Below are 226,748 nucleotides of genomic sequence, written 5' to 3' on the forward strand. Positions count from 1 at the left end.
CTGTCGTCGCCGCTCGACGACGGCGTGCCGATCAGCGGCACGGCGTCCGCCTCCGGCTCGTCGACCTCGACGTAGCGCTGCATCGAGTGGATGAGGTCTTCCTTCAGGTCTTCCGGCGAGACGGTCTCGTCCGCGATCTCGCGCAGGGCCACCACCGGGTTCTTGTCACGGTCGCGGTCGACCGTCAGCGGAGCGCCGGCGGAGATCATGCGGGCACGATGGCCAGCGAGGAGCACGAGGTCGAAGCGGTTGTCGACCTTGTCGATGCAATCCTCGACGGTAACGCGAGCCATGCTGGGCTCCCTCTCAAGCGACAAAATGTTACGGATCGAACGCGCTACCTACACCCGCGGGCCCGCGAGCGCAAGGGGCGGCGAGGCGGCGGGCGGCGGAAGGGCCGGCGCACGCGCTCGTGCCCCGGACGCACCGCAGCATGAAATGATGCGGTGCTGAGCCGGGGCCTATTCAAGCAGCGCCTGCGGCGGATTCTCGCGCTGGTTCCCGGCTCGCATTCCGCTTCGCTGCATGCGTCCGGGAAACGAGGTTGCTTCCGGTTGCCGCGGTCTGCCATCCGCTTCGACTGCCGACTGCCGACTGCCGACTGCCGACTGCCGACTGCCGACTGCCGACTGCCGCTTGATCCCTCACACTCCCGCCGCGAGCCGCTTCGGCGCCGTCATGCGGTAGCTGCGGCGCACGATGGCTTCGACCTCGGTCCAGTCGGCGCCGTCGTCGAGGCGCATGCCGATCCAGCCCTTGTGGCCGACGTAGGGCGGCACGAAGAAGCGCGCCGGGTCGGCGCCGACGAGCACCATCTGGCTGCCGGGCGGCGCCTTACACCACAGCGAGGGGCGGCCGTCGCCGCTCCTCGGCATGGCGAAGATCTTGTCGCGGATGCGGAACGTGGGGCCGCCCCAGGTTTCCTTCTCCTCGGCCTCGGGCAGGGCGAGGCAGATGCGGCGCAGCAGATCGACCGGCTCCACCGTCACGGGACCCCCCTCACAGCTCCTCGCGGACGAAGCGTCCACGGCGTTCGTAATAGAACGGCACGGGCAGCTCCGGCGCGAAGCCGCCGGCGATGCGCGCCTCCAGTTCCTCGATGATCACATGCGTGATCGTGGGCAGGTCGAGGCGCTTGGCGTCGCGCAGCGACACCCAGGCGAGCTCGGTGAGCTCCGACTGCGGCCCGACGATGTCCGGAACGGTGGCGGCGATGGCGGTCGCGTCCACGGCGAAGAAGCGCGTGTCGAAGCGCTTGGGCCGGCGCGGCGGCGTGATGGCGCGGGCGACGAACTGCAGCGTCTCGAGATCGGGAAAGATGCCGTGCTCGAGAAAGGCTCGCCACGGCCCCTCCGGCGCGCTCTCCGGCGGGCCGTAGTCGCGCGAGCCGATGATGAGCCCGGTCTCCTCGAAGGTCTCGCGCACCGCGGCGAGCGCAAGCGCCCTGGCACGCACGAGGCTGGGGCGCGTGACGCGGGAGACGAGGCGCATCTCGGCGGCCGGGTTGAGCATGCCGGCCACCGGCATCGCCCGGTCCCCGGCCTCGATGCGCCCGCCGGGGAAGACGAACTTGCCGGGCATGAACTTGTGGCCTTCGTGCCGCCGGCCCATCAGCACCTTCGGCGTGCGGCCGCGCCGGTCGATGATGATGAGCGTCGCCGCGTCCCTGGGGCGCTGGTTGTCCCAGCGCCGCTCCCGCGGCGCATTCGTCAGGAGTTCGGTCGTCGACAGATGCCGGGCGTGGTCGCTCACCGCGTTATCCTTCATTGCCGCTCATGCGCAGCGGCGCTTCCTCGTCGGCGTTGTCGCCGAAGCCGTGCATGCGCAGCGCCCACTGGTAGCCGACGACCCCGCCCTTCACCGGCTGCAGCAGCGCAAGGCACATGCCGAGGGCGAGCAGGGGCCACAGCACCATGTGCGTCCACAGCGGCCACTCGGCCGCGCTCTCGATGGTGAGGTTGGCGCCCACGACGACGTGGCCGACGATGGTGATGACGATATAGGGCGGCAGGTCGTCGGACCGGTGGTGCGACAGGTCCTCGCCGCAGGCCTCGCACTGCGGCCTGACCTTGAGGAAGCCCGAGAACAGGCGGCCGCGGCCGCAGGCCGGGCAGCGGCAGGCAAGGCCGCGCTTGATCGCGCCCTGCCAGTCGCGCCGCTCCTCGAAGGCATTCATCAATCGTCCCGTCGGGGCCATGTCGTATCCTGTTTCGCCCGGTTGTTGCGCGCGCCTTTCTGCCGGGCCGCCTTGCGAGCGGCTGCCCGCTCGGCCGCCTTGGCGCTCTTGCCGGGCCGGAAGGATTTGGCATTGCGGCTGCGCGCGCGCAATTGGGCGCTCTGTCGCGCGCCGGCCTTGCCGTCGCTGAGCATCTCGAAGCGCAGGGCGCCGGCCACGGGCGCGGCTTCGACGAGGCGCACCGTCACCCGGTCGCCGAGGCGGAAGACCTCGCCCGAGCGGGAGCCGACGAGGGCATGTTGCCGCTCGTCGAAGCGGAAGTAGTCGGCGCCCAGCGTCGCTGCCGGGATGAAGCCGTCGGCGCCGGTGTGGTCGAGCTTCACGAAGAGCCCCGCGCCGGTCACGCCCGCGATCTGCCCCTCGAAGGTCGCGCCGACATGGTCGGCCATGTAGTGGGCGATGAGCCGGTCGATGGTCTCGCGCTCGGCCGCCATGGCGCGCCGCTCCGCCGCCGAGATGCGCGCCGCGACCTCCGCCATCTCCTCCCGCGTCGTCGAGGCGGGCAGGCCGCCATCGCCGAGCTTCAGGTGGCGGATGAGGGAGCGGTGCACGATGAGATCGGCATAGCGGCGGATGGGCGAGGTGAAGTGGGCGTAGCGGCGCAGCGCCAGGCCGAAGTGGCCGTAATTGTCCGTCGAATATTCGGCCTGCGCCTGCGAGCGCAGCACGATCTCGTTGATGAAGGCCCGGTGCGGGGTCTTGTCCACCGAGGCGAGGATGCGGTTGAAGAGGGACGGGTGCAGCACGCCGCCCTTCGGCAGCTTGAGGCCGATGGAGGCGAGCACCTCGCCGAGCACGCGCATCTTCTCGAGCGAGGGCTCGTCGTGCACGCGGTAGGTGAAGGCGAGGTCGCTCTTCTCCAGCGTCTCGGCGGCGCAGACATTGGCGAGGATCATGAATTCCTCGATCAGCCGGTGCGCGTCGAGCCGCTCGGGAATGAGCACGTGGTCGACCGTACCGTCCTCCTTGAGGATGAGCTTGCGCTCCGGCAGGTCGAGCGCCAGCGGCTCGCGTGCGTCGCGGGCGCGGGCGAGCGCGTGATAGGCGGCCCACAGCGGTCTCAGAACGGGTTCGACGAGCGTGTCCGTCACCTCGTCCGGCCTGCCGTCGATGGCCTTCTGCGCCTGCGGATAGGCGAGCTTGGCGGCCGAGCGCATGAGCACGCGGTGGAAGCTGTGGCGCTTCTTGCGGCCGCTCGCGTCGATGACGATGCGCACGGCGAGCGCCGGCCGATCCTCGCCCGGGCGCAGCGAGCACAGGTCGTTCGAGATGCGCTCGGGCAGCATCGGCACGACCCGGTCGGGGAAATAGACCGAGTTGCCGCGCTCCAGCGCCTCCCGGTCGAGCGCCGAGCCCGGCGTCACATAGGCAGCGACATCGGCGATGGCGACGTGCAGGACATGGCCGCCCGGATTGTCCGGGTCCTCGTCCGGCTCCGCGTGGACGGCGTCGTCGTGATCCTTGGCATCGGCGGGGTCGATGGTGACGAGCGGCAGCGCGCGCCAGTCCTCGCGTCCCGCAAGCGTCGCGGGCTTCGCCGCCTCCGCCTCGCGCAGCACCGCCGGCGGGAAGACGTGCGGGATGCCGTGGGCGTGGATGGCGACGAGGCTGATGGCGCGCTCGGACTTGAGGGAGCCGAGACGCTCGCGCACCTTGGCCTGCGGCGGGCCGAGGCGCGTGCCGCGCGCGACGGAGACGCTGACGAGGTCGCCGTCCTCCGCCTCGCCCTCGGCGCCGGCTGGAATGATGATCTCCCGCCCGAGCGACTTCTTGTCGACGGACACGAGATAGCTGCCGCCGCGCTCGCGGTTGACCCGGTAGACGCCGAGCACCTGGGCCTTCATCTTGGCGATGAGCTTGATGATGCGCCCGGTGTAGACCTGCGGGCCTTCTTCCCCGGCCGGCTCGACGCGCACCAGCGCCCGGTCGCCGACGCCCGGGGCCGGCTCGCCGGCGCGCTGCCGGCGGGACGGGGCAATGATGATGCGCGGCGCCTTGCCGTCCTCCTCCGTGCTCCACTCCGCCGGCTCGGCGACGAGCTCGCCGTCGGCGTCGCGGCCGGTGATGTCGGCGAGCACGACGGGCGGCAGGCGCCCGGCCTTGTGCAGCACCTTGCGCCGCCGGTCGATGACGCCCTCGTCCTCCAGTTCGCGCAGCATGCGCTTCAGCCAGATACGCTCGCCGCCGCCGATGCCGAAGGCGCGCGCGATCTCGCGCTTGCCGACCTTGCCGGGCGATTCGGCGATGAAGGCGGCGATGGCCTCCTTCGTCGGCATGTGCGCATCGCCGCGGACGGGGCTGTGGTGGTGGGTGGCTTTCGGGGGCTTCAGGCGTCGGGCCAAGGTTCTTGTCCAATCGGTCGTTGGGTCTGTTCTCGCATGAGCGGCGCGCAAAGGCTACAGCGGCCATCCCGCCGCGGCGGCCGGCGGCCTGCGCTGACCGAATGCGGTGGCAGCGGCACGGGTTCCAAGCGCACGGCAGGGTGAGAATATCCGGCTGGGCCGGGTTTTCCTAAAGTTTTACTCAGCAGCCACATGAGAACAACTCGAAAACATGCCGATTGACAGTGAAGCGGTTGCCCAATAGCTGACGGCGGTTGTTTTCGGGGTTGGGGCTTAAATGAACGATATTTCAGCAATGCCGCGCGCAGCGGCGATGCCGGCTGGCGGGCGTATCGAACAATTCACCTTCGCGGGGTCGGCCCGAGAATATTTCGGCATCTGGATCGTCAACGTGCTGCTGACGATCGTGACGCTCGGCATCTACTCCGCCTGGGCCAAGGTGCGGCGCATGCGCTATTTCTATGGCAGCACCCGTCTTGCCGGCAGCAGCTTCGATTATCACGCGCGGCCGGTGAAGATCCTCATCGGCCGCATCATCGTGGTCACGGCGATCGTCATCTACAACGTCCTCGCCAATCTCGCCCCGCTCGCCGGCCTGGCCGTCAGCCTCGTTCTGCTGCCGGTCGTGCCCTGGCTGCTGCAGCGCGGACTGCGCTTCAACGCCCGCGTCACGAGCTTCCGCAACGTGCGGTTCGACTTCGCCGGCGGCTACTGGGGCGCGGCCAGGGCCTTCGTCCTCGGCCCGGTTATTGCCGTGCTCTCGCTCGGCATTCTCGCCCCCGTCACCTCGCGCTGGCTGTGGCGCTACGTGGTCGGCAACCTGCGCTACGGCGGCCGCGGTGTCGCCTGCGAGCCGAGCGTGCGCGCGCTCTATCGCCAATGGTGGCTGCCGGCGTTGCTCGTCGTCTGCGGGCTGGTGCTCGTCGCCGGCGGCGTCGTCGCGCTGAAGGCGTCGTCGCTGCTGCAGGCCATGGGCTATGACGACCTGCGCCGCGTGCTGTCCGTGATCATCCCCATCGGCATCGTCGCCTATCTCGTCCTGTTCTACGGCACGGCAGGCCTCGTCTACCACGCCGGCGTGCGCAACGTCGCGCTTGGCGCCACGGTGCTCGACGGCCAGCATCGCTTCCGCTCCACGCTGTCGCGCGGCCGCTATGCCTTCATCGCCATCACCAATCTCCTCGCCACGGTCTTCTCGCTCGGGCTGGCGCGGCCCTGGGCGGCGGTGCGCATGGCGCGCTACAACGCCGCCGCAACCGCGCTCGTCGTCGCCGGCTCGCTCGACGACTACCTGAGCGGGATCGTCGTGAGCGGTTCGGCCGTCGGAGCGGAGTTCATGGATGTGGAAGGCTTCGACTTTGCCCTCTGACGCGGCGACGGAGGCGGAGCAGCCCTTCGCCTGTGACGGCACGTGGCATCCGCCGGGCGGCAGCCGGGCCGTGCCCGCACGGCTCGTCGCCGACCGCGGGCGCGTCGAGATCGTGCCCGCCGACGTGGCGGCCGAGGTGGCGCTCGCCACGGGCCTGGAGACAGAGGTGGAGGTCTCGGCGCGGGTCGGGTCGATCCCGCGCCGCGTCGTCCTGCCTGACGGCAGCGTCTTCGTCTCCCACGACAACGACGCACTCGACCGCTGGCTGCAGCGCCGGCACGGTGCCGGCTACGGCTTCGTCGCGGCGCTGGAGCGCTTCCATCCGCGCCTCCTCGTCGTCGTCGCCATGATCGTGGCGCTGTGCTTCGCGACCTACCGCTATGCCCTGCCGGTGATGGTCGAGGTCGCCGTGGCGGTCACGCCGCCGGTCGCCCCGCAGATGATGGGGCGCAGCGTGCTCGCGACGCTCGACCATTCGCTGCTGGCGCCTTCCGCGCTCGGGGAGGGTGTACAGGATTCGCTGAAGCGCCAGTTCCGCGACCTCGCCGACCTTTCCCCGCGCAAGGCCGAGGGCTTCACCCTTCACCTCCGGCGGGGCGGCCGCATCGGTGCCAATGCCTTCGCGCTGCCGGACGGCGCCATCATCCTCACGGACGAACTCGTCGAGTTGGCCCAAAGTGAGGACGAGATCCTGGGCGTGCTGGCGCACGAGATCGGCCACGTGGAGCACGAGCACAGCCTGCGTCGACTCTATCTCGCCGCCGGCCTGTCGGGGCTGATCATGCTTGCCGGCGGCGATATCGGCGCCGCGGTTGAGGACCTGCTGATGCAGGGCTCGCTGCTCGTGACGCTGTCCTATTCGCGCGACCACGAGCATGAGGCCGACCGCTACAGCGCCGCGCTGATGGCGCGTGCCGGCCGTGATCCGCTCGCTCTCGGACGGCTCTTCGCGCGTCTGGAAGAGGAGCTCGGGGCAGGCGGCGGTGGCCTGCTCTCCACCCACCCGGCCACCGGCGAGCGCATCGACCGGCTGCGCCGCGAAGCCGAGAGCCAGCTGCGCGACTGAGCGGCGCCGCCGTCCCTAGAGCAGGGGCAGGGCGCGTCGCAGCAGGTCCGCCCCGGCACTCGCGAGGTCGTTGGCGCCGAAGCCGCGCCGTGGGGCGGCGAGGCGTGTCCGGACGAAGGCTTCGGCGATCGGCGGTGGGGCCGAGCGGGCGAGGGCGGCGGCGGCGGCCACCAGCGCTAGCGTCTCGGCGATGCGGCGCGCGTTCCGCTCCCGCTCGCTGCCGGCGAGCATCGCCTCGACGTCCGCCAGCGCCTCCCGCGCGCCGGAGAGGCCGGCGACCTCCTCGCCGAGGGTGACGAGCACGGAGGCCATCGCCTCGGCGTCACGCTCGGCCGCACGCAGCACGTCGAGCGCCATGACGTTGCCGGAGCCCTCCCAGATGGCGTTGACCGGCGCCTCGCGGTAGAGGCGGGGCATCGGGCTTTCCTCGACATAGCCGTTGCCGCCGAGGCATTCCATCGCCTCGTAGAGGAAGGCCGGCGCCGCCTTGCACACGAGGAACTTCGCCGCCGGCGTCAGGATGCGCGCCCGCGCCGCCTCGCGCGCGTTCTCGGCGGCGAGGTCGAAGCTCGCGGCGAGCCGCAAAGCGAGCGCCGTCGCCGCCTCGCTTTCGAGGGCAAGGTCGGCGAGGACGGCCGCCATCACCGGCTGGTCGACGAGCTTGCGCTGCATGACCGAGCGGTGCCGGGCGTGGTGCACGGCGAGCGCGAGGCCCATGCGCATCAGGCCGGCCGAGGCGACGACGCAGTCGAGGCGGGTCAGCTGCACCATCTCGATGATGGTGCGCACGCCCTTGCCCTCCTCGCCGACGCGCCAGGCGAAGGCCTTGTGGAATTCCACCTCCGAGGAGGCGTTGGAGCGGTTGCCGAGCTTGTCCTTGAGCCGCTGCAGGTGGAGCGCGTTGACGTTGCCGTCCGGCCGGAAGCGCGGCATCAGGAAGCAGGTGAGGCCGCCCGGCGCCTGCGCCAGCACCAGGAAGGCGTCGCACATCGGCGCCGACATGAACCACTTGTGGCCGGTGATCTCGTACTCGTCGCCGCTCGCGGGCTCCGCGCGGGTGGTGTTGGCGCGCACGTCCGTGCCGCCCTGCTTTTCCGTCATGCCCATGCCGACGGTGACGCCGCGCTTTTCCCAGAAGGGGACGAAGCGCGGATCGTAGTGGCGCGAGCGCACCATGGGCAGCCAGTCACGCAGCCGCTCGGGCGAGGCCGCAATGGCTGCCAGCGATGCATGCGTCATGGTGAGCGGGCAGACGTGGCCGCTCTCCACCTCCGCCGTGATGAAGAGGCGCGCGGCGCGGGCGACATGGGAGCCGGCAGAAGAGCCCGCGTGCGACGAGCCGTTCATCGCCGGATGGGCGCGGCCGTTGCCGGCCGCCTCCCAGGTCGAGGCGTGCAGGCCGGCCTCGACGCCGGCCTCCATCAGCGCGTGATAGGCCGGGTGGAACTCGACTATGTCGGCGCGCCGGCCCTGGGCGTCGTGGGTGCGCAGGCGCGGCGGGTTCTCGTTGGCGAGGCGGCCGAGGTCGAGTCGCTCGGCCGTGCCGCAGCTTTCGCCGAAGGACAGGAGCCCGTTGCCGATGGCATCGACGCCGACGCTCTTCAGCGCGTCGAGGAGCGGCTGGTCGAGCGCGGCCAGGTTGACGTCGGTGAAGGGGGGCGTCTGGTTGAACACATCGTGCGTGGAGGCCGTATCGGTCACGTTCTTCCTCGAGATCGGGCCACAAGATCGCCATGCGCGAGCGAATCGGACCACTCACCACTCGCGCCATCGAGGCATGGCATCATCGGCAAACAATGCAAGCCGGACGTGCGCTTGTCACCGTGCGGCTCTCTACGGAGCGAGTATTTGCAAGATTAATGATCGACTTTCCGACATTTTTAAGAGCCGCGCGTGAACACTCGTCAAAGCCGGAGACGGCCGACCGGACATAAGGTGAGGGAGCTCATGCGGCGACGATCAGGCGTATCGCTGCGCCTGCGGCTCATGCTGCTGGCGGGGGTGCCTTTCCTCGGCATGCTCGTCGTCACCGCCATTTCGCTCGCCGGCCTCGCCGCCATCGAGGATGCCCAGCAGGACGCCTCGCGCGCCTCCCAGCTCGAGCAGACGGCGCTCGTCATGCAGGCCGAGCTGCGGGAGATCGATCTCTCGGTCGACCAGCTTCTGCTGGCCCAGGGGGACGTGAGCCTCGTCCAGGTGGAGGGCCATATCGCGCAGGCCGGCATTCTTGTCGCACGCCTGTCGGCTCTCGACGCGGGGGTGGTGCTGCGGGGTGAGATCGGCGCCCTCGAGGGGGCGCTCGCCCGCATGCGCGAGCGGTTCGCCGATCTCGTCGCGGCGCAGGACCGCATCGGCTTCACGCTCGACGAGGGGCTGCGCGGCACCTTCCGCGAAGCCGCCGGCGAGATGGAGCGGCGGCTCGTCGCCCGTGCGCCGCAGGACGCCACCTTGTGGCGCCTGCGGGCCATGAACGCGCTGCTGATGGTGCGGCGCTACGAGAAGGACTACATGATCACCGGCACCCAGCAGGCGCTGGGGCAGCAGCGGCAGGCCCTGCAGACGCTCGAGCAGGAGCTTGCGGCCGTGCCGGCGGATCAGCGCTGGCTCGCCGAGCAGGTCAGGCCCTATCTCGGCGTCTATCGCGCGGCCTTCGATCGCCACATCGCCGACACCGCCGCGCGGCGCTCGGCGGAGGCGGCGTTCACGGAACACCTGCGCGACGGCATTGCGGTGGCCCGGCGCGTGGTCGGCCTTGCCGCCCAGCACGAGGCGGCGACGCTCGAGGCCATGGGCGCCACGAGCTCGGTCCTCCGGCACATGCAGGTCCTGGCCCTGATCATCACCGTCATCCTCTCCGGCATCGTCGCTTATTTCATGGCGCGCGGCCTGTCGCGGCCCCTGCAGAGCATGATCGTCGCCATGCGGCGGCTGCGCGCCGGCGAGCGGGACGTGGCCGTGATGGGCGAAGGCCGGCACGACGAGATCGGCGAGATGGCGCAGGCCGTCGCCATGTTCCGCGACCACGCGCGCCAGCGCGACGCGCTCATCGCCGATGCGAACAGGAGCGCCACGGTCACGCAGCGGCGCGCGGAACGGCTGGAGGCGCTCGTCACGCGCTTCGAGGCGGACATCTCCCGCACGCTCACCAGCGTGCGCGATGGGGTGCGCCTGCTCGACGACATGGCTTCGGACCTGACGAACATGTCGGTGGGCGTGTCGCAGAAGGCCGAGGAGGCCGAGGTCGCCGTCACCGGCGTGTCGGACAACGTGGCCTCGGTCGCGGCCGGGGTGGACCATCTCACCTCCTCGACGGAAGGCATCGCCAACCGCGCGGCCCAGTCCGATGCCGTCGCCGAACAGGCGGTGGTGGCCATCGGCCATACGGTCGAGACGATCCGCAGCCTGGCGGAGCGTGCGGCCCGCATCGAGGAGGTGACGGACATCATCCACGCCATCGCCGACCAGGTGAACCTCCTTTCGCTCAATGCCGCCATCGAGGCGGCCCGGGCCGGGGATGCCGGCCGCGGCTTTGCCGTCGTGGCGCAGGAGGTGAAGGGGCTCGCCGGCCAGACGGCCGAGTTCGCCAGCGAGATCGCGGCCAAGATCAGGGAGATCCAGGAGGCGTCCGCGGCGGCGGAACGTTCCGTCGGCGCCATGGACAGCCTGGTGGCGGAAGTGTCGGGCGTGGCGACGGGTGTTGCGGAAGCGGCGCGCGAGCAGCACGGCATCGTCGCCCGCATGGCGGCCAAGACCCAGGCCGTCGCGGCCGAGGCGCGCGCCGGCGCCCTGTCCATGCGCAGCGTCGAGAACGAGGTGGTGCGCGCCGGCGCCGCCGCCGCCGCCGTCAGCGAATGGTCCTCGCGGCTGTCGCAGCAGGCCGATGCGCTGGAGGCGAGCGTCCGTGCCTTTCTCGAGGGCGTCGAGGCGGCGGAAGGGGAGGATGGCGTGCCCTCCGGTCCACAAGGAGAAGCCGGCGCGGCTTGACAGCGCGGCAGAACCAATGGCACTGCCCCGCGACGTTTTATTGGAGTGCCGCATGCCAGTCGCTTTCACCTTTCCGGGCCAGGGCAGCCAGGCCGTCGGGATGGGCAAGGCTCTCGCCGAGGCCTTTCCGGTCGCCCGTGCCGTCTTCGCCGAGGTCGACGAGGCCCTCGGCCAGAAGCTCTCGCAGGTGATGTGGGAGGGGCCGCAGGACGCGCTGACGCTGACGGCGAACGCCCAGCCCGCCCTCATGGCCGCCAGTCTCGCCGTCGTGCGCGTGCTGGAGAGCGAGGCCGGGCTCGACCTCGCGCGCGATGTCGCCTTCGTCGCCGGCCACTCGCTCGGCGAATATTCGGCGCTCGCCGCGGCGGGCAGCCTCTCCGTCGCCGATACGGCGCGGCTGCTGCGCATCCGTGGCGACGCCATGCAGAAGGCCGTGCCGGCGGGCGAGGGCGCCATGGCCGCCATCCTCGGCATGGAATTCGAGGACGCGGCCCAGGTCGCGGCCGAGGCGGCCGAGGGCGAGGTCTGCGAGGCCGCCAACGACAACGGCGGCGGGCAGGTGGTCGTGTCCGGCCACAAGGCCGCGGTCGAGCGGGCGGTGGCGCTCGCCCCGCAGCGCGGCGCCAAGCGCGCCATGCTCCTGCCCGTGTCCGCCCCCTTCCACTGCTCGCTGATGCAGCCGGCGGCCGACGTGATGGCCGAGGCGCTGTCGACGGTCGTGATCGCGGCGCCGAAGGCGCCGCTCGTCGCCAATGTCCATGCGCGCGCCGTGACCGATCCGCAGGTGATCCGCGAAGGGCTCGTGCGCCAGGTCACCGGCACGGTACGCTGGCGCGAGTGCGTCGCCTTCATGGCCGGCGAGGGCGTTGATTCATTCTATGAGCTCGGCTCCGGCAAGGTGCTGACGGGCCTTGCCAAACGCATCGCCGCCGGGGCCTCGGCCCAGGCCGTGGGCACGCCCGAGGACGTCGCCGCCTACAAGGCGTCGCGCGGGCTCTGACAGCGGAGGGTCGCATGTTCGAACTCAAGGGTCGCAAGGCGCTCGTCACGGGCGCGACGGGCGGGATCGGCGGCGCCATCGCGCGGGCGCTGCACGCGCGCGGCGCCGAGGTGGCGCTCTCCGGCACGCGCCGCGAGGCTTTGGAAAAGCTCGCCGGCGAGCTCGGCGAGCGGGTGCACGTGGTGCCGGCCAACCTCGCCGACACGGCCGAAGTGGAGGCGCTGGTGCCGGCGGCCGAGCAGGCCCTCGGCGGGCTCGACATCCTCGTCAACAACGCCGGCATCACGCGCGACAACCTCTTCATGCGCATGAAGGACGAGGAGTGGGACGCGGTCATCGCCGTCAACCTGACCTCCGCCTTCCGCCTGTCGCGCGCGGCGGTGAAGGGCATGATGCGCCGGCGCTTCGGCCGCATCGTCGGCATCGGCTCCATCGTCGGCGCCACCGGCAATCCCGGCCAGGGCAACTACGCCGCCGCCAAGGCGGGCCTCGTCGGCATGACGAAGGCGCTCGCCGCCGAGGTCGCGAGCCGCAGCATCACCGTCAACTGCGTCGCCCCCGGCTTCATCGAGACGCCGATGACCGACGCGCTCAACGACAAGCAGCGGGAATCGATCCTCGGCAACGTGCCGGCCGGCCGGCTCGGCACGGGTGAGGAAGTGGCCGCGGCGGTCGTCTATCTCGCCTCCGACGAAGCCGCTTACGTGACCGGGCAGACCCTGCATGTGAACGGCGGAATGGCAATGTTCTGAACAACTTATCGCGGCTTCTGGAATCGGTTCGGCGGGCCGGCAAGGCCTCTCGCCTTCACGATCCGAGTATGTTAACAAGCCGTTCTAACCCTGTCCGTGCCCGCCGATACCCAAGGGTTTCGTGCTGGCTGGCCGGGTGCGGGAGGGGGGCTTTTAGAGAACCCGCCCCGCCTCGGCCTCAAGCTGGAAGTTGTGTTTTCCCGGGTCCGTGAGTGAGACTGATGCTCCCGGACCTCCGACAAGTGGAACTGAGGACAAACCGATGAGTGATATCGCCGAGCGCGTGAAGAAGATCGTCGTCGAGCACCTTGGCGTCGACGCCGAGAAGGTGACGGACAGCGCCAATTTCATCGACGATCTCGGTGCCGACAGCCTCGACACGGTCGAGCTCGTCATGGCGTTCGAGGAAGAGTTCAGCGTCGAGATCCCGGACGATGCCGCCGAGACGATCGTCACCGTCGGCGACGCCATCAAGTTCCTCGAGAAGAACGTCGCGGCCTGAACCGGCCTTGTCGACCGGCGTGCGGCGCCCCATCTGCGCCGCGCCGGCCTTGTGGCTTGCTGACAGAGTGATTGCATGAGACGTGTCGTCGTCACCGGCCTCGGGATGGTTACGCCGCTCGGCAGCGGCGTGGACGTGACCTGGCGTCGGCTGCTGGCCGGCGAGAGCGGTGCTTCGCGCGTCGAGGCATTCGAGGTGTCGGACCTTCCCTGCCAGATCGCCTGCTCCATTCCGCGCGGCGCCGGCGAGGGCGAGTTCGATGCCGACGCCTGGATGGAGCCGAAGGAGCAGCGCAAGGTCGATCCCTTCATCGTCTATGCGATGGCGGCGGCCAAGCAGGCGCTCGATGACGCCGACTGGCATCCGTCCTCCTACGAGGACCAGATCGTCAGCGGCGTCCTGATCGGCTCCGGCATCGGCGGCATCGGCGGCATCCACGATGCCTCCCTGCTGCTGGAGGAGCGCGGGCCCCGCCGCATCTCTCCCTTCTTCATTCCCGGGCGTCTCATCAATCTCGCGTCCGGTTACGTGTCGATCGAGCACGGGCTCAAGGGCCCGAACCACGCGGTCGTCACCGCCTGCTCGACCGGTGCCCACGCCATTGGCGATGCGGCCCGCATGATCGCGCTCGGCGATGCCGACGTCATGGTCGCCGGCGGCAGCGAATCGCCCATCAACCGCCTGTCGCTCGCGGGCTTCGCCGCCTGCCGGGCCCTGTGCACCGCCTTCAACGACGATCCGACCAGGGGCTCGCGGCCCTATGACCGGGACCGTGACGGCTTCGTCATGGGCGAGGGGGCCGGTGTCGTCGTGCTCGAGGAATACGATCATGCCAGGGCGCGCGGCGCGCGCATCTATGCCGAGGTCATCGGCTACGGCATGTCGGGCGACGCCTATCACATCACCGCCCCGTCGGAAGACGGCGACGGCGCCTTCCGCTGCATGCAGGCGGCGCTGAAGCGCGCGGGGATCGTTGCCGCCGACCTCGACTACGTCAATGCCCACGGCACCTCGACCATGGCCGACGAGATCGAATTGCGCGCCGTCGAGCGGCTCGTCGGCAATGCCGCGGCCAACATCAGCATGTCGTCCACGAAGTCGGCCATCGGGCACCTGCTCGGCGCGGCCGGCGCGGTCGAGGCGATCTTCTCCATTCTCGCGATCCGCGACCAGGTGGCGCCGCCGACGCTGAATCTCGACAACCCGTCGGTGGACACGCCGATCGACCTTGTCCCGCACAAGGCGCGGCAGCGCGAGATCAACGTGGTGCTGTCGAATTCCTTCGGCTTCGGAGGGACGAACGCATCACTTGCTTTTCGCAGGGTCGACGCCTGAGTTGTCTCGGGCGGCGTGCTTTCGCCATAATCGATCCTAGTGTTGGAGGCGAAGGCAAGTTCTTCGCGGGAGGGCCAGCCTGATTCCGATGGGCGACAACGAGCACGCATCGTCGGCGCAGGATCCGGCGCGCAATGTGGACCCGGCGCCGCGCGTCGCCCCACGCAGTCCGAGCGAGGCGATCAAGCCAATGGTAGCACCACCCCCACCGCCGCGTGTGTCCCGCCGCCGCCGCCGTGGCGGGCTGTTGTCTGCGCTCAGCGCCTTCTTCACCTTCATCATGATCGCGGTGCTGGCCTTCGGCGCGGCCGTCTATCTCGGCCAGCGGCAGTTCGATGCGCCGGGGCCCCTCGCCGAGGACAAGGCGGTGGTCGTGCGCGGCGGCGGGCAGACCGTCGCAGAGACGCTGCGGCGCGAAGGCGTCATCGACTATCCGCTCCTCTTCGTGCTCGGCCTTTACGCCACGGGCAAGAACGACGAGCTCAAGGCGGGCGAGTACCTCTTCAGGCGCGAAGCCAGCCTGCGTGAGGTGATGGACATCATCGCCTCGGGCCGGACGCTGCTGCACCCCATCACCCTGCCGGAGGGGCTGACGAGCGAGCAGATCGTCGCCCGGCTGATGGAGAACGACCTGCTCACCGGCCAGATCGCCGAGGTGCCGGCCGAGGGCACGCTGCTGCCCGAGACCTACAAGGTGGCGCGCGGCACGCCGCGCCAGGTGCTGGTCGACCGCATGAAGGCGGACCACAAGCGCATGGTGCAGGAGGTCTGGGCCAACCGCGATCCGGACCTGCCGCTGAAAAGCCCCGAGGAACTGATCGTGCTCGCCTCCATCGTGGAGAAGGAGACCGGCGTGGCGGACGAGCGGCCGCGGGTCGCGGCCGTGTTCGTCAACCGACTTCGCAAGGGCATGAAGCTGCAGTCCGACCCGACGATCGTCTACGGCCTCGTCGGCGGCAAGGGCACGCTCGGCCGCGGCATCCGGCGCAGCGAGATCAACCAGGCGACGCCCTACAACACCTACGTCATCCCCGGCCTGCCGCCGGGCCCCATCGCCAATCCGGGCCGCGACGCGCTGCAGGCGGCGGCGCGGCCGAGCAATACGAACGACCTCTATTTCGTCGCCGACGGCAGCGGTGGCCATGCCTTCTCGGAGACGCTCGACCAGCACAACCGCAATGTGCGGCAGTGGCGCCGGATCGAGGCGGAGCGTGCGCCGACCGGCACCGCTCCCGAGGTGGACCGGGTCGACCCCGATGAAGAGGGGGCCGAGGGCGCCAAGCCGGCGGGCGAGCCGCAGCGGCAGGGCGCCGCCGGCTCCCGCGGACCGAAGATCTACGACGCCTCGGAAGGGACGCCGAAGGATCCGCTGCGGAACAAGACCTTCGATCTCACCTCGCCCAAGGTGGTGCCGGACGTCAGCACTCTGACGGATTAGGCCGTGCCGGCCGGCACGGCTGCTGCGAAGACAGCAGGCGGTTCGGCGAAGTGCCGGCATTTGCGGGCCGCGCCCGAGAGCCGGCCCGATTTTTCATTCGACGAGGCAACATGACCCTTCGCAGCATGACCGGCTTCGCCCGCGAGGCGGGCGATACGGGCCCCTATCGCTGGGCCTGGGAGATCAAGACCGTCAACGGCCGCGGGCTCGACCTGCGCCTGCGCCTGCCGCCCGGCCACGAAGGGGTGGGAGAGGCGGCGCGGCAGCTGATCGGCAAGGCGCTCGGCCGCGGCACGTGTCACGCCAATCTCTCGCTCGCCCGCGCCGAGCAGACGCCGGTCGCCCGCATCAACACGGCCATGCTGAACGGACTCATCGACACCGTCAAAGGCCTCGCGCTGCCGCCGGGCATCGCGCCGGCGACGCTCGACGGGCTGCTCTCCGTGCGCGGCGTCGTCGAGATCATCGACGATGCCGACGACGAGGCGCTGCTGACGCGCCTTGCGGCCGATGTCGAGGCGGGGCTGACGCGGGCGCTCGCGGCGCTCGTCAGCACGCGGACCGCGGAGGGCGAGGCGCTCGCCGCCATCCTGTCCGCCCAGATCGACCGCATCGCGGAGCTCGCCGCCGCCGCCGAGGCCTGCCCGGCGCGCCAGCCGGAGGCGATCAAGGCCCGCCTCGCCGGGCAGGTGGCCGCTCTCATCGACAGTGACCGGCGCCTCGACGAGACGCGCCTCCACCAGGAGGCGGTGCTCATCGCGGCCAAGGCCGACATCCGCGAGGAGCTCGACCGCCTGAAGAGCCACGTGGAGAGCGTGCGCGCGCTGCTCGCCGAAGGCGGCGTCATCGGCCGGCGGCTCGACTTCCTCGCCCAGGAGTTGTCGCGGGAGGCGAACACGCTGTGCGCCAAGGCCGGCGATGCCTCCTTGACGGCCATCGGTCTTGACCTCAAGACGGTGGTGGAGCAGTTCCGCGAGCAGGTCCAGAACGTCGAATGAGCAAGCCTTCCCCCGGTCCCGCGATCGAGCGTCGCGGGCTCGTCCTCATCCTGTCCTCGCCCTCCGGCGCCGGCAAGACCACGCTCACGCGCAACATGATCGAGAAGGCGGAGCTCGGGCTGCGCCTGTCCATCTCCGTCACCACGCGCCAGCGCCGCCCGTCCGAGATCGACGGCGTGCACTACCATTTCATCGAGAAGGACCAGTTCATCTTCATGCGCGACCGGGGCGACCTGATCGAGTGGGCGGAGGTGCACGGCAACTTCTACGGCACGCCGCGCCGGCCGGTGGAGGAGGCGCTCGCCGCCGGCCAGGACATGGTCTTCGACATCGACTGGCAGGGCACGCAGCAGATCGTCGAGAAGATGCGCCCGGACGTGGTCACCTGCTTCATCCTGCCGCCGTCGATGGCGGAGCTGAAGGCGCGGCTGGACCGCCGCGCCGAGGATGCCGAGGACGTCATCGCGAAGCGTTTGCAGAACGCCCGCGACGAGATCGCCCGCTGGCCGCTCTACGACTATGTCCTCGTCAATGACGACCTCGGCCGGGCCTTCAACGAGCTCGTCGCGATCCTCACGGCCGAGCGGCTGAAGCGCGAGCGTCGCATCGGGCTCGAAGCCTTCGTCGGCAAGCTGCTCAGCGAGGAGAAGGGCCGGTCGCCGCGCTGATCCTCGTCGCCGGCGGTTGGCGCGGCCCATCGGCGCAACAGGCACATCAGCGGTCGCTCGAACCGGTGGTGGACGAGGAGCGCGGCGACGCCCCGGAGAGGGGACCAACGGCTCAAAGGTCCGGGCCCCGATCGAGCGCCCGCGCCAGGGCGAGATAGCCGGCAACGGGGATCTCTTCGGCGCGCGCCGTGGGCGTGAGGCCGGCAGCCGCGATGAGGCGCGTCGCGTCGCCTCCGGCGATGCCCTTGAGGCTCTGGCGCAGCATCTTGCGCCGCTGCCCGAAGGCGGCCTGGGTGACCGCCTCGAGCGCGCCGAGGCGGCAGGGCTCGGGCTCCGCCCGCGGCAGGATGCGCACCACCGACGAGACGACCTTCGGCGGCGGCACGAAGGCCGAGGGCGAGACGTCGAAGGCGATCGCGGCCTGCGCGCGCCAGCCCGTCAGCACGCCGAGGCGGCCATAGTCCTTCGGGCGCCGCTCGTCGGCCACGATGCGTTCGGCGACCTCGCGCTGGAACATCAGCGTCAGCGATGCCCACCACGGCGGCCACGGCTCGGCCGTCAGCCAACCGATGAGGAGGGCGGTGCCGACATTGTAGGGCAGGTTGGCCACGATGCGCGCCGGCCCGGGCGGCAGATGGGCCGTGGGGTCGAGCTCAAGCGCATCGGCATTGATCACCGTGAGGCGGCCGGGATAGCGCTCGGCGATCTCGGCAAGCGCCGGCAGGCAGCGCTCGTCGCGCTCGATGGCGAGCACGTGCCGCGCGCCGCCGGCAAGAAGCGCGCGCGTCAGCCCGCCGGGGCCCGGTCCGACCTCGACCACGTTGACGCCGTCGAGCGGGCCGGAGGCGCGCGCGATGCGCATGGTCAGGTTGAGGTCGAACAGGAAGTTCTGGCCGAGCGACTTCTTCGGCATCAGCCCGTGCCGCTGCACCACCTCGCGCAGCGGCGGCAGGTCGTCGATGGCGCTCATGCCCCGGCCGCCGCCAGCCGGCCCGCGAGCCTGATCGCCGCGCACAGGCTGTCCGCCCGCGCCACGCCCTTGCCGGCGATGTCGAAAGCCGTGCCGTGGTCCGGCGACGTGCGGATGAAGGGCAGGCCGAGCGTCACGTTGACCGCCTCGTCGAAGGCGAGCGCCTTGATCGGGATGAGCGCCTGGTCGTGATACATGCACAGCGCCGCGTCATAGCCGCGCCGCGCCCGGGCATGGAACATGGTGTCGGCGGGGTAGGGGCCGCCGGCCTCGACGCCCTCCGCGCGCAGGGCCGCGACCGCCGGGACGATGACGGTCTCGTCTTCCGATCCGAGCGCGCCCTTTTCGCCGGCGTGCGGATTGAGGCCGGCGACCGCGAGCCGCGGCCGGGCGATGCCGAAGCGCTCCTTGAGGTCGCGCGCCACGATGCGCCCGGTCTCCACGATCAGCTCGCGCGTCAGCGCCGCCGGAACGGCGGCAAGGGGGATGTGGACGGTGACCGGCACGACCGCGAGCTCCTCGCTCCACAGCATCATGACCGGATGTGGCGCGGGCTCGCCGGGGCCGGCGGCGAGCGCGGCGAGATATTCCGTGTGGCCCGGATGGGCAAAGCCCGCCTCGTAGAGGACGTGCTTGGCGATCGGATTGGTGACGACGGCCGCGCAGCGGCCCTCCTGGGTCAGGCGCACCGCAAGGTCGATGGCGGCGATGGTGCCGGCCGCCCAGCGCGGCGAGGGGGTGCCCGGAACGGCATCGACGGCGTGCCCGATGTCGATGACGGGCAGGGCCGTATCGAACAGCGCGGCGGCGGTGTCCGGCGTCGCCTCCTCAATCGCGACGTCGAGCGACAGGCGTCCGGCGAGGCCCTTCATGAAGGCGGGTGAGCCGATGAACGCGAAGGGCGGCAGGCCCTCTTCGCGGCGCCGCAGCCAAGCGCTGAGAGTGATCTCGGGGCCGATGCCTGCGGGATCACCCTGCGTCAGCGCGAGGACCTTGTCGCCAGCCATGTCAGTTGCTGCTCACCCCGTCCGTGACCGAGGAGCCGCTGTCGATCTGGTACTGGTAGCTGACCTCGCCGATCGTCCGGAGCTCCAGCCGGAACATGACCGTCTGGTCGCGGTTCTTCGTGCCGGTGGCGGCGTCCTTGTAGCTTGACGAATAGGTGATGCCGAACAGCGTGCACTCGTCCTGGTAGACGGCGCCGAGCGAGACGCCGGCCACGGTCCAGGGATTGGACTTGGCATAGGGCTGGCTCGGGTTCTCGATGTAGCGCTGGCGGTCCTGGAGGTAGCGGTCGAGATCGAGCAGGATCGAGCCGTTCAGCGACCAGTTTTCGGACAGCTTCAGGTTGGCGCTCGTCAGCAGGCCCTCGCGGCGCGTCGGATAGCCGAGCTCCGGCTGGGCGGCGTAGCGGGCATACATCACGCTGGTCGTGACCGGCCCGAGCACCGCATTGGCCTGCAGCTCGAGGCGACGCAGGCCGAAATTCTCCTCGTCGAAGCGTCCGCGGCCGGTGAAGGACAGCTTCGAGCTCGGCGCAAGATGAACGCGGCCGACATAATCGGAGCGCGAGGTGTCGAGGCCCGAGTTGAGGCCGACATGGGCGATGTCGCCCGCGGCATAGGAGTTCGTGCCGGCGAGCTGGTAGGACTGGCCGAAGAGCACGTCGGCATAGCCGCCGTTGTCCATGGTCAGGGCATACTTGATCCCGACATTGGCCCTGACGCCGCCCTCGACGCGGTCGTAGCCCGAGAACTTGTTCCACTCGAACAGGTTGGTGTCGTCGAAGACGAGGCTCTGCGCGTCCTCGTTCGGCAATTGCCCGATCCGCGTCTCGTTCGGTCGCACCACGATCTGGCCGATCGGCTCGATGGTGTGCGTGCCGAGGCCGTTGGTGGCGGCGATCAGCGGGTAGCGATATTCGATGCCGACGGCCGGCATGGCCCGTGCGAGGAAGTTCTCGTTCGGGTTGAGGAAGTTCGAGATCTCGCCGTTCTGGTAGCGGGTGGTGTTGATGTCGAGCGCATAGGCATCGACGCGAACACCGGCGAAGGGCGTCCACACCTGGCCGAGCGGATCGATGAAGCTGCGCCGCCAGGACAGGCCGACGGAGGCGCGCGTCGTCGTGCCGCCGACGCCGCGCACGAGGCAGTCCGCCGGGGTGAACGTCGAGCAGGTGTAGTAGATCGACTGCCCGTTCGTGTAGGTGAACAACGGCGTCGACAGTGCGTTGGGCACGCTCGCGTACTGGGCCGCGTCGCGCGTCAGGCTGGTGACGTTGGCGTCGATCGCGACCTCGCCGCCGAGGAAGCTGGGGCCGGGCAGGCGCTTGTTGTAGTCGAAGACCGGGTGCACGACCGGCTGCTGCTTCTGCCAGTCCTCGTAGGTCAGCGCGCGGAAGTAGTAGCCGCGCAGGTCGAAGAAGCCGGTGTCGCTGCGACCTGTCAGGTAGACGGTCGAGGTCGATTCCTTGAAATAGGTCGAGGTGAGGCTCTCGCTCTTGATCTTGTAGTTCTGCAGGAACCACTTGTCCGAGAGGACGGCGACGTCCCAGCCCCATTTCCACTGCTGGTTGATGTCGAAGCGGCCCGTCGACTCCACCGAGCCGCGGAACGTCTTGTCGCCGGCGCCGAACGGCGGCTGCAGGAAGGCGTCCTTGTCCTGCTGGAAGATGCCGGCCGCGCGGATGTTGTAGGAGCCGTTCATCAGCCGGTGCCGCCACTCCACCTGGCCGAGCAGGCCCTGGCGGCTGAGGATGGTCGGCGTGATGGTGAGGTCGTAGTTCGGCGCCAGATTCCAGAAGAACGGCAGCGAGGCGCCGTAGCCGAGGGACGTGGAGGTCACGAAGCGCGGGGCGAGGAAGCCCGTCTTGCGCTTCACCGTCGGGTCGGGCGTCGAGAAATACGGCATGTAGAGGAGAGGAACGCCCCAGAACTCGATGGTGGCGTCCTCGTAATAGATCATCTGCTCGCTGTTGTTGTGGATGATCTTGGCGGCCTTGACCTGCCACAGCGGCGGGCGCGTGGGGTCCTTCTTGCAGGCCTCGCAGGCGGTGTAGGTGCCCTTCTCGAAGACGGTGGATTCGCCGCTGGTGCGCTCGGCGCGCGGGGCGGAGAAGCGCGTCTTGTCGGTCGTCTCGACGCGCAGCGAATCGATGAAGCCGTCCCGGAAGTCGTCCGTCAGCTCGAATCGCTCGCCCGTGGCGACGGTGCCGTCGGTCTCGGTCAGCCGGGCATTGCCCTCGGCATGGACGCGGCGAGTGTTGCGGTCATAGGTGACCCTGTCGGCCTCGAGCACGCGCCCCTGGTAGTAGAGGTGCACGTCGCCGACGGCCGAAACCGTGTTCTTGTCGTTGTTGTAGACGATCTCCCGCGCCTCGACGACGAGGCGCTCATCCTGGTTGCTGCTCTGCTGGGCGGTCGCGGTAAGGCGGTCGTTGAGCGTGCCCTGCGCGATCGCCGGCCCCGACGCGCCGACGCATAGCGCCGCCGCGATCGCTAGCCCTGCGACCGTGCCGTAACTCGAGCGCATACCCATACCCTGCCGGTTCCTGCCTGGCCCACGGCGCATCAGCCATCCTCCTGGTAGAGGAGGGCGAGCACCCCGAGCAAGCTGCCAACGACTGCCGGAAACCACGCCGCGACCGGCGGACTGACGAGGCCCGACGCGCCGAGGTCCTTCATGACTTCGGTCGCAACATAAAGCACGAAGCCTGCGACGACGCCACCGAGAACCATCCGCGCTACACCACCAAATCGGAAAAACCTTAAGGAAAAAGATGCGGCCACCAGCACCATGGCGACGAACAGCAAAGGCCGCGCCAGCAGCATGTCGCGCTGCAGGCGGTAGCGGGTGGCGTCGAGCCCCGCCCGCTCCGTGCGCTCGATGACGCCGGATAGGCTCCAGAACGGCACGGCGTCGGGCGAGGTGAAGCTCTGCCTGACCTGGGCAGGGTCCAGCGTCGTGGCGAGGTGATAGCTGTCGTGGCTGCGCGGCTCCGCATCGACGGAGAGGATGCGCGCGTCCTTAAGGTCCCAGTAACCTTCTTTCAACTCGGCCTGGCTCGCCTCGATGCGCTCGCGGAAGGCGCCGTCGGGCGCGAACAGGAAGACGGTGACGCGCGCGAGCGTGGTCGAGTTCTCCACCGCGACATCGGCGCGGATGATGGCCTGACCGTCGACGCTGCTCTGGCGCAGCCACAGCTCCTGCCCAGCGGAGGAACGGGTGGCGCTCGCGAAGATGCGCCCCTCGATCGCGCTCGCCTGCTGCTTCATCAGGGCCGACAGCGGGTTGTAGAGCATGACCGAGGCAAGGCCGATGCCGAGCGCCACCAGGAGGCCCGGCTGCAGGAACTGCCAGACGGAGATGCCGGCGGCGCGCGCCACGACGAGCTCCAGCCGGCGGCTGAGGTTGAGGAGGGCCGCCATGGCCCCGAAGAGCATGGCGAAGGGTAGCACCTGCTCGGCCACCGCCGGCGTGCGCAGCAGCGACAGCGTCGCCATCAGGCCGCTCGAGGCGCCCTGGGCGTCGCCGGCGCGGCGCATCAGCTCGACGAAATCGAGCGTGTAGATGAGGGCGAAGACCGTGCCGAAGACCCCCGCGATCATGACGAGGAAGCGGGCGGAGAAATAGCGGGTCAGCGTCGGGCCGATGAGCTGCATGTCAGGCTCTCCGCACCCGCGGCAGGAAGGCAGTGAGGCGCGCGGCTGCGGCGTCGGCGAGGCGCGACATGCGGCGCTTGACGCCGTGCCCGCCGAAGATGAGGAAGAGCGCGCCGAGGCTGCCGAGGATCGGCGCGCCGTAGACGCCGGCGACCGCGGCCGGGGTCCGCACCAGGGCGCTCGAGGCCGCAAAGCCGGCGATGCGCACCAGCACGACGGCGACGAGCGCGGCGGCCATGGCCGAGCCGCGGCCCTGGCGCGTCGTGCGCGGCTCGCCGAGCGCGGCAAAGGCGATCAGCGTGAAGGCGATGGCATAGAGCGGGGCGGCGAAGCGCTCGTGCAGCTCGGCGCGGAAGCGCCCCTCCTGCATCTTGTAGTAGGTCTCCTCGCTGTCGGGGAAGAGAAGCTCCATGGTGGAGCGCTCGCGCGGCTTGTAGACGATGTCGCCGCCGTCCTGGCCGAAGCTCGACAGGTCGATGGCGTAGCGCTCGAAGGTGACGATGGCGGAATCGCGGCTGTTCGGCTCCTGCCGCTGCACCGATCCCTTCTCGAGGATGAGGTAGCTCTGGCCCTCGACGTCCACCGTCTGGCCGCGTTCGGCGAGGTAGATCGTCGTCCGCTCCGGATCGCGCCGGTCCTGCATGAAGATGCCGAGCAGCGCATCGCCGGATCGCTGGCGGAAATGGAACGTCAGGCCCGATTCGAGCGTGGTGAACTGGCCTTCCTTGACGATCGTGGCGACGAAATCCGCGCGGATCTGCGTGATGAGATCGCGCAGGGCGGCAAAGCTCGCCGGCATGAGGTGGATCGTCATGGCCGCGACGACGATGCTCACCACGAGCATGATGGCCGCGAAGGGCCGCAGCAGCCGCGCCGGCGCCATGCCGGCCGCGCTCATGACGATGAGCTCCGAATCGCCGTTGAGCTTGTTGAGCGCATAGAGCGTGGCGATGAACAGGGCGACGGGCGCGATGATGGTGATGAGCGCCGGCAGCGACAGCATCGTCACCGTGAGGAAGATGGCGAAGGTCTGCCCCTTGCCGGTGACGAGGTCGAGCTCCCGGAGGATCTGCGTGACCCAGATGACGAGCGTGAGCGCCACGAGGCAGGCCACGAAGGCGACGGCCGCATTGCGCATGATGTATCGCTCGATCTGGCCCATCAATCTCGCCCGGTCGCGCCCTGTCCGTCCTTCGTGGGCTTGGAGCTAATCTCCCGCAGCCACTTCGGCAAGAGGCAAGACGTGCCGCCTCGCTTTCTTGTCATTCCCGCGCCGGCCTGCCCAAGGCAACCGCGCATGTTATATGTGCCACGGACGACGGGCCGGATTCGCGGCAGCAACTGCCGGGCCGCGCGCAGAACGGCAACGGGGACGACGACATGGCGCAGAACGTGAAGCTCGAGTTCAAGCCTTACGACAAGCTGACGGACGGGGGCGACGTGGTCGTCTTCGTGGGCGCCGACCGCAAGAGCGCGCTCGCCGCTGCCGGTGTCGTCGGGGCGGGTCTCGACGAGGCGATCGCGCGCGCTGCCGATCTCGAGCGCTTCAAGGGCAAGGCCAAGAGCCTGCTCGTGCTGACTGCTCCGCACGGCCTTTCCGCCGACCGGCTGATCGTCGCCGGGCTCGGCGAGGGCGAGGAGCGGGCCAAGCTCGACTGGGCTGCCCTGGGTGGGGCCGTCTGCGCGAAGCTCTCGGCCGGCGGCCATGCGCGCGTCCTCTTCGAGGCGCCGGGCGAAGCGCCTGTTTCGGCCGAGGCCGCGGCTGATTTCGCGCTCGGCCTTCTCCTGCGTTCCTACCGCTTCGACCGCTACAAGACGAAGAAGAAGGACGACGACAACGGCGGCGCGCCGGCGCGGGTCACGCTCCACGTCGCCGATCCGGCGGCGGCCAAGCGCGCCTGGAAGGCGCGCGCGGCGGTGGCCGACGGCGTCTTCCTCGCCCGCGATCTCGTCAACGAGCCGCCGAACGTGCTCTTCCCCGCCGCCTTCGCCGACCGTGCGGCGGAGCTCGCCAGGCTCGGCGTCGACATCGAGGTGCTCGACGAGAAGGCCATGAAGAAGCTCGGCATGCGGGCGCTGCTCGGTGTCGGCCAGGGCTCGCACAACGAGAGCCGCGTCGTCGTCATGCGCTGGAACGGCGCCAAGGACGACGTGAAGCCCGTCGCCTTCGTCGGCAAAGGCGTCACCTTCGACACGGGCGGCATTTCCATCAAGCCGTCGCAGAGCATGGAGGACATGAAGGGCGACATGGCGGGCGCCGCCTGCGTCGTCGGCCTCATGCACGCGCTCGCCGCACGCAAGGCGAAGGTCAACGCCATCGGCGCGATCGGCCTCGTCGAGAACATGCCGGACGGCAAGGCGCAGCGTCCGGGCGACATCGTCACCTCGATGTCGGGCCAGACCATCGAGATCATCAACACAGACGCCGAGGGCCGCCTCGTGCTCGCCGACGTGCTCTGGCACGTGCAGGACAAGTACGGCCCCGCCTTCATGGTCGACCTCGCGACGCTGACCGGCGCCATCCTGGTGGCGCTCGGCACCGAGCATGCCGGCCTCTTCACCAACAACGACGAGCTCGCCGAGCGGCTCGCCGCCGCCGGCAGCGCCACGGGCGAGAAGGTGTGGCGCCTGCCGCTCGCGCCCGAATACGACAAGCTCATCGATTCCAAGTTCGCCGACATGAAGAACACCGGCGGGCGCAACGGCGGCTCCATCACCGCGGCCCAGTTCCTGCAGCGCTTCGTCAACAACACGCCGTGGGCGCATCTCGACATCGCCGGCACCGGCATGTCCTCGCCGGCGAACGACATCAACCAGAGCTGGGGCTCGGGCTGGGGCGTGCGGCTGCTCGACCGGCTGGTCAAGGACCATTACGAGAGCTGACCGGGAACGCCATGGCCGAGGTGCTCTTCTATCATCTGCAGCGCCAGCCGCTCGAGGCGGTGCTGCCGGTGCTCGTCACGAGGAGCCTCGATCGCGGCTGGCGCGTCGTCGTCGAGGTGCCCGACGAGGAGCGTCTCGGCGCGCTCGACGATCACCTGTGGACCTTCTCGGAGGAGAGCTTCCTGCCCCACGGCACCGAGAAGGAGGGGGATGCGGCGAGCCAGCCCGTTCTCCTCACCACCGGGGCGCACAACCCCAATGGCGCGCAGGTGCGCTTCCTCGCCGCCGCCGCGCGCCTGCCGGAGGCCGTCGACGGCTACGAGCGCATCGTGCTGATGTTCGACGGCAACGACGAGGAGGCGCTCGCCGCCGCGCGCCAGGAGTGGAAGCGGGCGCGCGAGATGGGCCTCGCCGCCACCTACTGGCAGCAGGACGAGGCGGGCCGCTGGATCAAGAAGGCTTGAACGGCCTTTTTCCTGCCACGGGTCCGACGCACCACTGCCGCTCGGCCGTTGCCGGCCCCCTGTCGGTGCAGCCACCCATCGCACGCGGAACATCCCTTCCAAATGCGCCAGCCGGACGGACCCATGCTGAAACGCGCCTCTCTCCTGCTTCTGCTTGCGCTGCTTCTTCCCCTCGGCCTTGCCGCGCCGCTGGCCGCGCAGGAGGAAGGCGAGGGTAGCCCCGCCGCCGCGGCGCAGGCGGATGACCACGGTGGCCAGCCACGGAGCGACGCCCGCCGCGAGCGCTCCGGGACCCCGCGCCTGCCGCCGGCCGTCACCACCGAGCACCAGATCGCGATCGGCGGCGAGACGATCGAATACCAGGCCATCGCCGGCAGCATCGTGCTCGAGGGCGCCAACGGCCGCGAGGAGGCCGACATCGCCTTCGTCGCCTATTTCAGGAAGGGCGCCGATCCGCAGCGGCGGCCGATCACTTTTGCGTTCAACGGCGGGCCGGGCGCGGCCTCGGCCTATCTGCACATCGGTGCGCTCGGTCCGCGGCGCCTGTCCTTCGGCAACGAGGGCGAGGTGCCGTCGAGCCCGCCCGTGCTGAGCGACAATGCGGAGAGCTGGCTGCCCTTCACCGATCTCGTCTTCGTCGATCCGGTCGGCACCGGCTTCAGCCGCTTCCTGACGAGCGACGGCGAGGTGCGCCGCCGCTACTGGTCCGTGGATGGCGACATCTCGGCGCTCGGCAGTTTCGTATGGCAGTTCCTCAACCGCTATGACCGCCTCGCCTCGCCCAAGGGGCTCGTCGGCGAGAGCTACGGCGGCTTTCGCGTGCCGAAGCTCGCCCGCGCGCTGCAGACGCGCTTCGGCGTAGGCGTCGGCACGCTGGTCATGATCTCGCCGGTGCTCGACTTCCACCTCATCGAGGACGGGGCGGTGTCGCCGCTCGCCAAGGCGTCGCGGTTGCCCTCCTTCGCCGCGACGGCGCTGGAGAGGGGAGGCCGCACCATCACCAGCCGCGACGAGCTCGCCGAGGCCGAGCGCTATGCCGGAGGGCCGTTCCTCGCCGATTTCCTGCGCGGCCCGCGCGATCGGGAGGCGACGGAGCGTTTCGTCGCTGAAGTGACCCGCTTCACCGGCCTCGAGGAGGCCTTCGTGCGCCGGCTCGCCGGCCGGGTCGACATGCGCAGCTTCGTGCGCGAGCTGCACAGGGATCGCGAGCGGGTCGGCAGCTATTACGACGGCAATGTCACTGGGCTCGATCCGGACCCCTTCGCCGCCCGGTCGGATTTCGACGATCCCGTGCTCGACGGCTCGGTCGCGCCCCTCACCAGCGCGAGCGTCGACTATCTCGCGCGTGAACTGGGCTACAGGGTCGACGGCCGCTATCACCTGCTCAACCGGCAGGTCAGCGGCCGCTGGAACTGGGGCTCCGGCCGCCGCCAGCCGCAGGCGCTCGGCGACCTCGCCGACGCGCTGGCGCTCGATGGGCGGGCGCGGGCGCTCGTCGTGCACGGCTTCACCGATCTGGTGACGCCCTATTTCGCCTCCAAGCTCGCGCTCGACCAGCTGCCGGCGCTCGGCAGCGACGGCGGGCGCGTCGGGCTCGAGGTCCTGCCGGGCGGCCATATGTTCTATACGCGCGACGCCTCGCGCCGCGCCCTGACGGACGCCGTGCGTCCACTCTACGAAGAGATCAAGTGAGAGACGGGATAACAGCACGATGATGATGAAGAACGCGCTCGCCTGCGCCACGGCCCTTCTGCTCGGCGCCTGCAGCGCCAACGTCGGCGGCACGGCATTCGTCAACGACCGGTCGGTGACCGTGCATGCCGGCACCAGCGAGCCGGTGCTCGGCGCCGACGGCCGCTGCACGGCGGACGCGAGCCTCAACCCGGCCACCGGCGGGCCGGCCGGCATCGCGCTCGGCATGACCGAATGCGCGCTCGTCGGCCTCAAGGGCCAGCCCACCGACGTGCTCATCGGCGAGAGCGGCAAGGGCCAGCGCGAGGTGCAGGTGCTCTATCAGGAGCCGACGGGCAAGAAGCTCTACCTCTTCACCGACAACCGCCTGACCCGGATCGTCGAATAGGCTCGGATCGTGGAAAGTTAGGCCGGCAAACGTCCTCGCCGTCATGCCCGCGCTCGTCGCGGGCATCCACGCCTCGCCGTTGCGCAAGGCTGAAAGGCGTGGATGGCCGGGACAAGCCCGCCATGACGGCGCATGGCGGGCTCGGTGCCGGCGGCGGCGTCCAGTCAATGGTGGGGCAGACCGGATCAGAAGCAGGGAGTCGCTGCCCTCCGCCAGCGCACCCCTTGTGCACGGCTGGCCGCCCTGTGGAAAACTCTTTGAATCCAGCTCACACGGCGTTAACCTAGCCATGTGGACGCCCGTTGAGGGCGGTCCATTTCAGACCCTTCCCTCCCTCGGGAAGGGCCTCCGGTGCTATAAGACCGGAATGGGTGGGGCAGAAATTCCCTTTTCAGGGACCCCACCCCCATTCCCTCGATGATCGTCTCTCAACGGATCACGCGGCGGTCGCGGCCTCGATCTCGGCCGAGGTGGCGAGCCATTCCTCCTCCGCCCTAGCCAGGGCGTCGGCCGCCTCGGCGCGCATGCGCGACAGCTCGGCCGCCTTCTCCGGGCTCTTCTTGAAGGTATCCGGCTCGGCGAGCGCTGCATCCACCTTGGCGATGGCTGTCGAGAGCTTCTCCATCCGCATCTCCAGCGCCTCGACGCGCTTGCGGAGCGGCCCGAGCGCGATGCGCTTCTGCGCCGCCTCGCGCCGCCGCTCGGCCTTCTCGCCGCCGGTGCCTTCGCCGCGCCCGCCGTTGTCCGGGCCGGAGAGCACCATGCGGCGATAGTCGTCGAGGTCGCCGTCGTAGGCCTTCACCGTGCCGTTCGCGACGAGCCACAGCCGGTCGGCGCAGGCCTCGACCAGGAAGCGGTCGTGGCTGATGAGCAGCACCGCCCCGTCGTAGTCGTTGATGGCCTCCATCAGCATCTGCCGGCTGTCGATGTCGAGGTGGTTGGTCGGCTCGTCGAGGATGAGCAGATGCGGCCCCGCGAAGGCGGCAAGGCCCATCAGCAGCCGCGCCTTCTCGCCGCCCGAGAGATTGGCGACGGGCGTATCCGCCTTGGCGCCGGGAAAGCCCATGCGTGCGGCGCGCGAGCGCTGGCGCGCCTCGGGCGCATCCGGCATCAGCTTGGCCACATGATGGACGGGCGTTTCCTGCGGCACGAGCTCGTCGAGCTGGTGCTGCGCGAAATAGGCGGTCGTGAGCTTCGGCGAATGGCGCACTTCGCCCTTCACCGGCTTCAGGCGGCCGGACAGAAGCTTGGCGAAGGTCGACTTGCCGTTGCCGTTGGGGCCGAGCAGCGCGATGCGGTCGTCCGGCAGGATGGTGAGGTTGAGCCGGTCGAGCACGAGGCGCCCGTCATAGCCGACGCCGACGCCTTCCATGGCAACGAGGGGCGGGGACAGCGGCCGCGCGGGGCCGGGCAGGTCGAAGGGCAGGGCCTCTTCCTCGGCGACGGGGGCGATCGGCTCCATCTTCTCCAGCCGCTTCAGGCGCGACTGCGCCTGCCGCGCCTTCGACGCCTTGGCGCGGAAGCGGTCGACGAAGGCCATGAGGTGCTTGCGCTCGGCCTCCTGCTTCACGCGCGCCTTCGCCTGCAGGGCCATCTTCTCGCGCCGCTGGCGGTCGAAGGAGGTGTAGCCGCCGCGGTAGAGCGTCAGCCTGCCCTGGTCGAGGTGCAGGATGTGGTCGACGGCCGTGTCGAGCAGCTCGCGGTCGTGGCTGATGACGAGCACCGTGTGCGGATAGCGGCCGAGATAGTCGTAGAGCCAGAGCGTGCCCTCGATGTCGAGGTAGTTCGTCGGCTCGTCGAGCAGGAGCAGGTCCGGCTCCGAGAAGAGGATGGCGGCGAGCGCGACGCGCATGCGCCAGCCGCCGGAGAAGTCCGAGCACGGCCGCTGCTGCGCCTCGGCATCGAAGCCGAGGCCGTGCAGGATGGCGGCCGCGCGGGCCGGCGCCGAATGGGCGTCGATGTCGACGAGCCGCGTCTCGATCTCGGCCCGCCGCATGGGATCGCCCGTCGTCTCGGCCTCGGCGAGGAGGGCCGTGCGCTCCTTGTCCGCGGCGAGCACGACGTCGATGAGCCGCTCCGGCCCGCCCGGCGCCTCCTGGGCGACGGCGCCGATGCGCAGGTTGCGCGGAATGGAGATGGAGCCGCTCTCCGGTGCGATCTCGCCGAGCAGGATGCGGAACAGCGTGGTCTTGCCGGCGCCGTTGCGGCCGACGAGGCCGATGCGGGCGTCCGGCGGCAAGGCCGCGGTGGCGCCGTCGAGGATGACGCGGGCGCCGAGCCGGTAGGTGAGATCGTTGACGTGCAGCATGGCGTCTTGTCGCGCGCCGCGCCCCGGCGGGCAAGCCCCGGCGGGACTATGCCGCGAACGTCGCCGCCACCCGTCACGTCGCCGCCACAATGCCGCCGCAAAGGCGCCCTGTGGATAAGTCACGCAGGGCCTGTTGAACACCTGTGAACAGCTTGTGATTCGCGCCCATGTTGCGTCGCCGTTCCGATACCCAGCATTCCCTCGGCGCCCTTGTGCTCGCCGTTCTCGCGCTCGCCGCCGGCATCGTCGTGGTGGTCGAGAGCGCCTGGGCGCGGCGGCTGCCGCCCGCGCCCGCCGCCGCCCCCCAGCACGAGGGTCCGGCGCCGACAGGCGAGGACCCCGGCCGTCACGTGGCGCAGGGGCAGGTGCGGGCCCGCCTGTCCTGACCATCACGCGGTGAGCGATCCGGCGGATGTCCGATCCGGGTGACGGCGAGCGCGCTTCGCCCGTTGCAATGGCTGAATGGAAGATCTGCCATACCCCTGCCTAGTCTTTCGATCGGCAGTCTTTGCAATTGTTCTCAATCCGAATCTATTTGCAGATATTGTGCTTTATTTGACTGGCGATTGGTGATCCATTGCGTCTGCTCGCCGGCCTGATTCCCGATGGGCCGGCTGTCTATAGGGCGAATAGGCCCAGGGGGCAGACATGAAGAAATATTTGGCTGAATTGCTTGGTACCGCTTGTCTTGTTCTGTTCGGTTGCGGATCTGTCGTTCTCGGCGGCTATGGGGCTACATTTCCGCTCGGCATGCTGCCTGTCGCGTTTGCCTTCGGCCTTGCCGTCACGGCCATGGCTTATGGCATCGGCCCGGTGTCGGGCTGTCACATCAATCCGGCCGTGACGATCGCCGTCTGGTCGGCCGGGCGCATGCCGACCTCCGACGTTCCCGGCTACATCATCGCCCAGTGTCTCGGCGGCATCGTCGGGGCGGCGATCCTCCTGTTCATCGCCAGCGGCCGGGCCGGCGGCTATGACGTTGCGACCGGCGGCCTCGGGCAGAACGGCTGGGGGGAGGGCTATCTCGGCGCATACGGCACCGTGTCCGCCGCCGTGGCGGAGTTCGTCGCCACCTTCCTCTTCACCGCGGTCATCCTCGGCGCGACCTCGAGGGCCGGCGCGACGCCCGCGGCCGGGCTCGCCATCGGCCTGACGCTGGTCGTCATCCACATCGTCTTCATCAACGTCACCGGCGTGTCGGTCAATCCGGCCCGTTCGCTCGGCCCGGCCGTCTTCGTCGGCGGGCAGGCGCTGGCGCAGCTGTGGCTGTTCATCGTCGCGCCCATCCTCGGCGGGCTGTGCGCCGGGCTCACCTTCCGCTCGCGGGCGCTCGAGGCCTGAGGACGACGCTGTCCCCGGCCGCGGTCTTGACCTTGCGGCCCGGGGAAAGAACGATGCAGCGCGGCGTGTCGTCTGAGGGGTGGCGCGCCTGCCGGCCGGGGCTGACGCGCCGCGCCGTCGCGGCTTGTCCGTTTCGTGCTTCGGCCGCAGGGGGGAGGAACCATGGCATCGCTTGCGCGGGTCGCCTTTTTCAAGGACATCGACATCGATCTCGGCCCCTTCGAGACGCGCTGCAACTGGCGCCGTTTCGACGAGGACGAGGTGCTCGTCGACTTCGAGGACGCCTCGACGGATGTCTACTTCCTCGTCGCCGGCGACGTGCGCATCCTGGTGCGCACGCAGTCGGGCAAGGAGGTCATCCTCGGCGAGATGCGCGGCGGCCAGTATTTCGGCGAGCTTGCCGCCATCGACGGCGTCAAGCGCTCGGCCAATGTGACGGCGCTGACGCGCGGCGAGGTGTGCATCATGCCGGCCGCCGTCTTCCGCGAGATCGTCTTCGCCTCCAAGGTCGTCTGCGACAAGGTTCTGCGCCTGCTCGCCGGCCGCGTGCGCGAGCTCAACGCCCGCCTCATGGAACATTCGGTGCTCGACCTGCGGCACCGGCTCTATTCGGAGCTGCTGCGCCTGTCGCAGCCGCGCGCCGGCCATCCCGGCGAGCGCGTGGTGACGCCGCCGCCCTATCACCACGTGCTCGCGGCCCGCATCGGCTGCCGGCGCGAGCAGGTGACGCGCGAATTCACCACTTTGTCGAGCGAGGACCTCGTGGAGCGCACACGCGGCGCCCTCGTGCTGAAGAAGCCGGAGGTGCTCGAGGCGCGCGTCGCCGAGGCACTGCGCGAAGACCTTTAGACGGGTGCCGGCACTGCGAATGATTGCGGCGAGCCTTCGGCTCGGCTTGGTGTGCTGGGCCCCGGATCGCATTGCGCTTGCGCTCCAAGCGTCCGGGGAACGAGGTTCCTCTCAATATACGCCGTCGTTTCCCGGCCCGCATGCGCGAGGCGTGAGGCGAGAGCCGGGAACCAGCGGATAATTGATGCCCGAGAGGGCATCGCCGCTTTTAAAGCCTGTCGAGCAGGCCGAAACCGAGCATCGCTGCAATCAGCAGCGGCCGGCGCAGCAGGCGCCCGCCGGGCAGTTTCGGCACGGGAAGATCCGTCATCACCGACAGGCGGCGGTCGTCGCCCAGGATGGCTTCGGCGATGGCCCGCCCGGTGAAGGGGGCGAGCATGACGCCCTGGCCGCTGTAGCCGGAAGCGACGTGGAGGCCGGGCTCGATCTGGCGCACGAAGGGCAGGCGCGGCGCGGTGATGCCGAGCACGCCGCCCCAGCCATGGGTGATGCGGGCATCGGCCAGCATGGGGAAGATGGGCAGCATGCGCCGGCGCACACGCTCGGCGAAGTTCGGTGGCAGCGTGGCGCCATAGCTTTCGCCCCCACCGAAGACGAGCCGCCCGTCCGCCGTGCGGCGGAAGTAATTGACCACGAAGCGCGTGTCCGCGCCCGCATAGGGCCCCGTGAAGACCGCATCCGCCAATGGCCCGAGCGGCTCGGTGGCGATCATGAAATTGACGAGCGGCATGACGTGGTCGGCCACCGTCGGCACGAGCCGGCCGTTGTTGCCGTCGCCGGTGACGATGACCGAAGCCGCGTCGATGTCGCCCCGCGGCGTCGCGAGGCGCCATCCCGCGCCCATCCTCGCAAGGGCCGTCGCCGGCGTGTCCTCGGCGATGCGGGCTCCAGCGGCGAGGGCCGCCGCGGCGAGCCCGCGCGTCAGCGCCAGCGGGTCGAGATGGCCGCCCTCGGCATCGAAGACGGCGCCGTGATAGCCCTCGGCGCCCGTGTAGCGCGGCAGATCCGCCGGGTCGACCACCGTGAGGTGGTTCGCGCCGTAGTGCCGCGCCAGATGCTCGGCGTCGGCGGCGAGGTCGCGGAAGAGGGCGGGGCGGTGCGCCAGCGTGATGAGGCCGCGCTGCAGCGCGCAGGCGATGGCCTCCTCGTCGATCACCTCGAGGAGCCAGCGATGTGCCTCGCCGGCATAGTCCCAGAGCGCGCGGGCGCGCATCTCGCCGACCTTCTCCTCCAGCCAGCGCTGGTCGCGCCGCTGGCCGGGATGGATCTGTCCCCCGTTGATGCCGGATGCGCCGGCGCCGACGCGCCCCTTCTCCACGACGATGACGTCATGGCCGGCCCGCGCCAGCGTCAGCGCGGCGCCGAGGCCGGTCAGCCCCGCCCCGACGATGGCGACGTCCGCCCGCGCGGGGCCGTCGAGCGGCGGCTGCGGCGCGAGCGGCGGCGCCGTCGTTTCGTAGAGATTGCCGCCGGCGGAGGGGTTCGGCACGGGCGCTCGTCCTTCGGCGGGCTCGCGGGTCACACGTTCAGCAGCAGGAACTCGCGCTCCCACGGGCTGATCACCTCCATGAAGGTCTCGAACTCCGCCCGCTTCACGGCCGTATAGGTGCGCACGAAGCTGTCGCCGAAGAGGCCGGTGAGCGCCTCGCTCTCCTCGAGCGCGGCCGCCGCCTCGAGGATGCCGCGCGGCAGGTCGTAGTCGAGCGAATAAGCGGAGCCGACGACCGGATCGCTCGGCTTGAGCCCAGCCTCGAGACCCAGCAGCCCGCAGGCGAGCGAGGCGGCGATGGCGAGATAGGGATTGGCGTCGGAGGAGGGCACCCGGTTCTCGACGCGCCGCCCGGATGGGTCCGACGGCGGGATGCGCAGGCCCGTGGTGCGGTTGTCGTAGCCCCAGGCGACATTGATCGGCGCCACCGAATAGCGCGTCAGCCGCCGGTAGGAATTGACGTAAGGGGCGAGCATCGACATGGCCGCCGGCAGGTGCGTCTGCAGCCCGGCGAGGAAGGAGAAGAACTCGTCCGTCGGCTTGCCGTCCTTGTCCGAGAAGACGTTGCGGCCGCTCTCGATGTCGGTCACCGACATGTGGATGTGCATGGCCGAGCCCGGCTGATGCGCGATGGGCTTGGCCATGAACGTCGCGTACATGTCGTGCTTCAGCGCCGCCTCGCGGATGGTGCGCTTGAAGAGGAAGACCTGGTCGGCGAGGTCGAGCGGGTCGCCGTGGCGCAGGTTGATCTCCATCTGCCCGGCGCCTTCCTCGTGGATCAGGGTGTCGATCTCCAGCCCCTGCGCCTCCGAGTAGTCGTAGATGAGCTCGAACAGGTCGTCGAACTCGTTGACCGCGGCAATTGAATAAGCCTGCCGGCCGATCTCCGCCCGGCCCGAGCGGCCGATCGGCGGCTCCAGCGGATAGTCGGGATCGAGGTTCTTCTTGACGAGGTAGAACTCGATCTCGGGTGCGACGATGGGCTGCAAGCCGCGGCGGTGATAGAGCTCGATCACCCGCTTCAGCAGCTGGCGCGGGGCGTGCTCCACGGGGCGGCCGTCGCGGTAGAACGCCTCGTGGATGATCTGCGCCGTCGGGTCGTTCGCCCACGGCACGAGGGCGATGGTCGAGAAGTCCGGCTCCAGCACGAGGTCGCCGTCCGCCGGGGCGTCTTTATCGAGAACCTCGTGCGGATAGTCGCCGGCGATCGTCTGGTAGAAGATGGCGCCCGGCAGGCTCATGGTCGGCCCGCCGAAGAACTTCTCCGCCGGCATCACCTTGCCGCGCGCGACGCCGGCCTGATTCGGCACGACGCACTCGATTTCCTCGATGTTGCGCTTGTCGACGAAGGCGCGGGCTTCCTCGATGGAGGCAGCGCCGCGAGGGGTGTGGGATGCCTTGTTCTGGTGCGCTCTTTTCTTGGCCATGTCATCCGCCTGATGTGCCCGAAGAGGTAACGGTGCCGCCCCCCGGCCTGTCAACTGCCCCCCATCGCCGAAAGGCGTGGCTCTCGCTTGTTGTCGCGGGGCCCGGCTGCGACTAACGTGCGCGCCCGCGAGGGTCCGGTTTGGGAGGTAGTGCCGGAATGTCCATGGCTGTCGACGGGCGCAGGCGCGGGTCGCTGGCAATCGGCGCCGTGCGCCGCGATTTCGCCCCCTGGGCCGATCCCGCGGCGACGCCCTTCATCCGCTTCGAGCGGGTGACCAAGCGTTATGGCGACGTCGTGGCGGTGGCCGACCTGTCGCTCGACATCTTCGAGCGCGAGTTCTTCTGTCTGCTGGGGCCCTCGGGCTGCGGCAAGACCACGCTGATGCGCATGCTGGCGGGCTTCGAGGCGGCGAGCGAGGGGCGCATCGTGCTCGCCGGCCAGGACCTCTCCGGCGTGCCGCCCTACCGGCGCCCGGTCAACATGATGTTCCAGTCCTACGCGCTCTTCCCGCACATGAGCGTGGAGCGCAACATCGCCTTCGGCCTCGAGCAGGACAGGCTGCCGAAGGCCGAGATCGCCGAGCGGGTCGTCGAGATGCTGCGCCTCGTGCAGCTCGAGCCCTTCGCCCGCCGCCGCCCGGCCCAGCTCTCGGGCGGCCAGCGCCAGCGCGTGGCGCTCGCCCGTGCCCTTGCCAAGCGCCCCAAGGTGCTGCTGCTCGACGAGCCGCTCGGCGCGCTCGACAAGAAGCTGCGCGAGGAGACGCAGTTCGAGCTGATGGACCTGCAGGTGAAGCTCGGCATGACCTTCCTCGTCGTCACGCACGACCAGGAGGAGGCGATGACCATGGCCGACCGCATCGCGGTGATGGACCACGGCCGCATCGTCCAGGTCGCGACCCCGGGCGAGATCTACGAGCAGCCGGCGAGCCGCTATGTGGCGGAGTTCATCGGCGACGTGAACATCCTCGAAGGCAAGGTGAGCGAAGCCGGGGAGGGGCGCTGCACGCTTGCCGTCGCCGATGCGCCGGCCCCGGTTTCGATCGCCGGCGTCGCCGAGCCCCTGGAGCCCGGCCGGGAGGTGGCGCTCGCCCTGCGTCCCGAGAAGCTCGTGCTGACCCACGAGGCGCCGCCGGCGGGGACCCCGAACGTCTTCGCCGGCACGGTCTGGGACATCGGCTATCTCGGCGACTGGACGATCTACCTGGTGCGCCTGGCGAGCGGCAGGACGCTGCGGGTCTCGCGCGCCAATGCCACCCGTTTCGTCGAGCGGCCCCTGAGCTGGGACGACGAGGTCTTCGTTCACTTCGCGCCCGAGGCGGGCGTCGTCCTGACGCGGTGAAGACGATGAGCGATCAAGAAAGGATGGACGTGGCCCCGCGCCCGCCCGACCGGGGCGCTTTCGGCCGGGCGCTTGGCGCGCTCGTGCCGGCGGTGCCCTTCCTCTGGCTGACCTTCTTCTTCCTCATCCCCTTCGTCATCGTCTTCAAGATCGCGCTGTCGGAACCCGCGACCGCGCAGCCGCCCTACCGGCCGGTCTTCGATCTCTCGCTCGGCCTCGAGGCCCTGAGCGAGGCCTTCTCGCAGCTCAGCTTCTACAATTTCTCTCTGCTTCTCGAAGACAGCCTCTATTTCTCGTCCTTCATCTCCTCGCTGCGCATCGCGGCGGTCTCGACCGCCCTGCTGCTCGCCATCGGCTTTCCCATCGCCTATGCCATGGCGAAGGCGCCGGAGCGCTGGCGGCCGACGCTGCTGATGCTCGTCATCCTGCCGTTCTGGACGAGCTTCCTCATACGCGTCTATGCCTGGATCGGCATCTTGAAGCCCGAGGGGCTGCTCAGCGCGCTGCTCATCAATCTCGGGCTGATCGGCGAGCCGCTGCAGATCATGAACACCGACAGGGCGGTCTTCATCGGCATCGTCTATTCCTACCTGCCCTTCATGGTGCTGCCGCTCTACGCGACGCTGGAGAAGTTCGACTACACTTTGCTGGAGGCGGCCGAGGACCTCGGCTGCCCGCCGCTGCGCGCCTTCTGGCGCATCACCGTGCCGCTCGCCATGCCGGGCATTCTCGCCGGCTGCCTCCTGTGCTTCATCCCGGTCGTCGGCGAATTCGTGATCCCGGATCTCCTCGGCGGCTCCGAGACGCTGATGATCGGGCGGACGCTGTGGAGCGAGTTCTTCTCCAATCGCGACTGGCCGCTCGCCTCGGCGGTCGCCGTCGTGCTGCTCGTGCTGCTCGTCGGCCCCATCGTCGCCTATCGCGACATCGAGGCGCGGCGCTGGGAGAAGGCGAAATGAACCGGCGTTTCGGCTTTTTCGACGCGACGGCGCTGACGCTGGGCTTCGCCTTCCTCTACCTGCCCATCCTCATCCTCGTCGTCTATTCGTTCAACGCCTCGCGGCTGGTCACGGTCTGGGGCGGGTTCTCCACGCAGTGGTACGTCTCGCTGCTGCAGAACGAGCAACTGCTGCAGGCGGCCTGGATCTCGCTGCGCGTCGCCTTCCTCTCGGCGGCGGTGGCGACGGTGCTCGGCACGCTGGCCGCGCTCGCGCTCGTGCGCTACGGGCGCTATCCGGGCCGCACGCTGTTCACGGGCATGGTCTATGCCCCGCTCGTGATGCCGGAGGTGATCACCGGCCTGTCGCTGCTGCTGCTCTTCGTCGCCGTGGACTTCGACCGCGGCTTCTGGACGGTGGTCCTCGCCCACACGACCTTCACCATGTGCTTCGTCACGGTGGTGGTGCAGGCGCGCCTCGTCGATTTCGACCGCAGCCTCGAAGAGGCGGCGATGGACCTCGGCTGCCCGCCGCTGAAGACCTTCTTCACCATCACGCTGCCGCTGATCGCGCCGTCGGTGCTGGCGGGCTTCCTGCTCGCCTTCACGCTGTCGCTCGACGATCTCGTGATCGCGAGCTTCACGTCGGGGCCGGGCGCGACGACCCTGCCCATGCGCATCTACAGCCAGGTGCGCCTCGGCGTGACGCCGGAGATCAACGCGGTCTGCACCATTCTCGTGGCGCTCGTCACCATCGGCGTCATCATCGCCTCGCTCGCGACGAAGCGCTCGGCCGTCGCGCGCCAGTAGTGCCTACTGCAGCGTGCCGCCCGCCGAGGTGAGATCCGCCGGCGGCACCTGCGGCGGCGGGGTGACGAAAAAGGGCGCCGCCGCGCTCGAGCGCTGGATGAGCGCGTCGACGTCCGGCAGGACGGCCGGATCGTCCCAGCTGCCGCGGATCTTGAGCGGAAAGCCGGACGGCACCGCCGATGCGGCGGCCTTCGGCGGGGTGACGGTCGCATCGAGCAGCAGCCGCCGATCGCCGACGAGGACATGTCCCGTCATGAGGCCGCGCACGCCCGGCGTCGTCATCTCCATCGTGCCGACGTCGGCGATGCCTTCGCTGATCGTCACCTGGCCCGTGATGCTCTCGAAGGGCGTGCGCCCTCCGCGCCATTCGAGCGCCGCGGCGAGGGGGCGCACTTCCGCGCGCCGGGCGAGCTCCGGCAGGTTCACCCCGGAGATGGACCCCGCCGCAATGTCGAACTGGCCCTGGCCGCGGAGGCCGTGCGCGAGCTCGGCGAAGGAGGTGCCCGCGGCTTCCAGCTGGAACTGCGCCGTGCCGCGCCCCGAGAGGCGGGTGATGTTGCCGGCGTCGTTGAGGAGCCCGAGCAGGTCCACCTTGTCCGCCTGGCCGGACATGCGCACGTCATAGCCCGCTGGCGAGGGCGAGGCCGTGAGGCGCCCCTTGACGGTGCCGCCGTGAAGGCCGGCCCGTCCGAGCGCGATTTCGAGCCGCCCGTTCTTGATCTGCATGGAGCCTGCGAGATTGTCGATCGGCATGCGCCCGAAATAGGCCTTGTTGATCGACAGGCGCAGGTCGAGGTCCGCGTGGTCGAGGCCGCGCGTGCCGAGTGTATCGCGGCTCCAGCTGCCGTCGGCGCCGCGCGCCGGCAGGAGGGGGCGCAGGAAACGCTCGAGCTGCAGCTCTTCCGCCGCCAGCGTGCCCGAGACGGCGAGCCGCGCCTGCTCGAAGCGTGCCGTCAGCGCGCCGTCGATGCGGCGGCGGTCGATCTCGATGCTCGCCTGCGGCAGCGACAGGCCGCGCGAGGACATGGACACCGGCCCGGCGAGCGAGAAGGACTCGACGAGATGGCCGAGCGGCACGATGCCGCCGAACTGGCTGTCGGCCCAGCGCAGGGATCGCGTCGAGACGCGCAGGTCGCCGTTGAGCTGCGGGTCCTCGGCCCCGCTCACGTCGCCCTTGAAGGCGAGATCGCCGAACGGGCTCTGCAGCTGGACGGCGAGGGGAGAGGCGCGGCCGTCGCCGATCGCGGCGGGCGAGAGGGAATCGAGGCGGATGTCCACCGGTTCGCCATGCCACTGCGTGGTGCCCGCCACGGCGAGCGGTCCGGCGAGCGAGGGCCAGTAGACGACGAGGTTGACCTGGTTGGCGAGCGCCGGGGCCTCGTCCTTCGCGCGCGTCAGCACGAGCCCGTCGATGATGATGAGCCGCCCGACATGCCGCCCGCGGGCGGTGCCGTTACGCCGGCTCTCGATCTCGCGGCCCGTGTGCGCGTTGAGCATCGCCCACAATTCGCGCAGCGTCCCGACACGGCTGAGGTCGAGGCGCGGCTGGACGAGCGTGACCTCGACGAGCTCCATCCGCCCGAGGAGAAGCGGCAGCAGCCGCAGTTCGCCGCGCAGTTGGCGGGCGCGCGCCACTTCCTCGCCCTGCGGCGTCTGCAGGCTGACGTTCTCCAGCTTGACGCGCGGCACGGGCAGGAGCGCAAAGGTGGCCCGCCCCTCGGTGGCGAGCCCGAGACCGGTCGTGCGCCGCATCTCCTCGCCGATCGACTCGGCAAGCGGCTTCGTGGCCAGCGTCCACGGCATCACGGCCATGGCGCAGACCGCGAGGACCGCGGCCGTCACGAGAAAGAGCTTGGACCTCGTCATCGCCACTCGCGTCCGGCATTGGCCCCGACTATGGGCCAACGGCGCAGTTCAATCATCGGGTATTTTTGATCCCTTTACGCCGATTCAGCGGCCGCGCATAGGATTCTCGTCCAGTTGCCCTCCTTTGCTCCCTGATATTGGCGCTTTATGGACATTGCGAGCCGCGCTATCACCGCGGGCGACAATCGAGGGAGGAAAATGACGATGACCCCTGCCGCCCCTTTGTGGACCCCTTCGCCCGAGCGCGTGGCGGGCACGACCCTGCGGCGGTTCATGGACTTTCTCGGCGAGCGCGCCGGACGGCGCTTTGCGGATTATGCCGACATTCACGCCTTCTCCATCGACGAGCGGGAGGCCTTCTGGTCGGCCCTGTGGGATTTCTGCGGCGTGATCGGCGAGAAGGGCGGGCAGGTCCTCGTGGACGACCGCATGCCCGGGGCGAAGTTCTTCCCCGACGCACGCCTCAATTTCGCGGAGAACCTCCTGCGCCGTAACGACGCAGGCGAGGCCATGGTCTTCTCCGGCGAGGACGGTTCCTCGCTGCGCCTCACCTGGGCCGAGCTCAACGCCCTCGTCTCGCGCCTTCAGCAATGGCTCGCCGCCCAGGGCGTCGGCGTCGGCGACCGTGTCGCGGCCATGATGCCGAACCGGCCCGAGACCATCGCTGCCATGCTGGCGACCGCCTCCCTCGGCGCCACCTGGTCCTCCTGCTCGCCGGACTTCGGCGTGCAGGGCGTCATCGACCGTTTCGGCCAGATCGAGCCGAAGGTCTTCATCGCCATCGACGGCTATTTCTACGCCGGCAAGCGCCTCGACCTGACCGACAAGGTGCGCGACGTGGTCGCGCGCCTGCCGAGCCTCGCGGCCGTGCTCGTGGTGCCCTACATCGGCGTGGCCGAGGAGGTGGCGCAGGCTCTCGGCGACAAGGCGACGACATTGCCCGCGCTCACCGCGGAATATGCGGCCAAGCCGGTCACCTACGAGCGCCTGCCGTTCAACCACCCGCTCTGCATCCTCTTCTCCTCGGGCACCACGGGCGTGCCCAAGTGCATCGTCCACGGCGCCGGCGGCACCCTGCTGCAGCACCTCAAGGAGCACCAGCTCCAGTGCGACCTCAGGGCCGGCGATCGCTTCTTCTACTTCACCACCTGCGGCTGGATGATGTGGAACTGGCTGGCCTCGGGCCTCGCCAGCGAGGCGACGCTGATCCTCTTCGACGGCTCGCCCTTTCATCCCGAACCGTCGGTGCTTTTCGATCTCGCCGAGGCCGAACGCGTCACGCTCTTCGGCACCTCGGCGAAATATATCGACGCCTGCAAGAAGGCCGGGCTCGAGCCCGCCCGCACGCATGACCTCTCGAGCGTGCGGCTCATCACCTCGACGGGCTCGCCGCTGGCGCCCGAGAGCTTCGACTACGTCTACGAGGCCATCAAGCCGGACGTGCACCTGGCGTCCATCTCCGGCGGCACCGATATCGTCTCCTGCTTCGTCGGCGGCAGCCCGATCTCGCCGGTCTACAAGGGCGAGATCCAGGCCGCCGGCCTCGGCATGGCGGTCGAGGTGTGGGACGAGGCGGGCAGGCCCATCCGCTCCGGCAAGGGCGAGCTCGTCTGCACCCGCGCCTTTCCCTGCATGCCGGTGATGTTCTGGAACGATCCGGGCGGCAAGAAGTACCACGCCGCCTATTTCGAGCGCTTCGACGGCATCTGGTGCCACGGTGATTTCGCCGAATGGACCGAGCACGGCGGCATCGTCATCCACGGCCGCTCGGACGCCACGCTCAACCCCGGCGGCGTGCGCATCGGCACGGCCGAGATCTACGCCCAGGTCGAGCGCATTCCCGAGGTCGTGGAGGCGCTCGCCATCGGCCAGGACTGGGACAACGACGTGCGCGTCGTCCTCTTCGTCCGACTGCGGGAGGGCGCGGTGCTCGACGAGGCCCTGCAGGACCGCATCCGCCGCGAGGTGCGCTCGGGCGCGAGCCCGCGGCACGTGCCGGCGCGCATCGTCCAGGTGGCGGACATCCCGCGCACCAAGTCCGGCAAGATCACCGAGCTCGCCGTGCGCGACGTGGTGCACGGCCGCGATGTCAAGAACAAGGAGGCGCTCGCCAATCCCGAGGCGCTCGACCTCTACAAGGACCTGCCCGAGCTCAAGGGGTGAGTGCGCCTGTCCGGCTTGCACTGTGCGCGCCGGCGCCGGGCCTTTGGACGCAGCCTTTCCGCCGTCATGCCCGCGCTTGTCGCGGGCATCCATGCCTTGACGTTGCGCAAGGCCTGACGGCGTGGATGGCCGGGACAAGCCCGGCCATGACGAAAAGGGACCGTGCCGTGTCCGTGCCGCTCACGGCCTGAACGAGGCCGGCCGGTCGACCTCGGAACTCGATGCGCGCAGCGAGACGGCGTAGCGCCCGCGGCTCATGCGGGCGAGCAGGATGACGGGCACGAGGCCGAAGACGACGATGAGCAGGGCGGCCACCGCGCCGTCCTCGTAGGTGCCGCGCGAGGCCTCGGCATAGAGGTGGGTCGCCAGCGTCTCGAAATTGAGCGGCCGCAGCAGCAGCGTCGCCGGCAGTTCCTTCATGCAATCGACGAAGACGAGCAGGGCCGCGCCGAGGAGGGCGGGGCGCACCAGCGGCAGGTGCACGCCGAACATGGTGCCGAGCCGGCCCTGTCCCAGCGCCCGCGCCGCATGGTCGAGCGAGTGCGGGACCTTGGAGAGCCCCGCCTCGATGCCGCCGTTGGCGATGGCGAGGAAGCGCACGACATAGGCATAGACGAGCGCCACGCCCGAGCCCGAGAGGATGAGGCCCGTCGAAATGCCGAAAAGGTTGCGCATCGCCCCGTCGACCGCATTGTCGAAGGCGGCGAGCGGCGTCAGCAGGCCGATGGCGAGCACCGTGCCGGGAATGGCGTAGCCGACGCTGGCGAGCCGTGCCAGGACATTGGCCTCCCGCCGCTGCACGATGCGCGCCGTATAGGCGACGACGAGGCCGAGCGCGATGGTGACGGCTGTGGCGACGGCCGCCATCGTCACCGTGTTGATCGTCTCCTCGAGAATGCCGGGGGAGATGCCGGCGAAGGACACGCGCTTGTAGGCCTCGTGGGCGAGGTGCAGCGCCGGCACGCAGAAGCCGAACAGGACGGGCAGGAAGCCGACGGCCAGCGCGCCGAGCCCGCGCGCGCCCGCGAGCCGCTGCGGCACGAGCCGCCGCGCCTGCTGCGCGGCCGCCGCGTAGCGCTGGCGGCGCCGCGCCCAGCGCTCGATGAGGATGAGGGAGATGACGAGCGCCAGCATGACGAGGGCGATCTGCGCCGCGCCCGGCAGGCTGGAGCGGTTGATCCAAGTGGCGTAGATCGACACCGTGAGCGTGCGCACGCCGAGGAATTCGGAGGCGCCGATGTCGTTGAGCGCTTCCATCAGCGCAAGGCTGGTGCCGACCACGATGGCGGGGCGGGCGAGCGGCAGCGCCACGTGGAAGAAGACGCGCCGGCGCCCGTGGCCGAGGGTGCGCGCCACCTCGACGAGGCTCGCCGCCTGCATCAGGAACATCGCCCGCGTCGACAGGTAGACGTAAGGGTAGAGCACCAGGCTGAGCAGGAGGATGCAGCCCCACATCGACCGGACGTCGGGAAACGGCAGGTCGCGCGGGTTGCTGATCCCGAACAGCGTGCGGATGGCCGTCTGCACCGGGCCGATCGGGTGCAGCACGTCGAGATAGGTATAGGCGACGATGTAGGTCGGGATGGCGAGGGGCAGCAGCAGCGCCCAGTCGAGCACCGATCGTCCCGGGAAGTCGTAGGCGGTCACGAGCCAGGCCGTGCCCGTGCCGAGGACGATGACGAGCGCGCCGACGCCGACGAGCAGGATCGCCGTGTCGCGGATCGCCTGCGGCAGCACCGTGTCGACGAGATGCGGCCAGAGATCCCCGGAACCCTGCGCCGCGAACCAGGCGAGCGCCGCGATGGGCGCGACGACGCCGAGCGCGATCACGCCCGCAGCGGCGAGCCAGCCGGAGAGCGGAGGCAGGGTGAGGCGCCGTGGTGCTCCGGCGCGTCCCTCGCCGGCGGCGGCAATGGTCATCGGGCGGCTGTCCCGCTGCGCCGTTCCGACCGGAGACCGGCCTCCGCCGGCACGGGACGGAAACGAACAATCCCGGAGCGCTCAAGGAGCGCACCGGGACGGGGAAGCGTCCGCTTGGGGCTGGTCATCGAAACCTCGTGCGGAAGGCAGGCGAAGGAGCTTCGCCTGCCTCGCTGCCGCTCAGTTGTCGAAGCCGACCTTGTCGGCGAGCTCGCTCGCCGCCTTGCGGTGCTCGGCGATGTCGGTCAGCAGGGCCGGATCGACCTTCAGCTCGCCGAAGCTCGCGATGATCGGGTCGGCCTTCACGCCGGCCTTCACCGGATATTCGAAGTTCGCCTGGGCGTAGAGCTCCTGCCCCTCGTCCGACACGAGGAACTCGAGCAGCTTGACGGCCTCGCCCTTGTTCGGCGCGTTCTTGGCGATGGCCGCGCCGGAGACGTTCACATGCGTGCCGCCGTTGGCGAAGGTCGGCAGCACGACCTTGATGGCCTCGCCCCACTTCTCCTGGTCGGGGCCACCCTTGCCGGAGCGCATCAGGCCGACATAGTAGGAATTGCCGATGCCGATGTCGCAGATGCCGCCGAGGATGTCGCGCGCCACCTCGCGGTCGCCGCCGCCGGCCTTGCGGGCGAGATTGGCCTTGACGCCCTTCAGCCATTCCTCGGCCTTCTCGGCGCCGTCCTTGGCGATGGCGGTCGCGAAGAGGGCGGTGTTGTAGGGATGCTGGCCCGAGCGGATGCAGACCTTGCCCTGCCACTTGGGATCGGCCAGCTCCTCATAGGTGAAGGCGTCGATGTTGGTGCGGTCCTTCGAGGCGTAGAGCACGCGGGCCCGCAGCGTCAGGGCGAACCAGTTGCCGTCCTTGTCGCGCAGGTTGGCGGGGATCGCCTCCTCCAGCACCTTCGACTGAACCGGCTGGGTGACGTTGCGGTCGACGAGATCAATGAGGTTGCCGAAGTCGACGACCATCAGCACGTCGGCCGGCGAGTTCTGGCCCTCGGCGGCCACGCGCTCGCCGAGCCCATCCTTGACGAAGACGGTGTTGACCTTGACGCCGGTCTTCTCGGTGAAGGCATCGAGCAGCGGCTTGATGAGCCCGGGCTCGCGCGTCGTGTAGAGGTTGACTTCCTGGGCGAGCGCCGCGCCCGCGGTCATCCCCGCGGCGACGAAAGAAACGGCCCCGATGAGCCTGCGAGCATAGCGTTGCATGATTGTAGCCTCCCTCGATCCGGGACCGGGCCCCAGCCTCGATCGCAACTTGCGTATGAAGAAAGGCGTATGCCGCCACGGGCGGGGCGCGTCAACAAAATAACCAATCAAATCAATAGTTTATAATCTCTCTAAAGAGGGGTCGTGCGAGAAGCGGGTGCCGACGGCGGTGTACCGGTGCGCTGCGGCATCGGTTGCGCTTGCCTTCCCCGCGGCGCAGGCGCGATCATGGTTCAAGGTGGCGTGGCTGTGCGATGGCATGCCGCGGTGGCGTCGCAAGGTTGGGGGAGACGATCATGGCAATGCCCGATGGCTTCAAGCGCATCACGCTGCACCTGGCGCGCTCGCGGGAGTTCCCGCAGGGGTCCGCCCGCCATGGCTATGAGATCGTCGCCCCGCTCGATGCCGCGAACCACCTCGACGTGGAGGCCTGGCGCAAGAACCGCGAGGCCTGCCGCGTGCGCCGCTTCTGGGCCGGCGAGCGGACGGAACTCGGCCATCTCGTCCATCGCGCCGGCGGCAAGGGCGGCTCGACCTGGGTATTCGACTATGACGCCGCGGCGGCCGACGACGACGAGGCCGGCTTCCGGCTCGGCGATCACGTCTGGGTGCCCGGGGAATATGTCTCCATCCGCGACGACGAGGGCGAGATGCACACGTTCCGCGTGGTCACCGTCGACCAGGTCGCCTGAGCCGCCGTCGACCGTGGATGGGCTCTCCCTCACGCCCTGTGAGGGGATGCGGTGTCATAGCGCGCCCGGGATGCATCGGCCCGGGCACGACTATCCACCGCAACGTCATGCCTTCCACTGGATCTCGCCTGCCAGGGTGGTTGACCGGGAATAAATCGCGCTCTATATGCAGGCCACCAGCGACGGTGATCGAAAATCGTCCGGCCCGGCTCGATCCGCCCGGAATAGATTATAGAAATCAACGTCCTCGTTGGGGGATAGTTTAACGGTAGAACAGCGGACTCTGACTCCGTTAGTCGTGGTTCGAATCCACGTCCCCCAGCCATCCTCAGCTTCAAATCCATCGTCCCTTCATCGAGCGGCTTCACGGCCGTTTTGCAACGCGTTTCGGCGCTTCTGCGCCGATCGTCGGGCGGGCTTCCGCCGCACACGCGTCAGGGCAGTCCGCTGCGCAGCCAGTTGATGGCGAGGGCGATGAGGGCCGCGAGCAGCATCACGGCAAGGATGATGAGGCAGCCGCTCGGCCGCATCTCACGGACATCGTCCGGCGGCTCCTGTTCCGGCCAGTTGGCCATGGCCATCTCCCATCTGCGAGGGCGCCGCGCCACGCGTCGGCGCGCGCGCCGTTGCGGATTATGCACGGTCTGTGCCGGATGCCGACGGCAAAGCCGCTGTCCCGCATGCCGTACTGAGACATGCGGCCGCGGTGCGCCTCCGGCTCCACCGGACGTATGGACCGGACGAGCCGGATCGCGCGCGGCCGACGCCCGAATTGTGTTCGAACACCTGAACACATGTGATAACTCCAACCCATTGTGTGCGTCGGAGCGGGTATGGTCGGAACGTCAACCGAGGAGGTGGAGCGGCTTGCGCAGCGGCTCATGCAGGAAAGCGCCTCGGCCACGCGCCTGTCATCGCGCGAGCGGATGGTGACCGCTGCCAAGATGCTCCGGGCGCTCGCCCGGGAACGGGACCAACTCGCCTCGGCCTCCGACGCCCACCGGCCCGGCGGGCGCTTGCGAGTGTTTCTCGAGAGGTTGCTCCGCGGCCGTTGAGGCCGTACCGGCTGCCCCCAATCAACGCCTGGCTCACGCAGGGGCCTGACGCCGCCGGCCTGCGAGCGGCTTTTCCCGATCCCTAGCCCCACCGTTCTGCTGCGGCTTTTTGGCTTTGCCCAAAAAAGTTGGAATTGCGGCGAGACTGCCCCACAAATCGGCGATATTCCAAGTCGGTATTATCGGAGGAGCCGTCCGATTCGGGCGAGGGGCTCATGTCATGCGTATTCAACGGGGGTTGACGGTCGTCATTACCCTGCTTGCGGCGATCGCCGTCGCAATGCAGGTCGATATGTCTGGCCTGCTGGCTGCGATGGAGCGCGGCTTCGGGCGGGAGACGATCTTCGCTTTCTTCTGTATATTGTTGAATTTCTACCTGTCCTTCGTGCGCTTTCGCTATTCCTTCAAGGCGCTCGGCATCAGGGTGCCCGTGGGCCAGGCAGCGCGTGCCTTCGTGCTCGGCCATCTCGGCAATCAGCTCATCTTCAGCGTGGTCGGCCAGGCGGTGGGACGCTCCGCGGTTCTCGCCGGCGCGGGCGTTTCTCCTTCGGCGATCACCTTCCTCAGTTTCCTCGAGCGCATGATCGCGCTCGGCTCGCTCCTCCTCTTCGCGCTGGCCGGGGGCGCCTATACCCTCGGCCGGATCGTGTTCGACGTTGAAGGCGGCGGGGGCTACTTTGCCTATTTCGTCCTCTCGCTGATCGCGGTCGTGCTGCTCTACGGCTTCGCCAACCTGCGCCAGCTCAGGCGGCTCTTCGCGCAGCTGTCGGGACAGCTGGCATGGTCGGTGCTCGCCGGATGTTTCTTCATCTCGGTCATCGCGCATTGCGCCATGCTCGGCGCCTTCTATGCGCAGTTCTCGGCCTATGGCGAGCCCGTGCCGACTGTTGCGGCGCTCGCCGCCCTGTCGGTGGTCATGTTCCTTGCCGCATTGCCCATCAGCTTTGCGGGCTGGGGCATCCGTGAGCTGAGCGCGGCGCACGTGCTCGGCGCGCTCGGCGTGCCTGCGGCGGTGGGCGCTGCGGTCGGGGTCGCCATCGGGCTCCTGTCGCTCGTCCTCGTCATCGGCTGCCTTATCGCCGTGCCGTTCATGGCGATCAGGCCGAAGCCGGTGACGGCCAGCGCGCCGGCGCCGCAGATCGTGGCCAGCCGCAACGACATCGACCGGCTCTTCGCTGCGCTCGCCGCCTTCTTCCTGCCCGTCGCCGTGGTGTTCCAGCTGCGGGTGCCGATGCCGAGCCACTGGCTGAACGTGAACCTCGCCGATCTCCTTGCCGTGTCGGCCTCCGCGGTGCTGGCGCTGACCTGGAGCTGGACGCGCCCGCTCGTGAGCCCGGCCCGCTGGGTCGTGCCGCCGCTCGCGCTCCTCTCCGCCGCCATCGGCCTGTCGCTGGTGCTCGGCTATGTCCTTCACGGCTTCCTGTCGTGGGCCTTCGTCAACCGCACGATGGGCTGGTTCGTCATCCTGTCCTATTTCGGCGTCGGGCTCCTGCTGTGGGCGCACAGCGGCCGGGCACGCCTGCTGCGCGCCGTCCATCTGGTCGTCAGCGCGGTCAGCATCGTCGCCGCGCTCCAGATCGCGCTCTACCTCGTCGGGACCTACACCAGGCTCCTGCCGGCCGGCATCAATCTGGTGCGGCTCGAAGGCTATCTGGCGGACAGCAACGCCTTCGCCTTCCAGTGCGTCATCGCCTTCATCGCCTTCTTCTGCCTCAGGGCCATGGCCGCCGTCAGCGGGCACAGGGCGGGCATTCACCTCGCACCCGCCGTTCTCGTTGCGGCCGTCGTGCTTGCCCAGTCGCGCACCGGCTGGGTCCTGATGGGCACCGCGGTCGTTCTCACGGCCTTCTGGATGCCGGCGGTGCGCCGGGAACTGGCTTTGTCCATCGTGGCAGGGCTCGCTTTCATCGCGGCCATCCCCCTCGTCGAAATTATTGTCCAGGTCGCCATGTCGCTGCTTGCGCCGGCGGGCGGCGGGGGCGGCGGGGGCGGCGTTGCAGAAGGCGCGCTCGTGCAGACCTTCGCGCAGGGCATGGAGCGCGCCCACGCCGACAGCGAGCGCTGGGAGACCGTCTGGCGTGGGCTCGAGCTGTGGCGGGAGGCGCCCGTCTTCGGCCATGGGCTCGGCGGCTTCATCCACGACCGTCTCGTGCAGGGCAAGACCAGCCAGGTCATCCACAACGTTCCCGTCTGGGTGCTGGCGGAGATGGGGCTCGTCGGCTTCGTGATGTTCGCCGCGGCCCTGCTGCTCTTCGTCCGCGGCCTCGTCCTCCAGCGCACGGCGCCCGGCGCGGCCGTGCCCGCCAACGCGGCGCTCATCTGCCTCGCCGTCTTCTGCCTCGGCGGCCTGACGCAGGATTTCTTCTACCAGCGCCTGTTCTGGTTCGTGCTGGGGCTGATGGTGCCGCTGGCCTGCAGCGCTCCCCGCCGGCCGGCGGTCGGCACTGCTGCCCCGAGGCCGGCCTGACCGGCCTTCCCGGATCAGGTCGCCCTGCGCGCTTGGCACGGGCTGCCCCTCTATGTAGTCTGATTGCGAATGGATCGCGCAGGCGTGCCGCATGGCATGCGGCGCTTGACCGGGATATTTCGACCGTGACGGTCATCGACGACCTCGGCGCCTTTGAGGGCGCATCGCCGGTTCCGCCCCTCGAAACGCGCCAGTCGCGGGGGCCGGAGGCGCTGCGCGAAGGCTCCGGCTCGCACGGACGGTCGCATCGGCGCGGGCCGCGCCGCCGTTTCCGCAACCGGGACGGCAGCGGGCCGGCTTATGCGGCGCTCGACCTCGGCACCAACAATTGCCGCCTCCTCGTGGCGGAGCCGACGCGCGGCGGCTTTCGCGTGGTCGATGCCTTCTCGCGCATCGTGCGCCTCGGGGAGGGCCTCGGCACGGCCAATGTCCTCGGCGAGCCGGCCATCGGCCGTGCCATCGAGGCGCTCAAGATCTGCCGGGCCAAGATGGAGGCGCGCGGCGTCACCCGGGCACGGCTCATCGCGACGGAGGCCTGCCGCTCCGCCACCAACGGGCCTGCCTTCGTCACGCGTGTCGCCCGCGAGACGGGGCTGACCCTCGAGGTCGTCGACCGGCGGACGGAGGCCTTCCTCGCCGTGCGCGGCTGCGCCAGCCTGCTCGACCCGCAGGCGGACGGCGCCATCGTCTTCGACATCGGCGGCGGCTCGACCGAGATCGTCTGGGTGTCGGGCTTTGCCGGCGGCCTCAACGAGGATCCCGGCAGCCATGTGCAGGCGTGGGAATCGCTGCCGACCGGCGTCGTCACCCTGGCCGAGCGGCACGGCGGCATCGACGTGACGCGCGACATCTTCGAGGCCATGGTGGACGAGGTGTCCGGCCTGCTCGCCGGTTTCGCGGATCGGGCGCACGGGGCGAGCCGCGGGCGCCACTTCCATCTTCTCGGCACCTCCGGCACGGTCACGACCATCGCCGGCGTGCATCTCGACCTGCCGCGCTACGACCGGCGCCGCGTCGACGGCCTGTGGATGGCCAATGTCGACGCCACCCGCGTCATCGAGCGGCTGATCGCCGCCGAATACGGCGAGCGCGCCGCCAACCCCTGCATCGGCCGCGAACGGGCCGACCTCGTGCTCGCCGGCTGCGCCATTCTCGAGGCCATCCGTCGCGCCTTCCCTTGCGAGCGGCTGCGAATCGCCGACAGAGGTTTGCGGGAAGGCATCCTCATGGGCCTGATGGGCGAGGATGGCGTCTGGCAGAAGGGTGCGGCACGGTGAGTGATGCGGGTTCCGGCGGCAAGTCCGGGCGCAAGGCAGGGGGCGCGAAGGCGGGCGGCGCGAAGGCCGGCGGCGGTGGGCGCGAGGGCCCGCATGGCCTGAAGGTGCGCGTCAAGACGGCCGGCAAGCGCTCCGTCGCCTCCACACGCTGGCTGGAGCGCCAGCTCAACGATCCCTACGTCGCCCGCGCCAAGCGCGAGGGCTACCGCTCGCGCGCCGCCTACAAGCTCATCGAGATCGACGACAAGTACAAGCTCTTCAAGCCGGGCCAGCGCGTGGTCGACCTCGGGGCGGCCCCCGGCGGCTGGTCGCAGGTCGCGGCGCGCAAGGTGGGCGTCGAGGCCGGGCGCGGGCGCGTCGTCGGCATCGACCTGCTCGACATCGAGCCCATCCCGGGCGTCGTCTTCGAGCAGCTCGACTTCCTGAGCCCCGAGGCGCCGGAACGGCTCGTCGCCATGCTCGGCGGGCCAGCCGATGTCGTCATGTCCGACATGGCGGCCAACGCCACCGGCCACAAGAAGACCGACCACCTCAAGATCATGGGCCTCGCCGAGACGGCGATCGACTTCGCCCGCCAGGTGCTGGCGCCGGGCGGGATCTTCCTCGCCAAGGTGCTGCAGGGCGGCACGGAGAGTTCCCTCCTTGCGGACCTGAAGCGCGACTTCGCCACCGTCCGCCACGTGAAGCCCGCTGCGAGCCGCGCCGATTCTGCCGAGCTCTACGTGCTCGCGACGGGCTTCAGGGGACGCGCGAAGGACGACGCGCAAGATTCTGAAGAGACTCGCTGATCGGCGCTGGTTGAATCAGTTTCTGAACGGCTTGAATCGATCTCTCAGCAACTTGAATCGGTGTTTGAGCGCGCCGCGGCAGGCTGCAATTGCGCGTGGCCGGCAAGGCCGCGATCAAAGGACCGCGTAGTCGGATCCGTCGTTGCTGGCAATGGGATAGCTCTGCTTGATCGCCACGCCGTCCCGGAACGTGATCGAATGGTAGTGCTCGCCGGGGTCGTCCTTGATGATCATGAAATTCCGGGCGAGCCGGTCGGCTGTGAAGGCCGGCCCCATCATCCGATACGTCTGCCAGATGAGGTCGTGTTCGCAGGTCGCGGTGACCTCGCCGGCATAGCTGCGGACCTTGACGCCGGGCAGGGCGGCGGACAGCCGGGCGCCGAAGGCCGTCGACCAGAGCCGGCCCGGGTCGGCGGCTTCGAGGCGCTGGCGGCTCCCCCCGGGCGCGAGGCTCGCCGAATGGCATGCGACCAGGCGCACGCTGTGCAGCCGGTCGGCGGCGGTCCACGTGCGGATGGTCGCGGCGAGTTCCTCCGGCTTCACGGGCGACCCGTTCATCTCGATCTGCTGGCCCTCGATGCCGTGGCAGGCGATGGTCAGGCGCGTCAGGTCCGGGAACTTCCGGTGAGGCTCCGTGAAGGCATATGCGTCGGGATGAACGGCTTTCAGCTGCATGTCGTCTTCCGGGGTGATGAATGTCCGTCCATCCATTATTCCGGCTGCAAGGGGCAGCGATCCACACCGGGATCGGAAGAACTGTCTTGCGGAATGCTCGGTCGTGTGGCGTTGCGGAGAATGCGGACAGCCGGCCGGCCGCAGCCGATCGCGTCGTGATCGCGAGAACTTGTTTGCGACTTCACCCGGCGGGGCCGGGTCGATGATTGCCTCCGGCGCCGCATTGTTGTCTGACGGAGAACGGACGCAGGGGAGCCTCGCAATTGTTGACCGGCGAAGTCGCGATCAGGCTCGGCGCCTTTGTCGCCGTCTTTGCGGCCATGGCGCTGTGGGAGGTGCTGGCGCCGCGCCGGCACGATCTCGCCGACCGGCCGGTGCGGTGGACGAACAACCTCGGCATCCTGCTTGTCGACGCGCTCGTCGTGCGCCTCGTCGCGCCGGCCTCGGCGGTCGGCATCGCGCTCGCCGTCGAGGCGAAGGGCTGGGGGCTGCTGCCGCTCCTCGGCGCGCCCTATTGGCTCGCCTTCCTCGTGAGCGTCGTGATTCTCGATCTCGTCATCTACGCGCAACATGTTGTCTTTCATCATGTTCCGCTGCTCTGGCGCCTGCACCGCATGCACCATGCCGATACGGTGATCGACGTGTCGTCGGGCGGGCGCTTCCACCCCGGCGAGATCCTCCTGTCGCTCGCCATCAAGGGCGTCGCCATCCTCGTCCTCGGCGCGCCGGCGGCGGCGGTGCTCGCCTTCGAGGTGCTGCTCAACGCCACCTCCATGTTCAACCACGCCAACATCCGCATTCCCGCGAGGCTCGAGCCGGTGCTGCGCTGGCTCGTGGTGACGCCGGACATGCACCGGGTGCATCATTCCACCCTGCGCCGCGAGACGGACAGCAACTTCGGCTTCAACCTGCCGTGGTGGGACAGGCTGTTCGGCACCTATCGCGCCGAGCCGGAAAAGGGGCACGATGCCATGACGCTCGGGCTCGATGAGTTCCGCGACCCGCGCGAGCGCTGGCTCGACCGCCTCGTCACCCAGCCCCTGCGCAACGGGGACCAGGGTTGAGCGCAGCGCCCTTGCTCCTGCCGGTTCCAGCCCTTATCCGGGCTGCAGATCCGACGGGAGGGCGCTCATGAACCTGCTTTTCGACCTCGACGGCACCATCACCGACCCCAAGCCCGGCATCACCGGCGCCGTACGCTATGCGCTCGCGACGCTCGGCAAGCCCGCGCCGGCCGAGGACGATCTCGCCTGGGTCATCGGCCCGCCGCTGCGGGATACGTTCCGCACGCTGCTCGGCGAGGCGCTGGTCGAGCCGGCGATCGGCCTCTACCGCGAGCAGTACGGCGCGACCGGCTACAAGGACGCGCTCGTCATCCCCGGCATGCCGGAGACCCTCGACAGGCTCGCCACGGACGGCTACCGCCTCTTCGTCGCCACCTCCAAGCCGCACTTCTACGCGCGGCGCGTGCTCGCCCACTTCGGCCTCGACAGCCGCTTCATCACCATCCACGGGGCGGAGCTCGACGGCACGCACGACAACAAGGGCGAGCTCATCACCTACATCCTCGCGACGGAAGGGCTCGCCGCGGCCGAGACGCTGATGATCGGCGACCGCGAGCACGACGTCCTCGGCGCCGCCCGCAATGGCGTGCCCTGCATCGGTGTCGCCTGGGGCTACGGCAGCCATGCCGAGCTGACCGAGGCGGGCGCGCGCCACATCTGCGCGGCGCCCGGCGAGCTGCCGGACGCCATCACCGGTCTCTTCGCGCCGGCCTGAGGCCTCAGCGGCCCGGCATGTTGTCCTGCACCGCCTCGGCCGTGATCTGCCGCGAGGTGCGCACGTGCCCCGAAACCTCGGCCCCCGCATCGGGCGCGAGGCGCAGCCAGTAGGCGAGCGAGGTGAGGGAGACGAGCGTGACAATGAGGAAGGCCGGCGCGAAATCGCCGGCCGTCAGGCCGTCGGTGCCGCGCACATAGCCGGTCGCCTCCAGCGCCAGCGCCCCGATGGCGACGCCCATGGAGAGCGAGATCTGCTGCGACACGCTGGCGAAGCTCGTGGCGAGGCTCATGTCGCGGCTCGTCACGTCCGCATAGCCGACGGCATTGATGCTGGTGAACTGCAGCGAGCGGAAGAACCCGCCGATGAGCAGCACCGTGATGATGACGACGTGCGGCGTCTCGGGCGTGAAGAGGCCCGTTGCCGCGAGGAAGGCGCAGGCGATCACGCAATTGACGACGAGCGTGCGGCGGAAGCCGAACATGCGCAGGATGCGGGCGGCGAGCGTCTTCATGAACATGGCGCCGGCCGCCGCGGCGAAGGTCAGGAGGCCCGACTGCAAGGCGCTGAGCCCGAACCCGAGCTGCAGCATCAGCGGCAGCAGGAAGGGCACGGCGCCGATGCCGATGCGGAACAGCGACCCGCCGACGACGCCGGCTCGGAAGGTCGGGATGCTGAGGAGCGCGAGATCGAGCACCGGATGCGCCGCGCGCCTGGCGTGACGCCAGTAGAAGAAGAGCATCACCGCGCCGGCGATGACGAGCAGCACCGACACCTCCTCCGAGACGAGGTGCCGCCCGCCGGTGGCGAAGCCCATCATCAGCGCCGAGAGCCCGATGGCGGTCATGGCGAAGCCGGCGAGGTCGAGCGGCGGCACGTCCTCCTCGCGCACGTTCTCGATGAAGACGCTGGCGAGGACGATGCCGACGAGGCCGATCGGGATGTTGATGAAGAAGATCCAGCGCCAGTCGAAGAAGGTGGAGATGAAGCCGCCGAGCGGCGGGCCGACGACCGGGCCGATCATCGCCGGGATGGTGAGATAGGCGAGGGCCTGCACCATCTCGGCCTTCGGCACCGTGCGCAGGATGACGAGGCGGCCGACCGGCACCATCATCGCCCCGCCCATGCCCTGCACGAAACGGGCGAAGACGAACCACTCGAGCGAATTGGCGAGGGCGCAGAGCAGCGAGCCGGCCATGAAGATGAGGATGGCGGCGCGGAAGATGGTGCGCGCGCCGAAGCGGTCGGCCATCCAGCCGCTGACGGGAATGAAGACGGCGAGGCTGACGAGATAGGAGGTGAGGGCCAGCTTGAGCGCGATGGGATCGACGGCGAGGTCGCGGGCGATCACGGGCAGGCTCGTCGCCAGCACGGTCGAGTCCATGTTCTCCATGAACAGGGCGCAGGCGACGATCAGCGGGACGAGGACGTTGCGTGACACGGCAGGACCCATCGGGCGGGAGCAGCAGACCAACGGCCCGTTGCGGTGGGTGGTTCCTCTTAGCACAGCCCCCATGCGCCGGTACCGCGACCACCGGGCAGGTCGTCTGTGACCTATGCAACCGCTGCAGGTGAGGGATGGCGCGTCGCGCTGCGGGCAAGTGGCGGCGACATGGACGGGAGCCCGCCCAACGCCTGCGGAAGCGGGGCGGGGGCGCCCGGCGAGATATTTCCGCGCGCAGGTGGCACACTTTTCGCACGGCACCGCAACATGCCACTCGACGCGCCTGCCACAGGCGTGTTACAGGCCGCTGCCAACTCAACGACGCAGCCCGAGCCCGATGAGTCCCGCAGCGGGCTGCCGAAACGGCCATGAAAGGGTTGGCGATGCCGGTCATCCGCGACGGTTCCTTCCGCGAAGCGCTCACCTTCGACGACGTCCTGCTGCAGCCGGGCCATTCGGACGTCCTGCCCAGCCAGGTCGCCGTCGGCACGCGGCTGACGCGCTCCATTTCCCTCAACATGCCGATCCTCGCCTCGGCGATGGACACGGTGACCGAGGCGCGCATGGCGATCGCCATGGCACAGAACGGCGGCATGGGCGTCATCCACCGCAACCTCACGCCCGAGCAGCAGGCGGACGAGGTGCGCCTCGTCAAGAAGTTCGAATCCGGCATGGTGGTGAACCCGGTCACCATCCACCCCGAGGCGACGCTGGCCGAGGCGCTGGCGCTGATGAAGAACCACGGCATCTCCGGCATTCCGGTGGTCGAGCGCGGTCCGGGCGGCCACAATGGCAAGCTCGTCGGCATCCTCACCAACCGTGACGTGCGCTTTGCCGACAATCCGAACCAGAAGGTCTCGGAGCTGATGACCAAGGACCGTCTCATCACGGTCCGCGAAGGCGTGAGCCAGGACGAGGCGCGGCGCCTGCTGCACCAGTTCCGCATCGAGAAGCTGCTCGTCGTCGACGATCACTACCGCTGCATTGGCCTCATCACCGTCAAGGATATGGAGAAGCAGGTCACCTATCCGAATGCCGCCAAGGACGACCAGGGCCGCCTGCGTGTCGCCGCCGCCACGACCACAGGCGAGGAGGGCTTCCTGCGCGCCGAGATGCTCATCGACGCCGGCGTCGATGTCGTCGTCGTCGACACCGCGCACGGCCATTCGCAGAAGGTGCTGGACGCCGTCACCCGCGTGAAGAAGCTCTCCAACGCCGTGCAGGTGGTGGCCGGCAATGTCGCGACGGCGGACGGCACCCGGGCGCTGATCGATGCCGGCGCCGACGCCATCAAGGTCGGCATCGGCCCCGGCTCCATCTGCACCACGCGCATCGTGGCCGGCGTCGGCGTGCCCCAGCTCACCGCCATCATGGACGCGGCGAGCGTCGCCGCGGCGCAGGACGTCCCGATCATCGCCGACGGCGGCATCAAGGCCTCGGGTGACCTCGCCAAGGCGCTCGCCGCCGGGGCCGAATGCGTCATGGTGGGCTCGCTCCTCGCCGGCACGGACGAGACGCCGGGCGAGGTCTTCCTCTGGCAGGGCCGCTCCTACAAGGCCTACCGCGGCATGGGCTCGGTCGGCGCCATGGCGCGCGGCTCGGCCGACCGCTACTTCCAGCAGGACATCAAGGACACGCTGAAGCTGGTGCCCGAGGGCGTCGAGGGGCAGGTGGCCTACAAGGGCCCGGTCTCGAGCGTGCTGCACCAGCTCTCCGGCGGCCTTCGGGCGGCGATGGGCTATGTCGGCGCGAAGGACCTTGCCGAGTTCCGCGAGAAGGCGACCTTCGTGCGCATCACCGGCGCGGGCCTGCGCGAGAGCCACGTGCACGACGTCACCATCACGCGCGAGAGCCCCAACTACTCGACGCGCGGCTGAGCGGCGGGGGCAGGGCCGTGCAGGACGATCCGCGTCGCCATATCGCCGCCGTCGGCGGGCTCGAGGTGCTCTTCGTCATGGCGACGGAGCAGGAATACGGCGTGCACCTCAGGGAAAAGATCGATCCGCTCGTCACCGGCGTCGGCCCGGTCGAGGCCGGCATCGCCGTGGCGGCGGCGCTCGCCTCGCTCGCGCATCACGAGCGGCTGCCCGATCTCGTCTTCACCCTCGGCTCCGCCGGCTCGCGCACGCTCGACCACGCTGGCGTCTACCAGGTGGCGAGCGTCTCCTATCGCGACATGGACGTGTCCCCCCTCGGCTTCGAGAAGGGGCGGACGCCCTTCGTCGACGAGCCGGCGGTCATCCCCATCCCCCACCGCATCCCCGGCATTCCCGCGGCGAGCGTCTCCACCGGCGGCAACATCGTCTCGGGCGCCGCCTATGACGCCATCGCGGCCGATATGGTCGAGATGGAGACCTTCGCCGTGCTGCGCGCCGCGCGGCGCTTCGGGCTGCCCATCGTCGGCCTGCGCGGCATCAGCGACGGCCGCTCCGAACTGACGAAATTCGAGGACTGGACCGAGTACCTCCACATCATCGACGAGCGCCTCGCCGCGGCGCTCGACATTTTCGCCGAGGCCGTGCGGGCCGGCACCTTCACGCTTCACAAGAAAGCGCCATGACGCCCGCCGCCCGCATTGCCGCCGCCGTCGAGGTGCTCGCCGACATCGAGGCGCGCCGCCGCCCGGCCCCCGACGCGCTGAAGGACTGGGGCCTCGCCCGCCGCTTCGCCGGCTCGAAGGACCGGGCGGCCGTGGCGAGCCTCGTCTACGATGCCCTGCGCTGCCGCGCCTCCGCCGCCTTCCTCATGGGCGCCGAGACGCCCCGCGCCGTCGTCATCGGCATGCTCGCCCGCCTGCGCAACCTCGATGCCGCGGCCATCGCCGGCCTGTTCTCCGGCGAGCGTCACGCGCCCGAGCCGCTGACGCAGGAGGAGGCGGCGCGCCTTTCCGTTCCGCCATCGCTCGCCGATGCACCGGCGCATGTCGCGGGCGATTTCCCCGAATGGCTCGCGCCCTCCTTCGCCGCCGCCTTCGGCGAGGCCGCCATCGACGAGATGCAGGCCATGGTGGCGCGCGCGCCGCTCGACATCCGCGTCAACACGCTCACGACGACCCGGGAGGCCCTGGCCGGGGAGCTCGAGCACTTCGCGCCGCGGCAGACGCCTCATTCGGCCGATGGCCTGCGCTTCACGGTGGGCGAGGACGGCCGCGGCCCCTCGCTGCAGAGCGAGCCGAGCTTTCTCGATGGCCAGTTCGAGATCCAGGACGAAGGCTCGCAGCTCGCGGCGCGCCTCACCCTGGCGCGGCCGGGTGAGCGCATCGTCGACCTCTGCGCCGGCGCCGGCGGCAAGACGCTGGCCCTTGCGGCCCTGATGCAGAACGGCGGCGCGCTCTTCGCGACCGATGTCGACACCCGCCGCCTCGTGCCGCTGCACGGGCGCGTCGCCCGCAGCGGCGCGAGCCATGTGGAGGTGCGCTCGCCTAAGGGCCGTTACGACCCCGCGCGGCCCGACCCGCTCGCCGATCTTGCCGGCAGCATCGACTGCGTCGTCGTCGATGCTCCCTGCACCGGCACGGGCACGTGGCGGCGCAACCCGGACGCCAAGTGGCGCCTCAGGCCCGGCGCGCTCGCCGAGCGCGTGAAGGACCAGGCTGTCGTCCTCGATCGCGCGGCCCGGCTCGTCCGTCCGGGCGGGCGCATCGCCTATATCACTTGTTCGCTGCTGCCGGAGGAGAACGACGGCGCCGTCACCGCCTTCATGGGCCGGCACGATGGCTTCGCCGTCGCCCCGATCGCGGATGTTCTCGCCGCCGCCGGCCTGCCGTCGCTGCCGCATCGCGAAACGCCTGCCGGCGGCATCCTGCTGACGCCGCGCGTGACCGGCACGGACGGCTTCTTCGTCACCGTGCTGCGGCGGTTGTGACCCTCCTGCGGGACTGCCCCGCCGCACGCACATGTGTTATTCCCTGCCGCGCCCGTTGCGCCCCGCCCCCTGATCCATTAACGCCATGTCCATGACGGCTCCTCACGACACCTCCTCCGCCCCGACCGGCGATCACGACAAGATCCTGATCATCGATTTCGGCAGTCAGGTCACGCAGCTCATCGCGCGCCGCGTGCGCGAAATCGGCGTCTATTGCGAGATCGCGCCCTTCCAGTCCGCGGCCGAGGCCTTCGCCCGCATGCGGCCGAAGGGCGTCATCTTCTCCGGCGGGCCGGCGTCGGTGCCGGATGAAGGCTCGCCCCGGGCGCCTCAGGAGGTGTTCTCGGCCGGCATTCCGCTCCTCGGCATCTGCTACGGCCAGCAGACGATGGCGCACCAGCTCGGCGGGCGCGTCGAGGGCGGCCATGCCGCCGAGTTCGGCCGCGCCGACGTCGAGATCGTCGCTCCCTCGGCGCTGTTCCAGGGCATCTGGGACAAGGGCGGCCGCTATCCCGTGTGGATGAGCCACGGCGACCGGGTCACCGAGCTGCCGGCCGGCTTCTCCGTCAAGGCGACGTCCGAGAACGCGCCCTTCGCGGTCGCCTCGGACGAGGCGCGGCGTTTCTATTCGACGATGTTCCACCCCGAGGTGGTGCATACGCCCGACGGCGGCAGGCTGCTGCGCAACTTCGTCGTCGACATCTGCGGCTGCACGCCCGACTGGACGATGGCCGCCTATCGGGCCGAGGCGATCGCGAAGATCCGCGCCCAGGTGGGCTCCGGCCGGGTCATCTGCGGCCTCTCCGGCGGTGTCGATTCCGCCGTCGCGGCGGTGCTGATCCACGAGGCGATCGGCGACCAGCTGACCTGCGTCTTCGTCGACCACGGCCTCCTGCGCCTCGGCGAGGCCGAGCGGGTGGTGACCCTCTTCCGCGACAGCTACAACATCCCGCTCGTGCATGTGGAGGCCGAGGAGCTCTTCCTGAAGGAGCTCGAGGGCGTCACCGACCCGGAGGTCAAGCGCAAGACCATCGGCCGCCTGTTCATCGACGTCTTCGAGGCCGAGGCCACGAAGATTGGCGGCGCCGACTTCCTCGCCCAGGGCACGCTCTATCCCGACGTCATCGAGAGCGTCTCCTTCACCGGCGGCCCGTCGGTCACCATCAAGAGCCACCACAACGTCGGCGGCCTGCCCGAGCGCATGAACATGAAGCTCGTGGAGCCGCTGCGCGAATTGTTCAAGGACGAGGTGAGGGCGCTCGGCCGCGAGCTCGGCCTGCCCGAAGGCTTCGTCGGCCGCCACCCCTTCCCGGGGCCGGGCCTCGCCATCCGCTGCCCCGGCGAGATCACGCGGGAGAAGCTCGAGATCCTGCGCCAGGCCGACGCCGTCTACCTCGAGGAGATCCGCCGCGCCGGCCTCTACGACGCCATCTGGCAGGCCTTCGCCGTGCTCCTGCCGGTGCGCACCGTGGGCGTGATGGGCGACTACCGCACCTACGACTATGTCTGCGCCCTGCGCGCCGTCACCTCCGTCGACGGCATGACGGCCGACTTCTACCCCTTCGACATGGCCTTCCTCGGCCGCGTCGCCACCCGCATCATCAACGAGGTGCGCGGCATCAACCGCGTCACCTACGACGTGACCTCGAAGCCGCCGGGAACGATCGAGTGGGAATGATTCGGCGTCCTTTCGGGGCTATGCCGTCTGGACCATCCCGAAGGAGCGTCTGAAGCGGCGCAAGCCGCACAACGTCTATCTCTCCCGGCAGTCCCTCGACATCATGGTGGCGCTGAAGACGTGGGCCGGAAACTCCCGCTATCTTCTGCCGTCGCGCTACGATGCCGCCGCTCCCCTGTCTCGCGCGACCTTCAACCGCGTCACGACGGCCGTGGTCGAGCGCGCGAGGAAGGCCGAACTGCCTCTGATGCCCTTCACCGTGCACGATCTGCGCCGTACAGGCTCGACGCTTCTCAACGAAGCGGGCTTCAACAGTGACTGGATCGAGAAGTGCCTGGCCCACGAGGACAACCGCTCCTCGCGTTCCGTCTACAACATGGCCGAGTACGAACGCCAGCGACGGCACATGTTGCAGGAATGGGCGGACATGATCGACGCCTGGGCCGAGGGGAAACAGAGCAGGCCGACCATCTATCCTCCCAACATGCTGGGCATCGCCGAGCACGGTCGCGTTTAGGGGCGATAAGCGGCGATACTTGACATCGCCGGTAGGTCTTCGCCCGGACCATCGCCAGGCACATGTCGGAAGCGCTGCCTGGTCGCAAGACGTGGCCGACCTGGGTAGCGGGGCTCGAGGTCGGATCGTAATCGGCACTGACCCAAGGTCGACTTTGCGGTTGCCGTGACGTGAATGGCAACTCTGCGCCCTCGTACCGGGACGTTCGGGCAATCTGCACCTTCACTTATGAGCAGACATCGCGATCGCGACCATACAAGGGGAGGAATGCGCCTCATCATGGTCGACGGAGCAGACTTGCGGAGAGTACAGATTGAACGGTGAATAGCAGTGTGCGCCGCGTCACCGGTGCCCTCCCTCTTCAACGCGCGATCGCCGCTCCTGTTTGCCAGCTCCCACGGGCTGTGCGATTTTCAGCAGCGAGCGATGGGAAGCGTTTAGGTGGGACGTTGTCTGCGAACTTTGATCATCTGAAGGAGCTCAGTATTGAACTCCATCGTCTTGGCGTGCTCGCTGAGCGCTTCTTCGCCGAAGATGCCAACACCTCACTGATCAAGAGCCGCCAGTTCGGCGAATACATGGTGAAGGAAATCGCAGCCCTCTCCGGTGTCTACGATCCGGTGGCTCGCGAGACCACGCACGATCTACTTCGACGACTTGCGGCTCAGCAAGTTCTGCCACGCGAGGTGGCGGACGTCTTCCATGCGGTGCGAAAGAGCGGCAACGAGGCGACCCACGGCTTCGGCGGCTCGCCTGCAGAAGCGCTATCAGCTCTCAAGTTTTGTCGCGCACTTGGCGTCTGGTATCGCCGAACCTTTGGCCGCGATCCGGGCTTTAAGCCAGGACCTTTCGTGCCTCCCAAGGCCTCTGCCGATGTTGATCAGGCAACGCAGGCGGAGCTGGCCTTGCTCCGAATCCAGGTTCGGGAAGCCGAGGCGAAGCTCGCCGCGGCCCATGCCTCGGCGGAAGAGCTCGCAAAGGCCCGCGCCGCGGCCCAGGAACTGGCTCGTCAGGCAGCCGCCGATAGCGTCGTCTGGGAGCAGACGGTCGTCGAGATGGAAGCCAACCAAGCCGAGCTCTCTCGCAAGCTTGCGGAGCTGCAGAAGGCGGCCGAGGCCCAACCCCAGCAGCTTCAGATGGAGCTCAAGCAAGCAGGTCTTCAGGCGGCAAGCCGTCTTGAACTTGATGAGAAGCAGACCCGTCGCTTGATCGAGGTCCAACTGGCTGATGCCGGTTGGGAAGCTGACAGCGACCGACTAAGCTACCAAGCGGGCGCACGGCCGGAGGAAGGCCGCAACCTCGCGATCGCCGAATGGCCGGCCGAAGGCGGGCGGGCTGACTATGCGCTTTTCGCCGGTCTAACCTGTGTGGGTATCATTGAGGCGAAGCGCGAGAGCGTCGATGTGCCATCTACGCTCCAGCAGGCCGAGCGGTATGCTCGCACCATCGCGCTGTCGCCCGAGAACCGCCATCCGGACGGTCCGTGGAAACACGGTCTTGCTGATCCCTTCCGGGTTCCCTTCGTCTTCGCCACGAATGGCAGACCGTATGTGCGGCAGTGGTTGACCAAATCCGGCATCTGGTACCGCGATGTGCGGCGGAAGACCAACCACTCAGTCGCCATGACAAGCTGGTTCTCGCCGAAGGACCTGTTGGACAAGCTCACCACGGATGTCGACACCGCAGCTCAAGGTCTAGCCGAAGAAAGCTTTGGCAGGGGCAAGATGCGCCCATACCAGGAAGACGCGATTGCTGCGATCGAGGATGCCGTGGCCGGCGGCCAACGCGACATCCTGGTGTCTATGGCAACCGGAACCGGCAAGACGCGCACTGCAATCGCGTTGATGTATCGCCTGCTGAAGCACAAGCGCTTCCGCCGCATCCTCTTCCTGGTGGACCGCAGGGCGCTCGGCAAGCAGACCAGCGACGCCCTCGAAACGACCGAGATCGAGGGCATGCTGAACTTCGCCCAGATCTACAAGGTCGCCGGTCTCGACAAGAAGGTTCCGGAAGACGATGACGAAGTGCAGGTCGCGACCGTCCAGTCGCTGATCGCCCGTGTGCTCAACGAGCCGGACCCCGCGAAGCGCCCGACGCCCGGCACCTTCGACTGCATCATTGTGGATGAGGCCCATCGCGGCTACACGCTGGATGCGGAGCTGCGCGAGACCGACATCGGCTTCCGCAATCTCGACGACTACCAGTCCGCCTATCGCCATATCCTCGATTACTTTGATGCCGTCAAGGTGGCGCTGACGGCGACGCCCGCGCTGCACACCCGTGAAATCTTCGGCCATCCGGTCTTCCATTATGGCTACAGACAGGCCGTCGTCGAAGGCTATCTTAACGATCACCTGCCACCGAAGCGTATCACTACGGCGCTGTCGGAAGCCGGCATTCATTTCGATGGGGGCGAGGAAGTCGAGATCATCGACCGCAAGACCGGCCAGATCGATCTCTTCGAACTGCCGGATGATGTCCCGCTGGATTACGATCTCGCCGATTTCAACAAGCGGGTCTATTCGGAAGCCTTCAACCGCATCGTCTGCCGGGCGATTGCCGCCGAGATCCCGCCGGCGAAGCCGGGCAAGACGCTGATCTTCGCCGCCCGCGACACCCATGCCGATGACATCGTGCGCCTGCTGATCGAGGAGCTGCAGGAGGAATACGGCAAGGAGGCCGTGCCGCATGGCATGGTGATGAAGATCACCGGCAATGTCGAGAAGGCCGACGACCTGATCCTGAAATTCAAGAACGACCCTTACCCCAAATACGTCGTCACCGTCGATCTCTTGACCACCGGCGTCGACGTGCCCTCCATCTGCAACCTGGTCTTCGTGCGGCGGGTGAAGAGCCGCATCCTCTATGACCAGATGATCGGGCGTGCCACGCGGCTATGCCCGGATATCGGCAAGGAGCATTTCCGCATCTTCGATGCCGTCGATCTCTATGCCGAGCTGCAGGAGATGACGGACATGCGCCCCGTCGTCGTCAAGCCGGATATCTCGCTTGGCCAACTCGTTACCGACCTGCAGAATGCCGGGACGGAGGAGGACAAGAACTGGGTCGCGGGGCAGGTGATCGTGCGCATGCGCGCCATGGTAAAGCGCATGGATGCCGAGACTCGCGAGAGCTTCGAGCGCCACGCGGGCGAGAGCCCCGAGATGGCTGTGCAACGGCTCGCCACCTGCTCCGGCGCCGAAATCGAAGCCTGGGTCTCTGCTCACCCCCGCGCCGTCGAGCTTCTGGAGCGCCGACCGCTGCGCACGGACAGGAATGATGGCGTCGTCATCTCCACCCATGAGGACGAGCTGCTGCGCATCGAGGAGATCTTCGGCAAGAACACGACGCCTGAGGATTACATCACCGGCTTCGAACGCTTCGTGCGCGAGAACATGAACCAGGTGCCGGCGCTGATCGCCGTCACCCAGCGCCCGCGCGACCTCACGCGCAAGGAGCTCTCGGAACTCGCGGGCCTGCTGGACGAAAGGAACTATTCCGAAGCCATGCTGCGCGCCGCCTATGGCCGCGCCCGCAATGCCGATATCGCCGCCCATATCATCGGCTTCGTCCGGCAGGCGGCCTTGGGCGATCCGCTGATCCCCTATGCCACGCGTGTCGACAACGCCATCCAGAAGATCGAAGCCTCGCGTCCCTGGACGCAGAAGCAGAAGGAATGGCTGCGCCGCATCGGCCGGGCACTGAAGGACAAGCCGGTAGCGGACCCGACGCTGCTCGACCAGGGCGTCTTTGCCGACAAGGGCGGCTTCAAGCGCATCTCCGAGGAGTTCGGTGGAGAACTCGACGAGGTGCTGCACGCCTTCAACGAAGCGATCTGGACGTCGCCTGCGGCTTAGGCGGCGAGCTTGAGTTGACCCCCGTCTCCCGCTCGCTACAAACGCAGCCGCGATCCCTGATCCGGTAGAATCACGCCATGAATGCCAATGCCATCGTCCAGAAACTCTGGCGCCTCTGCACGGTCCTGCGCAAAGACGGCATCACCTATCAGCAATATGTTACCGAGCTGACCTATCTGCTGTTCCTGAAGATGATGGCCGAGCGCAACCGGGAGACGGGCAGCCTGCCGAAGACCATGCGCTGGGCGGATCTGGTCGCCGCAAATGGCCTCGCCAAGCTGGAGCATTACCGTAAGGTTCTGGTCACGCTCGGCGCCACCAGCACCCGCCTCGGCAAGGACGACGCGCTCGTCCTGCCGCCCGGCGAAAACGCTGCGCCGGACGAGCGCAAGCGCTATGCCGATGCACGGCCGCTGCCGGAAATGGTGCAGGAGATCTTCGACAACGCCTCGACCTTCATCCGCGAACCGCAGAACCTGACGACGCTCGTCACCGCCATCGATGAACTCGACTGGTTCTCCGAGGAGCGCGACCAGTTCGGCGATCTCTTCGAAGGCCTGTTGCAGAAAAACGCCGAAGAATCCAAGCGTGGCGCCGGGCAGTATTTCACACCCCGCCCGCTGATCCAGGTGCTTGTCCGCCTCATGCAGCCTCAGCCCAGCGAGGTGATTCAGGACCCGGCAGCGGGAACGGGTGGCTTCCTGATCGCAGCCGACCGCTACATGCGCGCCCGCACCGACCAGTATTTCAAGCTCGGCGAGAGGGAACAGGAATTCCAGAAGCGCCACGCCTTCCGCGGGATGGAAAACGTGCCGGGCACTCTGCGCCATCTTTTAATGAATCTCTATCTGCACGACATCGACAGCGAGCATGTGAATCTTGGCGATACGCTCTCCGACAAAGGCAAAGGTCTCGGTCGGGCGGATCTCATCCTCACGAATCCGCCCTTCGGCCCAGCGGGGGCCCCGCCGACGCGGGACGATCTCTCCGTCACCGCGACCGTCTCCTCCTACCAGCTTCCCTTTGTCGAACACTGCATCAGGGCGCTGAAGCCCGGTGGCCGCGCCGCCATCGTCGTGCCGGACAACGTGCTGTTCGAAGACGGGCGCGGCAAGGAACTGCGCCGGATGATGATGGACTGGTGCGACCTGCACACAATCCTGCGCCTGCCGACCGGCATCTTCTATGCGCAGGGCGTGAAGACCAATGTCATCTTCCTCACACGCGGCAAGACAGAGACTGGCAACACCAAGGCCGTCTGGATCTACGACCTGCGCGCCCAGATGCCAAAATTCGGCAAGACCACGCCGCTGACGGAAGCCCATTTCGAAGATTTCGAAAGAGCCTTTGGCACGAGCCCCTACGGCACCGAGCGGGGACCGGACGAAGGCGAGGCCGGCCGCTGGCGGAAATTCACCCGCAAGGAGATCGCCGTCCGCGGCGACAATCTCGACATCGCCTGGCTGCGCGAGGTGGAGGAGGAGGCGGAAGAAGGCCTGACCGAACCCGACGACATCGCCGCCGCTATCCTCGGCCATCTGCAGGCGGCGACTCTGGAGATCGAGGCGCTGCTGGCGGAACTGGGCGACGAGTTGCCGGAGGCGGCGGAATGAGCGAAATGCCGCGGGGGTGGGTTGAGATCACGCTAAATGACCTTTGCGAGTTCAATCCCAAGCACGATCCGGAAACAGATCGGTCCTTGGAGGTAAACTTCGTGCCTATGCCTGCCGTGGACGATGAGACTGGAACAATAGCCGACAAGTCGAACGTGCGGCCACTCTCGGAAGTTTGGAAAGGCTACACTCACTTTTCAGATGAAGATGTTATTTTCGCAAAGATCACGCCGTGCATGGAAAATGGGAAGATTGCGGTTGCGCGTGATCTCGCGAATGGTATGGCATGCGGCTCCACGGAGTTTCATGTACTTAGGTCCAAAGGTGCTGTCGAACCCGACTACCTATGGCGGTTTTTGCGCCGCAAGAGCTTCAGAAAGCTGGCAGAACGCTCCATGACCGGGGCGGTAGGACAGCGCCGAGTCCCCAAGCAGTTCTTGGAAGCAACGGTACTGGCCCTCCCACCCTTGGCCGAGCAAAAGCGCATCGCGGCCAAGCTGGATGCGCTGAACGCGAAATCCGCTCGCGCCCGCACCGAACTCGCCCGCATCGAAACCCTCGTCTCCCGCTACAAGCAGGCCGTGCTCAGCAAAGCGTTCAGCGGTGAGTTGACGCGGGAGTGGAGGGCTGCGGCCAATCAGAGCGACACCATAGATGCTGTTCTGAAATTTATAAGAAGTAGCCGCCGAAATTCGCCGAAGCTCGCGCGTCGAAAAGCCGCCAGCGGAGTGCCGCAGGCTGTACTACCAGAGACGTGGCGTTGGATTTCACCGGATGAGCTTGCTTCTGATGACCCCTACTCGATAGGGATCGGACCTTTCGGCAGCAATCTTGTAAAGGGGGACTATCGGGCGAGGGGTGTGAGGCTGGTTTTTGTGAGAGACATCAGACGGGAGAATTTCTCACTTGAGAACGCTGTATTCATTAGCGAAGCGAAAGCTGACGAGTTGCACCAGCACTCGGTGACCGGCGGCGACCTGTTGATTACGAAGATGGGTGATCCACCCGGAGATACCGCAATATTTCCAAACGAGCAGGCAGCGGCAGTCATCACAGCAGACTGCATAAAGGTGCGTCCCCACCTGGAGCTTACTTTCTCTAAGTTTCTCTACTGGGCGATCCGCTCGAATATTGTTAAGGAGCAAATTCTTGAGGAAACGAAGGGCGTTGCTCAGCAGAAGCTAAGCTTGGACCGCTTCAGGCAAATTGCCATACCGACTCCCCCAATCGAAGAACAACACGAAATCGTCCGCCGCATCGAATCCGCCTTCGCCAAGATCGACCGGCTGGCGGCGGAAGCCCGGCGCGCGCTCAACCTCGTGGGCAAGCTGGACGAGGCGATCCTCGCCAAGGCCTTTCGCGGCGAACTCGTTCCCCAGGACGAAAACGATGAGCCCGCCGAAAAACTGCTCGAACGCATCCGCGCCGAGCGCGCGGCGGCGCCGAAGGGGAGGCGCGGGCGGGGGCGACATTAGGAGCGGTACGGAGCGGCGATGGGGGGAACATGGCGAATGTCTTTTTCACCTATGTCTGGGGGCCGCCGGGTGATCCTTGCTGGCCGCTGACCTTTGGCTCCAAGGCGGCCCGCACCCAGGCAAAAAAGACCTTGTCGGAGGGAGATTACGTCTTCACGGTCGGGACCAAGGGAGAGCCGACTTCGGCGGAGCACCGGGGGACTCTGCCGCCTTCGCGTCGGGCACGACCCACCTGTTGAACAAGCGGCTTGCAACGACCCCTTCGACTGGCCCAAAGTCACTCCCCTTAGAAGGGCGGGGGTATCGTGGTGAAGTTCTTCATTAGCCTTCTGCGTCTTGCATTTTTCTGGGCGATTCCCGTCTTGGCAGTTGCCTGCACCGAGATCTTTTTTCCGCTTGTCAACTATAGGCTGGCTGCGAGCACCATCGTCGATGCTATCCGCGGGAATATCGATCTCGTAAGTGAGCCGGCCTTCGCCTACGCACTGGCCGCAATTCTGGCCTGCTTCGCGGCCGGACTTGCAGTCGCGTTCTTCCTGCTCCACGTCGTGCCGGTGTTGTTCACGCTCTGGCGGGCAACGCGGCTGGTCTCCACAGCGCAAGGTCGGGATAGGAAACGCGCGGAAACCCGCAGGAGCTTCGCGATCAATTTCGAGAGTCTGAACCAGAGACTTGAGAGCAACTGGCTGATCGGCCATGCCTGGATCGAGTTCGAGGAGACGCTCTTCGACAAGGACAGTGACCGAGCGATCGGCAACACCGTACGGCCCCAGGTCTTCTTCAACCCGGGGCTCGCGCGAGAGCGGCTCGGCGGCCTGAAGATGATGAATGCTGTGCCGGGATATTTCGTCGGCATCGGGCTGCTGCTCACCTTCGTGGGCTTGGTCTTCGCTCTCTACAAGGCGGGCGCCGCGGCGAGCGCAGGCGACGCGGACATCATGGCCGCAGAGATGGCGGGTCTGCTGCGGATCGCGACCTTCAAGTTCTCGACCTCTATCGCCGGCCTCGCTGCCTCGATCGTGCTGTCGATATTTTTCCGCTGGTTTTTCATCCTGATCGAGGGTTCCTTCGGCCGCTTTAACGCCTTGCTGGAGCGCGGTCTTCTCTATGCCGCACCACAGGCGATCTCCATGGAGATGAGCCGCACCATGCAGGAGCAACTCGTACAACTAAAGGACATCACGCAGGGCGAGTTCTTCGCCCGCATGGGTTCGGAGATCGCGCCGCGACTGAACGCGGCGATCGCAGATGCCATGGCACCAGTGACCGAGCAGATCGGCAATGCCGTTGGCAACCTGTCTGCAAGTAGCCAAGACGGCGTGCAGAAGATGCTCGAGTCCTTCACTAACCAACTTCAGCATGGCGCCGGAACCGAAATGCGCGAACTTGCCGCGACGCTGAAACAGCTGCAGATGTCTATGGTCGAGATGCAAGGCGGCCTGCGCGGCAGCGGCGACGATTTCTCGGCTAAGCTGGCGGAGGCAGCTGAGAACATGAACCGCATGGTGGAACGCGCCGGCCAGAGTTTTGAAACAAGCTCCGGTCAGAGCCGCGATGCCCTGACCGCAGTCGTCGAAACCCTTCGCCAGACTATGGAAAAGGCCAACGCTGAAATGGATGCCTCGCTCGGGGCTGCAGCGGGCGGGGCGTCTGCGAAGCTCGAGGCGGCAATGGGTCTCGTCATGGAAAAGCTCGACAGGCAGATCGGCCAGATCGGCGAAAGCCTGACGAACATGCAACGCACGATGGGCGAACAGGGAGACTACACGAGGCAGCAGATCGAGGCCTCCGTCTCGCATTCCGCTGAAATCCAGAAATCCGTGCTGGCTGATTTGCAGGAAACGGTCGGATCGGTGTCAGCACAGTTGCGCAATGCGGTCGAGGAGGCCCTCGCCTCCGTTGGCCAGCGTTTCGGTGAGCTGTCGACATCGATGCGCGCGATAGAAGGCGCGCTGATGAATCAGAAGGTGGCACTCGAAACGACTGCTGGAGAGGCACGGAAGACGGCGCAAGCCTTCGGCGAGAGCGCGACAAGCGTGCGTACGGCGACCGCACCCTTGGTGACCGTCAGCGACAAGTTTTCTGGCGCGACTGAACGCATGGCGACGGGCGTCGAGTCGACGTTAAAGGCGATTGAGGCGGCCCGGGATGCGATTGCGACCCTCGCCGCTGGCCTAGGCGCTGCAACCGAGAGGTCCAGCGACTTCTGGACGGAATTCACTGCAAAGTTCGACGCGGTGGACACTGCACTCGGCCGAGCGGTCGAGACGCTCTCTCGGTCGACCTCAGAGCAGCAAGACAGGCTGCAGAGCCATGTAAGGGGTGTCGATCAGGGCCTGTCGGAAGCGATCGGGAAACTGTCTCCCTTCCTCGCCCAAATCAAGGACAGCGCCGAGGCCATCGCAGACAGCCTCGAGGCCGCGCATAGCCATCGCGAGGCAGCTCGCGCATGATCATCGCGGACAGTGGCGACAAAGACAACAGCCATACCGAGGAGGACGAAAACTACTTCGTCTCCATGACCGATATGATGGTCGGCATCCTCTTCATCTTCATCATCATGCTGATGGTCTTCGCCCTTAATTTTCGGCAGTTAACCGACGAAACTGTCCTACTGACAGCAGAGCAGCAGGAGCAGCTGAACAGGGCCAACGAGCTCGCTGAACAGATCGCCGAGTTGCGAAGGCGGATCGCCAATGAAATCACAGAGCTCAACAAGGCAGACCAGGCGCGCAACGAGCTTCTGGAAGCCATCAAGGCGAAACTCGACGTTGTCGGACTCAAGGTAACTATTGACAAGGATACCGGCGTCCTGCGACTGGCCGAAGACGCCATCCGTTTCGCGCCGGAGAGTTCGCGCCTCGACGCCGAAGCGCAACGCAATGTTGATGCGGTGGCCAAAGTCCTGCTCGACGTTCTGCCGGACTACACGGCTTGTCCAGGCGGGATGACCTGCAATCCCTCGACCGGATATGTTGTCGAAACGGTCTTCATTGAAGGTCACACGGACAAGACCGGGTCGGACAGCCTGAACTGGCAGTTGTCCACCGAGCGTGCCGTGAACACCTACCGCCGGATCGTCGACAATTTTCGAGGCTTGCGAGCGTTAGTGAACTCGCAGGGTCGGGAAATCCTGTCAGTTTCCGGCTACGCCTATACACGACCGGCAATCGAACAGGACGACGCCGAAGGCTATCGGATCAACCGACGCATCGATCTCCGCTTCGTCATGGAAGCCGACCGGCGCGAAAGGCTGAGCGAGGTTCTTATCCTTCTGGAACAGATGGAGAAAAAGGTCAGCGAGCTTCAGAATCCGATGGGTGCCGCACTCGATACACCGACGCAGCCCGAGCGTGTGGTACCCCAGTGAGCGGGGCCTTCAAAGACGCAATTGCCGACCTCGTGGCGCGACACGGAGTTCCGCCTCGCTCGGTCGAATCTGCGATGCTGAGAGCGGCGAGACGGCTGCCGGCGATGATTGGCGATGAACCTTCCGCCAAGGACTACGACGAGGTCTCGGGTGACCTCGCCCGCCGGCTGGCTCGCGGAGAGCGGCTGACTGGCCGTCAGGCGCGGGACGGCGCATGGTGCCTCTGGACGACGCGTACTCAACTCGCCGCGGATGCCGCAACACTCTCCCCGTTCTTGGAGCAAATGCGCAGTCTGAGGCACAAGGGGGCGTCACGTGCGCTCGCGCTGTCCTACCTGATCAGTTTTCACCCCGACCGGCCCGGCCTCCGGGCGGTCGCTGGTGCCTTGCGCGACCTGGCGAGCGCCATGGGCAAGCCCTTCGACGACCTGAACAAACGGTTTCACATCTTCGACGTCGATGAGGGTCCTCGTCGGGTCGGCGATACCGCCCTCGCCGAGCGCAAGTCGCCGCGCCAGGTTCTTGAGGAGAACGGACTGCTGATGGAACTGGTCCTCGGCGGCGGCTATGTCGAGCCCTGCGCGCGCCGCGTGCTGGAGCGTGCCGTGGAGGATCGCCGCCTGCAGCCGGGTGATCGACTGGAATTCATCGAGACGATCTCGGTCAAGAGCGGCACGCGGCAGCTCAACTTCGCGGCGCACAAGGGCCTGGTGGCCAATGCGCTTCTGCTTCCCAGCCGTGATCGGCCCCCCGAAAAAGCCGTCAAGGATCAGATCCTCAACTTCCTGATCTCACTGGAGGGGCTGGGCGATCCACGAACGAGACCCGGCAACTGGGTCAACGCGCCGGACGCTCGCGACGTCGCGATGTTGTGGCTCACGGAACAGGCGCTTCGACAATTCCTCGATGTTGTCGAAGCGGTTAATCCGAACGAGAACTGGAAGTACCGCCGCCGCTTCTGGGAGACGATGTACGGCAACGGCATCATCAGGGAGGCCTGGGTCGTCCTTGACGGTCAGGGAGCTGCGGAGGCGCATCGGAAGTTTGGCAGGAATTCGCCTTTCGGCAGGTTCCGTGGCGGGGTTCAGTCGGGCCACGCGGTATTGCTCCTAAGGATCGGCCGTGGCGTCTGCGCCGAATGGAGCTACAGCGGGCAATGCCGGTTCTGGGATGACGCGGAACGTGCTGGTGCTCCGAAGCTGTACCAGCGCGAGTACGACACGGAGTTCCTGAAGAATGGACGTCAGTATGCCCCGGTCCTCGAAATTCGACACAGCTCGCACACCGGCCCGAATGCCTGGCAGCACAAGGCGGCAGAGCAGATCAAGATGATGACCGGCGAGCGCCTCTCCGCCCGGGACTACATGCTGTGAAGGCTAGCTACGCCCACGAAGCCAAGCATGACGGTGTCCTCCTGATGCTCCACCGCCGTCGACTTCTCGGCTCGGAACTCCTCCCGGTCAAGGACTGGCCGCAGGTCGACGGTCGGGAAGGCGCCGCCGCCCGCTATCTGCTCGCCTGCCTGGACTCTGGCGAAGGCCTGGCCCGCGACGGCGGCATTCTGCTTGCACATCCCGCCGTTGCCGCCCTTCCGGCCACCGTGGCCGAGGCGCTGGGGCTTCCGTCCCTGGGCACACTCTCCATCACCCTCGCCTTCGATGGCATCATGACCGACCCGCGCGCCCGCATCCGGGCCAGCTGGTACGACGCGGACGATCGCAAGGTCAGGATGGAGCGCATCGGCGCCCTGGCCCGATGGGGAACCCGGGAGGGGCGCCTTTCCGGTCCGCTCTACGAGCTGATGGAAGCGATCGACGCCTATAATTCGACGGAGGGCAGTGAGGCCGAGACACGCATCGCCGCCTGGGCTCCGGTGCAGGCAGCGCTGCGGCGAACCGCCGGCGAGGAGGTTCGGACCGACGACCGTTTCCTGACCAGCCTCACAGTCTATCAGGCCGGCGCGGTCGCCCTTGATGTGTTCGAGACGCCCTATGGACCGGACTTCCTTCCGGTCGTCATGGGGCGCGAGAAAGCGGCGAGCCTCAACGACGATGCGCCAGCTCCGGAAGGCGCGGACGGCGGCGAGGCTGAGCCCGTCCAGCGCGATCTCGTTTCGGACGCGCTGCTGCCGGAGCCTCTGCAGCGGCGGTTTGCGCGCGAGGTCTTCGCCGGAGAGGCGCAGAGCCGTGACGCCTATGTGCTGGACCGGAACACCTATCTGGTCCTCGACCCGTCGCTCAAGATCGCCCTCGACGTCGTGCGCAAGAAGCGGGCTGCACCAAAGGCGGAGCGCATCGCCTTCCTGAAGAACCCACGTGCAGACATCGCGGAAGCAATAGGGGACAAAAGCCACGAAGCGGCCATGTCTCTGCTGGTCGAGACCTGGCAGTATTCCGAACGTGTGCTCGGCTTGGGTGTGTGGGAGCCCCCTCCGCTTCCCTGGCTGAAAAACAAAGCCGGCCAATGGCTGCCGGAGCGCTTTCCCGTCCAGATAGGGCAGGAAACGATCGAGATGGACAGGGAGCTCTTCCAGACACTGAAGAGCGAGGTCGCCCAAGCCTGCGAGGAGGGCGTCGAGTACATCACTGTGGAAGATCGCTCCCTAAGGGTCGACGACGTGCAGGATGCTTTCGAGACCCTTGGTCTCGATCGTCTTGGGAACGAGCCGGCTCCCGCCGAGGAAGACCAGCCCGAGCCGCCAGGTCAAGACACGAGCGACGACGACGCGTCGGCGGCCGACGAGCGACTGGTCATCCGGCAGAACCTCGACAGCGAGGAGTTCGCTGTCACCTACGCTCCGCGCGCGGTCGCCATTGCCCCCGCGCTACCAGTGCCTACGCTCGTGTCGACGCGCCCGAAGCCGCATCAGACCGTGGGATTCGACTGGCTCGTCGCCTGCTATCGGGCCGGATGGCCCGGCGCTCTGCTTGCCGACGACATGGGATTGGGGAAGACCTTTCAGGCACTCGCCTTCCTTGCCTGGGTAAGGAAGAACCGCCTCCAACAGGGGCTCGATCGGGGTGCCCAGAACAGGCCGATCCTCGTCGTCGCCCCAACAGCCCTCCTGCGGAACTGGATCGAGGAGGCCGAACGCCACCTGACGCCCGGAGCGCTCGGCGAACGGGTTGATGCGTTCGGCTCCTCTCTCCGGCATCTCAAGACGCGGAAAGACGAGCACTGGACCCCGGAGACGGCGCTCGACGTAACCAGGCTGCGTGCTGCCAACTGGGTGCTGACCACTTACGAGACGCTGGCGGACAACCACCGCGCCTTCGCCCGGGTCGCCTTCAGCGTAGCGGTCTTCGACGAAGCTCAGAAGATCAAGTCACCCGGGGCCATCAACACCCAGTCGGCCAAGGCGATGAACGCTGACTTCGTCCTCGGCCTCACAGGTACGCCCATCGAGAACCGGCTGGCCGATCTTTGGTGCATCATGGACCGGGTGGTCCCGGGTTACCTGGGCGACCTGAAGGCCTTCGTCGCCACCTATGAGAATGGCGACGAGGAGAACCTGAAGCGGTTGAAGTCCAAGCTCGACCGGCCGCAGAAGGAGAGCACGCCGCCGGTGCTTCTCAGGCGCATGAAGACGGAGATCCTGGAAGGCCTGCCGAGTCGGGACTTCGTCACGACTTGCGTCACTATGCCCCCAGAGCAGGCGCAGGCCTATGCTGCTGCGGTGCTGCGCGCCCAGGTGGGGGGCACCACGAAGGGTGACATGCTTCGCGCCATCCACGCACTTCGCGGCGTTTCTCTGCATCCGTCGGGCGCCTCCGATTGCGACCCGCTCGACAAGATGTCCGTGAGGAACTGGATCGCCCGGTCTGCCCGCATGCAGCACGCCGTCGAAGTCCTCGAAAAGCTCCGGGTATCGGGCGAAAAGGTGCTGGTCTTCGTCGAGGACCTTGAGGTGCAGGCCCTGTTCGCCTCGGCAATCGCAACCCACCTGGGTCTGGACCGTCAACCGGCCACCATCAATGGCTCGATACCTGGCGAGAAGCGGCTAGAGATCGTCGATCGCTTCCAGTCCTCTCCCCAGCCCTTCGACCTTCTTGTCCTCTCTCCCAAGGCCGCCGGCATCGGTCTGACGATCACTGCCGCCAACCACGTCATCCATCTGTCGCGATGGTGGAATCCGGCAGTCGAGGACCAGTGCAACGACCGCTGCTATCGGATCGGCCAGGAGAAGTCGGTCACCGTGCATATCCCAATCGCCGTTCACCGGGACTACGGCGAATCCTCGTTCGACGTGCGGCTGAACGCCCTCCTCGAACGGAAGCGACGGCTGTCGCGCGACATGCTTTTGCCGCCGGTCGAGGATGGAGATGTAGAGACCCTGTTCGGACAGTCGATCGCGAGGAGCTGAATTCAAGGCAGTGCTGCTTCAGCCAGGAACGGCGACGGGATGGTGACGTGATCGCCGATGCGCCGCGCCGATGTGAGGATCAGCCGCTTCTTGGCACGGGTCATGGCGACATAGAACAGCCGCCGCTCGGCCTCTAGCGCCCGCTCCGACTTTGCTGCGCGCAGCGGCCAGATGCCGTCCACGACGTCCAGCATCGCGACGGTGTCGAACTCCCGCCCCTTGGCCCGCAGCGCCGTCATGAGGTGAACCGGCTTCTTCCACAGCGCGTCCGCCCCGTCGTCGGAATCCATGCCCGGCAATCGCACCAGCGTATCCTTCGCCTTTTCGAGATCGTCGACGAAACCCTGGAAGTCCTCACCATAGCTCTCGGAAAACTCGACCAGATAGGCAAATGGTGGATCGGCAAGGAAGATGTCCTCTACGCTCCGTCCATAGTCCTTCTTGAAGCCCGAGTAGAGCGTCTGCAGCGCTTCGATCGCGGTCCGGACCGTCGGCGCGTGGATCAACTGGCGCAGCTTCCTGGCGAAACTCGCGGCGGTCGCGCCATCGTCCGTCTGCCCCCGGATCGGCCCTTCGTAGATCTGCAACTGGTCGATCGCCGCATCGTAGGATTTGGGACGCACTGATCTCAGGTGCTTGGCGATCGCATCGGCCTCCACCTTCCGCAGTGGATAGCGTTGTACCGAATGACAGAGAGCCATTACGTCGTCGACGATCGTTGGCACCGCAATGCCGAGGCCCGCCATGGTGCGGGTCCTGAGGGCGCCGACCAGCCGGTCGAAGGTGTCGGACAGGAAGAGGTGGAGATCCTCGGCTGCGCAGAACGGAATGTCCTCGCGTGCCAGCAGGATTTGGTAAGGGATCAACTGGGCGCGCTTGCGCGACAGGAGCGCCATGCGCGCACCAGGCGACTTGCGACCGACGAAGTCGCGGATTTCCGCGAGGACGTTCTCCACCGAGTCGATGAACGTGTCGCCCGCGTAGATGGTGATATGGGCATCGACGCTCGAAACCGGATGCATCGCCTTCTCCACGCGACGCTGGTTGTGCGCGATCAGTCGCGCCGATTTCTTGACGATGTTGCGTGGGCTTCGATAGTTCTTCTCCAGGATATAGGTTGCGAAGGGGCGCTTCAGGTGTCGCTCCGGCTCGAGGATGAAGTCCGGAGCCGCACCGCGCCATTCGAAGATCGCCTGGTCGTCGTCGCCCACGATGGTGAGGGCCGACCTGTTGCGCTCGGCAATCGAAAGGATCAGTGCAAGATCTAGCGGATTGATGTCCTGGAACTCATCGACGAGGATCTCGCAGATGCGCTCGTCCGGCGTCGGAAGATTGCCTGCCTGTACCTGTCGCCGCTGGTCGAGCCACGCCCCGTATTTCTGGTCCTCGAGCGTGAAGGATCCCGTCGCGAACTGCTGCAGGCAGGCCGCGTTGAAGTAGGGCAGCGCGACCTCGAGGAACGGTTCCCAGCGGCGGGTCGCAAGTACGCCGAGATCCTCGAGGCAAACCATGTAATCCTCAAGCAGAGGCAGCAGCCCGAGCTGCTCAAGCGCATCGAGCCGGTCGTCGGCCATGCGCAGCGAGCCATCCTCATGGTCGAAACCGAGAGTCTTCATCATGTCGAGAAGGCCCGCGAGCAGTTTCGGCAGCTTGAACGGCTGGTGCTTCATGCCCTTCTCAAGCGCGGGCACGGACGACCACGCCGGAGCCAGCACGTTCTTGACCAGTGATCCTAGCTCGAACTCCGACACATGGAGCCGCGGAGCGCCTGACATCGCGCGCAGCCGCCTGTGCCCCCAACCGTTCAGGGTGACCACATCGGCGCGGCTGGCGAATCCTGCGAAGGCAGGATCACCCAGGCGGGCGCGCAATTCGTCGCGCGCCGCCCGGGTGAACGATACGATCAGGTAGGACGATCTGCCGTTCGAGCGACGATGCAGTTCGGTGCACCGGTGTAGCAGGGACAGCGTCTTGCCGCTGCCAGCAGGCGCGAGGAGCCGGATGTCGGGTTCCGCGGCATTCACGAAGGCGAGCTGGGTCTGGTCAAGTCCACCCGACGCCGACAATGCTGCAGAATGAGTCAAGTTCAGCCTCCACCAAAACGCCAGGGGCCGGCTACTGATGGCGGTTATCCTCTGGACTCGATTGATAGCCGACCGTTTGCAACCGACACCCCAATCGGCCTCCATGGATCCTTGGCTGTTCAGGAGGGCTGACCCGAGCTAAAGGACCGATATAGCATGAAATTGCGGCTCATCTAGCCGAACCGATCTTTGATGTAGTTTGTAATCTCACTGGTGCTTTCGATCGGCGCAAAAAGATTGCCCGACCGGACGGCCTGGCGCTGGAGCCGCAGGATCAGCTCGTGTGGCAGCACATGGCCTTCGACCGCACGCAGGACCGCTTCGCCATCATCGACTACGACACGCCGGGCGCCCTTTCCGGTCGCCTGGGCGTTCGCCTCGCCGGCGCCTTCGCGGCGGGCGGCATGATGATCAAGCCGTCGCTGACGGCGAACCTCTGGCACGAGATTCTCGGCACGGACAAGACCACCTTTTCCGGCACGGCGCTGCGTCGGGCGGCCAGGACGCGACCGCGGTCGAAATCGCGGGCGGGATTTCGGCGCAGGTCACGGAGACCGTGGGCCTGTGGGGCAACGTCTCCTATCTCAGGGACATCGCTGAGCCCGATCAAAAGACCTGGCGTGGCAATAGCGGCTTGCGTGTGACCTGATAACCTCCCAACCCTCTCCGGGTCGCACGCGGAACGGCCAGACGCCCTTCCGCCGGACCGTTCTCTTCTGCTCCACACCTCACGCCGCTGTGGGTGGCCGAAGCGCCGAAGCGAGCATAGCCGGACCCGGACCGTCGAAAGCGGGGCAATCCGGGTAGAAGGCCGATGCCCCAATGGGGCTTTGCTGTTCTTTCAGGCTGACCCGCCACAACGCTCATGGCTCCCCATGGTGCGCCCGTTCATAGAGCTATAGCGTAGACGTATTGCTCCTCTCATCAGTGCGGCCCGCCGGACGAGATTCGAACTGCAACCGTATGATCGACCGCAAGCGTAAGTCTGCTTTCTTGGACTCGCTCTCCAGAAGCGGCCAGTCTCGTTCCGGCCCCAAACGCGACGCTCCAGATGGTCTCGGAAAGGGCGGGTTCTGGCCTCTAAAGAGGATTGCCTGATAGCTAGTGACTACGCTTGGAACCGTAGCGAAGTACGTGCCGCACCGCTGGATGTCTGGAGGCCGTTTCCCGCATTCAAAGGTGCTCCGTTGACGACGCAATCCGGTCGATGGGCTGCGCTGCCATAGCCTTGCATCGGAGAAAACGAGCCGGGCCCCCAGGGGGCCTTACCAGAAGACTCGGACGGCCTGGAAGTCACGCCTGGGTCGACTACCGCCGAACCGGCCTGGTCTTGCGTTTCCGGACGTCGGGGGAGGGCGCCCGCCTGATCGTCGCCGACTCGGAAGCCTGCCGGCGTTCCTCGATCCAGGCTTCGACCTCCGCCAGGTCCCACACGACGCATCGGGGTGTGAGGAAGAACCGCCGCGGAAACTCCCCCCGCTGTTCCAGCTCATAGATGGTCGTGTCCGCCAACGGCACGATCTCGCGCAGCTCGGTTCGGCGGTCGGGTGGGTGAAGCCGCTCCTGAATTTCGCACTTGCATTAGTCTATAAAATCTATCAACATTATAGAATGATCATGACGGGTTGCACATTTCGTTCGGCCGTCGCCTTCGTTTCCCGATCAGGCAGGGGCCCATCCTTCCATGGCGCCTGCTTGGGTGGTGCCGTCCATCGAGCGCGGCCTGCTTTCGACCTTGTTGTCAGCGGCAGGGCTTCTCGGCGCGCTGCCCGCCGTAACACCGCCGAGGCGGACCTCCGCCTCTAATCCACGCCGTCCATCTTCCCCCGACACAGCGCCGGAGTTTCTCCGAAGGAGATTTCGCGCGCTCGAGCCGGTTCTGATCACCATGCCATATGCACTCTCGCTTCTTGATAAGAGCCCCGTTCCCGAGGGGGCAACCGCGGCCGAGGCGCTCGGTCACACCATCGCGCTCGCCAAGCGCGCCGAAGCCTTGGGCTATCGGCGTTTCTGGGTGGCTGAGCACCACGGCACGGAGCGTCACGCTTCCTCCGCGCCAGAGATACTGGTGGCCCATCTCCTGGCCCATACGTCGCGCATCCGCATCGGCTCCGGCGGGGTCATGCTGCAACACTACAGCCCCTACAAGGTGGCGGAGACCTTCAACGTGCTCGCGGCACTCGCGCCCGGCCGGGTCGACCTCGGTATCGGCAAGGCTCCGGGCGGCCTACCGCTGTCGACGAAGGCCCTGCAGGTTCTTCACGACAGGTCCGAGCCGCCGAGCTTCGCGTCGAGGCTGGCGGATCTCGACGCTTTCCTGACCGGTTTAACGGCGCCCGATCATCCGCTTGCGGGCGCAGTGGCAACGCCGATCCCGGCGGAGCCCCCGCAGCGCATCCTTCTCGGAACGGGGCCCGAGACGGCAACCCTGGCCGCGCAGCACGGCTGGGATTTCGCCTATGCCGGACATTTCGACGGCGATCCCGGCCATCTCGCCCGTTCGGTTGAGGCGTATCGTCAACTGACCGGCCGCGCTCCTCTGCTGGCGATCCATGCCTTCGCGGCCGAGACGCTGGAGGAAGCGCTGGCGCGCGTCGAGCGGTTGCGCATCTACAAGGTGCATCTGCCGAACGGGCAGAGCGCCAATGTGGGCACGCATGAGATGGCGGCGGAGTTCGCACGTCAGGCCGGCGCGGACGACTACCGCGTCGAGGAGCGAGTGCCCTACGTCGCGACCGGAACGGCTGAGCACGTGAAGCGCGAGCTCGATGGCCTGGCGGCCCGTCATGGCATCCGCGAGTTCGTCATTGACCTCCCCGTAGCCGACCCGATCTCCCGCCTGTCGTCGATCGAACTTCTGGCGAGCGTCTACCAATCGTCTCTTGCAGTCTGAACAACGCGAGCGGAGCAGCGCGATGAGCACCAATGACATCAGGTTCGGCATCATGTTGAACGGTGCCGGTGGCCATATGAATTCCTGGAAACATCCAAGTGGTCCGGCGGATGCCAGCGTCAATCTCGATTTCTACGTCGAGACAGCGCGCAAGGCCGAGGACAACGGCATTGCCTTCGCCTTCGTCGCTGATGGGCTCTACATCAACGAAAAGTCCATCCCGCACTTCCTCAACCGCTTCGAGCCGCTGACGATCCTGTCGGCGCTCGCCACGCGGACGTCGAAGATCGGCCTCGCCGGCACCGTCTCGACCTCCTATTCGGACCCTTTCACCGTGGCGCGCCAGCTGGCGTCGCTTGATCTCATCAGCGGTGGGCGTGCCGGCTGGAACGTCGTGACGACGCCGCTGGAAGGCACAGCCAGGAACTACAGCCGGCAGCACCCGGAGCACGCGCTGCGCTACGAGATCGCCGACGAATATCTGACGGTCGCGCAGGGCTTGTGGGACAGCTGGGATGATGACGCCTTCGTCCGCGACCGCGAGAGCGGGCAGTTCTTCGACAGCAGCAAGCTCCATGCGCTCGATCACAACGGACGTTTCTTCCAGGTCGCCGGTCCGCTCAACATCGGCCGCTCGCCGCAAGGGCAGCCCGTCATCTTCCAGGCGGGATCCTCGGAGGCCGGCATCGGTCTGGCCGGCAAATATGCGGATGCGGTCTTCACCCATTCGCCCTCGCTCGAGGAGACTCGCGCCTTTCGCCAGCAGGTGAGGGCAAGTGCTGTAGCCCACGGCCGCCATGCCGACGACGTGAAGATCTTTCCAGGCATCGCTCCGATCGTGGGGGCGAGCGACGCCGAGGCGGAGGCGAAATACCGTGTGATCCGCGATCTCATCTCCATCGAGGAGGCGCTCGCCTATCTCGGCCGCTATTTCGATCATCACGACTTCAGCCAGTACCCGCTGGACGCGCCTTTCCCCGACATCGGCGATCTCGGCAAGAACAGCTTCCGTTCCACGACAGACCGCATCAAGGCGAACGCGCGCCGCAACGGCTCCACCCTGCGCGACGTGGCGCTCGAGGTAGCGACGCCGAAGCCCAATTTCATTGGCGCGGGCGAGACGGTCGCGGGCGAGATCATCCGCTGGATCGACGAAGGGGCGGCGGACGGCTTCATCCTCGGCTTTTCCGTCATCGCCGAGGGGTTCGACGATTTCGCAGTCCACGTGCTGCCGGTGCTGGAGGCGCGCGGCCGCTACGCCCGCACGCTACCCGGCAAGACGCTGCGCGACCATCTCGGCCTGCCGCGCAAGGAGAGCCGCTATGCCGTCGGTGCGCCCGTGCCGGAGCAGAGGCGAGCGGCGCGATGACCGGCCGACTTTCCGGCATCGAGCGCGCCACGGCAGTCCAGGCGGCGATTGGCGCCTTCGCCGATGAATTCGTGGCGTTGCGGCGCGACCTCCACCGGCACCCGGAGCTGGCCTTCGAGGAGCATCGCACGAGCGCCATCGTGGCGGAGTTCCTTGCACGCTGGGGATATGAGGTGACCGCCGGCATCGGCGGCACCGGCGTCGTCGGTACGCTGCGGCGCGGCAACGGGCTGCGGCATCTCGGCCTCCGGGCCGACATGGACGCGCTGCCCATCATCGAGGCGACGGGGCTGCCCTGGGCGAGCCGGCAGACGGGCGCGATGCACGCCTGCGGCCATGATGGGCACACGGCGATTCTGCTCGCCGCGGCACGACACCTCGCCGAATCCGGCGACTTCAACGGCGCGCTTACCGTCATCTTCCAACCCGCCGAGGAAATCGGCGCCGGTGCGCGGCGCATGATCGGGGAGGGGCTCTTTGAGCGCTTTCCCTGTGATGCGGTTTTCGGCCTGCACAATTGGCCCGGCCTTGCGAACGGCCGTTTTGCCGTCATCGACGGCCCTGCAATGGCCGCGGTGGACAAGGCGCTCGTGACGGTGTGCGGCAAGGGCGGCCATGGCGCGGCCCCGCACGAGACGGTGGATCCCGTCGTGGCGAGCGCCCATGTGATTACCGCATTGCAGAGCATCGTGGCGCGCAACGTCGATCCGCTCGACGCCGGCGTCGTCACGGTGGGCGCGATCCACGGCGGCTCGGCTTCCAACGTCATTCCCGACAGCGTGGAGATGAAGCTCACGCTGCGCTCCTTCCGGCCGGAGGTGCGTGCGCTGCTTGAAGCGCGTGTGCCGGCGCTGGTGCGCGCCCAGGCCGAAAGCTTCGGCGCCACGGCCGAGGTGACGTATCAGCGCGGCTTCCCGGCGGTCGTCAACCGTCCGGGCGACGCCGAGATCGTGCGTTCCGTCGTGGCGGAGAGCCACGGCGTGGCTGCGATCGCCGGCGATTTCCGGCCACGGACGGCGAGCGAGGACTTCGCCTTCTTCCTCGAAGAAAGGCCCGGCGCCTTCATCTTCGTAGGCAACGGCGACAGCGCGCCCTTGCACAGCCCGGCCTACGATTTCAACGACGCAAACCTCATCCCGGCGGCGACCGTCTGGGTCAGGCTCGCCGAGAGCTTCCTTTCCTGATCGACCATCTGTCGCGAGGCGATGCGCATGACCGACCAGTTCATCTACACGACCCCGCTCGATCCCCGCGCCACACCGCTGATCGAGGACCTGATCCACGAATATGACAGCCGCTACGGCGATCTCTTCGACCGCGAGGGGGCGGTCGTGGAGCTCAACCGCTATCCGCCCGAGGCGTTCGCGCCGCCGGAGGGAAATTTCCTGCTTCTCCTGCGCGACGGAGAGACCATCGGTGGCGGCGCCTTCAAGCGCTATGACGCGACGACAGCGGAGTTCAAGCGCATCTGGACACGCCGCAATCTGCGTCGGCAGGGCCTGGCGCGCCGGCTCCTCGCGGAGCTCGAAGCGCAGGCGCTCCGTCAAGGTTACGCGCGCATCTATCTAACCACCGGTTTCCGGCAGCCGGAGGCGACGGGGCTTTATCTCACCTCCGGCTATCGGGCCCTCTTCGATCCCGACGAGGACCTGGCGGTTCGGCGCAAGCTTCCCTTCGAGAAGGTGCTCGGTGTGGGGAAAGAACCGGTCGACCTTGCTCGCGCCGGCCCCGTGTCAACGAGCGTTCCTGCGGCCTGAGGCGTGGAGGACATCCCATGAGCGCTTCCACCGACTTTGCCGACTTCAAGAAGATCGCTTCACCCCAGACGGAGGCGCGTGCTCGCGGCGACTATTCCCACTATCGCGTCGTGCCCGCGCGCTATCCGGCCCGCACTGTCGGCACCGTCTTCTCGCTCGTCATCATCGCTGCGGTGCTGAATTCCGTCCTCGGCAATCCGCGCTGGGGTTGGGACGTTTTCGCCGAATGGTTCTTCGCCGCACCGGTGCTCGAAGGTCTCGCTCGCACACTGGTGCTGACGCTCCTTGGCGCGCTCTTCGGCTTCGCCTTCGGAACGGTACTGGCGCTGGCGCGCGTTTCCCGCTCGCCGCTGCTCTCCGGCCTGTCGTGGACCTATATCTGGATCTTCCGGTCGATCCCGCTGATCGTCCTGCTCCTCATCCTCAACAATCTGGGCTATCTCTACGAGACGGTCTGGCTCGGCGTTCCCTACACGGACATCACCTTCTTCAGCTACGCGACGACGCAGCTCATCAGCCCCTTCACGGCCGCCGTCATCGGTCTTGCGCTCAATCAGGCGGCCTTTGCTTCCGAGATCATCCGCGGCGGCATTCTGTCCGTCGACCAAGGCCAGCTGGAGGCGGCCGCGGCACTCGGACTGCCGCGCACCCACCAGGCACGCCGCATCATCCTGCCTCAGGCGATGCGGACCATCCTGCCGACAGCCTTCAACGACATCATCGGCCTCGCGAAGGGCACCTCCAACGTCTACATCCTTGCGCTGCCGGAGCTCTTCTACACCATCCAAGTCATCTATCGGCGCAATCTCGAGGTCATTCCGCTGCTGATGGTGGCAACGGTCTGGTATCTCATCATCCTCACGGTGTTGTCGATCGTACAGGCGCAGGTGGAGCGGCACTTCGCCCGCGGTGCCCTGCGCAATCCGCCGCCGACATTGCTCTCGCTGCTGCTCGCCCGCCTGCGTCCGCATCAGACCGCGCAGGAGGTCACCGAGAGGCGCGCCGAGGCGGCTGAGCGCGGCACGGCTCCCACGCTGCCTGCAATGGGTTCTGGCCTGCATGGCCGCGTGTCGGCCGTGTCGGAGGTGCGCCGGCAGGCCGCGGCCTTTCCCCGGCGGCAGGGAGCGGTCGGCGAGATCACCATCCACCAGGTGTCCAAGAGCTTCGGCCATCTCAAGGTGCTTGATGACGTGACGCTGAGTGTGGCAGCCGGCAGCGTCACCGCCATCCTCGGGCAGTCCGGCTCGGGCAAGTCGACGCTGCTGCGCGCCATCAATCACCTGGAGCGGGTGGACGACGGATTCATCGCCATCGACGGGGAACTCGTCGGCTACAGGCAGGAGGGCGACACGCTCTACGAATTGAAGGAGCGGGACATCCTGCGGCGCCGGATCGAAATCGGCATGGTCTTCCAGACCTTCAACCTGTTCCCCCATCTCACGGCCCTGGAGAACGTCATCGAGGCGCCGATGGCCGTGCGCGGCATCGGCCGTGCCGAGGCCGAGGCCGAGGCGCACGATCTCCTCGCCCGTGTCGGGCTCGCCGACAAGGCGCTGGCCTATCCCCGCCAGTTGTCTGGCGGTCAGCAGCAGCGCGTCGCGATCGCGCGGGCTCTCGCTCTCAAGCCCAAGGTCCTGCTGTTCGACGAGCCGACGTCGGCGCTCGATCCCGAGCTCGTCAACGAGGTCCTCGACGTCATCAAGGAACTCGCGCGGTCGGGAACGACACTCGTCATCGTGACGCATGAAATCGGCTTCGCGCGCGAGGTCGCAGACCAGGTGGTCTTCATGGAACGGGGACGCGTGCTCGAGACCGGAACGCCGGAGAAGGTCTTCAACCGGCCGGACCACGTCCGCACGGCCGAGTTCCTCGCCAAGGTGCTCTGAACCGCCTGCCGGCGTGTCGCCCGAAGGCTCGCTTCATCCGTGACGGCGCGGGTATGGCCGCGCTCACCCTCATCAACCGAAAGGATTGTTCATGACCAGCAACCGTTCCAGCCGCCTGTCGAAGCTCGCCGCGCTTGCCGTGGGCGCCCTCGTCGCAACCGTTTCGATCCCGGCTCCTCAGGCCGGGGCGCAGGAGGTCGATCTGAGCCCTGCGCAGCCGGGCCGCATTCGCGCCGAGAAGGTACCGGAGGCCATCGCGCGGATTTCGCCGGAATACAAGTTGGTGACGCCGGGCAAGCTTACCGTCGCCTCCGTTCCCGGTCGCCTGCCCTTCGCGGTCTATGCGACGGACGCCAGGACCCCCGTCGGCTCCGAGCCGGATCTTGCGCAACTCGTCGCCGACAGCCTCGGCCTCGAACTGCTGCTCGTCCCCGTCGCCTGGGCCGATTGGCCGCTCGGCCTTCAATCAGGCAAGTTCGACGCGGTCATCCATAACGTCACTGTGACGGAGGAACGCAAGGCCAAGTTCGACTTCTCCAGCTATCGGCAGGATCTGCTCGGCTTCTACGTCGCCACCACGAGCAAAATCACGGAGATCAGCAAGCCCGAAGACGTGGCCGGGCTCAAGATCATCGTCAGTTCCGGCACCAACCAGGAGCAGATCCTGCTGCGCTGGATCGAAGATAACAAGGGCAAGGGCCTGCCGGTGACCGAGGTACAATATTACGACGACGAGGCGGTGCTCGACCTCGCCCTGCAGTCGGGCCGCGCCGACGCCTATCTCGGTCCAAACGCCACCTCGGCCTTCAAGGCGGCGCGGGAGAAGAAAACACGGCTCGTTGGTACCTTCGCCGGGGGGTGGCCGGCGACCGCCGAAATCGCGGTTGCCACCCGCAAGGGCGCAGGTCTTGCCGATGCCGTGACCACGGCGCTCAACGCGCAGATCAAGAACGGCAACTACGTCAAGCTGCTCTCCCGCTGGTGCCTCTCCTCCGAGGCGGTCGAGCAGTCGCGCACCAACCCGCCCGGCCTTGCCAAGTTCTGACCCCACGGCCCTAAAGGATACCGTCATGAGCCTTCGCATCGCCGCGAGCGTGGTCATTCTGGCGGTGCTCGCCGCCCTGTCTCCGGCAACAGCCCAGCCCGCCGGCTTCGACTTCTCGTCCGAACAGAGTGGGCGCCCGCGCACCGGAAAGAACGAAGCGGCCATCGCCGCCATAGCCAAGGATTTCAAATTCGTCGAGCCAGGTGTGTTCACGGTGGCGATCAACCCGGGCGGGCCACCGCTCGCCACCTACGCCACCGACGCAAAGACCGTGATCGGCGCCGATCCGGATATCGCGCAACTGATCGCCGACAGCCTCGGCTTGCGGCTCAATCTCGTGCCGACCGCCTGGGCGGACTGGCCGCTCGGCCTCTCGTCCGGCAAGTACGATGCGGTGATCTCGAATGTCGGCGTCACCGAACAGCGGAAGGAGAAGTTCGACTTCTCCACCTACCGGCAGGGCCTGCACGGCTTCTTCGTCCGCGCCGACAGCCCAATCGGGTCGATCACGGAACCGAAGGATACGGCCGGCCTCAGGATCATCGTCGGCGCGGGAACGAACCAGGAGCGCATCCTCCTCGCCTGGAGCAAGGCCAATGTCGCGGCCGGGCTGAAACCACTCGAGCTGCAATATTTCGACGACGAGGCGACCCGTTTCGTCGCACTCGCTTCGGGTCGTGCGGATGTGATCGTCCAACCGCACGCGCAGCTCGTCTTCATTGCGGCGCGCGATCGCAACATCAAGCGGGTAGGGACGCTCAGTGCCGGCTGGCCGGAGCGCTCGGACGTCGCCATCACCACGCGCAAGGGCAGCGGGCTTGCAGAAGCGCTGACCATCGCCGTCAACGGCCTCATCGCCACGGGCAGCTACCGCGAGGCGCTCGCCCGCTGGGCGCTACTCGACGAAGCGCTCGATAAATCTGAGACCAATCCCCCGGGCCTGCCGAAATTCTGAGGCTGGGTGACGCCGCCATGCCCGTTTCCCATGTCGCTTTTCTCACCCCAGGGAATTATCCCGAGGCTGATCCACTGGCCGGGCTGGAGGCCACCCTGCAGCTCTTCGCCTTTGGCGAAGAGCTTGGCTTCGACAGTGCCTGGGTGCGTCAGCGCCATCTCGAACGCGGCGTTTCTTCCGCCGCGACCTTTCTTGCCGCCGCCAGCCAGCGTACGCGCCGCATCATGCTCGGCACTGCGGTTATCCAGATGGGGTACGAGAATCCATTCCGCCTTGCCGAGGACTTAGCGACGGCGGATCTGCTGTCGCGTGGCCGGCTCAATGTCGGGCTCAGCGCCGGCCCGCCTGCCTATGCGGATTTGCTGGGCTCACGTTTCCTCGACGGTGCTGTCGACGCCGTCGATTATTCCCACAACCGCCTGCTGCGCCTGCGCGACAACATCGTGGCGGAGCCGATCGGCGGGGAGGATGTCGTCGTGCTGTCCCCCGCCGGTCCGCAACGTGCGCGCCTGCATCCGCGGGCGCCAGGGCTTGCCGAGCGGCTCTGGTATGGCGGTGGCTCTCTCGGCTCGGCAGAATGGGCGGGCCGGAACGGCTTCAATCTCCTGATCGGTAACATCGTGCGCGGCGAAAAGACGGACGACTTCTCCGAAGCACAGCTTGCGCAGCTGGACGTTTTCCTCGCGGGATGGACGGCGCCGCGGCCGCCACGCATTGCTCTTGGTCGGGTCGTCATACCCCTTGACGGCGCCGATGAATCGGCTCGCCGCCGCTACCGTGCCTATGCCGACAGCCGCCAGGCGCGCACGCGTTCGCCCCAAGGCGAGCGCCGCACGCTCTTCGCAGACGATGTCGTCGGCATGTCCGACGACATTCTTGAGAAGCTGCGCCGCGCTCCGGTCCTGCCGCGCGTTGACGAGTTCAGGCTCGAGCTCCCCTATGACTTCACCGAGGCCGAGTACCGACAGATCCTGAGCGATTTCGTTACCTGGATCGCCCCTGAGCTCGGCTGGCGACCGGCGTCGCTTTCTGCTGCATAGTGTGTGGACCAGAAGCGAAACATAGCAGGAGCACCGGCCACAGCCGGTACTCCTGCTCGTCTCATGCAGGCAGGGATGGCTCACCGAGCGACAGCATCAGCCGGTTCGCCCAGTTGAAGAAGGCGGCGCCATGGATGGCGTCTGCGATCTCCAGGTCGTCGAGGCCGGCATCCTGCAATCTCTCGATGTCGGCCGGACCGAAGGCGAGCGGTGTTGCGGTCAGGGCGACCGATGCGGCGATGATGGCGTTCCATCGCGGATCGATGTCCACGGCAACACCCTCGTCGAGCAGGCGCTGGACGTCGTCGCGGCGCTTGGAATATTGCGCCGCGAAGCGCGCGTGGACCGAGGCGCAGTAGATGCAGCCGTTAAAGCGCGAGGTGGCAGTCGCGGCGAGCTCGCGCTCGGCCCGCGGCAGGCCTGCGCCGACATTGTAGAAGATGTCCTTGTCGGTCCGCGTGCGGGTGCCGAGGATGTCGGGATCACGGGCGAGCAGCATGAAATAGGGCGACTTGGCGCGGCCGGCATCGACGAGCCCCGCCCAGTGCCGCTCCGTGAGGTCCTTCTCGGCGAGGGGTTCGAGCCAGGGGAACCAATCGAGCTCTGCCTGAGTGAAGATGGCGGGCGCGTTGACGCCCTGATGCGACAGCGTGGCCTCGGTCATGGTGGGCTCCAGTTCAGCGGTTTCAGGCGGCGGGTGCGGGCGCAGGAACGGCAGCGAGCGCCTTGAGCCCGGCCACCACGCGCAGTTGGAAGGAGAGGAAGGCGACGATCTGCGACAGCGTCACGATCTCGGTCGTCGAGAAGCCGGCGTCGAGGAGCTTCTGCAGTGAGGCCGCGGCTGCATCGCGAGGCCTGTAGACGAGGAGGTGGGCATGTTCGAAGGCGGCTGAGAGACGCGGTCCCAACGCTGCCTGAACAACCTCCGGCACCTGAAAAACGTTGCCTTCCGTGTTCTCGATGCTGAGGGGGCCGGCCGGATAACGGCCGCCTGGGCCTTGCGATCGGCCGGCGTCGGTGGCGATCCCCACGGCGGCGGGAAGGGTGTCGTCGAGTGCCGTTTCGCGCAGTTGGAGACCATAGAAGGCTAGGGCCGGGGCTGCGCCGTGCAGGCCGGCAACGAAGGCAGCGACCGCGAAGCGCTCCTTGAGCGTCGGGCGGCCCGGATCGGTCGGTTCGAACAGGGCGCGATAGCTCGCCTGAGCGTTCTCGCGCGTCAGCGGGCGCTCGCCCCGCAGGCGGTCGAGCCGAGAGCCGGCTTCGATACCTGCCAGATGGTCTATGATGTCGGGACCGATGTTCATGGTGTTGCGCTCCAGTGAATGGGCAATTACGGGCGTGTGGCTACGATGGTCGGGCGGCTCACAACAGGCGGAGCCGGTGCGCGACGTTTCCAACCGAGGGCCGGGGCGACCTCTTGCGCAAGGAGCGCGATGGAGCGCAGCACGTAAGGTGCGGGCGGGTCGGCCGGGTGCACCTGGAAGACGAGATCCGTGGCGCGGGCGAGAGCGCTGTCGGCGCTCAGCGTGGCGATAACATCGTCAGGCGTTCCCACGTGCAGATCCCGACGGGCAATGATCTCGGCAAGCGAGCCTTCAGGAGCAGGCTGGCCGGCCGCCCGCAGGCGTGCGGCGGCGCGTTCGAGGCCGATCTCCGCCAGCCTGAGCGCCTCGCCGCGGTCCTCGGCGACGAAAAGGCTCCGCGAGGCGAGGATGCGCGGCTCGCGCGCTACCGGCAGGGCCGCCAGATAGGCATCAATGATCGGATTCTGGATCGCGTCGAGGGTAAGATCCGGCGCTTCGGCAGGGCGTGGCTGCGTGCGCGACAGCATCAGGCCATCGCCGGTCGCGCCGGCAAGGTTCGCGCCGAAGGCGGAAAAGGTCGCGAGCCAGACATGGTCGAGGAGTTGGGGGGCGTCCGGATGGAGCCGGTTGCCGGCCCCGAGGTCCTCGCCGGCCCAGGCCTTACGGACGACGTCGAGGTGGCGGCCGTAGATCTCCCCCCGCTTGTCCGCCGGGACGCCGAACGCCTCGAAGGATTCGCGCGTACCTCCTGTGCCGAAGCCCACCTCGAGGCGTCCGCCGGACAGGATGTCGGCGACGGCCGTGTCTTCCGCCACGCGCAGAGGGTTTTCCATCGGAAGGGTGATGACCCCGGTGCCGAGGCGGATGGTGGAAGTCCGCGCCGCCACATGGGCGAGAAAGACGGCTGGCGACGGCAGACCGCCCTCGTCGGCATGGAAATGATGCTGCGCGACCCAGGCGGTATTGAACCCGAGTTCCTCGGCGCGGCCGATCTGCGCGGCAGCCAGCCGGTAGCGCTCCGCCGGTCCGGTCTCGTCGAGAAGGCGGGTAAAGAAGCCGAGCCGCTTGCGGTGGGGAACGTGCGTCATCTGTCCGATCCCGGTGAAAGGGTGCGCGCTCGCTCGACGCCCGTCCGGCCCGGGATGGCGGCGAGGAGATCACGCGTGTAGGAACTCGTCGGGGCGTGAAAGATCTGTTCGACCGGCCCGCTCTCCACCTGTCGTCCGCGATGGAGCACGGACACGCTGTCGGCGATCTGCCGGACGACGGCGAGGTCATGCGAGACGAAGAGATAGGTCAGTCCCAGGTCCCGCTGCAGCTCGTCGAGAAGCTTGAGGACCTGGGCCTGCACGGTGACGTCGAGAGCCGACACGGCCTCGTCGAGGACGAGCACCTGCGGCTCGAGCACGAGCGCGCGGGCAATCGCAACGCGCTGGCGCTGACCGCCGGACAGGGCATGCGGTGCACGCCCGAGGAGCGTTCGGGAAAGCCCGACGCGGTCGAGGAGGCTTTCGACGCTGCGGCGGCGCTCGTCCTTCTCGCGCTTGTCGAAGTTGAGTAGCGGCTCCTCGATGATCTCGAACACGTTTTGGCGCGGATCGAGCGACGCGAAGGGGTTCTGGTAGACGAGCTGAATCTTGCGCCGGAACCGCCGCAGGTCCGCTCGGTGCAGCGCCGCTATGTCCGTGCCGTCGACAAGGATGCGGCCGGCGGTCGGCTTCTCGAAACCGACGATGCTGCGGATTGTCGTGGTCTTGCCCGAGCCGGATTCGCCGACGAGCGCGTGCGTCGTGCCGCGGCGGAGCCTGAAGCTGATGCCATCGACGGCACGGAAGGTCCCGCCATCGGCGAGCGGGAAATCATGGGTGAGATCTTCGACGATGACGGCGAAGTCGTCTGCCTCGTCCCGCTCCCGGATCGGTTCCGGTCGGGGCTGGCGGCGCACCGTCATGTCGAGCGAAGGGGCATCAGCGAGGAGGCGGCGGGCGTAGGCGCTGCGGGGGGCCGCGATGAGCGCGGCGGTCGGGCCCTCCTCCTGGATACGCCCGCCCTGCATGACGACGAGGCGGCCCGCGCGATCGGCGGCGACGCCGAGGTCGTGGGTGACGAGCAGAACCGAGGTGCCGAACTCCAGGCGCAATTCGTCGATCAGGTCGAGGATGCGCCTTTGCACCGTCACGTCGAGGCCGCTTGTCGGCTCGTCGGCGACGATGAGCTCGGGCTGCAGCGCGACCGCGATGGCGATGAGGACGCGCTGTTTCATCCCGCCGGACAGCTCGTGCGGATATTGCCGTGCCCTGAGCTCCGGCTCGGTCAGGCCGACGCGCGCCAGAAGCTCGACGACGCGCGATGCGATCGCCTTCTTGTCCCGCCAGCCGTGGATCTTGAGGATCTCGCCAACCTGGGCGCCGATGGTGCGGATGGGGTTGAGGGCGCTGCCGGGATCTTGGGGAATGAGGCTGATGCGGGCGCCGCGGATGGCATCGAGGCGCCGCGACGGCCAGCGCGAGATGTCGGTGCCGTCGAGCCGGATCTCGCCTTGGTCGATGCGGCCGTTCCCGGGCAGAAGGCCGATCACGGATTGCGCCGTCGTCGTCTTGCCCGAGCCGGATTCCCCGACGAGCGCCACCACCTCGCCGCGATGGACGTCGAGTGAGACCCCGTGCACGACGCGGCTCCAGTCGTCCTTCTCCCGATAGGACACGGACAGGTCGCGGATGGAAAGCAGAGGCGTCCCGCTCATGGCGTGCTCCTGCCGACCGCGCGGCTGATGCGGTTGGCCGACAGTACGACGGCGACAACGACGAGGCCGGGCGCGGCGGTGAGCCACCAGGCGGAGGAGATATAGTTGCGCCCCTCGGCGATCAGCAGGCCCCATTCTGGTGTCGGCGGCGGCGCGCCATAGCCGAGGAAGCCGAGCGTGGAAATGGACAGGATGGCGCTGCCGAACTGCAGCGCTGCGAAAGCGAAGGCCGAGGTCAGCGAGTTCGGCAGCACATGGCGCCACAGCACGGCGGCGTAGGTGCCACCGCTGCCGAAAGCCGCTTCCACATATTCGCTGCGCCGCACGCGGATCACGTCGGCACGCACGAGCCGCGCGAAACCGGCCACTGAGGCCGCGCCCACCGCAACCGCTGCATTGATGGTGCCGAAGCCGGTGAGAATGATGATGCTGAGCGACAGGAGCAGTGCCGGCACAGCGAGGAGCACATCCACGATCCGCATCAGGGTGTCGTCGACAAGCCCGCCGATGGAACCGGCGACGAGGCCGAGCATCGTGCCGGCGACGAGCCCGATCGCGACCGCCACGAGAGCGCCCGAGAGCGAGTGGACGGAGCCATGTACGATGCGCGCAAACAGGTCGCGCCCGAGGGCATCCGTGCCGAGGAGATGGTCTGGGCTCGGCGGGCGCAGCTTCTCCGCAGGGACGCCGACCGTCGCGCTGTATTCCGTGAAGAGCGCGGGTGCGGCGGCCCACAGCACGACGAGGGCGATGACGAGCCACGCCAGGACGAGGCCGGGAGAGGCGCCGCGCAGGCGGTCGAGATGGCCGGACCCGCGCCCGGAAAAGGCATTGGTGACTGCGGGAGGCGTTGTCATGCCGGAGCACCTGTCTTCGATCTCAGACGTGGGTCGAGCAGCGGGGAAGCAAGGTCGACGAAGAGCGTGATGACGACGAAGGCGACGGCGCAGAAGAGAACGACCGCCTGCAGGACGGCGGCATCCTGATTGCCCACCGCCTTGTGGGTGAGGGCGCCTATGCCATTGAGCCCGAAGACGGTCTCGGTCACCACCGCGCCCGCGAGGAGCTCGCCGAACAGGACGCCGGCGATGGCGAGCGTCGGCAGGAGCGCGTTGCGCAGCACGTGTCGCCAGAAGGCGAAGGCACGCGAAGCGCCTTTGGCCCGGGCAACGGTCACGAAGGGCTGGTGCGCCACCGCATCGAGGTTGCGCATGAGGATCTGTGCGAGCGGCGCCGAGATCGGCACGGCGATGGTCGCGACCGGCAGGATCAGCGCTTCCCAGGGTCCCGGATTGATGACGGATACCAGACGCAGCCGGAACGAGAATATCTGGATCAGCATGATGCCGAGCCAGAACACCGGCAGCGAGATGAAGAGCGAAGGCAGGACCTGTATCGCCGAGCGTAGCCAGGCGAAGGTGGCGAAGGTCGAGAGAAGGGTAACGGCGAAGGCGAGCACGACCGCGGCCAGGAACGCAAGGCAGGCCAGCCGAAGCGTGGCGGGGAGGTTTTCGGCAAGGAGCTGCCGCACCGGCACGCCCGCCTGTATGGAATAGCCGAAATCGCCACTCAGCACATTGCCGAGCGCGTGCAGATATTGGGCGGTGACGGACCGGTCTGCTCCATAGGACGCACGGATGTCGGCGATCTGCTCCTGGCTCAGTCCGAAGTCCGGATTCAGGAACTTGATGAGGACGGCATCGCCGGGCAGCGCCTGCAGCAGGACGAAGGACAGCGTGAAGGCTGCCCAGAGCACCACGAGAGCCTGCCCGATCCGGCTGATGAGATATCGCGACATGATCGTCTGTTCCGGAAGATTCCGAGGCCCATCGGACCGGAAGCGATCGCTCCGGGTCCGATGGCGGCATTGTCACTTGTCGAGCCAGGTGCTGTAGAAGCTCGGCCGCGCCACCGCGTCGAAGGCGAGGCCCTTCACATGGGGCGCCGCGGCGAAGGCCTGCGGCTCCTCGAAGATCGGGATCTGGTAGGCCTGATCGATGATATAGGCCTGCACCTCGCGGGTGAGGGCGAGGCGCTTTTCCGGGTCGGTCTCGGCGGCGATCGCCTCGAGCCTGCCGTTGAGCGCTTCGTCCACGAAGCTCTTGATCTTGTCGCTCAGGCCGCCCTTCTGCCGCAGCACGTCCCGGTTCGCCGGGTGAAAATTGCTCTTGATTACGTCCGGATCGGCCCGGCCCACCATGGTGTGGGCGACCGGCGTCTTCAGCGGATCGAGCAAGTCGACAGCGATGCTGCCGGAATCGGCGTTGAGGACGTTGAGCCTCACGCCGATCTGGGCCCATTGCTGCGCGACGAGCTGCAGCATGGCCTTGCTCTGCGGCTGCGGCAGGGATTCGTAGATGGAGAGCTCGAGCTTCACTCCATCCCTGGCGAGGATGCCGTCGTGGCCCGGTTGCCATCCTGCCTCGGCCAGCAATTTCTTCGACCTCTGCGGGTCGTAGGCGAGCCTGGCGGACTGGTCCTCGTATCCGACGGCTGAGGAGGCGATGACGGACGTCGCCTTTGGATAGTGTCTGGAGAACAGGGTGTCGACGATCTCCTGCGTGTTCGTTGCGTGCAGGAGGGCCTTGCGCACGCGCGCATCCGCCACAAGCGGGTTGTCCGGCCGGAATACGAGGGCATTGTTCACGCCGCGCGTCGACGGCGCATAGATCAGGAAGCTCTGCGCCTCCACCTGCGGCTCATCATAGGCCTGAATCTGGCGGATGACGTCAGCCTGCCCTGAGAGCAGAGCGCCGATGCGCACGCTGTCTTCCGGTGTGACGATGAAGGTGATCCCGTCGAGATAGGCGCGTCCTTGATGGGCCAGCCTGGCCGGTCCCCAGTTGTAGTCGGTGCGCGCCTTCAGCTTCAGTTCCTTTCCGAGCGTCTCGCGCTCGACGACGAAGGGGCCTGAGCCGATAATTTTGGTGGCGTCGCCGAGCTCGTCGAAGCTGCGATCGAGCGTCGCGGGCGAGACGAGCCCGGAGCCGATGACGGCGGTGCCCTGAAGGAAGCCGGGCGAAGGCCGCTTGAAGACGAACTTCACCGTGAGATCGTCGATGATCTCGCTGTGATCGTAGTTGTTGATCACCTCGGAGACAGGGAATTTTCTGCTCTTGTCGCCGCGGCCATACGTATCGAAGTTCCTGGCGACGGCCCGTGCATCGAGCGGCGTACCGTCGGAAAAGGTGACGCCGGGGCGGATCTTGAACGTGTATTCGGTCAGCGTGTCATTGACCGTCCAGGACGTGGCGATCCACGGTTCGATCTCGAGTGTCTGCGGGTTCTGATAGGTCAGCTTGTCGGTGATCTGATTGAGGATGCCGCTGTTTGGATAGAACCCGCCGGCCGTCGGATAGAGATTGGTGTGGGCCTGCTGCTCCAGATAGATGAGCGTGCCGCCAGTCACCGGTTGCGCCAAGGCAGGCGCAGCCATCGCCAGGGAGGCGAGGGACAGAGCATAAAGACCTGCGACAAGCAGAGAACGTCTCGTTGCGAAGGATGAAGTACCGCTCATCGGATCACCTAGAATATGACGTTGTTGCGGCCTTGGCCGGACGGCAGCTCTCCGCTTCGGCAGAGGATGTCGTGACTGCCCCGATTCGGCCCCAGCGACGCCGTTGCGTGGCTGGGGCCGACGCGACGCAAGGCATCGGTGCCAAACCATCACAATCCATTAAATCCATAATGTCTACTGAATTAATATAAATAAGCTCGATTGTGGATGCCGCTCAGGCTGAGAGACACCGGCACATACCCGCAACTGCTTGCCTTCGCCGGGCTTTCGGCCTGTCCCCTCAGGCGAGACAGTGCACCTATAAAGGTCGCGTCGCGGCGTTATGGGTGGCCGTGTCATGGAGAATGCGCCGAGCGAGCCGGGAGCATTGCGTCCTGATGTCGGGGACGGCCACGATTTCCCAGAAGGCGGCGCGCGTGACGGGGCCGATGGCGAACAGCCGCGTGGATGCCCTGCCATCATCGGCGATCAGTGCTCCGTCCGTCGCGACGTCGAGCCCGATGGCGAGCGGGTCGATCCGTGCGTGGCCACTGGCGAAGAGGGAGCGCAGAAGCGGGTTCTTCGTCTCCCGGGGATTCGTCACAATGCCGGTACACGACACGATCGCGTCGACATCGAGCGTCTCCTCGCGTCGCTCGCCCCGACGACGGAAGCGCACCCGTGCCCCGCTGCCGCGCTCCTCGCTCGCGACCATCTTCCCGGCGAAAAGCTGGACGCGGCCGGTCGCCAGCGCCGCCCTGAGCCGCGTGTCGACCTCCGGGGGCGTGCGGTGGCGATGAACGTCCCACCATGCACGGGCGTGGGCCATGAAGCGCCGCTTCGAGCCTTCCGAGAAACTCTGCCAGATGCGTTGCGTATGCGGGCGCAGTCCATCAATGACGCTGCGCCAATCCTCGCCGCGTCCCTCGGCCCAGGCGATCGTCTCGCGCAGCCAATGCATGAAGTAGCTGATATCGGTGCCGAAGGGAATGTCGGCGGCATCGATGGTCATCGGCGCCACGCGGCGATGCACCTGCGGCAGGAGGCCCCGGCGCGACATCGCGACGATGGGGCCGCGGTGCCCCGCATCGAGGAGCGACAGCACATAGTCCACCATCGTGAGCCCCGTGCCGAGGATGAGCACCGTAGCCTCGGGATCGATGCCGGAAACGGACGGCGAGACCCATGGGCTGACGTGGCAGCCGTCCTGGCGCGGTTCCTCGTGGCCGGTAGCGAGGACCGCGACGTGGCCGGGGACGCTGGTGCCGTCGTCCAGACGCACCTCGACCCCCAAGGGCCGCTCGGCGATATCGATGCAGGTGCCCTGTACGATCGACAGCCGCCCGGGCCGACCGGTACCGGGCAGGTGCGGTTCGATGAGGCTGCGCAAATAAGACCCATAGGCGCTGCGCGGGGCGAAGAAGAACGGTTCGGCGTCTTCGGTACCCGCGAGCCTGCCGGTTCTGACGAGCCAATGCCAGAAGTGCTGCGGCTCGTCGGCGAAGGCGCCCATATTGGCGGCCGCCACGTTGAGCAGGTGGTTGCTGCTCGGGGCCGAGAAGGCGACGCCGGGACCGGGCTCATCGCGCTGCTCGATCAGGGTGATCCGGAGATCGGGGAGCGGCTCGCGCAGCAGATGGCAGGCAAGCAGGGTGCCGCTTGCACCGCCTCCGATGATGATCACGCGCGGGGTCGACAGCATGGGCCTCTCCAGGTTCGTCCGCGTTCTCTGTCGCCGGAACGAGGAGGCGGGCGGGCCCGCGAGGCGCCGTCAGATGTGGTAGATGAACTCCAACTCTCTGACGGTGCCGAGCGCGCGCATGTCCGCGAGACTGCGCTCGTCCAGCACGGCTGCGATGGCGTTACGCACATCCAGCATCATCAGGCGCACGGAGCAGTGCTCCTCCGAGGCGCAGTCGTCGCAAGGCTCGTAGCGTGTACGACTGGCGCAAGGGATCGGCGCCAAAGGTCCATCGAGGACCCGAATAACCTGCCCCACAGAGATGTCGTGAGCGGGGCGGGCCAGGCGATAGCCGCCCTGCTTGCCCTTGCGGCTCTGAACGAAGCCGGCATTGCGCAGTTCGGCGAGAATCGCGTCGAGAAACTTCTTCGGAATGCTCTCCGCTTCGGCAATGTCCGAAACCTGTGCTAGTTCCTCACGTCCGAGACCTGCAAGGTGGACAAGGGCCTTGAGGCCATACTTCCCTTTTTTTGTCAGCATGATACGGCGGCAGCGTCCAGCGGGAGGGTATTATTTCTAGGTAAGTTATAGAAATAATAGGGCCTTTGCCCCGCTCCGTCGAGCGGCCACCGTGCCGCAGCTACGCGAATTCGAGCACCTGTCGCGCCGGATCGAAGAAGCGGTTCGCCGGACGCTCGAGCCCGTAGTGATCGCGCAGGGTGCGGCCGTCATAGCGTGTCCGGAACAATCCGCGTTTCTGCAGGATCGGGACGACCTCCTGCGCGAAGACATCGAACAGATAAGGAAGGATCGGCGGCATCACGTTGAAGCCGTCGGCGGCGCCGCTCTCGAACCAGTCCGCAATGATGGCGGCAATCTGCTCGGGCGTGCCGACGGCGGTCAGGTGCCCCCGCGCCCCCGCTAGGCTGTGGAGCAGGGCGCGCAATGTCGGGCGCTCGCGCCTGACGAGGGCGATGATCACCTCCGTGCGGCTGCGGGCGGCCTGGACGGTCTCGGGATCGGGGAAGTCGTCGACCGACAGCACAGCGTCGAGGTCGAGATGGGAGAAATCGTGCCCGCCGAAGCGATTGGACAGGTGCTCGAGCCCGACGGCCGGAACTGTCAGCTCGTTTAGCTCGCGGTTGAGGCGCTCGGCTTCCGCCTCGGTAGAGCCGAGCACGGGGCTGATGCCGGGCAGGATGACAATCTCGTCCGGCAACCGCCCGAGGGCAGCCGCCTGATCCTTGATGTCGGCGTAGAAGGCGGCGGCGGCCGCCTTCTCGAGATGGGCCGTAAAGATCGCTTCGGCATGGGTGGCAGCAAAGCGCCGCCCGGTCGTCGATGAACCCGCCTGGACGAAGACGGGCCGGCCCTGGGGGGGCCGAGCGATGTTCAAGGGGCCGCGCACCTTGTGCCAGCGCCCGACGTGGTCAATGCGCCGGATGCGCGCCGGCTCAGCGTAGCGGCCCGCGCGGCGATCGTCGCGAACGGCATCGTCGGCCCAGCTGTCCCAGAGTTTGGAGACGACCTCTACGAACTCGGTCGCTCGCTCGTAACGCTCGGCATGCTCGATCTGGTGGTCATAGCCGAAGTTCGGCCCTGCGCCCGTGACCCAGGAGGTGACGATGTTCCAGCCGATCCGACCGTTGCTGATGTGATCGAGCGAGGCGAACTGGCGCGCGAGATTATAGGGCTCGGTATAGGTCGTCGAGGCGGTGGCGATAAGGCCGAGCCGTTCAGTGACGCCGGCGAGGGCCGCGAGCGTCGTCAGCGGCTCGAGCCCGCCGCGCGCGTTGTGCTCGACTTCGTGACCGATGGCAAGCGCATCGGCGAAGAAGATTGCGTCGAACAGGGCGGCCTCGGCGCGGCGCGCCAGATCCTGATAATAGCTGATGTCCGTCAGGGACTGCGGCGTGGCGGCAGGATGGCGCCAGGCGGCCTCATGGTGGCCGCGACCATGGACGAAGAGATTGAGGTGGAGCTGTCTGGTCATGACGGTTCTCCCGGGTCGGGTTGCGGCTGTCAGGCGTAGACGCCGAGCGCCGCGAGAAGGCTTCGGCGAAGGTTTTCATGGCGGCCGTCAGAGGCGCGCCGCGGGTGAGGAAGGTCGACGGTCCGGTCGAGCACGATGCGGCCGTCCTCCATGACGAGCACGCGATCAGCAAGCGTGAGCGCCTCGTCGACGTCATGCGTGACGAGGAGCACCGTCGGCTTGTACTTGCCGATCAACTGGAACAGCAGCGCGTGCATGCGCAGGCGGGTCAGCGCGTCGAGCGCACCGAAGGGTTCGTCAGCGAGCAGCAGTTCCGGGGCTTGTGCTAGCGAGCGCGCAAGGGCGACGCGCTGCTTCTCGCCACCGGACAGGGTCTCCGGCCAGGCGGCCTCCCGGCCGGCGAGGCCGACATCTGCGAGCAACTTGAGGGCTCGCGTCCGGGCGTCGGAAGCCTGCAGGCCGAGCATCACGTTGTCGAGGACGCGCGCCCAGGGCAGCAGCCGCGCATCCTGGAAAAGCACCGACGATTTCGCCGGTACGTCGAGGCTGCCGCTCCGTTCCGCATCATCATCGAGCCGGGCGAGTGCCCTGAGCAGAGTGCTCTTGCCCGAACCGCTGCGGCCGATAAGGGCGACGAACTCGCCCGCCCGGATGGAGAGCGTGATGCCGTCGAGGATCGGGCGGCGGCCGAAGCCCCGGGCGAGGCCATCGAGTGCGACCGCGACGGGACGGGCGATCGACTCGGTGGTTTCGAGGCGCAGCAGGGTCATGATCCGATCACCTTACGGTAGGCGAGCGCCCGGCGTTCCCACCAGCGGACGGCGCTGTCGGAGACAAGGCCGAGAACGGCATAGACGACGAGCCCCACCACGATGACGTCCGTCTGGCCGTAGTCGCGCGCGCGGTTCATCAGGTAGCCGATGCCTTCCGTCGTATTGATCTGCTCGAGAACGACGAGGGCCGTCCAGCACATGGTTACGGCGAGCCTCAGGCCGGTGAAGAAGCCCGGCAGGGCGCCCGGCAGGGCGACGCGGCGGATGAACTGCGCCCGCGACAACCCGACCGTGCGGGCGAGCTCGACGTAGCGAAGATCGATGCCGCGCAGCGCGGCATGGGTGTTGATATAGACCGGAACCAGCACGCTCGTGACGATGAGGGCGATCTTCATCGTCTCGCCGATGCCGAGCCACAGGATGGCGAGCGGGATGAGCGCCAGCGTCGGGATGGCGCGCTTGATCTGCACGAGACCGTCGATGGTTGCCTCGCCGAGTCGCGTCAGGCCGGCAATGAGCGCGAGAATGAGACCGAGGGCGACGCCGATGGCAAGGCCGAGGTAAGCCCGTTCGGCCGAGGCGAGGAAGTGCTGCTGCAGCACGCCGTCGATCATCAGGTCATAGCCGGTCACGACTGCCGTCGAAGGTGCGGCGAGCAGGCGAGGGGACAACAGCCCGGTCAGCGAGGCGAGTTCCCAGATCGCCAGAACGAGGACCGGGCCGAACAGGTGACCGCCTGGGCCGAGCCGCCGCGGCGTAAGGGGCCGCGCAGTGCGCTCTGCCGCACCGGGCTTAGGCACAGCCTTGCCCGAAAAGCCGTGCCAGGCGGGGTCCGAGTAGAACTCGTGCGGGGACAGAATGGTCATGGCTCGCTCCCTCGTCATCCGTCGCGGCACTTTTCAGTCTCTGGTCGCCGCGGCAATGACGGCGTCAAAGCGCAGGTCGAACTGCCTGGACGCATCGAGGCGCTCCGGCAGGTCACCCGCCTCGTGGATGATGTCGACCAGCTCCTGCTGGCGCGGCACGAGCTCGGACAGCAGCGGGAAGGTCGGCTCGCCCTCGGAGACGGCGATGGCGCGTCCGTCGGCAGCCGACAGGCGCTGGCGATCCACGAAATAGGCCTTGACCCAGGCGTCGGTGTTGGCGGCGGCCCAACGCTTCGCCGTGATCCAACGCGTCACGAAATCGCGAATAGCGGCGGCCTTGCCGGGCTCGGAGAGCGCCTTGGTGCTGGCGTAGAGATAGGACAGGCGCCGCGGCAGCCGGTCGTGCTCGCTATCGGGAAGTGCGCTTGCCCCCTCGGTGTCGGCGAGGTAGCGCGAGAAGTGGGGCTCGTTCAGGACGGCCACATCGACCTGCCCGGTGCGGATCGCATCCGGGAAATCGGAAACGCGCAGAGGCACGAGGACGACGTCCTTGCGCGTCAACCCTGCGGCCTTGAGCGCATGCAGCACGAACGGCTGCCGACCGGTGCCCTCGGCGTAGGAGATGCGCTTGCCCTTGAGATCCTCGAGCGTCTTCACCGTCAGGCCGGGCCGGACGGCGAGCGAATAGTCGACGACCGCGCTCGTCACCGCCGCGACGATCGGAATGGCCTCGCCCGCCGCCTGCGCCTGGATGGGGGGCGTGTTGCCTACGGAAGCGAGATCGAGGGCGCCCGCACGGAAGGCCTCCAGGATGGCAGGTCCACCGAGAAAATTGGCGTAGGTGACGTCGGCAACAAACCTGTCCTGCTCGCCGGAAGCCTTCATGAGCGTCTGCAGGGCCTCGTTCTGGTCGGCGACAACCAGTTTCGTGCCGGGCGGCACATCGCGCGGCACGGCGTCGTTCGCTGCCCCGGCCGGCGATGATCCGACGGCGGCGGCGAGCATGAGGGCTGCGAGCCCGATCTTGAGGGTCATGGACGATCTCTCCTGGCCGTGATCTGGCCGTGATGTTCCCGGCGCTCAGGCGACGCGGGCGACCGGCCGGCGGTCGGTGTTGCCGAGCGACAGCAGCCGGTCGAACTCGAAGGCGGCGTCCGCAACGCGCTGCTGCAACGGGGGTGACAGCGCACCGTCGGCGAAATCCTCTCTGCCGGCATAGACGGCGGTCGGCACGGTCTGGGCGCCGAAGAAGCCGAACAGCGGCCGGAGCTGATGTTCGACGACGAGCGCGTGGCGATGGCCACCGCCCGTTGCCGAGGCGATCACCGGCTTGCCCGCCAGGGCGTGCGGCTCGACGAGATCGAAGAGGTGCTTGAAGAGCCCGGTGTAGGAGCCCTTGTAGACCGGGCTGCCGACGATGAGGCCGTCAGCCGCCTCGATCGCATGGATGACTGCTGCGGCACGCGGCGCGAGCGCGTCGCGACTGAAGGCGCTGATCTCCTCGCCAATGTCGAGGAGATCGAACACATCGAGATCGATGCTGCGCCAGCCGCCCACTTCGGCGGCGATGGCTTCAACGAGGAACCGCGTGCGGGACGGGCGATGCGTGTTGCCGCTCACGGCGACGATGCTCAACCGGCTCATCGCTGGCCTCCCGTGTGGACGGACTGGACTGGCCGTGCCGTCCGGCTGGCGATCGGCTTCGCGATCGAAGTTGAGAGGACCCGGTTCGGGCGTCCGATCGCGGACGAGCGAACGGGCGCGCTCGACCCGGCGCGGATCGATGCTGCGAAAATCGGCATAGAAGCTCCCTTCATCGGCGCGGGGCCGACGTTCCGAAAGGAATTCAGGATGATGTGAAGGCGCCTTACGCCCGAGCCTCAGCTACGACAGCAGGCCCTCGCGAGAAAACGTGGCATCTGCAACCTCTCGATCGTAGACCACGAGGCGGAGGTTCGCTCCGTGGCGCTTTAGCGTTTGATGACGCGGCGCAAGCTGCAATCTCAAATCACCGCGGCGCCCGCTCCGTTCGAGCGGGCGCAACTCATAGCAACACGGGTGCCGGCGAGTGTCAACCTAATCTCTATCGATTTTATAGACTTTAGATTCGAGCCGCGGTTCCACGGTCTTTTCCCCTGCCGGTTCGAGCGCCAGACCTCGGACAGGGGGAAGAGAGAAGCCCTGGCAACGATCCGGTGGGGTTGATCGGCGGGCCACGTATACTATTATCTCTACGGGATTAGTCGTGTATTGGGGTCGCAAAGTGGATGCCCAATGTCGAGCCGACCCGACCAAGGCGGGCCGTCCGGGCGCATTTCCCTGGCGAACCCGTCTCCTGCTTTGGTGTTCGACCAGCCCGTGGCGGGGTGCATATGCCAGCGAGCCGGAAATCGTCGATCTGGTCGAGCGCCTCACGGCGGAGGGGTGGCTCGTCCGCACAGCTTATCCACGCAACTTTCTTCTATGGCGGCACGGCCAAGTTCTCGCGCGAGGAGATTGCCGGCTCGTCGTCCTGCCGCGGACGTTCGGACGCCTTTCGGATCTGGAGATCAACGTCTTTCTTGCGACCGAGATTTTTCGCGCATGGCGGCAGCACACGAACAACGACGGTCGTGTCGACTGGGACGGTCAACTCGATCGCCTCTGTCAGCGCATGGCGGCGCGCTCGGGCGTGATCTTGTCGGACCACTCACGGCTGTACCGCAGGGCGGAAAGGGAAATCCTCATGACCGTCTGGGGCTGACCCTTCGATAGAAGTAAATATATATAATTAGTTGACATTTGAATTGCGCTACGCATACTGATGTCGGGAAGTGCCTACTGCAAATCGCCGCCCATGTCGGCATGACGGGGGATCTGACGATGAACGAGACATTTCCGAACCTCCTGCGCGCCTGGCTTGCACTGCTCGTCTCGCGTTTTTCCGCCGCGAATGTCGAGCAGTCGGACGCCCCGCCACCGCAATCGGTGCGGGTTCGTGAGGATGCCGACGATGCCGCGCGCCTCACCGACGAGCATGTGCTCTGGGGCTGGGTGCCGCACGGGCTCTGGTAATTGCTGCGCAACGCACGCGCGGTCCGTTTTCATGCCATCTGACGAGGAGAGTAGGGGATGACACGTCGCCTGCCGGCCCTCCATGAGGGCCACGCTCCGATTGAGCTGCACGAAGCTTTCGCGCACGCCCTGGAGGCTTTCGAGCATTGGGATCGCCGGACCGCCGAACCCAGAGTCCGTTTCGACGGCCGGGATGTGCCGATCAGCTCGGTATTCGGCCGCATGCGGACATGTTTCGATATTCTGCCTCTGCGTTTGCGCGAAGCCGTCGCCGACGTCGTCGGCGGGGGCGCGGCGGCCGTCGCGGAAGACGGTCGTGCGACCTTCGCAGACGCTGCCGTTCACCTGCGCGCCATGTGCCTCAGGAGGCTCCGGCGCGCGGTGGCATAGGCCCCGCCGGCGAGGCCTGAAAGTTTCGTCGACGCTTCAAGGAACAAACGCGCCATGCAGCCCGTTGGTTTCGGGCTGCATGGCGTTGGAGGACGATATGGCTGATTTCATGAGCAGCATCCCCCGGCCTGTGCGGTCGGCGCGAAGGGCGTGGCTTTCGGACGCGACCGCACGAATGGCGGTCGCCTACAGCCTATTCGCCCTGTGCTTCGGCTTCACGCTCGCCGTCATCGTCGGCGTCGTTCGCTAAAAGCTGCAGTGGATCAGAAAACCAGCGCTAGAGGCGATCGGGCCCTCGGGCGCCGTCCGCGCGACCACCTGGCCGTCGAGGTGACACATTACCTCGTGGGTCCGACCTGCCCCGGCTTCTGCGCCGCCTCCCGCCTCCGGATCGCGAGGCGGTGATGCACTCCGACGTCAGGGCGAGCGTGAAGGGGCCGCGCTGCTCCGCATCGCGAGGCGTTTCGGTCGAGGCAAGAACCGTCGACAGGATGAGCCAGTGGAGCTAGTCGCCATCGGCGTCGATCAGCCGTCTCAGGAACAAGCTCGGCACATACTCGCCGAACTTGGCTGTCGATAGATTTCCGACGAACATGGCAATGCGGTCGACCGATATCGACGGCATTGCGACTTGCCGGACGATCGGCCCATTTCATGTATGCATTCACATTAGGATCGTCGCGCGGATTATTCCTCACGACGACTGCGACGGCACTTCGACCATCGACGCCAGGCCAAGTGGCCACGGTCGCCACCGCGACTTGGACCTTTCTCGCGGACCAGCCGTGACGGATTCCAATTTGCGCTCTTGATCGCTGCACCATCGCCTGATCGCCGTCGTGTCCGCCACGCGACTGATACAAACCCTTGAACCTCTGGACGATCGAGTGGGAATGACGGATACAAACGGCGGCAATAGCGTAGGTTTGGCAGTGGTTTTCGCCGTTGTTTGATTGCCGTTCTCGTCCGTCTTTCTCTCCCATTGTTTGGCGTACTCCATTTCGGTCTCGCAGGACCGATCTGAGAGCACTCTCAGGATGATGTAGAGCCTTTTCGATGGGTGGGAGTGCTCTGGCCGTGGAATGGCGTGCACAAAGGCGGGGCTGCTTTGCGCCGCAAGTAGGTCATTCCGGGAGCCGTTGCCCGCACCCAAGAGCAGACATCGCCGACGGAAGTGCAGCGGCGGGGCTACGCCCGGAGTTGGAAAGCCGATTGCCAGGAATCGACTGGTAGACGCATGGGTGATTGCCCAAACATTTCTTGTGAAGGCCGCTCCGCAGCAACGCGAGGGGTCGAAGCCGAGTGGCCGAGACCCTTCTGGGGCTCGGTTCACGAGAACCCGAATGGCGGCGCTGACGCGCCATACCGCACGCTATATAGAAGGTGCTCGAACGCCTTCTGGGCGAGTGCTTCGGGACCAAACCAGCCGTCGTCTATCTGGAGCCATTCGACGACGAGGAGCAAAAACAGTTCTTTGACGCCGCTTTCCCCGGTGAGGACTTTGCCTCATTCGTGAAGGAAACGGAGCCGTTCGAACTGCACCCGCTGCTTAAGCCTATGTGCAAAGCGGCGGCCGGCCGTTCACGAGCAAGCGGCAGAATTTATCAGCTTGGACACGGGATCAGCCCTGCGACGGCTTCCAGTCGGCCGGTGGAATGACGTTGACCATCCACGGGATCCCGAACCTGTCGATCAGGGAACCGAAGCCGGGAGACCAGAAGGTCTCGCCGAAAGGCATGACAGCTTTGCCGCCTTCGGACAGCTGATCGAACCAGCGTTGGCCTTCGGCCTTGTCCTCGGTATGGAGCGTAACGTCGAAGCCATTTTTGGGTTTGTCGATGTTGGGGGCCCATCCGGTGTCCATGTCGGCGCCCATCAGCGCCTGGTCCCCCACGTCGAGCCAGCAGTGCATCAGCCAGGTCTTGTACTTCTCATCGGTAATCGGCATGCCAGGAGGCGCATCGCCATAGGGCATGGCGGCGGTGATCTTTCCGCCCAGGACCCTCGCGTAGAACTCGAATGCCTCGCGACATTGGCCCTGGAAGCTCAGGCTGGTCACGATCTTCATGCTCGTCTCCCTTTTGATTGGTGCTTCGGCGCGCGTCAGAAATGAATTGAGCTGCAGGACTGTACTCCACCTGCTCGGCCTACGGTCAGCGCGTGACATCGAGAACCTCGCCGTCGTCGAACGGCGAGACATGGAAGTTCATCGCCCTTCGGCTGGCCGTCCTGGAACATTGGGGATGGCTGTGCCGCAGGCATGGTCCGCTTCCTTTCTGCGTTAGATCCCAGGGAAAGCAGCCGTCGATTGCCTTCCTTCATCTATGTTGATATCAACATGTGTGTCAACGTTTCAGATGCACGCTCCTGCCAACATTCCGACGGACGGGCGAGTCCGGTTGCCGCGCCTCCCTCGAAGCTCAATGCGGGCTTACGATGCCGTAACGGAATAGGCTGCGGGCCGTATCGACGACCGTTTCTTCCCGGGCGCTGGGCCGCCTCCCGGCATTCGCCGAGCCTTTTCGCCGGTGCTCCTGCGAATGGGCGTGCCTGCCGGTTCTTCTGTCTCCCCTGTTTGCACCTTCGCAGCGAACTCGCCGAGGTTTTCACTGAGAATTCTCGCGACATCGAACAGCGTAACGACATCACCGCTCACGCCGATGAAACGCTGCCCCTTCGCTGCATTCGCCGTCCTTCGCGAGGATGTGGAGGCCCGCCAGGTCGCGGACATCGACCATGCCGAAGTCAAGCCAGGCAGGGGCGGGGGCCTTCGAGAAGCTGCTTGATGACGATCGAAGCGGAGATGTCCGGCCCCGGAACGGGCCCGAAATGCCAACCGGGTTGACGACCGACATCTCGAGGGAGCCACCCTCGCAGTCAATGAAGTCCCAGGCCGCTCGCTCGGCAAGGACCTGACGGCACCGGCTTTCGCCATTCTCAAGCCCCGCGGCCGCGGTCTTCACCTTCAACGACTATGTGACGGCCGGTATCAAGATCGCAGGTCAAGCCGAAACCCAGCGAACCGCCGTAGAGCAGAGCAGAGCAGAGCAAGTCTTCCGCCATGTTAAATCAGTACCTGCACTTCGGGACATGGCTCTGCCGCTGATCCGGCTCTGCCGGCAGGGACCTTTGTCGACGTCCGACCGTTGGGCCGACCGGGCAAGATCTCGGCGTTGCGCGATCCCTTCACCCTTCGGACCTCAGAGATAAAGTCGGGACTTCTACGCCGGACGATCCCGCCGTGCGGCGACTTGGCCGGTTCATTTCTCGGCTGGTCCACCGCGGCTGGTCAGAAGTGCCCTCAGCCGTGGCACGTAAGGTCTGACGGTATCGGCGAAGGGAGCGCCCTCGAGGCGCATCGCCCACAGCGCGCGGATCTGCTCGTCGACAGCGTCGAGCGCCTCCTTCTTCTGCAGCGGGTCGAGCTCCTTCATGGCCTTGATGCCTTCCCTGGCGCCGGAGAGCATCGCCTCAACCTCCGCGCGGGGGATCGCGGCGACAAAACCCCGGATGGTTTCTCCGAGGGCGACCTTCCAGCGCTCGCGCGAGAAGCCGGCCCCGGCGATCAGCCCCCCGGCGGCGGCGTCCTCGTCGAACCACTCGTCGGCAATCTCCTCGTCATAGGCGAAATCGCCGAACTGCGGCTTCAGCCGCTCGATGAGGTCGACCACCGCAGCGGCATCGCGGCTCGACAGCGCATAGGCCGGTCCGGTCCACCACCGCATGCCGACGAGAACGGCGGCGGCGAGCGCGACGCCGCACAGCAGCTGCAGCCCACTGCGCAGTTCAGTCATAGCAATCCGCCATCGTCGCGCGCGCCTGCCGGCCGGCATGGCTCTGGATGAGGGAGCCGCCGGTCGAGGCGGCCTGTGCTGCGATCATGCCGCCCCGCCCGCCGAAGCCGCCGAAACCGCCGACGAGCGACAGGGCGCTGCCGATCACCGCAGCGCCGGTCTGGGCCTCGGCGGCCTTGTTGGCCGCCTCCATGCAGGCCCGCTCGATCTCGGCGGCGTTGCGCTTGCCGCGCCGGGGCGTTTCCGCCGGCGCGGAAGCGGCGACGCGGGCGCCTGCGGGAACACCGGCATCGGGCGTCGAGGTCTGGTTGCAGGCTCCGACCAGGAGGCAGCAGAACAGGAGAAGCAGTCGCTTCATGGTCACTCCGGGCAATGTTGCTTGTAGGGGTCAGAAGGAGGTCTGGAAGCGCACGGCGCCCGACAGGGTCGCGTCGTAGCCGCGCGTGGCGGCATGCACCGCAAGCGACAGCTGCGCCCGTTCGCCGATCTTCTGGTCGAGGTCCGCGCCCACGCGCACCCAGGTCTCGCGCGTCGTGCCACCGCCGTAGTCGAAGCCGTAGAGGCCGAGCACCTGGCCCCTGGCCCGCGTCGCGTCGCCCGTGCCGTGCACCAGCTCGAGCGAGCCGCCGAGCGTTGTCGTCGCTCCGAGCGCCGTGCGCGCCGGGACGCCGAGGCGTCCCTCGCCGGTGACGAGCGTCTGGGCGTCGAAGCGTGCCGGGAAGGAGCCGAAGGTCTCGGTATAGCCGTCGACGACGGTGCGCCCGACGGCGAGCGAGACGAAGGGATTGATCGTGGTGGCCCCCAGCGTCAGGGCGTTCTGCCAGTCCGCCCGCAGCCGCAAGACGCCCGCGCGCACGCTGGTGTCGCCCTGCGAGGTGGTGAGCGAGCCGCCGTTCGTGTAGCTGCGGCGGATGTCGGCGTCCCAGCCGCCATAGAGGCCGGTGAGCGACAGGAGGATGGGGATGCCCTGGGGCCGCCAGTCGATCTCGCCGATCACGTACTGGCCGTCGAGCTTGCTGCTGCCGCCGGTCATCAGGTCCTGGCGGGCGTGGCTCGTGCCGAGGCCGAGCCCGACGCGGACCTGGCCCTGGAAGAGATCGGCGCAGAGCCCCGCCTCGGCGAGCCCGCCGGTGGCGTCGCGGCCGTTGCCGTAATGGGCGAGGTCGCCGTTGACCCAGAAGCAGGTGCCGCCGGGCAGGGTCGGATAGTCCATCAGCGGCCGGTGGTGGCTGCCGTTCATGGGGAGCCAGGCGAGATTCTGGCCGATGCGGGAGAGCTGGGCGGCGCCGTAGAGCGTGCGGTTGTATTCGAGGACATTCATCAGGCCGGTGCCAACGCCGCTCACCCGTGCGATGTATGCGTGCGCTGCGCCGGGATCGTCTGGATCCTCCATCTGGCCGACGACGACGCTGCCGTCGTCGGATACGCCGTTCGCCTCCGTCAGGACCATGGAGCCGACGCCTACCCCGTTCGATGATAACCAGTCGGCGACGGACACCATGCCGGTGGTCTCGGTCCAGCGGAAGGCTTGGGAGAAGCTCGTTCCCGGTGCGTCGGACCATCCGACCACCACCGCCCCGTCACCGGAAACGGCCGTCGCCTGGCTCGAGGGGCCGCCGAGCGTGCCGAGGTCCTGCATCTGCGGATTGCCGGACACGCCTCCGGTTCCCCCTTCCACCCACCGGAAGGCATGGCTGTGCCATGACGTGCTCAGGGAGGAATACCCGACCACCACGCGCCCGTCGCGCGACACGGCGGTGGCCTCGGCGAAGGTGCCGCCCAGCGTTCCAAGGTCCTCGGGCGTCGCCGTACCGACCGTCGTGACCTCGCTCAGGTCCCAGCGCAAGGCGCGCCGGGACGCACCGCTGCCCGGGTCCACCCCCCAGCCGACGGCAAAGATACCATTGCCGGATATGGCGGTGGCGGATGCCGCCCTCTCGGGATCGAGCCCTTCGAGCCGGAACATTTGCGGGTTACCGACGACACCGGTGGTCGCACCCTCGACCCACACGAAAGCGTGCGGCAGCGCTCCGGTGTCGAGCCGCGTCGAATAGCCGACGATCCGCCTTCCGTCGTCGGAAATTCCGAGACCTGCACTCATGCCCGGATCAGCGAAGCCGTTGAGGGTGCCGAGGCTCTGCATGCCGTCGAAGGCCGTCCAGCGGAACGCCAGTTCCCGCCCGTCGGCGTCGACCGAGGCGCCGGTCGCTACGCCGCCGTCGGATACGTCATTCGCACGGGCGTGGCCTCCGCCGAGATCGCCGAGGTCCGTGACCGCCCCCGTGATGCGATCGTAGAGCAGCGCCCGGGCCCGCCCGTCTACATCGTCGCCCCTTCCCGCCACATAGGAGCCATTGCCGCTGATCGCGAATGCATTCTGCCAGGCTCCAACCGAAAAATCCGGAAGCGCGCCGAACGTCCCCTCGGCGCGCGCCTGCGACACGGCCGAGAGCGCCGTCGTCGCAAGGCACAGGATGGCGAGGCGCCGTATGCCGCCGCGCGGGAGACGGCCTTTGCGGATTGCGGCTGTGGGGCTGGACTGCATGAACGAACGCTCCGTCGGACTGGCAAGGGGATGCCGTGCCGGCCGCCGTGCGGCGCCGGACCGGGGAAGGTCGCTCGGAACGGATCGGGCTGCCGCCCTGCGATGCGGGGCATCGTCAGGGGCGTCCGCTGCCGGGCAACGTCGTGACAGTGATAGTTGTTCTGCGTCTGTGCCCCGACACCCGGTGACAGGACGTGTGACACGGAAGGGAAGTCAGCCGGTCGCGAGAAGCCCCGCCCGCGCCTCCGACGGCGTCATGCCGAAGCGGCGGCGAAAGGCGCGGATGAAATAGGAGATGTTGTTGAAGCCCGCGTCATAGGCGATGACATTGATCAACCGGCCGGAGGTGCGCGGATCCGTCAGCTCCCGGTAGGCTCGCGCCAGACGCTGGCCGAGCACATAGTCGGTGAAGCTCTCGTCCGCGCTCTGGAACAGGCTGCGGATGTAGCGGGGGGTCACCCTGTGGGCTGCGGCTACGATCTCGAGCGAAACCTCCTCGCGGCGCGCCAGCCGGTCGCGGATGTCCTTCTTGACGGCGGCGAGCCGGGCGCCGCGCACCCCGCGCCGCTGCGCGACGACGCGCACGTCGCCCGCCGCCCCGAGCGCCATCAGGGCGAGATCGCGCAGATGGCTGCCGGCAATGCCCGGAAGATCCTCGGACCACTGGGTGGGGTCGTCCATCAGGCCCCGGACATAGCCGGCGAGCAGCGACAGGACCGGAACCTCGGCGCGCCGGATGACGCGCCGCGCCGCCAGAGCCTCGAGGTCGAGGTCGAAGGCGGCCAGCCCGGCGACCGGCATGGTGAGGATCGCGGCCGAATAATGCTGCGGCACATGGCAGACGACGGGGCGGTCGGCCATCCACACATGCCCGTCGCCCGGCATGCAGAGATGCTCCTGCTCCGAGCGCTCGCCGATGCCCACGAGCGCGTCCGGCGAAATGCACAGGACGAGATGGTCCTGCCCATCGCGAATGTGCGAGGTCGTGCGCACCGTGCGGCTCGCCGAGCCGGCGATGAGGGCGACGGAGAGGTTCGGCAGCCGCCGCGTCTTGAAGGTGAAGTGAAAGGCGCTGTCTGGCGCGGGATCGACATCCATGCCGACGAGCTGGGCATAGGCATCCCGGATGCCGTTCCGGGTGTATTCCTGGAACTGCTGCGAAGAATAGTGCTGCATCTCGGTCGCCGGCGAGTCGGATAGGCATAGGTCCGTGGGTGAGACCGGAAGCTAGACGGCGGTTTTCGCGGCGTGCAACCGCTCGTCGGGTGCGCATAATCTTTTGCTGGCGCGCATAACTGGTCAGAGACGGCCAGCCGATCTCAGTCGGCGCTGCGGGTCCGGCGATGGCGACCGGGAGAGACGCCGAAGCGGCGGCGGTAGGCGGTGACGAAATTCGACAGCTGCCGATAGCCGAGGCTCCAGGCCAGCTGCTTCAGCGGCATGTCGAGCCCCTCCTCAATGGCCCGGCGCGCCGCCCGCAGCCGCGCCTCCAGGAGATAGTCGAACACCGTCATGCCGAAGAGCTGGCGGAAACCCGAATTGAGCCGCTTGCTCGAAAGCCCGACCTCATCGGCGAGATCATCGAGCCGCGGTGGCGAGCCGAGGTTCGCCAGGAGCCGCGCCCGGGCCTCGTGCACGCGGCTGATCTCGCGCGGGCTGAGCGTCTCGGGCCGCTGCGAAGTCTCCGCGAGGGCATCGAGGGAATGGGTCAGCAGCTCCAACGCCTTGGCCTCGCGCCACAGGCCGCCCATGGTACCGCCATAGGCGGGCCTGCTGATCTCCGCCGCCGTGCGGGCAAGCGATGCTCCGAGAGCCTGCATTCGCGCAACCGGCAGCAGTCCGTTGGCAAGGACAGCGCGGGGCAAGGGTGGAAGACCGTCGCGCATGGCGAGATCCTCAAGCGCCTCAGGCGTGAGGATGAGCGTGACCGCCCGCCACGGCTTGCCTGCTGCGAGCCGGTAGGAGATCTTCCGTCCGGCGAGGCTGACGGCATAGAACCGGCCGTCATCGTTCCAGACCGCATCCTCGTTACCCTCGGCCGTCATCGTGCCGGCGCCGGCCAGCATGGCGCCAAGGACGAGATGGCCTGCCGGCGCGTCACCGAGCGCCGAGAGCTGAGAAGCATGGCTTACCACGCCCTCGACGCGGTACAGCGCAATTCCCGGGCGAACGATCTCGCGCTGCAGGAGTCCCGTGAACGGCCCCTCTGCGCACCGCGCAAGGCCGTCCGGATCATAGGTACTCTCGAGGCTCCGCTCCGGCAGATCGAAAACCCATCCAGCCTCGTCCATGCTCAACCCTACGGAAAGCGGCCGCCGCTCTTCCCGCAGCTTTGCCGCTTCACGTGTGGTTCGGCAAGCCGTGCGCTTGTCCGCTTCGCCCGGGGTGATGACACCGGGCGTCACGCCATGGCCTCAGCAGCATCGCGGCGCATTCCTTGAAACTGAACGTATCTGGTCAAGCCAGTCCTCGATTGCCGAGCCGTGGATCTGCGCAAGTCCACATATTTGCGTCACATGCAACCGCAAGCTGCCGGCCGGCTGAGGCTGGTCAAGGTTGCGCAGACCGGTCGGCGGCGGATGGCTTGGTCTTCTCCAGGATTTTCACGGCTCCTTTCTGCTCGAGTTCGTCGGGCGGCGCCGCATTGCTGTGCGTCGATGGCGGACCGATCCACAGCATCGTTTCCTCCCGGAGCGCTGACGCCGCCGGCTCATTGCCATCCGCGTGGCCGGTGCGAGCCAATCGGATGACGTTCGAGCCAGCGCACCACCGCATCGACGAGCGAGGTCTGGAAATTGAAGGCCGGCTTGTAGCCTGGGATCAGTCCTCACCGAGCCCCTTGAGCACGGCACTGGGTCGAGCGTATGCACCGTGGCGCCATGTTCCGATGCGACGGCGAGATGCAGCGCATCGCCGGCGCGGAGCCCGAGAGCATGCTGATCGGCGAACTTCGCCGCCGTCCGGAACTGCCCGTCCGTCACGGGCAGCACGGTAAAGCTCTCGGCGACCAGCTTGTTGAACATGGCGAGCGCGGCTGACGCTGACATCTCGGCGCATAACACCTCGAAGGTGCCGGTGCGCGTCGACGTCAGGCAGCGGCGGTCCTGTTCTGGAGCCGGGACACCAGGCGCACGAAGGGCCAGAACATCAGGAAATAGATGATGGCCGCGGCGATGAGCGGCGTCGGGTTGTAAGTGAGGCCCTGCGCGATCTGCGCCGAACGCAGCAGCTCCTGCAGGGCGACCGCCGAGGCGATCGATGTCTGCTTCACCAGTTCCACGGTGTTGCTGACGAGATCCGGCAGCACGTTCCGCGTCCCCTGCGGCACCACCACATAGGTCATGCTCTGGCCCCAGGTCAGGCCCGTCGAGCGCGCGGCCTCTCGCTGCCCGCGCGGCACCGACTCGAGACCGGCGCGGAAGATCTCGGCGAAATAGCTCGAACCGTTCAGTGTGAGCGCAAGGACGGCGGCGGAAAACTCGCCAAGCTGGAGGCCGAGGAACGGCAGGCCGTAGAAGATGAAAATGAGCAGGACGAGCGGCGGGATGGCCCGCATGACGTCGACATAGGCCACGATGATGCCGCGCAGGACAGGGCTTCTCGCTTCCTGCGCCAGGGCGACCAGCAGCCCGCAGAGCACCGCGAGCGGCACCGCGACGAGAGCCAGCGTGGCCGTCAGCCACAGACCCTCGGCGAGAAGCGGCCAGACTTCCCGCAGGATGTCGAAGTTGAGGAAGGTGGTCGTGAAATCGCGCATCAGTGCCTCGGGTGTCCGTAGGCCCGCTCCAGCCAACGTGTGAAGCGCACGAAGGGGAGGAAGAGAGCGAGGAACAGCATGGCGCCGACGGTCAGCGCCGTCGGATTGGCGACGTTCGACTGGATGGAGGAGGTGACGTTGAGAAGCTCGGGCACCGCGACGACGGAGCCGAGCGTGGTGCCCTTGCTGATGCCGATGGCACGATTTGTGAGGGGCGGGATGCCGAGCCGGATCGCCTGCGGCAGCACGACATAGGCCAGCGTCTGGTTGAAGCCGAGCCCCGTCGAGCGGCCGGCTTCCCACTGCCCCTTCGGTACCGAGGTGATGCCGGCCCAGAAGATTTCCTCGGCGAAGGCTGAGAGCACCATCGACAGCGCCACCACCGTCGCCGTGAAGGGCGACAGCACGAGGCCCGAGAAGGGCAACGCGAAATAGGCGAGGATGATGAGGACAAGCTGCGGGATGGAGCGGAAGAGGTCGATGTAGAAGATGATCAGCGCGTTGAGGGGGCGGATGCCGTAGAGCCGCAGCACCGCGAGCAGGAGGCCAAGCGGGATGCCGATGGCGACCGTCAGGATCGACATCTCGACGGTGATCAGGAAGCCGTGGAGGATGTCCGGCCAATAGCCCGAGAGGCGCGAGAAATCGAAGAAGTAGCGGATGATCTCGTCCATCGCCCGTCACGTCCTGGTGCGGTTGACGAAATCGCGGATGCGCTGGTGGCGCGGCTCGACCAGGATTTCGTGCGGCGTGCCGACATCGAGCACCTTGCCCTCGTCCATGAACACGACACGGTCCGCCACCTCGCGGGCGAACTGCATTTCGTGCGTCACGACGATCATCGTCATGCCGAGCTGCTTGGTACGCATCATCACGTTGAGCACCTCGCCGACAAGCTCGGGATCGAGCGCGGAGGTCGGCTCGTCGAAGAGCATCACCTGCGGTTCGAGCGCCATCGCCCGCGCGATGCCCACCCGCTGCTGCTGGCCGCCGGAGAGCTGGGCGGGATAGGCGTCCGCCCTGTGGGCGAGGCCGACGAGATCGAGGTGGTGCCGGGCCTTCTCCTCCGCCGCAGCCTTGGACAGGCCCGCCACCTTGCGCATGGCGAGGGTGACGTTCCCGAGCGCGGTCATGTGCGGATAGAGGTTGATGCCCTGGAAGACCATGCCGATGCGCCGGCGCAGGGCATTGAGGTCGACCTTGCGGCCGGTGATCTCCTGTCCGCCGACGGTGATGCGCCCGCCCGTCGGCTCCTCCAGCCGGTTGATGCACCTGAGGCAGGTGCTCTTGCCCGAGCCGGACGAGCCGACGATGACGACGGCTTCGCCGGCGGCCACGGCAAGGTCGATGCCTTTGAGGACCTCCACGTTGCCGAAGGACTTGCGCAGGTCCTTAATGACCACGATGTCGCGGGCGGCATCGGTTCCGTTTGCTGTGGCCGTCATGTCATCCCGCCGTCAGTTGCAGACCGCTTTGTGCTCGGTGGGGTCATAGCCCTCGAAGTCGGGCGCCCCGTAGCCGGGAAACGCGACCGTGGCGGACGATTCCGTTTCGGGCTTCACGCCGAACCACTTCTCGTGGATCGCGGCGAGCGTGCCGTCCTGCTTGAGGCACTCGATGGCCTCGTCGATCTTGTTGCGGAAGGCGACGTCATCCTTGCGGAAGGCGAGGCCGAAGTTGCGGCCGGTCGACAATACGAACGGCACCTCGGCGTGCGGCGTCTGGGTGGCGATGTAGCGCGAGACCGGCGCATCGGCGAGATTGGCGAAGGCGCGGCCGATCATCACCGCCTGCACTGCATCCGCGTTCTTGTTGTAGCGCTGGATCGTGAAGCCGTACTTGGCCTCGTTGTCGCTCGCCCACTTGTCGGAGACCGAGCCGTTGTTGACGGTGATCGCCTTGCCCTTCAGGTCCTCGGGCCCGGAGACGGTGTTGCCCTTCTCGACGAGGAAGCCAATGCCGGTCGGCATGTAGGGTTCGCTGAACAGCATCTGCTCGGCGCGTTCCTTGGTGATGTTCGTCGGCGCGGCGATCAGCTCGTAGCGCTTGGAGAAGAGGCCGGCGAAGATCGCCGAATAGTTGACGTCGACGACCTCGACGCCCGGCCGGCCCAGCTTCTCGGCGATGGCTGTGGCGAAGTCATAGGCAAAGCCTGTCACCTCGCCGCTCGGCTTCTTGAAGGCGAAGGGCGCGAAGCCGACGTCGAGCGCGACCTTCAGCTTCTGATCCTGCGGGTGGTCGGCATCCTGCGCGGCGGCGGGCACGGCCGCGGCGAGCGCAAGACCGCAGAGTGCGGCGCGAAACATCCGCAACGTTGGCTTCTTCATTCCTGGCTCCTCTGAGAGTGTCCCGACAAGCAAAGGGCAGGCCATTCGAGGGCGTGCCTCACAGTGCCGGTATGGCTCGAAGCGTATCAGTGACAAGCCATGAGGTGGTTATGATAATTCGTCGCCAGGACATAACGTCATGTTAAGTGCGCGACATCGAAGTCCTCGCCCTGCGAGGCCGCAGGCGGCGGTGTGCCGATGAGCTGGCGCAGGTCGCGCACGAAGGTGCGGGCGATGTGCGACATGGGCTCGAGGCGGGACGAGAGCAGATGGATGCGCATCGTGGTCTTCGGGACGAGGGGGCGCGCGACGATGTCGGGCCAGGTGCGACCGGACAGGACGAATTCGTCCACGATGGCGACGCCCGCACCCGCCTGCACGAGCGCGCAGGCCTGCGGCGTGAAGCGCACCTGCGTGTTGACGCGCACGGGCGCGCGGCTGGTGCGCAGCGCCTGCTCGACGTGGAGGCCGTAGGGGGTCTGCGGGCCGTAGCCGATCAGGGGAAATGGCGCGAGGTCCGCCACCCTGACGGACTTGAGCGCTGCCAGCGGGTGCTCCTGCGGGCAGATGACCATGAGCCGTCCCTCGGCGATCTGGCTCGAAAAGACCGTCGGCTCGTCGACGGGCAGCACCGTCAGGCCGAGATCGACGCGGTTGGCGCCGACCCTGGCGACGAGATCCGTCAGGGTCAGAATCTCGAGCTCGATGCGCACGTCCGGATAGCTGGCGCGGAAACGGGCAATGGCCGTCGGAACGATCGCCTGGCCGATGCTGGGGCTGGCGACGATGCGCACGGAGCCTGTGCCGCGCCGGCGCAGTTCCTCCGCGATCTCGTTCACCCGCAGGACGCCCTGATGCACCTGGTCGACCTCGGCAAAGAGCCGCCGCGCCTCCGGCGTCGGCTGCACGCGGCCCTTCACGCGCTCGAACAGCTTCAGCTTCAGCCTGTCCTCCGTATAGGCCAGCAGCCGGCTGATGGCCGGTTGCGACACGGACAGGAGGCGGGCGGCTCCCGAAATCGAGCCGGTGATCATGATGGCGCGAAAAACCTCAATCTGCCGAAGGTTTAGGCTCACCCGATAACACTCCGTTATGGATCGCCTAAAAATTAGCATGCCTCGCTCTGGCTTTCACCCGCTATCTTGCCGGCGAGGGCGCTCCTCCGGGCGCGGCATGCATGAACGACAGGTGGTCCATGAGCGATTTCGATCTCGTGCTTCGCGGCAAGGTGGTCACGGCCGATGCGGTCATCGAGCGCGGCTATGTTGCCGTTTCCGGCGGCAAGGTGGCCCGTGTCGGTGAGGGTGCGCCGCCGTCGGCCCGCGAAACACAGGATGTCGGCGACAGCTGGATCATCCCCGGCGTCATCGACGGCCAGGTGCATTGCTACAGCGCCGGGCGCGAGGAGGGCATCGGCACAGGCTCGCGCGCCGCGGCGGCCGGCGGCATCACCGTGATGGTCGACATGCCCTACGACCAGCCCGAGCCCGTCACCAGCGCGGCGCTCTTCCGCGAGAAGGTGGGCGTCGTCGAGCGCGAAGCGCATGTCGACGTCGCCCTTTACGCGACGATCGCGCCCGAGAACGGGCTCGACGCCATCCCCGGCCTCGTCGAGGCGGGGGCCTGCGCCTTCAAGTTCTCGACCTTCGAGGCCAATCCCACGCGCTTCCCGCGCATCGGCGACGACACGCTCTACGAAGCTTTCCGCCGGGTGAAGCCGTCCGGCCTCCTGTGCGGCGTGCACAACCAGGATCAGGAGCTGACGCGCAAGAACATCGCCCGCGCCATGGAGACGGGCGACACCGGCTGGGACGCCTTCGGCCGCGCCAACAACATGCTGGTCGAGAATCTCGCCACCGCGCGCATCTACGAACTCGGCGCCGAAACAGGTGCGCGTGCCCATGCGGTGCACGTCTCGACCTCGCGTGGCTTCGAGATCTGCAACATGTACAAGCGCAACGGCCACGCGGCGACGGTGGAGACCTGCGTTCAGTACCTCATGCTGAACGAGGAGGAGCATGTGCGCCGCTTCGGAGCCAAGACGAAGCACTATCCGCCGATCCGCCCGAGGGCCGAGATGGAGCGGCTGTGGACGCACATCGCGGCCGGCCACTGCGATTTCGTCTCCTCGGACCATGTCTCCTGGGGGCTCGAGACGAAGAACGATCCGGTCATCTTCAAGAACATGTCCGGGGGGCCGGGTCTCGAGACGCTGCTGCCGGCTTTCTGGACCGGCTGCGAGGAGCACGGCATCTCTCCGACGATGGTCGTCAAGCAGCTCTGCGAGGGGCCGGCGAAGGCCTTCCTCCTCGCCGACAAGGGACGGCTCGCCGAGGGTGCCGATGCGGACATCGTGGTGCTGGATCCAGGTCGCTTCGTGCACGACCCCGGCAAGAGCCTGTCGGCCGTGAAGTGGAGCTCCTTCGAGGGCCGCGAATTCTCCGTCCGTGTGGCGGCAACCTATGTGCGTGGCCAGCTCGTCTGGGACGGCTCGGCCATCCGCAACAAGGGCGGGGACGGCCGCTTCCTGCGTCCGGCGGCCTGACGGCGCGGCCATGCAGATCAATGCCGAGCGGTTGTGGGCGCGGCTTGCCGCGCTCGCCGAGATCACGGACAAGGCGGAGCCCTGGACGCGGCGGTCCTTCACGCCGCGATTCCTCGAAGGCCGGGCCTGGCTGGAGAAGGAGTTCGCGGCCGCGGGGCTCGCGGTCTCGCGCGACGCCGGCGGCAATCTCGTCGGGCATCTGCCGGGCCGTGAGGCGGCGCGCGTGCCGATCGTTCTCGGTTCGCATTCCGACACGGTGCCGGCGGGCGGGCGCTTCGACGGCACGCTCGGCGTGCTCGCCGGGCTCGAGGTGGCCCAGTCGCTGCAGGAACAGGGCATCGTCCTCGACCACCCGCTCGAGGTCATCGACTTCCTCGCCGAGGAGCCGAGCGACTTCGGCCTCTCCTGCATCGGCAGCCGGGCGGTTGCCGGCGCATTGACGCAGGACATGCTGGCGATGACGCGGCCCGACGGCATGACGCTCGCCGAGGGGCTCGCCTATGTGGGCGGCCGCCCCGACGCCCTCGCTGAGGCGGCGCGCCCACGCGGCGCGATCGCGGCCTATCTCGAGGTCCACATCGAGCAGGGCCGTGTGTTGGAGAGCGAGGGACGCGACATCGGCATCGTCACCGATATCGTCGGCATCCGCCGCGAGCGTATCGTCGTGTCCGGCCGGGCCGATCATGCCGGCGCGACGCCCATGAACCTGCGGCACGATGCGCTCGTTGGCGCGGCGCGCATCATCGATGCGGCCCATCGCAAGGCCTTCGCCGGCGGCACCGACGACAAGCCGATGGTCGCGACGGTCGGCTATCTCGTCAATCAGCCGAACGCCGCCAATGCCGTGCCGGGCCGTGTCGAGATGATCCTCGAGGTGCGCTCCGGCGACGAGCTGGCCGTGTCGGCCTTCACGCAGGAGCTGCTTGCCGCCGCCGCACCGGCGCTTGCCGAGCTCGGCGTCAGTGCCACGTCCTCCCTCATCAGCCATGTCCCGCCGACGCCCTGCGCGGAACCGATCCGCACCGCGATCGTGCGAGCGGCCGACGGGCTCGGTCTCAACCATCGGGCCATGCCGAGCGGGGCCGGCCATGACGGCATGTTCGTCTCGCGTGTCGGCCCCATCGGCATGATCTTCGTGCCGTGCCGGGACGGGCGCAGCCACGCGCCGGAGGAATGGATCGAGCCCGAACAGGCGGCCACCGGCGCGCGTGCGCTCGCGGCGGCGGTCCTGGAGCTCGACCGCGCGCTCGCCCGGTGACGGTCATGGATGTCGCGGCCGCCGACCTGCCGGAACGGGACCTCTACAAGCTGCTCGTCAACACGGTGCTGCCGCGCCCCATCGCGCTGGTCACGAGCTGCGACAGGGCAGGGCGGGTCAATGCGGCGCCGTTCAGCTTCTTCAACGCCTTCAGCCATGCCCCGCCGCTCGTCGTCCTCGGCATCGAGGGGCGGGAGGGGCAGGAGCCGAGCAAGGACACGCTCCGCAACATCCGCGAGACGGGCGGTTTCGTCGTCAATCTCGTGGACCGGGCGCTGGTGCCGGCGATGACCGTCTGCGGCATCGATTTCCCGCCCGAAGTGGAGGAGCTCGCCATGGCAGGGCTCGACACGTTGCCCTCACGGGCCGTCGCGGCCCCGCGGATTGCGGCGTCTCCGGTCCAGTTCGAGTGCCGGGAACGGGTCTCGCTCGGGCTCGGCACGCGCCACCGGACGCTCGTCATCGGCGAGATCGTCCATCTGTGGATCCGCGACGGTCTCGTCGACGAGCAGGGCCATGTCGATGTCGATGCGCTCGACCTCGTCGGGCGCCTGCATGGCGCCGACTGGTACGTGACGACGCGAGACCGCTTCCGCGAACCGCGCAAGACACAAGCAGACCTTGAGGCAGGCGCCGCCGCGCCGCCGGAGAAAGAGCCATGAGCAGCGAACGGCACGGAACCGTCTACGTCATCAATCCCAACTCCAGCACCGCGGTCACGCAGGGCATCGATGCCGCGGTGGCCCCCTTGCGCAGCACCGACGGGCCGGCCATCGCCTGCCTGACGCTCGCCGAAGGGCCCGCCGGCATCCAGTCCCAGCGCGACGTGGACGGCATCGTCGGGCCGCTGCTCGCGCGAGCGGCGCCGCTCGAGGACGAGGCCGGCGCCTTCGTCATCGCCTGTTTCAGCGATCCCGGTCTCCATGCCCTGCGCGAGCAGAGCAGCCGGCCGGTGCTCGGCATCGCCGAATGCGGCGTCCTCACGGCGCTGACGCTCGGCCAGCGCTTCGGCGTCATCGCCATCCTGCCGACCTCCATCCCGCGGCACCTGCGCTACTTCGGCGCCATGGGCGTCTCGGCGCGCCTCGCCGGCGACCGGGCCATCGGCCTCGGCGTGACGGAACTCGCCGACGAGGAGCGCACGCTCGCCCGCATGAGCGAGGTGGGGCGCGTCCTGCGCGATACGGACGGCGCGGACGTCATCGTCATGGGCTGCGCCGGCATGGCGCGTTTCCGCGATCCGCTCGAGGCGGCGCTCGGCGTGCCGGTGGTGGAGCCGACCCAGGCCGCGGTCGCGATGGCTCTCGGCCGGGTGTGCCTCGGCTGGTCCGGCAAGACCGGACGCGGGGCGGCGGCATGAACTCCCTTGTCGACGAACTCGCCCGCGTCGTCGGTGCCGACCACGTGCTGACGGCGGCCGGTGAGCAGGCGCCCTATGTCACCGACTGGCTGGGCAAATATCGCGGCAGCGCGCTCGCCGTCGTCCGGCCCGGTTCGAGCGAGGAGGTGCGCCGTGTGCTCGCGGCCTGCCATGAGGCGGGGGCGATCGTGGTGCCGCAGGGCGGGCATACCAGCCTCTCGGGCGGCGCGACGCCGGACGGGAGCGGCAATGCGGTGGTCCTGTCGCTCACGCGGATGAACCGCATTCGCGAGATCGATCCCATCGGCAACACGATCACGGTCGATGCCGGCTGCGTTCTCGCCCGCGTGCAGGAGGCCGCGCGCGAGGCCGGGCGCTTTTTCCCGCTGAGTCTCGGCGCCGAGGGCAGCTGCACCATCGGCGGCAATCTGGCCGCCAACGCCGGAGGCGTCGCCGTGCTGCGCTACGGCACGATGCGCGAGCTGACGCTCGGGCTCGAGGTGGTGCTGCCGGACGGCCGCATGTGGGATGGGCTGAAGGCCCTGCGCAAGGATAACTCCGGCTATTCCCTCAGGGATCTATTCATTGGATCGGAAGGCACCCTCGGTGTCATCACTGGCGCCGTGCTGAAGCTGTTTCCCGAGCCGCGTGCGCGAGCGGCGGCCTTCGTCGCGGTGCCTGGGCTCGATGCGGCGCTCGGCCTCCTTGCGGTGGTGCGCGAGCGCTGCGGCGATCGCCTGACGGCCTTCGAGTTCATGACCGACGTGTGCCTCGACCTCGTCACGCGGCATGTCGCTGACGCGCGTCTGCCCTTCGGGTCATTGCCCGCCGCCGCCGTGCTCGTGGAGCTGTCGGACACCGATGGAGAAGCGGCTCTCGCCGAACGGCTCGAAACGGCGCTCGTCGATGCGGTCGAGGCCGGGCTCGCGGAAGACGCGGTGGTCGCCCAGGACGGCACCCAGGCTCGCGCCTTCTGGCGTCTGCGCGAGGGCATCTCGGAGGCGCTGGTGCGCGCCGGCAAGGCCGCCAAGCACGACGTCTCCGTGCCGGTCGCTGAGATGGCCGCCTTCGTGCGCGAGGCCGGGGCGGCGGTCGAGGAGAGTGCGCCGGGGGCGCGTCCGGTCGTCTTCGGGCATCTCGGCGACGGCAACCTCCATTACAACGTGCTGCGGCCGGAGGTTGCGAGCGAGGAAGCCTTCGCCGCCGCGGCTCCGGCTCTCACGCGCCGCGTGCACGACGTCGTTGCCCGCCATCAGGGCTCGATCAGCGCCGAGCACGGCATCGGCCAGCTGCGCGTCGGCGAGATGTCCGGGTGCAAGTCGCCGCTCGAACTGGAACTGATGAGCGCGCTCAAGACCGTGCTCGACCCGCAATGGCGTTTCAACCCGGGCAAGCTGCTGCCGCCGGATATGCCGGCACGCCGGCCGGTGGAATGAGAGGAGTCTCCCATGGCTTTGTTGGATGAGGGCGCCTCCGGCGTCTTCGTGATCGGCGTCACCCCTTTCGCTGAGGACGGGGCGCTCGACCTCGACAGCACGGATCGTGCCGTCGACTTCTATCTCGAGCGCGGGGCCACGGGCCTGACCGTGCTCGGCATGATGGGCGAGGCGCCCAAGCTCACGGCAGAGGAAGCGCGCAGCTTCGTGCGCCGCGTCCTGGCGCGTGTGGGTGGACGGGTGCCGGTCGTCGCCGGCGTGTCGGCGCCCGGCTTTGCGCCGATGCGCGAACTCGCCGAGAAGGTGATGGACGACGGGGCCGCCGGTGTCATGGTGGCGCCCCCCGCGAGCCTGCGCACCGACGACCAGATCTACAACTACTACGAGATGGCGGCAGAGACGCTGGGGGCGGCGACGCCGTTCGTCCTGCAGGACTTTCCCCTGGCGACCGGGGTGCAGATTGCGCCCGGTGTCATTCAGCGCATCGTCAGGGCCATCCCCTCCTGCGTCATGCTCAAGCACGAAGACTGGCCGGGCCTTGCGAAAATCGCGGCCCTGAGGGCCGCAAGCGACCGCGGCGAGACGCGGCGCATCTCGATCCTCGTCGGCAACGGCGGAATCCTCCTGCCGGAGGAGCTGTCGCGCGGGGCGGACGGCGCGATGACGGGCTTCGCCTACCCGGAGATGTTGGTCGACGTCTGGCGGGCGCACGCCGCCGGCAATGTCGAGCGGGCGCACGATCTGTTCGACGCCTATCTGCCGCTGGCGCGCTACGAGCAGCAGCCGGGTCTCGGCCTCGCCATCCGCAAATATGTGCTGGCGCGGCGCGGCGCCATCGCCTCGGCGACCTTGCGCAAGCCGGGCGGCAAGCTCTCGCAGGCCGATATCGCCGATATCGAGCGTCTCATCGCGCGGCAGGAACGCCGCCTCTCGGAGTTGGGCTGATGGATCTTGGACTGAAGGGCAAGCGGGCGCTGGTTCTGGGGGCGAGCCGCGGCCTTGGGGCGGCGATCGCCCGCACGCTGGCGGAAGAGGGCGCGAGCGTCGTCGCGGCCGCGCGCAGCGAGGAGAAGATCAGGGCCTGGGCCGGCGCCCTGCCGGCCGAGGTCGGCGGGCGCGTCACCGCCGCGCGGCTCGACCTCGCCGACCTCGCCAGCGTCGAGGCGCTCGTCGAGCGGCTGATCGCGGAGGGCGGCGTGGACATCCTCGTCAACAATTCCGGCGGGCCGCCGCCGGCCGATGCGCGCGAGGCCAAGCGCGCCGACTGGCTGGTGCAGTTCGAGGCGATGGCGGCCAACCTCTTCCACCTCACCCAGCGCCTCCTGCCCGGCATGCTGGCGAAGAAGTGGGGCCGCATCGTTACCATCGCCTCCTCGGGCGTCGAGCAGCCGATCCCGCGCCTTGCCCTGTCGAACGGCATCCGCTCGGCGGTGGTGGGCTGGTCGAAGACGCTGGCGAGCGAGGTGGCGGGCCAGGGCGTGACGGTGAACGTGGTGCTGCCCGGGCGCATCGAGACCGAGCGGGTGGAAGAGCTCGACGCGGCCAATGCGCAGCGCCAGGGCAAGACGCCGGAGGAGGTGGCCGAGGCCTCGAAGGCGACGATCCCGGCCGGCCGCTACGGCACGCCGCAGGAATTCGCCGACGTGGTCGCCTTCCTTACGAGCGAGAAGGCCTCCTACGTCACCGGCGCCAAGCTCCGCATCGACGGCGGCGCGACCCGCGGCATCTGAGGCGGGAAGGCGCGCCTTATAGCGTGTCGGTGCGACCATCGGCCGTTCGGAGAGCATTCGGGAGCGCTTTCCTCCCACGTTCACGTCCTCCTGCCCGTCATCGTGGCTGCCGCTTTCGGCGCCGGCCTCGATCGCGCCCTGGCTGCGCCGGCGGTGGAGCGGTTCGATGATTGGGAGGCGCATTGCGGTGAGGGGATGGGGGCGACCGCCCTAGGGCGGGGCGGCGCTGGTCGCCGGCGCTTCACCCTAGCTCGCGTGAGGGCGGAGCCCTTAGCGAAAATCGCCAGCGGGAGCCGGGTCATAGGTGCGATCGGGGATGTGTCCCTTGGGAATCGACGTACTGCCGCGCGAGCGTCGCTTCGAAGCGCAAAGCCGCGGCTCGTTCAGCCTGACCCAGGCGCTCGAATTGCGCAGCCGCATCCTCGCGCTCCTCGATTTCCGAGACCAGGACGCGCCGGATCTCTTGGTCACCCAGGGCGAGCCGCTCCACTTCCGCTGCGCCGCTCCAGAAATCTTCACCCGGCGCTGGGCCCGCGGCCGCGCGCGGCGCTTCGGCATTGTCGAGTGCCGCGACGAGATTTCGAAGCAATGCGATTTTCGGCCGATCCTTCTCCTTCAGGGCATGTCGCAGGTCGGCCCTCAGCCGGGTCTTCACAGACTCTGCGGTCATAATATCCTCATTGCTCCCAATGTTGCGTTCAATAATTCCTCATCATATATAAATAGGGAATCATGAGGAGCTCCAATGTCGAGCAAACTCGCTACGGTCGAGCAGGCCGCCGAAGAGCTTGGACTGCATCCCAAGACCGTGCTCCGCTATATTCGCGAGGGGCGCTTGTCGGCGACCAAGATCGGAAAGGCCTATCGCATCGATCGCGGCACGCTGGACGCGTTCGGCGGGGTCGTGCGGGGCCGTTCGGGTGCGGCCGATGTTCGCGCGACGTGCGTCGTCGAAATCGCTGACATCTCGCCCGAGGGAGCGGAGCGGACGGCATCGCTCCTCAATGCGGCCAGCATGACGGACGGGGCGCGGCCGGCGCCGTTGCATCTCAGTACGGCGTTCGACCCAACGAGCCGCCATCTCAAGATCGTCCTTGTCGCAAGTCCATCGGACGCAGCGAAGCTGCTCGAGCTGGTGGATCTGCAGCTGCGTGCTCTCAAATGACGGCCACGTTCTATCGCAGCGACAAGGCTGCTGCCGAGATCGAGGCACTCTATCGAAAGGTCCTGGACCACTGGCCTGGCCCGAAGGAAGAGCGACGTTGGAAACGGAACGTCGGCGCCCTAAAGCGGTCATTGTGCCGTCGCCGGGCAACGGACATCGCTACACCCATGGTGCCAAGAGACACCGCACGAGACACCGCACGAGACACCGCTCGCCAGCAACGCATGCCCAAGGCGTCAAAGGCGGATCGATTTCGATCGCCATTAGGGCCAGCGATGAAGACGAAGTCGGCTTGCCGCGCGGCTGCAGGTTAAAGAAAAGGCAAAATTACAGAGACGGCTCTACCCGCCGAATGTCAGCCAATTTCTGCGCGCCGAGCATTCCCATCGTCGTCTGCAATTCCGCTGACAGCAGATCGAGCACCCGGGCGGCTCCCTCGGCGCCTCCCAGCGCGACGCCGTAAAGCGTGGCGCGACCGATCATGACACCACGAGCTCCCAGCGCCAGGAAGCGGGCAATGTCGGCTCCTCGTCGTACTCCGCTGTCCGCAAGAATTTCCAACCGGTCTCCGACGGCCTCTGCGATCCGCGGAAGAACCTCTGTCGGTCCCGGGGCGCAATCGAGATTGCGGGCGCCGTGGTTGGAGACCACGATGGCATCGACGCCATGGGAGCAGGCCGTCAGCGCGTCCTCGACGCGGAGCACCCCTTTCACGACGAGCTTGCCTCGCCAGCGTTGTCGCAGCAGGCGGACATCGTCCCAGGTTACGTCCTTCGCCAGGCTGACCTCGTCCGAGAGCGCCTCGCGGCCGAGCCGCGTGCGGAACTCCGCCGGATAATGTGCGTAGGTCGGAATTCCGGAAGTCGCCAGCGCGCGTAGCATGACCGCAACCGCCCATCGCGGATGCAGGGCGACATCGAGACCGGCCCGCCACGAGGCCTTGAGCGGGATTCCGAAGCCGTTCCGCAGGTTGTATTCGCGGTTCGGGCTGACTGCGGTATCTGCCGTCAGGACCAGCGTTTCCGCTCCCGCCGCCCAGGCCCGATCCAGCAGGTTCAGCGTCCGCCGGCGGTCTTTCCAGACATAGAGCTGAAACCAAAGATCAGCACCGGAGTCTGCCGCGATCCGTTCGATCGAGGTGATCGACTGCGTCGAAACGCAGAATGGAATGCCCGCGCGCGCCGCCGCCCGCGCGAGGGCGATTTCGCCGTCGTGCCAGACCAGTCCGGCCACCGCTGTCGGCGCGATGACGAGCGGCAAAGGCTGCCGCTTGCCGAGAAGCTCCGCTTCCGTCGACGTCCGGGCGACATCGACGAGCACCGCCGGAGAGAGTGCGATGGCGTCGAGCCTGCGTCGATTGGCTAGAATCGAGACCTCGTCCTCGCAGCCGCGGTCGACATACTCGAACAAGCCACGTGGTAGACGCCGCCGCGCAGCATTGCGGGCGTCCTCGACATTCAGGATGTGGGTGAAAGCGGAGAGTGCAGTCATCGCTCCACACGGCCGGCACGAAATGACGCGGCTCAGCCGCGATTGTGGAAGTGGCTGAGGAAGATCCTGGTCGCCTCCTGCTTCGGCTGGCCGATGATCTCCCGCGCCGGGCCCTCCTCGACGATGACGCCGTCGCGCATGAAGACGACGCGGTCGGCGACCTCGCGGGCGAAGCCGATCTCGTGGGTGACGATGATCATGGTCATGCCTTCGGCGGCGAGATCGCGCATCACGCCGAGCACTTCGCCGACGAGCTCGGGGTCGAGCGCCGAGGTCGCCTCGTCGAAGAGCATGACCTCCGGTTCCATCGCCAGGGCGCGCGCGATGGCGACGCGCTGCTTCTGACCGCCCGAGAGCTTGTTCGGGAAGACGTCGACCTTGTCGCTCAGCCCGACCTTGGCGAGCAGCTTGCCGGCGAGCGCCTCGGCCTGTGGCTTGGGCAGCGCCTTCACCGAGACCGGGCCCTCCATCACGTTCTGGACGACGGTCATGTGCGGAAACAGGTTGAAATGCTGGAAGACCATGCCCGTATTCGAGCGGAAACGGGCCTGCTCGCGGGTGGCCGGCAGCTTCGATCCGTCGCCGAAGGCGAAGCTGTCCTTGCCGATGCGGATGCGCCCGCCATCGGGCATGACGAGCAGGTTGAGGCAGCGCAGCAGCGTCGACTTGCCGGAGCCGGACGGGCCGATCAGCGCCACGACCTGGCCGGGCTCGACTTTGAGGTTGATGTCACGCAGCACCGCCAGCGCGCCGAAGCTCTTGCGCAGGCCGGAGACCTCGATCTTGTAGCTCATCGCCTTACGCCCTCAATTGCTCTGGGCGAGCCGCTTCTCGGCTCCTTTGACGATCGCCGTCAGCGGCAGCAGCACGACGACGTAGATCGCTGCGATCACCGTGTAGACCTCGAGCGCGCGATAGGTGTCCATCGCCGCCACCTGGCCCTGATAGAGCAGATCCGGCACCGCCAGCACCGAGACGAGCGAGGTGTTCTTGAACTGGATGATCGACTGGTTCATCAGCGGCGGGATCATCCGCTTGATCGCCTGCGGCAGCACGATGCGGCGCATCACCCGTGCGGGCGTCATTCCGAGCGCGAGCCCCGCTTCGCTTTGCCCCGGCTCGATCGAGACGATGCCGCCGCGAATGACCTCCGCATAGAAGGAGCCGCCATAGAGCGTCAGCGTCACGATCGAGGCGGTGATCGCATCCAGCTTGATCCCGGTCAGGATCGGCAGGGCGTAGTAGAACCACAGCAGCAGCACGAGCAACGGGGTCAGCCGGAACATCTCGATATAGGCCCAGGACAGCCAGCGTAGCGTAGGCGAGCGCGAGAGTTGCGCGATGCCGGCGATCAGACCGACGATCAGCCCAAGCAGCACGACCGCGATCGTAATACCGATCGTGACGCCGGTTCCCGTCAGGAAGATCCAGCGATAGCTCCAGACGATGTCGAAATTCCAAGTATAGGACATGCTGAACCCTGCCTGCGCGTGGCGCGGCCTTTCAGACGAAAGTCGATCGAACTTGGCGCGCCAGCTTCCCGCCATGCGGGAAGCTGGCGGGAAGCTGGCCGGTCCTCAGAGAGTAATACCCGCCGGGATGTCTTCAGAGGTGACGCCAACCTGTTCCAGGCTTTCGACGACCGCGCTGCGGACGAGACCGAGGCCGCGCGCGTAGACGATCCAGGTGTTGACGAAATCCCGCCAGGTCTTGTCCGATTCACGGCGGAAGGCCGCGTTCGAGGTTGAGCCGAAGAAGGGCTGGGGCACGACCACCTTGCCGAGTCCGGGGTCGGCCTTCACTGCGCGCACGCCGCCCATCCAGAAGATGCATTGGGCGTCAACACGACCGGTGCGCAGCGCCAGCATGGCTTCGTTGATCGTCTTGAAGCGGCTGATCTGCGCCGTGGGGCATAGGAGCGTCGCAATCTGGTCATGGGCTGAGCCGACATCGACCGAGATTTTCACGTCCGGCCTATTCATGTCGGCCCAGTTCTGCGGCTCGAAGCCGGGCTTGGCGATGACGACCAGCGCGCTGTCATAGGCGCCGACCGAGAAATCGACGGCCATGGCGCGCTTCGGTGTGGGATTGAGGCCGAACATGATGTCGATCTTGTCGGCCTGAAGGTCGAGCACCGCATTGCCCCAGGTGGTTTCCACCAGCTCGAGCTCGACCTCCATGTCCTTCGCGAGCGCAGAGCCGATCGTGTAGAAATGGCCGCTCCACTTGCCCGAGGCGGGGTCCTTGACGAACCATGGCGCGCTCGAGGTCACGGCGCCTAGCCGGAGCTTCTTGTTGGTGATGATGCGGTCGAACGTATTTTTTCCCGCGGTCTGTGCGCTTGCCCCGTTGGAGGCCAGCGCGAATGCGCCGGCGGCCACCGCGCCAGCACCGATGAGGCCTGCCAGATCCCTGCGTGTCGTCATTTATTCTTCTCCCGGCGTTATGGGGCGAACCCCGTCATGGTTGGTGAGCCAGGCTCCCGCTTCCCCTGCGGGCATCCGAGACCTTCCGCCCCTCACCGAAGGCGGCAGCGGATTTTTCCGTCGTTCTTTCAGCTGTGTTCGGGTGCCAGCAGCACGCCCGGATTCATCAGGTTCTGCGGATCGAACAGCGCCTTGACCTTGATCATCAGCTCGTAGCGAAGCGGATCGGCAAGACGCTCCAGCTCTTCGGTGAGCTTGCGGCCCACGCCGTGCTCGGCACTGAAGGTGCCGCCGAAGTGAGCCGCGACATCGTGGATTGCCCGCTCGACCTCCAGCGCAAAGCCTTCCGGATCGGGCAGCGCCGCCCAGAAGGCGTGGGTGAACATCAGGATGTAGTGCACGTTGCCATCGCCGAGATGGCAGACAACTTCGCTATACGCGTCCGGAAACAGCTTCGCCGCCACCTCGTCTGCGGCCTTGATGAAGGGCGCGACTTCGGAGGAGCGCACTGCGACGTCATGCGTGATACTGGCGCCTTCCTTCTTGTTGGCCTCGGAGACCGAGTGGCGAATGTGCCAGAACTCGGCGGCCTGCTGCTCCGAGGTGGCGATCACGGCGTCGAGCAGTTCGCCCTGCTCCAGCGCCGCGCCCAGCACCTCCTCGAGGATGTCGCGCAGACCCGTCGTCGCATCCTCGCTGCCAAGCTCGATCAGGACCGACCAGGCGGGGATCTCGGCGAAGGGGAAGCGCGCACGTTCGGCATGCTTGCGCACCAGCGCGAATTGCGAGGCCGAGACCAGCTCGAAAGCCTGGATATAGGAACCCGCTCGATCCTGCAGCGCTGCCAGCAATGCAACCGCATCGGCCGGATCGGCGGCAGCCACCCAGGCATGGGCTGTGTTCGGGGTCTGCGGGTGTAGCCGCAGTGCCGCGCCCGTGATGACCCCGAGCGAACCTTCCGCGCCGATGAAGAGATGGCGCAGCATATAGCCCGTATTGTCCTTGCGCAGCGCGGTGAGATCGCTGAGCACGCGACCATCGGCCAGGACCACCTCCAGGCCGGCCACGAGATCCCGCATCGGACCGTAGCGAACAACGCCGGTGCCGCCGGCATTGGTCGAGATCAAGCCACCGATTTGGGCGCTACCCTCGCTGCCGAGATGCAGCGGGAACTGTCGCCCAGCCTCGGCCGCGGCATTGTGGAGATCGCCAAGCACAACGCCGGCATCGACAGTCGCGATGCCGGATGCGCGGTCGATGCCGCGGATGCGGTTCATGCGCCTCAGCGAGAGCATGATGCCGGGCTTGCCGGGACGATTGCTCTCTGGCACCGCACCAAAGCAAAGGCCGGTATTGCCACCGACCGGAAAGATTGGCTGCTCTTGCGCTGCGCACAGCGCGACGACGGCGGAAACCTCGGCTGTCGACGTCGGCTGGACCACGGCCAGCGTAGACCCTCGCCGGCGTTGGCGCCAATCGACCAGATAAGGCTCCATCTCGGCCGGGTCAGTGACCAGGCCCTTGTCGCCGACGATGGCGCGAAGCGCGTTGAGCACGGTCGCTCTCCTCAGGCGAGGCTGATGGCTTTGGCCTGCGCCGCAGCGACCTTGAGCTTGGCCATCGTCTGGTCGCTGGGGCCTGTCAATGGCAGGCGTACTCCGCCGACCGGCATGCCAGCCAGGGCCATGTATTCCTTCAGCGGTCCGGGATTGGTCTCGACATAAATAGAGTCGACGACCGGATCGACCTTATCCTGCAGCTTCAGGGCCGCCTTGAGCTCGCCCTGGCGGGCCAGCTCGAAAATCTCGATCCAGATCTTCGGATAGATCGTGGCAGAGGCCAGCACGCCGCCGCGCGCGCCGAGCGCGACATGGGTTGCGAAGAGAGGCTCCTCGCCGGACAGGATCGCGATCTTGTCACCGGTGTATTTCACCGTCCGGATGAAGTCCGGCATGTCGTAGGAGGAATACTTCATGCCGATGATCGAACCGTCCTCGGCCATGGCCTGGACGGTGTCGGCAAAAGCCGCAACCGTTGTTCGGCGCGGGATCTGATAGAGCATGACGGGAAGGTCGAGCGCATCACGATAGCGCCGAAAATAAGCGCGCATCCCGTCCTGGGTTCCTGGCGCATAATAGGGCGTGACCGTCATGACCGCGGCGGCGCCAGCGGCGGCGAAGTCGCGTCCAGCCTCCAGAGCATCCTCGAAACCAGTCGAGAGCACGCCCGGAATGACCGGCTTGCCATCGGCCGCTTCGACGCAGGCTGCGACGATCTTACGACGCTCGTCGCGTGAAAAGGCGGGATACTCGCCGGTGCCGCCGATGGGCACAATGCCCGCCGCTCCAGCATCGAGCTGGAAGCGGACGAGCCGGTGCAGCGCCTTTACGTCAACAGCGCCGTCGCCGGTCAGCGGCGTGACGATCGCGGTGTAGAGGCCGTTCAACTGGTCGTGCGTAAGCGTCATGTGAACCATCCCTGCCGCGTTCGACCGCCACGCTCGGCCCTTCGCCGAGCACGCGCGGTTCACTGCCGGCGCATCGTTGGGATTGAAGCCTCTTTCACATAGGAGATCATGTCAACAAAAAGCTATAAAAATGTCGTATACGATAATTACAGACCGGTGATCGCGATCGATCTCTTTTCATGCCCTCGCTGGGCGCTTATGACAGAAGCTTGGACGACGCGGCGGAGAAACGGCATGCCGGAACTTTCATGGGCGGAGCAGACTGACGCCAACGAACCGCCAGAGGCGGGCCGTGGCGCCGACGAGCAGGGCGTCGACATCGGCGCCCGTCTGCTAAAGTTACGCAAGAGTCGGCGTCTGACGCTGCAAGACGTCAGCGCGCTCACGGGCGTCTCCGCTTCGGCTTTCTCGAAGATCGAGAGAAACGAACTGTCTCCGACCATTTCCACGATGCAGCGCATTGCGCAGGGGCTCGAAGTCGAGCTGGCGACCCTGCTATCCAGTGAAGAAAACGGGACTGCGCCCGGTTTCCCGGGACGGCGGAGCATCAGCCGCGCCGGGAGCGGAAGCAAGCATGCGACAGGCACGTGCAACAACGTGCTGCTCTGTGCCGACCTCAAGAACAAGCGCGCGACTCCGATCCTGACCACCGTGACGGCGCGCTCACCGGATGAATATGCAGCCTGGGCGAAATCCGAGGCAGAAATCTTCGTGATGGTGCTGGAAGGTACGCTTGTCGTGCACAGCCGGCTGTACGAGCCGCTCGAGCTAAACAAGGGGGACTCAGTCTATTACGACGCCACGACCGAGCACACCTGGACCTCCAAGGGCGAAACCAACGCTGTCGTCCTGTGGGTGCTGGTCGACCTGTAGCCCGCCCGCCGGAGCCACGGGCTTCCGAAGAAATATGTCGTTTCAGAAAATTTCTGTCGTTTCAGAATTTTATTGTTGCCTGCGAGAAAACTTGGGTTAGCCTCTCGATCAGAGAGGGACCATGACGCAAGCGACGCTAAAGGCGCAGTCATCCGTCACAGCGGGCGAGCCGGGGCTGCGGCTGCGCGACGTGCGTAAGTCGTTCGGCAGCGTCGCCGCGCTCCAGCCGACTTCCTTCGATGTTCCGGCCGGGACGCTCTGCTCGCTTCTTGGTCCCTCCGGCTGCGGCAAGACGACGACCCTGCGTATCGTCGCGGGCTTCGAGCTGCCGGATGCCGGACAAGTCTTGATCCGCGGTGAGGACCGAACCTATGACCCGCCGCAGCGGCGCAAGCTCGGCATGGTCTTCCAGAACTACAGTCTGTTCCCGCATATGACGGTGGCGCAGAACGTCGCCTTCGGGCTGCGGATGGCGCGGGTGAACCGGGCCGAGACCGAAGCGCGGACACGCCGCATGCTCGACATCGTGCATCTGCCCCAGCATGCCGATCGCTATCCGCATCAGCTGTCGGGCGGCCAGCAGCAACGCGTCGCTCTGGCTCGCTCTCTGGTGACCGAACCTTCGATGCTGCTGCTCGACGAGCCGCTCGGCGCCCTCGACAAGAACTTGCGCGAGCAGATGCAGTTTGAGATCCGCCAGCTTCAGCGGGAGATCGGGATCACCACGCTTCTGGTCACGCATGATCAGGAGGAGGCGCTCACCATGAGCGACATGATCGTGGTGATGGACCGCGGCCGGATCCTGCAGGCTGGCTCGCCGACCGAGGTCTACGAGCATCCACGCACCCGTTTCGTTTCCGAATTCCTCGGCACCTCGAACATCATCGCCTGCACGGTGGCGGGAGTGGAAGGGGGCGGCCTACGGCTGCGGCTTCCTGGTGACGCGGGAAGCGGGTTCTTTGTCGCGGATGCCCCCGCTCGCCCGGCCGGCAGCACGGCTCTCGTGGCGATCCGGCCCGAGCACCTGCGCATCGCGCCCGCAACGCAGGCTGGTGCGGACGAGCCGCGTGCGACGGTCTCGGGCCATGTCTTCCGCGGCGCGGCGCATGTCTTCCAATTGAAACGGCCCGGTCTCGACCGGCCGTTGATGGCCTATCGGCAGATCACCGGGCCGGTCGGCGAGACGGTGCTGCCGGTCGGGGCGGAAGTCGGCCTGTCCTGGCTGCCGGGTACGGCCCGGCTGCTCGAGGATGAACCGGTGCGCGAGGGCGCGGCGTGACCGCCGCCGCGGCGACAGCAATCCGGCGCAGCCGCCGGGCTCTCGGTGCCGGTCTCTGGCCGGTCCTGCCGGCGATGATCTTCCTCCTCCTGTTTTTCCTGCTGCCGCTGGCCGAGAACGGCCTCCAGAGCCTTTACGTACCCGATGCTGCGGGCGAACCCGTCTTCTCGCTCGATTATTACGTGCGCCTGTTCACCGACGGCTATTATCTGGGTGTGCTCGGCCGGACGATCTGGGTCAGCTTGCTCGCGACGATCATTTGCATCCTGATCGGCTATCCCGTCGCTTTTTTCATGGTCCGTCACGCCGGGCGCTGGAACGGGCTGATGATCTTCCTCCTGGTCGCGCCGCTGCTGACCTCGATCATCATGCGCACCTTCGGCTGGAACGTGATCCTCGCCCGCAACGGCGTGCTCAATAGTACCCTGATGTCGTTGGGCCTGATCGAACGTCCCCTGCGGCTTCTGCAGGACCCGTCCGCCGTCATCATCGGCCTCGTCCATGTGCTGGTGCCGTTCATGGTCATCTCGATCGCGGCGGTGCTGAAAGGCATCGATACGCGTCTGGAGGAGGCTGCGGAGCTGCTCGGCGCCAGTCGCTGGCGCACCTTCCGCGAGATCACCCTGCCGCTCAGCCTCGACGGCATCGCGACCGGCGCCATCGTCGTCTTCATGCTGGCCAATGGCAGCTTCCTGACGATGCTCCTGCTCGGCGGGGGAAGCGTCGTCACTTTGCCGCTGCTGATCTATCAGCAGTTTCTGCTTGTCCAGAATCTCGGCTTCGCCGCCGCCATGGGCAATGTCCTGCTGGTGTTGGCCGTGATCTCGCTGTTCCTCCAGTTGCGCCTGATCCGGCGGGATGGAGGCGCCTCATGACCGCGACCGCGTCTTGGCGCAGGCTTGAACGGCGCCTGCCTATTCTGCTGCTGCTCGCCTTCGTGCTGATCTTCTTCGCCTTCCTGCTGGCGCCGATCGTCTTCGTGGTCCTCGTCTCCTTCGGGGATTCCGAGATCATCGCCTTTCCGGTCACCAGCTATTCCCTGCGCTGGTACCATCGGCTGCTGGAATATCGGCCCTTGCTCGATTCGCTCTGGTTCAGCCTGAAGCTGGCGGGCGCATCGGCCGTCCTCGCCGCACTCTTCGGCGTGCCGGCGGCGCTTGCGCTCGCCCGCAGCCGTTCGGGCCTCGCCGATCTGGTCTCGACCGTCCTGCTGGCGCCGCTCTCGATCCCGATGATCCTGTTGGGCATCGCTCTGCTCTACAAGCTCTCGGCGATTGGGCTCGGCATCTCCTTCACCTCGCTGCTGATCGCCCATACTGTCGTCTCGATCCCTTATGTCGTGCGCACGGTGGTCGCGGTCTATCGCGGAATCGGCCGCAATTACGAAGAGGCGGCCGCGATCCTCGGCGCCTCGCGACGACAGACCTTCACCTATGTGACGCTCCCGCTGATCGGCTCCGGAATCTTCAGCGGCATGCTGTTCGCGGTGCTGATTTCGCTCGACAACCTGTCGCTGTCGCTCTTCTTCGGCAGCGCTCAGACCAACACCTTGCCTGTGGTGATGCTGAGCTACCTGCAGAACCAGTTCGACCCCGCCATCGCCGCCATCGGCACCGTCCAGATGATCATCGCACTGGTCGCCCTGCTGCTGATCGAGCGCACCGTCGGCCTGAAATTCATGAGCTCGCCGTCGTGACGAAGCGGCACACCGCACAACATCCAAAAATGGGGAGAACCACCATGAAGACGCTGAAGCCTTGTCGGCCTTTGCTCGCGCTTGCGGGGCTGGCTTTCACGGTTGCCATGCCCGCCCGCGCCGCCGACCTGACCGTCACCGCTTTCGGCGGTGTCTGGGAGAAGTCGTTGCGGACCTGCTATGTCGAGCCTTTCCAGAAGAAGACCGGCAAGACTGTCGACGTGGTTCTCGGCACGCCGGCGCAATGGGTCAATCAGGTCGCCGCCAACCCGGCCAAGCCGCCTATCGACGTCTTCCTGACGCTCATCGACGGCGCCGAGGACGCGAAGGCGCGGGGCCTCGTCGAGAAGATCGACCCGGCCAAGGTCTCCAACCTCGCCGACGTCCCGGAGCCGCTCAAGCAGGTCGTCGGCGGCGATGCCGTCGTGCTGCATTACGGTGCGGCCGGATTGGCCTATAACGAGGCCAAGATCAAGAATCCGCCGAAGAGCTGGGCCGAATTCATCGAGCGCACGCTCAAGGGTGAATGGCAGGCAGCCCTCCCGGGCATCAACGTCGCCAGCACGACGCCGACCGCCGTGATCTGGAACTTCAACGACGTGCTCGGCGGCAAGGTCGGCGACATCTCGCCCGTTATCGCCAAGATGAAGGCCCTGCGCGACAGCGGCAACGTGATCTTCTGGAACGATGTCAACCAGTTCCTGACGCAGATGCAGTCGGGCGAGGCCGATATCGGCATCTACTGGGACGGGCGGGCCTGGGCCGCTCGCGATGGCGGCTTCAAGTCGCTGAACTTCTATTATCCGGCGCCGGGCGGCGTCGTCAGCCCGACGGTGGTGCAGAAGGTCAAGAACGGGTCGCCGGCCGCCTGGGAGTTCATCGACTTCCTGTTCTCGTCCGAGCCGCAATCCTGCTGGGCCGCCGCGATCCAATATCCGGTCGCCAGCACAAAGGCGCAGTACAAGCCCGAGCAGAAGGCGCGAATGCCCAAGCTCGAGGACGTGCGCTGGCCGCCCTTCGCCGAGATCCCGGCCGCGATGCCGAAATGGGTCGAGACCTGGAACAAGGACATCGGCCGTTGAGCCTGGCGGGGCTGCCGGCCGCGGCAGCCCATTCTGATCCGCGAGCGCGGCGCCGCAAGCGCGCGCTCGCGCCCGAGACCATCTGGAGGTTTCCATGGGCTACCGTGTGGGCGTCGATATCGGCGGCTCGTTCACCGATTTCGCGGTGTTCGACGAAGGGACGCAGAGCCTGAAGACGCTGAAGACCTTCTCCCGTCCCGACCAGCCGGGGGCGGAGGTCATGGAAGGCCTCAGGCTGATTGGCGAGCGCTACGGGATCACCCCCGCCGAGGTCTCCTATTTCACCCATGGCACGACGGTCGGCATCAACACCGTGATCCAGCGCGAGGGGCTGAAGCTCGCGCTGTTCACTACCGAGGGCTTTCGTGATGTCCTCGAGGTCGCGCGTCTCAAGATCCCGGACATGTATAACCTTCTCTCCAGGCGCCCCGATCCACTGATCCCGCGCGATCTCGTTTTCGGCATCGGCGGACGCCTGCTGGCCGACGGCACCGAGGATTGCCCGCTCGACGAGGCGAGCGTGATCCGCGCGGTCGAGGCGGCCAAAGCCGCGGGCTGCGAGGGCATCGTCGTCTCGCTTCTGCACGCCTATCGCAACCCCGCCCATGAGGAGGCGGTCAAGGCGATCGCCGAGCGGCTCGCCCCGGAAATCCCGGTCTTCGCTTCGAGCGAGACCTGGCCGATCATCCGTGAGTACGAGCGCACCATCACGGCCACCATCGGCGCCTATGTGCAGCCGCGCGTCTCGCATTATCTGGGCTCTCTGCAGTCAGCGCTGAAGGAGGCAGGCGTCACGCCAGAGCCGCGGCTCACCAAGTCCAACGGCGGCGTCATGACCGCCGAGCAGGGCAAGAGCGAATGCGTGCAGATGATCCTGTCCGGCACCGCCTCGGGCGTCATCGGAGCCGCCTACGTCGCCGAGGTTTCCGGCATCAAGAACTGCATGAGCCTGGATATCGGCGGCACGTCCGCCGACGTCGCGGTCATCGTCGACGGCCAGCCCCAATACGGCGTCGGCGAATTGATCGGAGAGTTCCAGATCTACATCCCCTCGGTCTCCGTGAGCTCGATCGGGGAGGGCGGCGGCTCGATCGCCTGGGTCGACGCTCAGGGCGTGCTCAAGGTCGGCCCGGAAAGCGCCGGCTCGCGCCCCGGCCCTGCCTGTTATGGTCGTGGCGGCGAGCGCGCCACCATCACGGACGCCTTTGCGGCGCTGGGCCTCGTCGGCCTGTCGGAGATCGGTTATTCGGCCGTCACCATCGACCGGGAAAAGGCACGCTCGGTCGTCGGCGAACTCGCGACCAAGCTCGGCCGCACGGTCGAGGAAACCGCCGAGGCGATCATCCGCATCGCCGTCTCCGGCATGTACACAGACGTCAGCGCGCTGGTCTCGCGTTTCGGCATCGATCCGCGCGACTTCTCCTGCCTCGCCTTCGGCGGCGCCGGCCCGATGATGGCCTGCTTCCTGTCGCGTGAGCTCAACATGCGCGAGACCGTAGTGCCGCCGACACCGGGCGTACTGTCCGCACTGGGCGGGCTGATCGCCGATATCAAGAACGACTTCATCAAGACGCTCTACAGCGATCTCGTTCCCGACATGGGGGCGACGATCCGCAGCGAGTTCGCCCGGCTGGAGACCAAGGCGAAAGCGTGGCTGCACGAGGATCAGAGCTATTCCGGTGAAAGCCACATGATCTATTCGGCCGAGATGCGCTATCGCGGCCAGTCCTTCGAGCTCGACACCCCGCTGGATCCGGCCGCGATCGTTGCCGATGACACCGCAGCCTTGGCGCGAGCCTTCCATGCCGAACATGAACGTGTCTACGGTCACAGCGATCCCACCGCGGCGGTGCAGATCATCTCGCTGCGGCTCGTCATCAGCGGGCGCACCGCTCGCCCTGAGTTCAAGCGCCACGCGCTGGTCTCGGAAGCCGCAAGCCCCCGCCGCCATGCCGAGGTCTGGCTCGACGGAGCGCTGCGCAGCGTCGCGGTCTTTGCCCGGAGCGATCTGAAGCCCGGCCAGAGCTTCGCGGGCCCGGCCGTCGTCACCCAGGACGACTGCACCACCGTCGTCCTGCCGAACATGGCTGTCAGCGTCGACGAATATGCCAACCTTCGCATCGTTCCGGAGATCCGGCCGTGAAACTCGACAACACCACGCTGCAGGTTCTGGCCAATTACTGCGCGGCCGCCGCCGAGAGCATGGGCTGGACGCTGATGCGTACGGCCTATTCCACCTTCGTCAAGGAGACAGAGGACTTCTCCTGCCAGGTGCTGACCCGCGACGGTTTGACCGTGGCCTCGCCCAAAACCTTCGGCGCGACGTGGTATACCGGCCTCGACTATGGCGATGTGATCAAGCGCTTCGACTATCAGGAAGGCGACATCTGCATCACTAGCGACCCCTACGCCGGCCATGTCGCGACGCATACGCCCGACATCCATATGTGGAAGCCGGTCTTCCGCGATGGCGAGATCGTCTGCTTCGTCGGCAATCACATCCACAACACCGATGTCGGCGGTGCAGTCCCCGCGACCCTCTCGCGCACGCTGACCGAGATTCAGCAGGAAGGCCTGCGCATTCCGCCGATGCGATTGATGCGCGGCGGAATGCTGAACAAAGACCTGCTCGACATCATCGCCCACAACGTTCGGCTGCCCGAGCAGAACTGGGGCGACCTCAATGCCCAGATCGCCTGCGCCAATGTCGGCGAGCGCAAGATCCACGAGATCCTCGACCGCTTCGGCAAGGACAATTTCGTCGCGGGCCTCGACCAGTTGCTCGACTACGCCGACAATCAGGCCCGCGCCGTCATCCGGGAGATTCCTGACGGCGAGTATTTCTTCGCCGATTATGCCGACGAGGACGAGGCCGGCGGCTATCCGGTCCGCGTCGCCGTGACGCTGAAGGTGCATGGCGATACGCTGACACTGGACTTCACCGGCTCCGACCCGCAGCTGGCCACCTCCCACAACATGCCGACCGGCGGCAAGGAACGCCACGCGCTGGTGACGGTAGGTACGGTCTATGCGCTCTACTGCCTCGACCCGACGATGATGCTGAATGCGGGGCTGATGCGACCCACGCGCGCGATCCTGCCGGAAGGCACGATCATGAATGCGGTCGAGCCCGTCGCCGTCGGCATGCGGACGCTCGCCTGCACCCTTGCCCAGACGGTTACCCTCGGCGCCTTCTGCCGTGCCTTGCCGGATCGCATGCCGGCATCTCCGGCAAGTTCCGTCACGTTGATGAACATCAAAACCAGCACGCGCGCGGGCCGGCCCATCATGGCCTCTGTCGGCCCGGTCGGCGGCGGCGCCGGCGGCAGCACCTTCGGCGATGGCGCCGATGGAAGCGGCGCCAATCTCTCCTTCCTGAAGAATACACCGGTCGAGATCAGCGAGGCCGAGATCCCGGTTCGCATCAAGCGCTATGGTCTCGTGGCGGATTCAGGCGGTCCAGGCAAGTATCGCGGCGGGACCGGCCTCGAAATGGAGCTCCAGCTCGACCAGCCCCAGTCCATGGTGACCGCCCGCAACCGGGACCGCTCCGTCATTTCTGCCTGGGGACTACGTGGCGGTCGCTCGGGCGCCGTCTCGCGCTTCGTCAAGAATCCCGGTACGGCGGGCGCTATCGAGCTCGGATCGCAGGATCTGGTGAAATGCAATCCCGGCGACGTCATCCTGATCCAAGGGCCGGGTGGCGGGGGCTACGGCTCGCCGCTGGACCGGCCCGTCGAGAAGGTGCTTGCCGACGTTCGGCGAGGGTTGGTTTCGGCGGATCGGGCGAAGAGCGATTATGGTGTCGTTATCGCGGTCGATGGCGGGGTCGACAAGGCAGCGACCACGCAGTTGCGCGGACAAATGCGCAGCGACGCCGATTGGGCCGAGTTTGGACACGGTCCGGGTAGGTTGGCCTTCGAGGCGGTGTGGACTGAAGCGCGCTATGGTGTGTTGACTGGCCTTCTCGCTAAGCTTCCCGTGACATGGCGCTACTTCGTCAAGCACGAAATCTTCCGGCAGATTCAGCGTCCGCCCGTCGACGGATCAGATGGCGTGGATGAGGTCTATAGAGCCTACACTCAGGTGACAGACCGCTTCGCCGATCTCCCGAAGGCTTCGTAGGGGATCGACCATCGCATATGCCGGTCGCACCGGATCATCGGCTCTTACTTGAGGCGACGATCTGTGTCGCGAATATTGCGTTGGCCAAATAATGACCATGAGTTCGAGATCCGATTGCATTTAAAGACGTGGCGATGCGGCGCTGCACCGCATCGCCGACATAGGCATGTTCTTTACTGACCGGCGACTGCAGCCATAGCCGCTCGTGCCTGCTCGACCACATCCGCGCCGATCTTCTCGCTGTATTCCTTCACGACAGGTGCAACGCGCTCGCGCATGGCTGCGAGGGCTTCGGGCGTGGGCTGGGTAATCTTGAAGCCCTTCGCCACGAGTTCCTGCTCCAGATCCTCCGCCGACTTGCGAGAAACGTCCCGCTGGAAGGTTGCCGACTCCTTTGCCGCTTCCATGACGAGCGCCTTGTCTTCCTCCGACAGGCTTCCAAACCACTTCTGGCTGGCAAGGAGGACGAACGGCGTATAGACATGGCCCGTCTTGGCCAGATGGCTCTGCACTTCATAGAACCTGGCGGTGTAGATCAGGGCGTAGGGGGTCTCCTGACCGTCGACCGCGCGATTCTCGAGAGCGGCGTAAAGTTCAGGCCAGGGAAGCGGCGTCGGATTGGTTCCCAAAGCCTTCCAGGTCGCGATGAACAGCGGGTTAGGGATGACCCGGATGTTAAGCCCGGCCATATCCTCCGCTGTATTGACGGGGCGAATGGCGTTGGTCATGTGGCGGAACCCGTTGTCCCACCAGGCAAGGCCCACGATGCCGGTCTTTTCCTTTAGCAGCGAGAACAGGCGCTCGCCGACAGCGCCGTCCATCACGGCATCCACCGCGGCGAAGTCCTTGTAGAAGAACGGCAGGTCGTAGATCATGAATTCCGGAACGACGCCTACCAGATTGGGCGTCGGGCCAACCATGATGTCGATGAAGCCGGCCTGAACCGACGCCTGCATGTCGGGCTCGCTGCCGAGCACCCCGTTGCCGAAGGTCTCGATGGTGATGCGACCGCCGGTCTTCTCTTCGACCAGCTTCGCGAAATAACGCGAAGCCTGCCCCACCGGATGATCTTCCGTGGGCACGTAGCCTAGGCGGGCACTCTGGGCCATGGCCGGAGCGGCGGCCAGAAGGCCCGCGACAACTGCCGCAGTGAGAAGCGAATGTTTCATGAGTTCTCCTCCCCAGGATGGTTCACGGAACCAGGATGTGCGGATTGTCCTCAGACGCGAACAAGTCCGGTATTTCGTTTATTGCGCCCCCAAACGCTGAACTGGAAAAGGGTTGTCCACAATATGGGCGTATTGTCCAGCAGGATATGATGGGTAGACTACTCGCCGATTGTCAACGCTCCTTCGGTACGCTCCGTCGCGCGGCGACGAGATGGCTGGCGTCGGGCAAACGCCGTGCCCGCCGCGCCGGTTGAGGGCGCGCGGCCCTCCCTGTCGATCGGGGGCTAGGGCACAGGCGTAATCGCCGCTCCGCTTTGGAACCAGGCGATCAAGTTCCGCGCGAGGAGGTCAGCCATTGCGGTGCGCGTCGCGACCGACGCGGATCCGATGTGCGGCAAGATCGTCAGACTATCGAGCGCCAGCATGTCATCCGAGACATTGGGCTCATCCGCAATGACATCGAGACCGGCGGCCGCAATGGTTCCTGTCCGCAGGGCGTCGATCAATGCATCCTCGTCCACCACAGTTCCGCGGCCGACATTGATGAACACGCCCTCCGGTCCAAGGGCAGACAGCACGTCGGCATTCACGGTCCTTGCGGTCGGAGCGTCCCCGGGAACGGTGGCGATGAGCACGTCGACGGCATAGGCAAGTTCGAGCAGCGAGGGACAGTAGTCGTACGCGACTCCGTCAGCCGGGCGCCGGCTATAGTAGGCGACAGGAAGCCCGAATGCTTCGATCCGCCGGGCGATGCAGCGCCCGATCCGACCCATTCCGTAAATACCTACCCTGCGGTTTCGCAGCGTGTTGCGGCTGAGCGGGTATTCCGACGTCTTCCAGCGGCCTTCGCGGACGAAGGCGTGCGCCTTTGGTATCTCGCGCACGACGCTGACAAGGAGCCCCAATGTGAGATCGGCGACCTCCTCATTCAGGACGTCAGGGGTGTTGGTCACGATGATGTTCTTGCTGCGTGCATAGGCAGCATCCACGGCCTCGTAGCCGACGCCGTAGCTGGCGATGATCTCTAGGTTGGGAAGGGCGTCAATGAACTGACCGTCGATTCTGGTACGGCAGGCCACACCACGAATTGAAGCCCGTATCTCCTGGGGCAGACGGGCGTGAATGTCCCCGTCAGGGATTTCGACCAGGTTGAACTGCGTACCGAGCATGCGCCGTGCATGCTCGTGCATCCAGCCTGGGATCAGCACGGTCGCGGCGGGGTTCGACAACGGTTTTCCTCCCGTCGGGACGTCACCGCCGCCGCGAATTTCCGCGAGCGGATCAGTGCAACCCTAACGTCACCGACAAACTGTCCATAATGTAGTCAATATGCCCACATCGATGTTGGGCTCATAACGCCGCTTGTCAATGGCCGTAGCAGCGGACTTACGAAACGCTACGCTTGACATTTGCAACGTTCCGATTGATGCTTGGGCAATATGTCCACAATGTGGACCAGAGTGGTGGGACGTCACGTTCTGCACGGCTCCTCAAAACGTGCCGAGTGCCACCGGGTGGCTGCGGCGGTGCATTGGGGGCGGGTACATCGAGGAGATCGGTAGCGTGAATACGCGCAGCGTGAATACTATAAATTATCTTACGAGCATTAGTTTCGGGCTTGGGGCGGCCGAGTCGTTAGCGGAAACGTTGCGCGAACTCGGAGTGTCGAACCCCCTGGTGATCAGCGATCACGGAGTCCGGGCCGCTGGCCTGCTTCAGCGCCGTGCTTTCGCATTTCTGAACACCGCGCCGACCTTCCTGGACGTCCCCTCCAACCCGACCGAGGGCGCAGTTGCAGCCGGTCTGAAGCTATACAGACAAAGCGGTTGCGACGGGGTGGTGGCGATTGGCGGGGGCTCCCCGATTGACCTGGCCAAGGGTGTTGCGCTGCTCGCCACGCACGACGGCGAACTTGAGCGCTATGCGGCGATCCTGGGCGGCGTGGCACGTATCACAGGCGCGGTCGCGCCGCTCGTGGCCGTTCCGACCACCGCGGGCACGGGATCCGAGGTCGGGCGCGCAGCACTGATTACGCTGGATGATGGCCGGAAGTTGGGGTTCATCAGCCCCCATCTGATCCCGCGCAGGGCGATCTGTGACCCGGAGTTGACGATGGGGCTTCCTGCGGCTTTGACGGCGTCGACGGGGATCGACGCGCTGTCCCACTGCATCGAGACGTACCTTTCTCCCCGTTACAATCCGCCTGCCGAGGCAATTGCCGTCGACGGCTTCAAACGCATCTGGAAGGCTTTGCCCGTCGCCTACGCGGATGGCTCGAACGCGCAGGCGCGGACCGACCTCATGATGGGGGCCCTCGAAGGGGGCATGACGTTCCAGAAGGGTCTTGGGGCCGTGCATGCGCTCAGCCACGCCCTGGGTGGCCTGAAGGAGGTGCAGCTCCATCATGGGACGCTCAACGCCATCCTGCTGCCGACAGTCGTCCGGTGGAACGTGACGGTCGAGGCCGTGGCTGAAAAGGTCCGCTACCTCGAGAGCCTGGCAGGACTTGAAAGGACAACGCTCGCGGACGCGCTGGACGAGTTGAACCGCAGTCTGGGCATCACGCCGAAATTGTCCGAACTGGGTGTGCCCCGGCATGTCATCGATTGGGTGTGCGAGCGGGCGATCGCAGATCACAGCCACCCCACCAATCCACGCCCGCTGACCAAGGAAGACTACGCCGCGATCCTTGAGGCCGTCTTCTAGGCCGGGAACGCCGTCAGACAGGGAGCGGGAGGCAATTCCTTGAGACCGATTGCAATCGTAACAGGCGCAAGCCACGGCATCGGCGCCGCGACAGCTCGGCTGTTCGCGGCCGAAGGCTACGATGTCTGCATAAATTATCTCTCGGACGCTGCGGCTGCATCCAGGGTCGTTGACGACTGCAAGGCCGCAGGAGCCCGCGCCGTCGCGGTGCAGGGAGACATGGGGAAGATCGAGGATATCCAGGCGCTGTTTAGCGCCTGCGACGATGCACTCGGGCGGGTGACCTGCCTGGTCAACAATGCAGGGATCATCGGGAACGCCTGCAGAATCGAGGATCTGCAGCCTGCAACCCTGGAGAGAACCTTCAGGGTGAATGTATTCGGCGTCATATATTGCATCCAAGAGGCCGCGAAACGTATGTCGACCCGTAGGGGCGGGAAGGGCGGGACGATCGTGAACATGTCGTCCCTCGCGGCCTGCCTTGGTAGCCCCAACGAATATGTGCACTACGCCGCGAGCAAGGGTGCGGTCGAATCCATCTCCATCGGCGCGGGCAAGGAGCTGGCGCCGGAGGGCATCCGCGTGAATGCGATACGCGTCGGCACCACCAACACGCGGATACATACGCAGGGCGGAAACCCCGAGCGACCGGCGAGGATTGCGGCGGTAACGCCCATGGGCAGGATCGCGGAGCCTGAAGACATCGCGCGCGCGACCCTGTGGCTTGCGTCTCCGGGGTCCGGCTTCGTGACAGGCACCCTGATCACGGTGTCCGGGGGGCTCTGATGCCCCGATAGCGTCGCCTCGACCCGGTTCTTGGCCCGGCTCTTGGCGAAGCCTGCAGATCCCCCTTGGCATCGCACGATATCGTATAGGCGCAGCAAGGCGCGGGGCGACGCCGACCGGCGCCAGCAACTGCAACTCCGCCAGTGCCGGCCGGGCCTTCTCCCTGCACCGGCCTTCCGCTTCATCAGGACAGTACGAACGGGAAAGTGGCGCCGCGCAGGAATACGGCGGTGCCAGTACCTGAATGGGGGCTCCGCTGTGCAAGTCGACGATTGAGACGAAGGATCAACCCGGGCCGCAGGGTCCAATGGGCGCGTTCAGGAAAATCCGACACTGGGAGACCGGCAAACTCCAGGCGCTAATGGCTGAAAGAGTTCCCCGCAGTGTCCAGCTCTCTCCACCCTTCGCGTTTCAATGCAACCAGGACGCTGGCACGGTCACCAGCTGCGGGAAGATGACCAACAACACGAGGAGGATCATCTCGGCCAGAAGGAAAGGCCAGACGCCCTTCAGGGCTGATCCCATTCTCACCCCGCTGATCCCGCACACCGTGTTGAGAACGGTTCCGACGGGAGGCGTGGTCATGCCGACCGCAGCGGTCATGATGAAGATGACCCCGAAATAGACCGGGTCGATCCCGGCCGCATTCACCAGCGGCATGAGGATGGGCACCAAGATGGTGATCGAAGGTGCAAAATCGAGCACCATGCCGATGATGAAGATCGCCAGGACGATCATGGCCATCAGCAGGGTCGGCGTTTCGATGAATGGCCTGAGAAGAGCAACAAGCTGGCCGGGCAGATTGGAGATCGCCATCATGAAGCCGGTGACCATCGAGGCCGCCACCAGCAGCATGATCACAGCCGTCATGCGACCGGCGGCGAGCAGGGCTTCGTAGAGCAGCTTCGGCGTCAGCTCCCGGTAAACGACCAGTCCCACGAACAGTGCATAAGCGGCGGCAACGACGCCGGCTTCTGTCGGGGTGAAGACGCCAAACCGCAGTCCGACCAGGATGATCACCGGCAGCATCAAAGCCCAGCCGGCGGTCACGATCGCTTTCGGGATATCCCTGCGCGGCACCTTGGGGCGCACCGCAGCCGTTTCCTTCTTGGAGACGAACCACCAGGCGAGGATGAGGCTCACTCCCATCAGGATGCCTGGCACGATTCCAGCCAGAAACAGGCCGATGATGGAGATGTTTGCGGTGACGCCCAGGATGATGAAGCCGACAGAGGGCGGGATGACCGGGGCAATGATGCCGGTCGAGGCCATCAGGCCCGTCGCTCGATCCATGTTGTAGCCCGCATCCCGCATGAGGGGGACCAGCATGACCGCAAGCGTCGCCGTGTCCGCGATGGCGGATCCGGAGAGGCTGGCCATCAGCAGGCCGGTGCCGATGACCACGTACCCGAGCCCGCCACGCAGGTGGCCGACGAGCGCCAGGGCCATATGCACGATGCGGCGGGACAGGCCGCCGGCATTCATGAGTTCGCCGGCAATGAGGAAAAACGGGATCGCCATCAGCGGATAGCTGTCCGCGCCATTCACCAGTCGCTGCGCGAGGATCTGCGCATCCAGATTTCCCAGCAGGATCATCAGCGCGACCGCCGACAGCATAAGGGCGAAGCCGATGGGAATCCCGATGCCGATCGCACCCAGAAGGGAGCCAAGAAATACAACGCCGCTCACGGCATTTTCTCCGACGGTAGCGCGGGAATCACTGTCAGCGGCGGCTCAGCGGTGTCTGCGCCCGCCCATGTGACGGGCAGGCTGCCGCGCAGTGATTGCCACAGCCCGACAATGAGACACAGAGCCATCGTGATGGCAGCGACGAGCGCCGCCGCGTAGGTGAGGCCGACGGGCAGCCCCGACAGTGCAGCGCGGTTGTTCCATTCGATGACGGTTAGCGACCAGCTGCCCTTCGCCAGGAGCCAGCAACACCAGAGCATCAGGCCGTAGGAAACAAGAAAGCAGGCGAAGCGCGCCTTTCGGGGGAACCGGGATACCAAGGTGTCGACGCTGAGATGTGCACCCTTGGCCAGCGCAACCGCGGAACCCAGGAAGATGATCCACACGAAGAGCACGCGGGAAACTTCTACGGAAAACGCAATGCCCGAGCTGAACCCGTACCGCAGCACGACATTTGAGAAGACGAGGAGGCTCATGACGGCCATGCCGGCGACGATGAGGACGTCAAAAACCTTGAAAAGCCGCTGCAATGGTATGGGCATAGCTGCTTCCAGAATGTTGTGCGCTCATGCGACGCCTTGCCGTACTCCGACGGAGATACGGAGAGCCGTGAGCATGGCGCTACCCGCATGCTGGTCGGGAAAGAAACGCCCTGTCGCGTAAGGCCTGTGCTGCCATTCCAGTTGAACAGCGCGCAGGGGCAAAAGCGACGTTCCCTCCAACCACTACGACAGGAGGTTTCAAGCCATGCTTCCGGCGTCAGACGCCTTCCACCACGGTCAGATGTGCCTTGGCGTACTTGGCGCGTGCCTCGATGGCCTTCCGATACTCGGGGGAGTTGTAGCAGGCGAGGGCAGTCTCGTAGTCCTTGAACTCGATCACAGCCACGCGGTTCGCGTCCGGCCCTTCCATGACCTGGTGTCTTCCGGCGCGAACGACAAAAGTCGCGCCGTATTTGTCGAAAGCGGCCTTGTTCAAGGCAATGTATTCTTTGTAGCCCTCCTGGTCTGCAATATCGACCATTGCAACCCAGTAACCTTTTTTTGTCATTGCTTTTCCTCCCAGCAGCAATTCCCGCCCCCTCTCGCCGAAGGTCGGACAGCCCGATGCATTCACGTTCGGTGCACGTGAGCTTGCCGTTGATCCTCCCCGATCATACGACTAGGAGCGCATTGCGGAACATTGACTACAATATGGACATTTTGTCCACGAACGTGTAGTGCCGCCATGTTCAGTTGTCAAGCTTGCGAGGAGTTATGCCATGAGCCTGAGTGACCTCCAGGACGAAGCAGATGTGAGGGCTCCCCATCCCGTGCAGGGAGCGGCTTCGTTCTCGAAGTTCATGACGGTGCTCCAGATCATCGCGGATTCCCCCGGGACACTGGACATTGCCCAACTGACCAAGCGTGCGCGTTTCCCGCGGGGGACGGTCTACCGGCTCGTGTCGGCGCTCGTCGCCGAGGGACTCATCACACAGTCCGGGGAGAGCGGAACGTTTCGCCTTGGGCCGCGCCTTCTCCAGCTCGCTGCCAAGACCTGGGAGGATTCCGACCTGCGGACGATCGCAAGGGACTTTCTGGTATCGCTCCGCGACGCGACGGATGAGGCCGTGCACCTTGCGGTGCCCAGCAACAACCGGATGGTCTACATAGACAAGTTGGTTGGCTCCAGCACAGTTCAGATGAAGACGAGCATTGGCGGCCAGGTTGAACTTCACTCCACATCCGTGGGCAAGGCGTGGCTGTCCGGCCTGCCGGACGAGCGGTTGCTGGAAGTCATCAAGGGGCTGGAGTTAAAGCGCCACACCGCCAAGACGCTAACCACGCCCGAGGCGCTGCTCGAGGAACTGAAGCGGACGCGCGAGCAGGGGTTTGCATTCGATGACGAGGAGAACGAGCCGGACATTCGTTGTCTCGGCAGCCCCATCTTCAATCGTCAGCGGGATCCGGTCGGAGCGATAAGCGTCAGTATGCCGGTATACCGGCACGACGCGCGACGTCACGAACTCTGCGCCAGGCTGGTGCGTCAGACGGCGAAACGGATCACCGCCGAATTGTCCAGGATTCTGTAGCGCCGTCGTTCGGGGAAAGGCATCGAAAGACAGTCGTGCTCGTGCCCGGTGACCTCGGGCGCCGGCAGCTTGGCTGCCGCTGGATCTGGAGCACTTGACCTGAGCCCGTCATTGCGCGCGATCGTCGGAAGCGGTGCCCCAGGCGAAGGAGCGCTCGACGACCCGGCGCCTTGGCAGGAGGACGAAGCCCGTCTGGCCTCGGACTGTTTGACGACGTGCAACGGGATGCTGTTGCGCAGGTCCGGCGCTCACGCCCCGCAAGCGCCGTCTCAGGCCTTGATCCCGGCGAGCGCCGCCTTCCCCCAGGTTCCCATGAGCATGTGCAAGAAGCGCTCGGCCGCGGGCGAAAGCGATGCGCCTCGGCGGCGGACGACGCCGATCGTGCGCGAGATTTCCGGGTTGCGGATGGGGCGCGTGACGAGGAACGGGTGCTCGCCTTGCGGCGTCGCCATCTGCGGCAGTACCGATATGCCGAGCCCGGCCTCGACCAGCCCGAGCGACGTCGACAGGTGTGTCACCTCGTAGAACCAACGCAGCTTGATGTTCGATTTCGCCAGCGCGGAATCGAGCAGGGTGCGGTTGGCGCTCGACCTGTAGACCGTGATGAGGTGGTAGGGCGCAAGATCGGCCCAGCGCACCTCCGGCCGGGCGGCGAGCGGATGGTCCTTGCGGGCCGCGAGCACGAAGGGATCCTCCACCAGCCGGTCGAAGGCGAGGTCAGGGTCCGACGTGCCCATGATGTTGATGCCGAACTCGACCTCGCCGCGTGCCACCGCCTGCAGCCCCTCCGTCGCCGGCAGGTCGAGGATGCGGAAGCGGATGTTCGGATACTCCGCATTGAACTGCCGGATGACGGTCGGCAGGAAGTAAAAGGCGGCCGTGGGCAGGCAGGCGATGGTGACGAGCCCGCCACGATTGACGCCGATCTCGCGCACGGAGAACAGCGATCCGTCGAATTCCTCCAGCATGCGCCTGACCAGTGGGACAAGTTCCACCCCGAGCGCGGTCGGCGACACATGGCGTGTGGTGCGCTCAAGGAGCGGGGCGCCGATCACCGTCTCCAGCTTCTGGATGCGGCGGCTCAAGGCCGGCTGTGAGATGTGCAGCGCCTCCGCCGCGCGGTGGAAACTCGCCAGTTCCACGACGCTCAGGAAGGCGCGCAGATCGAGGATCTCGCAATTGATGCTCATTGCGCATCAATTCTGGAAATATTGGCATTTAACATATCAATGCTCCGACGGAATAATGCCGTTGATTGATACGGCAATCGCATAACTCCTGCGGGGGCACAAGGATGAACGACCTGTTGCCCATTCCGTGCGTTCTGATGCGCGGCGGCACCTCGAAGGGGCCCTTCTTCCTGGCGCGGGACCTGCCGACGGATGAGGCCGAGCGCGACAGGATCCTGCTGTCGGTGATGGGCTCCGGCCATCCGCTGCAGATCGACGGCATCGGCGGCGGCAATCCGGTGACGAGCAAGGTGGCCATTGTCGGCCCGGCGAGCATTGCGGGAGCGGATGTCGACTACCTCTTCGCGCAGGTGCGGATCGATCGCAACATCGTCGATACCTCGCCCAACTGCGGCAACATGCTCGCGGCTGTGGGCCCCTTCGCCATCGAGGCCGGGCTCGTGCCCGTGCGGGGGACGACGACGCGCGTGTGCATCCATAACGTCAATACCGGCAAGCTGATCGAGGCCGAGGTGCCGACGCCGAACGGCGGCGTCTCCTATCTCGGCGATGCGGCCATCGACGGGGTCCCCGGTTCGGCCGCGCCGATCGCGCTGACCTTCGTCGATGCGGCGGGCGCGCGCACAGGCAAGCTGTTTCCCACCGGGCGGCCGCTCGATGTCATCGACGGCGTCACCGTCACCTGCATCGATTGCGCCATGCCAATGATGCTCGTCGAGGCCGCGGCCCTCGGCGTCAGCGGATACGAGACCGCAGCCGTGCTCAACGGCGACGGGGCGCTTCTGGAGCGGCTCGAGAGCCTGCGGCGGGCTGCAGGCGTGCGGATGGGCATGGGAGACGTGAGCAACGAGGTCATCCCCAAGCCGGTGCTGATGTCCCGGCCGAAGGCGGGCGGGGACATCAGCGTGCGCTATTTCATGCCGCAGCAATGCCATCCGTCGCTGGCGACGACCGGTGCCGTCGGCATTGTGACGGCCTGTATCAGCGACGATACGCTGGCATCGCGCGTCATCGGCACCCGCAAGCCGCCGCTCGTCCTGTCGATCGAGCATCCGAGCGGTCACCTCGACGTCGCGCTGCAGGAGCGGGACGGCAAGGTCGTGGCGGGGATCCTGCGCACGGCGCGCCGCCTCTTCGAAGGCCATGTCTTCGCCAAGCCCGCCGGACAGTTCGTCCGCGCAGCCTAACGATCACGGTGCCCGCAGAGGCGCCGCACAACCAGGAGGAAACACCCATGCGCAAGTTCTTACTCGCCCTTGCGGCGACCGCCGCTTTCGCCGGTCCGGCCCTGGCGGAGCCGGTGCGGATCAGCGTCGGCTCCTTCAACCTCAACAATCTGCCGTTCCCGGTTGCTGTCGGCCTCGGGCTGTACGAACAGGAGGGCCTCGACGTCACCGTCGAGAATTTCGCCTCGGGCGGCTCCAAGACGCTGCAGGCGCTCGTCGCCGGCTCCACAGACATCGCCGTCGGCTTCTACGATCATACGATCCAGATGCAGGCGCAGAACAAGAACGTCGTCGCCTTCGTGCAACTCGCCCGCAACTCCGGCCTGGTGCTCGCCGGCGGCAGGAGCAGCACATTCGACCCCGACAAGCCGGAAACGATCAAGGGCGCCAAGATCGGCATAACCGCGCCCGGTTCGTCATCCGACTTCTTCGTGCGCTACTATCTGCAGCGGCATGGCCTTGCAGCCGATGACGTGTCGCTGATCGGTGTTGGTTCCGGCTCCGCGGCCGTGGCCGCGCTCGAACAGGGCAAGGTCGATCTGCTCGTCAATTACGATCCGGCGGCGACCTTCATCGAGGCCAAGGGCGTGGGCACCATCCTGATCGATGGGCGCAGCGATGACGGCGCCAGGGAGATCTATGGCGGCATCTACCCGACCTCGGTGCTCTATGCCACCCAGAGCTATATCGACGCCCATCCGCAGACCATCCAGAAGGTCACCAATGCCACGGTCAAGGCCTTGGCGTGGATCAAGGCGCATTCCGCAGAAGAAATCGTCGACAAGCTGCCGCAGCAATTCATCTCGGGCGATCGCGACACCTATGTGAAGGCGGTCGAGAAAGCCAAGGCGATCTTCTCGGCCGATGGCCTCTTCGATGCAAAGGACGTCGAGACCCCGCTCACCGTGCTCAGGACTTTCAACGAGAAGGTCGCGGCGGCCAAGATCGACCTGTCAAAGACCTACACGAACAAGTTCGTTCTCGACGCGCCGCGCGCTGTCGCGAATTGACCGGGGAGGAGGCCATGGCACTCGCCATTGTGAAAGAGACAACCGTGCAGCCCCGGTCCGCCTCGAAGCCGATGGTCTGCGTCGACGCCGTCACCATGTCCTTTGGTGACTTTGTGGCGGTCGAGAATGTCGATCTGACGGTCGCCGACGGCGAATTCCTCACGATCGTCGGCCCGACCGGCTGCGGCAAGAGCACCATCCTCAACGCCGTCGCCGGCCTGCTGAAGCCGGCGAGCGGCACCGTCTCCATCGACGGGGCGCCGGTCCGCGGCGTGCGCAACGACATCGGCTATCTCTTCCAGCAGGACGCTCTCCTGCCCTGGAAGACGGCGCTGGAGAATGTCGAGCTCGGCCCTCTGTTCAAGGGCATGGGTGCCGCGGAGCGGCGCGAGCGGGCAACGACCTGGCTCGCCAAGGTCGGGCTGAAGGGGTTCGAGGATCGCTATCCGCACCAGCTTTCCGGCGGACAGCGCAAGCGCGTACAGATGGCGCAGGCGCTCATCAGCGGGCCGAAGGTGATCCTCATGGACGAGCCCTTCTCGGCCCTCGACATCCATACCCGCCACCTCATGCAGAACGAGCTGCTGAGGCTGTGGCAGGAGGAACGGCGCGCCGTCGTCATGATCACCCACGATCTCGAAGAGGCGATCGCGCTCGGTGACCGCGTGGTGGTACTCGCGGCCGGTCCCCGCTCGCGCGTCATCGACAGCTTCCCCGTCGCCCTGGAGCGACCGCGCGACGTTGCCGAGATCAAGCTCGATCAGCGCTTTACCGATCTTTACCGCAATATCTGGTCGTCGCTGCGCGGCGAAGTGGAGAAGAGCTATGAACGCCACGACTGAACGCCTCATCCAGCTCGCCCTGCTGGTCGCCGTCCTCGGCGGGTGGCAGCTCGGCGTCGTCCTTGGGGTCATCGACGTCTTCTTCTTTCCTGCACCCGTCGACATCTTCAATCAGGTGGTCGCCTGGGTGACGAACGCAGGCTTTTATGTGCACGTCACGACCACGCTCACTGAAACCGTGCTCGGCTATCTCATCGGCACCGGCCTCGGCGTGGCGGCGGGCGTGTGGCTGGGGCTGAGCCGGTCGGCCGCGCGCATTCTCGACCCCTTCATCAAGTGCCTGAACGCCGTTCCCCGGGTGGTACTGGCGCCCATCTTCGTGCTCTGGCTCGGCCTCGGCCTCTGGTCCAAGGTGGCGCTCGCCGTCACGCTCGTCTTTTTCGTGACGTTCTTCAACGCCATGCAGGGTGTGCGCGAGGTCAATCCCGTCGTCCTCGCCAATGCCCGGCTTCTCGGCGCCAGTCGGCCGGATCTGTTGCGTCACGTCTATTTCCCGGCAGCGGCGAGCTGGATTCTCTCCTCGCTGCGCACGTCCGTGGGCTTTGCCGTGGTCGGCGCTATCATCGGCGAATACCTCGGCTCCTCCGCCGGTCTCGGGCATCTCATCGCCCAGGCGGAGGGCAACTTCGACGCCGTCGGGGTTTTCGCCGGAATTCTCGTCCTCGCCGTCTTCGTGCTCCTGATCGACAGCATTCTCGACGTGGCCGAGAAGCGCTTGATCAAGTGGCGGCCGAACGTGGCAGAAAAACCGGCGTGACGGGGAGGGGCCTCGCCGACAGATGGCCAATGTCGTCGGCGGACAGCTGACCGGAGACCCGACGGAAGACCAGATCAGGGCCGGCTGTCAGCAAAGCGATATCCGCCCGGGCCTGTTCGATTGGCTGATTTCACCTGCGTCAGAGGGGCGAGCGCGACCCGGCCGTTCTGTGACCGCCGCGGCCACGGCAATATATGGCCCGCCCCTCTGCAAGCGTGATGTTCAGGAGCGCGCAAGCTTCTCACCCATGTATCTGGCCTCGGCGATAGGGCGTGCACATCGAACTGCTCTTGATCGGGACGAAGCTGGCTCAAACGGTCAAGAACATGTCCCGTTCGATCAAGCAGGCGACGCTCGAACTCCATAGTCCTCCAATCACCATCGGTTCTGCTCAGCGGTAGCCTTCCTGCCGTGGAAGGAAGCCGTTTTGCGAGTGACGTCGGGCGGACGAGATGGCAGGGCGGGGCTGGCGATCCCGAGGGAGGAAGCCGACAATGACTATGATCGAGGATCCGAGGCTGGCCAGCCGGAACGGAAGGAGCGTTCAAGGTGCAGCCGACAGCATGGTCGCCGCGATGCAGGCCAATCTCAATGGCCTTGATGTTGTCGCCAGGACTGCCCAGCATTCCGTGGAGAGCTGCGGCAGCGCGGTGTCCGCATTGATCCGGCGATGCGCGGACCAGGCCCTTCGCGGCGCGGGCCTCAGTGATCCGGAGACGCAGCGGCTGGCCTCGCAGGTCGCAGACGCACTGCAAAATCTGACACAGGCCAATGTGGCTCTTGCCGATGCCTTCGAGGAGGTTGGCCGCGAATGGCTCCGCCTCAGCAAGGTCCTTCTGCGACGCAATCTCGACGAGTTGAACGCGTTCGGCCGTTGCCGATCGACAAGCGAGCACCTCGACATGCAGCGCTCCCGCCTGTTCGCGCACCTCGAACAGAGCATCGAAACCAGCCGACGCTTCGCCCGGATCGCGCAGGCCTTCGCCGGCGAGATTCCGGCCGCCCAGGCCCGGACGGAACAGATGCTGCGATCCGCAAATGACGTGTGGGGGTCGGGCGCATGGCGCGAGCCGGTGGACGCAACGCCGTGATGGCGACGTCGCCATGAACGCGGGAGGAGGCTCCGATGAGAACTGCTGGTGCCATGGGGATCGCCGCACTTGCCCTGAGCTTCATCGCGACCGCCTCAGCGCCGGCCAGGGCCGGCGCTGAGGAGAGGCTCGCCGCGTATCAGGGGGCGTGGCTGGCGAAGGGGCTCGACTGCGCGGAGGTCTACGTATCTTCAGCGAAGGGGATGTCGTTCAGGCAGCCGACTGACCTGTTCGCGCCCGCCTTCGTGATTTCCGGCGACCGCCTCACGACACCTGGAGCGGCCTGCCAGATCAGGTCCGTACGGCCGTCGGGTGATCGCCAGGAGTTTGCGCTCGACTGCGTCAATGCCGTCGCGGGGCAGGAGATGCGCGTGCTCATGGCGACATTCCCGGATGGCTCGCTGAAGCGTTTCCTCAATCCCGAGGATACGATCGGCAGCGCCTATTTCCGCTGCCCCTGACAGGTCCGGAGCACCCACCCCCGCCACAGGGTGGGACGAGCGTAGCGGGGGCGGAGTGTCCTCTGGCTCGCGCGAGGGGCTGATGCGCCGAAGGCCGGCCGCAAACCGCATAGCCGGTCGGCCCATCGTCGACGGGCGCAGCCGGACTTCGAGCGGACGGTGCGCCTGTGCGGCCGATGCTCCGGCATCCTTCCCAAACCCGAGGAGGCCACGATGGCATTCCTGCCGAGCGACCATTCGGAGATCGAAATTCTTCCCGACGGATCTGCGGTCGAGATCCGGGCCCTTGCGGAGGACGATCGGGCCGGCATGCTCGCCGCGGTCGATCGGATGAGCGAACGCTCCCTGTATCAGCGCTTCTTCGCCTTCAAGCGCTGCCTCACCGAGCGAGAGATCGAATTCTACGTGGACATCGACTTTACAGGCCATGTCGCCCTGGTCGCCGTGCTGGAGGAAGACGGACAGCCGCTCATTGTCGGCGGCGGTCGATACATCGTGGTGCGGCCCGGCCGCGCCGAGGTCGCCATTGCCGTCGACGATGCTCATCAGGGGCGGGGGATAGGCGGGCTCCTCCTGCATCATCTCGCGGTCCTGGCGCAGCGTGCCGGAATACGGGAACTGGTCGCGGACATCCTGCCGGAGAACCGCGCCATGATGAAGCTGTGCAAGGAGAGCGGCCTCGGAATGAAGGCAAGCTACGAGCCCGGCACGTGCCACGTGACGCTGCAGCTACGATAGGGGCAAGTGCCTGACGAACGTCGGCCAGCTCGGCAACGGTGCCAGCGGCGCATTGCAAGGCGACAAGCGGGCTCCAGTCCCTGGGCCGCCGCCTTCATCACTTGGCGCAAGATGACTTGACGCAAGCCACCGGGGCATTCCTGCAGCAGAGGGAGCCGCCGGGCACCTCCTTGCCGGCGGCGCGCCAAGCTCTGTCTCGCCATGAGCGGCGTCGTGCGTCCCAACGCGGCCTTCTACACTCGAAAGCACTCACTCTCAGCCGGCGAACTCGCAGGTCGTTTCCAGCGGGACGGAAAGTTCTGCTGGAACGCATCGAATCTATAAATAATTCGCCATTTTTCTGCCAATTTTGCGTTTGCGAGCGCATATCATCTTGCTGCATCCTATGGTTGCTTGAGTTGCATCAATGTATTGGCTGTTTTATCGAGTTTCATTACTATCTCTTTATGATCGGTGCGATTTCTGCAGGGTGCCATGACGAAGCAAAACCCGTGGCCCGCGTCCACGGACGGCCCTGAGCCGCCGTCGCGGGCGATCGAACTGAGCCGGCGCACCCTTCCGCCCGGCTTTATCCATCTCGGCGTTGCCAAGGAGATCGTGCCGGCTCTGCGGGACCTTGGGGTCGATCCCGGACCGCTCATTCGCGAGGCCGGGCTGGATCTGTGTCTGTTCGACGACGGCTCGAACGTGATCCCGTTCACCGCTCTGGGCCGCCTCCTCACCCTCGGCGTGACGCAAAGCGGCTGTCCGCACCTTGGGCTCCTGGTCGGCTCGCGGGCGACGATCCAGTCGTTGGGGATCGTCGGGCGCCTGATGCAGCACTCGCAGACGTTGGGCGAAGCCTTGTGGGCCCTTGTCTCGAACCTGAGCATCCAGAACCGCGGGGCTGTGCCGTCGCTGGCGGTCTACGGCGATCGGGCAGTGTTCAGCTGTTCCGTCTACCTGCCCAACGTGGAGAGTGCCGACCAGATATCCGACGGCTCGATCGCCGTGACCGTCAACGCCGTGCGCGCGATTTGCGGACCGGAGTGGAACCCGTCGGAAGTGCTGCTGCCGCGTGCCCGCCCGGCGGATGACGAGCCCTACCGGCGCCATTTCCGGGCCCCGGTCAGGTTCAACGAGGAGACGGCGTCCATCGTTTTTCCCGCCGCGGATCTCGATCGGCAGGTCATTGGTGCGGACCCTCTGATAAGGGCCGTTCTGGAGGAAATGCTCCGACAGATGAAGGGGGACAAACAGTCCATCTTCGCGGACGACATCCGGCGACTGCTGCGGACGCGGCTGACGGAGAGCCGGTGTTCCGCTGCCGACATCGCCCGCTCGCTCGCCATGCACCGGCGCACCCTGAGCCGCCACCTGAGGGGCTGCGGTGTCGGATATCGGGGCCTCGCGAACGAGATCCGCTTCGAGATTGCGCGCCAGCTGCTGGAGGACACCGACGTGCCGCTTGCGCAGATCGCAGCCGCGCTCGGCTACTCGGAGGCCAGTGCCTTCACCCGCGCGTTCCGGCGCTGGTCTAGCCTGACGCCGACCGCCTGGCGGGCCGAGAGGCGCCGCGAAGGTGCGGCGGTGGCCCAAACTGACAATCGTCTGTCCCCTCTGGTCAAGCCGGCGAGCGGGGCCCGTCTACAGTGATGCCTCTGCCTCAGCTCCCGCATCGGGAGGCTGGGGTCCCGTCCGGCCTTGTCGCCGGCGTGCCAGGGAGGTCGCACGATGGAACGAAGGACGTTTCCGGGCCTCAACCCCGCGATGACGAAAACTGCGCTGGGGCTGTTCGTGTGCATGGCCGTCACGGGTGCGCCCTGGCAGGCCGCGGCGGACGAGGATGCCGCTCGCAGCATCCTGAAGACGATGACCGATTTCGTCAGTCGCCAGGATAACCTTTCGGTCAAATACGATGCCGATGTCGAGGTGGTGACGCCGGCCATCCAGAAAATCCAGTTCAGTGCGTCCGGAGAATTCGTCATGAGCCGCCCGGACAAGTTCCGGGTAAGCCGCACCGGCGGTTATGCCGATGTCGAGCTGATCTCCGATGGGGCGCGGGTCACCGTTCATGACCGGGGCGGCAACCGCTATGCAGAACTCGCCGGTGCCCGTTCTTTTGATGAAGTCGTCGAGAAACTCCGGAACGAGGCGGGCGTCGAGGTCCCGGGCGCAGACCTCCTTCTGTCGAAGCCCTATGACGAGCTGATGGCCGGGGTGCTTGAGGCCATGCACGTCGGCCGCGGCGTCATCGACGGTACCGAATGCGAGCACCTTGCCTTCCGCAACCTCGATACCGACTGGCAGATCTGGATCGAGGCGGGCGACCGGCCCGTGCCGCGCAAATATGTCATCACCAGCAAGGCGGTCGGCGCCGCGCCGCAGTATACGCTGCGGCTGAAGGACTGGCAGACCGGGGCAGCGCCTGCGGCGGATGCCTTCGTGTTCAAGCCACCGCCGGGAAGTACCGGCGTCGAGGTCACCATGCTCGACGATATCGACGACGTGCCGGCGGGCGTGACACCGGGAGGCGACAAATGAGAACGCACATTCTGCGGCTGATGGCACATCCCGGCTGGCTGCTTCTCGTGGGTGGCGCGGTGCTGGTGTGGAGCGGCAAGGCCCCTGTCGTGACGAACACCCTGATTGCACAGGCCGAGGCACGGGTGGGGCGGCCGGCAACGCCTATGAGCTATGCCGGCGTCGCCCGCCGGACGACACGCCGTAGCGTCGCCTATGGCGCGGCTGCCGGCGCTGCTGCCGCAGGCACCTACTACTATTCCGGCGCGCCGGGCTGCCAGCAGGTCGTGAACGCTTACGGCCAGATCGTCTATCGCTGTCCGTAGGGCCTGGGCGCAAGCCCGTACACGTCACCACCGCAATCGGCCATTCGGGAAATGGTTCCGCGTGCCGCTGGTGAACGTTGCTCCCGCCGTGAGCGTCAGGTCGGCACGAAGGATCCCCGGTCGGTTGCATGGTTTCCGGCGGGCCAGTCCCAAACTGTCAACGCCCTGGCCCAACGGGTCAAGCAGGGAGGGAGGAAGCGGCCATACTCGCGCTGCCGCCGTGGCCAGAAGCCCAGGGGACAGCGCGGCGAGCAGCCCGGAGCTGTTTCGGGCCCCGTCCGTCGAGCCGGCCCGGCCGGTCGTCGACCTCCATCGAGTATCGCGTAGAGGCAGTCATGACGGATGCGGCTCCAACGACGGCGTCCCTGCAAGCCGGGCGCAAGCACGAGAAGTACGAGCGGCTCGTCGCCGTTGCCAGATCCCTTCCGAGGCTCAGGGTTGCGGTGGCCCATCCTTGCGACGGGGCTTCGCTGAGCGCGGTCTTCGAAGCCGCCGGGATGGGGCTAGTCGCGCCTGTCCTCGTCGGGCCGGAAAGCAGGATGCGATCGGCGGCGAAGGAGCTCGGCAGGGACCTGGACGATTTTCATGTCGTCGAGGCGCCTGACAGCCAGGCCGCGGCGGAGACCGCTGTCGCCCTCGTGCGTTCCGGCGAGGCCGAGGCCCTGATGAAAGGCAGCCTCCACACGGATGAGCTCATGGCCGCGGTGGTTCGTCGCGATGGCGGCCTGCGGACCGCTCGCCGCATCAGCCATTGTTTCGTCATGGACGTTCCGGGGCACGAGACGGCGCTGATCATCACGGATGCCGCCGTCAACATCGCTCCGACCTTGGAGGACAAGGTCGACATCGTCCAGAATGCCATCGACCTCGCCCATGCGCTGAGGTTCGAGGGCATTCGCGTGGCGATCCTCTCCGCCATGGAGACCGTCAATCCCAAGGTGCCGTCGACCATCGAGGCCGCGGCCCTGTGCAAGATGGCGGACCGCGGGCAGATAACCGGAGGCATTCTCGACGGGCCGCTTGCCCTCGACAATGCGGTCGATTTCGGCGCGGCGAAGATCAAGAAGATCCGGTCCCCGGTGGCGGGGCAGGCCAACGTCCTCGTCGTGCCGGATCTCGAGGCGGGCAACATGCTCGCCAAGAGCCTCACCTTCCTGGCCGATGCGGACGCGGCGGGCATCGTCCTCGGCGCCCGCGTTCCCATCATCCTGACGAGCCGCGCCGACTCGACGATCACGCGCCTCGCATCCTGCGCCGTGGCCTCGCTCGTCGCCGACGCCCAGCGCACGAAGCTCGCCCTTCCCGAGGTCTGAGCGATGATCCCGGTCCTCGTCGTCCTCAACGCCGGCTCGTCCAGCCTCAAGTTCCAGCTGTTCGAACGCGAGGGCGACGCCGAGCCGCGTCTCACCTGCAAAGGGGCCTTCGACGGACTGGGCGGCGCTGCGCGCTTCATCGCCCGCGACGCCGGCGGTGTGACGCTTGGCGAAAACGCATGGGCGCCGGAGGCCGGCTTCGGCCATGAGGAGGCCTTGATGCACCTCGTCTCGTGGCTGCGGGAGCATCAGGGGGGACGGCAGCTGGCGGCGATCGGCCACCGTGTCGTCCACGGGGGCGAGGCCTTCACCGGTCCGGTGCTCGTCGACGACGAGGTTATCCGGACGCTCGAGAGCCTGTCACCGCTCGCGCCCCTGCACCAGCCGCACAATCTCGCGCCGATCCGCATCGTGCGCCGCCGCCTGCCGTCGCTGCCGCAGGTCGCCTGCTTCGATACGGCGTTCCACCGCACGCAACCGGATCTTGCCACGCTGTTTGCCCTGCCGCGGGAGGTACGCGACCGCGGTGTCCGGCGCTATGGCTTCCATGGCCTCTCCTACGACTACATCGCCTCCGTCCTCAAGGAATACGATCCCCGCCTGGCGGCAGGCAGGGTCGTCGTTGCCCATCTCGGCAACGGCGCAAGCCTCTGTGCCCTTCGCGCAGGTGTCAGCATCGCGACGACCATGGGCCTGTCCGCGCTCGACGGCCTGCCCATGGGCACGCGCTGCGGCGCGATGGATCCGGGCGCCGTGTTCTTCATGCTGCGCGAGATGAAGCTGACGCCCGATGCGGCCGAGCGCATGCTCTATTCCCACTCCGGCCTGCTCGGCGTGTCCGGCCTCTCCAACGACATGCGCGTGCTGCGGGAGCAGGCGGCCGAGAACCCCGATGCGCGGCGCGCCATCAACCTGTTCGTCTACCGCATTACCCGCGAGGTCGGGTCGCTCGTCGCGGCCCTCGGCGGGCTCGACGGGCTCGTCTTCACGGCGGGCATTGGCGAGAACGACGCCGCGACCCGCGCGGAGGTGAGCGCCCGTCTCGCATGGACGGGCATGACGCTCGACGATGCGGCGAACAAGGCCGGCGGGCCTCTGATCTCGAGCGGAGCGGGGCCTGGGGCATGGGTCATCCCTACCAACGAGGAACTCGTCATCGCCCGGCAGACGTCGAGCGTCCTGAGAACTGCTCGGGCCCGGCTGGCGTCCTGAACGAGGAGTAGGAGTCATGGAGCAGGCGAAGTCTATTCCGGAAGAAGGTGTGGTTGACCACGAACTCGGCGATGAAACGTTCATGTCGGCAGCCGACCTGCGCGAATACATGGTCGAGATGCAGATGGCCCATGCGGCGCGGGCGCTGAAGGGCATGGACCGTGCGGACAAGGCGCGTGAGGAACTGTTGCAGCGCCTGTCCGAGCCGCTCGACCTCACGCCGCAGAAGATGAAGGAAATCATGCAGCCGCTGAAGTTCAAGCTGCGCTCGGCGGCGGAACGCGGCCAGACCGAACTGATGGTCATGCGCTTCCCGAATGTGCTTTGCACCGACAAGGGGCGCGCCATCAACAACTCGGAGCCGGATTGGCCCGAGACCCTCACCGGGCGCCCGCGTCAGGCCTACGAGCTGTGGCGCGACCATCTCCGGCCGGCGGGCTTCAAGCTGAGCGCGATGATCATCGAATGGCCGGGCGGACTGCCGGGCGACGTCGGCTTCTTCCTGAAATGGGGTGATGCCAAGCAGTGAAGGCGGCGGCCGGGGGCTGTCCTGAAACCTCCATGGACGGATGATGGAAATGCCAACAGTGGTGCGACAAGCCGAACGAGCGACCAGGACCGAAGACGACGCCGCCCCGATGCCGTTCGGCACGTTCGGCGCCGTGCAATCGAAGATTGCCCAGATCTATCAGGCGCGTGGATCGAGCGCCTTCCAGCGCTACCTCGCATCCGTGGAAACCGCCTTCGAGCCATGGTCCAGCGGCGGCCCGGCGGCGGCGACGCCGCTCGACCTTTGGCGTGACGCGAGCGGCTACTGGCTCGACTTCGCGCAGCGCTCCACCTTGTTCTGGGATACGCTGCGCCGGCGCGGCAATAACTGGATCGAGCACGAGAAGGCGGGCAAGCCGCCGCTGCTCGCCTTCGACTGGGATATGATCGCGGACGCCCGCACATTCGAGCGGCCGGTGAATTACGCCCTCGTCCAGATCCGTCCCCCGGCCGGGATCGAGACCGATCCGAGCCGCCGCCCTTTCGTCATCATCGATCCGCGGGCCGGCCATGGACCGGGCATCGGCGGGTTCAAGCAGGATTCCCAGGTCGGCGTGGCGCTGAAGGCCGGCCATCCGGTCTATTTCGTGATCTTCTTTCCGGAGCCTGTTCCCGGGCAGATCCTCGCCGACGTCTCGCGGGCGGAGGCCGAGTTCCTGCGGATCGTGGGCGAGCGCCATCCGAAGACACGCAAACCCGTCGTCGTCGGCAACTGCCAGGGCGGCTGGGCCTCGATGCTGGTGGGCGCCATCGAGCCGGACCTCGTCGGCCCTCTCGTCATCAACGGGGCGCCGATGTCCTACTGGGCCGGCAACGACGGCGAGAACCCGATGCGCTATGCCGGCGGCGTCCTCGGCGGCGTCTGGCCGGCGCTCTATGCCAGCGATCTCGGTGCCGGCACGTTCGACGGCGCCTATCTCGTCGAGAATTTCGAGTATCTCAATCCGGCGAACACGTATTTCGACAAGTACTACACGCTCTTCTCCAAGATCGACACCGAGCCCGAGCGCTTCCTCGAATTCGAGCGCTGGTGGGGCGGTTTCTTCCTGATGGACAGAGCTGAGATCAAATGGATCGTCGAGAACCTCTTCATCGGCAACAATCTCGCCGCCGGCGAGGCGGAGTGGTCGGAAGGGCGGGCGTTCGACCTGCGGGAGATCAAGTCCCCCATCATCCTGTTCGCATCGCTCGGCGACAACATCACGCCGCCGCAGCAGGCCTTCAACTGGGTTGCGGATCTTTATCCGACGACGGAGGCGCTGAAGGCGAACGGGCAGGTGATCATCGGCCTGATGCACAAGAGCGTCGGGCACCTCGGCATATTCGTGTCCGGCCAGGTCGCAAAGCGGGAGCACACGCAGATCGTCGACCTCGTCGAATATCTCGAGCATCTGCCGCCCGGCCTCTACGGCATGCAGATCGAGGAGCAGAAGACGAAGGACGGCGTGCGCTATGACGTCGTGCTGACCGAGCGCCGCGTCGAGGACCTGCAGATCCTGCAGAAATACGGCCGCAAGGACGAGATTCCGTTCGAGGCGGTCGAGACCGTCTCCGAGACGCTTGCCTCCGCTTACGAGACCTTCGTCCGACCGGTCGTTGCGCCGGCATTCACGCCGGCCGCAGCAAAGGTTGCGAGGACCTTCAATCCGCAACGGGTTCAGCGGTGGGCCCTGTCCGATCTCAATCCGTTCATGGGCCCCATCGAGGGCATGGCGGCGATGGCAAAGGCGAACCGTGCGAAGCGTGATGAGAACGGGCCGATGGTCGCCATGGAGCGTTGCCTGGCGGCCACCGTGTCCGCCTCCTGGGACCTCTATCGCGACTTGCGCGACGCGGCGGTGGAACATGCGTTCTTCCGCCTCTACGGCACGGCCAGCTTCGGCCTCGGCATCGTGCCGAAGGCGGAAGCAGCGGGCACCGAGGAAGCCGCTTCCATGCGGGAGGCCCCGCAGGTCAAGGAGGCGCTCGCACGGATCGAGGAGGGCGATCCGACGCGCGCCATGGTGCGTACCGCGCTTCTCGTGATGAAGGCCGGAACGGGGCGCAGGCGGCTCTCGGCGATGAAGCGGGCTCGCGAACTCGTCGGCAAGGATGTCGGCCTGCTCGACATGCCGGCCGAGATCGCGCGCGACATCATCCGCGAGCAGTCGCTCATCGTCGATTACGAGCCGGAGAAGGCGCTCTCCGCCCTGCCCAAGCTTCTGCGCACGTCCGCCGACCGCGGCAAGCTGCTCGAGCTGATCGGCCGTCTGGAGGGGCGGATCGAGGCCAATGCCGCACAGCGGGCCCTGGTGCGGGAGATTCGGAACGCCCTCTCGGCCGATGTGGCCAGGAAAGCGAAGGGCGGAGCGACCGCAATCGCCCTCGTCGTGGACCCGGACCGGCCAGCTGCCTCCGGCGGCAAGGGTCGGGCCGGTCGCTCCGCCGGCGCCTGATGCGAGAGGAAAGACCATGAACGAGCGACCGTCCGCAACGGCACGAGCGGCCGTCCAGTCCACGATCCTGCAGGGCAAGCGCGCCCTCGTGATCGGCATCGCCAACGAACATTCGATCGCCTACGGCTGCGCGCGCATCTTCCGCCAGCTCGGGGCGGAACTCGCCGTGACCTATCTGAACGAGAAGGCTCTTCCCCATGTGGAGCCTCTCGCCAGGGAACTCGGCGCCGGCATTCTCGTCCCTTGCGACGTCGCGAGGGAGGGGGCGCTCGAAGCCGTGTTCGACCAGATCCGGGACAAGTGGGGCAGCCTCGACATCGCGCTCCATTCCATCGCCTTCGCTCCGAAGGAGGATCTGCAGGGGCGGCTCGTGGACAGTTCGGCCGAGGGCTTCAGGGTGGCCATGGATGTGTCCTGCCATTCCTTCCTCCGCATGGCGCGCCTCGCCGAACCGCTCATGCGCGAGGGCGGGACGCTGCTGGCGATGAGCTATCACGGCGCCAGCAAGGTCGTGCCGAACTACAATCTCATGGGTCCGGTCAAGGCAGCGCTGGAGAGCGCCGTTCGCTATCTCGCCTATGAGCTGGGAGACAAGCATATCCGGGTGCACGCCATCTCGCCGGGGCCGCTCAAGACGCGGGCGGCCTCCGGGCTCAAGGACTTCGACGTCCTCTTGTCCGAGGCGGTCGAGCGGGCGCCGATCGGGGAACTCGTGGACATCGACGATGTCGGCCTGACCGCCGCCTTCCTGACGACACCGTTCGCACGGCGGCTGACGGGTACGACCACCTATGTCGACGGCGGACTCAGCATCATGGCCTGAGCCGTCGTCGCAGGTGCGGGTGAGAGAGCCATGCCCGAGGGGACCGCAGACCATATCGATCCGAGCCCGGTCAGCAGAACCTGGCGGCGGCGTCCGGCGACGGAGGACATGTCCTATGTCGAGAAGGCGCTCGGTCTCGTCCTCCTTTTGCTGCTCGTCGTCGGCTGCCTCCTCATCCTCAGGCCCTTCCTGACCGCCATCTTTCTCGCCGTCACGCTCTGCGTGTCGACGTGGCCGCTGTTCCGCTCGTTGGAGAGGCGCCTCAGGGGGCGGCCGGGGACGGCGGCATTGCTGATGACGCTCCTCATCGCCGGACTGCTGGTGCTGCCGCTGATCGCCTTGACGCTCAACCTCGCCGATGACGTCGCGCGGTTGACGGTCGCGATCCAGACAGCCCTGGAGAGCGGTCTGCCGCCGCCCGACTGGCTGGGGCAGCTGCCGCTGGTGGGGGCCGAGGCGGAGCGGGTGTGGCGGGAGGCGCTGCGGCAGGGCGCGGGGCTGAGGCCGATCCTCGCTCCCTATGTTCCATCGCTGCGGGAATGGGCATTGCACCAGGGCGCCTCGCTCCTCTCCGGCACGGTCCAGGTCATCCTGGCGATCATCCTGTCGTTCTTCGTCTACCGGGACGGGGCCTATGCGGAGAAGCGCCTCGACTGGGCGATGTCGCGCATCGGCGGCTGGCGCGCCCGGCGCGCCCTGCCGACGGCCGGCGCAACCATCAAGAGCGTCGTCAACGGCGTTCTCGGCACCGCGCTGGTCCAGGCGATCCTCCTCGGCTTCAGCTTCTGGCTTGCCGGCGTTCCGGGGGCCGTGGTCCTCGGCGCCATCGGCCTGGTTCTGACCCTGTTGCCGATGGGCATCGCCCTGCTGTGGCTGCCGGCCGGCCTCTGGCTCATGTCGCAGGGGCTCACCGGATGGGCCATCTTCATGATGGCCTGGAACGGCCTCTTCGTCGGAAGCCTCGACAAACTCCTGCGCCCTTACCTGATCAGTCGCGGCATCCGGATGCCGATGGTGCTGATCTTCCTCGGGGTGCTCGGAGGCCTCCTGGCCTTCGGGATCGTCGGGGTCTTCCTCGGCCCCGTGCTGCTCGCGGTCCTCTACACCCTGTTCCAGGACTGGGGGCGCACCGTCCACGGGATGCCGGAACCCACGTGAAAGGGAAGGGGCCATGAAGACGATCTCGCTGCAGGATGCCGTCGCGATGATCCCCGCAGGCGCCACGCTGATGGTCGGCGGCTTCATGGGCGTCGGAACGCCGGAGCCGCTGATCGACGAAATCGTCCGTCAGCAGAAGAAGGACCTCACGGTCATCGCCAACGATACCGCGGCCCCGGGTGTCGGCATCGGCAAGCTCGTCGATGCAGCCCTGCTTCGGCGGGTCGTCGTCAGCCATATCGGGCTCAATCCGGAGACGCAGCGGCAGATGCTGGCGGGCAGCCTCACGGTCGACCTCGTGCCGCAGGGCACGCTCGCGGAGCGCATCCGGGCCGGCGGCTTCGGGCTCGGCGGCGTCCTGACCGCGACGGGCATCGGCACGATCGCCGAAGAAGGCAAGCAGAAGATTGCGGTCGATGGCCGTGACTACCTGCTGGAGCCGGCGCTCCGGGCCGATTTCGCGCTCGTCCACGCCTTCATCGCCGATTACCTGGGCAATCTCGCCTACGTCCTGACGGCGCGCAATTTCAATCCGCTCATGGCAATGGCCGCCGACACGGTCGTCGTGCAGGCCGAAAACATCGTGCCGGTCGGGGTCGTCGCGCCCGACCATGTCATGACGCCGGCTCCGGTCGTCGACTACCTCGTTGCCAACGGGTGAAGCCATGGATCCGCAAAGCACCATCGCAAGGCGCATCGCAGACGAACTGCGCGACGGCATGCTGGTCAATCTCGGCATCGGCATACCGACGCTCGTCGCCAATTTCGTTCCGGCGGGGATCCGGGTGTTCTTCCAGTCCGAGAACGGCCTGATCGGCACGGGGCCGGTTCCCGAGCCCGGAATGGCTCTGCCCTGGCTCACGGATGCGGGCGGGCGGCCCGTCACGGCGTTGCCGGGAGCCTCGACCTTCGACAGCGCGACGTCCTTTGGCCTCATCCGCGGCGGCCATCTCGACCTCACGGTCCTGGGCGGCCTGCAGGTCGATCGTCACGGGCGCCTGTCGAACTGGATGGTCCCGGGCAAGATGGTGCCGGGAATGGGAGGCGCGATGGATCTCGTGGCCGGCGCAAGGCGCGTCGTCGTCGCCATGCAGCATACGGCCAAGGGCCGCCCGAAGATCGTGCGGGAAAGCTCGCTGCCGCTGACGTCGGAACGGGCGGTGGACCTCATCGTCACCGAGCTCGCCGTCATCGCCGTGCGCGATGGCCGCCTGACGCTGATCGAGACGATGGAGGGTGTCACGGTGAACGAAGTGCTCAACATGACTGAAGTTGAGCTTATAATCGCCCCCGAACTTGCTTCCGCCGGTGCGGAGGCAGTGCGACGGTCGTTGTCCGCACCGTCGACCGGAGGTGCGCTATGAACGGGACGATTCACCCTGCGGCGCCTCATCATCTGCCGGTGTTCATCACCGCGCCGGGCGACACCGACGTCCTCATGGTCATCATGGCGGTCTTCCTGCTCGTCGCCGTGCTGGCCGTCGGCCTGCTGTTCCTGCGCCTTCACACGCTGCCGGAGCGGATCGCGCACCGCTCCCACAAGCTGCAGTTCGAGATCGTCGCCGTGCTGGGGCTGCTGGCGCTGTTCACCCACATGCACATCTTCTGGGTGCTGGGCCTGCTGCTGGCCCTGATCGACATCCCCGACTTCGGAACTCCGCTGCGCAGGATGGCGCGGGCCCTGGAGAGGCTTGCCGGAATGGCGCCGGAAGAGGACGCCGTCGGCGCGACGGCCGAGCCCGATCGTGGATCATCACTTCCTGAATCCCGGCCGACCCTCGTGGTGCCCGCGGAGGGGGAAGGGGACGCCATCGAGCGACCGGCGGCCGTGGCTTCGGCTCAGAAGGAGCGGGCCAATGCTTGAACTGCTCCTTTGCTCTCTTCTCACGCTCCTTCCCGACTATCTCTACCGTCGCTACGTGCAGGGAAAGCGGATCGGCAAGGAGATCACCCTCTACTCCGTGTGGTTCGAGCTGCGCTGGGGCATCATCACCTGCCTCATGCTGACGATCGGGCTGATCACGGTCGTCTTCTACAATCACCCCTCGACGACGAATGCGACGGCCTTCTTCCGCACCATTCCCATCCTTCCTGAGACCAACGGGAGGGTGGCCGAAATCTATATCGACACGGTGAGCGGCGTGGTGAAGCAGGGCGAGCCGATCTTCCGCCTCGACAGCTCGAGGCAGGCTGCGGCGGTGGAGACCGCCCGGCGCAGGATCGCCGAGGCGGACGCCGCCATGGTGGTGGCGCAGGCCGATATCGCCGCCTCCGAAGGGAAGCTCCAGGAGGCGAGGAGCGCCCACCAGCAGGCGCTCGACGAACTGGAGACCAGGCAGGAGCTCTATCGACGCAACCCGGCCACGGTCGCGCTGCGCGAGCTCGAGCGGCTGCAGGTCACCGTCGACGGACGCCAGGGGACGATCAATGCCGTGATTGCCGGCAAGGAGCAGGCCGAGACCCGGCTCTCGACGCTGCTGCCCGCCGAAAAGGCAAGCGCCGAGGCGCAGCTGGCCGAAGCCGAGGTGGAACTGGCGAAGACCGTGATCCGCGCCGGCGTCAGCGGGCATGTCGAGCAGTTCACCCTGCGCGTCGGCGATGTGGTCAACCCGCTGATGCGGCCGGCAGGCATCCTCATCCCGGAAGGTGCCGGGCGTGGCCGCCTGCAGGCCGGCTTCGGGCAGATCGAGGCGCAGGTCATGCGCGTCGGCATGGCCGCGGAGGTCACCTGCGTGTCGAAGCCCTGGGTCGTGGTGCCGATGGTCGTGACGGGTGTGCAGGACTTCATCGCCGCCGGCCAGATCCGCAGCGGCGAACAGCTGATAGACCCGCAGCAGGTGCTGCGGCCGGGGTCGATCCTCGTCTTTCTCGAGCCTATCTATGACGGTGGGCTCGACGGCGTGACACCCGGCAGCAGCTGCATCGCCAACGCCTATTCCAGCAACCACGAGCGTATCGCGTCCGGCGAAGTCGGCGGCGTCAAGGCGCTGGCGCTGCATGCGGTCGATGCGGTCGCGCTGGTGCACGCTGCGATCCTGCGCATCCAGGCGCTGCTGCTGCCCATCCAGACGCTCGTGTTTGCGGGGCACTGACGACGACCGGTCGGAGGCATTTCCGTGCGGGGCGAGCCCCGGCGACGCGATGTGCCCCTCGACCGGCTGCCGCGGATCAAGGCCGCTCCGTTAGGGCGGCAGATATCGATGAGGAGGATATCATGACGATCACCCAACAGGAGAGCGCGACCAAGGGAAAGCCGCGGGGCGTCGATCAGTTCGCCATGGCCGGCCAGCAGGGGCGCGCGCTCATGGAAGCCACCCAGACATGGTTTACGACGGCCGCGGAGTGGCAGCGCGAGATGCTCGGCTTCATGTCCATGCGCCTCGAAAAGGACGGCCGGGCCATGCGTGAGATGATGACCTGCAGGGATGTCGGGGATGTGTCGGCGGTCCAGTCGAAATGGCTCGAAGAGACGCTCCGCGACTACAATGCCGAGATGGGGAAGCTGATGGCCCTCTATACGACCTCCGTCAACGGAAGCGCGGATCGTGACCGGCGCTGAGGCGGCGGGTCACGTCAGCTGATTGTCATGCGTTCGGCCGGTCCATCTGCCAGCAGAAGGATGGCCGGCCAGGTGAACAGGCTTCGGACCGTCGACATGGCGGACATCCCGTTTGCCGGTTCGTATCGTCCTCAGCGCCCGCCGAGCTGGGCCTTCAGCCGGGCAAGGCCTGCATCGCGGGGCCGCAGCGCGATCAGGCGATCGAGGGTCGAGCGCGCCGCATCGCGGTCGTTGCTGCGCAACTGAAGCTGAAGGAGCGCGGCCAGCAGGTCGACGTCGTAGGGATGCCTTTGCAGCGCCGTCATATATGCCGCGCGCGCCGCGTCCGCCTGCCCGAGGGACTCGAGCGCCACCGCATGGACATAGGCGTATCGTGCCGAGCCCGGCGCCATCGCGGCCGCGCTCGCGAGAAGCGGCAGCGCCTCGGCTTGTCGGCCCTGCCTGACACGCAGCAGCCCAAGCGCATGCAGGGCCGCTGCATTGTCGGGCGCCATGTCGCGGGCCTGCTCGATCAGCCGTGCCTCATCGTCGTTCTGCCCCTGGGCGCGCTTCAGCTCGGCAAGATTGATCATCGCCGGGATGAAGTCTGGTGCGAGCCTCAGCGCGGTGCGGTAGGCCGCCTCCGACTTCTCGATGTCGCCCCGCTCGGCCCAGTAGAGGCCGAGGTTGAGATGGCTTTCGGGCCGCTCGGCTGCGGCGAGCTCGGAGGCGACATACTCCTCGCTTGCCCGGACATGTGCCGCGCGGCGCTGTTCCGGGAGTGCGGCCTCGGATACCGCCGCGAGCGCCCGGGCGGCCGTGATCCGGACGGATCGCACGGGATCGTCGAGCAGCGGAGCGGCAAGATCGACGCGCGCGCCGGGAGCGATGGCCTCGAGTGTCCGCAAGGCCGCCATGCGCACCAGGGGATCGGGATCGGCGAGCGCCCCGGCCACGGCGGGGCCGGTCTCCTGGTCCAGGTGGCGCTGCAGCATCTCGACGGCGGTCGCGCGGGCGATCGATGGCTGGGTTGTATCGCCAGCGAGCGCGGCGAGCGCGGCGCCGCTCCCCGGCGCGCCCTTCCGGCCGAGTGCCAGAGCCTCGCCATAATGCGGCTCCTGCCGCCGGCCAGGCCCGTACCATTCGACGATCCGCGCGGCGGCCCAGGCCGCATTCCGATCGCTGTGGCAGCCGGTACATGCGTCCGGTGCGCCGGTTGCCGCCGACAGGTCGGGACGCGGCACGCGCAGGCTGTGGTCGCGCCGCGGATCGACGCGCATGTAGGTGCGCGCCGGCATGTGGCAGTCGACGCAGAAGGAGCCCGCCTTGCCCTGCTCATGGAAATGATGCGCCGGTGAGTCATAGGACAGCGGCCTGATGCTGGCGAAGCGCTCGGGCGGCGTCTCGTTGTGGCAGGCGGTGCAGACCGCATTGCCGTCGGCATGGAGCGTGCCCGAATGGGGATTATGGCAATCGGAGCAGACGACGCCGCTGCGGTGCATGCGGCTCTGGACGAAGGAGCCATATTCGAAGACCTCGTCGCGGATCTGGCCGTCCGAAAAATAGAGGCTCTCGCCCAGCAGATCCGGAATGAAATGGTCGAGGAAGGGCGCGCCGGGGACGGGAACCTCGGTGATCGGCCGGCGGCGGGAGTGGCACCGCGCGCAAGTATCGAGCTGCGCCCGGCTGCTTTCGCCTGGCGCGGCGGCGAGGCCCTTGTCGGACGCCTTGCGGTCGCCCGACGCCCAGGCCAAGTGCGCACGGCCCGGCCCGTGGCAGGCCTGGCAGCCGACGTTGACGTTGGCGAACGTCGTCTCGTAGCGGTCCGCCGCGACATCGTAGTGGCGCTGCAGATCGGTCGAATGGCAGTCCGCGCAGCGGAAGTTCCAGGTGAACTCGCGGCCCGTCCAGTGCAACGGGTCGCCGGGCGGCGCCGGGTCACGTTCGGCGAGGTCGAACCAGCGGCCTTGCTTGGTGTCCCATGCGATCGTCAGGGCCTGCAGGCGGCCGCGCTCCCCCTCGACGAGATACTGCTGGAGCGGCTCCCAGCCGAATGTGTAGCGGACCTCGTGCTCGACCGCTCCAGCGCCGCCGGCCACTTCCACGAAATAGCACCCGTCGCGCCGGAAGAAGCGATAGCGGGCATGGGCGTCCTCAAAGGCGGCACCGCCGAAGTCGCCGCGAACGGACGCCTCGTCCGGCACCTCCATCGCATGGAAATGATGCGATGTGCGCCAGGCGTCGTACGCGGCGGCGTGACACCCGGCGCAGGCAACGTCGGACACGTAGGCGGAATGGGACGCGCTGCTCGCCGGCTGGGCAGCAAGCCCGCGTGGAGCAGCCGCCGGGTCGCCCGACGCACCGAAGGAAAACCCGATCAGCAGGACCGCCAGCGCCGAAATGACCGCTCCGGGCAGAGCCGAAAAGATGCCGAAGGGAGAGGGGCTGTCATGCACGATCGGCGGCCTCTTTGCCGGGAGGATCGCTCCCGATGCTCTACGATAGGGGGCTGACAGGGAGACCGCCGACAATTGCCCGGGCGAGGGTCGCGAACAGTGGATCGGGCGTTCTCATCGTCTCCTCCCGCGGCAGAACCGATGCGGCAGGCCGCGCTCGCAAGCCAGTGGCGTGCGCGACCTGCCCATGATGTCGACCGACGCTGACGGCGTGCCTTCTGCGGAACCCGCCACGCCTATTGCTTCGCGCGGTAGCTCCCGAAGATCATCTCCCGTTCCGCGGGGGTCAGTTCTTCCGGCCCGAGCTTCATCGTCAGCTTGTTGATCTTTCCCGTGAAGCGGAACGGCACCTGGTAGTCCTCATCGTCCACCGGCGTGCCGGTGTCGATGCCGACATTGAACGTCTCGACCCAGCCGATGCCGACCGGCAGGCTCTTCGGCATGTCGCGGGTGTCGACGACCTGACCGTCCACCTTCAAGGTGCCGGTCCCGCCCTTGCCGAGGCCGGGGCCGTCGAACTTCCAGTCGAACTCGAGCGTGTGCTTGCCGGGCCTGAGCGCCTCCTTGCCCTGCCACTTCACCCGCTCGAGCTGGATCAGGTTCCAGGTGAAGGTCGGCACGCCCTTCAGGAGATAGAAGCCGTAGCCGGCGAACCGGCCGCCGTCGGTCACCAGCATGCCCTCGGCGCCGCCCTCCGGGATCTCGACCTCGGCGGTGATCGTGTACGACTTGTTCAGCACGTTCGGAGCGCCGGCGACGCCTGGGAACGGCACGTTGCTCAACTCGCCGGTAAACTCGAACGCGGTCCGGCCTTCGATGTAGCTCGGCTTCACACCCATGAACCGGGGAAGGGTGCGGTCGTCGAGCGGGAAGACCCGGTATTTCTCCGCCTGCATGACGAACAGCTGCTCCATGTCGCGCAGCTTGTCCGGCATCTTGGCAGCGACATCGGTCGCCTGGGTCCAGTCCTCGTTCAGGTTGTAGAGTTCCCATTTGAAGTCGTTCATGACGTCCGTGGGAGGCGGCGCCAGCGAAAGTGCCCAGGGGGCGAGGATCGGCGGCGCCGAGGCGATCCACCCGTCGTGGTAGATCGCGCGGGAGCCGAACATCTCGAAATACTGGGTCGTCCGCCGGCCCGGCGCGTTGGCATCACCCCACGTGTACGCCATGCCCACGCCTTCGATGGGCCGCTGGGCGACGCCGTTGACCATCACCGGCTCCGGCAGGCCGGCCGCCTCAAGGATGGTCGGCACGATGTCGATGACGTGATGGAACTGGTGACGAATGCCGCCGGCGTCCTTGATGCGCGCGGGCCAGGACATTGCCATGCCGTTGCGCGTGCCGCCGAAGTGCGAGGCCACCTCCTTGGTCCACTGATACGGCGTGTCCCAGGCCCAGGCCCATGGCACCGCATAGTGCGGATAGCTCTGGTCGGTGCCCCACGCGTCGTAGAACGCCATGTTCTGTTCCACCGTCGGGTGGATGCCGTTCAGGATGGAGAACTCGCTGTAGAGGCCATGGCGCGTGCCCTCGGGGCTCGCACCGTTGTCGCCGCTGATGTAGATGATCAGCGTATTGTCGAGCTTGCCTGCGTCCTCGACCGCCTGGATGACGCGGCCGATTTCGTGGTCCGTATAGGCCAGATACGCGGCATAGACATCGGCCTGACGGATGTAGAGCTTCTTCGCCTCGTCCGAAAGCGTGTCCCACTGCGGCAGATCTTCCGGCCAGGCCGTGAGCTCGGCACTCTCGGGTATCACGCCGAGCTTCTTCTGGTTGGCGAAGATCGTCTCTCGCAGCTTGTTCCAGCCCTCGTCGAACAGGTGCATCGCGCTGATCCTGTCGACCCACTCCTTGGTCGGATGGTGCGGCGCGTGCGTGCCCCCCGGCGCGTAGTAGATCATGAAAGGCCGGTCGGGCTGGAGCTCGTTCAGCATCCTGATGCGCGCGATCGCCTCGTCAGCCATGGCGGTGGTCAGATTCCAGCCCGGATTCTCGAGATAGGGCTCGATCGGCGTGGTGTTGCGGAACAGGTTGTTCGGCTGCCACTGGCTCGTGTCGTCGCCGAGGAAGCCGTAGTAGTATTCGAATCCCTTGATCGGCCCGGTCGGCCAGTCGGTGAAGGGGCCGGCCTGGCTCGTCACCCACTGTGGCGTGTTGTGGTCCTTGCCGAACCACGAGGTGTCGTAGCCGTTCTGCTTCAGGATTTCGCCGATGGCGACGGTGTCGCGCTTGACGACGCTGTCGTAGCCGGGATAGCCCGTCGCCTGGTCGACGACGACGCCGGTGGAGACCGAATGATGGTTGCGGCCGGTCAGCAGCGCGGCTCGTGTCGGCGAGCAGAGTGCCGTCGTGTGGAACCGCGTGTAGCGCAGGCCGTCGGCGGCGATGCGGTCGAGGGCCGGCGTCGGGATCACGCCACCGAAGGTGGACGGCGCCGAGAAGCCGACGTCGTCGGTCATGATCAGCAGGACGTTCGGTGCCCCCTTGGGCGGCACCACGAGCCCAGGCCAGTATGGCGTCGACTGGGCGGCGTTGACCTGAACATCGCCCTTGAACGGCTGCGGTGGGTTCGGCAGGTACCTGCCGTCGATGGTCGTCGTCGCGCCGGGCGAGCCTGGTGTGGCGGCGGCTTGCTGGGCCTCCGCCGGGGCGGTGGCGATGGCGAGCCCCACAAGGGCCGACATCGAGAACAAGAGCTTCGCGGTTTTCAACTTTGCCTCCCCTGTAATAGATCGGTGTCACGCCATATTCGCCTCAGTAGCAAGGCGGGTAGGGGTAATAGCCGCAGCGCGGAGGATAGTAATAAGGGTGGTAGTACGGATGGTAGTAGGGGGCCGCTGCGGCCGCGGCGCCTGCCGCCGCACCGGCATACCAGGCGCCGCGGAAGGCGGTGCGGCGAGCGGCGCCGGCGAACGATAGTGGCGTGAACGGCATGCCGATGATGTCGATGAACACCGAGGCCGGCCCGTCGGTGCCGCCAAGGCTGCCCTCGAGGACATCGACATTGAAGGTCAGCGTGTCGCCCTCGAGCTTCGGCGACTTCAGAACCACCACCGCGTCCCGGATCGTGCCGCCGTCCTTGCTGAAGGCCGATACGGTTGCGTTCGGCGGGTCCTTGGCGAAGCTGTCGCTGCCCTCGGCCCATTCCTCGATGAGGTGCTCGGTCAGCGCATGACCGGCGGAGCGGACCGGACGGTCAGCGAAGATGATGGCGTTGCTGGCGACGCCGGTGAGCGTCAGCGTGTTCCCGTCGAGGGTGGCCCCGCGGGAATTCAATACGATCAGAGAGGGAACGATGTCAGGTTTCGCCTTGCCGATCGTCTTCTGCAACGGAACGTGCGGCGTCGCGTCTTGCGCCAGCGCCATTGCGGGGCCGAGCAGAATTGCCAGCCCCAGGAGAAACCGAATAAACCCGCGTGCCGACATCATTCCTCCCCGATAGCCTGATTGTTCAGACAGCCGTCCGGTCAGGATGTCGCGCCGGGAAGGTATGACCGCCCGGCAGCCCAGCAGCCCTCGAGACCGCAACGCCTGAGCAAACCTTAAACACGCCAAGCGGCGTGAGGGCGTAAGTTACGGTAAGCTACCAGCGGATCGCGGCCCGCAGGGCATCGAGGTGGCTCATCGTCTTGGCGAGAGGCGACTTTTCGGATTGCGGTGCGCCGGGGCGCGGTAATCCCTGACCCGGGTTCTACGGCACCGGAAAGCCAGCCTTGCGGGCGGCCTCGGTCATGAACCTCCGGTCCTCCGGTCCGAAGTTGCGCTTGGCGAGTTCGGCATCGAAGGCGTCGAAGAACCGGGGCTGCATCTCAAGGAACCGGGCCCGGCTCTTGGCACCTTCCTCCTCCAGTCCGGCCTCGACGTAGATCAGCGCCGCGACGAAATGGAAGATGGGAAACTTCCTGAGATCCGCCTGCCGGATCAGGGTCACCGCGCGGGCACTATCGTGCCGGATGAAGGCGGCGAGAGCCAACATCCCGGCATAGAAGCCCGAATTGCCGGGATTCATGTCGAGCGCCTTTTCGAGCAGCTCCGAGCCGCGCTTCCAGTCGCCGGCCAGAGCCACGCGGGTGCCGAACTCCCCGAGGAGTTCAGTATCGTTTGGATTGAGCGCGAGCGCCCGCTCGCCGATACGGAAGGCTTCCGCTGGCTCGCCGGTGAAGAACAGCGCGGTCATCAGCGCCTGGAGGCCACGGATGTTGTCCTGGTCGATACGCACCGAGTGACGGGCGGCTTCGAGCGCGCGCTCGATCGCGGGGGGCCCGCCCGCTTTGGGATTGAACTGGAACCGGTCCTCGTCCAGGTAAAGGAATGACAGCATGGCCCAGGCGGTGCCGTATTTGGGATAGCGAGCGACCGCGCGTTCGAGGCAGTCGCGGACTGCGGCGTGCTCCTCGGCGCTTAGAACCGCGCGATACTGATAGAAGCGCAGCGTGCAGGTGTATGCGGCAAGGTCATCCGGGGCACGTTGAAGCGCTCGGCTCTCGTCGGCCTGGAAGATGATGCCGTAGGGCTGCGCGACTGTGGATGCGACCTGGCCGGCGACGTCCACGACGATGCCGACAATGTTGCCGGAGGTCAAATCCGCCTCGTACGTATGGGCCCAGAGCACGATCGCGCTTTCGTCCGCCAGCACGCGGGTGTTGACGCGCAGTCCGTGTGCGCTCGTCCTGACGGTACCCTCGAGGACGTAGCGAACGCCGAGATCCGCGGGGATATCGGAGGCGCCAGCCGTGGCGGTGAGGGACTTCGTGGTTTCGCGGCCCACCACCCTCAACTCCTTGAACCGGGCAAGCTGTGACAACACCTCGTCCGTCAATCCTGCGGCATAGAGCTCTCCCTCCGCATCGCCGCCGAGGTTTGCAAAGGGCCGGACCAGGACTGACGGCCCCTTGGGCCCCGCTTCGTCGACATGCCCGCCCGGCCGGAGGCGCCACGCATCGGTGGCGCCTGACCAAAGGCCCGCACCGAGCAAGCCAGCGATCAAGACCGCCACCGCGGCAATCGTCCACCGCAGCCAGGGCAAAGGCCGCGCTGCCAATCCTTCGCCCAGCGGAGGCGAGGGGGGCTCGACCGGATCGGGCGGAACCGTCTCGACCGGCGGCTGGGTCAATTTAAAGGCGAAGGCGGGCGCGTAGCCGCCTTTGGGGATGCTGATCGACACCGGATCGGCCTGTCCGGCAAGCAGGTAATAGCGCTCCAGTGCCCGCCTCAGCCGCCCCGCCTCGATGCGCACGATGGGGTCGTTTCGAGCGTCGAAGTCGACGCTGCGGCCGAACACCTCGAGGGCGATTGTGTAGGCTTTGATCCTGTCCGCACGTCCGGCCAGCGCCTCTTCTACCACGTAGTGCAGGAAGCGGCGGACGCGGTCGGGCGCGTCGAATTCGCGGCTGCACTCCACCCGCTCGAGCTGCGCTCGAATCTCGTCCGCAGCTGGCCGGTCCAGCCGATCGTGGGGCACCTCGTCGACGCGTAAATCAGCGCCCCCCATTGATCTACTCCTTCGCGGCCGCGGCTCTCCCCGGCGCCCGCAACTCAACTCCACTACCTGAGCTTGTGTTAGTTACCGTAATATACTTCTCGCCCGCTCGCGTCGGTAGTTAAAATTGCTCCGCTTATGGATCGAGGCCTCCTTGACATGGATCAGGGTGTGTTCGCGGCGGTCCGGCGCTTTCCGGATCGGAGGCAGTCGATAGAGGAGCTCGCCCTTCGCGATGAGGGGTTCCGCTCGATCTGCGCCGATCTTGCGGAAGCCGAAAGGGCGTTGCGGCTGTGGGAAAGCTCGACCTCTGCGAACAAGGAAGAGCGCTGCACGGAATATCGGACGCTTGTCGCGTGCCTCGTCGATGAGCTGCGGGCGGCGATCGACGCTGCGTCCAACGGTCCGGCGCTTTAGCTGCTTCGGGATGCCGAGCAGGCACGAAGCCACCGGTGTCAAGGTTAGGGGTGTCAGTGATTGGCACCAGAACGAGACTTGATGGGCTTAGGACTACAGAAATGAACGCCGAATGCAGGATTTCTCATCAGTTGGTAACGTCATTCTAGTCGCCCGTCGAATGCCTGCCGGAGCCGCGGGGCCGATCGATCACCGCCTGCAGCAGGCGGTTATGTTCTGCCTTGCTGTAGGGCCGCCCGCCGATGTCGTCGGCGAGCATCGCGAAATAGTCTGCCACGATCGCGTCGTTCTGCTCGTCGGATCAGCCACCGGCCATGGCGGCTTCCGAGCGGACTGGCCAAGCTGGAGAAGGCCTGGATCACGCCAGCAACCGTGCCGGCACACCGAGCACCGGGCCGGCCTCGGCGAGCCGCTGGTCGAGCGTATGCACGGTGGCGCCATGCTCCGATGCGATGGCGAGATGCAGCGCATCGCCGGCGCGGAGCCCCAGCGCATGCTGATCGGCGAACTTCGCCGCCGCCCGGAACTGCCCGCCCGTCACGGGCAGCACGGTAAAGCTCTCGGCGACCAGCTTGTTGAACATGGCGAGCGCGGCGGCGCGCTGCTCCAGGCTGATCTGGCCGGTCCGCAGCTTGATCGCCATGGCGGACGACATTTCGGTGACGGTCCAGTCGCTGATCAGAAGCCGCGCCGGGTCCTGCTCCGCCAGCCAGATCTGGACGCGCGGCGTCATCGCTTCATTGGAGAGCGCCGCGACGATCAGCGACGTGTCGAGATAGAGCATCAATAGCGGTCGCCATCCCGCATCGACCGCACGAGGTCGGCGGCGCTCCGGGACTGGGGCGGCATCGCTGCCGTCAACGCTTGAAGCAGTGCGGCATCGATCGGCTTGCGCGGCCTGGCCACGCCGGTGAGCCGCGCGACCGGCTTGCCGCGGCGGGTGATGTCGATCGAATCGCCCGCTTCGACCCGGTCGACCAGTTCGCTCAGACGGGCCTTGGCATCGGCCAGATTGATAGCATCCATGTCACGCTCCTGACCATATAGATGGTCATATAGTGTAATTGGTCTGAGAATTCCAGCGCTGCCTCTCAAAGCCTCCTTCCGGGAACCCATGCCCGGTCCGGACGCAGTCACATCCAGATTGCCCGTTCGGAATGCACGTCCTGATCGCACGATCCAACAAACTGCCTGTCAGTTCAGGGATGTACGCAACGGGATCAACGCTCATCCGAACGCGACAGTCCGGCGTGCGCGCGTTGACGTGATGATACTGCCGTGCAAAGGCCCAGCGTTGCGGCAAGCCCGCCGATCAGGAAAACGGACGCGTAGCCGGCCTGGTCGGCCAGGATGCCGACGACCGGTCCCGTCGCGCCATAGGCCAGGTCCTGGAAGGCCGCGAACCCGCCGACCGCCGTCCCACGCAGGTGCGGTGGTACCTGCTTGACGACTTCGGCGCCCATTGCCGGGAACACCATCGAGCAGCCGAGCCCGGTCAGCAGGGCGCCGGCCAATGCCGTGTACGGCCCGGGCGCCAGCCACAAGAGGTACTGGCCGCAGGCTTCGACGAGGAGCGAAGCGACGGCGACGGGTGTTCCGCCGATCCGATCCGGCAGGTTGCCGCAGACGAGGCGCACCATGACGAACCCCACCCCGAAGAAGGTCAGGCCGAGCCCGGCATGAGGCCATCCGCGGCTGAGGAAGTAGAGGGAAAAGAAAGCGCCCAGAGCCGCAAAGCCGACCCCTTGCAATCCGACGGCGGCGCCGGGACGCCAGATGCGCCCGATGATCCGCCAGAAGGATTCGCGCTGCCCGGCCTGAGGCGCCACGGCCGGCAGCCGGTGAATTGCAGCGAGCCCGACAAGAGGCAGCACCGTGCAGGCGGCCATCAGTCCGGCAAAGCCGAGCTGGTCCAGGAGCGCCAGCCCCAGCGGCCCGCCGGCGGCGAAGGCGCCATACATGCCTATGCCGACGAGCGACATGACGCGACCGGAGCGGGCCTGGCCCGTCAGGCCAATGGCCCAGCTGATCATGCCGACCATGGCCACGCTCTCGCCAAGCCCCAGCAGGAGCCGCCCGATGACCAGCACCGCATAGCTGCCGGTCGCCGGCAGCTCGGGCCAGCTTGTGAGAAGGCCGATCAGCCCGGCCGCCGCATAGATGACGAGGCCGCGCTGCATGCAGAGCTTGCCGCCGAGCCCGTCCGCCCACGCGCCAGCACGGCCGCGTGTCATGATCGTCGACAGGAAGGCGATGCCGACCGCCAACCCGCCATAGGCGTTGTCGAGGCCGAGCCCCTGCACGACATGGACCGCCACCGCTGGCAGCGACATGGCGACGGTGAGATAGGACAGGAAAAGCGCCCCCGTCAGAGCAACGACGTGGCGATGGGCCAGGTCAGGCCGTTCGGTGTCACGCATGTTCGCGCACTCCACAAAGAGGACCATCGCTCCGGCGCTCCAGCGCTCCGGCGTGCCGGTGTCGTGTACGGCGAAGGTCGGTTGGGTGCGTTGGCTGACGTGAACGCTTACGGCCGGACCCAGGCAGAAGCCGGGGCGATGGCGGCATGTGTCTAGACAGCGCAGCTAGCGCCTGGTGCCACCATAGTCGGTGTGCTTGTCGCGCCAGACGGCATGGGTGTGCGGCTGGTTGGTCGAGTACGGAGGGTCCATGACCAGCTCTATCCACACCGAGGGTCCGTCGATACGAACGTAATCACCGGTTCTGGTGAGCGAGGCAGAGCCGGAAAAGCTGAGATAGGTGGCATCGAGCTCCCGCTCGTACCGGACGAGGATCGTGGCAGCGTTCGCGTCCGCAACGTCGTTCACGTACAGGCTGATCGCCTTCATCAGCAGAGCGCGCTGGTGCCTGCTCAGTGATGAAGCCGCGATGCCCTGAGCCCTGGCAGGAAAATTCCAGTCCTTGTGCCGCGCTTCGGGACCGAGCAGCATCTTGTCCTGTTCAGTGGCGAGCTTGGCCGCCGCCCTTTGACGCGGGTCGAGCGAAGCGAGCAGCGCAATGAACGCCTCCAGCTCGTCGAGCTGGGGCCGGAGGATTGCACCGTCGTGCCGGATGGCAGCATGTGGCTCGATACCCCGGAACGACGGTGTCGCCCCGACCAGAACCCCGTCCCGGTAGGTATTGGTGAGCGCCAGGTGATGGCCGCCGAACTGGAGCTGCCAGGTGCCGGTCTTCGAGGGAGTTCCGAGGAACGCAACGTAAAAGTTGCCCCTGCCGTAGCCCTTGCCGCCACCGTTCTGCCTGATCCAGTCGTCGGCGGCCAGATGCTGCTGAATCTCGTCATAGCCCTCGTTCCGGCCGCTGCCGGTGGCTGCGGCGAGCAGGGCGTTCAGGGCGTCCCACTGCGCGGCAGACAGGGTGCTCAGCTTCAGGCCGATCCGAGCCTGTCGTCGACCGAGCGCCCACTGCGGATAGGTGTGCCACCGGGCCGCGTTGGCGAAGGTGTACTCCTGGAGAAGGGCGGCGCGCTGTGCCTCGCTGAGGGTTGCGATGAAGGCATTTGCCCGCTGGAGCACCGCGGCGCCGGACGAGGCGTGAGATAAAGGTCTGCCGGGTCCGGTCGTCGAGGGCGGCGTCTGTGGCGCCGCGGCCTGCTCTGACGTTTCGGCGGCCATGCACCCGCCGACGTCGAGCATGAAGATGAGTGCGCTTGCCAATGTCGTGCAGCGCGCGCCGATGGCGAATGCAGACATGTCTCTCTCCCGTATTCGCGCGACCGGCGCGGTCTGCGCGATGCTGTTGCTGAGCGGTGAGGGCGCTTCCGCGGATCGACGTCAGCCGAGTCGCATGGACAGCTCGACGTCCTCGGCCAACGGCATGGACATGTACCCCCCGGCGGGCGAGCGCACGCGCTCCAGGTATTCCGGGCAGTAATCGGCATTGTCGGCGACGATGAGCGCGCCCGGCCCGAGGCGGCCCTCCACCAGGTCCAGGATCTCGGAATAGAGCGACTTCGCGCCGTCGAGCAGCACGAGATCGATCGTTTCGGGAAGGTCGACGCTCAGCGTCTTGAGGGCGTCACCTTCCCTGATCTCGACCAGATCGATGAGGCCGCCGTCCGTCAGGTTCCTGCGCGCCCGCGCCACCTTGGAGGGCTCGAACTCGCTAGTGATCAGGCGGCCGCCGCCATTGTCCCTGAGCGCGGCAGCCAGGTGCAGGGTCGAGATGCCGAACGACGTTCCGAACTCGACGATTGTCCGCGCGCGGGAGCTCCGCGCCAGCATGTAGAGGAGCACGCCGGTCTCGCGCGAGACAGGCAGCCAGAGATCCTTCAGGCGCCCATAAAGATCGAGGTATCCGGTCTTGCTGCGCATCAGGCGTTCCCGCTCGTCGCGGGAGATTTCGGCCAACGCCGGGCTCGTCGCCGCATCGGCCTCCTTGAACAGGCGCTCCAGAAGAGGAGCGAGCGGTGCAGTGGTCAGGGTGCTCATCAAGGTCTCCGGTCCGAGGGAAATGCGTTCTTGTGTCGGATTGAAAAATACGATTCATTAGTCGCATTTCCTATTCGCATTGCCGGAGCGCCGGATGAGCGATCGCCCAACGACCCGGATTTCCTCACGAAAAGAGCCCAGGCAGACCCGCTCGACCGAGCTTGTCGCGTCGATCCTCGAGGCGGCTGTTCAGGTTTTGGCAACGGAGGGCGCGCAGCGCTTCACCACGGCGCGGGTGGCCGAGAAGGCTGGCGTCAGTGTCGGTTCGCTCTATCAATACTTTCCGAACAAGGCCGCGATCCTCTTCCGGCTCCAGAGCGACGAGTGGCGGCAGACGACCGAGATGCTGAGCACGATCCTAGGCGATGTCACGAGGCCGCCGCTCGAACGGCTGCGAGCGCTGGTCCATGCCTTCATCCGCTCGGAATGTGAAGAAGCTGTCGTGCGCGGGGCCCTCAACGACGCGGCTCCGCTCTATCGCGATGCACCCGAGGCGCGGGAGGCACGCGCGGCCGGAGACCGCATTTTCCAAGCCTTCATGCGGGAAGTGCTGCCCGAAGCCGCTGACCCGATCCGCGATCGGGTTGGCGACCTGATCACCACGACATTGGGTTCGGTCGGCAAGAGCTTTTCGGAGACGCCGCGAACGCCGGCGGAGATCGAGGCTCACGCCGACGCCATGGCCGACATGTTCTGCGCCTATCTGCAAAGCCTTCAGCGCGCCTGATGTCCGGCACCGCGCCTGAGCGCCTCGCTGCGCACAAGGCCTCGCCGCAGCCGCCCGCTCCACGACGATCCCTCATGAAGTCGCGTACTGCCTGGAATCTCGCACAAAATGGGCAGGAGGGCGTCCGACTTGCTTCGTAAAGGCGACACTGAAGGCGCTGCCCGACCCGTAGCCGACCCTTGCCGCAATTTCGGCAACAGTGCCTTGACCCTCGCGCAGGTACTTCTTGGCGAGGGCCATGCGCCAGGTCTTCAGGTATTCCATCGGCGGCAAACCGACGATCCTGCTGAACCGTGTGAAGAAAGCGGAGCGGGAGAGACCCGCTTCGCGCGCCAGTTCCGCAACGCCCCAGCTGCGATCGGGGGCGGCGTGCATGCAGCGCAGCGCTGCGGCCAGCCTCGGATCGGCAAGACCGCGGAGCAGACTGGCGGCGCCGTCCGCTTCGGAGGTGGATCGCTGCGCTTCGATCAGCAGCACCTGGAGCAGATGCTCCAGTACGACATCGCGTGCGGGCCTGTCTGCGCGCGCCTCGCCGCGCACAAGGCGGGTCAGATCGGCCAGACGGCTTTCGCCCCGAACGACCACGAGGTCGGGAAGGAGCGAGACGAGGAGATCGGCGTCCGGCGATCCGAAACGGCAATAGCCGACGAGCATTTGAACTTCGGCCGGCCCTTGCAGGGACCCGAGGCGGACGCTGCCATCCACTCCGGGCAGCGGCTGGGTCTGCAGCCCATCGGGAGGCGGCGGGTCCAGGCTCGACATCGTGATGACGGAGGCTGCCGGGACCAGGACGAAATCGCCGGCGCGCAACTCGATCGGCGCTTTCGCGCCGGCCTCCAGGCAGGCCCGCCCCGCCAGCAGCATGCAGTAGTAGACCTGTTCGACTTCCGTGCGCCGCACCCGCCATGCGCCGGCAGCCTCCACCAGCTTCGAATAGGGCGCCTGAGGTCGCAGCAGCGAGATCATTTCCGATAGCGGATCGGCCATATTCGGACTTTCTCTAAGGATTGATGTATTTTCCATGATAGAAAGTTCAGGCCCGCATGTCGATATTCAGGTCATCCACTTTCGACAGGCGGACCAGACATGAACACCGTGATGATTACCGGATGCTCCTCGGGCTTCGGCCGCGAGACGGCCGAGCACTTCCTCAGCAAGGGCTGGAGCGTCGTCGCCACCATGCGTACTCCACGCGAGGGCGTGTTGCCGGCTTCGGACCGGCTGCGCCTTCTGCCCCTCGACGTGACCGATCGCGGCTCGATCGCCGCTGCGGTCGAGGCGACGGGGGAAATCGATGCCCTCGTCAACAATGCCGGAATCGGATGGATGGGCCCGCTGGAAGGAACCCCCGAAGAGACGATCCGCGACCTATTCGAGACCAACACGTTCGGTGCGATGGAGATGGCTCGCGCCGTCGTGCCGCAGATGCGGGCGCACGGGAGCGGGACCATCGTCAACGTCTCCTCCAGCACGACGCTGAAACCGCTTCCCCTGCTGCCCATCTACACCGCGAGCAAGGCGGCGGTGAATGCGTTCACCGAATGCCTCGCGCTGGAGCTCGAGCCGTTCGGCATCCGCACCCGCCTGGTGCTGCCCGGACAGGCCCCGGGGACTCGTTTCGCGACGAATGCACGGGCCAAGATGGCGGGGGCGGGAGGTATTCCCGAAGCCTATCGCCCGCTGGCCGAGCGCGTCTTCGCTGCCCATGCGGAGGCGGCCAACAGGGAGGTCACCGAGCCCCGGGATGTCGTTGCCGCGATCTGGCGCGCCGTCACGGAGCCCGATTGCCCCCTGCGCCTGCCCGCGGGCGCCGATGCGGTCGCCCTGGCGGGGTGAGCAGCGCCAGCCATCCGGACAATTCTTCGACGTGACGGGTTCGCCCTGCGCCTCGGGACGCGGGGCAGGGCGCCCGTTATCCCCGCGAGACAAGTCCAGCGCCATCGCCGAGGCGCAACAGGGGCCGCCCAGGCCGGTCCCGCTAATCGGTGGAGCGTCGTCGCCGGAAAAAACTCTTCAGCCCAGACCTGCGTCCCGGTCGGCCGATCTCGACCCTGGTGTCTTTGGGGGAGACGGCTTCATCGCTCCAGATCAGCTCGAAGGCAATCCCTTCCAATCCGAGCTCCGCGATGCGGTGAACCACCGTCTCCTGCATATAGATGCCGGACACACGCGTGACATGCTCCGGCAACCTGAACATTGCGACGTCGCCGATCGCCTCCGGCCGAAGTACATGCTTGTCGATCCACATGATGCTGCCGTCATCGAAGCGTGCGATGCTGGAGCAGTCTTCGTCGAGCGCGTCGACCACGGTGGTGACATTGAACAGGGATACATCCTCGTCGGACTGAAGCGGCAGGAATTCTCCGGCGTGCTCCAGGATCGGCCGCAGCAACCTGACGGCGCGGGGCTTCATCATCAGAACGTGTCGGCCATACCAGGGAAAATCAGAATATGCCCGCGGATTGCCCTTCTCGTCTTCTCGAAGGATATCCATCCGCACGGGACGCCAGTGCGGCTGCATCCGTCCCGACAACCTCTCCAACACCTCATGGTCGTCCATATGGCGCGGAAGGATCCACTCCTGCCCCTCAAGGACATCGGGAAGATAGATCTTCATTTGGGCGTCCTACCGCTCCGTCTAGGCGTCTTAACTCTGTGATCGGCGGCGCTGGAGGTAGCAAGCGCGCCGACTGGCGGTAATGACAAAAGCAATGAGAATTCTGCCAGTCAGCCGATGGATGCGGTGACCTGCTGCCCGAGATCTCCGCTCGGGACACGCCTGGCGCAGCGCGGTGGACATGGTGATGCTGCCGCGGCAGCGCTCGAGCCGAGGCTGCAGCATCCGGCCTGTTTTCAATCTCCTTCGCCGCTCAGCATGTGATCCGCCAGGCTGTAGCAATGGCTGGCCTGGTACGCATTCCGCCCCCTGTTCATATGGGTGAGGTTGAAAGCCCGGATGGCACGGAGGACGGGGCCTGACGCAAGGAATTTGCGGATCGAGGACGAGCCGCGAATGGTGATCCCGAAAATATCCTCGCCGCGCGGGAAGAAATGGCGGACGTCTTCCGGCGCCATGACGCTGCACGCGAGAAAAGCTTCATCCACATTGCCCGGCGTGAGCGATCTGTAGGTGGTGAAGGCTGACAGATGCACGATGAATCTCGCGCGAAGGGATTCTTCGTCGGCATAAAGCGTGAAAAGCTCCATCCAGCTCGCATTGACCCGGATGAGCGGCTTGTCGGAGGTGGATGGAAGGCAGGACACCGACCAGTAATGCCGCTCGGTCTGCCGAGGGACCGGGATGCATTTCCGGCCGTAAATCCGAAGAATTTCCAGTGCTTCTTGTGCGTGCGGCCGGCGAAGCAGCTTCTGATACCGCGCGGCATATTTGAAGCGCTGTTCCATGGAATCCGAGCGCTCCTCCGCGTCGCGCAGGACCGTCTTGCCCTCCATCCAATCGCGCTGCTGCTGGAGATCGACGAATTGGCGCAGACCGGTGCTGCTTTGGCGGCGACGGGCGCTCATCGGCGGTCCAGGAGCCGCGCCACCGCCTCTCGGACGAGAGCAGGAACGCTTTCGGCATCGTCCAGATACGCGCTCTCCAGCAGGCCGTCGGTAAGCGCGACGAGGAGGGAAGCGGTAACGGACGGGGTTGGGTCGCCGTCCTCGGCAAGTAGCGTCCGGAGGCTGTCGTGATACCACACGCGGCGAGCATTGATCGTCTGCCGCACGCGGCTGGTCGGATCGGGGTACTCGGCTGCCGCGTTGAGGAACGGACACCCTCGCCAGCCTCCCGCGACCACGGCCTCGCTGATCCGCTCCATGATGGCCGAGACCATTTTCCGAGGCGGTTGCTTCGGAAGCGCCGCCACCGCTGCCCGGCCGGCCCGGTCTATCTCTTCGAGATAGGCGACGACGAGATCATCCTTCGATGGAAAATGATTGTAGAACGTCGCTTTGGCCACGCCCGCCTCCGCGATGATGCGGTCGATGCCGACGGCATGGATGCCCCCTTCATAGAAAAGCCGTGTCGCGGTCTCGAGCAATCGACGGCGCGCGGGGCCTGCTTCTGGCTGGCTGTCAGATTTCTTTTGCCTCATGGCTTGACCATAACAGACAGGTCTGTATAGTTCAATCGATAGACAGACTTGTCTGTATAGGAAGGCCAGGCGATATCGCAGCGACAAGGCCGGGGAGCTCTAGGTGGCGTGCGCGAACTCCGTCCCTTTCCTTGTGGGAGGGAGCCCCCGTCGCCAGGGCGCGCTGTATTCCGCGGCTCCACCACCGAATGAGGTTGGGAATGATCATCGAAAGCGAAACCGCCCGGAAGGTCATCGAGCGCTTCCATCGTGCGTTTCAGGCGCACCGCCCGGAAGATCTCGATGACTTGATCGGCGAGGGCTGCGTTCTCGAGAATACGACGCCTGCTCCGGACGGCGCTCGCTACGAAGGGCGCGAGGCGTGCCTCGCCTTCTGGAAGGGGATTGCATCCTCGCCGAACCTTGTCTTCGAAGACGAGGAAATCTGGGTGAGCGGCGACCGCGGGATCATCCGCTGGCAGCTTCGCTGGAGCGAGCGCGAGGCCGACCGGATCCGGGGCGTGAACATCATGCGCGTCCTGGGCGGAAAGATCGTCGAAGGTCTTGGATATGTGAAGGGATAGGGCTCTCTTTCCACTCGCGGGCATCCGCAGGTCCATGGCTGGGCCTTTGCCTGATGCTGCTGGAAAAATCTGACGGACACCTCAATTGCTTGTACGTGGCCTGAACAGTCCGGTGGGAATGAGGTCAGTATCCCCATTGGAGTTGATGCAGGCTCGTATAAAATTCCATTGTCGGAGCCCGGAAGCGCCCACACGGCTCTTCCGGGAGAAGCCTGTAGCCTGATGACAAGCCGCGGAGGGGAAGATGGCCAAGGCCTATTGGGTCGCCACCTATCGTTCGGTCAGCAATCCTGAGGCACTGGCCGCCTATGCCAAGCTGAGCGGCCCTGCGATTATGGCCGCCGGAGGCCGCATTCTCGTGCGAGGAATGCCGGTGCACCTGTACGAAGAGGGGCTTCAGCAACGCACCGTGGTGATCGAGTTCGACTCGGTCGAGCAGGCCCGAGCGGCGCATGATAGCCCGGCGTATCAGGAGGCCCTGGCTGCGCTGGCTGGCGGAGCAGAGCGCGACATTCGCATCGTGGAAGGCGTATGAAGCGTCTGTGGGACCGCCGGTCCCGCCTGAGACGGTTCGCTGATCTCGGACATGTCCGCATCCCCGCATTGGCGGCAGCGAGCAAGTGAACTGGTCATGAGCCGGCCGTTCAGCGAAATGTCTGCTTCCCTCCGAAGTTGACACCTGTATTTGCGGGGTCAGCTTTTTCGTCCCTCCAGCGCTTCAATGGCCGGTTTTCAGTCTAGAGTATTATTTTTGGCGGATGGGCGAGACGGGTTCGCCGGGCACCGCCCCCTTTGCGGATCGGTCCGGCCACAGGCGTGTCCTTCGATCGTCGGGCGACGCCGGTAAGTTGTGGTATCCACGAGTGCCCTGGCACGCTGAGCACGACATGGCCCAGAACATCTATGACGATCCGACCTTCTTCGCCGGCTACAGCGGGTTGCCGCGCTCCGTGGACGGCCTTGCCGCCGCACCGGAATGGCCGGCGCTGCGGGCGCTCCTGCCCGACATGACCGGCCTGCGGGTGGTCGACCTCGGCTGCGGCTTCGGCTGGTTCTGCCGCTTCGCGCGTGAGGCCGGCGCGGCGCGCGTGCTCGGCCTCGACATATCCGAAAGGATGCTGACGCGGGCGAGGGGCGAGACGCGGGATAACGGGATCACCTACGAGCGTGCGGACCTCGAGCACCTCGACCTGCCGCAGGCCGTCTTCGATCTCGCCTACAGCTCGCTGGCGCTGCACTATGTCGAGGATCTCGGCCGGCTGTTCGCGACCGTCCACCGCGCGCTCGTACCCGGCGCGCGCTTCGTCTTCTCGATCGAGCACCCGATCTTCATGGCCTCGCGCCGGCCGGGCTGGATCACGGATGCCGAGGGGCACAAGAGCTGGCCCGTCGACAGCTATCACCTGGAAGGCCCGCGCCGGACCGATTGGCTCGCCGAGGGCGTTCTCAAATATCACCGCACCCTCGGCACGACGCTCAACCTCCTCATCCGGAACGGCTTCGCCATCCGGCATGTGGAGGATTTCGCGCCGAGCGAGGCCGACATCGCTGCGCGGCCGGACCTCGCGGAGGAACGCGAGCGCCCCATGTTCCTCCTCGTCGCCGCAGACCGGGCCTGAGACGCGGGAAAGCAGGTCCCCGCGCCGCGAGTTGTCCCTGAACTGGCCGGTTCACGCAGCGTCCAGCGCTGCAGCCAGCCGATCCACCTCGCCAAAAAGCGCGCTCGCATCGACCGTTGCCCGGCCCCGGCCGGTATCGAGGATCAGGGTCGGCACGCCCCGTGCGCCGAAGCGCTGCATCTCGGCCCGGCCTTCCGCGATGCGGGCGCGGTTGGCTGCGAGGAGCTCCTCGTCTGCCGCATGGCAGCGCGCAGCGGCCTCCGCCAGCCCGAGGCCGGCGAGGACGTCGGCGATCACGGCCGGATCGCCGTTGTCGCGCCCCTCCACATACCGGACATGCTGGATGGCCTTCAGCGCCTCGAACTCCCGTTCGGGCGCCGTCAGGCGGACGGCCGTGAGCCCGAGCGTCGCCGGCCCGGAATCGACGGCCGCGGTGCGGCTCGCCAGCACGTTCACGCGGTACTGCTCGGTGAAGCGCTGGCCGGAGAGCCGGGCGATCCGCTGGTCGGCCTCCCAGGCATGGGCGGCGAAGGCTGCATTCATGGGGAACGCGCCCTCGTCCGCAAACAGCCCCGTCGGCACGAGATCGATCGTGAGGCTCTCGTGCGCCATTAGCCTTTCGAGGGCGGGGGAGGCGCCATAGCACCAGCCGCAGAGCGGATCGAACAGGTAGGTGAGGCGGCGCATCTCAATATCCGACGGTGAAGCGCTGGCGCAGGTGCTTCGGGCTCTCGATCTCGTCCGCCATGGCGATGGCGAAGTCCTCGTAGGAGATGCTGCTGCCCTTGTCGGTGGCGAGGAGCTGGTCCTTGCCGAGGCGGAACTTGCCCGTGCGCTCGCCCGGCACGAACAGGGCCGAAGGCGACAGGAAGGTCCAGTCGAGGTCGTCGACGGTCTTGAGGAAGCCGAGGAATTCCGCGCCGCGCAGCGCCTCCGCCTTGTACTGGGGTGGGAAGTCGGGCTGGTCGACGAGGCGCTGCCCCGGCGCGACATCGAGGCTGCCCGCGCCGCCGACGACGAGGAAGCGTTTCACGCCCGAGGCGCGCACGGCCTCGACCAGCACATCGAACGGCGTGTCGAGGAACCTCGTCGCGCTGACCACCGCGTCGTGGCCGGCCAGCAGTGCGGCAAGGCCGGACCTGTCGTTGACGTCCCCCGCGACGGCGGTCACGCCCGGCAGGGCGGAGATTTTTTCCGGGCTGCGCGCGATCGCGCTGACCTGATGCCCCCGGTCCGACAGTTCCTTCAGAATGCGCGAGCCGACATTGCCGGAGGCGCCGATGAGCGCGATGCGTGCCATATCATTCCTCATGGTTCTAGCTTGCGATCAGGTCTGAAAAGTAGACCGACGGGGCGGATCTATGGTATGCGGACGGCCCCCGCAAGACGTCACCGTCGGGTGATCTGGTCAGCCCGGCGTGACCGCCGGGGTCCTGGAGCGCAGCAGAATGAACCGCGACGACCTCATTCCGATTCCGTTCGTGTTCGAAGAGCCCTGTCCGATCCGGGATGTTCTCGACAGGATCGGCGACCAATGGAGCCTGCTCATCCTCGAGGTGCTGGCCCACGGCACGATGCGCTTCAGCCAGCTCGAGCGGGCGATCGGCGACATCTCCAAGCAGATGCTCTCCAAGACGCTGCGGCGCCTGGAGGAGGACGGCTTCGTGCGCCGCACCCTCTATCCGCAGGTGCCGCCGCGTGTCGAATATCAGCTGACCGACCTCGGTCGCTCCTTCCTGGTGCCGATGAAGAACCTCATCGCCTGGGCGAACGCCAATCACGGCGCGATCCGTGACGCCCGCGGCGATTATCGCGCCAGGGGCGCCGATCGCTGAGACGGGGTGGATCGTCCGCAGCCCTTGCCGGGCCCCGCCGAAGGCGACGGGGCCCGTTTCCGCCTTCCGTCAGTCCGCGAGCGTGCGCTCGCGCGGCCTTTCACGGTTCGGTCTTTCCGCTGGGGCTTCCTGCCTCAGGTCGATGCCCCGCTGCGCATAGGCGATGTAATCGGCGTCCGCGCCATACCGGTTGAGCGCGATGCCGGCCTGGGCGCGCGCCAGGAAGGCCGCGTCCTCTGCAGCGGCGGCCGGCGCAGCCGCTGCGGGATGGGGCGTGGCAGGGCGCGATGGAGCAGAAGGCGAAGAGGGCCGCTCGGGTTGCGCCGGCGCCGGCGTCCGGGATGCGGCTTCGGGCAGGAGGGCGGCGGCGAGCTGCGCCCCGCGGGCGACGGCGATGATGTCCTGGGCAACCCTGTCGCGCGCCAGCTTGCCGTCCTTCTTCTCCTGCTTGCTGAGGACCTTCAGGCTGTTGCGCAGATAATGATCCTCGGCGCGCGGATCGGCGGCTCGCAGCGCGGCGAGATGTTCCGGCTTCATGAGGTGCGGGCCTCGGCCCTTCAGGTTGAGATGGCCGGCGATATCGATCGCCCTGTCCTTGATGAGGCGGTGCATCGTCTTGTCAAAGATGGCCTTCTGAACGGGGCCGGAGGCGGCGAGAAGCCGCGTCTGCGGATGGCTGTCCATGATCGCCCGCAGGCGCGCGCGCACCTCGCCGGCTGCTCCCGCGAGCGCTTGCGGGGGATAGTCCTTGTGGAAGAGCTCCGCCAGCCGCATGACATCGGCAGGGAGGAGCCCGGTGCGGCGGCTCGTGGCGAGGTCCGCCACCCGCTTGGCGATCTTCTCCCTCCGGCTCAGCGCATCGGCGGGGGCGGCCGGCTTCTCCTCGGCGAGCACCTGATCGATCAGGCGGTGCAGCTTGGCCATGACGGTGCGCCCCTGGGCATCCGCATAATGCCCGGCGAGAGCGGCGAGCGCCCCGTCGGGGCCGGCGGACCGCACCAGTTCATCCGGCGCGGACGCCTCGGCGGCGGCATGCGCCAATTCCGATGCGCCCTCTCCACGGAAGCGCGCCTCCTTCTTCTCGTAGACGATCTTCTCCACCGCGGCGCCGACCGTCAGCGGCGCGCCGACGGCCGCGAGCAGGACGCCGACGAGGCCGGCGACGCCGGTGAGCGAGGCGATGCTGCCGGCCGCCATCAGGCTCTGCCCGGCCGCCATGCCCGCGCCATGGACGATGGAATGGTGCTTGTTGTAATAGCCGAGCCGCTTGAGGCCCTGTTCCACGGCCCTGAAGACCGCCGGATCGATGAGGTCTCGGACGCTCTGCAGCGCCTGCCGGTCGCCCTTCAGCTGCCGGTGGCGCATCACGCCCGTCACGCATTTCGACGCGCCGACCGCGGCCATGGCGAGCTGCGAGGGCAGGAACGCGGCCGTCGCCGCCGTGCCGAGCACGGCCCCCGCGGTCGCGGCACCCTGGCTCGCCACCGAGCCGGCGGGCGCAGCGCCCTCGACGATGCCGGCAACCGAATCCGCCATCGACAGGACCATGCCGCCCGTCATGCCCGTCATCGCCGCCGCCGTCGGGATGCTGAAGTTGCGGTCGATCTTCTCGGAGGTGGCCGTCGACCGGTCTCGCGCATAGCGGGCGGCCTGATAGGCGAGGGCGGTGCCCGGCTGTTCGCCGTTTCCGCCGGCGTCCGGTCGCGCTGCCGCGGCGCTCCGCGCGAGGTCCATCACCGCTTCCGCGATGTCCTGGGGCGCCACGGTCCTGCCGGCGCAGGCGGAGAGAAGGCCCTGCGATTCCCTGAACATTCCCTTGATTCGCTCGACATCGGCCGGTGACGTGCCGGATCGCTCCAGCAGGTCGATGATCGCCTCCTCGCGCTCGTGCAGCTTCTGCAGGAGCTGCGGGAAATCCTCCCTGAAGCGTTCGGTGCATTCGTCGATGGCACCCTTGGCGCCGACGGCGACGAAGGGCGTGGCGACGCCGAGGATGGCGAGCGTGGCGATGGCCTGCTGCAGCTGCGGCAGGGACATGCCGAGCAGCGAGGCGAAATCGTCGATCCCGTCGACCGATCGCAGGTTCTCATAGGCGGCGACGAAGGGAGCCTTGAACGCATTCCTGTCGCTGGCGTTTTCGATCTGGAAGGACGGGCGTGAGGAAAACGGCAGAAGCTGTGAGAGGGATGGCACATCGGCCTCCTTTCAATCGACTCGTTGCAGGCTTGATGGTTCGAAGGTGGGTTCGGACGGCTTTTTCTGAGATGTTGTTGAATATATTTTAGATATTGTATTTTGAATTTTTCTTTATGGCGGCGTGTGGTCACGTTATTGTATTCTGTTTATAGCGATAGCGGTAGATCGGCGGAAAACGCAAGTATAATGCTCAATGAATGCTGTCTTTCCGTGGCGGTCAAGGTGGGCGCGCCCGTCGTGTGGCGCTTGCCCGCTGTGGCTGGACCGGCAACGCCGTCCGCCCTCTGTCGACAGCCGGGCGTGCGTGTTTTATCTATAAAATCATGACACGAGAGCCTGAAGAGACGGTTGCGTCCAAGATCACCCGCATCCTCGCCGAGCGGATCGTATCCGGGGCGTTGGCGCCCGGGGAGAAGCTGCGGCAGGACCATATCGCTGCCGAGTTCGGCGCGAGCCACGTTCCTGTACGGGAAGCCTTCCGCCGGCTGGAGGCGCGGGGGCTGGCCGCCAGCGAGCCGCGTCGCGGTACGCGCGTCGCCTCCTTCGATCCTGCCGAGATGCGCGAGGTGGCCGAGATGCGCTCGGCGCTCGAGGCGCTGGCGCTGCGCCATGCCGTGCCGCATCTGACCGCGGCCATGCTCGCCGAGGCAGAGCGCGCGGCCGACGAGGCGGATCGGTGTCGCGACATCCGTTCCTGGGAGGCGGCGAACCGTCGCTTTCACCGGCTCCTCCTTGCGCCTTGCGGCATGTCGCGGCTGCTGCGGACGATCGACGACCTGCATGCGGCGAGCGCGCGCTTCCTCTTCGGAGGCTCGGCGGCGGCGTGGGAGCCGCGCGTCGATGTCGAGCATCGGGCGATCCTCGCCGCCTTGCGCAAGGGGGACGCTGACGCCGCCTGCGCGACGCTCGCCCGCCACGTCAAGCGCATCGGTCCCCTGCCGCGGCGGGCGCGGGTGGAGCAGGGCGGATATCCCCTCTTCGGCTGACGGCTAGAGATCGGATTGCCATTTTATAGATCGTGTGGAATCCATTGATGACTGGATTCGCTATTTTATCTATAAAATGGAGTGGACGATGCTCGAGACACCAACCGGAGAGGCCGAGGCGACGGCGCAGGCTGGCACCGGGCCGGCGGGTTTCTGGACATTGCAAAAGGCTGAGGCGCTCCACGGGCTGCCGTTCAACGATCTCATCCATCGCGCCCATGCGGTGCACCGGCGCCATTTCGACCCCAATGCCATCCAGCTCAGCCGTCTTTTGAGCATCAAGACGGGCGGCTGCCCGGAGGATTGCGGCTATTGCTCGCAGAGCGTCCGCTACGACACGGGCGTCAAGGCGACCCGGCTGATGGCCCTCGAGGAGGTCGTCGCCGCTGCCCGCCGCGCCAAGGCGGAGGGCGCGACGCGCTTCTGCATGGGCGCCGCCTGGCGCAGCCCGAAGCCGCGCGACCTCGCCCGCGTCGCCGCCATGGTCGAGGCGGTGAAGGCCCTCGGCCTCGAAACCTGCGCCACGCTCGGCATGCTGACCGGGGAGGAGGCCGGGGCGCTGCGCGCCGCCGGGCTCGACTACTACAACCACAATGTCGACACCTCGCCCGGCTTCTACGGCGAGATCATCTCGACGCGCACCCTGGAAGACCGCCTCGCGACGCTGGCCAACGCGCGCGAGGTGGGCCTCAAGCTGTGCTGTGGCGGCATCGTCGGCCTCGGCGAGACGCTCGCTGACCGGCTCGCCATGCTGGTGCTGCTCGCCAATCTCGATCCCGCGCCCGAGAGCGTGCCGCTCAACCTGTGGAACGAGGTGGCGGGCGTGCCCGTCGCCGCGCGGGCGGAGCGGCCCGATGCCATCGCCTTCGCACGTCTCGTCGCGGTGGCGCGCATCATGATGCCGCAAAGCGTGCTGCGCCTGTCGGCCGGCCGGCAGTACATGAGCGACGAGGCGCAGGCCCTGTGCTTCTTCGCCGGTGCCAATTCGCTCTTCCTCGGCGAGACGCTGCTGACGACCCGCAATGCGGGCGAGGAGCGGGATGCGGCGCTCTTCGCGCGTCTCGGCCTCACCGCCATGCCGGCCGGCGAGGGTGCCGATGCCGGCGCATGAGACCGCCCTTGCGGCGCTCGACCGGCGCGGGCGGCTGCGCGCGCTGGCGCCGCGCCGCGGCATCGACTTCACCTCCAACGACTATCTCGGCCTCGCCGAGAGCGAGGCGCTGCGCGAGGCCGCCGCCGCCGCGCTCGCGCGCGGCGTGTCGGCAGGGGCGGGCGGCTCGCGCCTGCTGCGCGGCAACCACGCTGAGCACGAGGCGCTGGAGGAGGAGGCGGCGGCCTTCTTCGGCGCCGAGAGCACGCTCTTCTTCGCGAGTGGCTTTGCTGCCAATGCCGCCCTCGTCGCAACGCTGCCGCGCCGCGGCGATCTCGTCGTCCACGATGCGCTGATCCACGCCAGCGTGCACGAGGGGCTCGCCGCCTCGCCGGCCGAGGCCGTCGCGGTGCCGCACAACGATGCCGATGCCGTCGCCGATGCGATCCGCCGCTTCAGAACGGGGGGCGGGCGCGGCCGTGTATGGATCGCCGCCGAGACACTCTACGGCATGGACGGCGACGTCGCCCCGCTCGCCGATCTTGCGGCGATCGCCGACCGGCACGAGGCCATGCTGCTCCTCGACGAGGCCCATGCGACCGGTGTCTGCGGGCCCGGCGGGCGGGGCCTCGCTGCCGCACTCGAGGGGAGGGCGAACGTCGTGACCCTGCACACCTGCGGCAAGGCACTCGGCGTCATGGGCGCCCTCGTCTGCCTGCCGCGCACCCTGCGTGACTACATGATCAACCGCGCGCGCGGTTTCATCTACGCCACCGCGCCGTCGCCCCTCGTCGCCGCGCTCGTGCACGCGGCGCTCGGCCTCGTTTCTGCGGCCGAGGACCGCCGGCAGCGCCTCGCAGCGCTCGTCGCTCACGCGCGAGCAGGTCTCGCCCGCTGCGGCTTGCCCGCGACGGCGACGCAGATCCAGCCCGTCATCCTCGGCGCGGACCGCTGGGCGACTGCGGTTGCGGCGGCCTTGCTGGAGGAGGGGTTCGACGTGCGCGCCATCCGCCCGCCGACGGTGCCGCCCGGCACGGCGCGCCTGCGCATCGCGCTGACGCTGAACGTGGACGAGGCGGCGATCGACGCGCTCATCGCGGCGCTCGGCCGCGCCATCGAGAGGAGGGCGTCTTGAGCGGCTTCATCGTCACCGGCACCGATACAGGCATCGGCAAGACCGTCTTCTGCGCCGCGCTCGCCGGCGCGCTTCGTGGCTTCTACTGGAAGCCGGTGCAGGCCGGCCTCGACGGCGAGACGGATTCGGAGACAGTGCGCCGCCTCTCCGGCCTGCCGGATGGACATGTCCTGCCCGAGGCCTACCGTCTCGCCCTGCCGGCCTCGCCCCACCGCGCCGCGGAGGCGGAAGGCCTTGCGATCGATGTGGGATCGGTCCTGCGATCCCCGAGGCACACCATAGGGCGCGAGAGCACCATCGCTCCCTCCCCCCGCGAAGCGGCGGGGAGGGCTGGGGTGGGGGGCGGCTCCGCATTTGGATGCTCGCCGAGCCAGGCAGAACCGAGCCAGGGGGAACTCGCCAGCAACTTCGGGCAGACCTGCTCCAGGCCCGAGCGCCCCCCACCCCTAGCCCCTCCCCGCCGCAGGCGGGGGGGAGGGGATCCGGGCGCTCCCGGCTCAGTGGCCTCTTCGCGCGATCTGGGCGCGCTCACCCTGCCCGCCGTCGCCGGCCCGCTCGTCGTTGAGGGCGCCGGCGGGCCGATGGTGCCGCTGACGCGGGGCACGCTTTTCATCGACGTCTTCGCCGCCTGGGGCCTGCCGGTCATCCTCTGCGCCGCGACGCGCCTCGGCACCATCAACCATACGCTGCTCGCCCTCGAGGCTCTGAAGCGGCGGGATATTCCCGTCCACGGCGTCGCCTTCATCGGCGAGGCGAACGAGGACAGCGAGGCCATCATCGCCGAACTCGGCGGGGCGCGCCGCCTCGGCCGCCTGCCGCTCCTGACGGCCCTGACGCGGGAAGCGCTCGCCGCGGCCTTCGCTGGCGCGTTCGATCCGGCCGACTTCCGGTCATGACCATGGACCATCGCACGACCTTCGCCGGCCCGTCTCCGGTCTGGCATCCCTTTACCCAGCACGCGCTCGCGCCCGAGCCGCCGCTCGTCCTGCGCGGTGAGGGCGCGTGGCTGACGACGGCGACGGGCGAGCGCATTCTCGACGCCATCTCCTCCTGGTGGGTCATCACCCACGGCCATTGCCACCCGCGCATCGTGGCGGCGATCCGCGATCAGGCCGGGGAACTCGACCAGGTCATCTTCGCCGGCCATACCCATCTGGCGGCCGAGGCGCTGGCGCGCCGACTGGTGGCCCTGGCGCCGGCGGGGCTCGCCCATGTCTTCTTCTCCGACAGCGGCTCCACCGCCGTCGAGGTCGCGCTCAAGATGGCGGTCGGCTACTGGCGCAACATCGCTGAGCCGCGCAGCCGCATCCTTGCCCTCGAACACGGCTATCACGGCGACACCATCGGCACGATGTCGGCCGGCGCGCGCGGCATCTACAATGCCGCCTACGAGCCGCTGCTCTTCGATGTCACCCGCCTGCCGTTCCCGGCGCAGGGCCGCGAGGAGGCGACGCTCACCGCGCTCGAAGCCGCCTGCCGGGAGGCGCCTTGTGCCGCGCTCCTCGTCGAGCCGCTCATCCTCGGCGCGGGGGGCATGCTGGTCTATCCGGCCTGGGTGCTCGCCGAGATGCGCAGCATCTGCGACCGCCACGGCGTGCTCCTCATCGCCGACGAGGTGATGACCGGCTTCGGCCGCACGGGCCGGCTCTTCGCCTGCGAGCACGCCAGCGTCATGCCGGATATCCTGTGCTGCGCCAAGGGCCTCACCGGCGGCGCGCTGCCGCTCGCCGTCACCCTCTGCCGCCGCGAGATTTTCGACGCCCATTATTCCGAGGACCGTCGGCGCACCTTCTTTCATTCGAGCTCGTTCACGGCCAACCCCATCGCCTGCGCCGCGGCCAACGCCAATCTCGACATCTGGGACGAGGAGCCGGTCGCAGAGCGCATCGCCGCTCTCGGCGCCCTGCAGGAGGAGCGGCTGGCACGCTTCCATGACGACGCGCGCTTCGCCAGCATGCGGCGCCTCGGCACCGTCGCGGCGCTCGATCTCGCGGTCGACGATCCCGGCTATCTCGCCGGCATCGGCCTTGAGCTCGCGGCCTTCTTCCGCGAGAGAGGGCTCCTGCTGCGCCCGCTCGGCAATACCATCTACGTCATGCCGCCCTATTGCGTGACGGCCGGGGACCTCGACCGCGTCTACGCCGCCATTGCCGCGGCGGCCGAGCACTTCGGGCGGGGGTGATGGGGGGCACCCGCATCGCCGGCCTCGGCCATCATGCCCCGGCGCGCGTGGTGGCGAATGCCGAGATCGAGGCGCGCCTCGGCCTCGACGAGGGCTGGATCGCCCGCCGCACCGGCATCCGCGAGCGGCGCTGGGCGGCACCCGGCGAGGCGGTGAGCGACCTTGCCGTGCCGGCGGCGGCGATGGCGCTCGCCCAGGCGGGCATCGCGCCCGATGCCGTCGGCCTCGTCCTCCTCGCCACCAGCACGCCCGACCACCTCCTGCCGCCGACCGCCCCAATCGTTGCGCATCGGCTCGGCCTCTCCTGCGGGGCGGTGGACCTCACGGGCGCCTGCGCCGGCTTTCTCTATGCCTTCGTGCTGGCGGAGGGCTTCGTGCGCACGACGGGGCGGGCGGCGCTCGTGATCGCGGCCAATATCCTGTCCCGGCGCATCGACCCGGACGACCGCATGACGGCGGCGCTCTTCGCCGATGCCGCCGGGGCGCTCGTTCTCGCGCCCGATCCGCGCCCCGAGGCCGGGCTCCTGGCTTCAGCGCTCGCCAGCGATGGCGCCGGCTATGACCTCATCCAGATCCCCGCCGGTGGCAGCCGCCGCGCGATGACCGCGGACACGCCGGCGCGCGAGGGCCGTATGGTGATGCGGGACGGGCGCGCCGTCTTCGCCGCGGCGGTGGACATTATGGTCTCGTCCTGCCGGCAGGTGCTCTGGGATGCGGGCATTGCGGCGAAGGAGATCACCTGTTTCGCGCCGCATCAGGCCAACGGCCGCATGATCGCCGCGGTGGCCGGCAGGCTGGCTATCGGGCCGGAGCGCACGCTGTCCACCCTCGCCGAATTCGGCAACACGTCCGCGGCGACCATTCCCTTTTCCCTGTCCCAGGCAAAAGCCGCGCGCAGGCTTGGTCAAGGCGACCTGCTGCTCCTCGCCGCGGCGGGCGCGGGCCTTGCCGGGGGAGCGGCCATCTACCGCCTGTAGCAGGCGGATCAGGTCAGTGCTGCGTCGGCTCCACGGATTGCCACAGGGCACGCAGGTCCTGCGGCAGGGCGTCCTTCACCTTGGCCACCTCACCCGGTGAGACGTGCCGCGACAGGACGCGGAAGACGGTCTTGACCGCCTCGTTGGCGTCGACCGGGCGCGTGTCGCTCAGCCATCTCTGCACCTCGGCGATGAATGCGTCGCGGTCGAGGTTGGTTGGCTGCTTCTCGGGCTGGTACTGGTCGTAGTAGACGCCGCGCACCAGGAGCGGCAGCTCGGCGCCGAGATGGGCGGCGAGCTCGACCGGCAGCCGGTCGCGCAGCTTGTGCAGGACGATGGAGAGCACCTTCCAGGCCACCCGCTCGTCGGGGCCCAGATCATTGGTGATCTCGTTGAGCCAGATATGCGTTGTCTGCAGCGTCTTGTCGAAGACGTCGAGGCCGGTCGCGCTCATGCCTCATCTCCCTTCGTTGTTGCGGCGCGTGATCGCTTCATGGGCCGCAAACGAGGCTTCGCCGCTTTTGTTCCGGTCTGCCGGGCAGCTATCGACCCGCCCGTTCGGGCTCTTCGTCGGCGCCGGCGGCGACGAATGCGTCGCGGGCCTCGCGCACGCTCGCCGTGATGCGGCGCGCCACGGCGGCGACGCGGCGCGTGTCGTGCGTATCGGGATGGGCGATCAGCCAATAGCTGCGCATGAAGCGGATGTGGGGCAGGAGCCGCTTGAGCTCGGGATATTGCATGGCGGCATAGTCGTGCAGGATGCCGACGCCGTGACCGGCCCGCACCGCCTCCATCTGGCCGACGACGCTGCCGCATTCGAAGCGCCGGTGCATCAGCCGGCCGAGGGTCGCCGCATAGTCGAGCGCCCGGCTGTAGACGAAGTCCTCCACATAGGTGACGAAGAGATGGCCGGCGAGGTCCTCCTCGCGCGTGATGGCGCCGCTGCGCGCGAGGTAGCTCTTCGCCGCATAGACGCTGAGCGTATAATCCGTGAGCTTCTTCACGATGACACGGCCCTGCTTCGGCCGGTCGAGTGTGATGACGAGATCGGCCTCGCGCCGCGACAGTGAGAAAGTGCGCGGCAAAGGCACGAGCTGGATGACGAGGTCGGGATGTTCGGCGGCGAGAGCGCCGAGCGCGCGCGAGAGAAAATAGTTGCCGAGCCCGTCCGGGGCGCCGACACGCACGGTGCCGCCGATCGCCTCGGCCGTGCCGGACAGTTGCGCCTCCACCTTGAGGAACTCGGATTCGGCCCGCTCTGCCGCGGCCATCAGCGCCTCGCCCGCGGGCGTCAGGGCGCAGCCGTTGGTCTGGCGCTCGACGAGCTTCGTGGCGAGTTCCTCCTCGAGGGCCGTGAGCTGGCGCCCCACCGTGGCGTGGTTGAGCCCGAGGCGCCGGGCGGCGCCGAGGATCTGCCCGGTACGGGCCACGGCGAGAAAGATGCGGATGCGGTCCCAGTCCATCACACGACTATAGTTTTTGCACATCAGAGCCGCAATATCGGCCATTGATGTGCAAATCTCTGGAAACGATAAGGGGGGCGGTTCAATCGGCCCGACGCTCCGGTCCGAGTCTTCTGGGAGGATCTGCCATGCCGACCGACATTCCCCATTTCATCGGCGGTCGCCGCGTTGCCGGCCGCAGCGGCCGCACCGCCGCCGTCTTCAATCCGGCCACGGGCGAAGAGACAGGCGTCGTGGCGCTCGCAAGCACGGACGAGGTGCGCGAGGCCGTCGCCGCGGCGAAGAAGGCCCTCCCCGAATGGGCCGGCACGACGCCGCTGCGCCGCGCGCGCATCCTCAACCGCTTCCTGCGCATCCTCGAGGAGCGCACGGACGAGCTCGCCGCCGTCATCACCGCCGAGCACGGCAAGGTGCTGTCCGACGCCAGGGGCGAGATCCAGCGCGGCATGGAGGTGGTGGAATTCGCCACCGCCGCCCCGCAGCTCCTCAAGGGCGAGGTGACGGAGAATGTCGGCACGCGCGTCGACAGCCACTCGCTGCGCCAGCCGCTCGGCATCGTCGCCGGCATCACGCCCTTCAACTTCCCGGCCATGGTGCCGATGTGGATGTTTCCGGTGGCGCTCGCCTGCGGCAACTGCTTCATCCTGAAGCCGTCGGAGCGCGACCCTTCCGCCTCGCTGCTGCTCGCCGCCTGGCTGAAGGAGGCCGGCGTGCCGGACGGCGTCTTCAGCGTCGTGCACGGCGACAAGGAGGCGGTCGACGCCATCCTCTTCGACCCCGACATCTCGGCCGTCAGCTTCGTCGGCTCCACCCCCATCGCCCGCTACATCTACGAGACGGCGGCGCGCACCGGCAAGCGTTGCCAGGCACTCGGCGGCGCCAAGAACCACATGATCGTCATGCCCGACGCCGACATGGACCAGGCGGTCGACGCGCTGATGGGCGCCGCCTACGGCTCGGCCGGCGAGCGCTGCATGGCGATCTCGGTCGCGGTGCCGATCGGCGAGAAGACGGCGGATGCGCTCATCGCCAAGCTCGAGCCGCGGGTACGCGCCCTCAAGATCGGCCCCGGCACCGATGCCGACGCCGAGATGGGGCCGCTCGTCACGAAGCAGCATCTCGAGCGCGTGCGCGGCTATGTCGATGCCGGCGTTGCGGAAGGCGCGAAGCTCGTCGTCGACGGCCGCGGCTTCAAGATGCAGGGCTACGAGAACGGCTACTTCATCGGCGGCACGCTGTTCGACAACGTCACGACCGACATGAAGATCTACAAGGAGGAGATCTTCGGCCCCGTGCTCGCCGTCGCCCGCGCCGATTCCTACGAGACGGCCGCCCGCATGATCAACGAGCACGAGTTCGGCAACGGCACCGCCATCTTCACGCGTGACGGCGACGCCGCGCGCGAGTTCGCGCACCAGATCCAGGTGGGCATGATCGGCATCAACGTCCCGATCCCGGTGCCGATGGCCTTCCACTCCTTCGGCGGCTGGAAGGCGTCGCTCTTCGGCGACCACCACATGCACGGGCCGGAGGGCGTGCGCTTCTATACGCGGCTGAAGACCATAACCAGCCGCTGGCCGACCGGCATCCGCGCCGGGGCCGACTTCGTCATGCCGACGATGCGCTGACGCGCCCCGGACCTGCCGCACCCGAAGGCCGTCGCCGGCTGCCCGGCGGCGGCCTCATCGTGTGAAGTCAGGCGCCGAGCTGCTCGGCCGGGATGCTGAGCCGCATGACGAGGCCCTCGCGTGACCATTCGCGCGCCAGGGCACCGCCGAGCTGGCGGACGGTCGCACGCGCCAGCGAACTGCCGAAGCCTTCCTGCGTCGGCGGCTGCTCGATCGGCGGGCCATCGTGTTCCTGCCAGAGGATCGTCACCCGGTCGCCGTCGAACGTCCAGCGGATCGCGATGCGCCCCGTCGGGCTGGCGAGGGCGCCGTATTTGGCGGCATTGGTCGCAAACTCGTGCACCAGCAGCGCGACGCCCGTCAGGGTCGAGCCGCCGATGGCGAGATCGGCGCCCTCCAGGGTGAAGCGCCCGGGTGCCGAGGCATCGCGATAGGGTTCGAGGATCGCCTCGATGAGCGCCCGCAGCGTCGTGGCGCGCGCGCGGTCGTCGAAGGCATGCAGCGTCAGCTCATGCGCGCGGGCGAGGGCACCCAGCCGCTCGCGGATGGCGTCCGTCACCGCTTCCGCGCCGGCCGAACGGCCGCTGAGGCTGACGATGCCGATCGCGAGGGCGAAGAGGTTCTTGATCCGGTGGTTCATCTCCCGGAGCAGCAGCATCTGCTGCTCCTCGCCCTGCCGGCGGTCCGTGATGTCACGGGCGATCTTCGATGCCCCGATGATCCGCCCTGCGCCGTCATGAATCGGGGAGACGGTGAGCGAGACATCGACGAGCTTGCCGTCCTTGCAGCGACGGACGGTCTCGTAATGATCGACGCGTTCGCCCCGGCGGATGCGCTCGAGAATGGAGGGCTCCTCGTCCGGCCGGTCTTCGGGGATGAGGATCATGACCGGCTGGCCGATGGATTCGGCCGCCGTGTAGCCATAGAGGCGCTCGGCGCCGCCGTTCCAGCTCGTGACGATGCCGTCGAGGTCGGTGCTGATGATGGCGTCGTCACTCGACTCGACGATCAGGGCGAGCCGGCGGGCGGCTTCTTCCGCATGCAGGCGTTCCGTGATGTCGACGAGGACGTTGACGGCGCCGATGAGATTGCCCGATGCATCGAACAGCGGTGTCGGATAGGGGAGAAACGGCACCCTGGTGCCGTCCGGCCGTTCGGCGACCGCGTCCATGCCGCGGATCGGGCGCTTTTCCTTGAGCGCCATCGCCATCGGGCACTCGTCGTGCGGCAATGGCCTTCCGTCCGGCCAGAAGAGCTTCCACGAGCCGCAGAACTCGCTCTTGCCCAGTTCCGGACGACAGCCCCAGAGGTCGGCCGCCGCCTCGTTGTAGAAGGTGATCCGCCCCTCCGCGTCCGTCATGTAGATCGCTGCCGGCAGGAGGCTCAGCAACTCGTGCGAGCGCAGGGCGTCGTTATAGGCGCGCTCCTGCTGCTGCCTGTGCTCCGTGATGTCGCGGAAGCAATTGACGGCCCCCGTGATCGCGCCGGCGGCGTTGAACAGCGGGTTGATGTTGACGAGCGCCAGAATGCGCGTTCCGTCCGGCCGCTCGATGACGATCTCCGCGTTGCGGACCGGCGTGCCCGTGCGCAACGTCTCCGCCATCGGGTTCTGCGCGTGGGGCAGGAACGAGCCATCCGCCCGGTACAGGCGATAGGCGCCGCAGAACCGTTCGCTGGGATCGCGCAGCCGCGGCCTGCGACCCCACAGCTCCGCCGCGCCCTGATTGTAGCGGACGATGCGGCCTTCTTGGTCGCAGATGTAAAAAGCGCCGGGGAAAAGGTCGAGCAGGCGCTCGATGTCAAGTGAACTGTCGGTTGGCTCGCTCGCCACTTCTGCAAGCGGGAAAGAGGTAACGTCGGAACTGCTCATCGGCGACCCATCCGATCGACACTGCGTGATGCCCGGCGGCCGATGATCTTACTCCGTCGAAGTGCCATGGCCGCTAGTTGTTGGTGGTCACACTTGGAAATGCAAGCACATTCGTCGCTGCGCTGCGGTTGCCCCACTGATGGCATTACGCTTTCGGGACGGGGGTCGCGTTTACGTGATCTCTCAGGTCGCCAGCCGGTCCCATGCCGCCATGGCGCCGCCAGCCACGGCAAGCAGCGTCTCGCGCGAGGCTCCGTCACGCGCCCGGATGGACATGCCGTGCTGCACGGTGGCGTAGAAATTCGCGATTGCGGCGCAATCGGCATGGTTCGGCAGCTCGCCTTCTGTGACCGCCCGCTCCAGCCGCTCCTCGAGGATGCGGACACCGTCCAGCCGGCGCTTCTTCAGGTCGTCGCGAATGGCGGGGCTGGCGCATTCGGGCTGCGGCGCCCCGAGCACGATCAGGCAGCCGCGCGGTTCGGCCCCGCTCGTATAGGCGAGGGCCGTCGCTTCGAGCAGATGCGCCATTGCCGCCCGCGCGGTCGGCGCCCCGGCGATGCCTTCCCAGATGCCTTGGCCTTCGGTCTCGGCATAGAGCGTCACCGCCTCGCGAAAGAGGCCTTCCTTGCTGCCGAAGGCGGCGTAGAGGCTGGGCGGGTTCAGGCCCATGGCGGCGGTCAGGTCCGCCATCGAGGCATTGTCGTAGCCCTTCTGCCAGAAGACCTCCATCGCCTGGCGGAGGGCCGCCGTGCGGTCGAAGCTGCGGGGGCGTCCACGCTGGGCCATCGGGCTCGTCACCATTTTATGTATCGATTGATAAAATAAAGCCCTTGACGGCTGGCGGCAAGCGCGTAGCTTTTGTGTATCGTTCGTTACATAAAGGACCAGCCATGGCCGATCTTCAGGGAAAAGTTGCGCTCGTCACCGGCGGCAGCCGCGGTATCGGCGCGGCGATCGCGCGCCGCCTCGCCGCCCAGGGGGCGGATGTTGCGATCACCTATGCGCATGCGCAGGACAAGGCGGCGCGGGTCGTCGCCGACATCGAGGCTGCCGGCGGCAAGGCGCGGGCAATCCGGGCCGACAACCGCGACCCCGAAGCGATCACGGCCGCCGTCGATGCCGTCGTCGACGCGAAGGGGAGGATCGATATCCTCGTCAACAACGCCGGCATCTTCGAGATGGGCGAGATCGCGGACCTCACAGCCGAGGATTTCGACCGCATGGTCGACGTGAACCTGCGCGCGGTCTTTCTCGCATCGAGCCGGGCGGCCCGGGCGATGGGCGAGGGCGGGCGCATCGTCACCACCGGCAGCACGCTCGCCGTGCGCGTGCCGTGGCCCGGCATCAGCCTCTATGCGATGAGCAAGGCGGCGCTCGTCGGCCTGACGAAAGGCATGGCGCGCGACCTCGGCCCGCGCGGCATCACGGCCAATATCGTCCATCCAGGCTCCACCGATACGGACATGAACCCGGCCGGCGGCGAGAGCGCCGACCAGCAGCGCGGCCTCATGGCCATCGCGCGCTACGGCAAGCCGGAGGACGTCGCCGATCTCGTGGCCTGGCTCGCCGGGCCGACGGCGGCTTCCGTCACGGGCGCCGAATTCACCATCGACGGCGGCGCCAACGCCTGAGGCGTCAGGCCGGCGCCACGTCGCGGCCGAAGGTGGCGCTCGCCGCCTCGCGGGCGTGGGCCGGCATCTCGTCGTCCTCGAACAGCTCCGGATGCGCCCGGGCGAGCCGGGGCAGGGAGTTGAGGATCTCGCGCAGGTGGAGGCGCATGGCATCGCCCGCCCGCTCCGCGTCGCGCGCGGCGATCGCCTTGACGATCTCCGCATGCTGGTCGATCAGCAGCGACATGGGGGAGGCGGCCGGCAGGCTGAGGTAGCGCACCCGGTCCATCTGCGCCTTCACGTCCTCGATGAACGGCCAGGCGCTCGCGCATTCCACCGCCTCGGCCAGGGTGCGGTGGAAGGCCTCGTCGTAGCGCAGGAAGAGACGCTGGTCGTCGCTGGCCGCCGCCTCCTTCTGCAGGGCGATGAGGTCGCCAAGCCGGTCGAGCGCCTCGGGCGGCGCCACGGCGCAGGCCGCCGTCGCCACGGCCACCTCCACCGCCTCGCGCACGAATCGCGCATTGGCGACGTCCTTCAGCGAGATGCGCACCACGAAGGTGCCGCGCTGCGGCAGGATGCGCACGAGCCCCGCCTCGCTCAGCTTGATGAAGGCCTCGCGTACCGGCTGGCGGCTGACCCCGAAGCGGGCGCCGATCTCCTGCTCCGACAGACGCTGCCCCGGCAGATATTCCAGCGTCACGATCGCCTGCCTGAGCAGGCGATAGATCTGCGGCGCGATGGCCGCCGCAGGATCGACTTCGTTCCTCACGCAGCTTTCCTCCCGGGCGTCTTGCATTTTGCTATAACCATACTACCATACCAGTTAAGCGAGCGGGATAGGCATAAGGCTCGTTCGCCGGGGAAACCTCTGGGAGATTGCTGATGTCCATCCATCGAGTCGTCCTGTCCGCCTGCGCGGGCCTTGCGGCGCTTGCCGCCGCCACCACCATGTCGAGCGCCGCGCTTGCGGCCAAGTATCAATTGAACATCAACACGGCGCTGACGACGGACGACCCCATCTACAAGGGGCTCGAGCGCCTGCGCGACCGCATGAAGGAGCGCAGCAACGGCGAGTTCGAGATCCGCATCTTCTCCGGCTCGCAGCTCGGCAAGGACGAGGACGTGCTGGAGCAGGCGCGCGCCGGCGCCAATGTCGCGGTCGTCGTCGACGGCGGCCGCCTCGCCGTCTTCGTGCCCGAGTTCGGCGTCCTCGGCGGCCCCTTCCTCGCCAGCGGCTACGACGGTGTGCGCAAGGTCGTGACCTCGCCGCTCTTCGACGCATGGGCGGAGAAGCTGCGCAAGGCCTCCGGCCACGAGGTGCTGTCCTTCAACTGGTGGCAGGGCGAGCGGCACCTGCTCACCAACAAGCCGGTGTCGAAGCCGGCGGACCTCTCCGGTGTCCGCATGCGCACCCCCGGCGCGCCGGTGTGGATCGAGACCATCCGCGCGATGGGCGCGACGCCGACCCCCATGGCCTGGGCCGAGGTCTATCCTGCGCTGCAGCAGCAGGCCATCGACGCCGTGGAGGCGCAGACGCCGGCCGCCTACGGTGCCCGCCTCTACGAGGTCACCAAGCACATGACCAAGACGGGCCACATCAATCTCATTACCGGCCTCGTCACCAGCGCCGGCTGGTTCGACAGCCTGCCCGCCGACATGCAGACCGCGCTGAAGGAAGAGGCCCTCGCCGCCGGCGACTTCGCCTCCCGCACGACCGAGGAGGCCATCGGCACCTACGAGAAGGACATGGCCGCCAAGGGCGTGACGATCACCGAGATCGACGTCACTCCCTTCCGCGAGGCGACGGCGGATGTCTACAGCAAGCTCGGCTATGCCGACCTGAAGAAGACCATCGACGAGATGCTCAAGTAATCTCGTCGGGTAGCCTTACAGGTAAACTTGCCCGGGCCGCTGCTTTGCGCGGCGGCCCGTTTCCATTCGGAGACGCTCCATGCGCTTCTTGCTCGCGCTGGAGGATGCGCTCGCCAAGCTCCTGCTCGGCGCGATCGTCCTTCTCGTCTTTCTGGCGGCCATGGCCCGCACCGTCGGCCATCCGCTGATCTGGTCCGTGGACCTCGCCCAGCTCTTCTTCGTCTGGCTCGCCATGCTCGGGGCCAACAAGGCGCTGCGCATCAAGGCGCATGTCGGGGTCGATTTCTTCGTGCGCAAGCTGCCCGTCAGGCTGCGCCACGGCCTCGAGATCCTCTTGGGGCTCATGACGCTTGCCTTCCTCCTCACCATGGCCTGGCAGGGCGCGCGCCTGACGATGCTCAACCTCGAGCGCGTCTATGGCGACAGCGGCATCTCCTACGGCTGGGTGACGGGCGCTGTGCCCGCCGGTTGCCTGCTGCTCGCCGTCACGCTCGCCGCCCATCTCGTGCGCAGCCTCATCGGCGCCTTCACCGGCGATTCCCTCCGCCCGACCCTCGTTTTCGCCCGGCCCGACGAGGACATGGCCGGCGCCAGCCACGCCGCGGAGTGACAGGCGATGCTGCTTCTCGGTGTGATCTTCTTCGTCCTGATGTTCGCCGGCCTGCCGATCGCCTTCGCCATCGGCATCGCGGGCTTCAGCTTCTTCCTCGGTGCCGGCTCGATCCCGGTGTCCATCGGCGTGCAGCAGGTGGCCACCGCCTCGCAGAGCTTCCCGCTGCTCGCGGTGCCCTTCTTCGTGCTTGCCGGCCACATGATGAACCGGACCGGCATCACGACCCGGCTCATCGCCTGCTCCAACGTGCTCGTCTCGTGGATGGCTGGAGGCCTCGCCCAGGTCTGCATCGTGCTGTCGACCCTGATGGGCGGCGTCTCCGGCTCGGCCGTCGCCGATGCCGCCATGGAGGCGCGCATCCTCGGGCCGGACATGATTCGGCGCGGCTATTCGCGCGGCTTCACCGGCGCGGTCATCGCCGTCGGCTCGCTGATCACGGCGACCATCCCGCCGAGCCTCGGCCTCATCCTCTACGGCTTCGTCGGCAACGTCTCCATCGGCAAGCTGTTCCTCGCCGGCGTCATCCCCGGCCTCGTCATGATGGCGGCGATGATGTTCACGGCCTGGCTCGTCGCCCGCAAGCGCGGCTACCAGGCGGAGGGCGCCGAACTGCCGACGGCGCGCGACGTGTGGCGGGCGATCCGCGACGCCAAATGGGCGCTGCTCTTCCCCGTCATCCTGCTCGTCGCCATTCGCGGCGGCATCTTCACGGCCTCCGAGGTCGGGGCCTTCGCGGTGGTCTATGCCGTGCTCGTCGGCGTGCTGCTGCACCGGGAGCTGACCTGGTCGGGCCTCGTCGAGGCGCTCGGCGAGGCGGTGCTCGACGTCGGCGTCATCATGCTCATCATCCTGATGTCCGGCATGGTCGGCTACGCCATCATCTTCGAACAGGCGCCGCAGACGATCGCCGCGGCGATGCTCGGGCTGACGCAGGAGCCGGTGCTCGTCATCCTGCTCATCCTCCTCTTCCTCTTCATCGCCGGGCTCTTCGTCGAATCGACCGTGCTCGTCCTGATGCTGACGCCGATCTTCGTGCCGCTCGTCACGCGGCTCGGGGTCGATCCCGTGCATTTCGGCATCCTGATGATGTCCGTCATCACGCTCGGCGGCATGACCCCGCCGGTGGGCGTCGCGATGTACACGGTCTGCGGCATCCTGCGCTGCCCGGTCGAGGAGTATTTCCGGGAATCGCTGCCGTTCCTCGCCGCGATCGTCCTCGTCATCCTGGCGCTCGCCCTGATGCCGGGCATCGTCCTGTTCCTCCCCAACATCGTCGGTTGAGGCTCCCTGAGATGGAAGAAACGTTCCGATGGTTCGGCCCCGCGGATGCGGTGCGGCTGAACGAGATCCGGCAGACGGGCGCGCGCGGCATCGTCACGGCGCTGCACGACATTCCCTACGGCGAGGTCTGGCCGCTCGAGGCGATCACGGAGCGCAAGCGCCTGATCGAGGCCGATCGGAGCCTCGGCCTGCGCTGGAGCGTCGTCGAGAGCCTGCCGGTGCACGAGAACATCAAGCTCGGGGAGGGGGATCTTCGCCCGCTCTTCGACAACTACCGCACCTCGCTGCGCAACCTCGCCGCCGCGGGCGTCACCACCGTCTGCTACAACTTCATGCCGCTGCTCGACTGGATGCGGACGGACCTCGCCTATCCGCAGCCCGGCGGCGCGCTGGCGCTGCGCTTCGATGCCCATCTCCATGCGGCCTTCGACTGCTACATGCTGGAGCGGCCGGGCGCCGTGGCGGAGTTTTCGCCCGAGGTTCTGGCCCGGGCCAGGGCGTGGTTCGACGCATCGACCGGCGCCGACCGGCAGCGCCTGCTCGACACGATCATGGCCGGCCTGCCGGGCGCCTACACGCGCTACGACGTGCCGGGGCTCAGGACGGTGCTCGGGCGCTACGACGGCTTCGGCGCCGCGGACCTGCGCGCCAACCTCAAGCGCTTCCTCGAGGAGGTGGTGCCGACGGCGGAGGAGGCGGGCGTGCGCCTGTGCGTGCATCCGGACGATCCGCCGCGCCCGCTCTTCGGCCTGCCGCGCATCGTCTCGAATGCGGAGGACCTCGCCTACATCGTCGAGGCCGTGCCTTCGCCGGCGAACGGCATCACGCTGTGCACGGGCTCGCTCGGCGCCGGCGCCGGCAACGATCTTCCGGCGATCGCGCGCCGCTTCGCAGCGCACATCCATTTCGCCCATCTGCGCAATGTGAAGCGCGACGCCGACGGCAGCTTCATGGAGAGCGAGCATCTCGACGGCGACGTCGACATGGTGGCCGTCATCGCGGCGCTGCATGCGGAAGAGCAGCGCCGCGCGCGGGAAGGGCGGGCGGATCGGCAGATCCCCATGCGGCCCGACCATGGCCAGGTGCTGCTCGACGACGGCAGCCGCAAGACGCATCCCGGCTATCCGCTCGTCGGCCGGCTGCGCGGGCTCGCCGAGCTGCGCGGCGTGATGAAGGCGGTGGCCGCGCTCACCTGAGCGGGCTCAACCCACGCGCACCGGGTTCAGCACGCGCCGGGGCGTCCGTCCCGGCGCGTTGCCGTTTCAGGCCGCCTCCCGCTCGCGCTGCTTGACGTCGGTGAGGATCTGGCCCGCCACCTGCCGGATGATGGCGGCGAGCGCCTCGAAATCCCGCCGGCGGGAGGAGTTGCGCCGCCAGGCGAGGCCGATGGTCCGATAGGGTTCCGGGTCGGCGAAGCGCACGAGCCGGATGCGGGCATCCTGCCCGACTTCCACCGGCACGGCGATCTCCGGCACGAGCGTCAGACCATAGCCGTTGGCGACGAGCTGCACGATCGTGGCAAGGCTGGAGGCGCCGAACTGCTGGCGCTGCGTCGTCCCCGACATGCCGCAGAAGGTCAGCGCCTGCTCGCGCAGGCAATGGCCCTCCTCGAGGAGGAGGAGACGCTTGAGGTCGAGCGCCTCTGGCTGCGGCCGCTGGTGGGCCGGCATGTCCTCCGTCGCCGGCATGGCGAGCAGGAAATTGTCGTCGAACAGCGGCACGGCGTCGATATCCGGATGGTCGATCGGCAGCGACATCAGGACGACGTCCACCCGCCCGGCCACCAGCTCGTCGAGGAGCTGGGCCGTGAGCGTCTCGCGGATGTTGAGCGACAGCGCGGGATAGGCCTCGGTGATCTCGGGCAGGATGCGCGGCAGGACATAGGGCGCGATCGAGGGAATGATGCCGAGCTGCAGCGGCCCGGACAGCACCTCCTGACGGGTGCGGGCATATTCCATGAGATCGCGCGCCGCCACGAGGATCTCCCGTGCGCGCCGGGCCACCTCGTGGCCCATTTCCGTCAGCTGGACGTCTCCCCTGCGCCGCTCGATGAGGACCGTGCCCAGCAGGGCCTCGAATTCCTGCATCTGCATCGACAGCGCCGGCTGGGTGACCGAGCATTCTTCCGCCGCGCGGCGGAAATGACGATGGCGGGATAGGGCCTCGAAATATCTGAGATGGCGCAGAGTGATCATGGCAATCAGTCTTTCTTATCAACTGGGTAAGGTAAAACAATTGGACCTGATACGGAACTATCCTCAATGTCGCATTTAGAAACGTGAAAAGGAGAGGTTCGATGTCGAAATCCACCATGACGACGGCCAGCGGCGCGCCTGTGGCGGACAACCAGAACAGCCTCAGCGCCGGACCGCGCGGCCCGCTCCTGATGCAGGATTTCCAGCTGCTCGAGAAGCTGGCGCATCAGAACCGCGAGCGCATTCCCGAGCGCACGGTCCACGCCAAGGGCTCGGGCGCCTACGGCACGCTGACCATCACCAACGACATCAGCCGCTACTCCCGGGCGAAGATCTTCTCGCAGATCGGCAAGCAGACCGAGGCCTTCCTGCGCTTCTCGACCGTGGCGGGCGAGCGCGGCGCCGCCGATGCCGAGCGCGACGTGCGCGGCTTCGCCCTGCGCTTCTATACGGAAGAGGGCAACTGGGACATCGTCGGCAACAACACGCCGGTCTTCTTCGTGCGCGACCCGCTGAAGTTTCCCGACTTCATCCATACCCAGAAGCGCCATCCCGTCACCAACATGCGCTCGAACACCGCCATGTGGGACTTCTGGTCCCTGTCGCCGGAGAGCCTGCACCAGGTGACGATCCTGATGTCCGACCGTGGCCTGCCGCAGAACTACCGGCAGATGCACGGCTTCGGCTCGCACACCTATTCCTTCGTCAATGCCGCGGGCGAGCGCTTCTGGGTCAAGTTCCACTTCAAGTCGATGCAGGGCATCGCGATCTGGACCAATGCCGAGGCCGAGAACGTGATCGGCAAGGATCGCGAGTCGGCCCAGCGCGACCTCTTTGAATCGATCGAGAAGGGCGATCACCCGCGCTGGCGCTTCTGCGTGCAGGTGATGCCGGAGCTCGACGCCGAGAAGACGCCGTACAATCCCTTCGACCTCACCAAGGTGTGGCCGCACGCCGACTACCCGCTCATCGAGGTCGGCATCCTCGAGCTCAACCGCAACCCGCAGAACTACTTCGCGGAGGTCGAGCAGGCCGGCCTGACGCCCGCCAACGTGGTGCCGGGCATCGGCTTCTCGCCCGACAAGATGCTGCAGGCGCGCATCTTCTCCTACGCGGACGCGCATCGCTACCGGCTCGGCATCAACCACCACCAGATCCCGGTGAACCAGCCGCGCTGCCCGGTGCACACCTACCACGCCGATGGCGCCATGCGCCTCGCAGGCCACGCCAATGCGAACGCCTATTACGAGCCGAACAGCTTCGGCGGCCCGGCCCAGAACCCGGACTATGCGGAGCCGCCGCTGAAGATCTCGGGCGATGCGGCGCGCTACGACCATCGCGCGGGCAACGATGACTACACCCAGCCCGGCAACCTCTTCCGCCTGATGCCCGCCGACGCGCAGGAGCGGCTGATGGACAACATCGCCGCCGCCATGGACGGCGTGCCCGAGGAGATCGTGCGCCGGCAGATCGTGCATTTCCACCGTGCCGATCCGGCCTATGGCGCCGGCGTCGCGCGCCGCATGGGCGTCGACGTCGCCTCGCTTGCGACGGCGGCGGAATAGGCCGTCCCCGCCCATGACCTTCCCCCTGCCGCGGGTGCGCCCGCATCCGCGGCAGGACGGCCTTGCGGCCCCCGTTCGCCATCCGGCGGTGTGCATGACGACCTCCTCCGTGGCGCCCGCAGACGAGCTGCGCGGCGTGCCGACGCGTTTGACGCACGAACGGCCCATTCGCTGCGGACGCAGGCAGATCCGGAAAACCTATCGCATTGCACAATCAGTGGTTTTCTGGCATTAGATATGCAACCATAGGTAATTAGAACCAGAAACGATCCCGGCTTGCAAGAGGGCATTGCGCCGGTGCCGCGCAGCGGCCGCCGGCCCTGCTTGCGCGGGGCTGGTGTCGGCAGCGCGGGGCCGGTCCCGCAAGGGATGAGCGCACTTGCATCACCCTGCGGCATGAAGCACTGTGCCGCCCTCGTTGCTGTCGAGACGCTGGCATGACCCTTCTGATCATCGGCCTTGCGATCTTTTTCGCTGCCCATGTCTTCACGATGTATCGCGGACCTCGCGCCGCCGCTGTCGCGAGGCTGGGCGAGGGGGGCTACAAGGCGCTCTATTCGCTCGCATCCCTGATCGGCCTCGTGCTGATCGTCTGGGGCTTCGGGCGCTATCGGGCCGAGGGCTACATTCCCCTGTGGGAGCCGCCGTTGTGGGGCCGGCATCTGGCGCTGGCGCTGATGTGGCCCGTCTTCGTGCTGCTCGTCGCCGCCTATGCGCCCGGCGCGATCAAGCGCAAGGTCCGTCATCCCATGCTGGCGGCGGTGAAGATCTGGGCGCTCGCCCACCTTCTCGCCAACGGCGATCTCGGTTCCCTGCTCCTGTTCGGCTCCTTCCTCGCCTGGGCGGTTGCGGACCGCATCGCCGTCAAGCGCCGTCCCGGCAGCGACGCGGCCGTTCCGGCCGGCTCCCTCCGCAACGACGTGGTGGCGGTCGTCGCTGGTACTATCGTCTACGTTGCTTTTTTGTTCTGGCTGCATCCGCTATTGATCGGGGTACCGGTATTGCCGGCCTGAACGGGGAAAGGAATAGAGCATGTCGGTTGTTGGTGGCGTACGCCGGCTGACGGCGCCGGACATTCGCGCGCGCAAGGGCGGTGCGCCAGTGGTCGGGCTCACCGCCTACCATGCCCCGGGAGCGCGCCTTGCCGACGAGCATTGCGACTTCCTCCTCGTGGGCGATTCCCTCGGCATGGTCCTCTACGGCTATGACACGACCGTGCCCGTGACGCTCGACATGATGATCGCGCACGGCGCCGCCGTGGTGCGCGCCTCCCGCCATGCCCTCGTCGTCGTCGATCTCCCCTTCGGCTCCTACGAGGAGGGGCCGCAGGCCGCCTTCCGCGCGGCCTCGCGCGTCATGAAGGAGACGGGCTGCGGCGCGGTGAAGCTCGAGGGCGGCTGCCATATGGCGGCCACCGTCGGCTATCTCGTCGAGCGCGGCATCCCCGTGATGGGGCACGTGGGCCTGACGCCGCAGTCCATCAACAGCTTCGGCTCCTTCCGCCCGCGCGGGCGCGACGACATCGAGAGCGAGGCGATCGCCGCCGATGGCGAGGCGGTCGTTTCGGCCGGCGCCTTCGCGCTGGTGGTGGAGGCGGTGCCGGTGCGCGTCGCGGCGGCCCTGACGCGCGCCATGCCCGTGCCGACCATCGGCATCGGCGCCTCGGTCGTCTGCGACGGGCAGATCCTCGTTGCGGAGGACATGCTCGGCCTCACGCCGCGGGTGCCGAAGTTCGTCCGGCGCTATGCGGAGGTCGGCGCCATCGCCTCCGACGCCGTCGCCCGCTATGCGCGCGACGTCCGCAACCGCGCCTTCCCGGGTGTCGAGAACACCTATGCCGAACCCGGCTTCGAGGCGCCGGAGATCGATCTTCCCGACGACGAGCCGAGCGCGGCGGCGAAATAGCGACCCGCACGCGCGTCCAAGACGCGCCCGTACCCCACGGTCATCCTCGCGCGGACTGGCGAGAACGTGGGGGAGGCCGATGATGCCGGATGCCTTGTCGTGGCCGGAGACCGGACACGCCCTCGTGCCGCTCGTGCTCGCGGCCGCCGCCGTCATGGGCAGCCCCGGCCCCTCGACGATCAGCGTCACCGCCGTTGGCGCGGCCTTCGGTTTTCGAAGGTCTCTCGGCTATGCGGCCGGCCTCGTGGTGGGTACGACGGTCGTGCTCCTCGCCATCGCCCTCGGCATGGCGACGCTGCTCGGGGCCCTGCCGGGGGCTGCGCCGGTTCTTGCCGTGGCGGCCGGTCTCTACATCCTCTACCTGGCGTTCAGGATCGCCACGGCCCCGCCGCTGGACCGGCGGGGCGGCCAGGCGGGCGAAGCCGCCGCGCCGTCCTTCATCGGCGGCTTCCTCCTGGCGCTCGCCAATCCCAAGGCCTGGCTCGCGATCACCGCGGTCTTCACCGGTACGAGCGTCGTTCGCAGCGGCGGCTGGCTCGACGCAGCCGTGAAAATGGCCGTGCTGACGGCCATGATCGTCCTCATCCACGCCGCCTGGCTGCTGGCGGGCACCTTCCTGTCGCGCCTCCTGCGCGATCCGCTCTGGGCGCGGCTGACCAATGTCGCACTCGCCCTGCTGCTCGTCGCCTCCCTGGCCGTGCCGCTGCTGTAAGGGCCGTCAGGGCACCGCGACGTCCCGGAAGCGCCGGCTCAGTTCATGCAAGGCGCGGGACACCTCCGGCCCGCGCAGCGGCGGGCCATGGCCCGACAGCAGCGTCTCGGGATCGAGCTCCGCCAGGCGGCGGACAGATTGTTCGGCTGCGTCCCAGTCCGACGTGAAATAGCGCGGCGGGCCGTGCATCTCCGGCTCCTGCGTCATGACGTTGTAGGCCGCCTCCTGCGCCGTCGTGATGACGGCGTCGCCCGCGATGAGGATGCGCCGTGACGCATGCCACAGCGACACGTGCCCGGGCGTGTGGCCCGGCGTCGCGATCCAGGTCCAGCCCGGCATGTGTGGCACGGTGCCGTCGCCCGGCAGCGGCATCAGCCGGTTGGAGACGTCGATGGGCGATCGCGGGAAGAGGGGCGAGAGCAATGTCATCAGCCCGCCGCCGGCATCCGCATCGGCGGGCGGATAGGCCTGCCGGCGGCTGAGGAAGGGGACCTCGGCCGGATGGGCGCAGACGGGCGCGTCCCACATCTCGGCCAGGTCCTCGAGCGCTCCGATATGGTCGAAATGCCCGTGGGTGAGGATGACGGCCGCCGGCCGCGTGCCTTCGCCGAAGCGTCTGGCCGCATGCCGCTCGATGGTGCCGCGCGCGCCAGCGATGCCGGCGTCGATCAGCACCCAGCCGCGGTCGCCGCAATCCGGCTGTCCATGGAAGACGACATTGACGATGGCGAGGCGCAGGATCGACAGGTCCGGCGTGACCACGACCTCCTCGGTGGCGCCGGGGCTTGCGATCACCGCGTCCCGGTCTATCGCTATCTGCAGGGCCATGAGGCTTCCCGTTCAGCCGAGGGGGCGGGAGCCTACGGCGCGCCGCAGCTGCGCGGCGCCCCGGCGCAGGCTGCGGAGCCTCTTGGGCTCGTCCCGCCGGTCGGAGCCGAGGGCGCACAGGACGTCGACCGCCGTCACCGCCAGCACCGAGGCGAGCCCCGCCGAGGTGGCGCCCCGCCAGCGGCCGTGCCGCCCGAGGCCGCAGGCGAGCGTCGCCATGTCGAGCACGTCGCCGGCGACGCGCAGCCAGACCCAGCGCTGCGGCTGGCGCGAGGCGAGGATGACGATCCCCTGAACGATCTCGCGCAGGCCGTAGGTGCCGAGGACGAGCCCGGTCGTGCGGCTTCGCGCCCGCTGCGCCGCGGGTCTCGACGAGCAGAGCTCGAGGACACCGAGGGCGATGGAGAACCAGCCGAGCCCGTAGGCCAGTTGTTCCGCGGACGAGCGTTTCATGTGCACGGCAACCTCCTGTCACGACCGGCCCCAACCGCGGCGGTGGCCCGATGTTCCAGGCGGGGGCCGGCGGGTGGCAGGGAGGGCGCGTTCAGGCCAGCGGCGGCGGTCGCCGGCGGATCGGCTGCGACTTGACGATGGCGGTGCTGGTCTCGGCCTTGTCGGCGATGCGGTCGAGGATGCGGTCGAGTTCCTCGATGGAGCGCACGAAGAGACGGGCGATGAAGCAGTCGTCGCCCGTCACCTTGTCGCATTCGCAGAAGGCCTCGGTCTCCTCGATGAGCTGCTGCACGACGTGCAGCTTGCCCGGCATCGGCCGGATACGGACGATCGCCTGCAGCTGGTAGCCGAGCGCCTGCGGGGCGATGTCCACCGTATAGGCGCGCACGACGCCCCGTTCCTCCAGCCGCCGCAACCGCTCCGACACGCTCGGCGACGACAGGCCGACACGGGCTGCGAGCTCCTTGAGGGAGAGACGCGCATCCTCCACGAGGACGGCGAGGAGACGTCGGTCGATATCGTCCAGCATGGCGGCCCCATCGGCAGATTGAGCCGTCAGCCTTGCATAATTAGGCAAAATTGAAAACACGCCTTTCGAAGCTCATGGAATGCGCCCGGGCGCCGCATCATCATCGGCAGCGATGGCAATGGTGCCGGCGGCAGCGGCCGCGGAGGACGGATCATGAGCGAGAGGTTGCGCGGCACGGCGGAGATGACGGCGGCGATGGTCATCTCCGGCACCATCGGCTGGTTCGTCGTCATGTCCGGTCGGCCCGTGCTCGACGTGGTGTTCTGGCGCTGCGTCTTCGGGGCCGCGACGCTCCTCGTCGTCTGCGCGGCCATGGGCCTGCTGCGGGGGAAATGGCCGCTTCGCATCCTCGGCCTTGCCGCGCTCGGGGGCGTGGCGATCGTGCTCAACTGGCTGCTGCTCTTCGCCGCCTATTCGCGTGCCTCCATCGGCGTCGCCACGGTGGTCTACAACACGCAGCCCTTCATGCTGGTGGGGCTCGGGGCGCTCCTTCTGCGCGAGCGGGTGACCGGCGCGCAGCTCGCCTGGCTCGCGCTCGCCTTCGCCGGCATGCTGCTGATCGTCGAGGGAAAGCCCGCTGCGGCCACAGCCAGCGGCGACTATCTCGGCGGCATCCTCCTGGCGCTTGCCGCGGCCTTCTTCTATGCGCTCGCCGCCATCGTCGCGCGCAGGCTCGCCGGCACGCCGCCGCACCTCATCGCCCTCGTGCAGGTCTGCGTCGGCATCCTGATGCTGGCGCCCTTCGCCGACCTGGCGCATCCGCCCTCCGGGGGAGGGCAGTGGACGCTGCTCGCGACGGTCGGCGTCGTGCACACGGGGCTCATGTACATCCTGCTCTACGGCGCCCTTCAGCGGCTGCCGACCCATCTCGCGGGGGCGCTGTCCTTCATCTATCCGATCGCCGCGGTGCTGGTCGATCTTCTGGCCTTCGGCCATCCCCTGCAGGGGCTGCAGATCGCCGGCGCCGCCGGCGTGCTTCTCGCCGCGGCGGCGATGAACCTCGGATGGTCGCTTCCCGGCCGTCCGCGCCGCCGGATCGCGCCGGCGCGAGCCTGCGATTGAACGCGCGGCGGCTCGGCCGGCGCGCGCTCGTCCATGGCGCTCGCCTTTGGCCGGTGACTGTGCTAGGCGACCGGCTGGATGAAATTTGCCCGCGCCTCGCGCGGGCCAGCGGTCAACGGGCTCGATGGCTGATATCTTTCACGAGATCGAAGAGGAGCTGCGGCGCGACAAGGCGCTCGCCTTCTGGAAGAAGCACGGCACCAAGGTCATCGTCCTGGCGGTCGTGTTCGTCGCGGCCATTGGCGGCTGGCGGTTCTACCAGCACCAGCAGCGCAGCCAGGCGGAGGCGACCGGCGCCCGCTACGAGCAGGCGCTCGAGCTTCTCGGTGCGAACCGGGGCGACGAGGCCGCGGCGCTGCTGCGCGAGATCGAGAACGACGGGTCGACCGGCTACCGCCTCGTGGCACGCCTGCGCCTGGCGGCGGAGACCGCCCGGTCGGATCCGGCCCGGGGCGTCGAGGCCTACGAGGCGATCGCGGCCGACGCGACCGTGCCGGCCGGCCTGCGCGATCTCGCGCGCCTGCGCGCCGTCGTCGCGGGCTTCGGCCAGATGGACGCTGCTGCCGTGACGGCGAAGCTCGAGCCGCTTGCCACGCCCACCGCCGTGTGGCGCCACAGCGCGCGCGAGCTCCTCGGCCTCGCGGCCCTCAAGGCCGGCGACTACGAGGCGGCGGGCCGCTGGTTCGACCAGATCGCCTCCGACCGCGAGGCCCCGCCGGCCTTGCGCCAGCGCGTCAACATCTATCTCGAACTCGTGCGCAGCGGCCCCGCCGGCAACGCCGGCTGAGCCTACAGGTAAGAAGCCATGGCTGGCACAGTCGCCATCATCGGCCGGCCCAACGTCGGCAAGTCGACGTTGTTCAATCGCCTCGTCGGCAAGAAGCTCGCGCTGGTCGACGACCGGCCGGGCGTGACGCGCGACCGGCGCGAGGGCGAGGCGCGGCTCGGCGACCTCACCTTCAACATCGTCGATACGGCCGGCCTCGAGGAGGCGGACGAGGCCTCCCTCGCCGGGCGCATGCGCGCCCAGACCGAGGCGGCGATCGCCGATGCTGACGTCATCCTTTTCGTCGTCGACGTGCGGGCCGGCCTGACGCCGACCGACCGCGCCTTTGCCGACGTGGTGCGCCGCTCCGGCAAGCCCGTGGTGCTGCTCGCCAACAAGGCGGAGGGTGGCAAGGGCATCGAGGGCGCCTATGAGGCCTTCGGCCTCGGCCTCGGCGATCCCGTCCCGATCTCGGCCGAGCACGGCGAGGGTCTGGGCGAGCTCTACGACGCGCTCGAAGCCCTGCTGCCGCGCGAGCCGGAGGAGGATGAGGACGAGGCTGAGACGGAGGCGGCCGACCGGCCCGTCCGCGTCGCCATCGTCGGCCGTCCCAATGCCGGCAAGTCCACCCTCGTCAACCGCATGCTGGGCGAGGAGCGGCTGCTCACCGGCCCGGAAGCCGGCATCACGCGCGACACCATCTCGCTCGACTGGGACTGGCGGGGCCGGCGGGTGAAGCTGTTCGACACCGCCGGCATGCGCAAGCGCGCCCGCATCGATGACAAGCTCGAGAAGCTCTCGGTCGCCGACGGCCTGCGCGCCGTGCGCTTCGCCGACGTCGTCGTCGTGCTGCTCGATGCGACCATCCCCTTCGAGAAGCAGGACCTCACCATCGTCGACCTCGTCGAGCGCGAGGGCAGGGCGCTCGTCATCGGCCTCAACAAGTGGGACCTCGTCGCCGACCGGCCGGGCCTGCTGAAGGAATTGAAGGAAGAGGCCTCGCGCCTGCTCGCCCAGGTCAAGGGCGTGCCGGTCGTGCCCCTGTCCGGCCTCGCCGGCGAGGGTGTCGACGCGCTGATGAAGGCGGTCTTTGCGGCGCATGACGTGTGGAACCGCCGCGTGTCGACCTCCCAGCTCAACCGCTGGCTCGGCGACATGCTGGAGAGCCACCCGCCGCCGGCGGTGGCCGGCCGGCGCATCAAGATCCGCTACATGACCCAGGTGAAGGCGCGCCCGCCGCACTTCGCCATCTTCGGCAACCAGCTGCAGGAACTGCCGAAGTCCTACACGCGCTACTTGGTCAACGGCCTGCGCGAGGCCTTCGACCTGCCGGGCGTGCCCATCCGCCTCTCCCTGCGCACGGGCAAGAACCCGTACGAGAAGGGCGGGCGGCAATAGGCAATCGGCAGTCGGATCAACGACTGCCTACCGCCGACTGCCTCCCTTACGCCGGCATCTGCGGCTTCAGCAGCCGATCCTCGCGAAAATCGTAGATGAGCCCGCTCTCCTGCCACTCCGGCAGCACGAGCTCGACGAGATGGGGCGCGAAATCCTCCGGCGTGCGCAGGCTCTGCGGGTCCTCGCCCGGCATCGCCGCCCGGCGCATGGCCGTGCGCAGCGGGCCGGGATTTGCGAGCATCACCTTCACCGGCGTGCTGGCGGTCTCGGCCGCATAGGTCCGCGCCAGCATCTCTAGCGCTGCCTTGGAGACGGCGTAGACGCCCCAATAGGCCGTGCCCTTGTGCGCCGCGCCGGAGGAGATGAAGACCGCCCGGCCGGCATCGGAGGCGCGCAGCAGCGGATCGAGCGAGCGGATGAGACGCCAGTTCGCGGTGACGTTCACGGCCATCACGTCGTCCCACACCTTCGGCTCGATATGCCCGAGGGGCGACAGCGCGCCGAGCAGGCCGGCATTGGCGACGAGGACGTCGAGCTTGCCCCAGCGCTCGTGGATGGCGGCGCCGAGCCGGTCGAGCGCGTCGTAATCCTTGAGGTCGACGGGCACGAGTGTCGCCGAGCCGCCGAGGGCGCGGATCTCGTCGTCGAGTTCTTCCAGTGCGCCGCTGGTGCGGGCAAGGGCGATCACATGGGCGCCGGCACGCGCCAGTTCGAGCGCGACGGCACGGCCGATGCCGCGCGAGGCGCCGGTGACGAGGGCGATGCGGTCGGCGAGGGGGCTGGACATGGACGATCCTGCAGTTGAGGCGCGAGTCTGATCTGGCCCGTCCCTAGCACCATTTGCGCCGCCGGGCGAGGCCGCGGGCTGAATTGTGGAGTTTTGGCAACACTGTTGCCTTCTCGACTCGCCAGCCTGTGATTTGCCCAGTTTTGCCGCAATGCGGCAGCATCTGACGGGTGTACATGGCGGCATCTGGAAGCCGCAGCTTTGGCGGGGGCAATCATGCCGGTATCGGCGGGCATCGATGGACGTGTCGGGTGGCAGCGCTTCGTGCGCGGCGCCTGCCTCGTGCTCGTCGTTGCCCTGGCGGTGGCCATGATCGCCGGGCGGATGGCCCATACGCGCAATGTGGCCGAGCGCCTCGCTGCCACCTTCGCGGCGTCGAGCCTGAGCGAGCTTGCCG

204 protein-coding genes, 1 tRNA gene and 4 pseudogenes (2 of these 209 only partly in view) are annotated in these 226,748 nt (G+C 67.2%); 120 read left to right on the plus strand and 89 right to left on the minus strand.

The genetic code is table 11. The annotated features are described in order from the left end of the window. From rpoZ to rnr, 5 genes are all read right to left on the minus strand, one after another. Positions 1-293, minus strand: partial view of a DNA-directed RNA polymerase subunit omega gene (rpoZ, locus tag GGR16_RS03280; RefSeq protein ID WP_019401518.1) — the 5' portion only. The gene continues 91 nt to the left of window position 1, outside the view; 293 of the gene's 384 nt are visible here — the first part of the coding sequence; it begins with the start codon at positions 291-293; its stop codon lies beyond the left edge, outside the window. Between the two features lie 351 nt (positions 294-644). Continuing rightward, complete coding sequence (locus GGR16_RS03285; RefSeq protein ID WP_183315703.1) at positions 645-989, minus strand: MmcQ/YjbR family DNA-binding protein; 345 nt, start codon at positions 987-989, stop codon at positions 645-647. Positions 990-999: 10 nt separating this feature from the next. After that, positions 1,000-1,731 (minus strand): NUDIX hydrolase, encoded by a 732-nt coding sequence (locus GGR16_RS03290; protein ID WP_246372891.1) that lies wholly within the window; start codon positions 1,729-1,731, stop codon positions 1,000-1,002. Between the two features lie 25 nt (positions 1,732-1,756). Beyond that, positions 1,757-2,176: a DUF983 domain-containing protein gene (locus GGR16_RS03295; protein ID WP_183315705.1), complete on the minus strand. Its 420-nt coding sequence runs from the start codon at positions 2,174-2,176 to the stop codon at positions 1,757-1,759. Continuing rightward, positions 2,176-4,578 (minus strand): ribonuclease R, encoded by a 2,403-nt coding sequence (gene rnr, locus GGR16_RS03300; RefSeq protein ID WP_425486554.1) that lies wholly within the window; start codon positions 4,576-4,578, stop codon positions 2,176-2,178. Before rnr ends, GGR16_RS03295 begins: the two co-directional genes overlap by 1 nt. A gap of 295 nt (positions 4,579-4,873) precedes the next feature. Here rnr and GGR16_RS03305 point away from each other — a divergent pair, with 295 nt between their 5' ends. Next, positions 4,874-5,947 (plus strand): YjgN family protein, encoded by a 1,074-nt coding sequence (locus GGR16_RS03305; RefSeq protein WP_183315707.1) that lies wholly within the window; start codon positions 4,874-4,876, stop codon positions 5,945-5,947. Beyond that, complete coding sequence (locus tag GGR16_RS03310; RefSeq protein WP_246372799.1) at positions 5,919-7,013, plus strand: M48 family metallopeptidase; 1,095 nt, start codon at positions 5,919-5,921, stop codon at positions 7,011-7,013. Before GGR16_RS03305 ends, GGR16_RS03310 begins: the two co-directional genes overlap by 29 nt. 15 nt (positions 7,014-7,028) lie before the next feature. Here the strand turns inward: GGR16_RS03310 and GGR16_RS03315 are convergent, their stop codons facing one another. Beyond that, positions 7,029-8,714, minus strand: a complete 1,686-nt coding sequence (locus tag GGR16_RS03315; protein ID WP_183315708.1) for an isovaleryl-CoA dehydrogenase — start codon at positions 8,712-8,714, stop codon at positions 7,029-7,031. Positions 8,715-8,960: 246 nt separating this feature from the next. Between GGR16_RS03315 and GGR16_RS03320 the strand changes: the two genes are divergently transcribed. From GGR16_RS03320 to gmk, 8 genes are all read left to right on the plus strand, one after another. Beyond that, entirely contained in the window at positions 8,961-10,997 is a 2,037-nt protein-coding gene (locus GGR16_RS03320; RefSeq protein ID WP_183315709.1) for a methyl-accepting chemotaxis protein, read from the plus strand. Between the two features lie 52 nt (positions 10,998-11,049). Next, on the plus strand, positions 11,050-11,997 hold the full coding sequence (fabD, locus tag GGR16_RS03325) for an ACP S-malonyltransferase (RefSeq protein WP_026015015.1): 948 nt from the start codon (positions 11,050-11,052) through the stop codon (positions 11,995-11,997). A 14-nt stretch (positions 11,998-12,011) separates the two neighbouring features. Further along, positions 12,012-12,749: a 3-oxoacyl-[acyl-carrier-protein] reductase gene (fabG, locus tag GGR16_RS03330; protein ID WP_019401508.1), complete on the plus strand. Its 738-nt coding sequence runs from the start codon at positions 12,012-12,014 to the stop codon at positions 12,747-12,749. A gap of 262 nt (positions 12,750-13,011) precedes the next feature. After that, a complete protein-coding gene (locus tag GGR16_RS03335) occupies positions 13,012-13,251 on the plus strand; it encodes an acyl carrier protein (RefSeq protein WP_019401507.1) in 240 nt (79 codons plus the stop codon). 75 nt (positions 13,252-13,326) lie between these two features. Next, positions 13,327-14,586: a beta-ketoacyl-ACP synthase II gene (gene fabF, locus GGR16_RS03340; RefSeq protein ID WP_019401506.1), complete on the plus strand. Its 1,260-nt coding sequence runs from the start codon at positions 13,327-13,329 to the stop codon at positions 14,584-14,586. An 88-nt stretch (positions 14,587-14,674) separates the two neighbouring features. Next, positions 14,675-16,024, plus strand: a complete 1,350-nt coding sequence (gene mltG, locus GGR16_RS03345; RefSeq protein WP_183315710.1) for an endolytic transglycosylase MltG — start codon at positions 14,675-14,677, stop codon at positions 16,022-16,024. 110 nt (positions 16,025-16,134) lie between these two features. Beyond that, the gene (locus GGR16_RS03350; protein ID WP_183315711.1) at positions 16,135-17,022 is read left to right on the plus strand and encodes a YicC/YloC family endoribonuclease; all 888 of its coding nucleotides are present in this window, start codon (positions 16,135-16,137) and stop codon (positions 17,020-17,022) included. Next, positions 17,019-17,690 carry a guanylate kinase gene (gene gmk, locus GGR16_RS03355; RefSeq protein WP_019401503.1) on the plus strand — a complete coding sequence of 224 codons (672 nt, stop codon included), beginning with the start codon at positions 17,019-17,021 and terminating at the stop codon, positions 17,688-17,690. The genes GGR16_RS03350 and gmk overlap by 4 nt, the downstream gene beginning before the upstream one ends. Positions 17,691-17,802: 112 nt before the next feature. Here the strand turns inward: gmk and rsmA are convergent, their stop codons facing one another. The 5 genes from rsmA to lptF are packed head-to-tail and all read right to left on the minus strand — an operon-like array spanning position 17,803 to position 24,483. Further along, positions 17,803-18,660 (minus strand): 16S rRNA (adenine(1518)-N(6)/adenine(1519)-N(6))-dimethyltransferase RsmA, encoded by an 858-nt coding sequence (gene rsmA, locus GGR16_RS03360; RefSeq protein ID WP_183315712.1) that lies wholly within the window; start codon positions 18,658-18,660, stop codon positions 17,803-17,805. Continuing rightward, the gene (gene pdxA / locus GGR16_RS03365) at positions 18,657-19,667 is read right to left on the minus strand and encodes a 4-hydroxythreonine-4-phosphate dehydrogenase PdxA (RefSeq protein WP_183315713.1); all 1,011 of its coding nucleotides are present in this window, start codon (positions 19,665-19,667) and stop codon (positions 18,657-18,659) included. Before pdxA ends, rsmA begins: the two co-directional genes overlap by 4 nt. A gap of 1 nt (position 19,668) precedes the next feature. Next, complete coding sequence (locus tag GGR16_RS03370) at positions 19,669-22,191, minus strand: LPS-assembly protein LptD (RefSeq protein ID WP_183316321.1); 2,523 nt, start codon at positions 22,189-22,191, stop codon at positions 19,669-19,671. Positions 22,192-22,229: 38 nt separating this feature from the next. Then, a complete protein-coding gene (gene lptG / locus GGR16_RS03375; RefSeq protein ID WP_019401499.1) occupies positions 22,230-23,321 on the minus strand; it encodes an LPS export ABC transporter permease LptG in 1,092 nt (363 codons plus the stop codon). 1 nt (position 23,322) lies between these two features. Beyond that, complete coding sequence (gene lptF / locus GGR16_RS03380) at positions 23,323-24,483, minus strand: LPS export ABC transporter permease LptF (RefSeq protein WP_019401498.1); 1,161 nt, start codon at positions 24,481-24,483, stop codon at positions 23,323-23,325. A 218-nt stretch (positions 24,484-24,701) separates the two neighbouring features. Here lptF and GGR16_RS03385 point away from each other — a divergent pair, with 218 nt between their 5' ends. From GGR16_RS03385 to GGR16_RS03400, 4 genes are all read left to right on the plus strand, one after another. After that, positions 24,702-26,204: a leucyl aminopeptidase gene (locus tag GGR16_RS03385; RefSeq protein ID WP_183315714.1), complete on the plus strand. Its 1,503-nt coding sequence runs from the start codon at positions 24,702-24,704 to the stop codon at positions 26,202-26,204. An 11-nt stretch (positions 26,205-26,215) separates the two neighbouring features. After that, the gene (locus GGR16_RS03390; protein ID WP_019401496.1) at positions 26,216-26,668 is read left to right on the plus strand and encodes a DNA polymerase III subunit chi; all 453 of its coding nucleotides are present in this window, start codon (positions 26,216-26,218) and stop codon (positions 26,666-26,668) included. A 123-nt stretch (positions 26,669-26,791) separates the two neighbouring features. Further along, on the plus strand, positions 26,792-28,360 hold the full coding sequence (locus GGR16_RS03395) for a S10 family peptidase (protein ID WP_245258869.1): 1,569 nt from the start codon (positions 26,792-26,794) through the stop codon (positions 28,358-28,360). 19 nt (positions 28,361-28,379) lie between these two features. Beyond that, positions 28,380-28,748: a hypothetical protein gene (locus GGR16_RS03400; protein WP_019401494.1), complete on the plus strand. Its 369-nt coding sequence runs from the start codon at positions 28,380-28,382 to the stop codon at positions 28,746-28,748. Positions 28,749-29,184: 436 nt separating this feature from the next. On the opposite strand, the gene GGR16_RS03405 is transcribed toward GGR16_RS03400, so the two are convergent. Beyond that, on the minus strand, positions 29,185-31,056 hold the full coding sequence (locus tag GGR16_RS03405) for an ABC-F family ATP-binding cassette domain-containing protein (RefSeq protein WP_183315715.1): 1,872 nt from the start codon (positions 31,054-31,056) through the stop codon (positions 29,185-29,187). A gap of 167 nt (positions 31,057-31,223) precedes the next feature. Between GGR16_RS03405 and GGR16_RS03410 the strand changes: the two genes are divergently transcribed. The 3 genes from GGR16_RS03410 to GGR16_RS03420 all read left to right on the plus strand — a co-directional run bounded on the left by GGR16_RS03410 (position 31,224) and on the right by GGR16_RS03420 (position 33,246). Beyond that, positions 31,224-31,442, plus strand: a complete 219-nt coding sequence (locus GGR16_RS03410; RefSeq protein WP_019403558.1) for a hypothetical protein — start codon at positions 31,224-31,226, stop codon at positions 31,440-31,442. A gap of 262 nt (positions 31,443-31,704) precedes the next feature. Beyond that, positions 31,705-32,397, plus strand: a complete 693-nt coding sequence (locus GGR16_RS03415) for an aquaporin (RefSeq protein WP_026015372.1) — start codon at positions 31,705-31,707, stop codon at positions 32,395-32,397. Positions 32,398-32,559: 162 nt separating this feature from the next. Next, positions 32,560-33,246, plus strand: coding sequence for a Crp/Fnr family transcriptional regulator (locus GGR16_RS03420; protein ID WP_019403560.1), 687 nt, complete (start codon positions 32,560-32,562; stop codon positions 33,244-33,246). Positions 33,247-33,454: 208 nt separating this feature from the next. Here GGR16_RS03420 and GGR16_RS03425 read toward each other — a convergent pair whose 3' ends face one another. Both GGR16_RS03425 and GGR16_RS03430 read right to left on the minus strand, forming a co-directional pair. Then, on the minus strand, positions 33,455-34,735 hold the full coding sequence (locus GGR16_RS03425) for an FAD-dependent oxidoreductase (RefSeq protein WP_183315716.1): 1,281 nt from the start codon (positions 34,733-34,735) through the stop codon (positions 33,455-33,457). 29 nt (positions 34,736-34,764) lie between these two features. Beyond that, entirely contained in the window at positions 34,765-36,162 is a 1,398-nt protein-coding gene (locus GGR16_RS03430; protein WP_019403562.1) for a glutamine synthetase family protein, read from the minus strand. Between the two features lie 164 nt (positions 36,163-36,326). Here GGR16_RS03430 and GGR16_RS03435 point away from each other — a divergent pair, with 164 nt between their 5' ends. The 3 genes from GGR16_RS03435 to GGR16_RS03445 are packed head-to-tail and all read left to right on the plus strand — an operon-like array spanning position 36,327 to position 39,249. Beyond that, positions 36,327-37,502 carry an ABC transporter ATP-binding protein gene (locus tag GGR16_RS03435; RefSeq protein WP_183316322.1) on the plus strand — a complete coding sequence of 392 codons (1,176 nt, stop codon included), beginning with the start codon at positions 36,327-36,329 and terminating at the stop codon, positions 37,500-37,502. A 5-nt stretch (positions 37,503-37,507) separates the two neighbouring features. Beyond that, positions 37,508-38,461, plus strand: coding sequence for an ABC transporter permease (locus GGR16_RS03440; RefSeq protein ID WP_425486555.1), 954 nt, complete (start codon positions 37,508-37,510; stop codon positions 38,459-38,461). After that, entirely contained in the window at positions 38,458-39,249 is a 792-nt protein-coding gene (locus tag GGR16_RS03445) for an ABC transporter permease (RefSeq protein ID WP_019401937.1), read from the plus strand. The genes GGR16_RS03440 and GGR16_RS03445 overlap by 4 nt, the downstream gene beginning before the upstream one ends. Positions 39,250-39,252: 3 nt before the next feature. On the opposite strand, the gene GGR16_RS03450 is transcribed toward GGR16_RS03445, so the two are convergent. Then, positions 39,253-41,115, minus strand: coding sequence for an AsmA family protein (locus tag GGR16_RS03450; RefSeq protein ID WP_019401938.1), 1,863 nt, complete (start codon positions 41,113-41,115; stop codon positions 39,253-39,255). 204 nt (positions 41,116-41,319) lie between these two features. Between GGR16_RS03450 and GGR16_RS03455 the strand changes: the two genes are divergently transcribed. Beyond that, positions 41,320-43,278 carry an acetoacetate--CoA ligase gene (locus tag GGR16_RS03455; protein ID WP_183315717.1) on the plus strand — a complete coding sequence of 653 codons (1,959 nt, stop codon included), beginning with the start codon at positions 41,320-41,322 and terminating at the stop codon, positions 43,276-43,278. A gap of 180 nt (positions 43,279-43,458) precedes the next feature. Here GGR16_RS03455 and GGR16_RS03460 read toward each other — a convergent pair whose 3' ends face one another. After that, entirely contained in the window at positions 43,459-45,198 is a 1,740-nt protein-coding gene (locus tag GGR16_RS03460) for an ABC transporter permease (RefSeq protein ID WP_019401940.1), read from the minus strand. Positions 45,199-45,378: 180 nt separating this feature from the next. After that, a complete protein-coding gene (locus GGR16_RS03465) occupies positions 45,379-46,407 on the minus strand; it encodes a Fe(3+) ABC transporter substrate-binding protein (RefSeq protein WP_183315718.1) in 1,029 nt (342 codons plus the stop codon). Between the two features lie 302 nt (positions 46,408-46,709). On the opposite strand from GGR16_RS03465, the gene GGR16_RS03470 reads away from it, so the two are divergent. Then, positions 46,710-47,099, plus strand: coding sequence for a hypothetical protein (locus GGR16_RS03470; protein ID WP_019401942.1), 390 nt, complete (start codon positions 46,710-46,712; stop codon positions 47,097-47,099). 251 nt (positions 47,100-47,350) lie between these two features. Next, positions 47,351-47,424, plus strand: a tRNA-Gln gene (locus tag GGR16_RS03475). Between the two features lie 109 nt (positions 47,425-47,533). On the opposite strand, the gene GGR16_RS03480 is transcribed toward GGR16_RS03475, so the two are convergent. Next, the gene (locus GGR16_RS03480; protein ID WP_156332765.1) at positions 47,534-47,674 is read right to left on the minus strand and encodes a hypothetical protein; all 141 of its coding nucleotides are present in this window, start codon (positions 47,672-47,674) and stop codon (positions 47,534-47,536) included. 700 nt (positions 47,675-48,374) lie between these two features. Between GGR16_RS03480 and GGR16_RS03485 the strand changes: the two genes are divergently transcribed. The 3 genes from GGR16_RS03485 (at position 48,375) to GGR16_RS03495 (ending at position 52,686) form a co-directional block, all read left to right on the plus strand. Continuing rightward, positions 48,375-50,621: a lysylphosphatidylglycerol synthase transmembrane domain-containing protein gene (locus tag GGR16_RS03485; RefSeq protein WP_082312526.1), complete on the plus strand. Its 2,247-nt coding sequence runs from the start codon at positions 48,375-48,377 to the stop codon at positions 50,619-50,621. A 125-nt stretch (positions 50,622-50,746) separates the two neighbouring features. Further along, entirely contained in the window at positions 50,747-51,898 is a 1,152-nt protein-coding gene (locus tag GGR16_RS03490) for a Ppx/GppA phosphatase family protein (RefSeq protein WP_019401946.1), read from the plus strand. A gap of 98 nt (positions 51,899-51,996) precedes the next feature. Then, positions 51,997-52,686, plus strand: coding sequence for an RlmE family RNA methyltransferase (locus tag GGR16_RS03495; RefSeq protein WP_050996577.1), 690 nt, complete (start codon positions 51,997-51,999; stop codon positions 52,684-52,686). A gap of 114 nt (positions 52,687-52,800) precedes the next feature. On the opposite strand, the gene GGR16_RS03500 is transcribed toward GGR16_RS03495, so the two are convergent. Beyond that, positions 52,801-53,361 carry a hypothetical protein gene (locus GGR16_RS03500; protein ID WP_026015100.1) on the minus strand — a complete coding sequence of 187 codons (561 nt, stop codon included), beginning with the start codon at positions 53,359-53,361 and terminating at the stop codon, positions 52,801-52,803. Positions 53,362-53,627: 266 nt separating this feature from the next. Here GGR16_RS03500 and GGR16_RS03505 point away from each other — a divergent pair, with 266 nt between their 5' ends. Together GGR16_RS03505 and GGR16_RS03510 are read left to right on the plus strand one after the other, a co-directional pair. Further along, complete coding sequence (locus tag GGR16_RS03505; protein ID WP_245258884.1) at positions 53,628-54,425, plus strand: sterol desaturase family protein; 798 nt, start codon at positions 53,628-53,630, stop codon at positions 54,423-54,425. A gap of 67 nt (positions 54,426-54,492) precedes the next feature. Next, positions 54,493-55,140, plus strand: a complete 648-nt coding sequence (locus GGR16_RS03510) for an HAD-IA family hydrolase (RefSeq protein WP_019401950.1) — start codon at positions 54,493-54,495, stop codon at positions 55,138-55,140. Positions 55,141-55,144: 4 nt separating this feature from the next. On the opposite strand, the gene GGR16_RS03515 is transcribed toward GGR16_RS03510, so the two are convergent. Continuing rightward, positions 55,145-56,593 carry a DHA2 family efflux MFS transporter permease subunit gene (locus tag GGR16_RS03515; RefSeq protein ID WP_183315719.1) on the minus strand — a complete coding sequence of 483 codons (1,449 nt, stop codon included), beginning with the start codon at positions 56,591-56,593 and terminating at the stop codon, positions 55,145-55,147. A 374-nt stretch (positions 56,594-56,967) separates the two neighbouring features. Between GGR16_RS03515 and guaB the strand changes: the two genes are divergently transcribed. From guaB to GGR16_RS26490, 12 genes and pseudogenes are all read left to right on the plus strand, one after another. Continuing rightward, a complete protein-coding gene (guaB, locus tag GGR16_RS03520; protein WP_019401952.1) occupies positions 56,968-58,461 on the plus strand; it encodes an IMP dehydrogenase in 1,494 nt (497 codons plus the stop codon). 77 nt (positions 58,462-58,538) lie between these two features. Continuing rightward, complete coding sequence (locus GGR16_RS03525; RefSeq protein WP_246372896.1) at positions 58,539-59,144, plus strand: 5'-methylthioadenosine/S-adenosylhomocysteine nucleosidase; 606 nt, start codon at positions 58,539-58,541, stop codon at positions 59,142-59,144. Beyond that, a complete protein-coding gene (locus GGR16_RS03530) occupies positions 59,141-60,448 on the plus strand; it encodes an RsmB/NOP family class I SAM-dependent RNA methyltransferase (RefSeq protein WP_183315721.1) in 1,308 nt (435 codons plus the stop codon). Before GGR16_RS03525 ends, GGR16_RS03530 begins: the two co-directional genes overlap by 4 nt. An 85-nt stretch (positions 60,449-60,533) precedes the next feature. Beyond that, a complete protein-coding gene (gene guaA, locus GGR16_RS03535; RefSeq protein ID WP_425486557.1) occupies positions 60,534-62,126 on the plus strand; it encodes a glutamine-hydrolyzing GMP synthase in 1,593 nt (530 codons plus the stop codon). 22 nt (positions 62,127-62,148) lie between these two features. Further along, positions 62,149-62,643: pseudogene (locus GGR16_RS03540) on the plus strand (tyrosine-type recombinase/integrase); the annotation flags it as partial. Between the two features lie 449 nt (positions 62,644-63,092). Continuing rightward, complete coding sequence (hsdR, locus tag GGR16_RS03545) at positions 63,093-66,500, plus strand: type I restriction-modification system endonuclease (RefSeq protein WP_183315723.1); 3,408 nt, start codon at positions 63,093-63,095, stop codon at positions 66,498-66,500. A gap of 77 nt (positions 66,501-66,577) precedes the next feature. After that, positions 66,578-68,113, plus strand: coding sequence for a class I SAM-dependent DNA methyltransferase (locus tag GGR16_RS03550; protein WP_183315724.1), 1,536 nt, complete (start codon positions 66,578-66,580; stop codon positions 68,111-68,113). After that, a complete protein-coding gene (locus GGR16_RS03555) occupies positions 68,110-69,588 on the plus strand; it encodes a restriction endonuclease subunit S (protein ID WP_183315725.1) in 1,479 nt (492 codons plus the stop codon). The genes GGR16_RS03550 and GGR16_RS03555 overlap by 4 nt, the downstream gene beginning before the upstream one ends. A gap of 305 nt (positions 69,589-69,893) precedes the next feature. Then, positions 69,894-72,041 carry an anti-phage ZorAB system protein ZorA gene (gene zorA, locus GGR16_RS03560; RefSeq protein ID WP_183315726.1) on the plus strand — a complete coding sequence of 716 codons (2,148 nt, stop codon included), beginning with the start codon at positions 69,894-69,896 and terminating at the stop codon, positions 72,039-72,041. Continuing rightward, positions 72,038-72,958 carry an OmpA family protein gene (locus tag GGR16_RS03565; protein ID WP_183315727.1) on the plus strand — a complete coding sequence of 307 codons (921 nt, stop codon included), beginning with the start codon at positions 72,038-72,040 and terminating at the stop codon, positions 72,956-72,958. The genes zorA and GGR16_RS03565 overlap by 4 nt, the downstream gene beginning before the upstream one ends. A 74-nt stretch (positions 72,959-73,032) precedes the next feature. Beyond that, the gene (locus GGR16_RS03570) at positions 73,033-74,331 is read left to right on the plus strand and encodes an EH signature domain-containing protein (RefSeq protein ID WP_019404567.1); all 1,299 of its coding nucleotides are present in this window, start codon (positions 73,033-73,035) and stop codon (positions 74,329-74,331) included. Next, the gene (locus GGR16_RS26490) at positions 74,328-77,321 is read left to right on the plus strand and encodes a DEAD/DEAH box helicase (RefSeq protein WP_157672285.1); all 2,994 of its coding nucleotides are present in this window, start codon (positions 74,328-74,330) and stop codon (positions 77,319-77,321) included. Before GGR16_RS03570 ends, GGR16_RS26490 begins: the two co-directional genes overlap by 4 nt. Before the next feature lie 2 nt (positions 77,322-77,323). Here the strand turns inward: GGR16_RS26490 and GGR16_RS03580 are convergent, their stop codons facing one another. After that, a complete protein-coding gene (locus GGR16_RS03580) occupies positions 77,324-79,405 on the minus strand; it encodes a 3'-5' exonuclease (RefSeq protein ID WP_183315728.1) in 2,082 nt (693 codons plus the stop codon). 281 nt (positions 79,406-79,686) lie between these two features. Between GGR16_RS03580 and GGR16_RS26570 the strand changes: the two genes are divergently transcribed. Then, entirely contained in the window at positions 79,687-80,049 is a 363-nt protein-coding gene (locus GGR16_RS26570; RefSeq protein ID WP_425486558.1) for an autotransporter domain-containing protein, read from the plus strand. Positions 80,050-80,713: 664 nt separating this feature from the next. On the opposite strand, the gene GGR16_RS03590 is transcribed toward GGR16_RS26570, so the two are convergent. Continuing rightward, positions 80,714-80,974, minus strand: a complete 261-nt coding sequence (locus GGR16_RS03590) for a helix-turn-helix transcriptional regulator (protein ID WP_040405551.1) — start codon at positions 80,972-80,974, stop codon at positions 80,714-80,716. Between the two features lie 319 nt (positions 80,975-81,293). Between GGR16_RS03590 and GGR16_RS03595 the strand changes: the two genes are divergently transcribed. The 8 genes from GGR16_RS03595 (at position 81,294) to GGR16_RS03630 (ending at position 90,350) form a co-directional block, all read left to right on the plus strand. Continuing rightward, positions 81,294-82,298 carry an MsnO8 family LLM class oxidoreductase gene (locus GGR16_RS03595; protein ID WP_183316326.1) on the plus strand — a complete coding sequence of 335 codons (1,005 nt, stop codon included), beginning with the start codon at positions 81,294-81,296 and terminating at the stop codon, positions 82,296-82,298. A gap of 22 nt (positions 82,299-82,320) precedes the next feature. Next, on the plus strand, positions 82,321-83,667 hold the full coding sequence (locus tag GGR16_RS03600) for an LLM class flavin-dependent oxidoreductase (RefSeq protein ID WP_183315729.1): 1,347 nt from the start codon (positions 82,321-82,323) through the stop codon (positions 83,665-83,667). Beyond that, entirely contained in the window at positions 83,664-84,851 is a 1,188-nt protein-coding gene (locus GGR16_RS03605) for a M20 aminoacylase family protein (protein ID WP_183315730.1), read from the plus strand. Before GGR16_RS03600 ends, GGR16_RS03605 begins: the two co-directional genes overlap by 4 nt. 27 nt (positions 84,852-84,878) lie before the next feature. Next, on the plus strand, positions 84,879-85,424 hold the full coding sequence (locus GGR16_RS03610) for a GNAT family N-acetyltransferase (RefSeq protein WP_246372804.1): 546 nt from the start codon (positions 84,879-84,881) through the stop codon (positions 85,422-85,424). A gap of 17 nt (positions 85,425-85,441) precedes the next feature. Next, positions 85,442-87,310 carry an amino acid ABC transporter permease/ATP-binding protein gene (locus GGR16_RS03615; RefSeq protein WP_183315732.1) on the plus strand — a complete coding sequence of 623 codons (1,869 nt, stop codon included), beginning with the start codon at positions 85,442-85,444 and terminating at the stop codon, positions 87,308-87,310. A 91-nt stretch (positions 87,311-87,401) separates the two neighbouring features. Continuing rightward, positions 87,402-88,355 (plus strand): ABC transporter substrate-binding protein, encoded by a 954-nt coding sequence (locus GGR16_RS03620; protein ID WP_019404555.1) that lies wholly within the window; start codon positions 87,402-87,404, stop codon positions 88,353-88,355. Positions 88,356-88,380: 25 nt separating this feature from the next. Further along, complete coding sequence (locus tag GGR16_RS03625; protein ID WP_019404554.1) at positions 88,381-89,310, plus strand: ABC transporter substrate-binding protein; 930 nt, start codon at positions 88,381-88,383, stop codon at positions 89,308-89,310. Positions 89,311-89,327: 17 nt separating this feature from the next. Then, a complete protein-coding gene (locus GGR16_RS03630; RefSeq protein ID WP_019404553.1) occupies positions 89,328-90,350 on the plus strand; it encodes an LLM class flavin-dependent oxidoreductase in 1,023 nt (340 codons plus the stop codon). A gap of 61 nt (positions 90,351-90,411) precedes the next feature. Here GGR16_RS03630 and GGR16_RS03635 read toward each other — a convergent pair whose 3' ends face one another. The 14 genes from GGR16_RS03635 to msuE form a co-directional block, all read right to left on the minus strand. Next, on the minus strand, positions 90,412-91,014 hold the full coding sequence (locus GGR16_RS03635; RefSeq protein WP_019404552.1) for an alkylhydroperoxidase domain protein: 603 nt from the start codon (positions 91,012-91,014) through the stop codon (positions 90,412-90,414). Positions 91,015-91,036: 22 nt separating this feature from the next. Beyond that, positions 91,037-91,654, minus strand: coding sequence for a CMD domain protein (locus tag GGR16_RS03640; protein WP_019404551.1), 618 nt, complete (start codon positions 91,652-91,654; stop codon positions 91,037-91,039). Positions 91,655-91,680: 26 nt separating this feature from the next. Then, a complete protein-coding gene (locus GGR16_RS03645) occupies positions 91,681-92,742 on the minus strand; it encodes a putative FMN-dependent luciferase-like monooxygenase (RefSeq protein ID WP_183315733.1) in 1,062 nt (353 codons plus the stop codon). Continuing rightward, on the minus strand, positions 92,739-94,397 hold the full coding sequence (locus GGR16_RS03650; RefSeq protein ID WP_183315734.1) for a dipeptide ABC transporter ATP-binding protein: 1,659 nt from the start codon (positions 94,395-94,397) through the stop codon (positions 92,739-92,741). The genes GGR16_RS03645 and GGR16_RS03650 overlap by 4 nt, the downstream gene beginning before the upstream one ends. Further along, on the minus strand, positions 94,394-95,254 hold the full coding sequence (locus tag GGR16_RS03655; RefSeq protein WP_183315735.1) for an ABC transporter permease: 861 nt from the start codon (positions 95,252-95,254) through the stop codon (positions 94,394-94,396). Before GGR16_RS03655 ends, GGR16_RS03650 begins: the two co-directional genes overlap by 4 nt. Further along, positions 95,251-96,195: an ABC transporter permease gene (locus GGR16_RS03660; RefSeq protein ID WP_183315736.1), complete on the minus strand. Its 945-nt coding sequence runs from the start codon at positions 96,193-96,195 to the stop codon at positions 95,251-95,253. The genes GGR16_RS03655 and GGR16_RS03660 overlap by 4 nt, the downstream gene beginning before the upstream one ends. Positions 96,196-96,267: 72 nt before the next feature. Continuing rightward, positions 96,268-97,833: a TIGR04028 family ABC transporter substrate-binding protein gene (locus tag GGR16_RS03665; protein ID WP_246372805.1), complete on the minus strand. Its 1,566-nt coding sequence runs from the start codon at positions 97,831-97,833 to the stop codon at positions 96,268-96,270. A gap of 379 nt (positions 97,834-98,212) precedes the next feature. Next, positions 98,213-99,595, minus strand: a complete 1,383-nt coding sequence (locus GGR16_RS03670) for an FAD/NAD(P)-binding protein (protein WP_019404545.1) — start codon at positions 99,593-99,595, stop codon at positions 98,213-98,215. A 69-nt stretch (positions 99,596-99,664) separates the two neighbouring features. Then, a complete protein-coding gene (locus GGR16_RS03675; RefSeq protein ID WP_019404544.1) occupies positions 99,665-100,114 on the minus strand; it encodes an RrF2 family transcriptional regulator in 450 nt (149 codons plus the stop codon). Positions 100,115-100,214: 100 nt separating this feature from the next. Next, positions 100,215-101,567, minus strand: coding sequence for an LLM class flavin-dependent oxidoreductase (locus GGR16_RS03680; RefSeq protein ID WP_019404543.1), 1,353 nt, complete (start codon positions 101,565-101,567; stop codon positions 100,215-100,217). Positions 101,568-101,596: 29 nt separating this feature from the next. After that, the gene (locus tag GGR16_RS03685; RefSeq protein WP_019404542.1) at positions 101,597-102,337 is read right to left on the minus strand and encodes an ABC transporter ATP-binding protein; all 741 of its coding nucleotides are present in this window, start codon (positions 102,335-102,337) and stop codon (positions 101,597-101,599) included. Beyond that, positions 102,334-103,206: an ABC transporter permease gene (locus GGR16_RS03690; RefSeq protein WP_019404541.1), complete on the minus strand. Its 873-nt coding sequence runs from the start codon at positions 103,204-103,206 to the stop codon at positions 102,334-102,336. Before GGR16_RS03690 ends, GGR16_RS03685 begins: the two co-directional genes overlap by 4 nt. A gap of 33 nt (positions 103,207-103,239) precedes the next feature. Continuing rightward, positions 103,240-104,241, minus strand: a complete 1,002-nt coding sequence (locus tag GGR16_RS03695) for an ABC transporter substrate-binding protein (RefSeq protein WP_053193842.1) — start codon at positions 104,239-104,241, stop codon at positions 103,240-103,242. Positions 104,242-104,286: 45 nt separating this feature from the next. After that, positions 104,287-104,850: an FMN reductase gene (msuE, locus tag GGR16_RS03700; protein WP_040405549.1), complete on the minus strand. Its 564-nt coding sequence runs from the start codon at positions 104,848-104,850 to the stop codon at positions 104,287-104,289. Positions 104,851-105,451: 601 nt separating this feature from the next. Between msuE and GGR16_RS03705 the strand changes: the two genes are divergently transcribed. The 4 genes from GGR16_RS03705 to GGR16_RS03720 all read left to right on the plus strand — a co-directional run bounded on the left by GGR16_RS03705 (position 105,452) and on the right by GGR16_RS03720 (position 108,309). Then, positions 105,452-105,949, plus strand: a complete 498-nt coding sequence (locus GGR16_RS03705; protein ID WP_156332774.1) for a hypothetical protein — start codon at positions 105,452-105,454, stop codon at positions 105,947-105,949. A 119-nt stretch (positions 105,950-106,068) separates the two neighbouring features. Next, the gene (locus GGR16_RS03710; protein WP_156332775.1) at positions 106,069-106,260 is read left to right on the plus strand and encodes a hypothetical protein; all 192 of its coding nucleotides are present in this window, start codon (positions 106,069-106,071) and stop codon (positions 106,258-106,260) included. A gap of 57 nt (positions 106,261-106,317) precedes the next feature. Next, positions 106,318-106,650: a BRA0787 family protein gene (locus tag GGR16_RS03715; protein ID WP_019404535.1), complete on the plus strand. Its 333-nt coding sequence runs from the start codon at positions 106,318-106,320 to the stop codon at positions 106,648-106,650. Positions 106,651-108,033: 1,383 nt separating this feature from the next. Continuing rightward, positions 108,034-108,309, plus strand: coding sequence for a hypothetical protein (locus tag GGR16_RS03720; protein ID WP_156332776.1), 276 nt, complete (start codon positions 108,034-108,036; stop codon positions 108,307-108,309). Here GGR16_RS03720 and GGR16_RS03725 read toward each other — a convergent pair. From GGR16_RS03725 to GGR16_RS03780, 13 genes and pseudogenes are all read right to left on the minus strand, one after another. Beyond that, positions 108,272-108,718, minus strand: coding sequence for a VOC family protein (locus GGR16_RS03725; RefSeq protein WP_183315738.1), 447 nt, complete (start codon positions 108,716-108,718; stop codon positions 108,272-108,274). The two genes, GGR16_RS03720 and GGR16_RS03725, sit on opposite strands and share 38 nt — an antisense overlap. A 1,192-nt stretch (positions 108,719-109,910) precedes the next feature. Continuing rightward, complete coding sequence (locus tag GGR16_RS03730) at positions 109,911-110,444, minus strand: hypothetical protein (protein ID WP_019404530.1); 534 nt, start codon at positions 110,442-110,444, stop codon at positions 109,911-109,913. Further along, complete coding sequence (locus GGR16_RS03735) at positions 110,437-110,802, minus strand: hypothetical protein (RefSeq protein WP_183315739.1); 366 nt, start codon at positions 110,800-110,802, stop codon at positions 110,437-110,439. Before GGR16_RS03735 ends, GGR16_RS03730 begins: the two co-directional genes overlap by 8 nt. A gap of 30 nt (positions 110,803-110,832) precedes the next feature. Beyond that, on the minus strand, positions 110,833-112,989 hold the full coding sequence (locus GGR16_RS03740) for an autotransporter domain-containing protein (protein ID WP_183315740.1): 2,157 nt from the start codon (positions 112,987-112,989) through the stop codon (positions 110,833-110,835). A gap of 213 nt (positions 112,990-113,202) precedes the next feature. After that, positions 113,203-114,165 carry a helix-turn-helix transcriptional regulator gene (locus tag GGR16_RS03745; RefSeq protein WP_183315741.1) on the minus strand — a complete coding sequence of 321 codons (963 nt, stop codon included), beginning with the start codon at positions 114,163-114,165 and terminating at the stop codon, positions 113,203-113,205. 143 nt (positions 114,166-114,308) lie between these two features. Continuing rightward, on the minus strand, positions 114,309-115,280 hold the full coding sequence (locus tag GGR16_RS03750) for a helix-turn-helix transcriptional regulator (RefSeq protein ID WP_019404526.1): 972 nt from the start codon (positions 115,278-115,280) through the stop codon (positions 114,309-114,311). Positions 115,281-115,539: 259 nt separating this feature from the next. Then, entirely contained in the window at positions 115,540-115,668 is a 129-nt protein-coding gene (locus tag GGR16_RS26390; protein ID WP_256374270.1) for a hypothetical protein, read from the minus strand. Positions 115,669-115,844: 176 nt separating this feature from the next. Beyond that, positions 115,845-116,027: pseudogene (locus tag GGR16_RS03755) on the minus strand (type II toxin-antitoxin system VapC family toxin); the annotation flags it as partial. A 50-nt stretch (positions 116,028-116,077) separates the two neighbouring features. Continuing rightward, entirely contained in the window at positions 116,078-116,746 is a 669-nt protein-coding gene (locus tag GGR16_RS03760) for an amino acid ABC transporter permease (protein WP_019404524.1), read from the minus strand. Then, complete coding sequence (locus tag GGR16_RS03765; protein WP_019404523.1) at positions 116,746-117,420, minus strand: amino acid ABC transporter permease; 675 nt, start codon at positions 117,418-117,420, stop codon at positions 116,746-116,748. The genes GGR16_RS03760 and GGR16_RS03765 overlap by 1 nt, the downstream gene beginning before the upstream one ends. Positions 117,421-117,426: 6 nt before the next feature. After that, positions 117,427-118,191, minus strand: coding sequence for an amino acid ABC transporter ATP-binding protein (locus GGR16_RS03770; protein ID WP_019404522.1), 765 nt, complete (start codon positions 118,189-118,191; stop codon positions 117,427-117,429). 12 nt (positions 118,192-118,203) lie between these two features. Next, on the minus strand, positions 118,204-119,073 hold the full coding sequence (locus GGR16_RS03775; protein ID WP_157672282.1) for a substrate-binding periplasmic protein: 870 nt from the start codon (positions 119,071-119,073) through the stop codon (positions 118,204-118,206). A gap of 137 nt (positions 119,074-119,210) precedes the next feature. Continuing rightward, the gene (locus tag GGR16_RS03780; RefSeq protein ID WP_026015547.1) at positions 119,211-120,149 is read right to left on the minus strand and encodes a LysR family transcriptional regulator; all 939 of its coding nucleotides are present in this window, start codon (positions 120,147-120,149) and stop codon (positions 119,211-119,213) included. Positions 120,150-120,268: 119 nt separating this feature from the next. On the opposite strand from GGR16_RS03780, the gene GGR16_RS03785 reads away from it, so the two are divergent. Genes GGR16_RS03785 through GGR16_RS03815 form a run of 7 tightly spaced genes read left to right on the plus strand, consistent with a single transcriptional unit; the run spans position 120,269 to position 127,402 of the window. After that, entirely contained in the window at positions 120,269-121,618 is a 1,350-nt protein-coding gene (locus GGR16_RS03785; RefSeq protein WP_019404519.1) for a dihydroorotase, read from the plus strand. A 10-nt stretch (positions 121,619-121,628) separates the two neighbouring features. Continuing rightward, a complete protein-coding gene (locus GGR16_RS03790) occupies positions 121,629-122,876 on the plus strand; it encodes a Zn-dependent hydrolase (protein WP_183315742.1) in 1,248 nt (415 codons plus the stop codon). A 5-nt stretch (positions 122,877-122,881) separates the two neighbouring features. Next, on the plus strand, positions 122,882-123,538 hold the full coding sequence (locus GGR16_RS03795; protein ID WP_019404517.1) for a flavin reductase family protein: 657 nt from the start codon (positions 122,882-122,884) through the stop codon (positions 123,536-123,538). Continuing rightward, a complete protein-coding gene (locus tag GGR16_RS03800; protein ID WP_019404516.1) occupies positions 123,535-124,236 on the plus strand; it encodes an aspartate/glutamate racemase family protein in 702 nt (233 codons plus the stop codon). Before GGR16_RS03795 ends, GGR16_RS03800 begins: the two co-directional genes overlap by 4 nt. Continuing rightward, positions 124,233-125,672, plus strand: coding sequence for an FAD-binding oxidoreductase (locus tag GGR16_RS03805; protein ID WP_183315743.1), 1,440 nt, complete (start codon positions 124,233-124,235; stop codon positions 125,670-125,672). The genes GGR16_RS03800 and GGR16_RS03805 overlap by 4 nt, the downstream gene beginning before the upstream one ends. Positions 125,673-125,684: 12 nt before the next feature. Next, on the plus strand, positions 125,685-126,617 hold the full coding sequence (locus GGR16_RS03810) for a dihydrodipicolinate synthase family protein (protein ID WP_183315744.1): 933 nt from the start codon (positions 125,685-125,687) through the stop codon (positions 126,615-126,617). After that, positions 126,617-127,402: an SDR family oxidoreductase gene (locus tag GGR16_RS03815; protein WP_063186680.1), complete on the plus strand. Its 786-nt coding sequence runs from the start codon at positions 126,617-126,619 to the stop codon at positions 127,400-127,402. Before GGR16_RS03810 ends, GGR16_RS03815 begins: the two co-directional genes overlap by 1 nt. Before the next feature lie 298 nt (positions 127,403-127,700). Here the strand turns inward: GGR16_RS03815 and GGR16_RS03820 are convergent, their stop codons facing one another. Continuing rightward, positions 127,701-128,072 carry a GatB/YqeY domain-containing protein gene (locus GGR16_RS03820; protein WP_156332778.1) on the minus strand — a complete coding sequence of 124 codons (372 nt, stop codon included), beginning with the start codon at positions 128,070-128,072 and terminating at the stop codon, positions 127,701-127,703. Positions 128,073-128,147: 75 nt separating this feature from the next. On the opposite strand from GGR16_RS03820, the gene GGR16_RS03825 reads away from it, so the two are divergent. After that, on the plus strand, positions 128,148-128,567 hold the full coding sequence (locus GGR16_RS03825) for a helix-turn-helix domain-containing protein (RefSeq protein WP_183315745.1): 420 nt from the start codon (positions 128,148-128,150) through the stop codon (positions 128,565-128,567). 327 nt (positions 128,568-128,894) lie between these two features. Here GGR16_RS03825 and GGR16_RS03830 read toward each other — a convergent pair whose 3' ends face one another. The 6 genes from GGR16_RS03830 to dapA form a co-directional block, all read right to left on the minus strand. Beyond that, a complete protein-coding gene (locus tag GGR16_RS03830) occupies positions 128,895-130,058 on the minus strand; it encodes an alpha-hydroxy acid oxidase (RefSeq protein ID WP_246372806.1) in 1,164 nt (387 codons plus the stop codon). Between the two features lie 32 nt (positions 130,059-130,090). Next, complete coding sequence (locus GGR16_RS03835; protein WP_019400911.1) at positions 130,091-130,852, minus strand: amino acid ABC transporter ATP-binding protein; 762 nt, start codon at positions 130,850-130,852, stop codon at positions 130,091-130,093. A gap of 12 nt (positions 130,853-130,864) precedes the next feature. Continuing rightward, a complete protein-coding gene (locus tag GGR16_RS03840; RefSeq protein WP_019400912.1) occupies positions 130,865-131,530 on the minus strand; it encodes an amino acid ABC transporter permease in 666 nt (221 codons plus the stop codon). Between the two features lie 105 nt (positions 131,531-131,635). Continuing rightward, positions 131,636-132,484, minus strand: a complete 849-nt coding sequence (locus tag GGR16_RS03845) for a transporter substrate-binding domain-containing protein (protein ID WP_019400913.1) — start codon at positions 132,482-132,484, stop codon at positions 131,636-131,638. 128 nt (positions 132,485-132,612) lie between these two features. Further along, a complete protein-coding gene (locus tag GGR16_RS03850; RefSeq protein ID WP_183315746.1) occupies positions 132,613-134,040 on the minus strand; it encodes an FAD-binding protein in 1,428 nt (475 codons plus the stop codon). Positions 134,041-134,051: 11 nt separating this feature from the next. Next, positions 134,052-134,951 (minus strand): 4-hydroxy-tetrahydrodipicolinate synthase, encoded by a 900-nt coding sequence (dapA, locus tag GGR16_RS03855; RefSeq protein WP_053193851.1) that lies wholly within the window; start codon positions 134,949-134,951, stop codon positions 134,052-134,054. A gap of 234 nt (positions 134,952-135,185) precedes the next feature. Between dapA and GGR16_RS03860 the strand changes: the two genes are divergently transcribed. The 7 genes from GGR16_RS03860 to GGR16_RS03890 all read left to right on the plus strand — a co-directional run bounded on the left by GGR16_RS03860 (position 135,186) and on the right by GGR16_RS03890 (position 144,006). Next, positions 135,186-135,824: a helix-turn-helix domain-containing protein gene (locus tag GGR16_RS03860; protein WP_019400916.1), complete on the plus strand. Its 639-nt coding sequence runs from the start codon at positions 135,186-135,188 to the stop codon at positions 135,822-135,824. Between the two features lie 121 nt (positions 135,825-135,945). Further along, complete coding sequence (locus GGR16_RS03865) at positions 135,946-137,103, plus strand: ABC transporter ATP-binding protein (RefSeq protein ID WP_019400917.1); 1,158 nt, start codon at positions 135,946-135,948, stop codon at positions 137,101-137,103. Continuing rightward, positions 137,100-137,978: an ABC transporter permease subunit gene (locus tag GGR16_RS26495; RefSeq protein WP_183315747.1), complete on the plus strand. Its 879-nt coding sequence runs from the start codon at positions 137,100-137,102 to the stop codon at positions 137,976-137,978. Before GGR16_RS03865 ends, GGR16_RS26495 begins: the two co-directional genes overlap by 4 nt. Then, positions 137,975-138,799 (plus strand): ABC transporter permease, encoded by an 825-nt coding sequence (locus GGR16_RS03875; protein WP_026014909.1) that lies wholly within the window; start codon positions 137,975-137,977, stop codon positions 138,797-138,799. Before GGR16_RS26495 ends, GGR16_RS03875 begins: the two co-directional genes overlap by 4 nt. A gap of 44 nt (positions 138,800-138,843) precedes the next feature. After that, positions 138,844-139,881 (plus strand): extracellular solute-binding protein, encoded by a 1,038-nt coding sequence (locus GGR16_RS03880; protein WP_183315748.1) that lies wholly within the window; start codon positions 138,844-138,846, stop codon positions 139,879-139,881. 94 nt (positions 139,882-139,975) lie between these two features. Further along, positions 139,976-142,024 (plus strand): hydantoinase/oxoprolinase family protein, encoded by a 2,049-nt coding sequence (locus GGR16_RS03885; RefSeq protein ID WP_183315749.1) that lies wholly within the window; start codon positions 139,976-139,978, stop codon positions 142,022-142,024. Continuing rightward, positions 142,021-144,006, plus strand: a complete 1,986-nt coding sequence (locus tag GGR16_RS03890; protein WP_183315750.1) for a hydantoinase B/oxoprolinase family protein — start codon at positions 142,021-142,023, stop codon at positions 144,004-144,006. The genes GGR16_RS03885 and GGR16_RS03890 overlap by 4 nt, the downstream gene beginning before the upstream one ends. Positions 144,007-144,179: 173 nt before the next feature. On the opposite strand, the gene GGR16_RS03895 is transcribed toward GGR16_RS03890, so the two are convergent. Both GGR16_RS03895 and GGR16_RS03900 read right to left on the minus strand, forming a co-directional pair. Further along, complete coding sequence (locus tag GGR16_RS03895; protein WP_183315751.1) at positions 144,180-145,175, minus strand: TRAP transporter substrate-binding protein; 996 nt, start codon at positions 145,173-145,175, stop codon at positions 144,180-144,182. A 284-nt stretch (positions 145,176-145,459) separates the two neighbouring features. Further along, positions 145,460-146,404 (minus strand): 2-hydroxyacid dehydrogenase, encoded by a 945-nt coding sequence (locus GGR16_RS03900; protein WP_425486559.1) that lies wholly within the window; start codon positions 146,402-146,404, stop codon positions 145,460-145,462. Positions 146,405-146,753: 349 nt separating this feature from the next. On the opposite strand from GGR16_RS03900, the gene GGR16_RS03905 reads away from it, so the two are divergent. Further along, positions 146,754-147,881, plus strand: a complete 1,128-nt coding sequence (locus GGR16_RS03905) for an iron-containing alcohol dehydrogenase (protein ID WP_026014911.1) — start codon at positions 146,754-146,756, stop codon at positions 147,879-147,881. Between the two features lie 39 nt (positions 147,882-147,920). Beyond that, on the plus strand, positions 147,921-148,667 hold the full coding sequence (locus GGR16_RS03910) for an SDR family oxidoreductase (RefSeq protein ID WP_183315752.1): 747 nt from the start codon (positions 147,921-147,923) through the stop codon (positions 148,665-148,667). Positions 148,668-149,078: 411 nt separating this feature from the next. Here the strand turns inward: GGR16_RS03910 and GGR16_RS03915 are convergent, their stop codons facing one another. The 3 genes from GGR16_RS03915 to GGR16_RS03925 all read right to left on the minus strand — a co-directional run bounded on the left by GGR16_RS03915 (position 149,079) and on the right by GGR16_RS03925 (position 151,406). Beyond that, entirely contained in the window at positions 149,079-150,356 is a 1,278-nt protein-coding gene (locus GGR16_RS03915; RefSeq protein ID WP_019400927.1) for a TRAP transporter large permease, read from the minus strand. Next, entirely contained in the window at positions 150,353-150,898 is a 546-nt protein-coding gene (locus tag GGR16_RS03920) for a TRAP transporter small permease (protein ID WP_019400928.1), read from the minus strand. Before GGR16_RS03920 ends, GGR16_RS03915 begins: the two co-directional genes overlap by 4 nt. Before the next feature lie 217 nt (positions 150,899-151,115). Beyond that, a complete protein-coding gene (locus tag GGR16_RS03925; protein ID WP_183315753.1) occupies positions 151,116-151,406 on the minus strand; it encodes a DUF1330 domain-containing protein in 291 nt (96 codons plus the stop codon). A 211-nt stretch (positions 151,407-151,617) separates the two neighbouring features. Here GGR16_RS03925 and GGR16_RS03930 point away from each other — a divergent pair, with 211 nt between their 5' ends. After that, positions 151,618-152,427 (plus strand): IclR family transcriptional regulator, encoded by an 810-nt coding sequence (locus GGR16_RS03930; RefSeq protein ID WP_019400930.1) that lies wholly within the window; start codon positions 151,618-151,620, stop codon positions 152,425-152,427. Positions 152,428-152,696: 269 nt separating this feature from the next. Here GGR16_RS03930 and GGR16_RS03935 read toward each other — a convergent pair whose 3' ends face one another. Continuing rightward, a complete protein-coding gene (locus GGR16_RS03935) occupies positions 152,697-153,617 on the minus strand; it encodes a LysR family transcriptional regulator (protein ID WP_019400931.1) in 921 nt (306 codons plus the stop codon). A gap of 104 nt (positions 153,618-153,721) precedes the next feature. Here GGR16_RS03935 and GGR16_RS03940 point away from each other — a divergent pair, with 104 nt between their 5' ends. From GGR16_RS03940 to GGR16_RS04040, 21 genes are all read left to right on the plus strand, one after another. Continuing rightward, positions 153,722-154,804, plus strand: coding sequence for a 4-oxalomesaconate tautomerase (locus tag GGR16_RS03940; protein WP_026014914.1), 1,083 nt, complete (start codon positions 153,722-153,724; stop codon positions 154,802-154,804). A gap of 47 nt (positions 154,805-154,851) precedes the next feature. Beyond that, a complete protein-coding gene (locus tag GGR16_RS03945; protein WP_019400933.1) occupies positions 154,852-155,853 on the plus strand; it encodes an ABC transporter substrate-binding protein in 1,002 nt (333 codons plus the stop codon). A gap of 14 nt (positions 155,854-155,867) precedes the next feature. Next, complete coding sequence (locus tag GGR16_RS03950) at positions 155,868-156,695, plus strand: ABC transporter ATP-binding protein (RefSeq protein ID WP_183315754.1); 828 nt, start codon at positions 155,868-155,870, stop codon at positions 156,693-156,695. Further along, complete coding sequence (locus GGR16_RS03955; protein ID WP_019400935.1) at positions 156,679-157,452, plus strand: ABC transporter permease; 774 nt, start codon at positions 156,679-156,681, stop codon at positions 157,450-157,452. Before GGR16_RS03950 ends, GGR16_RS03955 begins: the two co-directional genes overlap by 17 nt. A gap of 494 nt (positions 157,453-157,946) precedes the next feature. Continuing rightward, positions 157,947-158,543, plus strand: a complete 597-nt coding sequence (locus GGR16_RS03960) for a phasin family protein (RefSeq protein ID WP_183315755.1) — start codon at positions 157,947-157,949, stop codon at positions 158,541-158,543. 35 nt (positions 158,544-158,578) lie between these two features. After that, the gene (locus GGR16_RS03965) at positions 158,579-159,004 is read left to right on the plus strand and encodes a hypothetical protein (RefSeq protein WP_026014915.1); all 426 of its coding nucleotides are present in this window, start codon (positions 158,579-158,581) and stop codon (positions 159,002-159,004) included. A gap of 159 nt (positions 159,005-159,163) precedes the next feature. After that, positions 159,164-159,742, plus strand: coding sequence for a GNAT family N-acetyltransferase (locus GGR16_RS03970; RefSeq protein WP_245258846.1), 579 nt, complete (start codon positions 159,164-159,166; stop codon positions 159,740-159,742). 474 nt (positions 159,743-160,216) lie between these two features. Beyond that, positions 160,217-161,377, plus strand: a complete 1,161-nt coding sequence (locus GGR16_RS03975) for an AraC family transcriptional regulator (protein WP_183315756.1) — start codon at positions 160,217-160,219, stop codon at positions 161,375-161,377. Between the two features lie 78 nt (positions 161,378-161,455). Beyond that, positions 161,456-162,265: a DUF2092 domain-containing protein gene (locus GGR16_RS03980; protein WP_183315757.1), complete on the plus strand. Its 810-nt coding sequence runs from the start codon at positions 161,456-161,458 to the stop codon at positions 162,263-162,265. 20 nt (positions 162,266-162,285) lie between these two features. Then, positions 162,286-162,570, plus strand: coding sequence for a hypothetical protein (locus GGR16_RS03985; protein WP_019400942.1), 285 nt, complete (start codon positions 162,286-162,288; stop codon positions 162,568-162,570). A 335-nt stretch (positions 162,571-162,905) separates the two neighbouring features. After that, the gene (locus GGR16_RS03990) at positions 162,906-163,883 is read left to right on the plus strand and encodes a phosphate acetyltransferase (protein ID WP_183315758.1); all 978 of its coding nucleotides are present in this window, start codon (positions 162,906-162,908) and stop codon (positions 163,881-163,883) included. 3 nt (positions 163,884-163,886) lie between these two features. Then, positions 163,887-165,095 carry an acetate/propionate family kinase gene (locus GGR16_RS03995; protein ID WP_183315759.1) on the plus strand — a complete coding sequence of 403 codons (1,209 nt, stop codon included), beginning with the start codon at positions 163,887-163,889 and terminating at the stop codon, positions 165,093-165,095. A gap of 16 nt (positions 165,096-165,111) precedes the next feature. Next, positions 165,112-165,624: a hypothetical protein gene (locus tag GGR16_RS04000; protein WP_019400945.1), complete on the plus strand. Its 513-nt coding sequence runs from the start codon at positions 165,112-165,114 to the stop codon at positions 165,622-165,624. A 109-nt stretch (positions 165,625-165,733) separates the two neighbouring features. Next, entirely contained in the window at positions 165,734-168,079 is a 2,346-nt protein-coding gene (locus GGR16_RS04005) for a DUF3141 domain-containing protein (RefSeq protein WP_183315760.1), read from the plus strand. 16 nt (positions 168,080-168,095) lie between these two features. Then, positions 168,096-168,902: an enoyl-ACP reductase FabI gene (gene fabI, locus GGR16_RS04010; RefSeq protein WP_183315761.1), complete on the plus strand. Its 807-nt coding sequence runs from the start codon at positions 168,096-168,098 to the stop codon at positions 168,900-168,902. 30 nt (positions 168,903-168,932) lie between these two features. Further along, positions 168,933-170,060 (plus strand): AI-2E family transporter, encoded by a 1,128-nt coding sequence (locus GGR16_RS04015; protein WP_183315762.1) that lies wholly within the window; start codon positions 168,933-168,935, stop codon positions 170,058-170,060. A 13-nt stretch (positions 170,061-170,073) separates the two neighbouring features. Continuing rightward, positions 170,074-170,721, plus strand: coding sequence for a CoA transferase subunit A (locus GGR16_RS04020; RefSeq protein ID WP_019400949.1), 648 nt, complete (start codon positions 170,074-170,076; stop codon positions 170,719-170,721). A gap of 4 nt (positions 170,722-170,725) precedes the next feature. Beyond that, entirely contained in the window at positions 170,726-171,424 is a 699-nt protein-coding gene (locus GGR16_RS04025) for a 3-oxoacid CoA-transferase subunit B (protein ID WP_019400950.1), read from the plus strand. Further along, positions 171,421-171,924 carry a hypothetical protein gene (locus GGR16_RS04030; RefSeq protein WP_053193856.1) on the plus strand — a complete coding sequence of 168 codons (504 nt, stop codon included), beginning with the start codon at positions 171,421-171,423 and terminating at the stop codon, positions 171,922-171,924. Before GGR16_RS04025 ends, GGR16_RS04030 begins: the two co-directional genes overlap by 4 nt. Next, positions 171,917-173,152 (plus strand): HlyD family secretion protein, encoded by a 1,236-nt coding sequence (locus GGR16_RS04035; RefSeq protein ID WP_183315763.1) that lies wholly within the window; start codon positions 171,917-171,919, stop codon positions 173,150-173,152. The genes GGR16_RS04030 and GGR16_RS04035 overlap by 8 nt, the downstream gene beginning before the upstream one ends. A 122-nt stretch (positions 173,153-173,274) precedes the next feature. Further along, positions 173,275-173,619, plus strand: coding sequence for a phasin family protein (locus GGR16_RS04040; protein WP_183315764.1), 345 nt, complete (start codon positions 173,275-173,277; stop codon positions 173,617-173,619). 131 nt (positions 173,620-173,750) lie between these two features. On the opposite strand, the gene GGR16_RS04045 is transcribed toward GGR16_RS04040, so the two are convergent. From GGR16_RS04045 to GGR16_RS04060, 4 genes are all read right to left on the minus strand, one after another. Continuing rightward, positions 173,751-176,054 (minus strand): tetratricopeptide repeat protein, encoded by a 2,304-nt coding sequence (locus GGR16_RS04045; RefSeq protein ID WP_183315765.1) that lies wholly within the window; start codon positions 176,052-176,054, stop codon positions 173,751-173,753. Between the two features lie 236 nt (positions 176,055-176,290). Then, a complete protein-coding gene (locus GGR16_RS04050) occupies positions 176,291-178,741 on the minus strand; it encodes an arylsulfatase (RefSeq protein ID WP_183316330.1) in 2,451 nt (816 codons plus the stop codon). Between the two features lie 70 nt (positions 178,742-178,811). Next, entirely contained in the window at positions 178,812-179,486 is a 675-nt protein-coding gene (locus GGR16_RS04055) for a hypothetical protein (protein WP_183315766.1), read from the minus strand. A 262-nt stretch (positions 179,487-179,748) separates the two neighbouring features. Next, positions 179,749-181,548, minus strand: a complete 1,800-nt coding sequence (locus tag GGR16_RS04060) for an adenylate cyclase (protein WP_183315767.1) — start codon at positions 181,546-181,548, stop codon at positions 179,749-179,751. A gap of 147 nt (positions 181,549-181,695) precedes the next feature. Between GGR16_RS04060 and GGR16_RS04065 the strand changes: the two genes are divergently transcribed. Continuing rightward, a complete protein-coding gene (locus GGR16_RS04065; RefSeq protein ID WP_019402821.1) occupies positions 181,696-181,953 on the plus strand; it encodes a hypothetical protein in 258 nt (85 codons plus the stop codon). A gap of 145 nt (positions 181,954-182,098) precedes the next feature. Here the strand turns inward: GGR16_RS04065 and GGR16_RS26395 are convergent, their stop codons facing one another. The 6 genes from GGR16_RS26395 to GGR16_RS04090 form a co-directional block, all read right to left on the minus strand. Then, on the minus strand, positions 182,099-182,230 hold the full coding sequence (locus tag GGR16_RS26395) for a hypothetical protein (RefSeq protein WP_281380522.1): 132 nt from the start codon (positions 182,228-182,230) through the stop codon (positions 182,099-182,101). Positions 182,231-182,311: 81 nt separating this feature from the next. After that, on the minus strand, positions 182,312-182,737 hold the full coding sequence (locus GGR16_RS04070; protein WP_019402819.1) for a type II toxin-antitoxin system VapC family toxin: 426 nt from the start codon (positions 182,735-182,737) through the stop codon (positions 182,312-182,314). After that, positions 182,737-182,979, minus strand: a complete 243-nt coding sequence (locus GGR16_RS04075; protein ID WP_019402818.1) for a type II toxin-antitoxin system Phd/YefM family antitoxin — start codon at positions 182,977-182,979, stop codon at positions 182,737-182,739. Before GGR16_RS04075 ends, GGR16_RS04070 begins: the two co-directional genes overlap by 1 nt. A gap of 194 nt (positions 182,980-183,173) precedes the next feature. After that, complete coding sequence (locus GGR16_RS04080) at positions 183,174-184,373, minus strand: MFS transporter (RefSeq protein WP_183315768.1); 1,200 nt, start codon at positions 184,371-184,373, stop codon at positions 183,174-183,176. A gap of 165 nt (positions 184,374-184,538) precedes the next feature. Continuing rightward, positions 184,539-185,666, minus strand: a complete 1,128-nt coding sequence (locus GGR16_RS04085) for a DUF3500 domain-containing protein (protein WP_183315769.1) — start codon at positions 185,664-185,666, stop codon at positions 184,539-184,541. Between the two features lie 81 nt (positions 185,667-185,747). Continuing rightward, positions 185,748-186,404, minus strand: a complete 657-nt coding sequence (locus tag GGR16_RS04090) for an O-methyltransferase (protein WP_019402815.1) — start codon at positions 186,402-186,404, stop codon at positions 185,748-185,750. 94 nt (positions 186,405-186,498) lie between these two features. Between GGR16_RS04090 and GGR16_RS04095 the strand changes: the two genes are divergently transcribed. Then, positions 186,499-187,131 carry a TetR/AcrR family transcriptional regulator gene (locus GGR16_RS04095; protein WP_183315770.1) on the plus strand — a complete coding sequence of 211 codons (633 nt, stop codon included), beginning with the start codon at positions 186,499-186,501 and terminating at the stop codon, positions 187,129-187,131. Between the two features lie 72 nt (positions 187,132-187,203). On the opposite strand, the gene GGR16_RS04100 is transcribed toward GGR16_RS04095, so the two are convergent. Then, positions 187,204-188,118 carry an AraC family transcriptional regulator gene (locus GGR16_RS04100; RefSeq protein ID WP_183315771.1) on the minus strand — a complete coding sequence of 305 codons (915 nt, stop codon included), beginning with the start codon at positions 188,116-188,118 and terminating at the stop codon, positions 187,204-187,206. A 99-nt stretch (positions 188,119-188,217) separates the two neighbouring features. On the opposite strand from GGR16_RS04100, the gene GGR16_RS04105 reads away from it, so the two are divergent. Then, complete coding sequence (locus GGR16_RS04105; protein WP_183315772.1) at positions 188,218-188,967, plus strand: SDR family oxidoreductase; 750 nt, start codon at positions 188,218-188,220, stop codon at positions 188,965-188,967. A 142-nt stretch (positions 188,968-189,109) separates the two neighbouring features. Here GGR16_RS04105 and GGR16_RS04110 read toward each other — a convergent pair whose 3' ends face one another. From GGR16_RS04110 to GGR16_RS04120, 3 genes are all read right to left on the minus strand, one after another. Continuing rightward, positions 189,110-189,748: an imm11 family protein gene (locus GGR16_RS04110; RefSeq protein ID WP_183315773.1), complete on the minus strand. Its 639-nt coding sequence runs from the start codon at positions 189,746-189,748 to the stop codon at positions 189,110-189,112. A gap of 236 nt (positions 189,749-189,984) precedes the next feature. Beyond that, positions 189,985-190,656, minus strand: a complete 672-nt coding sequence (locus GGR16_RS04115; RefSeq protein WP_183315774.1) for a hypothetical protein — start codon at positions 190,654-190,656, stop codon at positions 189,985-189,987. After that, positions 190,653-191,231, minus strand: a complete 579-nt coding sequence (locus tag GGR16_RS04120) for a TetR/AcrR family transcriptional regulator (RefSeq protein WP_183315775.1) — start codon at positions 191,229-191,231, stop codon at positions 190,653-190,655. Before GGR16_RS04120 ends, GGR16_RS04115 begins: the two co-directional genes overlap by 4 nt. Positions 191,232-191,431: 200 nt before the next feature. Here GGR16_RS04120 and GGR16_RS04125 point away from each other — a divergent pair, with 200 nt between their 5' ends. The 3 genes from GGR16_RS04125 to GGR16_RS04135 all read left to right on the plus strand — a co-directional run bounded on the left by GGR16_RS04125 (position 191,432) and on the right by GGR16_RS04135 (position 193,413). Beyond that, the gene (locus GGR16_RS04125; protein WP_183315776.1) at positions 191,432-191,794 is read left to right on the plus strand and encodes a nuclear transport factor 2 family protein; all 363 of its coding nucleotides are present in this window, start codon (positions 191,432-191,434) and stop codon (positions 191,792-191,794) included. 244 nt (positions 191,795-192,038) lie between these two features. Further along, the gene (locus GGR16_RS04130; protein ID WP_019402806.1) at positions 192,039-192,329 is read left to right on the plus strand and encodes a DUF1330 domain-containing protein; all 291 of its coding nucleotides are present in this window, start codon (positions 192,039-192,041) and stop codon (positions 192,327-192,329) included. A gap of 352 nt (positions 192,330-192,681) precedes the next feature. Further along, the gene (locus GGR16_RS04135) at positions 192,682-193,413 is read left to right on the plus strand and encodes a class I SAM-dependent methyltransferase (protein WP_019402805.1); all 732 of its coding nucleotides are present in this window, start codon (positions 192,682-192,684) and stop codon (positions 193,411-193,413) included. A 51-nt stretch (positions 193,414-193,464) separates the two neighbouring features. On the opposite strand, the gene GGR16_RS04140 is transcribed toward GGR16_RS04135, so the two are convergent. Both GGR16_RS04140 and GGR16_RS04145 read right to left on the minus strand, forming a co-directional pair. Continuing rightward, positions 193,465-194,100 (minus strand): DsbA family protein, encoded by a 636-nt coding sequence (locus GGR16_RS04140; RefSeq protein ID WP_019402804.1) that lies wholly within the window; start codon positions 194,098-194,100, stop codon positions 193,465-193,467. A 1-nt stretch (position 194,101) separates the two neighbouring features. After that, positions 194,102-194,713 carry an NAD(P)-dependent oxidoreductase gene (locus GGR16_RS04145; protein ID WP_019402803.1) on the minus strand — a complete coding sequence of 204 codons (612 nt, stop codon included), beginning with the start codon at positions 194,711-194,713 and terminating at the stop codon, positions 194,102-194,104. Positions 194,714-194,861: 148 nt separating this feature from the next. Between GGR16_RS04145 and GGR16_RS04150 the strand changes: the two genes are divergently transcribed. Beyond that, positions 194,862-195,248, plus strand: a complete 387-nt coding sequence (locus GGR16_RS04150; RefSeq protein WP_019402802.1) for a winged helix-turn-helix transcriptional regulator — start codon at positions 194,862-194,864, stop codon at positions 195,246-195,248. Between the two features lie 69 nt (positions 195,249-195,317). On the opposite strand, the gene GGR16_RS04155 is transcribed toward GGR16_RS04150, so the two are convergent. Continuing rightward, entirely contained in the window at positions 195,318-197,441 is a 2,124-nt protein-coding gene (locus GGR16_RS04155; RefSeq protein ID WP_183315777.1) for a hypothetical protein, read from the minus strand. 326 nt (positions 197,442-197,767) lie between these two features. Between GGR16_RS04155 and GGR16_RS04160 the strand changes: the two genes are divergently transcribed. The 7 genes and pseudogenes from GGR16_RS04160 to GGR16_RS04190 all read left to right on the plus strand — a co-directional run bounded on the left by GGR16_RS04160 (position 197,768) and on the right by GGR16_RS04190 (position 203,814). After that, complete coding sequence (locus GGR16_RS04160) at positions 197,768-198,430, plus strand: GntR family transcriptional regulator (RefSeq protein WP_183315778.1); 663 nt, start codon at positions 197,768-197,770, stop codon at positions 198,428-198,430. A gap of 88 nt (positions 198,431-198,518) precedes the next feature. After that, positions 198,519-199,541: a biotin synthase BioB gene (gene bioB, locus GGR16_RS04165; RefSeq protein WP_246372808.1), complete on the plus strand. Its 1,023-nt coding sequence runs from the start codon at positions 198,519-198,521 to the stop codon at positions 199,539-199,541. Then, on the plus strand, positions 199,528-200,655 hold the full coding sequence (locus tag GGR16_RS04170; protein ID WP_183315780.1) for an 8-amino-7-oxononanoate synthase: 1,128 nt from the start codon (positions 199,528-199,530) through the stop codon (positions 200,653-200,655). The genes bioB and GGR16_RS04170 overlap by 14 nt, the downstream gene beginning before the upstream one ends. Further along, positions 200,652-200,903: pseudogene (gene bioD / locus GGR16_RS04175) on the plus strand (ATP-dependent dethiobiotin synthetase BioD); the annotation flags it as partial. The gene GGR16_RS04170 and the pseudogene bioD (GGR16_RS04175), both read left to right, overlap by 4 nt. 267 nt (positions 200,904-201,170) lie before the next feature. Beyond that, positions 201,171-201,551: pseudogene (bioD, locus tag GGR16_RS26175) on the plus strand (ATP-dependent dethiobiotin synthetase BioD); the annotation flags it as partial. Beyond that, complete coding sequence (locus GGR16_RS04185; protein ID WP_183315781.1) at positions 201,548-202,837, plus strand: adenosylmethionine--8-amino-7-oxononanoate transaminase; 1,290 nt, start codon at positions 201,548-201,550, stop codon at positions 202,835-202,837. The pseudogene bioD (GGR16_RS26175) and the gene GGR16_RS04185, both read left to right, overlap by 4 nt. Beyond that, positions 202,837-203,814 (plus strand): beta-ketoacyl-ACP synthase III, encoded by a 978-nt coding sequence (locus GGR16_RS04190; protein ID WP_183315782.1) that lies wholly within the window; start codon positions 202,837-202,839, stop codon positions 203,812-203,814. Before GGR16_RS04185 ends, GGR16_RS04190 begins: the two co-directional genes overlap by 1 nt. 13 nt (positions 203,815-203,827) lie before the next feature. On the opposite strand, the gene GGR16_RS04195 is transcribed toward GGR16_RS04190, so the two are convergent. Then, positions 203,828-204,268 carry a DUF2267 domain-containing protein gene (locus tag GGR16_RS04195; protein WP_019400486.1) on the minus strand — a complete coding sequence of 147 codons (441 nt, stop codon included), beginning with the start codon at positions 204,266-204,268 and terminating at the stop codon, positions 203,828-203,830. Positions 204,269-204,356: 88 nt separating this feature from the next. Next, positions 204,357-205,277: a LysR family transcriptional regulator gene (locus GGR16_RS04200; protein ID WP_183316332.1), complete on the minus strand. Its 921-nt coding sequence runs from the start codon at positions 205,275-205,277 to the stop codon at positions 204,357-204,359. Positions 205,278-205,405: 128 nt separating this feature from the next. Between GGR16_RS04200 and GGR16_RS04205 the strand changes: the two genes are divergently transcribed. After that, positions 205,406-206,905, plus strand: a complete 1,500-nt coding sequence (locus GGR16_RS04205) for a CoA-acylating methylmalonate-semialdehyde dehydrogenase (protein ID WP_183315783.1) — start codon at positions 205,406-205,408, stop codon at positions 206,903-206,905. 67 nt (positions 206,906-206,972) lie between these two features. Here GGR16_RS04205 and GGR16_RS04210 read toward each other — a convergent pair whose 3' ends face one another. Both GGR16_RS04210 and GGR16_RS04215 read right to left on the minus strand, forming a co-directional pair. Next, positions 206,973-208,775 (minus strand): PAS domain S-box protein, encoded by a 1,803-nt coding sequence (locus GGR16_RS04210; protein ID WP_210289405.1) that lies wholly within the window; start codon positions 208,773-208,775, stop codon positions 206,973-206,975. 183 nt (positions 208,776-208,958) lie between these two features. Beyond that, positions 208,959-209,561 (minus strand): TetR/AcrR family transcriptional regulator, encoded by a 603-nt coding sequence (locus tag GGR16_RS04215; RefSeq protein ID WP_183316334.1) that lies wholly within the window; start codon positions 209,559-209,561, stop codon positions 208,959-208,961. A 104-nt stretch (positions 209,562-209,665) separates the two neighbouring features. Here GGR16_RS04215 and GGR16_RS04220 point away from each other — a divergent pair, with 104 nt between their 5' ends. Next, entirely contained in the window at positions 209,666-210,406 is a 741-nt protein-coding gene (locus tag GGR16_RS04220; protein WP_183315784.1) for an SDR family NAD(P)-dependent oxidoreductase, read from the plus strand. A 4-nt stretch (positions 210,407-210,410) separates the two neighbouring features. Here GGR16_RS04220 and GGR16_RS04225 read toward each other — a convergent pair whose 3' ends face one another. Further along, a complete protein-coding gene (locus tag GGR16_RS04225) occupies positions 210,411-211,154 on the minus strand; it encodes an FCD domain-containing protein (protein WP_183315785.1) in 744 nt (247 codons plus the stop codon). A gap of 113 nt (positions 211,155-211,267) precedes the next feature. On the opposite strand from GGR16_RS04225, the gene GGR16_RS04230 reads away from it, so the two are divergent. The 4 genes from GGR16_RS04230 (at position 211,268) to uxuA (ending at position 215,347) form a co-directional block, all read left to right on the plus strand. Then, the gene (locus GGR16_RS04230) at positions 211,268-212,257 is read left to right on the plus strand and encodes a C4-dicarboxylate TRAP transporter substrate-binding protein (protein ID WP_019400479.1); all 990 of its coding nucleotides are present in this window, start codon (positions 211,268-211,270) and stop codon (positions 212,255-212,257) included. Positions 212,258-212,336: 79 nt separating this feature from the next. Continuing rightward, on the plus strand, positions 212,337-212,867 hold the full coding sequence (locus tag GGR16_RS04235; protein ID WP_183315786.1) for a TRAP transporter small permease: 531 nt from the start codon (positions 212,337-212,339) through the stop codon (positions 212,865-212,867). 6 nt (positions 212,868-212,873) lie between these two features. Continuing rightward, a complete protein-coding gene (locus tag GGR16_RS04240; protein WP_019400477.1) occupies positions 212,874-214,151 on the plus strand; it encodes a TRAP transporter large permease in 1,278 nt (425 codons plus the stop codon). Between the two features lie 11 nt (positions 214,152-214,162). Then, positions 214,163-215,347 (plus strand): mannonate dehydratase, encoded by a 1,185-nt coding sequence (uxuA, locus tag GGR16_RS04245; protein ID WP_183315787.1) that lies wholly within the window; start codon positions 214,163-214,165, stop codon positions 215,345-215,347. A 66-nt stretch (positions 215,348-215,413) separates the two neighbouring features. Here uxuA and GGR16_RS04250 read toward each other — a convergent pair whose 3' ends face one another. Further along, entirely contained in the window at positions 215,414-216,346 is a 933-nt protein-coding gene (locus tag GGR16_RS04250; RefSeq protein WP_183315788.1) for a hydrogen peroxide-inducible genes activator, read from the minus strand. Positions 216,347-216,447: 101 nt separating this feature from the next. Here GGR16_RS04250 and GGR16_RS04255 point away from each other — a divergent pair, with 101 nt between their 5' ends. The 4 genes from GGR16_RS04255 to GGR16_RS04270 all read left to right on the plus strand — a co-directional run bounded on the left by GGR16_RS04255 (position 216,448) and on the right by GGR16_RS04270 (position 220,528). Next, entirely contained in the window at positions 216,448-217,911 is a 1,464-nt protein-coding gene (locus GGR16_RS04255; RefSeq protein ID WP_019400474.1) for a catalase, read from the plus strand. Between the two features lie 437 nt (positions 217,912-218,348). After that, complete coding sequence (locus GGR16_RS04260; RefSeq protein ID WP_183315789.1) at positions 218,349-218,924, plus strand: NnrU family protein; 576 nt, start codon at positions 218,349-218,351, stop codon at positions 218,922-218,924. A 19-nt stretch (positions 218,925-218,943) separates the two neighbouring features. Then, complete coding sequence (panB, locus tag GGR16_RS04265; RefSeq protein ID WP_183315790.1) at positions 218,944-219,816, plus strand: 3-methyl-2-oxobutanoate hydroxymethyltransferase; 873 nt, start codon at positions 218,944-218,946, stop codon at positions 219,814-219,816. Positions 219,817-219,895: 79 nt separating this feature from the next. Next, positions 219,896-220,528 (plus strand): LysE family translocator, encoded by a 633-nt coding sequence (locus tag GGR16_RS04270; RefSeq protein ID WP_183315792.1) that lies wholly within the window; start codon positions 219,896-219,898, stop codon positions 220,526-220,528. 6 nt (positions 220,529-220,534) lie between these two features. On the opposite strand, the gene GGR16_RS04275 is transcribed toward GGR16_RS04270, so the two are convergent. The 3 genes from GGR16_RS04275 to GGR16_RS04285 all read right to left on the minus strand — a co-directional run bounded on the left by GGR16_RS04275 (position 220,535) and on the right by GGR16_RS04285 (position 222,338). After that, a complete protein-coding gene (locus tag GGR16_RS04275) occupies positions 220,535-221,356 on the minus strand; it encodes an MBL fold metallo-hydrolase (protein WP_183315793.1) in 822 nt (273 codons plus the stop codon). A gap of 12 nt (positions 221,357-221,368) precedes the next feature. Further along, positions 221,369-221,809, minus strand: coding sequence for a hypothetical protein (locus GGR16_RS04280; protein ID WP_019400469.1), 441 nt, complete (start codon positions 221,807-221,809; stop codon positions 221,369-221,371). 91 nt (positions 221,810-221,900) lie between these two features. Next, positions 221,901-222,338, minus strand: coding sequence for an Lrp/AsnC family transcriptional regulator (locus GGR16_RS04285; protein ID WP_019400468.1), 438 nt, complete (start codon positions 222,336-222,338; stop codon positions 221,901-221,903). Between the two features lie 153 nt (positions 222,339-222,491). On the opposite strand from GGR16_RS04285, the gene GGR16_RS04290 reads away from it, so the two are divergent. The 3 genes from GGR16_RS04290 (at position 222,492) to der (ending at position 225,564) form a co-directional block, all read left to right on the plus strand. Then, positions 222,492-223,400, plus strand: a complete 909-nt coding sequence (locus GGR16_RS04290; protein WP_183315795.1) for a DMT family transporter — start codon at positions 222,492-222,494, stop codon at positions 223,398-223,400. Positions 223,401-223,524: 124 nt separating this feature from the next. Then, on the plus strand, positions 223,525-224,187 hold the full coding sequence (locus tag GGR16_RS04295) for a tetratricopeptide repeat protein (protein WP_019400466.1): 663 nt from the start codon (positions 223,525-223,527) through the stop codon (positions 224,185-224,187). Positions 224,188-224,205: 18 nt separating this feature from the next. Continuing rightward, complete coding sequence (der, locus tag GGR16_RS04300; RefSeq protein WP_183315796.1) at positions 224,206-225,564, plus strand: ribosome biogenesis GTPase Der; 1,359 nt, start codon at positions 224,206-224,208, stop codon at positions 225,562-225,564. 46 nt (positions 225,565-225,610) lie between these two features. On the opposite strand, the gene GGR16_RS04305 is transcribed toward der, so the two are convergent. Further along, positions 225,611-226,351, minus strand: coding sequence for an SDR family NAD(P)-dependent oxidoreductase (locus GGR16_RS04305; RefSeq protein ID WP_183315797.1), 741 nt, complete (start codon positions 226,349-226,351; stop codon positions 225,611-225,613). A 216-nt stretch (positions 226,352-226,567) separates the two neighbouring features. On the opposite strand from GGR16_RS04305, the gene GGR16_RS04310 reads away from it, so the two are divergent. Then, positions 226,568-226,748 carry the 5' end (the start) of a hypothetical protein gene (locus tag GGR16_RS04310; RefSeq protein ID WP_183315798.1) on the plus strand. It continues 212 nt past the right edge of the window, so only the first 181 of its 393 coding nucleotides appear in the window; the start codon lies at positions 226,568-226,570; its stop codon lies off the right edge, out of view.

The sequence above is a fragment of the Chelatococcus caeni genome, assembly GCF_014196925.1.
Classification (GTDB): Bacteria; Pseudomonadota; Alphaproteobacteria; order Rhizobiales; family Beijerinckiaceae; genus Chelatococcus_A; species Chelatococcus_A caeni.

Excerpts from the sequence above, each read along its gene's own strand:
- GGR16_RS03295 (WP_183315705.1), bottom strand. The coding sequence starts at position 2,176 with ATGAATGCCTTCGAGGAGCGGCGCGACTGGCAGGGCGCGATCAAGCGC.
- GGR16_RS03305 (WP_183315707.1), top strand. The coding sequence starts at position 4,874 with ATGCCGCGCGCAGCGGCGATGCCGGCTGGCGGGCGTATCGAACAATTC.
- GGR16_RS03310 (WP_246372799.1), top strand. The coding sequence starts at position 5,919 with ATGTGGAAGGCTTCGACTTTGCCCTCTGACGCGGCGACGGAGGCGGAG.
- GGR16_RS03320 (WP_183315709.1), top strand. The coding sequence starts at position 8,961 with ATGCGGCGACGATCAGGCGTATCGCTGCGCCTGCGGCTCATGCTGCTG.
- fabD (WP_026015015.1), top strand. The coding sequence starts at position 11,050 with ATGCCAGTCGCTTTCACCTTTCCGGGCCAGGGCAGCCAGGCCGTCGGG.
- fabG (WP_019401508.1), top strand. The coding sequence starts at position 12,012 with ATGTTCGAACTCAAGGGTCGCAAGGCGCTCGTCACGGGCGCGACGGGC.
- GGR16_RS03335 (WP_019401507.1), top strand. The coding sequence starts at position 13,012 with ATGAGTGATATCGCCGAGCGCGTGAAGAAGATCGTCGTCGAGCACCTT.
- fabF (WP_019401506.1), top strand. The coding sequence starts at position 13,327 with ATGAGACGTGTCGTCGTCACCGGCCTCGGGATGGTTACGCCGCTCGGC.
- mltG (WP_183315710.1), top strand. The coding sequence starts at position 14,675 with ATGGGCGACAACGAGCACGCATCGTCGGCGCAGGATCCGGCGCGCAAT.
- GGR16_RS03350 (WP_183315711.1), top strand. The coding sequence starts at position 16,135 with ATGACCCTTCGCAGCATGACCGGCTTCGCCCGCGAGGCGGGCGATACG.
- gmk (WP_019401503.1), top strand. The coding sequence starts at position 17,019 with ATGAGCAAGCCTTCCCCCGGTCCCGCGATCGAGCGTCGCGGGCTCGTC.
- rsmA (WP_183315712.1), bottom strand. The coding sequence starts at position 18,660 with ATGAGCGCCATCGACGACCTGCCGCCGCTGCGCGAGGTGGTGCAGCGG.
- pdxA (WP_183315713.1), bottom strand. The coding sequence starts at position 19,667 with ATGGCTGGCGACAAGGTCCTCGCGCTGACGCAGGGTGATCCCGCAGGC.
- GGR16_RS03370 (WP_183316321.1), bottom strand. The coding sequence starts at position 22,191 with ATGCGCTCGAGTTACGGCACGGTCGCAGGGCTAGCGATCGCGGCGGCG.
- lptG (WP_019401499.1), bottom strand. The coding sequence starts at position 23,321 with ATGCAGCTCATCGGCCCGACGCTGACCCGCTATTTCTCCGCCCGCTTC.
- lptF (WP_019401498.1), bottom strand. The coding sequence starts at position 24,483 with ATGGGCCAGATCGAGCGATACATCATGCGCAATGCGGCCGTCGCCTTC.
- GGR16_RS03385 (WP_183315714.1), top strand. The coding sequence starts at position 24,702 with ATGGCGCAGAACGTGAAGCTCGAGTTCAAGCCTTACGACAAGCTGACG.
- GGR16_RS03390 (WP_019401496.1), top strand. The coding sequence starts at position 26,216 with ATGGCCGAGGTGCTCTTCTATCATCTGCAGCGCCAGCCGCTCGAGGCG.
- GGR16_RS03395 (WP_245258869.1), top strand. The coding sequence starts at position 26,792 with ATGCTGAAACGCGCCTCTCTCCTGCTTCTGCTTGCGCTGCTTCTTCCC.
- GGR16_RS03400 (WP_019401494.1), top strand. The coding sequence starts at position 28,380 with ATGATGATGAAGAACGCGCTCGCCTGCGCCACGGCCCTTCTGCTCGGC.
- GGR16_RS03405 (WP_183315715.1), bottom strand. The coding sequence starts at position 31,056 with ATGCTGCACGTCAACGATCTCACCTACCGGCTCGGCGCCCGCGTCATC.
- GGR16_RS03410 (WP_019403558.1), top strand. The coding sequence starts at position 31,224 with ATGTTGCGTCGCCGTTCCGATACCCAGCATTCCCTCGGCGCCCTTGTG.
- GGR16_RS03415 (WP_026015372.1), top strand. The coding sequence starts at position 31,705 with ATGAAGAAATATTTGGCTGAATTGCTTGGTACCGCTTGTCTTGTTCTG.
- GGR16_RS03420 (WP_019403560.1), top strand. The coding sequence starts at position 32,560 with ATGGCATCGCTTGCGCGGGTCGCCTTTTTCAAGGACATCGACATCGAT.
- GGR16_RS03430 (WP_019403562.1), bottom strand. The coding sequence starts at position 36,162 with ATGGCCAAGAAAAGAGCGCACCAGAACAAGGCATCCCACACCCCTCGC.
- GGR16_RS03435 (WP_183316322.1), top strand. The coding sequence starts at position 36,327 with ATGGCTGTCGACGGGCGCAGGCGCGGGTCGCTGGCAATCGGCGCCGTG.
- GGR16_RS03440 (WP_425486555.1), top strand. The coding sequence starts at position 37,508 with ATGAGCGATCAAGAAAGGATGGACGTGGCCCCGCGCCCGCCCGACCGG.
- GGR16_RS03445 (WP_019401937.1), top strand. The coding sequence starts at position 38,458 with ATGAACCGGCGTTTCGGCTTTTTCGACGCGACGGCGCTGACGCTGGGC.
- GGR16_RS03450 (WP_019401938.1), bottom strand. The coding sequence starts at position 41,115 with ATGACGAGGTCCAAGCTCTTTCTCGTGACGGCCGCGGTCCTCGCGGTC.
- GGR16_RS03455 (WP_183315717.1), top strand. The coding sequence starts at position 41,320 with ATGACCCCTGCCGCCCCTTTGTGGACCCCTTCGCCCGAGCGCGTGGCG.
- GGR16_RS03460 (WP_019401940.1), bottom strand. The coding sequence starts at position 45,198 with ATGACCATTGCCGCCGCCGGCGAGGGACGCGCCGGAGCACCACGGCGC.
- GGR16_RS03465 (WP_183315718.1), bottom strand. The coding sequence starts at position 46,407 with ATGCAACGCTATGCTCGCAGGCTCATCGGGGCCGTTTCTTTCGTCGCC.
- GGR16_RS03470 (WP_019401942.1), top strand. The coding sequence starts at position 46,710 with ATGCCCGATGGCTTCAAGCGCATCACGCTGCACCTGGCGCGCTCGCGG.
- GGR16_RS03480 (WP_156332765.1), bottom strand. The coding sequence starts at position 47,674 with ATGGCCAACTGGCCGGAACAGGAGCCGCCGGACGATGTCCGTGAGATG.
- GGR16_RS03485 (WP_082312526.1), top strand. The coding sequence starts at position 48,375 with ATGCGTATTCAACGGGGGTTGACGGTCGTCATTACCCTGCTTGCGGCG.
- GGR16_RS03500 (WP_026015100.1), bottom strand. The coding sequence starts at position 53,361 with ATGCAGCTGAAAGCCGTTCATCCCGACGCATATGCCTTCACGGAGCCT.
- GGR16_RS03510 (WP_019401950.1), top strand. The coding sequence starts at position 54,493 with ATGAACCTGCTTTTCGACCTCGACGGCACCATCACCGACCCCAAGCCC.
- GGR16_RS03515 (WP_183315719.1), bottom strand. The coding sequence starts at position 56,593 with ATGGGTCCTGCCGTGTCACGCAACGTCCTCGTCCCGCTGATCGTCGCC.
- guaB (WP_019401952.1), top strand. The coding sequence starts at position 56,968 with ATGCCGGTCATCCGCGACGGTTCCTTCCGCGAAGCGCTCACCTTCGAC.
- GGR16_RS03525 (WP_246372896.1), top strand. The coding sequence starts at position 58,539 with ATGGCGACGGAGCAGGAATACGGCGTGCACCTCAGGGAAAAGATCGAT.
- GGR16_RS03530 (WP_183315721.1), top strand. The coding sequence starts at position 59,141 with ATGACGCCCGCCGCCCGCATTGCCGCCGCCGTCGAGGTGCTCGCCGAC.
- guaA (WP_425486557.1), top strand. The coding sequence starts at position 60,534 with ATGTCCATGACGGCTCCTCACGACACCTCCTCCGCCCCGACCGGCGAT.
- GGR16_RS03550 (WP_183315724.1), top strand. The coding sequence starts at position 66,578 with ATGAATGCCAATGCCATCGTCCAGAAACTCTGGCGCCTCTGCACGGTC.
- GGR16_RS03555 (WP_183315725.1), top strand. The coding sequence starts at position 68,110 with ATGAGCGAAATGCCGCGGGGGTGGGTTGAGATCACGCTAAATGACCTT.
- GGR16_RS03565 (WP_183315727.1), top strand. The coding sequence starts at position 72,038 with ATGATCATCGCGGACAGTGGCGACAAAGACAACAGCCATACCGAGGAG.
- GGR16_RS03570 (WP_019404567.1), top strand. The coding sequence starts at position 73,033 with ATGCTGAGAGCGGCGAGACGGCTGCCGGCGATGATTGGCGATGAACCT.
- GGR16_RS03595 (WP_183316326.1), top strand. The coding sequence starts at position 81,294 with ATGCCATATGCACTCTCGCTTCTTGATAAGAGCCCCGTTCCCGAGGGG.
- GGR16_RS03600 (WP_183315729.1), top strand. The coding sequence starts at position 82,321 with ATGAGCACCAATGACATCAGGTTCGGCATCATGTTGAACGGTGCCGGT.
- GGR16_RS03605 (WP_183315730.1), top strand. The coding sequence starts at position 83,664 with ATGACCGGCCGACTTTCCGGCATCGAGCGCGCCACGGCAGTCCAGGCG.
- GGR16_RS03610 (WP_246372804.1), top strand. The coding sequence starts at position 84,879 with ATGACCGACCAGTTCATCTACACGACCCCGCTCGATCCCCGCGCCACA.
- GGR16_RS03615 (WP_183315732.1), top strand. The coding sequence starts at position 85,442 with ATGAGCGCTTCCACCGACTTTGCCGACTTCAAGAAGATCGCTTCACCC.
- GGR16_RS03620 (WP_019404555.1), top strand. The coding sequence starts at position 87,402 with ATGACCAGCAACCGTTCCAGCCGCCTGTCGAAGCTCGCCGCGCTTGCC.
- GGR16_RS03625 (WP_019404554.1), top strand. The coding sequence starts at position 88,381 with ATGAGCCTTCGCATCGCCGCGAGCGTGGTCATTCTGGCGGTGCTCGCC.
- GGR16_RS03630 (WP_019404553.1), top strand. The coding sequence starts at position 89,328 with ATGCCCGTTTCCCATGTCGCTTTTCTCACCCCAGGGAATTATCCCGAG.
- GGR16_RS03635 (WP_019404552.1), bottom strand. The coding sequence starts at position 91,014 with ATGACCGAGGCCACGCTGTCGCATCAGGGCGTCAACGCGCCCGCCATC.
- GGR16_RS03640 (WP_019404551.1), bottom strand. The coding sequence starts at position 91,654 with ATGAACATCGGTCCCGACATCATAGACCATCTGGCAGGTATCGAAGCC.
- GGR16_RS03645 (WP_183315733.1), bottom strand. The coding sequence starts at position 92,742 with ATGACGCACGTTCCCCACCGCAAGCGGCTCGGCTTCTTTACCCGCCTT.
- GGR16_RS03650 (WP_183315734.1), bottom strand. The coding sequence starts at position 94,397 with ATGAGCGGGACGCCTCTGCTTTCCATCCGCGACCTGTCCGTGTCCTAT.
- GGR16_RS03655 (WP_183315735.1), bottom strand. The coding sequence starts at position 95,254 with ATGACAACGCCTCCCGCAGTCACCAATGCCTTTTCCGGGCGCGGGTCC.
- GGR16_RS03660 (WP_183315736.1), bottom strand. The coding sequence starts at position 96,195 with ATGTCGCGATATCTCATCAGCCGGATCGGGCAGGCTCTCGTGGTGCTC.
- GGR16_RS03665 (WP_246372805.1), bottom strand. The coding sequence starts at position 97,833 with ATGGCTGCGCCTGCCTTGGCGCAACCGGTGACTGGCGGCACGCTCATC.
- GGR16_RS03670 (WP_019404545.1), bottom strand. The coding sequence starts at position 99,595 with ATGCTGTCGACCCCGCGCGTGATCATCATCGGAGGCGGTGCAAGCGGC.
- GGR16_RS03675 (WP_019404544.1), bottom strand. The coding sequence starts at position 100,114 with ATGCTGACAAAAAAAGGGAAGTATGGCCTCAAGGCCCTTGTCCACCTT.
- GGR16_RS03680 (WP_019404543.1), bottom strand. The coding sequence starts at position 101,567 with ATGACCAGACAGCTCCACCTCAATCTCTTCGTCCATGGTCGCGGCCAC.
- GGR16_RS03685 (WP_019404542.1), bottom strand. The coding sequence starts at position 102,337 with ATGACCCTGCTGCGCCTCGAAACCACCGAGTCGATCGCCCGTCCCGTC.
- GGR16_RS03690 (WP_019404541.1), bottom strand. The coding sequence starts at position 103,206 with ATGACCATTCTGTCCCCGCACGAGTTCTACTCGGACCCCGCCTGGCAC.
- GGR16_RS03695 (WP_053193842.1), bottom strand. The coding sequence starts at position 104,241 with ATGACCCTCAAGATCGGGCTCGCAGCCCTCATGCTCGCCGCCGCCGTC.
- msuE (WP_040405549.1), bottom strand. The coding sequence starts at position 104,850 with ATGAGCCGGTTGAGCATCGTCGCCGTGAGCGGCAACACGCATCGCCCG.
- GGR16_RS03710 (WP_156332775.1), top strand. The coding sequence starts at position 106,069 with ATGAACGAGACATTTCCGAACCTCCTGCGCGCCTGGCTTGCACTGCTC.
- GGR16_RS03715 (WP_019404535.1), top strand. The coding sequence starts at position 106,318 with ATGACACGTCGCCTGCCGGCCCTCCATGAGGGCCACGCTCCGATTGAG.
- GGR16_RS03725 (WP_183315738.1), bottom strand. The coding sequence starts at position 108,718 with ATGAAGATCGTGACCAGCCTGAGCTTCCAGGGCCAATGTCGCGAGGCA.
- GGR16_RS03730 (WP_019404530.1), bottom strand. The coding sequence starts at position 110,444 with ATGACTGAACTGCGCAGTGGGCTGCAGCTGCTGTGCGGCGTCGCGCTC.
- GGR16_RS03735 (WP_183315739.1), bottom strand. The coding sequence starts at position 110,802 with ATGAAGCGACTGCTTCTCCTGTTCTGCTGCCTCCTGGTCGGAGCCTGC.
- GGR16_RS03740 (WP_183315740.1), bottom strand. The coding sequence starts at position 112,989 with ATGCAGTCCAGCCCCACAGCCGCAATCCGCAAAGGCCGTCTCCCGCGC.
- GGR16_RS03745 (WP_183315741.1), bottom strand. The coding sequence starts at position 114,165 with ATGCAGCACTATTCTTCGCAGCAGTTCCAGGAATACACCCGGAACGGC.
- GGR16_RS03750 (WP_019404526.1), bottom strand. The coding sequence starts at position 115,280 with ATGGACGAGGCTGGATGGGTTTTCGATCTGCCGGAGCGGAGCCTCGAG.
- GGR16_RS26390 (WP_256374270.1), bottom strand. The coding sequence starts at position 115,668 with ATGCTGTGGATCGGTCCGCCATCGACGCACAGCAATGCGGCGCCGCCC.
- GGR16_RS03760 (WP_019404524.1), bottom strand. The coding sequence starts at position 116,746 with ATGCGCGATTTCACGACCACCTTCCTCAACTTCGACATCCTGCGGGAA.
- GGR16_RS03765 (WP_019404523.1), bottom strand. The coding sequence starts at position 117,420 with ATGGACGAGATCATCCGCTACTTCTTCGATTTCTCGCGCCTCTCGGGC.
- GGR16_RS03770 (WP_019404522.1), bottom strand. The coding sequence starts at position 118,191 with ATGACGGCCACAGCAAACGGAACCGATGCCGCCCGCGACATCGTGGTC.
- GGR16_RS03775 (WP_157672282.1), bottom strand. The coding sequence starts at position 119,073 with ATGAAGAAGCCAACGTTGCGGATGTTTCGCGCCGCACTCTGCGGTCTT.
- GGR16_RS03785 (WP_019404519.1), top strand. The coding sequence starts at position 120,269 with ATGAGCGATTTCGATCTCGTGCTTCGCGGCAAGGTGGTCACGGCCGAT.
- GGR16_RS03790 (WP_183315742.1), top strand. The coding sequence starts at position 121,629 with ATGCAGATCAATGCCGAGCGGTTGTGGGCGCGGCTTGCCGCGCTCGCC.
- GGR16_RS03795 (WP_019404517.1), top strand. The coding sequence starts at position 122,882 with ATGGATGTCGCGGCCGCCGACCTGCCGGAACGGGACCTCTACAAGCTG.
- GGR16_RS03800 (WP_019404516.1), top strand. The coding sequence starts at position 123,535 with ATGAGCAGCGAACGGCACGGAACCGTCTACGTCATCAATCCCAACTCC.
- GGR16_RS03805 (WP_183315743.1), top strand. The coding sequence starts at position 124,233 with ATGAACTCCCTTGTCGACGAACTCGCCCGCGTCGTCGGTGCCGACCAC.
- GGR16_RS03810 (WP_183315744.1), top strand. The coding sequence starts at position 125,685 with ATGGCTTTGTTGGATGAGGGCGCCTCCGGCGTCTTCGTGATCGGCGTC.
- GGR16_RS03815 (WP_063186680.1), top strand. The coding sequence starts at position 126,617 with ATGGATCTTGGACTGAAGGGCAAGCGGGCGCTGGTTCTGGGGGCGAGC.
- GGR16_RS03820 (WP_156332778.1), bottom strand. The coding sequence starts at position 128,072 with ATGACCGCAGAGTCTGTGAAGACCCGGCTGAGGGCCGACCTGCGACAT.
- GGR16_RS03825 (WP_183315745.1), top strand. The coding sequence starts at position 128,148 with ATGTCGAGCAAACTCGCTACGGTCGAGCAGGCCGCCGAAGAGCTTGGA.
- GGR16_RS03830 (WP_246372806.1), bottom strand. The coding sequence starts at position 130,058 with ATGACTGCACTCTCCGCTTTCACCCACATCCTGAATGTCGAGGACGCC.
- GGR16_RS03835 (WP_019400911.1), bottom strand. The coding sequence starts at position 130,852 with ATGAGCTACAAGATCGAGGTCTCCGGCCTGCGCAAGAGCTTCGGCGCG.
- GGR16_RS03840 (WP_019400912.1), bottom strand. The coding sequence starts at position 131,530 with ATGTCCTATACTTGGAATTTCGACATCGTCTGGAGCTATCGCTGGATC.
- GGR16_RS03845 (WP_019400913.1), bottom strand. The coding sequence starts at position 132,484 with ATGACGACACGCAGGGATCTGGCAGGCCTCATCGGTGCTGGCGCGGTG.
- dapA (WP_053193851.1), bottom strand. The coding sequence starts at position 134,951 with ATGACGCTTACGCACGACCAGTTGAACGGCCTCTACACCGCGATCGTC.
- GGR16_RS03860 (WP_019400916.1), top strand. The coding sequence starts at position 135,186 with ATGCCGGAACTTTCATGGGCGGAGCAGACTGACGCCAACGAACCGCCA.
- GGR16_RS03865 (WP_019400917.1), top strand. The coding sequence starts at position 135,946 with ATGACGCAAGCGACGCTAAAGGCGCAGTCATCCGTCACAGCGGGCGAG.
- GGR16_RS03875 (WP_026014909.1), top strand. The coding sequence starts at position 137,975 with ATGACCGCGACCGCGTCTTGGCGCAGGCTTGAACGGCGCCTGCCTATT.
- GGR16_RS03880 (WP_183315748.1), top strand. The coding sequence starts at position 138,844 with ATGAAGACGCTGAAGCCTTGTCGGCCTTTGCTCGCGCTTGCGGGGCTG.
- GGR16_RS03885 (WP_183315749.1), top strand. The coding sequence starts at position 139,976 with ATGGGCTACCGTGTGGGCGTCGATATCGGCGGCTCGTTCACCGATTTC.
- GGR16_RS03895 (WP_183315751.1), bottom strand. The coding sequence starts at position 145,175 with ATGAAACATTCGCTTCTCACTGCGGCAGTTGTCGCGGGCCTTCTGGCC.
- GGR16_RS03920 (WP_019400928.1), bottom strand. The coding sequence starts at position 150,898 with ATGCCCATACCATTGCAGCGGCTTTTCAAGGTTTTTGACGTCCTCATC.
- GGR16_RS03925 (WP_183315753.1), bottom strand. The coding sequence starts at position 151,406 with ATGACAAAAAAAGGTTACTGGGTTGCAATGGTCGATATTGCAGACCAG.
- GGR16_RS03930 (WP_019400930.1), top strand. The coding sequence starts at position 151,618 with ATGAGCCTGAGTGACCTCCAGGACGAAGCAGATGTGAGGGCTCCCCAT.
- GGR16_RS03935 (WP_019400931.1), bottom strand. The coding sequence starts at position 153,617 with ATGAGCATCAATTGCGAGATCCTCGATCTGCGCGCCTTCCTGAGCGTC.
- GGR16_RS03940 (WP_026014914.1), top strand. The coding sequence starts at position 153,722 with ATGAACGACCTGTTGCCCATTCCGTGCGTTCTGATGCGCGGCGGCACC.
- GGR16_RS03945 (WP_019400933.1), top strand. The coding sequence starts at position 154,852 with ATGCGCAAGTTCTTACTCGCCCTTGCGGCGACCGCCGCTTTCGCCGGT.
- GGR16_RS03950 (WP_183315754.1), top strand. The coding sequence starts at position 155,868 with ATGGCACTCGCCATTGTGAAAGAGACAACCGTGCAGCCCCGGTCCGCC.
- GGR16_RS03955 (WP_019400935.1), top strand. The coding sequence starts at position 156,679 with ATGAACGCCACGACTGAACGCCTCATCCAGCTCGCCCTGCTGGTCGCC.
- GGR16_RS03960 (WP_183315755.1), top strand. The coding sequence starts at position 157,947 with ATGACTATGATCGAGGATCCGAGGCTGGCCAGCCGGAACGGAAGGAGC.
- GGR16_RS03965 (WP_026014915.1), top strand. The coding sequence starts at position 158,579 with ATGAGAACTGCTGGTGCCATGGGGATCGCCGCACTTGCCCTGAGCTTC.
- GGR16_RS03975 (WP_183315756.1), top strand. The coding sequence starts at position 160,217 with ATGACGAAGCAAAACCCGTGGCCCGCGTCCACGGACGGCCCTGAGCCG.
- GGR16_RS03980 (WP_183315757.1), top strand. The coding sequence starts at position 161,456 with ATGGAACGAAGGACGTTTCCGGGCCTCAACCCCGCGATGACGAAAACT.
- GGR16_RS03985 (WP_019400942.1), top strand. The coding sequence starts at position 162,286 with ATGGCACATCCCGGCTGGCTGCTTCTCGTGGGTGGCGCGGTGCTGGTG.
- GGR16_RS03990 (WP_183315758.1), top strand. The coding sequence starts at position 162,906 with ATGACGGATGCGGCTCCAACGACGGCGTCCCTGCAAGCCGGGCGCAAG.
- GGR16_RS03995 (WP_183315759.1), top strand. The coding sequence starts at position 163,887 with ATGATCCCGGTCCTCGTCGTCCTCAACGCCGGCTCGTCCAGCCTCAAG.
- GGR16_RS04000 (WP_019400945.1), top strand. The coding sequence starts at position 165,112 with ATGGAGCAGGCGAAGTCTATTCCGGAAGAAGGTGTGGTTGACCACGAA.
- GGR16_RS04005 (WP_183315760.1), top strand. The coding sequence starts at position 165,734 with ATGCCGTTCGGCACGTTCGGCGCCGTGCAATCGAAGATTGCCCAGATC.
- fabI (WP_183315761.1), top strand. The coding sequence starts at position 168,096 with ATGAACGAGCGACCGTCCGCAACGGCACGAGCGGCCGTCCAGTCCACG.
- GGR16_RS04015 (WP_183315762.1), top strand. The coding sequence starts at position 168,933 with ATGCCCGAGGGGACCGCAGACCATATCGATCCGAGCCCGGTCAGCAGA.
- GGR16_RS04020 (WP_019400949.1), top strand. The coding sequence starts at position 170,074 with ATGAAGACGATCTCGCTGCAGGATGCCGTCGCGATGATCCCCGCAGGC.
- GGR16_RS04025 (WP_019400950.1), top strand. The coding sequence starts at position 170,726 with ATGGATCCGCAAAGCACCATCGCAAGGCGCATCGCAGACGAACTGCGC.
- GGR16_RS04030 (WP_053193856.1), top strand. The coding sequence starts at position 171,421 with ATGAACGGGACGATTCACCCTGCGGCGCCTCATCATCTGCCGGTGTTC.
- GGR16_RS04035 (WP_183315763.1), top strand. The coding sequence starts at position 171,917 with ATGCTTGAACTGCTCCTTTGCTCTCTTCTCACGCTCCTTCCCGACTAT.
- GGR16_RS04040 (WP_183315764.1), top strand. The coding sequence starts at position 173,275 with ATGACGATCACCCAACAGGAGAGCGCGACCAAGGGAAAGCCGCGGGGC.
- GGR16_RS04050 (WP_183316330.1), bottom strand. The coding sequence starts at position 178,741 with ATGTCGGCCCTTGTGGGGCTCGCCATCGCCACCGCCCCGGCGGAGGCC.
- GGR16_RS04055 (WP_183315766.1), bottom strand. The coding sequence starts at position 179,486 with ATGATGTCGGCACGCGGGTTTATTCGGTTTCTCCTGGGGCTGGCAATT.
- GGR16_RS04060 (WP_183315767.1), bottom strand. The coding sequence starts at position 181,548 with ATGGGGGGCGCTGATTTACGCGTCGACGAGGTGCCCCACGATCGGCTG.
- GGR16_RS04065 (WP_019402821.1), top strand. The coding sequence starts at position 181,696 with ATGGATCAGGGTGTGTTCGCGGCGGTCCGGCGCTTTCCGGATCGGAGG.
- GGR16_RS04070 (WP_019402819.1), bottom strand. The coding sequence starts at position 182,737 with ATGCTCTATCTCGACACGTCGCTGATCGTCGCGGCGCTCTCCAATGAA.
- GGR16_RS04075 (WP_019402818.1), bottom strand. The coding sequence starts at position 182,979 with ATGGATGCTATCAATCTGGCCGATGCCAAGGCCCGTCTGAGCGAACTG.
- GGR16_RS04080 (WP_183315768.1), bottom strand. The coding sequence starts at position 184,373 with ATGCGTGACACCGAACGGCCTGACCTGGCCCATCGCCACGTCGTTGCT.
- GGR16_RS04085 (WP_183315769.1), bottom strand. The coding sequence starts at position 185,666 with ATGTCTGCATTCGCCATCGGCGCGCGCTGCACGACATTGGCAAGCGCA.
- GGR16_RS04090 (WP_019402815.1), bottom strand. The coding sequence starts at position 186,404 with ATGAGCACCCTGACCACTGCACCGCTCGCTCCTCTTCTGGAGCGCCTG.
- GGR16_RS04095 (WP_183315770.1), top strand. The coding sequence starts at position 186,499 with ATGAGCGATCGCCCAACGACCCGGATTTCCTCACGAAAAGAGCCCAGG.
- GGR16_RS04100 (WP_183315771.1), bottom strand. The coding sequence starts at position 188,118 with ATGGCCGATCCGCTATCGGAAATGATCTCGCTGCTGCGACCTCAGGCG.
- GGR16_RS04105 (WP_183315772.1), top strand. The coding sequence starts at position 188,218 with ATGAACACCGTGATGATTACCGGATGCTCCTCGGGCTTCGGCCGCGAG.
- GGR16_RS04110 (WP_183315773.1), bottom strand. The coding sequence starts at position 189,748 with ATGAAGATCTATCTTCCCGATGTCCTTGAGGGGCAGGAGTGGATCCTT.
- GGR16_RS04115 (WP_183315774.1), bottom strand. The coding sequence starts at position 190,656 with ATGAGCGCCCGTCGCCGCCAAAGCAGCACCGGTCTGCGCCAATTCGTC.
- GGR16_RS04120 (WP_183315775.1), bottom strand. The coding sequence starts at position 191,231 with ATGAGGCAAAAGAAATCTGACAGCCAGCCAGAAGCAGGCCCCGCGCGC.
- GGR16_RS04125 (WP_183315776.1), top strand. The coding sequence starts at position 191,432 with ATGATCATCGAAAGCGAAACCGCCCGGAAGGTCATCGAGCGCTTCCAT.
- GGR16_RS04130 (WP_019402806.1), top strand. The coding sequence starts at position 192,039 with ATGGCCAAGGCCTATTGGGTCGCCACCTATCGTTCGGTCAGCAATCCT.
- GGR16_RS04135 (WP_019402805.1), top strand. The coding sequence starts at position 192,682 with ATGGCCCAGAACATCTATGACGATCCGACCTTCTTCGCCGGCTACAGC.
- GGR16_RS04140 (WP_019402804.1), bottom strand. The coding sequence starts at position 194,100 with ATGCGCCGCCTCACCTACCTGTTCGATCCGCTCTGCGGCTGGTGCTAT.
- GGR16_RS04145 (WP_019402803.1), bottom strand. The coding sequence starts at position 194,713 with ATGGCACGCATCGCGCTCATCGGCGCCTCCGGCAATGTCGGCTCGCGC.
- GGR16_RS04150 (WP_019402802.1), top strand. The coding sequence starts at position 194,862 with ATGAACCGCGACGACCTCATTCCGATTCCGTTCGTGTTCGAAGAGCCC.
- GGR16_RS04160 (WP_183315778.1), top strand. The coding sequence starts at position 197,768 with ATGACACGAGAGCCTGAAGAGACGGTTGCGTCCAAGATCACCCGCATC.
- bioB (WP_246372808.1), top strand. The coding sequence starts at position 198,519 with ATGCTCGAGACACCAACCGGAGAGGCCGAGGCGACGGCGCAGGCTGGC.
- GGR16_RS04170 (WP_183315780.1), top strand. The coding sequence starts at position 199,528 with ATGCCGGCGCATGAGACCGCCCTTGCGGCGCTCGACCGGCGCGGGCGG.
- GGR16_RS04185 (WP_183315781.1), top strand. The coding sequence starts at position 201,548 with ATGACCATGGACCATCGCACGACCTTCGCCGGCCCGTCTCCGGTCTGG.
- GGR16_RS04190 (WP_183315782.1), top strand. The coding sequence starts at position 202,837 with ATGGGGGGCACCCGCATCGCCGGCCTCGGCCATCATGCCCCGGCGCGC.
- GGR16_RS04195 (WP_019400486.1), bottom strand. The coding sequence starts at position 204,268 with ATGAGCGCGACCGGCCTCGACGTCTTCGACAAGACGCTGCAGACAACG.
- GGR16_RS04200 (WP_183316332.1), bottom strand. The coding sequence starts at position 205,277 with ATGGACTGGGACCGCATCCGCATCTTTCTCGCCGTGGCCCGTACCGGG.
- GGR16_RS04205 (WP_183315783.1), top strand. The coding sequence starts at position 205,406 with ATGCCGACCGACATTCCCCATTTCATCGGCGGTCGCCGCGTTGCCGGC.
- GGR16_RS04210 (WP_210289405.1), bottom strand. The coding sequence starts at position 208,775 with ATGAGCAGTTCCGACGTTACCTCTTTCCCGCTTGCAGAAGTGGCGAGC.
- GGR16_RS04215 (WP_183316334.1), bottom strand. The coding sequence starts at position 209,561 with ATGGCCCAGCGTGGACGCCCCCGCAGCTTCGACCGCACGGCGGCCCTC.
- GGR16_RS04220 (WP_183315784.1), top strand. The coding sequence starts at position 209,666 with ATGGCCGATCTTCAGGGAAAAGTTGCGCTCGTCACCGGCGGCAGCCGC.
- GGR16_RS04230 (WP_019400479.1), top strand. The coding sequence starts at position 211,268 with ATGTCCATCCATCGAGTCGTCCTGTCCGCCTGCGCGGGCCTTGCGGCG.
- GGR16_RS04235 (WP_183315786.1), top strand. The coding sequence starts at position 212,337 with ATGCGCTTCTTGCTCGCGCTGGAGGATGCGCTCGCCAAGCTCCTGCTC.
- GGR16_RS04240 (WP_019400477.1), top strand. The coding sequence starts at position 212,874 with ATGCTGCTTCTCGGTGTGATCTTCTTCGTCCTGATGTTCGCCGGCCTG.
- uxuA (WP_183315787.1), top strand. The coding sequence starts at position 214,163 with ATGGAAGAAACGTTCCGATGGTTCGGCCCCGCGGATGCGGTGCGGCTG.
- GGR16_RS04250 (WP_183315788.1), bottom strand. The coding sequence starts at position 216,346 with ATGATCACTCTGCGCCATCTCAGATATTTCGAGGCCCTATCCCGCCAT.
- GGR16_RS04255 (WP_019400474.1), top strand. The coding sequence starts at position 216,448 with ATGTCGAAATCCACCATGACGACGGCCAGCGGCGCGCCTGTGGCGGAC.
- GGR16_RS04260 (WP_183315789.1), top strand. The coding sequence starts at position 218,349 with ATGACCCTTCTGATCATCGGCCTTGCGATCTTTTTCGCTGCCCATGTC.
- panB (WP_183315790.1), top strand. The coding sequence starts at position 218,944 with ATGTCGGTTGTTGGTGGCGTACGCCGGCTGACGGCGCCGGACATTCGC.
- GGR16_RS04270 (WP_183315792.1), top strand. The coding sequence starts at position 219,896 with ATGATGCCGGATGCCTTGTCGTGGCCGGAGACCGGACACGCCCTCGTG.
- GGR16_RS04275 (WP_183315793.1), bottom strand. The coding sequence starts at position 221,356 with ATGGCCCTGCAGATAGCGATAGACCGGGACGCGGTGATCGCAAGCCCC.
- GGR16_RS04280 (WP_019400469.1), bottom strand. The coding sequence starts at position 221,809 with ATGAAACGCTCGTCCGCGGAACAACTGGCCTACGGGCTCGGCTGGTTC.
- GGR16_RS04285 (WP_019400468.1), bottom strand. The coding sequence starts at position 222,338 with ATGCTGGACGATATCGACCGACGTCTCCTCGCCGTCCTCGTGGAGGAT.
- GGR16_RS04290 (WP_183315795.1), top strand. The coding sequence starts at position 222,492 with ATGAGCGAGAGGTTGCGCGGCACGGCGGAGATGACGGCGGCGATGGTC.
- GGR16_RS04295 (WP_019400466.1), top strand. The coding sequence starts at position 223,525 with ATGGCTGATATCTTTCACGAGATCGAAGAGGAGCTGCGGCGCGACAAG.
- der (WP_183315796.1), top strand. The coding sequence starts at position 224,206 with ATGGCTGGCACAGTCGCCATCATCGGCCGGCCCAACGTCGGCAAGTCG.
- GGR16_RS04305 (WP_183315797.1), bottom strand. The coding sequence starts at position 226,351 with ATGTCCAGCCCCCTCGCCGACCGCATCGCCCTCGTCACCGGCGCCTCG.